Annotated in this window: 148 protein-coding genes and 6 pseudogenes; 45 read left to right on the forward strand and 109 right to left on the reverse strand. The window is 72.8% G+C overall.

The features are described 5' to 3' along the window. Positions 1–161: 161 nt before the first annotated feature. The 20 genes from AAH979_RS19880 to AAH979_RS19975 form a co-directional block, all read right to left on the reverse strand. Positions 162–677 carry an arginine repressor gene (locus AAH979_RS19880; RefSeq protein WP_346259624.1) on the reverse strand — a complete coding sequence of 172 codons (516 nt, stop codon included), beginning with the start codon at positions 675–677 and terminating at the stop codon, positions 162–164. Beyond that, complete coding sequence (argF, locus tag AAH979_RS19885) at positions 674–1,693, reverse strand: ornithine carbamoyltransferase (RefSeq protein ID WP_346259625.1); 1,020 nt, start codon at positions 1,691–1,693, stop codon at positions 674–676. The genes AAH979_RS19880 and argF overlap by 4 nt, the downstream gene beginning before the upstream one ends. Next, positions 1,693–2,919, reverse strand: a complete 1,227-nt coding sequence (locus AAH979_RS19890; RefSeq protein WP_346259626.1) for an acetylornithine transaminase — start codon at positions 2,917–2,919, stop codon at positions 1,693–1,695. The genes argF and AAH979_RS19890 overlap by 1 nt, the downstream gene beginning before the upstream one ends. Continuing rightward, positions 2,916–3,821, reverse strand: a complete 906-nt coding sequence (argB, locus tag AAH979_RS19895; RefSeq protein ID WP_346259627.1) for an acetylglutamate kinase — start codon at positions 3,819–3,821, stop codon at positions 2,916–2,918. The genes AAH979_RS19890 and argB overlap by 4 nt, the downstream gene beginning before the upstream one ends. Further along, entirely contained in the window at positions 3,818–4,993 is a 1,176-nt protein-coding gene (gene argJ / locus AAH979_RS19900) for a bifunctional glutamate N-acetyltransferase/amino-acid acetyltransferase ArgJ (protein WP_346259628.1), read from the reverse strand. Before argJ ends, argB begins: the two co-directional genes overlap by 4 nt. A gap of 244 nt (positions 4,994–5,237) precedes the next feature. Next, on the reverse strand, positions 5,238–6,245 hold the full coding sequence (gene argC, locus AAH979_RS19905) for an N-acetyl-gamma-glutamyl-phosphate reductase (protein ID WP_346259629.1): 1,008 nt from the start codon (positions 6,243–6,245) through the stop codon (positions 5,238–5,240). Positions 6,246–6,461: 216 nt separating this feature from the next. Beyond that, the gene (locus AAH979_RS19910) at positions 6,462–7,655 is read right to left on the reverse strand and encodes a PQQ-binding-like beta-propeller repeat protein (RefSeq protein WP_346259630.1); all 1,194 of its coding nucleotides are present in this window, start codon (positions 7,653–7,655) and stop codon (positions 6,462–6,464) included. A 174-nt stretch (positions 7,656–7,829) separates the two neighbouring features. Beyond that, positions 7,830–8,210, reverse strand: a complete 381-nt coding sequence (locus AAH979_RS19915) for a hypothetical protein (RefSeq protein ID WP_346259631.1) — start codon at positions 8,208–8,210, stop codon at positions 7,830–7,832. Positions 8,211–8,299: 89 nt separating this feature from the next. Continuing rightward, positions 8,300–9,511: an MFS transporter gene (locus AAH979_RS19920; protein ID WP_346259632.1), complete on the reverse strand. Its 1,212-nt coding sequence runs from the start codon at positions 9,509–9,511 to the stop codon at positions 8,300–8,302. A 100-nt stretch (positions 9,512–9,611) separates the two neighbouring features. Continuing rightward, the gene (locus AAH979_RS19925) at positions 9,612–11,033 is read right to left on the reverse strand and encodes a hypothetical protein (RefSeq protein ID WP_346259633.1); all 1,422 of its coding nucleotides are present in this window, start codon (positions 11,031–11,033) and stop codon (positions 9,612–9,614) included. After that, positions 11,030–12,115 carry a transporter substrate-binding domain-containing protein gene (locus AAH979_RS19930; RefSeq protein ID WP_346259634.1) on the reverse strand — a complete coding sequence of 362 codons (1,086 nt, stop codon included), beginning with the start codon at positions 12,113–12,115 and terminating at the stop codon, positions 11,030–11,032. The genes AAH979_RS19925 and AAH979_RS19930 overlap by 4 nt, the downstream gene beginning before the upstream one ends. A 211-nt stretch (positions 12,116–12,326) precedes the next feature. After that, complete coding sequence (pheT, locus tag AAH979_RS19935; protein WP_346259635.1) at positions 12,327–14,903, reverse strand: phenylalanine--tRNA ligase subunit beta; 2,577 nt, start codon at positions 14,901–14,903, stop codon at positions 12,327–12,329. A 63-nt stretch (positions 14,904–14,966) separates the two neighbouring features. Continuing rightward, positions 14,967–16,028 (reverse strand): phenylalanine--tRNA ligase subunit alpha, encoded by a 1,062-nt coding sequence (locus AAH979_RS19940; RefSeq protein WP_346259636.1) that lies wholly within the window; start codon positions 16,026–16,028, stop codon positions 14,967–14,969. 502 nt (positions 16,029–16,530) lie between these two features. Continuing rightward, positions 16,531–17,415 carry an RNA methyltransferase gene (locus AAH979_RS19945; protein WP_346259637.1) on the reverse strand — a complete coding sequence of 295 codons (885 nt, stop codon included), beginning with the start codon at positions 17,413–17,415 and terminating at the stop codon, positions 16,531–16,533. Positions 17,416–17,447: 32 nt separating this feature from the next. After that, on the reverse strand, positions 17,448–17,840 hold the full coding sequence (rplT, locus tag AAH979_RS19950) for a 50S ribosomal protein L20 (protein ID WP_346259638.1): 393 nt from the start codon (positions 17,838–17,840) through the stop codon (positions 17,448–17,450). 32 nt (positions 17,841–17,872) lie between these two features. Then, positions 17,873–18,067 carry a 50S ribosomal protein L35 gene (gene rpmI, locus AAH979_RS19955; RefSeq protein ID WP_203860005.1) on the reverse strand — a complete coding sequence of 65 codons (195 nt, stop codon included), beginning with the start codon at positions 18,065–18,067 and terminating at the stop codon, positions 17,873–17,875. Between the two features lie 20 nt (positions 18,068–18,087). Then, positions 18,088–18,708 carry a translation initiation factor IF-3 gene (gene infC / locus AAH979_RS19960; protein ID WP_278062658.1) on the reverse strand — a complete coding sequence of 207 codons (621 nt, stop codon included), beginning with the start codon at positions 18,706–18,708 and terminating at the stop codon, positions 18,088–18,090. A 341-nt stretch (positions 18,709–19,049) separates the two neighbouring features. After that, positions 19,050–19,568, reverse strand: a complete 519-nt coding sequence (locus AAH979_RS19965) for a PH domain-containing protein (protein ID WP_346259639.1) — start codon at positions 19,566–19,568, stop codon at positions 19,050–19,052. A 155-nt stretch (positions 19,569–19,723) separates the two neighbouring features. Further along, positions 19,724–20,674: a DMT family transporter gene (locus AAH979_RS19970; protein WP_346259640.1), complete on the reverse strand. Its 951-nt coding sequence runs from the start codon at positions 20,672–20,674 to the stop codon at positions 19,724–19,726. Positions 20,675–20,815: 141 nt separating this feature from the next. Next, positions 20,816–21,316 carry a DUF1707 domain-containing protein gene (locus tag AAH979_RS19975; protein ID WP_346259641.1) on the reverse strand — a complete coding sequence of 167 codons (501 nt, stop codon included), beginning with the start codon at positions 21,314–21,316 and terminating at the stop codon, positions 20,816–20,818. Between the two features lie 200 nt (positions 21,317–21,516). Between AAH979_RS19975 and AAH979_RS19980 the strand changes: the two genes are divergently transcribed. The 10 genes from AAH979_RS19980 to AAH979_RS20025 all read left to right on the forward strand — a co-directional run bounded on the left by AAH979_RS19980 (position 21,517) and on the right by AAH979_RS20025 (position 32,972). Beyond that, on the forward strand, positions 21,517–21,930 hold the full coding sequence (locus tag AAH979_RS19980) for a YchJ family metal-binding protein (protein ID WP_346259642.1): 414 nt from the start codon (positions 21,517–21,519) through the stop codon (positions 21,928–21,930). 266 nt (positions 21,931–22,196) lie between these two features. Beyond that, positions 22,197–23,291 carry a DUF4037 domain-containing protein gene (locus tag AAH979_RS19985; RefSeq protein WP_346259643.1) on the forward strand — a complete coding sequence of 365 codons (1,095 nt, stop codon included), beginning with the start codon at positions 22,197–22,199 and terminating at the stop codon, positions 23,289–23,291. Positions 23,292–23,385: 94 nt separating this feature from the next. Further along, a complete protein-coding gene (locus AAH979_RS19990; RefSeq protein ID WP_346259644.1) occupies positions 23,386–23,886 on the forward strand; it encodes a hypothetical protein in 501 nt (166 codons plus the stop codon). Between the two features lie 217 nt (positions 23,887–24,103). Further along, entirely contained in the window at positions 24,104–27,184 is a 3,081-nt protein-coding gene (locus AAH979_RS19995) for an EAL domain-containing protein (protein WP_346259645.1), read from the forward strand. A 171-nt stretch (positions 27,185–27,355) separates the two neighbouring features. Next, the gene (locus AAH979_RS20000) at positions 27,356–28,405 is read left to right on the forward strand and encodes a polysaccharide deacetylase family protein (protein WP_346259646.1); all 1,050 of its coding nucleotides are present in this window, start codon (positions 27,356–27,358) and stop codon (positions 28,403–28,405) included. A 402-nt stretch (positions 28,406–28,807) separates the two neighbouring features. Beyond that, positions 28,808–29,257: a helix-turn-helix transcriptional regulator gene (locus AAH979_RS20005; protein WP_346259647.1), complete on the forward strand. Its 450-nt coding sequence runs from the start codon at positions 28,808–28,810 to the stop codon at positions 29,255–29,257. A gap of 51 nt (positions 29,258–29,308) precedes the next feature. Continuing rightward, complete coding sequence (locus AAH979_RS20010) at positions 29,309–29,812, forward strand: hypothetical protein (RefSeq protein WP_346259648.1); 504 nt, start codon at positions 29,309–29,311, stop codon at positions 29,810–29,812. An 11-nt stretch (positions 29,813–29,823) separates the two neighbouring features. After that, entirely contained in the window at positions 29,824–31,092 is a 1,269-nt protein-coding gene (locus AAH979_RS20015) for an MAB_1171c family putative transporter (protein WP_346259649.1), read from the forward strand. Between the two features lie 8 nt (positions 31,093–31,100). Then, the gene (locus AAH979_RS20020; RefSeq protein ID WP_346259650.1) at positions 31,101–32,021 is read left to right on the forward strand and encodes an oxygenase MpaB family protein; all 921 of its coding nucleotides are present in this window, start codon (positions 31,101–31,103) and stop codon (positions 32,019–32,021) included. Between the two features lie 171 nt (positions 32,022–32,192). Further along, on the forward strand, positions 32,193–32,972 hold the full coding sequence (locus AAH979_RS20025) for a glyoxalase (protein WP_346259651.1): 780 nt from the start codon (positions 32,193–32,195) through the stop codon (positions 32,970–32,972). A 34-nt stretch (positions 32,973–33,006) separates the two neighbouring features. Here the strand turns inward: AAH979_RS20025 and AAH979_RS20030 are convergent, their stop codons facing one another. Continuing rightward, on the reverse strand, positions 33,007–33,966 hold the full coding sequence (locus AAH979_RS20030; RefSeq protein WP_346259652.1) for an EamA family transporter: 960 nt from the start codon (positions 33,964–33,966) through the stop codon (positions 33,007–33,009). Positions 33,967–34,006: 40 nt separating this feature from the next. Here AAH979_RS20030 and AAH979_RS20035 point away from each other — a divergent pair, with 40 nt between their 5' ends. Both AAH979_RS20035 and AAH979_RS20040 read left to right on the forward strand, forming a co-directional pair. Next, positions 34,007–34,597: a MarR family transcriptional regulator gene (locus AAH979_RS20035; protein WP_346259653.1), complete on the forward strand. Its 591-nt coding sequence runs from the start codon at positions 34,007–34,009 to the stop codon at positions 34,595–34,597. An 84-nt stretch (positions 34,598–34,681) separates the two neighbouring features. Continuing rightward, on the forward strand, positions 34,682–35,146 hold the full coding sequence (locus AAH979_RS20040; protein ID WP_346259654.1) for a PQQ-binding-like beta-propeller repeat protein: 465 nt from the start codon (positions 34,682–34,684) through the stop codon (positions 35,144–35,146). Positions 35,147–35,256: 110 nt separating this feature from the next. On the opposite strand, the gene AAH979_RS20045 is transcribed toward AAH979_RS20040, so the two are convergent. Next, entirely contained in the window at positions 35,257–36,546 is a 1,290-nt protein-coding gene (locus AAH979_RS20045) for a hypothetical protein (protein WP_346259655.1), read from the reverse strand. A 217-nt stretch (positions 36,547–36,763) separates the two neighbouring features. Between AAH979_RS20045 and AAH979_RS20050 the strand changes: the two genes are divergently transcribed. Beyond that, complete coding sequence (locus AAH979_RS20050) at positions 36,764–38,959, forward strand: glycosyl hydrolase family 18 protein (RefSeq protein ID WP_346259656.1); 2,196 nt, start codon at positions 36,764–36,766, stop codon at positions 38,957–38,959. A gap of 351 nt (positions 38,960–39,310) precedes the next feature. Here AAH979_RS20050 and AAH979_RS20055 read toward each other — a convergent pair whose 3' ends face one another. The 5 genes and pseudogenes from AAH979_RS20055 to AAH979_RS20075 form a co-directional block, all read right to left on the reverse strand. Beyond that, positions 39,311–41,011 (reverse strand): ABC-F family ATP-binding cassette domain-containing protein, encoded by a 1,701-nt coding sequence (locus AAH979_RS20055; protein ID WP_346259657.1) that lies wholly within the window; start codon positions 41,009–41,011, stop codon positions 39,311–39,313. 226 nt (positions 41,012–41,237) lie between these two features. Next, positions 41,238–41,330, reverse strand: a pseudogene (locus AAH979_RS20060) (GNAT family N-acetyltransferase); the annotation flags it as partial. A 699-nt stretch (positions 41,331–42,029) separates the two neighbouring features. Continuing rightward, positions 42,030–42,764 carry a class I SAM-dependent methyltransferase gene (locus AAH979_RS20065; RefSeq protein WP_346259658.1) on the reverse strand — a complete coding sequence of 245 codons (735 nt, stop codon included), beginning with the start codon at positions 42,762–42,764 and terminating at the stop codon, positions 42,030–42,032. A gap of 393 nt (positions 42,765–43,157) precedes the next feature. Then, a complete protein-coding gene (locus AAH979_RS20070) occupies positions 43,158–43,550 on the reverse strand; it encodes a VOC family protein (protein ID WP_346259659.1) in 393 nt (130 codons plus the stop codon). 35 nt (positions 43,551–43,585) lie between these two features. Beyond that, on the reverse strand, positions 43,586–44,368 hold the full coding sequence (locus tag AAH979_RS20075) for a MerR family transcriptional regulator (protein ID WP_346259660.1): 783 nt from the start codon (positions 44,366–44,368) through the stop codon (positions 43,586–43,588). A 229-nt stretch (positions 44,369–44,597) separates the two neighbouring features. Here AAH979_RS20075 and AAH979_RS20080 point away from each other — a divergent pair, with 229 nt between their 5' ends. Continuing rightward, positions 44,598–46,211 carry a helix-turn-helix domain-containing protein gene (locus AAH979_RS20080; RefSeq protein ID WP_346259661.1) on the forward strand — a complete coding sequence of 538 codons (1,614 nt, stop codon included), beginning with the start codon at positions 44,598–44,600 and terminating at the stop codon, positions 46,209–46,211. Between the two features lie 226 nt (positions 46,212–46,437). Here AAH979_RS20080 and hisG read toward each other — a convergent pair whose 3' ends face one another. From hisG to AAH979_RS20100, 4 genes are all read right to left on the reverse strand, one after another. Then, a complete protein-coding gene (gene hisG, locus AAH979_RS20085; protein WP_346259662.1) occupies positions 46,438–47,283 on the reverse strand; it encodes an ATP phosphoribosyltransferase in 846 nt (281 codons plus the stop codon). Positions 47,284–47,362: 79 nt separating this feature from the next. Next, on the reverse strand, positions 47,363–47,644 hold the full coding sequence (locus AAH979_RS20090; protein ID WP_318397514.1) for a phosphoribosyl-ATP diphosphatase: 282 nt from the start codon (positions 47,642–47,644) through the stop codon (positions 47,363–47,365). Positions 47,645–47,707: 63 nt separating this feature from the next. Further along, positions 47,708–48,940 carry a GerMN domain-containing protein gene (locus tag AAH979_RS20095; protein WP_346259663.1) on the reverse strand — a complete coding sequence of 411 codons (1,233 nt, stop codon included), beginning with the start codon at positions 48,938–48,940 and terminating at the stop codon, positions 47,708–47,710. Then, on the reverse strand, positions 48,937–49,458 hold the full coding sequence (locus tag AAH979_RS20100) for a SigE family RNA polymerase sigma factor (protein ID WP_346259664.1): 522 nt from the start codon (positions 49,456–49,458) through the stop codon (positions 48,937–48,939). The genes AAH979_RS20095 and AAH979_RS20100 overlap by 4 nt, the downstream gene beginning before the upstream one ends. Positions 49,459–49,668: 210 nt before the next feature. On the opposite strand from AAH979_RS20100, the gene AAH979_RS20105 reads away from it, so the two are divergent. From AAH979_RS20105 to AAH979_RS20115, 3 genes are read left to right on the forward strand one after another with little or no spacing between them, the layout of a single operon-like run. Continuing rightward, a complete protein-coding gene (locus AAH979_RS20105; RefSeq protein WP_346259665.1) occupies positions 49,669–50,526 on the forward strand; it encodes an ABC transporter substrate-binding protein in 858 nt (285 codons plus the stop codon). A gap of 2 nt (positions 50,527–50,528) precedes the next feature. Beyond that, entirely contained in the window at positions 50,529–51,368 is an 840-nt protein-coding gene (locus AAH979_RS20110) for an amino acid ABC transporter permease (protein ID WP_346259750.1), read from the forward strand. Next, positions 51,365–52,123 (forward strand): amino acid ABC transporter ATP-binding protein, encoded by a 759-nt coding sequence (locus AAH979_RS20115; protein ID WP_346259666.1) that lies wholly within the window; start codon positions 51,365–51,367, stop codon positions 52,121–52,123. Before AAH979_RS20110 ends, AAH979_RS20115 begins: the two co-directional genes overlap by 4 nt. Before the next feature lie 325 nt (positions 52,124–52,448). Here the strand turns inward: AAH979_RS20115 and ribH are convergent, their stop codons facing one another. The 25 genes and pseudogenes from ribH to pyrR all read right to left on the reverse strand — a co-directional run bounded on the left by ribH (position 52,449) and on the right by pyrR (position 81,673). After that, complete coding sequence (ribH, locus tag AAH979_RS20120) at positions 52,449–52,928, reverse strand: 6,7-dimethyl-8-ribityllumazine synthase (protein ID WP_346259667.1); 480 nt, start codon at positions 52,926–52,928, stop codon at positions 52,449–52,451. Positions 52,929–52,930: 2 nt separating this feature from the next. Further along, complete coding sequence (locus tag AAH979_RS20125; RefSeq protein WP_346259668.1) at positions 52,931–54,202, reverse strand: bifunctional 3,4-dihydroxy-2-butanone-4-phosphate synthase/GTP cyclohydrolase II; 1,272 nt, start codon at positions 54,200–54,202, stop codon at positions 52,931–52,933. After that, positions 54,199–54,828: a riboflavin synthase gene (locus tag AAH979_RS20130; protein ID WP_346259669.1), complete on the reverse strand. Its 630-nt coding sequence runs from the start codon at positions 54,826–54,828 to the stop codon at positions 54,199–54,201. Before AAH979_RS20130 ends, AAH979_RS20125 begins: the two co-directional genes overlap by 4 nt. A 2-nt stretch (positions 54,829–54,830) precedes the next feature. Further along, the gene (gene ribD, locus AAH979_RS20135; protein WP_346259670.1) at positions 54,831–55,892 is read right to left on the reverse strand and encodes a bifunctional diaminohydroxyphosphoribosylaminopyrimidine deaminase/5-amino-6-(5-phosphoribosylamino)uracil reductase RibD; all 1,062 of its coding nucleotides are present in this window, start codon (positions 55,890–55,892) and stop codon (positions 54,831–54,833) included. Between the two features lie 418 nt (positions 55,893–56,310). Continuing rightward, positions 56,311–57,318, reverse strand: coding sequence for a response regulator (locus AAH979_RS20140; protein ID WP_346259671.1), 1,008 nt, complete (start codon positions 57,316–57,318; stop codon positions 56,311–56,313). Further along, on the reverse strand, positions 57,315–57,995 hold the full coding sequence (rpe, locus tag AAH979_RS20145; RefSeq protein ID WP_346259672.1) for a ribulose-phosphate 3-epimerase: 681 nt from the start codon (positions 57,993–57,995) through the stop codon (positions 57,315–57,317). Before rpe ends, AAH979_RS20140 begins: the two co-directional genes overlap by 4 nt. Before the next feature lie 38 nt (positions 57,996–58,033). Further along, positions 58,034–60,157 carry a xanthine dehydrogenase family protein molybdopterin-binding subunit gene (locus AAH979_RS20150; RefSeq protein WP_346259673.1) on the reverse strand — a complete coding sequence of 708 codons (2,124 nt, stop codon included), beginning with the start codon at positions 60,155–60,157 and terminating at the stop codon, positions 58,034–58,036. 124 nt (positions 60,158–60,281) lie between these two features. After that, positions 60,282–61,895: a transcription antitermination factor NusB gene (locus AAH979_RS20155; protein ID WP_346259674.1), complete on the reverse strand. Its 1,614-nt coding sequence runs from the start codon at positions 61,893–61,895 to the stop codon at positions 60,282–60,284. After that, entirely contained in the window at positions 61,892–62,818 is a 927-nt protein-coding gene (gene fmt, locus AAH979_RS20160) for a methionyl-tRNA formyltransferase (protein ID WP_346259751.1), read from the reverse strand. Before fmt ends, AAH979_RS20155 begins: the two co-directional genes overlap by 4 nt. Positions 62,819–62,919: 101 nt before the next feature. Next, a pseudogene (gene def / locus AAH979_RS20165) lies at positions 62,920–63,447 on the reverse strand (peptide deformylase); the annotation flags it as partial. 190 nt (positions 63,448–63,637) lie between these two features. Then, positions 63,638–64,621, reverse strand: coding sequence for an AAA family ATPase (locus AAH979_RS20170; protein WP_346259675.1), 984 nt, complete (start codon positions 64,619–64,621; stop codon positions 63,638–63,640). Between the two features lie 220 nt (positions 64,622–64,841). Beyond that, positions 64,842–66,965: a primosome assembly protein PriA gene (locus tag AAH979_RS20175; protein WP_346259676.1), complete on the reverse strand. Its 2,124-nt coding sequence runs from the start codon at positions 66,963–66,965 to the stop codon at positions 64,842–64,844. Positions 66,966–67,024: 59 nt separating this feature from the next. Beyond that, the gene (gene metK / locus AAH979_RS20180) at positions 67,025–68,218 is read right to left on the reverse strand and encodes a methionine adenosyltransferase (protein WP_107262802.1); all 1,194 of its coding nucleotides are present in this window, start codon (positions 68,216–68,218) and stop codon (positions 67,025–67,027) included. Between the two features lie 92 nt (positions 68,219–68,310). After that, positions 68,311–69,516, reverse strand: coding sequence for a bifunctional phosphopantothenoylcysteine decarboxylase/phosphopantothenate--cysteine ligase CoaBC (gene coaBC / locus AAH979_RS20185; RefSeq protein WP_346259677.1), 1,206 nt, complete (start codon positions 69,514–69,516; stop codon positions 68,311–68,313). A 19-nt stretch (positions 69,517–69,535) separates the two neighbouring features. Further along, positions 69,536–69,799 carry a DNA-directed RNA polymerase subunit omega gene (rpoZ, locus tag AAH979_RS20190; protein ID WP_101366725.1) on the reverse strand — a complete coding sequence of 88 codons (264 nt, stop codon included), beginning with the start codon at positions 69,797–69,799 and terminating at the stop codon, positions 69,536–69,538. Between the two features lie 148 nt (positions 69,800–69,947). Beyond that, positions 69,948–70,460, reverse strand: a complete 513-nt coding sequence (locus tag AAH979_RS20195; RefSeq protein WP_346259678.1) for a guanylate kinase — start codon at positions 70,458–70,460, stop codon at positions 69,948–69,950. Between the two features lie 26 nt (positions 70,461–70,486). After that, the gene (gene mihF, locus AAH979_RS20200; protein WP_101366727.1) at positions 70,487–70,804 is read right to left on the reverse strand and encodes an integration host factor, actinobacterial type; all 318 of its coding nucleotides are present in this window, start codon (positions 70,802–70,804) and stop codon (positions 70,487–70,489) included. A 171-nt stretch (positions 70,805–70,975) separates the two neighbouring features. Next, on the reverse strand, positions 70,976–71,818 hold the full coding sequence (pyrF, locus tag AAH979_RS20205) for an orotidine-5'-phosphate decarboxylase (RefSeq protein WP_346259679.1): 843 nt from the start codon (positions 71,816–71,818) through the stop codon (positions 70,976–70,978). 162 nt (positions 71,819–71,980) lie between these two features. After that, positions 71,981–73,255, reverse strand: coding sequence for an adenosylmethionine--8-amino-7-oxononanoate transaminase (locus AAH979_RS20210; protein ID WP_346259680.1), 1,275 nt, complete (start codon positions 73,253–73,255; stop codon positions 71,981–71,983). 40 nt (positions 73,256–73,295) lie between these two features. Further along, complete coding sequence (locus tag AAH979_RS20215; RefSeq protein ID WP_346259681.1) at positions 73,296–74,363, reverse strand: quinone-dependent dihydroorotate dehydrogenase; 1,068 nt, start codon at positions 74,361–74,363, stop codon at positions 73,296–73,298. Then, positions 74,360–77,683 (reverse strand): carbamoyl-phosphate synthase large subunit, encoded by a 3,324-nt coding sequence (carB, locus tag AAH979_RS20220; RefSeq protein WP_346259682.1) that lies wholly within the window; start codon positions 77,681–77,683, stop codon positions 74,360–74,362. The genes AAH979_RS20215 and carB overlap by 4 nt, the downstream gene beginning before the upstream one ends. Beyond that, a complete protein-coding gene (gene carA, locus AAH979_RS20225; RefSeq protein ID WP_346259683.1) occupies positions 77,676–78,800 on the reverse strand; it encodes a glutamine-hydrolyzing carbamoyl-phosphate synthase small subunit in 1,125 nt (374 codons plus the stop codon). Before carA ends, carB begins: the two co-directional genes overlap by 8 nt. Positions 78,801–78,852: 52 nt before the next feature. Next, the gene (locus AAH979_RS20230; protein WP_346259684.1) at positions 78,853–80,169 is read right to left on the reverse strand and encodes a dihydroorotase; all 1,317 of its coding nucleotides are present in this window, start codon (positions 80,167–80,169) and stop codon (positions 78,853–78,855) included. Then, entirely contained in the window at positions 80,169–81,092 is a 924-nt protein-coding gene (locus tag AAH979_RS20235; RefSeq protein WP_346259685.1) for an aspartate carbamoyltransferase catalytic subunit, read from the reverse strand. The genes AAH979_RS20230 and AAH979_RS20235 overlap by 1 nt, the downstream gene beginning before the upstream one ends. Next, positions 81,092–81,673 carry a bifunctional pyr operon transcriptional regulator/uracil phosphoribosyltransferase PyrR gene (gene pyrR, locus AAH979_RS20240; RefSeq protein ID WP_318397399.1) on the reverse strand — a complete coding sequence of 194 codons (582 nt, stop codon included), beginning with the start codon at positions 81,671–81,673 and terminating at the stop codon, positions 81,092–81,094. The genes AAH979_RS20235 and pyrR overlap by 1 nt, the downstream gene beginning before the upstream one ends. Before the next feature lie 283 nt (positions 81,674–81,956). On the opposite strand from pyrR, the gene AAH979_RS20245 reads away from it, so the two are divergent. Further along, positions 81,957–82,445, forward strand: coding sequence for a transcriptional regulator (locus AAH979_RS20245; RefSeq protein WP_101366736.1), 489 nt, complete (start codon positions 81,957–81,959; stop codon positions 82,443–82,445). Positions 82,446–82,978: 533 nt separating this feature from the next. On the opposite strand, the gene nusB is transcribed toward AAH979_RS20245, so the two are convergent. The 5 genes from nusB to AAH979_RS20270 all read right to left on the reverse strand — a co-directional run bounded on the left by nusB (position 82,979) and on the right by AAH979_RS20270 (position 86,589). Beyond that, entirely contained in the window at positions 82,979–83,389 is a 411-nt protein-coding gene (gene nusB / locus AAH979_RS20250) for a transcription antitermination factor NusB (RefSeq protein WP_346259752.1), read from the reverse strand. A gap of 23 nt (positions 83,390–83,412) precedes the next feature. Next, positions 83,413–83,970 (reverse strand): elongation factor P, encoded by a 558-nt coding sequence (gene efp / locus AAH979_RS20255; protein WP_107262813.1) that lies wholly within the window; start codon positions 83,968–83,970, stop codon positions 83,413–83,415. Between the two features lie 101 nt (positions 83,971–84,071). After that, on the reverse strand, positions 84,072–84,518 hold the full coding sequence (gene aroQ / locus AAH979_RS20260) for a type II 3-dehydroquinate dehydratase (RefSeq protein WP_346259686.1): 447 nt from the start codon (positions 84,516–84,518) through the stop codon (positions 84,072–84,074). Beyond that, on the reverse strand, positions 84,515–85,591 hold the full coding sequence (gene aroB, locus AAH979_RS20265) for a 3-dehydroquinate synthase (RefSeq protein ID WP_346259687.1): 1,077 nt from the start codon (positions 85,589–85,591) through the stop codon (positions 84,515–84,517). Before aroB ends, aroQ begins: the two co-directional genes overlap by 4 nt. Positions 85,592–85,602: 11 nt before the next feature. Next, positions 85,603–86,589 carry a YafY family protein gene (locus tag AAH979_RS20270; protein WP_346259688.1) on the reverse strand — a complete coding sequence of 329 codons (987 nt, stop codon included), beginning with the start codon at positions 86,587–86,589 and terminating at the stop codon, positions 85,603–85,605. A gap of 85 nt (positions 86,590–86,674) precedes the next feature. Between AAH979_RS20270 and AAH979_RS20275 the strand changes: the two genes are divergently transcribed. Next, entirely contained in the window at positions 86,675–87,421 is a 747-nt protein-coding gene (locus AAH979_RS20275; protein ID WP_346259689.1) for an alpha/beta fold hydrolase, read from the forward strand. A gap of 301 nt (positions 87,422–87,722) precedes the next feature. Here AAH979_RS20275 and AAH979_RS20280 read toward each other — a convergent pair whose 3' ends face one another. The 3 genes from AAH979_RS20280 to AAH979_RS20290 all read right to left on the reverse strand — a co-directional run bounded on the left by AAH979_RS20280 (position 87,723) and on the right by AAH979_RS20290 (position 90,094). Further along, entirely contained in the window at positions 87,723–88,259 is a 537-nt protein-coding gene (locus AAH979_RS20280; protein WP_346259690.1) for a shikimate kinase, read from the reverse strand. 61 nt (positions 88,260–88,320) lie between these two features. Then, a complete protein-coding gene (gene aroC / locus AAH979_RS20285) occupies positions 88,321–89,499 on the reverse strand; it encodes a chorismate synthase (RefSeq protein ID WP_346259691.1) in 1,179 nt (392 codons plus the stop codon). A 97-nt stretch (positions 89,500–89,596) separates the two neighbouring features. Continuing rightward, on the reverse strand, positions 89,597–90,094 hold the full coding sequence (locus AAH979_RS20290; RefSeq protein WP_346259692.1) for a MarR family winged helix-turn-helix transcriptional regulator: 498 nt from the start codon (positions 90,092–90,094) through the stop codon (positions 89,597–89,599). Between the two features lie 177 nt (positions 90,095–90,271). Between AAH979_RS20290 and AAH979_RS20295 the strand changes: the two are divergent. Next, positions 90,272–91,471 (forward strand): annotated as a pseudogene (locus AAH979_RS20295) (multidrug effflux MFS transporter); the annotation flags it as partial. Between the two features lie 136 nt (positions 91,472–91,607). On the opposite strand, the gene AAH979_RS20300 reads toward AAH979_RS20295, so the two are convergent. Then, entirely contained in the window at positions 91,608–91,796 is a 189-nt protein-coding gene (locus tag AAH979_RS20300) for a DUF397 domain-containing protein (protein ID WP_346259693.1), read from the reverse strand. 124 nt (positions 91,797–91,920) lie between these two features. Here AAH979_RS20300 and AAH979_RS20305 point away from each other — a divergent pair, with 124 nt between their 5' ends. The 3 genes from AAH979_RS20305 to AAH979_RS20315 all read left to right on the forward strand — a co-directional run bounded on the left by AAH979_RS20305 (position 91,921) and on the right by AAH979_RS20315 (position 93,485). Continuing rightward, positions 91,921–92,301, forward strand: coding sequence for a hypothetical protein (locus AAH979_RS20305; protein WP_346259694.1), 381 nt, complete (start codon positions 91,921–91,923; stop codon positions 92,299–92,301). A 636-nt stretch (positions 92,302–92,937) separates the two neighbouring features. Continuing rightward, a complete protein-coding gene (locus tag AAH979_RS20310) occupies positions 92,938–93,192 on the forward strand; it encodes a hypothetical protein (RefSeq protein WP_346259695.1) in 255 nt (84 codons plus the stop codon). A 2-nt stretch (positions 93,193–93,194) separates the two neighbouring features. Further along, a complete protein-coding gene (locus AAH979_RS20315; protein ID WP_346259696.1) occupies positions 93,195–93,485 on the forward strand; it encodes a hypothetical protein in 291 nt (96 codons plus the stop codon). A gap of 127 nt (positions 93,486–93,612) precedes the next feature. On the opposite strand, the gene AAH979_RS20320 is transcribed toward AAH979_RS20315, so the two are convergent. The 13 genes from AAH979_RS20320 to aspS all read right to left on the reverse strand — a co-directional run bounded on the left by AAH979_RS20320 (position 93,613) and on the right by aspS (position 111,137). Beyond that, a complete protein-coding gene (locus AAH979_RS20320; protein WP_346259697.1) occupies positions 93,613–94,443 on the reverse strand; it encodes a shikimate dehydrogenase in 831 nt (276 codons plus the stop codon). Positions 94,444–94,455: 12 nt separating this feature from the next. After that, positions 94,456–95,676 (reverse strand): endolytic transglycosylase MltG, encoded by a 1,221-nt coding sequence (mltG, locus tag AAH979_RS20325; protein WP_346259698.1) that lies wholly within the window; start codon positions 95,674–95,676, stop codon positions 94,456–94,458. Then, on the reverse strand, positions 95,673–96,134 hold the full coding sequence (gene ruvX, locus AAH979_RS20330) for a Holliday junction resolvase RuvX (protein ID WP_346259699.1): 462 nt from the start codon (positions 96,132–96,134) through the stop codon (positions 95,673–95,675). Before ruvX ends, mltG begins: the two co-directional genes overlap by 4 nt. A 162-nt stretch (positions 96,135–96,296) precedes the next feature. After that, positions 96,297–98,978, reverse strand: coding sequence for an alanine--tRNA ligase (gene alaS / locus AAH979_RS20335; protein WP_346259700.1), 2,682 nt, complete (start codon positions 98,976–98,978; stop codon positions 96,297–96,299). Then, positions 98,975–99,280, reverse strand: a complete 306-nt coding sequence (locus AAH979_RS20340) for a hypothetical protein (protein WP_130460315.1) — start codon at positions 99,278–99,280, stop codon at positions 98,975–98,977. Before AAH979_RS20340 ends, alaS begins: the two co-directional genes overlap by 4 nt. 4 nt (positions 99,281–99,284) lie before the next feature. Next, positions 99,285–99,776, reverse strand: coding sequence for a DUF948 domain-containing protein (locus tag AAH979_RS20345; protein ID WP_346259701.1), 492 nt, complete (start codon positions 99,774–99,776; stop codon positions 99,285–99,287). A gap of 141 nt (positions 99,777–99,917) precedes the next feature. After that, the gene (locus AAH979_RS20350) at positions 99,918–100,601 is read right to left on the reverse strand and encodes a hypothetical protein (RefSeq protein ID WP_346259753.1); all 684 of its coding nucleotides are present in this window, start codon (positions 100,599–100,601) and stop codon (positions 99,918–99,920) included. 2,528 nt (positions 100,602–103,129) lie between these two features. Beyond that, the gene (locus AAH979_RS20355; protein WP_346259702.1) at positions 103,130–104,926 is read right to left on the reverse strand and encodes a replication-associated recombination protein A; all 1,797 of its coding nucleotides are present in this window, start codon (positions 104,924–104,926) and stop codon (positions 103,130–103,132) included. 76 nt (positions 104,927–105,002) lie between these two features. Next, positions 105,003–105,293 (reverse strand): hypothetical protein, encoded by a 291-nt coding sequence (locus AAH979_RS20360; protein ID WP_346259703.1) that lies wholly within the window; start codon positions 105,291–105,293, stop codon positions 105,003–105,005. A gap of 63 nt (positions 105,294–105,356) precedes the next feature. Further along, entirely contained in the window at positions 105,357–106,643 is a 1,287-nt protein-coding gene (locus AAH979_RS20365; protein WP_346259704.1) for an MFS transporter, read from the reverse strand. Beyond that, complete coding sequence (locus AAH979_RS20370; protein ID WP_346259705.1) at positions 106,640–107,302, reverse strand: helix-turn-helix domain-containing protein; 663 nt, start codon at positions 107,300–107,302, stop codon at positions 106,640–106,642. The genes AAH979_RS20365 and AAH979_RS20370 overlap by 4 nt, the downstream gene beginning before the upstream one ends. 260 nt (positions 107,303–107,562) lie before the next feature. Then, positions 107,563–109,185 carry a hypothetical protein gene (locus AAH979_RS20375; RefSeq protein ID WP_346259706.1) on the reverse strand — a complete coding sequence of 541 codons (1,623 nt, stop codon included), beginning with the start codon at positions 109,183–109,185 and terminating at the stop codon, positions 107,563–107,565. Between the two features lie 125 nt (positions 109,186–109,310). Continuing rightward, entirely contained in the window at positions 109,311–111,137 is a 1,827-nt protein-coding gene (aspS, locus tag AAH979_RS20380) for an aspartate--tRNA ligase (RefSeq protein ID WP_346259707.1), read from the reverse strand. A gap of 220 nt (positions 111,138–111,357) precedes the next feature. Between aspS and AAH979_RS20385 the strand changes: the two genes are divergently transcribed. Next, positions 111,358–112,011: an alpha-ketoglutarate-dependent dioxygenase AlkB gene (locus AAH979_RS20385; RefSeq protein ID WP_346259708.1), complete on the forward strand. Its 654-nt coding sequence runs from the start codon at positions 111,358–111,360 to the stop codon at positions 112,009–112,011. A 63-nt stretch (positions 112,012–112,074) separates the two neighbouring features. Here AAH979_RS20385 and AAH979_RS20390 read toward each other — a convergent pair whose 3' ends face one another. From AAH979_RS20390 to AAH979_RS20415, 6 genes are all read right to left on the reverse strand, one after another. Beyond that, positions 112,075–112,473: a hypothetical protein gene (locus AAH979_RS20390; protein WP_346259709.1), complete on the reverse strand. Its 399-nt coding sequence runs from the start codon at positions 112,471–112,473 to the stop codon at positions 112,075–112,077. After that, complete coding sequence (locus AAH979_RS20395) at positions 112,451–112,972, reverse strand: hypothetical protein (protein ID WP_346259710.1); 522 nt, start codon at positions 112,970–112,972, stop codon at positions 112,451–112,453. The genes AAH979_RS20390 and AAH979_RS20395 overlap by 23 nt, the downstream gene beginning before the upstream one ends. After that, the gene (locus AAH979_RS20400; protein ID WP_346259711.1) at positions 112,965–113,717 is read right to left on the reverse strand and encodes a hypothetical protein; all 753 of its coding nucleotides are present in this window, start codon (positions 113,715–113,717) and stop codon (positions 112,965–112,967) included. Before AAH979_RS20400 ends, AAH979_RS20395 begins: the two co-directional genes overlap by 8 nt. 303 nt (positions 113,718–114,020) lie before the next feature. Beyond that, entirely contained in the window at positions 114,021–114,509 is a 489-nt protein-coding gene (locus tag AAH979_RS20405) for a MarR family transcriptional regulator (RefSeq protein WP_346259712.1), read from the reverse strand. A gap of 153 nt (positions 114,510–114,662) precedes the next feature. Continuing rightward, positions 114,663–116,291, reverse strand: coding sequence for an anibiotic ABC transporter (locus AAH979_RS20410; RefSeq protein WP_346259713.1), 1,629 nt, complete (start codon positions 116,289–116,291; stop codon positions 114,663–114,665). Next, positions 116,291–117,202, reverse strand: a complete 912-nt coding sequence (locus AAH979_RS20415; RefSeq protein ID WP_346259714.1) for an ABC transporter ATP-binding protein — start codon at positions 117,200–117,202, stop codon at positions 116,291–116,293. Before AAH979_RS20415 ends, AAH979_RS20410 begins: the two co-directional genes overlap by 1 nt. 283 nt (positions 117,203–117,485) lie before the next feature. On the opposite strand from AAH979_RS20415, the gene AAH979_RS20420 reads away from it, so the two are divergent. From AAH979_RS20420 to AAH979_RS20450, 7 genes are all read left to right on the forward strand, one after another. Further along, on the forward strand, positions 117,486–117,788 hold the full coding sequence (locus AAH979_RS20420) for an urease subunit gamma (protein ID WP_278062759.1): 303 nt from the start codon (positions 117,486–117,488) through the stop codon (positions 117,786–117,788). An 11-nt stretch (positions 117,789–117,799) separates the two neighbouring features. Then, positions 117,800–118,165, forward strand: a complete 366-nt coding sequence (locus AAH979_RS20425) for an urease subunit beta (protein ID WP_346259754.1) — start codon at positions 117,800–117,802, stop codon at positions 118,163–118,165. Beyond that, positions 118,162–119,871 carry an urease subunit alpha gene (locus tag AAH979_RS20430; protein ID WP_346259715.1) on the forward strand — a complete coding sequence of 570 codons (1,710 nt, stop codon included), beginning with the start codon at positions 118,162–118,164 and terminating at the stop codon, positions 119,869–119,871. The genes AAH979_RS20425 and AAH979_RS20430 overlap by 4 nt, the downstream gene beginning before the upstream one ends. Positions 119,872–119,883: 12 nt before the next feature. Beyond that, the gene (locus AAH979_RS20435; protein WP_346259716.1) at positions 119,884–120,546 is read left to right on the forward strand and encodes an urease accessory UreF family protein; all 663 of its coding nucleotides are present in this window, start codon (positions 119,884–119,886) and stop codon (positions 120,544–120,546) included. 118 nt (positions 120,547–120,664) lie between these two features. Next, complete coding sequence (gene ureG, locus AAH979_RS20440) at positions 120,665–121,321, forward strand: urease accessory protein UreG (RefSeq protein ID WP_346259755.1); 657 nt, start codon at positions 120,665–120,667, stop codon at positions 121,319–121,321. Beyond that, positions 121,321–122,199, forward strand: coding sequence for an urease accessory protein UreD (locus tag AAH979_RS20445; RefSeq protein WP_346259717.1), 879 nt, complete (start codon positions 121,321–121,323; stop codon positions 122,197–122,199). Before ureG ends, AAH979_RS20445 begins: the two co-directional genes overlap by 1 nt. A gap of 220 nt (positions 122,200–122,419) precedes the next feature. Next, entirely contained in the window at positions 122,420–123,193 is a 774-nt protein-coding gene (locus AAH979_RS20450; RefSeq protein ID WP_346259718.1) for a DUF998 domain-containing protein, read from the forward strand. Between the two features lie 210 nt (positions 123,194–123,403). Here the strand turns inward: AAH979_RS20450 and AAH979_RS20455 are convergent, their stop codons facing one another. Next, positions 123,404–124,447 carry a S1 family peptidase gene (locus AAH979_RS20455; RefSeq protein WP_346259719.1) on the reverse strand — a complete coding sequence of 348 codons (1,044 nt, stop codon included), beginning with the start codon at positions 124,445–124,447 and terminating at the stop codon, positions 123,404–123,406. Between the two features lie 214 nt (positions 124,448–124,661). On the opposite strand from AAH979_RS20455, the gene AAH979_RS20460 reads away from it, so the two are divergent. Further along, positions 124,662–125,510 (forward strand): GDSL-type esterase/lipase family protein, encoded by an 849-nt coding sequence (locus AAH979_RS20460; protein WP_346259720.1) that lies wholly within the window; start codon positions 124,662–124,664, stop codon positions 125,508–125,510. A gap of 56 nt (positions 125,511–125,566) precedes the next feature. On the opposite strand, the gene AAH979_RS20465 is transcribed toward AAH979_RS20460, so the two are convergent. Further along, a complete protein-coding gene (locus tag AAH979_RS20465; RefSeq protein WP_346259721.1) occupies positions 125,567–126,043 on the reverse strand; it encodes a helix-turn-helix domain-containing protein in 477 nt (158 codons plus the stop codon). Between the two features lie 235 nt (positions 126,044–126,278). Between AAH979_RS20465 and AAH979_RS20470 the strand changes: the two genes are divergently transcribed. Further along, positions 126,279–126,848, forward strand: a complete 570-nt coding sequence (locus AAH979_RS20470) for a PaaI family thioesterase (RefSeq protein ID WP_346259722.1) — start codon at positions 126,279–126,281, stop codon at positions 126,846–126,848. Between the two features lie 24 nt (positions 126,849–126,872). Here the strand turns inward: AAH979_RS20470 and AAH979_RS20475 are convergent, their stop codons facing one another. From AAH979_RS20475 to urtA, 6 genes are all read right to left on the reverse strand, one after another. After that, entirely contained in the window at positions 126,873–129,053 is a 2,181-nt protein-coding gene (locus AAH979_RS20475) for a WD40 repeat domain-containing protein (protein WP_346259723.1), read from the reverse strand. Between the two features lie 392 nt (positions 129,054–129,445). After that, positions 129,446–130,141: an urea ABC transporter ATP-binding subunit UrtE gene (urtE, locus tag AAH979_RS20480; protein ID WP_346259756.1), complete on the reverse strand. Its 696-nt coding sequence runs from the start codon at positions 130,139–130,141 to the stop codon at positions 129,446–129,448. Further along, positions 130,141–130,908: an urea ABC transporter ATP-binding protein UrtD gene (urtD, locus tag AAH979_RS20485; protein ID WP_346259724.1), complete on the reverse strand. Its 768-nt coding sequence runs from the start codon at positions 130,906–130,908 to the stop codon at positions 130,141–130,143. The genes urtE and urtD overlap by 1 nt, the downstream gene beginning before the upstream one ends. Next, positions 130,905–132,134: an urea ABC transporter permease subunit UrtC gene (gene urtC, locus AAH979_RS20490; RefSeq protein WP_346259725.1), complete on the reverse strand. Its 1,230-nt coding sequence runs from the start codon at positions 132,132–132,134 to the stop codon at positions 130,905–130,907. The genes urtD and urtC overlap by 4 nt, the downstream gene beginning before the upstream one ends. Beyond that, entirely contained in the window at positions 132,131–133,012 is an 882-nt protein-coding gene (urtB, locus tag AAH979_RS20495) for an urea ABC transporter permease subunit UrtB (protein WP_346259726.1), read from the reverse strand. Before urtB ends, urtC begins: the two co-directional genes overlap by 4 nt. 149 nt (positions 133,013–133,161) lie before the next feature. Then, a complete protein-coding gene (gene urtA, locus AAH979_RS20500) occupies positions 133,162–134,385 on the reverse strand; it encodes an urea ABC transporter substrate-binding protein (protein WP_346259727.1) in 1,224 nt (407 codons plus the stop codon). 191 nt (positions 134,386–134,576) lie between these two features. Between urtA and AAH979_RS20505 the strand changes: the two genes are divergently transcribed. From AAH979_RS20505 to AAH979_RS20515, 3 genes are read left to right on the forward strand one after another with little or no spacing between them, the layout of a single operon-like run. Further along, positions 134,577–135,212: a PadR family transcriptional regulator gene (locus AAH979_RS20505; protein ID WP_346259728.1), complete on the forward strand. Its 636-nt coding sequence runs from the start codon at positions 134,577–134,579 to the stop codon at positions 135,210–135,212. Then, a complete protein-coding gene (locus tag AAH979_RS20510; protein ID WP_346259729.1) occupies positions 135,209–135,919 on the forward strand; it encodes an ABC transporter ATP-binding protein in 711 nt (236 codons plus the stop codon). The genes AAH979_RS20505 and AAH979_RS20510 overlap by 4 nt, the downstream gene beginning before the upstream one ends. Further along, positions 135,916–138,255, forward strand: a complete 2,340-nt coding sequence (locus tag AAH979_RS20515) for an ABC transporter permease (RefSeq protein ID WP_346259730.1) — start codon at positions 135,916–135,918, stop codon at positions 138,253–138,255. Before AAH979_RS20510 ends, AAH979_RS20515 begins: the two co-directional genes overlap by 4 nt. 119 nt (positions 138,256–138,374) lie before the next feature. On the opposite strand, the gene AAH979_RS20520 is transcribed toward AAH979_RS20515, so the two are convergent. The 3 genes from AAH979_RS20520 to AAH979_RS20530 all read right to left on the reverse strand — a co-directional run bounded on the left by AAH979_RS20520 (position 138,375) and on the right by AAH979_RS20530 (position 141,530). Next, positions 138,375–139,322 carry an acyl-ACP desaturase gene (locus AAH979_RS20520; RefSeq protein WP_346259731.1) on the reverse strand — a complete coding sequence of 316 codons (948 nt, stop codon included), beginning with the start codon at positions 139,320–139,322 and terminating at the stop codon, positions 138,375–138,377. Between the two features lie 68 nt (positions 139,323–139,390). Further along, positions 139,391–140,737 carry a histidine--tRNA ligase gene (hisS, locus tag AAH979_RS20525; RefSeq protein WP_346259732.1) on the reverse strand — a complete coding sequence of 449 codons (1,347 nt, stop codon included), beginning with the start codon at positions 140,735–140,737 and terminating at the stop codon, positions 139,391–139,393. Positions 140,738–140,777: 40 nt separating this feature from the next. Next, the gene (locus AAH979_RS20530) at positions 140,778–141,530 is read right to left on the reverse strand and encodes an MBL fold metallo-hydrolase (RefSeq protein ID WP_346259733.1); all 753 of its coding nucleotides are present in this window, start codon (positions 141,528–141,530) and stop codon (positions 140,778–140,780) included. 325 nt (positions 141,531–141,855) lie between these two features. Between AAH979_RS20530 and AAH979_RS20535 the strand changes: the two genes are divergently transcribed. Continuing rightward, on the forward strand, positions 141,856–142,812 hold the full coding sequence (locus AAH979_RS20535) for a peptidylprolyl isomerase (protein ID WP_346259734.1): 957 nt from the start codon (positions 141,856–141,858) through the stop codon (positions 142,810–142,812). Between the two features lie 64 nt (positions 142,813–142,876). Continuing rightward, positions 142,877–143,704 carry a peptidylprolyl isomerase gene (locus AAH979_RS20540; RefSeq protein ID WP_346259735.1) on the forward strand — a complete coding sequence of 276 codons (828 nt, stop codon included), beginning with the start codon at positions 142,877–142,879 and terminating at the stop codon, positions 143,702–143,704. A 125-nt stretch (positions 143,705–143,829) separates the two neighbouring features. Here AAH979_RS20540 and AAH979_RS20545 read toward each other — a convergent pair. The 10 genes and pseudogenes from AAH979_RS20545 to ruvC form a co-directional block, all read right to left on the reverse strand. Next, positions 143,830–146,094 (reverse strand): annotated as a pseudogene (locus AAH979_RS20545) (bifunctional (p)ppGpp synthetase/guanosine-3',5'-bis(diphosphate) 3'-pyrophosphohydrolase); the annotation flags it as partial. Between the two features lie 563 nt (positions 146,095–146,657). Beyond that, complete coding sequence (locus AAH979_RS20550; protein WP_346259736.1) at positions 146,658–147,221, reverse strand: adenine phosphoribosyltransferase; 564 nt, start codon at positions 147,219–147,221, stop codon at positions 146,658–146,660. A gap of 98 nt (positions 147,222–147,319) precedes the next feature. Beyond that, the gene (gene secF, locus AAH979_RS20555; protein ID WP_346259737.1) at positions 147,320–148,540 is read right to left on the reverse strand and encodes a protein translocase subunit SecF; all 1,221 of its coding nucleotides are present in this window, start codon (positions 148,538–148,540) and stop codon (positions 147,320–147,322) included. 1 nt (position 148,541) lies between these two features. Then, positions 148,542–150,449 (reverse strand): protein translocase subunit SecD, encoded by a 1,908-nt coding sequence (gene secD / locus AAH979_RS20560; protein WP_346259738.1) that lies wholly within the window; start codon positions 150,447–150,449, stop codon positions 148,542–148,544. Between the two features lie 249 nt (positions 150,450–150,698). Further along, positions 150,699–150,992 carry a preprotein translocase subunit YajC gene (yajC, locus tag AAH979_RS20565; RefSeq protein WP_346259739.1) on the reverse strand — a complete coding sequence of 98 codons (294 nt, stop codon included), beginning with the start codon at positions 150,990–150,992 and terminating at the stop codon, positions 150,699–150,701. 177 nt (positions 150,993–151,169) lie between these two features. Beyond that, entirely contained in the window at positions 151,170–152,216 is a 1,047-nt protein-coding gene (gene ruvB, locus AAH979_RS20570) for a Holliday junction branch migration DNA helicase RuvB (RefSeq protein ID WP_346259757.1), read from the reverse strand. 9 nt (positions 152,217–152,225) lie between these two features. Further along, positions 152,226–152,822 (reverse strand): annotated as a pseudogene (locus AAH979_RS20575) (LAGLIDADG family homing endonuclease); the annotation flags it as partial. A 219-nt stretch (positions 152,823–153,041) separates the two neighbouring features. Then, positions 153,042–153,245 (reverse strand): annotated as a pseudogene (locus AAH979_RS20580) (Holliday junction branch migration DNA helicase RuvB); the annotation flags it as partial. Next, on the reverse strand, positions 153,242–153,844 hold the full coding sequence (gene ruvA / locus AAH979_RS20585) for a Holliday junction branch migration protein RuvA (RefSeq protein WP_346259740.1): 603 nt from the start codon (positions 153,842–153,844) through the stop codon (positions 153,242–153,244). The pseudogene AAH979_RS20580 and the gene ruvA, both read right to left, overlap by 4 nt. Beyond that, positions 153,841–154,449, reverse strand: coding sequence for a crossover junction endodeoxyribonuclease RuvC (gene ruvC / locus AAH979_RS20590; protein ID WP_346259741.1), 609 nt, complete (start codon positions 154,447–154,449; stop codon positions 153,841–153,843). The genes ruvA and ruvC overlap by 4 nt, the downstream gene beginning before the upstream one ends. 213 nt (positions 154,450–154,662) lie before the next feature. Here ruvC and AAH979_RS20595 point away from each other — a divergent pair, with 213 nt between their 5' ends. Continuing rightward, entirely contained in the window at positions 154,663–155,514 is an 852-nt protein-coding gene (locus tag AAH979_RS20595; protein WP_346259742.1) for a 3-hydroxybutyrate dehydrogenase, read from the forward strand. A gap of 18 nt (positions 155,515–155,532) precedes the next feature. Continuing rightward, entirely contained in the window at positions 155,533–157,485 is a 1,953-nt protein-coding gene (locus AAH979_RS20600; protein WP_346259743.1) for a helix-turn-helix domain-containing protein, read from the forward strand. A gap of 205 nt (positions 157,486–157,690) precedes the next feature. Here the strand turns inward: AAH979_RS20600 and AAH979_RS20605 are convergent, their stop codons facing one another. Together AAH979_RS20605 and AAH979_RS20610 are read right to left on the reverse strand one after the other, a co-directional pair. Then, positions 157,691–158,299, reverse strand: a complete 609-nt coding sequence (locus AAH979_RS20605) for a TetR/AcrR family transcriptional regulator (protein WP_346259744.1) — start codon at positions 158,297–158,299, stop codon at positions 157,691–157,693. Positions 158,300–158,312: 13 nt separating this feature from the next. After that, positions 158,313–159,884, reverse strand: a complete 1,572-nt coding sequence (locus tag AAH979_RS20610; protein ID WP_346259745.1) for an MFS transporter — start codon at positions 159,882–159,884, stop codon at positions 158,313–158,315. Positions 159,885–160,271: 387 nt separating this feature from the next. Between AAH979_RS20610 and AAH979_RS20615 the strand changes: the two genes are divergently transcribed. From AAH979_RS20615 to tsaA, 5 genes are all read left to right on the forward strand, one after another. After that, positions 160,272–161,036, forward strand: a complete 765-nt coding sequence (locus AAH979_RS20615; RefSeq protein WP_346259746.1) for an SDR family oxidoreductase — start codon at positions 160,272–160,274, stop codon at positions 161,034–161,036. 645 nt (positions 161,037–161,681) lie between these two features. Beyond that, entirely contained in the window at positions 161,682–162,548 is an 867-nt protein-coding gene (locus tag AAH979_RS20620; protein ID WP_346259747.1) for an NAD(P)H-binding protein, read from the forward strand. 215 nt (positions 162,549–162,763) lie between these two features. Continuing rightward, entirely contained in the window at positions 162,764–163,582 is an 819-nt protein-coding gene (locus AAH979_RS20625) for a protein phosphatase 2C domain-containing protein (RefSeq protein WP_346259758.1), read from the forward strand. 101 nt (positions 163,583–163,683) lie between these two features. Further along, positions 163,684–164,199 carry a hemerythrin domain-containing protein gene (locus AAH979_RS20630; RefSeq protein ID WP_346259748.1) on the forward strand — a complete coding sequence of 172 codons (516 nt, stop codon included), beginning with the start codon at positions 163,684–163,686 and terminating at the stop codon, positions 164,197–164,199. 130 nt (positions 164,200–164,329) lie between these two features. Next, entirely contained in the window at positions 164,330–164,764 is a 435-nt protein-coding gene (tsaA, locus tag AAH979_RS20635) for a tRNA (N6-threonylcarbamoyladenosine(37)-N6)-methyltransferase TrmO (RefSeq protein WP_346259749.1), read from the forward strand. Positions 164,765–164,803: 39 nt separating this feature from the next. Here tsaA and AAH979_RS20640 read toward each other — a convergent pair whose 3' ends face one another. Further along, on the reverse strand, positions 164,804–165,553 hold the full coding sequence (locus tag AAH979_RS20640; protein WP_130460350.1) for a YebC/PmpR family DNA-binding transcriptional regulator: 750 nt from the start codon (positions 165,551–165,553) through the stop codon (positions 164,804–164,806). A 409-nt stretch (positions 165,554–165,962) separates the two neighbouring features. Next, positions 165,963–166,562, reverse strand: a complete 600-nt coding sequence (gene pdxT / locus AAH979_RS20645; RefSeq protein WP_346259759.1) for a pyridoxal 5'-phosphate synthase glutaminase subunit PdxT — start codon at positions 166,560–166,562, stop codon at positions 165,963–165,965. Positions 166,563–166,597 lie beyond the last annotated feature (35 nt).

Genomic DNA, 166,597 nt, shown 5'->3' on the forward strand with positions numbered 1-166,597 from the left:
CTCATGCCGGCCCTCCGCTGCGCTCCGGGCCGCCATGAGGCACATCCGCACTGAATTTGATGACTCGCTCGCTACGCTCGCTCATGCCGGCCCTCCGCTGCGCTCCGGGCCGCCATGAGGCACATCCGCACTGAATTTGATGATTCGCTCGCTACGCTCGCTCATGGTGTGGTGCTCCCTTCAGCAGGTTCTTCCCGGGCCGCCCAGGCGGCGAGCTTCTCCCCCAGCGCCGCGCCGCCGGTCGCCTCGCGGGCCACGACGAGGATGGTGTCGTCACCGGCGATGGTGCCGACGACCTCCGGCAGCCCCGCCCGGTCCAGCGCGCTGGCGAGGTACTGTGCGGCACCGGGTGGGGTGCGCAGCACGGCGATGTTGCCGCTGGAGTCGACCCCGTTGAGCAGTTCGCGGAGCAGCCGGATCAGCCGGGCCGGCGCCTGCTCGGCGTCCCGCAGCGGCCGCTTGCCGTCCTCCGGGATGAGGTAGACGGCCGGTCCGTCGCCGCCGCGCACCTTGACCGCGCCCAGCTCGTCCAGGTCGCGGGAGAGGGTGGCCTGGGTGACCTGCACCCCGGCGTCGGCGAGCAGGTCGGCCAGCTCGGTCTGCGAGCGGATCGCCCGCTCGCGGATCAGGTCGACGATCCGGGCGTGCCGGGCGGCCCGGGTCAGTGGTCCGGTCATGCCGACTCGCCGACCACGGACGCGATGATCGAGGCCGCCGACGGCTCGCCGGCCGGCTGCGCCGCGGCTTCCCCGGCGGCCGCGCGCTCCTCGGCGTGCCGCTCCAGTAGCCAGGCGAGCAGGGCCTTCTGGGCGTGCAGCCGGTTCTCCGCCTGGTCGAAGACCGCGCTGCGAGGGCCGTCGAGCACCTCGTCGGTGATCTCCTCGCCCCGGTGCGCCGGCAGGCAGTGCAGCACCACGACCTCCGGTGCGGCACCGGCCAGCAGGGTCTTGTTGACCTGGTACGGCTGGAACGCGGTGAACCGGTCCCGGCCGTCGCCCTCCTGCCCCATCGAGGTCCAGGTGTCGGTGGCGACCACGTCGACGCCGGCCACCGCCTCGGCCGGGTCGCGCAGCACGCGTACCGAGCCGCCGGTGCCGGCCGCGATCTCGGCGGCCCGGTCCAGTACGGCCGGGTCGGGTTCGTGGCCGGCCGGGCCGGCGACCCGGACGTGCATCCCGGCGGTCGCGCCGCCGACGAGGTAGGAGTGCGCCATGTTGTTGGCCGCGTCGCCGAGGTACGCCAGGGTCCGGCCGGCGGTGCCGCCACAGTGCTCGCGGACGGTGAGCAGGTCGGCCAGGAGCTGGCAGGGGTGGAAGCCGTCGGTCAGCCCGTTCACCACCGGCACCGTCGCGCCCTCGGCCAGCTCGGCGATCCGGTCGTCCCCGAAGGTGCGCAGCACGATCGCGGCGACGTACCGGGACAGCACCCGGGCCGCGTCCACCAGCGACTCGCCCCGGCCGAAGTGCGTGACCTGGGTGTCCACCACGATCGGGTGGCCGCCCAACTCGGCGATGCCGACGTCGAAGGAGAGCCGGGTACGCAGGCTCGGCTTGTCGAAGAGCACCGCCACCGCCCGGGGCCCGGCAAGCGGGCGCAGGGCGTAACGATCAGACTTCATCCGGGCGGCGAGGTCCAGTACCGCCGCCTGCTCGGTCGGGCTGAGGTCGTCGTCGCGCAGGAAGTGCCGGGGCATCAGAGTCCACCCCGGGTCTGCTCGACGACGGCCGGAGCCGACGTTTCCGGGCCGGCCGGTGCCGCCGCGTCCAGTGCTGCCGGCAGGGCGGCGAGGAACGCGTCGGCCTGGTCCAGACTCAGGATCAGCGGCGGGGCCAGCCGGATCGTCGCCGGCTGCACCGGGTTGGCGAGGAAGCCGGCGTCCCGCAGCACCCCGGCGGTCGCGGCGGCGGCCGGGGCACGCAGCACGATGCCGAGCAGCAGCCCGGCGCCGCGCACCTGCGCCACCAGCGGGTGGTTCAGCGCCTCCACCCCCCGCCGGATCCGCTCGCCGACCCGCTTCACGTGGTCGAGCAGCCCCTCGTTGGCGATGGTGGAGATGACGGCGAGGGCGGCGGCGCAGCTCACCGGGTTGCCGCCGAAGGTGGTGCCGTGCAGGCCCGGCCGGAGCAGCTCGGCGGCCTTGCCGAAGGCCAGGCAGGCACCGATCGGCAGCCCGCCGCCGAGCCCCTTGGCCAGGGTGACCAGGTCCGGCTCGATCCCGTCGGCCTGGTGCGCGAACCAGTGCCCGGTACGCCCGATCCCGGTCTGCACCTCGTCCAGCGCCAGCAGCGCGCCGTGCGCGGCGGTGATCCGCCGGGCCGCCGCGATGTAGCCGGGCGGCGGCACGACGACGCCGTTCTCGCCCTGGATCGGTTCCAGGATCACCATCGCGGTCCGGTCGGTGACCGCGGCGGCCAGCGCCTCGACGTCGCCGTACGGGACGTGGGTCACCTCGCCGGGCAGCGGGCGGAACGGGTCGGCCTTGGCCGGCTGGCCGGTGAGCGCCAGCGCGCCCATGGTCCGGCCGTGGAAGCCGCCCTCGGTGGCGACCACCTCGGTGCGCCCGGTCAGCCGGGACAGCTTGAAGGCGGCCTCGTTCGCCTCCGCGCCGGAGTTGGCGAAGAAGACCCGGCCGGGTCGGCCGGCCAGCGCCAGCAGCAGCTCGGCCAGCGCCACCGGCGGCTCGGCGACGAAGAGGTTGGAGACGTGCCCGAGGGTGGCGACCTGCCGGGAGACCGCCTCGACCACCGCCGGGTGGGCGTGCCCGAGCGCGTTGACCGCGATGCCGCCGACCAGATCGACGTACTCCCGGCCGGCCTCGTCGACCACGACCGCGCCGCTGCCGCGGACCAGCGCGAGCTGCGGGGTCCCGTAGTTGTCCATCATGGACTGCGTCCAGCGGTCGACCAGGGTCGTTGTCATGACGAGACCGCCCCGGGCTCGGGAACCACCATCGTGCCGAATCCTTCCGATGTGAAAACTTCCAGCAGGGTCGAGTGCGCCACCCGCCCGTCCACCACGTGCGCCGCCGGCACCCCGCCACTGACCGCCCGCAGGCAGGCCTCCATCTTCGGCACCATTCCCGACTCCAGCTTCGGCAGCAGCTCGGCGAGCTGACCGGTGGTGATCTCGGAAACCAGGCTGTCGGTGTCCGGCCAGTCGGCGTAGAGCCCGGGTACGTCGGTGAGCACCACCAGCTTGCGGGCCCGCAGCGCGACGGCCAGCGCGGCGGCGGCGGTGTCGGCGTTGAGGTTGTGCAGCACACCGTCGACGTCCGGCGCGACAGTGGAGATCACCGGAATCCGGCCGGCCGAGATCAGGTCGGCGACCGCCGAGACGTTCACCCGGTCCACGTCGCCGACCTGGCCGATGTCGACCGGTTCGCCGTCCACGTACGCCGGCCGGCGTACCGCCGTGAAGAGCCGGGCGTCCTCGCCGGAGAGACCGACCGCGTACGGGCCGTACTCGTTGATCAGCCCGACCAGTTCCCGGCCGACCTGGCCGACCAGCACCATCCGGACCACGTCCATCGCCTCCGGCGTGGTCACCCGCAGCCCGCCCTTGAACTCGCTGGTGATGCCGAGCCGGCGCAGCATGGCGGAGATCTGCGGACCGCCGCCGTGCACCACCACCGGCTTGAGCCCGGCGTAGCGCAGGAAGACCATGTCGGCGGCGAACGCCCGCTGCAACTCCGGGTCGATCATGGCGTTGCCGCCGTACTTCACCACCACGGTGGAGCCGGAGAAGCGGGCCAGCCAGGGCAGCGCCTCGATGAGGGTGGCCGCCTTCCGCTGCGCCTCGGTCAGGTCACGGGTCAGCATCATGTCGAGTACGCCGAGTTCTCGTGCACGTACGCGTGCGACAGGTCGTTGGTCAAGATGGTGGCCTCGGCCGGGCCCGCGTGCAGGTCGATCCGGATGGTCACCTGCCGGCCGGAGAGGTCGACCTTGGCCCGGTCCTCGGCGGCGGCCCCGGACCGGCACACCCAGATCCCGTTGACCGCCACGTCGATGCCGTCCGGCTCGAAGGCCGCGGCCGTGGTGCCGACGGCGGCGAGAATCCGGCCCCAGTTCGGGTCGTTGCCGAACAGCGCGGTCTTGACCAGGTTGTTCCGGGCGACCGCCCGGCCGACCTCGACCGCGTCGTCCTCGCCGGCCGCCCCGACCACCTCGATCGCGACCTCCTTGCTGGCGCCCTCGGCGTCGGCCACCAGTTGCCGGGCCAGGTCCCGGCAGGCCTCGGTGACCGCAGCGGTCAGCTCGGCCTGGCTCGGCGCGATCCCGGAGGCGCCGCTGGCCAGCAGCAGCACGGTGTCGTTGGTGGAGAGGCAGCCGTCCGAGTCGACCCGGTCGAAGCTGACCCGGCAAGCCTCCCGGAGCGCCTCGTCCAGCACGGCCGGCCCGGCGACCGCGTCGGTGGTGACCACGCAGAGCATGGTGGCCAGCGCGGGTGCGAGCATCCCGGCGCCCTTGGCCATCCCGCCGACCGTCCAGCCGGTGCCGGCGACCACGGTCGTCTTGGGCCGGGTGTCGGTGGTCATGATCGCCTCAGCCGCCGCCGGTCCGCCGTCGGCGGCCAGCCCGGCCACCGCCGCGTCCACTCCGGGCAGCAGCCGCTCCATCGGCAGTCGCTCGCCGATCAGCCCGGTCGAGCAGATCGCCACCTCGCCGGCGCCGACCGCCGGCCCGCCGTCAACGGATCCGGAGAGCGCGGCGGCGGCGTGTTCGGCGGTGGCGTGGGTGTCCTGGAAGCCGGGCGCTCCGGTGCACGCGTTGGCGCCGCCGGAGTTGAGCACCACGGCGCGGACCAGCCCGGCCCGCAGTACCTGCTGGCTCCAGAGCACCGGTGCCGCCTTGACCCGGTTGGCGGTGAAGACCCCGGCCGCCACGGCGTCCGGTCCGTCGTTGACCACCAGCGCGACGTCCCGGGCGCCGCTGGACTTGAGTCCGGCGGCGACGCCGGCCGCCCGGAATCCCCGGGGCGCGGTGACGCTCATGCCAATCCTCCCTCGTTGCCTGCCACCGTCGCGATCTCCGCCGGCCCCGCGGTGCCCGGCAGGCTCGCGGTCCGCGACGCTCCCGCACCGACGGCTACGCAGCCCGCTGCCGCGACACCGGCTGCGACCGGCGGCCGTCCGACCGCCGCGACCAGCGCCCATCCGACTGCCGCGACCAGCGGCCGTCCGACTGCCGCGACACCGGCTGCGACCGGAGCGGGCCCGGCGACCGTTGACACCCCGGTCACGGTGCCACCCCGTGCACGGACAGGCCGGTGGTCTCCGGCAGCCCGAGCATCAGGTTGGCGCACTGCACCGCCTGGCCGGCGGCGCCCTTGCCGAGGTTGTCGATGGCGCTGACCACGATCAGTCGACCGGAGTCGACGTCGACGGTCGCCTGCAGGTGGCAGGAGTTGCCGCCGAGCGTGGCGGCGGTGTGCGGCCACTGCCCCTCGGGCAGGAGGTGCACGAACGGCGCGTCCGCGTACGCCTCGGCCAGCACCGCGCGCGGGTCGGCCGGGGCGCCGCCGGCGGGCAGCGCGGTGACGGTGGCCAGGATGCCGCGCGGCATCGGAGCCAGCACCGGTGTGAAGGAGAGCCCGGTCGCCCCGCTGGCCTGCTTGATCTCCGGGACGTGCTGGTGGGCGCCGACCTTGTAGGGCGAGAGGTCACCCATCACCTCGCTGCCGAGCAGGTGCGGCTTGGCCGACCGGCCGGCCCCGGAGGTGCCGGAGGCGGCGACCACCACCACGTCGTGCGGGGCGGCCACCCCGGCGGCGAGCAGCGGGGCGAGGGCGAGGGTGGTGGCCACCGCGTAGCAGCCGGTGGCGGCGACCCGGGTCGCACCGGCGATCGCCGCCCGCTGGCCGGGCAGCTCCGGCAGGCCGTAGGTCCAGGCGCCGGCATGGGTGCCGCCGTAGTAGCGGGTCCATGCGGCGGCGTCGGTGAGCCGGTGGTCCGCGCCGAGGTCCACCAGGCGGACCCCGTCGGGCAGGGCGGCGGCCAACGCCGCCGACTCGCCGTGCGGCAGGGCCAGGAAGACCAGGTCCGCGTCGGCGAGCACCGCCGGTTCGGTCCGGCCGAGCACCAGGTCGAGGCCGGTGAGCTGCGGGTGTACGGCGGCGACCGGCTGACCGGCCTGGCTGTGTGCGGTGGCGGCGACGAGGTCGAGTTCGGGGTGCCCGGCGATCAGCCGGAGCAGTTCGCCACCTGCGTAGCCACTCGCGCCGGCGACCGCGACTCGAATTCCCATGCCCACCTCCGCATTTCTATGCAGCGAGCACGCTAGCAGACATCGCCGGACAACTGCAAGTCTATGCGGTGGACTGAATGATCTTTCGATCAGGTGGACCCGCGTCGCGCATCTGCGTCGCCGTCCCGGTGTCTGGCGGCCGCACCCGGGGTGGCGCTGGTTGTCCCCGACCGGCAGCCCGGTGGTCCCACCCGGATCTTCGCCGCGTAGCAGGGGTCAAGCCGGTCCGGTCAACTGCCACAGGCCCAGCCGGTCCGGGGCCGTCCGGCAGACCAGGGCGGCCGGGCCGGCCCGGCAGTCCACCACCCCGGGCGGCAGGGCACCGACGATCCGCAGCGCCGCACCGTCGGCCACGGCCAGCAGCGACCGGCCGTCGTAGGCGTCCGGCCGGATCAGGATGTCCGGGGACCAGACGATCGAGTTCCATCCCCGGGGCCGGGCCCGGCGCCACCGCTCCGCCCCGCTGGCCGGATCCAGGGCGACCACCCGCGATTCGCCGTCCAGGCAGGCCAGCCCTGCACAGTCCCGGATCAGCTCGCCGATCCCGTCACCCGGCCGGGTCCACCGTCGGGTCAGCCCGGGCAGGTCGTACCCGCTGACGGCCGGCTCCCGCCCGGCGGGGTGCCGCAGTACCAGCCGGCCGCCGACCACCCGGGGGTTGCTCTGCGCGTAGTCGGCCGGCGGCAGTGCACCGGTGCCGACCAGGGCACCGGTGGCGAGGTCGCGCAGTTCCGCCGTGACGTTGTCGTGCACGACCAGCACCCGGGCCGGATCACCGGGCACCGGCTGCACGACCGCGGTCGACGCCAGCCGCAGCCGCCACCGGACCTCCCCGGTGGCCAGGTCCACCGCCTCGACGGCCCCCTCCAGCCGGCGACCGGCACCGGAGACGCTGCGCACCTCGGAGACCCCGAGCCCGAGGCCACTGCCGCCGACCCGGATGACCCGGCCAGGCCGGACCCACCGCACCGCACCCGTGCGGACCGACCGGGCGGCGGTCACCGTACGCCGGCCGACCGAGTCGAGTTCGGCGACCAGCAGGATCTCACCGACCCGCTCCGCGTAGTGCCGGCCGGCCATGGTGACCGGTACCGTCCAGCGCCGGTCCCCGCCCGGCAGGTCGTACGCGGTGAGAGTGCTCGGCCGGCCGACCAGCGCGGCGGAGACCAGCAGCACGTCGTCGGCGACGAAGTACGTGCTCTCGGCCGGCACGTCGAGACCGCCCACCGGCCGCAGCGCACCGTCCGGCGGCGCGGCGGCGGTCACCCCGAAGAGCACCAACAGGCTGGAGAGCAGCCCCGCCAGCCAGCGCACCGAGCCCCGGCGCGACCCGGGCGAAGGCGGCGTTTCGACATCGGGGAGGCCGCGATCGTCGCCGAGGTCGATGAGCACCGTGGCGCGGCTCTCCACCTGGTCTCCCGATCTGCGGCCCAGTCCCGGGCTCGACGGTCAGCCGAGCCTAACCCGTCCGGCACCGCGAGGTCGTCCGGCACTGCACCGCCCGCCGCCGCTCGGCTGGCGGCGGTCACCGCGCCGTCCCGCAGCCTCGGCGCCGTCCCGACGAGCGTCGGTCGCCGACCGGCGTCAGTCGCAGACCTCGTCGAACTCCTGCCGGACCTGCTCGAACGCCGTGTCGAACTCGGCCAGCTTCGGTCGCAGCGTGGCGGCCGGCTGACTGGAGTCGATGTCGGCCGCTTCGATGGTGTCGGCCAGCCGCTGGATCGCGCCTTTCACGTCGCCGTCCGCAGACTCCGCCACCTTCGCCAACTCGGGTTGCATGGCCTCGATCTGGGTGGCCCGGACCTCCTCCGCCGAGCCTCGCAGGCCATGGAACTGGCCGAGCACGGTCCGGGCGTCGTCGCACGCCTGCGGCGAGGTGTTGACCCCCGCCCCGCGACATCCCCCGGCAAACAGCAGCACCAGCAGTACGCCGCACCCGAGCGCCCGCCGTCGATGACTTCCCACCCCGTGACCTCCGAAAGTCGTGTGCGAGGCAGATCCTTCAGCATCACCGGCGAGATGTCCATTCTTCGATGTCACCGGCGCCGTCGATGTCACCGGCGCCGGCCGGGCGAGTCTGGCCCGCGCACCCCACCGTCAGGCTCCGACCGCAACTTCCGGATCTGCCAGAGCGCCAGCAGCACCAGTCCGACGCCGACGCCGGCCCACACCCCGGCCGCGAAGGGTGTGGAGCGCCGCTCGGACAGGACCCCGAGGGCGGGGCGGGCGACCGCGATGCCTACCCCGGCCAGGCTGGCGACCACCCCGAAGACCAGGGCGCGGACCCGGCGTGAGGTGACCTCGTTGGTGAGCACCTCCAGCACCGTCATCCCGAGCGCGTAGCCGAGGCCCATCACCGGCAGGAACAGGAACGGGCCGAGCCACTCCGCCTGGCTCACCGCGACCAGGGTGGCGAGCACGAGCAGGAACGACACGGTCAGCGCGAGCCGCCGGCTCGGCGCCGAGACATATCCGGCCAGCAGGCCGCCGAGCACCGACGCGGCGGCGAAGGCCGCGTACATCCAGCCGGTGACCTGCGCGGACAGCCCGAGTTCCAGGGCCAGTGGCTGGAACAGTATGCGGGCGCTCCAGCCGAACAGCAGCAGCAGGACCCCCAGCCACACGGCCCGGCGCAACCGCACGTCGGCCACCGCGGCCCGGATGTCGGCGTACACCGAGGAGAGCGTGGTCGTGACCCGTGATCCGGCGATCTCCGGCAGGGTCAGGGCGAGCAGGAACGCCACCCCGGCCAGCCCGGCGGTGACGGTGAACGGCAACGTCGGCTCCATCTTGTACAGGTAGCCGGCGGCGAGTAGGGAGATCAGCACCGAGCCGCTGCCCACCGCCCGGATCAGCCCGAAGGCCCGGGCCGGATCGATCTCCAGGTCGTCCTGTACGCAGAGTTCGTAGAGGTAGGCGCTGGCCGCCCCGGAGGTGAGCGCCCAGAGTACGGCCCAGAGCACCCACGCGGCGAAGAGCATCTGCACGGTACGGACCTGCGAGATCGCCGCGAAGGTCAGCACCGCACCCCCGGCCAGCGTCAGGTACGCCCGGCGCCGCCCGATCCGGTCCGCGAGCACACCCACCGGAAGCTCGCAGGCCACCGAGACGATCCGGAACACCCCGTCGGCGAGTACCGCGGTCGCCAGCGGGAAGCCGAGGTCGAGCAGGTAGATCAGCCAGATCGGAAACCAGAACTGGACCTCCAGCAGGAACTGGGTGACCGCGAAGGTGCGGATCGCCCGGCTGCGCAGCGCCTGCCTCATCCAGCCTCGCCGCGCCCGGTGCGGTGCCGGCCTCCCGGGTCCGGGCCGGACTCCACGGGTGCCGGGGCGGCCGGACCCGCTCCGGTCGGACCGGCGGAGCTCATGCGCTGCGATCCCGCCGGAAGAACAGGTACACGACGACCAGCAGCGCGGAGACCACCCCGGAGGTGACCAGGATGGCGTCCGCCGGTTGCGAGGCGACCCAGGCCACCAGGGAGGATCGGCCGAGGTCGTAGACGGCCATCTCCGGATCGCTGGCGATGGAGCGGCCGAACTCGGTCACCGCGAGCGCCGTACCGAGGATCGACGTCATGGCGATGCCGAGCAGGATCAGGTCGGTGAACATCGCCGACCGGGCCGTACGCCGGGCGGCGAGCTCGGCCAGCCGCCGTCCACAGAGTTCGATCTTGAAGTGTACGGGCTGCTCCAGGAGCTTCTCGTAGTCCCAGAAGTCGAGGATCGCGTCCATCTCGACCCGTACCGCCCGCTTGAGGTACTTCGACAGGTCCTGGCGCTCCATGATGATCAGCTCGGCCCGCTGGCTCAGCCCGGTCAGTTTCCCCTTGAGCTGCTCCAACTCCCACCGCGAGCCGGCCGCCGCCGAGTCGGCGAGGATCTTCGACAGCCGGGCGTCGATCCGCTCCAGCACGCCGTAGAAGACCTGGGCGTAGCGCAGCGCCTCCCACTGGTCCCGGAACGGGTCGCCGGGCAGCATCCGGGCACCCGCACCGGTCCGGTCCAGGAAGAGGTAGTTCAGCCAGCGGACCAGGTGGTCGAGGTCGCCGTCGAGCAGCCGGTCCGCCGGAGCGCGCTGGTCGTCGCCGATGACGACGTCCTTGACCCAGTGCCGGGTCATCTCCTCGGCACCCGGCGCGGACGGGTCGACCACCAGGCTGCGGGTCACCCAGAGCGCCTCGCCGAACTCCGCCGTCACCGGGTCGTCGGCCGGGGTGGCCGCCCCCAGCACCTCCCCGTCCCGGTCCGCCTCGCGCAGCAGCGCGAGCACCGGGTTCAGGTACTGCCGGACGATCTCCCGGGCGGTCTGCTCACCCAGCTCCACCGCCCGGGCCTGCAACTCGTCGAGCCGGGCCGGTAGCCGGTCGGCCTGCCCGGCCAGCCAGGGGTCCACCTCCGCCAGCATCTCCAGCAGCATCAGCCCGTGGTCGTAGAGCCGGAAGCTGATCTCCACGAGCCCGGCCCACAGCAGGTCACCGGAGCGCTCCGCCAGGTGCTCCGGGCGGAGCCGGCCGGTCAGCACGTGCAGCGTCCGCTCCGCCGCGTGTTCGCTGATGCTGCGGTAGAGGTTCAGCGAGCTGCGCGGCCGGGTGTGCTTGAGCACCACCACCGGCGGCGACCCGGCGGCCTCCGCCGGGACGGGCGGCGCCAGCCGGGGCAGCAGCGCGTCCAGGGCCGGCTGACGCTCGGCCCAGAACCGCGCGTGCGCCTCCGGATCCCGCAGCGCCGCTCCGGGTACGGCGTAGAAGTCGACCACCACCGGGGCGAGGATCCGCAACTGGGTCATCGGCCCGCCGCCGTTCCCAGCCGGAGCGCCCGGGCGTCGACGTGCAGTACCCGACCCTGCGCCGGCCCGTTGGTCAGCTTCACCTCGACCAGGATCCGCCCGGGGGTCGGGCCGGCCCGGCCGACGAACTCCTCCGGCCAGTCGAGCACCTGCGCCCGGGTGCCCCGCGGGGCGAGCAGCACCAGCCTGCCGCGCTCGTCGCGCAACTCCACCAGTCCGGTGCCGCCGACCGGGTCGAGGGTGACCTCCCGCTGCGCGGGCGGGTCGAGTTCGGCGACGATCTCCGCGTACTCCTCGCTCCGGCGCAGTTCCCCGAGCACCTGGTTGAACTCCCGCATCACCACGGCCGCCTCGGCGCTGTCCGCCATCATGAAGTACAGCCCCTCGACGGAGTGGATCAGCGGGTCGTCGCCCTTGAGGTGGTCGAAGTCGCCGACGTCACCGGCGAAGGAGGGGTCGGCCAGCGCCGCCTGGCCGGAGAGCAGCCCCTCGGCGAGCAGGTCGATGCGGCCGTCGGCCAGCGCCCGGAAGCCCTCCAGTGTGGACGGGAACTCCACGAAGTCGGTGACCGCCGACTCCAGCTCGTCCCAGTAGCCGTACCCGGTGATGCCGCCGACCCGCAGCGCACCCAGCTCGGCGGCGGACGTGACCTTCGGCTGGCCGGCCCGGCGGTTGTAGAAGAGCACGTACTCGAAGTCGACGAGCGGGTCCGACAGCAGCAGGTCCGCCCGCCGGGACTCGCTGCCCACCAGCGGGAACGTCCCGATGGTGGCACCGGAGCGGACCTGCTCCTCGGCCAGGGACCAGGAGGTGTACCTGATCTCGGGGCGGTAGCCGGACCGGTTGAGGACCTCCACCACCAGCTCGGTGACCGGGCCGCCGTCGGGCAGCTCCGAGCCGACGAACGGGGCCCAGTCTCCACTGGAGACCAGCACCGGCCGGGACGGCGAGGTGGGCGACGGGCGCAGTCCGGCCACCACGTACGCCCCGGCGCCGGCCACCACCAGCAGCAGGGCGAGCACCGGGCCCCAGATCCGGAGCGGCTTGCGCAGGGCGTTCCACCTGGTTGGGTTCGGCGTCACGTTCGATCTTCCAATCCGGACAGTGACGCCCCGGGGCCTGCGGCACGCGTACCCCCGAGACGTCTCCGCGAGACCGTAGAGTACAAGATCCGCGAAACCGGACGGGCGCTGCGCCGGAGACGGCCGCCGTCCTGCCGCCCGAGGACGTCGCGGCCGCCGCGCCGGAGCGCGACGGCCGCGATCGGACCATCCGTCGGGGTTGCCGTCCCGGTCAGGCGCCCCGGAGCACCGCCCCGAACCGGCGGGCCGCCTCGGCCACCGCCGCGTCCCGGGCGGCCACCGCCTCCTCGCCGGTCAGGGTCCGATCCGGCGCCCGGAACACCAGCTTGTACGCCAGTGACCGGCGACCCTGCCCCAACTGCTCGGAGGAGTAGACGTCGAAGAGCCGGATCGACTCCAGCAGCTCACCGGCACCCTCGGCCAGCGCCCGGCCCACCTCGTCGGCCGGCACGCCGGCATCCAGCACCAGCGCCACGTCGATCAGCGCGGGCGGATAGCCGGAGATCCGGGGTGCCGGTACCACCGGGGCGGGCGGCAGGGCGTCCAGGTCGATCTCCAGGGCACTGGTCCGGGGCGGCAGGTCCAGCTCGGCCAGTACCGCCGGATGCAGCTCACCGGCGTGCCCGACCAGCACGTCGTCGACCCGGAACTCGGCGCACCGGCCCGGGTGCCAGGGCGCGTACCCGGCCTGCCGGACCACCACCCGGTGCCCGGGGATGCCGGCGGCGGCCAGCACGTTCCGGCCCGCCTCCACGGCGTCCGCCCAGCCGGCCGGGCGCCCCGCACCCCACCAACCGGCCGGCTCCACCTCGCCGGTCAACACCGCGGCGACCCGCCATGGCTGGTCCGGCAGGACGGCGTCGGCGGCCCGGAACTCCTCGTCGCTGGGCCGGTGGTCCACGCCCATCGCGGGGGGTGCGGCGGTCCCCGGCCGGGGCAGGAAGACCATGCCGATCTCGTAGAGCGCCACGTCCCGGTGGCCACGCCCGAGGTTGCGGCGCAGCGTGCCGAGCACGGTGCCGAGCAGTGTGGTCCGCAGCAGCGGCTCGGTGTCCGCCAGCGGGTTGGCCAGGCGTACCGCGGTGCGGCGCGGGTCGTCGGCGGGCAGCCCCAGCCGGTCGAACAGCTCCGCTGAGACGAACGGCGGGGAGAGCGCCTCGACGAAGCCGCTCTCCGCGAGGGTACGGCTCACCGAGCGGCGCCGCCGCTGCTCCGGGGTCAGCCCCCGGCCGGGCGGGGCGACCGGCAGCACCGACGGCACCTTGTCGTAGCCGTCCAGCCGGATCACCTCCTCGACCAGGTCCGCCGGGTCCGTGAGGTCGGGCCGCCAGGTCGGCGGGGTCACCACCAGGGTCTCCGGCCCGCTCGCGTGCCGCCCCCCGTTTCCGTTGCCGTTGCCGGCACGCCCGTCGCCGACCGCCACCGCGCAGCCGACCCGCTCCAGCAGCGCCACCGTCCGGGCCGGCTCGTACGGCACCCCGGCGCGCCGGGCCGGCAGGTCCGCGTCGATGACGATCCGGTTCGGCGGGCTGACGTGGTCGACGTCCAGCACCTCGGCGCCGGCCGTGCCACCCCCGTACGTGGTGAGCAGCGCGACCGCCCGCTCCAGGGCGACCAGCGGCAGCGCCGGGTCGACGCCCCGCTCCCAGCGCTTGGCGGCCTCACTGAACAGCCGGTGCCGGCGTGCCGTCCGGCCGACCACCACCGGGTCCCAGTGCGCCGCCTCGAAGAGCACGTTGACGGTCGTGTCGGCGACCTCGCTGGTCTCGCCGCCCATCACGGCGGCGAGCGAGATCGGCACTCCGCCGTCACCGGCCACCGATCCGGGCAGGCCGGCGTCGCAGATCACCAGATCCTCCGGGTCGAGCGCCCGGTCCACCCCGTCCAGCGTGGTCAGCCGCTCACCCGGCACCGCCCGGCGGACCACCAGCTCGCCCCGGAGCGCGTCCAGGTCGAAGGCGTGCATCGGCTGGCCCAGCTCCAGCATCAGGTAGTTGGTGATGTCGACCGGCAGCGAGATGGTCCGGATGCCGGCGTGGGTGAGCCGCTGCCGCATCCACGTCGGCGACTCGGCGGCCGGGTCGATCCCCCGGACCACCCTCGCGGCGAACCGGTCGCAGCCGACGGTGTCGACGACCCGGATCGGGTACGCCGGCTCCGGCGTCGCCCCGGGCGCGGGTGAGCGCCCCGGGTCCCGGAACGGCACCTCGAAGGCGTGCGACAGCTCCCGGGCCAGGCCGCGCACGGACATCGCGTACCCCCGGTCCGGGGTGATCTCGACCTCGACGACCACGTCGTCGAGCCCGACCACCGGCCGCGCGTCGTCACCAGGCTTGGCCGGCACGTCCTCGGGCAGCACCAGGATGCCCGCGTGGTCGTCGCCGATCCCCAGCTCGCGGACCGAGCAGATCATCCCGTTGGAGTTGCGCCCGTACGTCTTCCGGGCGCCGATCGCGAACCCGCCGGGCAGTACGCCGCCGGGCAGGATCACCACCACCCGGTCGCCGACGGCGAAGTTGGTCGCCCCGCAGACGATCTCCTGCGGCTCGCCGGTGCCGTTCGCGGCGCCGACGTCGACCCGGACGAACCGGATCGGCTTCTTGAACCCGGTCAGCTCCTCGATCTCGAGCACCTCGCCGACCACCAGCGACCCGGTGACGGTGCCGCGCAGGTCCACGACGGACTCGACCTCGATGCCGAGGTTGACCAGCGCCTGGTCCAGCTCCTCGGGGCTCAGCTCGGCGGGCAGGTCGACATGCTCGCGCAGCCAGGAAACAGGAATTCGCATGACTCAGACCACCGCATCCGTTCCGACGTGCATCGCTTCCGTTCCGTCATTCGCCATCGGCGTTCACACCTCGACCCCGAACGCGCGGGTGAACCGCACGTCGCCCTCGGCCATGTCCCGCATGTCGCCGATGCCGTGCCGGAACATCAGCGTGCGCTCGATGCCCATCCCGAAGGCGAATCCGGAGTAGACGTCCGGGTCGATGCCGCAGGCCCGCAGCACCCGGGGGTTGACCATGCCGCAGCCGCCCCACTCCACCCAGCGCGGGCCGTCCCGGTGCTGGGCGAACCAGACGTCGAACTCGCCGCTCGGCTCGGTGAACGGGAAGTAGTGCGGGCGCCAGCGGGTCCGTGCCTCGGCCCCGAACATCGCCTTGGCCAGGTGGTCCAGGGTGCCCCGCAGGTGCGCCATGGTGATCCCCTCGTCCACCACCAGCCCTTCGACCTGGTGGAAGACCGGGCTGTGCGTGGCGTCCAGCTCGTCGGTCCGGTAGACCCGGCCGGGGCAGACGACGTAGATCGGCGGCTTGCGGGCCAGCATCGTCCGGGCCTGCACCGGTGAGGTGTGGGTACGCAGCACCAGCCCCGGTAGGTCCAGGTAGAAGGTGTCCATGGTGCCCCGGGCCGGATGGTCCGGCGGGATGTTCAGGGCGTCGAAGTTGGTCCACTCCAACTCGACCTCGGGCCCCTCGGCGATCTCGTAGCCCATCCCGACGAAGAGGTCGCCGATCCGCTCCGACAGGGTGCTGATCGGGTGCCGGGCGCCGCGCGGCCGCCGGTCGTAGGGCATCGTGACGTCCACCCGCTCCTCGGCGAGGATCCGCTCGGCCTGCGCCGCCTGGACGACCGCGAGCCGCTGCGCGTAGGCGGACTCGATCGACCGGCGGGCCTCGTTGACCCGCTTGCCGGCGTCGGACTTGGCGGCCGGCGGCAGCGCGCCGATCTCCCGGCGGGCCAGTGACACCGGCGCCCGGTCGCCGAGGTGCGCCCGGCGCAGTTCGGCCAGCCCGTCGGGATCGGTGGCGGCGTCGAACGCGGCCGTCGCGTCGGCCACCGCCGCCGCCAGCGCCTCCGGGTCGAGCAGGGCGACCTGCTTCGGGTCGTACGGGTCGTTGCGATACGTCATGGCGTGCGGCTACTCCCTCTACATCGCGGGCGGTGGTCCCGCTGCCTCGCGTCGAATGTCCGCTGCGCCGTGCTGGACGCCTCCGGCACCCCCGCCGGAGACCCGGGTCGCCCGCTCACGAGCGGTACGAGAACCGGGCGATCCGGTCGGTGTGCACCGGAGCACCGGCGACGCCGTGGACAGGTCGGTGAACCTCGGTCAACCTCCCCGTGCGGTCCATCGTGGCCCGAGGTCAGGTTCGCCGGCGCCGGCACCGCGCTGTTCAGGTTGAAAAGGTTCGGTGGGCAGCCCTTCCGGGCGGCTCCGGAGAGTCTACGGACGGGCGGCTGGGCCGCAGCCCGCCGGTGGGGAGGGTGCGCAGGGAGGAGAAGAGTCAGCCCTGCCGCCCGCCGACACCGGCGGGCTGGCTAAACGAGTGGCGTCGTGCGTCGCGGACACGCCACCTCGCGGACTCGGTCATCAGGTCGACAACTCCCTGGTCTGTTCTGCTGCCCCGGACCCATTATGCGCCCTCCGGCGCGGTGCGGGCGGCCCCGGGCCGCAGTGCTCTGGCCGAAGCGTACAGGCAGACCGCGGCGGCGGCAGCCAGGTTGAGGCTCTCGGCCCGGCCGTGCAGCGGCACGCGTACCCGGGCGTCGGCGGCGTCGGCCAGCTCCGCCGGCAGACCGTGCGCCTCGGAGCCGAACAGCCAGGCGGTGGGCCGGGCCAGGCCGCCGGAGTCGGCGAGGTCGTCCAGGTCGGTCTCGCCGTAGCCGGAGGCGGCCAGCACGGCCAGCCCGGCCGCCCGCAGCTCGGCCACCACGCCGGCCGGCTCGGCAGCCCGGACCACGTCGAGATGGAAGAGGCTGCCGGCCGACGACCGCACGCACTTGCCGTTGTACGGGTCGACCGCGTCCCCGGCGAAGACCACCGCACCGGCCCCGGCGGCGTCGGCGGTGCGCAGCACGGTGCCGGCGTTGCCCGGGTCACGGATCTCGGCCAGCACGGCGACCAGCCGGGGACGCCGGTGCAGCGCGGTGCCGATCGGCACGTCGAGCCGGGCGCAGACCGCGACGATCCCCTGCGGGGCGACCGTCTCGGTCAACGCCGCGAGCGCGTCGTCGGTCACCCCGGAGACCGGTACTCCGGCCGCAGCGGCGGTGCCGGCGAGGTCGGCGTACCGGTCGAGCCCGGCCGGGGTGCCGAAGAGCTCGACCACCAGGCCCGGCGCGGCCAGTGCCTCCCGGACCGCCTGCGGGCCCTCGGCCAGGAACCGGCCGGTGGTGTCACGTTCCCGGCGCCGGTGCAGCCGCCGGGCCGCGACGATCCTCGGGGTACGCGGAGTGAACAGCGGCTGATCCGGTGCCCGGACATGGTCAAGGCGCCCCACCTGCGGGTTTACCGACATGCGGGACGCCTCGATCGGGTGTCGCGGTGTGGTCAGGCGGCCTGGGCCGACGCGCCACCGGTGCCCTCGGCCGCCACGGCGGCGCGGGCGACCTCGACGATGGCCGCGAAGGCCGTCGGGTCGTTGACGGCGAGGTCGGCCAGGATCTTGCGGTCCACCTCGACGCCGGCCAGCTTCAGGCCCTGGATGAGCCGGTTGTAGGTCATCCCGTTGGCGCGGGCTGCCGCGTTGATCCGGGTGATCCAGAGCTGCCGGAAGTCGCCCTTGCGGTCGCGCCGGTCCCGGTAGGCGTACTGCATCGAGTGCAGCACCTGCTCCTTGGCCTTGCGGTAGAGCCGGGACCGCTGGCCGCGGTAGCCGCTGGCGGTCTCCAGGACCGTGCGACGCTTCTTCTGGGCGTTCACTGACCGCTTGACGCGTGCCATCTCAACTACTCCTTCAGGTCAAGAGGCGCGCGTCAGCGGCCCAGCAACTTCTTGATTCGCTTGAAATCGGCCTTGGCCACCTCGACGGTGCCGGTGAGCCGGCGGGTCCGGGTGGAGGGCTTCTTCTCCAGGTTGTGCCGGAGGCCGGCCTGCTGGGCAACGATCTTGCCCTTGCCGGTCACCTTGACCCGCTTGCCCATCCCGGTGTGGCTCTTCATCTTCGGCATCTTGGTGCGTCTCTCCCCTGTTACTCGCCGGTGGTTCCGGCGGGTCCGGCCGGACCGGGCGCCGCCTCGGCGACCGGCGGTGCCTCGGCGGCACCGGCCTCCCGCTCTCGCGGCGAGCCAGCCCGGGCAGCCGTGGCGGCGGCCTTGGTGGCCCGGTGCGGAGCCAGGACCATGATCATGTTACGGCCGTCCTGCTTCGGAGCGGCCTCGACGTACCCCAGTTCCGAGATCTCGGATTCGAGTCGGCGCAGGAGCCGGTAACCCAGCTCCGGTCGGCTCTGCTCCCGACCGCGGAACATGATCGTCACCTTGACCTTGTCACCCGCCTTGAGGAACCGCACCACGTGACCCTTCTTGGTCTCGTAGTCGTGCGGATCGATCTTCGGACGGAGCTTCATCTCCTTGATGACGGTCTGTTGCTGGTTACGCCTGGCTTCGCGCGCCTTGAGTGCGGACTCGTACTTGTACTTGCCGAAGTCCATGAGCTTGCACACCGGCGGGCGCGCCATGGGCGCAACCTCGACCAGGTCCAGGTCGACGTCCGCGGCCAGCTGCAGAGCGCGCTCCAGCGGGACAATGCCCACCTGCTCGCCCTCAGGGCCGACCAGTCGGACCTCACGTGCCCGGATCTGTTCGTTCACGCGTGGCTCGACGCTGATGGGGCCTCCTCGTGGTGATCCTCACCGGCCGCGCGTCAGCGGTGGCCGGTCCTAACGTCTTCGACCCAAAGCAGAAGGCCCCGGCGCATGCCAGGGCCCGCTCGACCGGTCTGCGGCGATCTGCGATCGCACCCCCGGATCGGCGAAGCCGAACCGGTGACCGGACCCGGCCACCGGATGAGGCGACACGGGTGGGAGCAGGCGCTCCGCTTCTTGACTGCCTGCGGATAAACCCAGACAGTGGTCGACTGGTAAAGACTAGCAGGTCAGCCCGCAGGATGCCAAAACGGGCACGCCGGAGACGGCAGGTCGCCGACGGGCGATCACCCCGCCGTCCGCTGACCCTGGACGACCTCGGGTTCCGGCTGTGCCGGCTGGGGCTGCTGCTGCGCGGCGTGCAGCGCACGCAGGGCCCGTACGCCGTCCACCGCCAGCTCGCGGTCCACCGCCTGGAGGGCCAGCACCGGCACCAGCTCGTCGTCGTGCAGTTCCAGGCTGGCCCAGGCCGAGCTCCGGTCGAAGCGGACCGCCCGGACCACGTCCCAGGGCAGGTCGTAGCCGCGGAAGACGTTGCGCACCCGGACCCCCTGGGCGTCCGCCTCCACCCGGGGCCGGGTGAAGAGCAGCACCACGAAGCCGCCCAGCACGCCCAGCCCGGCCATGGCGAGCTGGTCGCCGCGCTGGAAGGTAGCCGCCCCGGAACCGGTCGAGCCGTGCAGCCCGATGCTCAGCAGGGCGAACATGACCACCAGCGCGGGCGCCAGGATCCAGCAGACCGTCCGGATGCGTCGCGGACGCACGCGTACGGTGCCGGGATCACGGGCGACGGCGGATTCGGTCACGCCGTCCAGTCTGCCATCCGGCGTCCGACCGGATGCCGCCAGCCCACCCGAGGCGGAGCACGGTGAGCGCCTGGAACACCGGGCGGTACCGCTGCGATCAGGTCGGCTCGACGGGTGTACCGGCGGGCCGGGAAACGAACCGGGCCGTGGCCGGCTCAGGTGGCGGCCGGGGCACCCCGGGCCGCCCGGCCGGAGACGACCACCGCGAGCAGGGTCAGCACCGCCCCGACCAGCACCGCCAGACTCGCGCCGGGTCCACCCGGCCGCAGGTCGAGCAGCAGCGCCCCGCCCAACTGCCCGGCGACCAGGGCCAGGCCGGTGCGGAGCAGTCCCATCGACCGGATGCCGACCAGCAGCGCGACGGTGATCGTCACCCCGAGCGGACCGCCGACGTACAGGTACCACTCGCTCGGCCAGCCGGTCGCGCCGAGCTGGGCCAGGGCGCCGGTCACGGCTGCCACCGGCAGCATCGCCGCGCTGCTCACCGCGAAGTTGACCGCCGTGGCGGCGGCCGGGTCGGCGACCGTGGAGATCCGGCCGTTCAGCGCGCCCTGGACGGTGACCAGCACCCCGCAGACCACACCGAGCAGCACCAGCCCCACCGCCAGGTCGCCGACCGGCCGGCCGAACTGGGCCAGCGCCACCGCCGCGATCCCGAGCAGCGCACCCGCCACCCGGGACCGGGTCAGCCCCATCCGGCCGGCCGGGGCGAGCCGGGTCCGGTCGACGACGAGCCCGCCGCCGCTGTTGCCGGCCACCTGGGCGATGGTGTAGATCGCCACCCCGAGCACCGGCACGATGTACGTCGCCGCGACGATGAAGAACGCCCCGCACAGCCCGCCCAGATACGTCCACCACGGCAGTCTGGTCCGACGCAGCACCCCGAGACCGGCGCGCATCGACGGCAGGGCGAGCAGGCCGAGCAGGACCAGGGCCACTCCGCCGGTGTTGTTGACCAGCGCCCCGATGATCGGATGACCGGTCCGCTCGCCCATCTCGGCGTTGGCCAGGCTCTGCGCCGCCGAGCCCACCCCGGCCAGCACGGTCAGCCCGATCGCCGCCCAGCCCGGCAGCACCTTCACCGGCAGACCCGGCACCCTTCGCACAGCGACACCCCGTCCGAACGCGCCGCCCGGACGGGCCGCCGTTCGACCGGCTCCGCACAGCGCCGGTCCAGCTTCACAGCCGGCGGGTACGGCTGTCAGTGATCGTGACCAGGATCGCTCCGCCCCGGCGGGCGGCGCCGCTCAGTCGACGACGAACGCGGAGACGATCATCACCGACGACAGCGCGACACCGACGACGCCGAGGACCATGCCGATGGTCGCCCTCACCTGGTGCGATCTCCCGCGCCTCGGCCGGCCGAGCAGGATGGCCACCGCCCCGGGCAGCACCCCCGCGCCGAGACAGAGCGAGAGCGGTAGCGACACGATGCCGAGGATCAGCGCGGCGACCCAGGTGTCGCGCTCCTCGCCGCGCTCCGTGCCAACCTGCCCGAGCTGCCCGGGCCGTCCCCCCGGTGGCCGCACCAGCGGCGCGGCCGCCGCACCGGCGGGCGGGTGCGGATACCACCGGAACTGCGCCGGCAGGTCGGCCAGCGGCCGGGTGAGGTCGGCGACGGTCCTGGCGGCCTGCACGGACACCATCCGTTCCTCGTATTCGGCGAGCTCGAGATAGCCCTCCTCGAGCGCCCGGGAGAGCAGGTCGAGCACCGTGCCGCGCTGGGCGGTGCCGACCCGCTCGTTCATCAACACTTCCACGGGCTCCTCGCTGTTGCCGAGGCGGTCGCCGGAACAGCTCCAAGGTAGCCAGGCTCCGTCAAGCCGAGGACACGATTCGGCCACACGCCCGTGTCTTCCGGCAGCAGTGGCCGATCGCGACCGGGGACATCAGCTCACCCGGACCGGCCGCCCGCAGGGAGGGGCGAGCCGGGGACGACAATCGTCGCGTGGCGAAACGCAAGGCCCGCCGGGCGGGCGGCGACGAGTCCGGCCGGCCGTGTCCGTGCGGCTCAGGATCGGGGTACGGGGAGTGCTGCGGCGCCCTGCACCAGGGGCGTACGGTCGCGGCGACCGCCGAGGCGCTGATGCGCTCGCGGTTCAGTGCGTACGCCGTCGGCGACCCCGGTTATCTGCTCCGGACCTGGCGCTCCAGCACCCGCCCGGCCCGGCTGACGCTCGACCCGGCGGACCGGTGGACCCGGCTCGACATCCTCGACACCGACCGGGGTGGGCTGTTCGACACCACCGGCACCGTCGAGTTCCGGGCCCACTACCGGCGGTCGGGCCGGCCCGGGGAGCTGCACGAACGCAGCCGTTTCGGCCGCGAGGACGGCCAGTGGCGCTACCTCGACGCCGGGTAGCCCACCGGGTCGGGACGGCGAACCCGCTGGCCCGCCGGTCGGTCGGCACCGAACACCCGGATCGGCGGACGGGAGCGGGCAGTGTGGACCATCAGGTCGGCCACCCCGGACGCCACCTGCGGGGTCGGGGTCAGCTCCAACCGGAGCCGCCTCGGGTCGACCCGGTGCACCGAGCGCCGGTACCCCGGTACTCCGGTACCAGATGCAGCCGCAGACCCCGACAATTCGCTGGCCCGACCCGTACGGTCGGCCGTACGGTGAGCCGGATGCGGGGGCCGTTCGTGCCGGGGCTGCGACTGTGCCGGCTGTTCTACACCGAGGCGGTGCGCCCGCTGCTCGCCGAGGCGTACCCGGGGCTGCGGCACGCGGCGGCCCGGCTCGGCCCCGGGTCGGAGGTGCTCGGCTTCGACACCGAGCGCTCGGTCGACCACGACTGGGGTCCCCGGCTCACCCTGTTCCTCTCCCCCGACGACCTCGCCCGGTACGGCGAGCGGATTCCGACGCTGCTCTCCGAGCGGCTGCCGAAACAGGTCGGCGGCTGGCCGACGCACTTCGTCCCGGCGGCGGGCCGGGCCCAGGTGCCGGCGGCGACCGACGGGCCGGTGGCGCACCTGGTGCAGGTGACCGAGTTGGGCGCCTGGTGTGACGCGCAACTGGGCTTCGATCCCCGGCTCGGGGTGCGGGCCTTCGACTGGCTGGCCACCCCGGCGCAACTGCTGGCCGAGGTGACCGGCGGGGCCGTGTTCCACGACGACCTCGGCGAGCTGACCGCGCTGCGGGAGCGCCTGCGCTGGTATCCGGAGGACGTCTGGCGCTACCTGCTGGCCTGCCAGTGGGCCCGGATCGGCCAGGAGGAGCCGTTCGTCGGGCGGGCCGCCGAGGCCGGGTCCGAGGCGGGCAGCCGGGTGCTGGCGGCCCGGCTGGCCCGGGACGTGATGCGACTCTGCCTGCTGCTGGCCCGCCGGTACCCGCCGTACGGCAAGTGGCTGGGCAGCGCCTTCGCCGCCCTGCCGGAGACGTCGGCGGTGGCCGCCGCACTGGACGAGGCGCTGACCGGGGACGCGGTGGCGCGGCAGGCGGCGCTCTGCACCGCCTACGAGGCGGCCGGGGCGTGGCAGAACCGGCTCGGCCTGGCCGAGCCGGTGGACCCGACCCGGCGGCGGTTCCACGACCGGCCGTACCCGGTCATCGGCGCCGACCGGTTCGCGGCCGCCCTGCTGGCCCGGATCACCGACCCCGAGATCGCCGGACTGCCTCCGATCGGCGGCATCGACCAGTACGTGGACAGCACCCCCGTGCTGTGCCAGCCGAAGCTGACCAGGGCCTTGACGGCCGCCGCCTGGCGGCATCGGCAGCGCTGACGCGCCGCGACCTCGCCACCGGGATCGGGAGCGCGTCCCACCCGGGCCGGCGGTGCACCCCACGGGCGGCGGACGTTCGGTAGCCTGCCTCCGCATGACCGCCGTCGTGATCCGCGCACCGCGCGGGGCTCCCGGCCGTACCATCGTCGCCCGTCGCGGCGTCGGGCTCGTCGGCCTCGTCGGGCTGGTGGTGCCGGTCTCCGGCTGCACCGGCGGGGAGACGACCGGCCCGGCAAGCACGCCGCCGGCCGCGTCGGCGACGGCCGCCGCGCCGACGCCGAGCCCCACCCCGGCCGCGACGGACGGCTGCCCGGTCGACGCGGCGACCCTGTTCACCGCGCTCAAGGCCAACCGGAAACTGTTCGCCGCCGTCGACGCGGAGATCAGCGGCGTCCGTGACCCGGCCTGCCACCGGGGGTACGCGACCGCGACGACGATCGTCCCGCCGGAGCGGGCCGATCCGGCCTGGGTCGTCTTCGCGTACGACCGGGACAGTGCGACGTGGACGGCGCTCGCCGCCGGCACCGATGCGGTCTGCACGGACCTGGTCCCGTCCGACGTCATTCCCCGGTTGCCGGGCTGCTTCGGCTCCTGATCACCGGCCGCTCGGGACGGGCGGCGCGGTTCCGCGACCTCGGGCGAATGGATTCGCGCGTATCGACGCGTCCGAACATGATCCGGTAGGCTCCTCGACGATTATCTGAAATATTTCCGGAAGTTGATCGGAACAACCACCGGAAAGCCACCTTTTCCACCGGACTCGGCCCGGCCTTCGCGACGTACTGCGTCGGCTGGCGCAGGAGGTGATGGCCGTGGTCGATGGCCCCACCATCGGCGTACTCACCATGTCTGTCGGTTGTGACTATTTCGGCAGCATTCTTGGCGGAATCGCGCGTACGACCGCAGCCGCCGGCGGCCGGATGATCGCCATTCAGACGCTCGGCGCCGGCACATTCGACTTCGACCCGCCCGAACCTCCGGACTTTCCGCACCCGGTGGCCTGGGACCACGTCTCCGCGTTCGTGGTCATCCTGAACTCGGCAGCGCCGGGATACCTGAACTCGATCCAGCGCGCCGGCAAACCGGTGATCATGATCAGCCACGAGATGCCCGGCGTCTCCTGCCCGGTCGTGCTCCCCGACAACCGCGGCGGAGTACGCGAGGCGGTACTGCACCTGGTCGAGCACGGCCATCGGGAGATCGCCTTCGCGGGATATCTGGAACTGCGGGATCTGCGCGAGCGTTACGAGGCCTATCGCGACGCCCTGCTGGAGTGCGGGATAACACCGCGTACCGATCTGCATTTCGACACCGGTGACAACCGGGAGAGCGGCGGCGAACGCGCGGGCCGGGCGATGCTGGCCGCCGGGCTGCCGTCGACGGCGGTGGTGGCCGGAAACGACCTCAACGCGATCGGACTGCTCCGCACCTTCCTGGCCGCCGGCGTGCAGGTGCCGGATGAGCAGGCGGTGGTCGGCTTCGACGACATGGAAGGGGTGGTCTACTTCACCCCGAGCCTCTCCACCGTCCGGCAGAGCTTCGAGGACCTGGGCCGGATCGCCGCCGAGCTGGCGCTGCGCGCCGCGCGCGGGGAGGAGGTCGAGGCCCGTACCTTCTCGGTGCCCACGTCGTTCCAGCCGCGCGAATCGTGCGGCTGCCCCGACCCGCTGGCCCCGGTGGCGCTGGCGGCGGAGCCGGATGCCGACCTGTCGACCGCCGACCACCTGGTCGCCCGACTCGTCACGGCACTGCCGGCTCCGGTCGATCCGACCCGCCGGGCCACCATCGCCCGGGCCGGCACCCTGATCGCCGACACCCTCGCCGCGGCCGGCGACGGTACCGCGGGTCCGGACCTGCTCGACCTCCGCCAGTCCCTGATCGGCCTGCAGAGGCTGAGCCAGCGGCATCCGGAGGGCGTGGTCCGGATGATGGACTGCGTGCGGCGGTACGGGCTGGGTCTGGTCCGGCGTGTCGGGCGGCACGACCAGGCCGGCGCCGAACGGGTCCGGGCCGGCACCGAGGAGATCGTGGTCGCACTGGCGCAGAGCCGGTCCCGGGCCCACAAGATCGAGGAAAACGAGTTCCAGACCACCCTCAAGACGCTCTACACGGTCAGTAAGAACCTGCTGCGCAGCCACGAGAAGGACCCCCGGGCACTGGCCTGGATCCAGGACACCAACGCCCGCGGCGGCTGCCTCGGCCTCTGGTCGGGCACCCTGGCCGGCGGCGACGCCGCCGAACCGGCGCTGGACCTGGTCACCATGTTCGAACGGGACCGTGGACCGGTGCCGATGCCGGTCGAGCCGGTGCCGCCCCGGTCGTTCCCGCCGCCCGAACTGGTCGACCTCGCGGACCTGGACGCCGATCAGATGGTCTACGTGGCACCGCTGCGGATCGGCGCCAGCGACTGGGGGATGCTCGCCGTCGTCGGTCCGATCGAGGCCGAGGTGGCCAGTGGCCGGGAGATGATGAACCAGTGGGCGGCCCTGCTGACCATCGCCCTCGACCACGACGCGGTGCTGAAGTCCCTGCGTGAGCAGGAGGACCTGCTGCGGCACGCCGCGCTCTACGATCCGCTGACCGGGCTGGCCAACCGGACCCTGTTCCTGGACCGGCTACAGGCGGCCGTCGCGGCCCAGACGCGGCACCCGGAGCGGCACTACTCGATGCTGCTGCTCGACCTCGACGGTTTCAAGCTGGTCAACGACAGCCTGGGACATCTGGCCGGTGACCGGCTGCTGGTCCAGGTCGCCGAGCGGATCCGGGCCAGCGCCCGGGAGGCCGACGTCGCGGCCCGGTTCGGCGGGGACGAGTTCGCCGTACTGCTGCGGCAGCGGCCCGGCGGCGAGGACCCGGTCGCGGTGGCGGAACGGATCCGGGGCGCGCTGGACGTGCCGTTCCGGCTCGGCGAGGAGGAGTTCGTCGTCTCGGCCAGCATCGGCATCTCCCGCAGCAGCACCGGCTACCAGCACGCCGAGGACGTGATCCGGGACGCCGACACCGCGATGTACTCGGCCAAGTGGCAGCGCAAGGGCTCGCACGCGGTGTTCGACATCGCCATGCACGAGCGGGTCGTCGGGCGGCTGCGTACCGAGGCGGAGCTGCGCCGGGCACTGGAGACCGGCGGCTTCGAACTGCGCTACCAGCCGATCGTACGGCTGACCGACGGTCGTACCCGCGCCTTCGAGGCCCTGGTGCGCTGGCGGCATCCCGTACGCGGCCTGGTGCTGCCGGCCGAATTCCTGCCGATCGCCGAGGAGAGCGGGCTGATGCCGTCGATCGGCCGCTGGGCGCTGACCGAGGCGTGCCGCCAGCTCGGCGCCTGGCGGGCGAGCGGGTCCGCCCCGGACGGGTTGCGGATGAGTGTCAACGTCTCCAACCGGCAGTTCTGGCACACCCGGCTGCTGGAGGACATCGAGGAGAGCCTGCGGGCGGCCGGGCTGGACCCGGCGGCGCTGATCATCGAGATCACCGAGGGCGTCATCGTGCACGACGTCCCGGCGGCGCGGACGAAGCTGGCGGCCCTGCACGAGCTGGGCGTACAGCTGCATATCGACGACTTCGGCACCGGCTACTCCTCGTTGCAGGCGCTGCACCACCTGACGATCGACGCGTTCAAGATCGATCGGTCCTTCGTGGCGCCGCTGGCGACCGACGGCAAGAGCCGCGAACTGGTCCGGTCGATCGTGTCGATGGGGCTCAACCTGGGGCTGGAGCTGGTGGCGGAGGGGATCGAGACCGCCGCACAGCGGGACCAGTTGCGCCGCTACGGCTGTCACCACGGCCAGGGCTATCTCTTCGCCGGCCCGGTCACCGGGGCGGAGGCCGAGGCGATCCTCCGCGACGGCACGCCGGTCGACCTCCCCCGGCTGGCGGCCCGGGCGGTCCGCTGACCCTGGCGCCGGAGACCGCGCCCGGCCCCGGGGGACCGCGCGCCCGCCCGCGCCCGGCACAGCGCCGCTAGACATCGACCATCGCCGTTGAATATATTTCGATCGACACTGCGGAATATTTCAACGCCCACCATCGCCGGCAGGCCACCCTGCCCCCACCGAGGAGCCCCCATGCCCCGTCCACGTTCCCGGCCGAGCGGCCTGTACGCCGCGCTCGCCGCCACCGCTCTGGCCGTCACCGCCGGAGTCGTCGCCGTCACCGCCGCGGCCCCACCGGTCGCCGCCGCGGCCTGCAACGGTTACGTCGCCCTGACCTACGACGACGGCCCCAACACCGGCACCACCAGCGCGCTGCTCAACGCGTTGCGGTCGGCCGGCGCCCGGGCCACCTTCTTCAACATCGGCCAGCGGGCCCAGCAGAACCCGGCACTGGTCCGCGCCCAGCAGGAGGCCGGGATGTGGATCGGCAACCACAGCTGGACGCACCCGCACATGACCCAGCTCAGCACCGCGCAGATGACCTCGGAGATCAGCCAGACCCAGCAGGCCATCCAGCAGGCCACCGGGACCGCGCCGAGGCTGTTCCGGCCGCCGTACGGCGAGACCAACGCCACGCTGCGCTCGGTGCAGGCCCAGTTCGGCCTGACCGAGGTGCTCTGGAGCGTGGACTCCCAGGACTGGAACGGCGCCAGCACGGCCCAGATCGTCCAGGCCGCCAACAACCTCACCGACGGCGGCGTCATCCTGATGCACGACGGCTACCAGACCACCATCAACGCCGTACCGCAGATCGTCACCAACCTGGCCAACCGCAACCTCTGCCCCGGGATGATCTCCCCGGCCACCGGCCGGGCCGTCGCGCCCGACGGCACCAACCCGCCGACCAACCCGCCCACGAACCCGCCGACCAACCCGCCGACGCAGGGACCGGGCGGCTGCACCGCCACCGTGTCGCTGAACTCCTGGAACGGCGGCTTCGTGGCCACCGTACGGGTCACCGCCGGCTCGTCCGGCACCAACGGCTGGTCGGTAGGGGTGAACCTGCCGTCCGGCGCCACGGTCACGAACTCGTGGAACAGCCAGCGCAGCGGCAGCAGCGGGGCGGTCACCTTCACCAACGTGAGCTTCAACGGCCGGATCGCCCCCGGACAGTCGACCGAGTTCGGCTTCCAGGGCAGCGGTAGCGGGACCGGCATGTCACCGACCTGCACCGCGAGCTGAGTGGCGCACCTTTCGCCGTCCGGTGCGGAGGAGGCGTCCTCCGCACCGGACGCCCGCCGTCGGCGGGCCGGTCCGGCGTGGATCTGGCGTCGGGCGACCGGCGGAACCCCCTGGTCCGGCCGGGCGCCCGACGCCGACCGTCGGGCTAACGGACCCGCCGCCCCCGGCGAGTGGTCCGCAGATGCCGTCAGTACGACGGGCTCCGGTCTAGCGACACGTTCCCGTCTCCCCCGTTGAACGACGGCACCTCCCCGTGCCCGCGCGTCCCGGCATAATGCCTCCGGTCATGCCTGCCCGCGCGTTCGCAGCGATGATACGCACACGGCAGGTGATCCCGTCAACATTTGTGGACAGTGCTGTGGCATGCTGTAAACCACTGGAACCAGTCCCGGAGGAGGCCAGATGGCTGAGGAGGCGGACGAGTTCCGCAGCTCGGGGACCCTGGCCGACCGGCTGGACCGGCTCTTCGACCGGATCCGCAAGCCCGACGGCAGCGCGTACAGCCTGCGCGAGGTGGCGGACGCGATCACCGCACAGGGCGAGTCGATCTCGCACACCTACATCGGCCAGCTACGCACCGGAAAGAAGCGGGACCCGAACCTCAGCCACCTCCGGGCGCTGGCGAAGTTCTTCGGGGTACCGGTGGAGTACTTCACCAGCGACCGGCTGGCCGCCGACGTCGACAAGGAACTCGACCTCGCCGCCGCATTGCAGCAGGTACGCGCCCGCACCGTCGCGCTGCGCAACTCCGTGATCCCGGAGGCGCAGTCCGCCATCGATGCCCTCACCGAGTTGCTCGGGGTGATCCGCGTCCTTGAACAGGGCAAGCCGGACGCGGATGATGGCGCGTGAATGCGGATCGCGGTCTGGCGACAGCACGCCGCGCAGAGGGACGGTGGGCCCATGACGCTACGGCAGGTACGCCGGCGCTGTGAGCAGATCGCGCGCGGCATCCGGGTACCGGACCCGTTCGACCTCGACACGTTCATCAGCGACTTCGGCGCCGACCGGGGACGCCCGGTCCACCTGATCGCGTTCGACCTGCCACCCGGGGCGCCGTGCGGGCTCTGCGTCTCGACCGACGCCGCCGACTACCTGGTGGTGACCTCCGCCGCGACCGGGGTGCAGCGGGTGCACATCGCCCTGCACGAGCTGGCGCACCTGCTGCTGGAGCACCGGCTGCACCTGGTCGACGAGGTACAGGGCAGCCGACAGCTGTTCCGGCATCTCGACCCGGGGGTGGTGCGGGCGATGTTCGCCCGGACCAACTACAGCAGCCAGGAGGAGCAGGAGGCCGAGACCCTCGCCTCGCTGCTCGGGCAGCGCGCCGGGCTGTGGCGCCCGCCGGCCCCGCGTACCCCGAGCGACCCGGTGGTCGAGCGGCTCGGCCAGTCGCTGGAACACTAGGGTGTTGCCGGATGGACGGTAAGAGCGGCATCTTCCTGTTCTGCGCGGCGGTCGCGTGGATCGCGGTCGGCTACAAGGTGGCGGCACTCGCCCGCAACCCCCGCAACCTGAACCTGTGGGTGCTGACCCTCTGCATCGCGCTGCCGGCGGCCGGGTTCACCATGGCCGTCCCGGCCGTCTACACGGCGGTGAACCGCTTCTTCGGGGTACCGAACCTCGCCTCGCTGCTGGTCTACGGCTGCATCGTCGGATACAGCATCACCGCGCTGGTCATGCTGATGCTCTGGCACATGCCGGCGGCCGAGGCGCTGCCCCGGGCCCGGGTGCTGGCGGTCTTCTACGGCCTGGTGCTGGTCGCCATGGCGGTGCTCTTCGCCAACAGCGGCGCCACCGTCGAGGCGCCGAGCGACTTCGACGACGTCTACGGCCCCCGCCCGGTCGGCGGCACCTTCCTGCTGGTCTACGTCTCCGCGTTCGCCTTCGGGCTCGGCGTCGCCGCCTGGCGCAGCCTCCAGTTCGCCAGCCGGGTCGCCCGGAGTGACGGGCGCCCGTGGCTGCGCCGGGGCCTGCGGCTGGTCGCGGCCGGCTCGATCGTCGCGCTCGGCTACTGCCTCGGCAAGGGCGGGTACGTCGTCGCCGCCTGGTTCGGCACGACGCTGCCGGCCCTGAGCGACGTCGGTACGCTCTGCGCCTGCGCCGGGGCGCTCGTGATCACGATCGGCTTCACCATCCCGTCCTGGGGACCGAACCTCTCCGCCGCGGCGGACAGGCTGGGACGGGCCCGCACCTACCTCCGGCTCTATCCGCTGTGGCACGCCATGTACCAGGTGATGCCGGAGATCGCCCTGGACCCGCCCGCGTCCCGCCGGGCCGACCTGCGGATGCTGCGCGACCTCGACTTCGCGCTCTACCGGCGGGTCATCGAGATCCGCGACGGCCGGCTCGCGCTCGCGCCGTATTTGGCACCGCCCGACGGGACTCCCCCGCCGGACGGTCGCGGCCCCGACGCTGCCGGCGGCAGGACGGCCGCCGCTACCCGGGAGGCGATCCGGATCCGGGACGCGCTGGCCCGACTGCGGGCGGCGAGCCCGGAACGGCAGGACGCGGATCCGAGCGCTCCGGCTGCCCGGGAAACCCGTTCCGCTACCCCGGCACAGGCCGACGACGACGGCGACCTCGCCGCCGACCTGGAGTTCCTCGGCCGGGTCTCGTCGGCGCTGCGCCGGCTGCCGCCGGCGACGACCGCAACCAGCTCGCCCGGTGCGCCGGTGCGGAGCTGACCGAACCGATGCTGCACCGGCCCGGCCGCTTCGACCGGCTACGCGAGATCCGCGAACTCGACCCCGCGCGGGACTGCCACCGGATCTACCGGACCACCGCGCTGTGGGAGTTCCCGTTCGACGTCCGGATGGGGCTGCTGCTGGCGTTCTGGCGCACCTTCGCCGTGCCGTCGATCGCCGAGCTGCTGGCCGCGACCGGTGAGACCACGTCCCGGACCGAGCGGCGCGCCGACGACACTGGCATCCTGATGTACACGCTGATCGAGCACGGCCTCGACCACCCGCTGGGCCGGGCCGCCACCCGCCGGCTCAACCAACTGCACCGCCGGTACGCCATCGACAACGACGACTACCTCTACGTGCTCGGCACCTTCGTCTTCGTCGGTACCCGGTGGATCGACCGGTACGGCTGGCGCCCGCTGTGCTGCCACGAGCGCACCGCGACCTACCACTTCTACGCCGAACTCGGCCGGCGGCTGCGCATCACCGGCATCCCGCCGGACCTGGACAGCTACGCCGACTGGTACGACACCTTCGAGGCCGCGCGGTTCGCCGCCACCCCGGCCGCCCGGCGGCTCATCACCGCGACCAAGGGACTGCTCGCCGACCTGCCGAAGCCGCTGGTACCGATCGGCGAGCGGGTCGCCGACGCGCTGCTCGACCCACCGCTGCGGGCGGCGGTCTCGATCGCACCGCCGCCGTGGTGGGCCCGGGCCCTGCTGGCCGGCGGGCTCGCCGGTCGGGCCGCGTACCTGCGGCACGGGGCGGCACCGCGCCGGCGGCAGTACCTCGACGGCGGGCTGCGGGCGAAGACCTACCCCGACGGGTACGACATCGCCACGGTCGGCCCGGCGCAGGAGCACCGGGTGCACGAAGCCGGGCGGGCAGCGCGTCCGGAGCACCGTCCGGACCATCGAGCCGCAGGGTAGACCGGGTGGCACGACGGTCAGGGTCGAATCCGATGCCGGCGAGATCCGGGCCGGCTCGGTCCCGCAGACCGCCTACGCACAACTCTCAACCTTCCCGCCACTCATAGGCGAAGGGTGCCGGCGCGCTGGCAGAATGGCCGGACCTACCGGCCGAGACGGGGCGAGACATCGATGGCGACGACGGACGAACGGATAGTGCCGGACGAGACGACCGTACCGCTGCTGAACTGCGTGTCCGCGGACGAGACGCTCGCGTTCTGGCGGGCCCTGGGCTTCGAGGTGACCTGGGAGCAGCGCAAGCCGTACCTGTATCTGGCGTTGCGGTGGAGCGGGTTCGAGCTGCACTACGGTGCCGCACCGGCCGGGCTCGACCCGGCGCTGGAGAACACCGGCGGCTGCCTGGTGATGGTCGGGGCGGTCGCGCCGTACCACGCGGCCTTCGTGGCGGCGATGCGGAAGACGTACGGGAAGGTGCTCGGCAAGGGGCTGCCGCGGATCACCCGCTACCGGCCCGGCGCCTCCCGGTTCAGCATCGTCGACCCGTCCGGCAACTCGATCATCTTCATCCGCCGCGACGAGCCGCAGGAGCTGGAGTACGGCGGCGCGAAGCGGCTGACCGGGCTGGCCAAGGTACTCGACAACGCGCGGATCCTGCGCGAGTTCAAGACCGACGACCGGGCCGCGTTCCGGGCGCTCAACTCCGGGCTGCGCCGGCACGGCGAGACGGCGTCCGGTCTCGACCGGGCCCTGGCGCTCGCCGCGCTGGTCGAACTGTCGATCGCGCTGGACGAACCCGACCGGGTGCCCGAGTGGGGTTCCCGGCTACGGGAGATCTCGCTGACCGGGCCCGAACGGGAGCAGGTGGAGCGCGCCGTCGCCGACCCGACGGTGCTCACCGGATGGCTGCCGGAGGCCACCGCGCCCGAGGGGGACGGCCCCGGCGAGGAGTAACCGGTCGACGGCCGGTCTGCCGCAGGTCCGGGGGTCAGCCCGGGCAGGGTGACGCCTGCTTCCCGGCCCGGCTGGTTCGGCGGGCTCGGGCCGCCCGGAGGCGCGCGGCGAGGCGTGCCGTGAGCGGCTGGCCGAGCAGGATGCCGAGGAAGACCAGGACGAGCCCGCAGACCTGTTGCGGCGCGAGGGTCTCGTCGGCGACCACCGTGCCGAGCAGTACCCCGGTCACCGGGTTGAGCAGCCCGATCAGGCCGACGGTGCCGGCGCTCAGGTGCCGCAGTCCGGTGAACCAGGCGGCGAAGGCGAGCGCGGTGGCCAGCACCGTGACGTAGCCGAAGCCGGCGACCGCCGGGCCGTCCAGGGCGGGCGGCCGCCCCTCCACCGCGACGGCGACCGGGAGCAGGACCACGCCGCCGGCGACGAGCTGCCACGAGGTCAGCGAGAAGACGTCGATCGGCTGGTTGGCGGTGGTTGGCCCGACCCGGACGCCCGCACTCCACTTCTTGGCGAGCACGTAGCCGAGCGAGGACATCACCATGGCGGCGACGGAGGCGAGTACCCCGGAGAAGTCGACGGCGACCGCGCCGTCCAGCAGGAGCAGGCAGACGCCGCCGATCCCGATGCCGGCGCCGGCCAGGTGCGCCGCCCGGGGGCGTTCGGCGAGCGCCGCCCAGGCGATCAGCATCATCACCACCGGCGCGGTCGCCATGATCGTCGAGGCGACGCTCGTCGGCAGTACCTGCGCCGCCAGGTAGACAAGCGCGAAGAACGCGCCCATGTTGAGGGTGCCGAGGACCAGCGACCGCCACCACCACGAGCCGCGCGGCAGCGTCCGGCGTACCAGCAGGAGCAGCAGGCCGGCCGGGAGTGCCCGGATCACCGCCCCGTACAGCGGATAGTCGGCCGGCAGGAACCGGTGGGTGACGAAGTAGGTCGCGCCCCAGGCCACCGGGGCGATCGCGGTGACGGGCACCCACCGAAAAGTAGCTTCCACGGAAGACAGTATAGCTTCCCAGGAAGCTATACTGTCGAGTGTGACCGAGTACCTGGATCACGTTGCCCGGATCCAGCAGGCCTGGGCCCGGGAGCGACCCGACCTCGACGTACGCCCACAGGGGGTGATCGGCCGGCTGCACCGCCTCGCCGGGCACCTCACCGAGCAGCTTCAGGTCGTCTACCGGCGGTACGGGCTGGGCGAGGGTGAGTTCGACGTCCTCGCCACCCTGCGCCGCGCCGGCGAGCCTTTCGAACGCGCTCCGGGCGAACTGGCCGCGTTCACCATGGTCACCACCGGGGCGATGACCAAGCGGATCGACCGGCTGGAGCGCGACGGGTTGGTCAGCCGACGGCCCAGCACGACCGACGGGCGAGGACGGGTGGTCGCGCTCACCGAGGCCGGCCGAAAGCTGATCGACCAGGCGTTCGCCGAGCACATGCGCAACGAACGCCGCCTCCTCGACAAGCTGCCGCCGGACGATGCCGCCCAGCTGGAACGACTGCTCGCCGCCTGGCTCGCCGCCTTCGAGACGCCGCTACCGGCAGCGCCCAGAGACTCTGGGACGCGCCCCCGGGCGGAGGCGCGGGGCGACGACTCGCAGCCGACCCGACGGGGGCGCGTCGAGTAACCGCGCCCTGTCCGTGGACCCCAGCGGCCGGCCTGAGCCGCCGGCGGCCCGGCGTACGACTGCTGCACCTTCCGGGGCAGCCTGGTGGCGGTCGACGCGGCGACCGGAGTGGTCCGGTGGAAGAGCCACACCCTGCCGGACCAGGGTGCGGGCGGCGACATCTTCAGCGGCGCGTCGGTCTGGGACCGGGAGCCGTACCAACTGCCCGACGGCCAGACCATCGCCTACAGCTCGTTCGGCGCGCTGGACGTGGCGACCGGGGAGATCGTCTGGCAGGTACCGGAACCGCACGGCGGCCTGGCGGTCGGCCCGGCGACGACGGCGAACGGCGTGGTCTACTACGGCTCGCTGAACGGCTACATGTACGCCCTCGACGCCGAGGACGGCGAGGTGCTGTGGGAGTACCAGGGCGCAGGGGCGTCGAACGCCGGTCCGGCCATCGTCGACGGCAAGCTGTACTGGGGCAACGGCTACGAGCGGCTCGGCGCCGCCAGCACCACCTTCTACTCTTTCGGCCTGCCGGCCACCGCCACCGGTACGAGTCCGTGATCGGTCGCGACCGCTGACCCGCGGCCCGGACCCGCCCACGGTGGTGCGGAGGACCACGACGGTCCTCCGCACCGGTCCGCCCGTGCCGGGTGTCAGCCTGGTCGCAGCCGTCAGCGGGGCCAGGCGCAGTGGACGTGCGTGGCGTGGTCCGCGTCGTCCCCCGGGCCCAGCACCTCCGTCGCGCCATAGGCGCGGCATGCGTCCTTGAACGCCTGGTTGAACGGGTTCGCGGTGGTGACCCGGGTGCCGTTGATCGTGTCGACGTCGAACGCCTTGCCGACGTAGTGCCGGGAGTTGGCACCGTGCCTGCTACCCGCTATCGCGGTCACCCGGAAGGTGAAGCCGTCCAGGAGGTGCAGGCTGAGCATTCCCCGCAACATGTCGAGGTCAAGGTTCACGCTGGTCCTGCCGACATGGCTGAAGTCGCTGGTACTGGCGGGCAACCCGGCCGCCGCGTCCACGATGTTCTGCCGGGCCGTCGAGGTCGGATCGGACTGCCCGCCCACGTGGAAGGTGAGCAGGTCGATCGCCGGGATGTCCCGGATGAAGGCCGCCGGGTTGTGTGCCGGCAGACCCGTGCTGAACACTCCCGACCCCAGCGAGACCGACAGTGTGGAGGTGCCCAGGCCGTAGCACGGAGACAGATAGCGCTGCCCGGCAGGCAGTGCGAAGCAGCCGCCCCACGGCGTTCCGTCCAACGTCTGTAGTGCCAGGTCGAAGCCGATCTCCAGCTGCCGACCGCCATCGTAGATGCGACCGTCGATCAGCACCGCGCCGATGCTGTAGCCGTAGTAGGAAGAGGAGAAGGCGAAGGGAGCGGCAGCGGCGATGACGGCACCGTCGTACCTGGCACCGCCTGACCGCTCGATCAGGTACGCCTGGCCCGCACCCGCGAGGTAGAAGTTGCACACGATCTCGGCCAGGTAGTCGACCCGGGCCAGGGCAGTGCCGTTGAGGGTCACCTGCCGGCTGATGTACGGCACGCAGGTCGGAGGGTCGTCCTGGGCGTCCGTGGCCATGCGCGGGGCCGGGCCGGTCTTCGGCTCTCCCAGGGTGATCCCGGTGCCGCTCGGTACGGACGCCGCGAGACGCCGGCCAGCAGGTCGGATGGCATCGGTCGGCGCCAGCCCGGACACGCCGGGTGCGGCCACGGCCGGCCGGGCCGGCAGGCTCGGCGTACCCTCGTCGCCCGACACACCGGCGTACGCCGGCACGGCGTACCCGAGCGTCCCGGCCAGCGCCAGCGCCAGCACCAGAGTCAGAGCCCGCGTCCCGCTCTTCCGCCGGCGCCGGCGCGACCTCACCGGGCCCCGTCCGGCCCGGTCGACCGGGCGGGCCGTATCGACCCGGGTGTCCTGCTCGGCCGCCGGACCCGGCCGGGGCGGAGTGGTGGTCGCCACCGCCCCTCCCGATACCGTCGACGTCTCCCGGACCCTGCCTATCCGCATCATGCTTCCTCCATAACCGAGGTACGTGTGCGGGCCAGGCTCGCAACCCGGACTGGACGGCAACTGAAGGTCGATTGAACGCGCTGGCGCGGGGCTCGACAGCCGGATCCCGGGCCGTGCGCCGCGCGCGTCCGGCCATCTCGTCCACGCGCAGTGCCGCCCGGACGGGATGGTCCCGACCGCCGGCACCAACGCCCCGTACTGCCACGTCTATCAGGGCGACGGGCGGGAGTGGCTCGGCCAGGACCGCGACCGGCGGGTGATCGGCTACTTCAACGGCACCCGTACCGGTGCGGACGGTAAACCGCGTTATCTGGTGAACAACATCCCCTGGTCCAAGTTGACACACATCAACTACGCCTTCGCCCGGATCGACGGAAACCGGATCTCGGTCGGTGCGGACGGTCCGGGCAACCCGGCCACCGGGATGACCTGGGACGGGCCCGGCACCGAGATGGACGAGAGCCTGCCGTACCGGGGCCACTTCAACCTGCTGAACACCTACAAGGACCTGCATCCCCGGGTGAAGACACTGATCTCGGTGGGTGGCTGGGCGGAGAGCCGCGGCTTCTACCCGATGACCACCAACGCCGACGGCACCACCAACCAGGCCGGGATCAACACCTTCGCCGACTCGGTGGTCGAATTCCTCCGCCGGTACGACTTCGACGGCGTCGACATCGATTTCGAGTACCCGACCGTGCTGGACGACACCGGTAACCCGAACGACTGGGCGACCGCACAGCCGCGCCGCAAGGGGCTGCCGGCGGCGTACACCGCGCTGATGAAGACGCTGCGGGAGCGGCTCGACCGGGCCGCCGCGGCGGACGGCCGATACTACCTGCTGACCTCCGCCTCCTCCGCCTCCGGCTACCTCCTCCGAGGCATGGAGAACCACAAGGCGCTGCGCTACCAGGACTACACCAACCTGATGGCGTACGACTACCACGGCTCCTGGAACGACGTGGTCGGCCCGAACGCCGCCCTCTACGACGACGGCAAGGACCCGGAGCTGACCGAGCTCTACCAGACCCCGGAGTACCAGAAGATCGGCTACTTCAACACCGACTGGGCGTTCCACTACCTGCGCGGCGCGATGCAGGCCGGACGGATCAACATCGGCATCCCGTACTACACCCGGGGCTGGCGCGACGTCACCGGCGGCGAGAACGGCATGTGGGGGACGTCGGTCGGTGCGGACTGCCAACCCGGGACCGGCCTGGTCCGACCCTGCGGCGACGGCGCGGTCGGGGTCGACAACATCTGGCACGACGTCTCCGCCGACGGCGCGGAGGTCGGCGCGGGCGTCAACCCGATGTGGCACGCCAAGAACCTGGAGCGTGACGTCACGCCCCGGTACACCAACGCGGTCGGCCTGAGCCCGGAGACCGACCCCGACGACCGGCGCACCGGCACCTACGACCGGCACTGGGACGCGACCACCCGCACCGCCTGGCTGTGGAACTCGGAGAAGAGGACCTTCCTCTCCATCCAGGACATGCAGAGCCTCGACCAGATCATCGACTACGTCGACCGCAGCGGCGCGGGCGGCGTGATGATGTGGGAACTCTCCGGCGACTACGACTGCCCGGACGAGGCTGACACCAGCGCCAGGAACCCGTGCGTGATGGGCCACACCCTGACCCGCCGGCTGCACGAGCGGCTCCAGGGCCTCGACGCGTACGACAACAGCCGCGGCACCGGCAGCACCGCACAGCGCCCCGGCTCGGCGATCGACGTCACCGTCGACCTCGTGCGGTACCCCACCGAGACGGCGCAGCTCTGGCCGTTGACGCCGACGGTCCGGATCACCAACAACACCGGGGTGACGATCGGTGGCGGCAAGGAGAACGTCATCTCGTTCGACCTGCCGACCTCCACCCCGGCGCTGGTCAAGGACGGCGACTGGCAGACCGGCGAGCAGGGCGGCCGGTGGAAGGTCCAGGCGGGGCACACCGGACCGAACGCCGGAACCGGACTCGCCGGCGACTTCCATCGAGTAACCCTGAACCTGGACTACTGCCAGATCATCCCGGCCGGCAAGAGCCTCGACATCCCGATCATCTACTACATCCCGGCCACCGGACCGGTGAACACCACGGTGAAGCTCGGCAGTACGACGTACGCGCCGGTCACCGAGCACAACCGGGGGGCCGCGAAGGTGAACCCGCCGGCCGGCGGCTGCTCGGCACCGGCCTGGGACGCCGCCAGGGTGTACGACCCGGCGACGCAGTCGGTGGAGAACGTCACCGTGAAGTACAACGGCACCATCTGGCGGGCCAAGTGGTGGACCCAGGGCAACGCCCCGGGCACCGGAGCCGACCCCGACCACGAACCCTGGAAACTCATCGGTCCCGCCAGCTAGATCCGGACCGTCGACAGGATCGCCCGCCCGGGTCAAGCCCGGGCGGGCGATCCTCCCCCTCGCTGTCCCCCTCGACGGTCTCGCTGCCTCCTCCGCCTCCTCGCTCACGCGGTCCGGGCCGGTTCAGCGTGCCGCGGCCGTCCCCGCGCCCCGGACCACGAGCTGCGTCGTGGCGGCGGGCCGGGAGACTCCCGTTCGCGTCGTGCGGCGGTGCCGGGCTTCCACCCCGCTCCGGTACGACCGAAGTCTGCGCCGCCGCGCAGCGGCGAGACATCTGTCAGATGACGACGTTCTCGGGTCGCCCGGTGCGGGCCGGCGGTCGGGGCCAGGGTTCCCGGCCGTGCTGGGTCGTCAGGACGGTTCCGTGGTGTCGGCGGTCAGCGGCAACGTCGGCCAGGCCGCGAGGTCGTGCAGCATCTGGCGATCGTGGGTGGCGACGACGACGGCTGCCGGGGTCTCCCGCAGGGCGACGGTCAGCTCGTCTACCAGCAGCGCCGACAGGTGGTTGGTGGGTTCGTCGAGGATCAACAGGTCGGGTCGCTCGGCGAGCCGCAGCGCGAGGTTCAGCCGGCGTTGCTGGCCCTGGGACATCCGCTCGACGGGTGTGCGCAGGGCTTCCCGGTCGAGCAGGTTGGTCGCGGTCAGCGCCAGCTGGCCCTTCGCGCCGAGGTGTCCCCGGGACTGGAGCTGGCCCACGTGCTGGTCGTACAGCTGGTGGGCGAGCACGGTCGGCGGCCAGGCCGGCACCTCCTGCCCGAGGTACGCCACCCGAGCCCCCGAGAGGTGGCGGACCTGGCCGGTCGACGGTTCGAGAGCCTTGGCCAGTACCGCGAGCAGTGTCGACTTGCCCGCCCCGTTCGGGCCGGTCACCAGCAGCCGGTCCCCGCCGTCGAGGGTGAGCGTGACGCTGCGGTGCAGCCGTCCGGTCACGGTGACGTCGTGGCAGCGCAGCAAGGGCGAACCGGGGCGGGTGGCGAGGTCGGGCCAGCGCAGCCGCAGTGGCGGCTCGGGCACGGTGAGCTGGTGGGCGTCCAGCTCCTCCTGCCGGCGCCGGAACGCCTGGACGACGCCCGGGGCGCGGGACTGGCGCTGGTGTTTGCCGTGCCCCTTCTCCGGGCGCCAGCCGGTGCTGAGTCGCTGCTGCGCCTCGTTCACCGCCTCGGCCAGTCGCTGGTGTTCGGCCTGTTGGGCCTCGTAGTCCCGCTCCCACCGTTCGCGCTCGCGCCGGCGCCCCTCCTGCCAGCCGGCGTAGCCGCCGGCGAAGAGGCGCGGTCGCCCGTCCTGGCTCGGGTCGAGGTCCAGGAACTCCACGGCCACGTCCCGAAGCAGGGCACGGTCGTGCGTCACCACCACGACCCCGCCGGGATGCTGGCGGAGCCGTGCGGTGAGGAAGGTCAGGCTGTCGGCGTCGAGGTGGTTGGTCGGCTCGTCCAGCAGCAGCATGTCGTGGCGCGCCCCGAGCAGGCAGGCCAGGCGTACCCGGTAACGCTGCCCGACCGACAGTGTGGCCAGCGGGCGTTCCCGGTCGGTGCAGGCGTCGAGCCCGGCCAACGCCACGTCTACCCGGCGCTCCGCGTCCCAGGCGTCGAGCCGCGTCGCGGCGTCGAGGGCGGCGGCGTACGCGGTGTCGGCGCCCGCCCTGCCCTCGGCGAGCGCCGTCGCCGCGTCGTCGAGCGCCCGCAGGGCACGATGGGATTCCCGCATCGCCCCCAGGACGAGGCTGCCCACCGTCTCCCCGCCGCGCGCCTCCAGCGACTGCCGGGCGACGCCGATCGTGCCGATCCGTTCCACCGTGCCCTGGTCGGGCGCGAGCATGCCGGCCAGTACGTGCAGCAAGGTCGTCTTGCCCCGGCCGTTCTCGCCGACGACGGCAAGGCGGGAGCGGGCCGAGACGGTCACGCTCACGTCGGAGAGGACGACGCGGCCCCCCAGCACGACCCGTACGCCGTCGGCTCGGACGTGCGCCCGGTCACCGGCCGGCAGCCGACCGCCCCAGGCGAAATCGGACAGGGTGGTCGATTCCGGGGATGAGTTCAGGTCAAGATTGTTCACTGTCTGCTCTTCGGCTCGTCGTGGAGCCGGGCAGCACGAAGACGCCGCCCGGCAGGAACACCAGGACGGCGGAACAGAGCTAGCTCAGAGAAGCCGGGTCAACCCTGCCGCCGTCAGCGGCGGGACCAGGGCTTCATCGCAGCGATGCCTGAATGCATGCCGACAACCATAGCCGACTCGTCGTGCGAGGCGTCGAGGATGGTGATCGGGAGTATTCGGGTACTGGTCAGCGGAGCTTCCGCTCGTAGCAGACCGACAGGGTCGAGCCCACGTAGGGGCCGAACAGCGGAATCTCGCGGTAGCCCTCACGGTGGTAGAAGCTGGACGTCCCGCGAGGGATGCTCTCGTCCTCGGTCGGGCGGCGGCGGTAGGAAGACACCTCGCGCGAGCTGGCCTGCCACACCGTCGGGCTCCGGCAGTCGGAAGCCTCACCGGGTCGGCGGACGGGGCTGCCGCTCCGGTCGGAAGAGTCAGGTTGTACCGACCGGTACGCCGACCCGGTGCGGAGGGGGCGTCCTTCCCTCCGCACCGGATTTCGCCGGCGCCAACTCGCGGCGCTGGTGGGCCGCCGCCGTTGACTGGCAGCGCGGGTGGCACCTGCTCCCGGGGCCGGATCCGGCGCCGTGGAAGCCGGATCCGGTTCGACGGCCCGGCAACGAGCCAGCCGGTTGTTGCTGATGTCCCACCACCCACAGGTGGCCGTCGGGTCGACGGTGGGCGTACCGCCGACCGAGACAGGTTGCCGAAAACTTCCGGTAATCAGCTCCGTCGATAAGCTGTACCACTATTAATACCCATCGAAGGCGCTCGACACAAGACCTGTACGAGCCACATATCAACCCACCGTTGACTCCCGGAAGATGGCCGGAACTTCCGGCGAGGCGGCCCTGCCCGGACCCGGATCCCATCCTCGACTCCCGGCAGCAGCCGCACCGCCGCGCCGTCAACCAGGGACCCGTCACCACCGAAGGCCGGTAGGCACCGGACGGGGGTAACGACGAGTCCCCGGTCGGCTGCGCTAACCGCGCCGATAGACGGAGACGTGGCTCTTGCTCTCCGCGTCGAACGGCCGGCGGTGCCAGTCGGCGTACCGGTCGGCGAGCCGGAGACCGGCCTGTGCCGCCATCTGGTCGATCTGCTCGGGCCAGGCGTACCGCATGCCGAACGGCTTGAGATGCACGCCCGCACTGTCGAACCTGATGGTCTGCCGGACGAACGTCTGCGCGGCCCGGTCGAACCGGTGCAGCCGGATGGTCGCCGAGTCCTCCGTCACGTCCCACACCTGGACCTGCTGCTCGGTGCGCTCCATGTCGACCGGATCAGGGACGTACGTCTCGATCACGAACGCGCCGCCCGGTGCCAGCACCCGCGCGACGTTGCGGAAGCACTCCTCCTGCCGCCCGGCACGGACCAGGTTGAACAGTGTGTTGTAGACCAGGTACACCAGGGTGAACGGTCCGCTGACCGGCACGTCCGCCATGTCACCGACGGCGACCGGCAACTGCTCGCCACCGGGCTTGGCACGTAGCCGCGCCACCATCTCCTCGGATGCCTCGACGCCCTCGACGGCGAGGCCGCGGGCGGCCAGCGGAAGTGCGACCCGGCCGGTGCCGATCGCGAGTTCCAGCACCGGACCGCCGTCGGCGAGACCTTCGAGGAAGTCCACCGCCGGGGCCGGATCGGGGTTGGAGCCGTTGTCGTAGCCGGCGGCCCAGAGCCGGCCGAAGAGTCCGGGATCGTCGAGGAGGGACATCACTCGCCCTCCTCGCGCCCGGCCGGCCGAGCGGCCGGCGGGAATCCGGTCGGGCGCGTCCTACCGGCGCCCGCCGCTGTGCTGGTCGTGGAGACCGACGTACTCATGAAGCCTCATATCCTTCGGGTAGACGACGCCTGCTCGCTGACTGGACATGGGCGCTCGTGGCATGGCCGTCTCCTCTCTCGGTCGGCTTCCGGTCGGCTCTGGCCGCCGGGCAGGGTCAGGACAACAGACGCCCGGTCACCCCGGCAACCGCTTTACCGCTCCCGCATCCGCTCTCACTCTCACTCTCGACCTCACTCTCGATCTCCGGATTGTGGCTGCGCCCGGCCCCGGAGGTTTCTTACCGAGCGGTTACGGCCGGCACCGCCGCCCGCCGCAGGGTTCGGCTCAGGCCGGGCCGAGCAGGTCCCAACGGTTGCCGGCGACGTCCCGGAACACCGCCACCCGGCCGTACGGCTCGGCCCTCGGCAGGCTCACGAACTCGACGCCGGCGGCGACCATCCGGTCGTACGCGGCGTCGAAGTCGTCGACCCGGAGGAAGAACCCGACCCGGCCGGCCACCTGGTCGCCGACCACGGCACCCTGCCGCTCGCCGTCGGCGCGGGCGAGCAGGATGCCGGTCTCGGCACCGGGTGGCCGGACCACGACCCACCGTTTCGGGCGACCGTCATTGGTCAGCGACGGCGAGTCCTCGACCAGCTCGAAGCCGAGCACTCCGGTGAAGAACTCGATCGCCGGGTCGTACTCCGCCACCACGATGGTCACCAGGTCGATCCGCACCCCGGCAGCCTAGGCCGTCGGTCCGGCGACGGAGCCTAGGCGTCCAGGCCGGCGCGGACCCGGTCGAGGTAGTCGACGAGGGCGCGCATCTGGTCGGCCGGCCACGGGAGGCTCCGGCCGAGTTCCCCGCTGTTCTCGTCCCACATCCGCCGGGCCGCCGTTCTGGTCCGCTCCCCGGCGGCCCCGGCCGGGTGGAACCGGTCCGCCAGGGCGTCCCAGCGGCCGGCCAGGGCCCGTACCGCCGGATCGTCGGTCGGGGTGCCGTGCTGGACGTGCCGGAGCAGCTCCACCACGAGTTCCGCCCATTCGGCCCGGGCCGCCTCGACTCCGGCCGGGCCGAGCGCCGCCCGCCGCTGCGCCAGGTGCTCCCGCTCTTCGCCGCTGAACGAGGTTTCGAACACAGAGATCATCTCCAGGGTCGTCAGAAACTGGTCCGGATCGGGCATCGACGCGCCGTCGATCTGGTCGAGCAGGCCGTGCAGCCGCTCGATGAGCTGGTCGAGCCGGACGGCCTGGGCCGCCAGCCCGCGCAGTTGGGCCGTCAGCAGGTCCCGCATCGCCGCCAGGTCGCCCGCCGACCCGGCGAGTACGCCCGCGATCTCCTCCAGGGACAGCCCGAGCCCGCGCAGCGCCCGCACTCGGTACAGCCGGCGCAGGTCACCCTCGGTGTACCGGCGATGCCCGGAGCTGGTGCGCTCGCCCGCCCGCAACAGGCCGATCTCGTCGTAGTGGTGCAGGGTACGCACCGTGGTCCCGGTGGCCCGTGCCAACTCACCGATGCTCCACCGACGTCCGGTGTCGTCGTCTCTCCCGGTCACGCCGGGAACGCTACGACCTCCCGTTACGTCAGGAGCAAGTGCGCACCAGGAACCGGTCAGGGGCACCGGGACCAGGTCCGCAGGTGGGGCGCAGAGCGGAGTCGCGCTCCGGAAACAGCCCGGTACGCTGGCTCCGCCCACCCGCTCGGCAGGAGCGTCGCGGCCGGGAACGACGGATCCGCACCGGAGGTCGCCGAGCCGGGAGGACGTACCGAGGAGTCAGCACCCGATGAGCCGGGAACCAGAGGACGTGGCCACGCCCAGCCGTGATGGCGACCTGCTGAGGCTCGCCCGTCTCTCGGTGGGGCCGGACGCGGTACGCGACATCCTGGACTGGCTCGGGCGGCGTACCGGCGGCGCGGCCCTGCTGGTCGGGGCCGACGGGAAGGTACTCGCCGGGCCCACCGACCGGCTCGGACCCGGCACCCTGCTGTCGCCGGCGGTCGGCGCCGCCATCGCGGACCTGTCCCGGCGCGGGTCGAGCGCCGCAGTGGTCGACACCGGCGGACCGACCCGGGTCCACCTGCTGCGGCTGGACGGCGGCGCCCCGGACAGGTCCGCCGCGTCGCTGGTTGCCCAGGTCGAGGAACAGGTCGGCTACCTCGCGGTCGTCGCCGCCCCGGAGCGGCAGCTCGGCGAACTGCTCGCCGACGCCGCGCGGACACTCTCGCTGTGCTGGCGGGTCGAGGAGGCGGACCGGGCCCGCCGGCGGATCGTCGCCGCCGACGCGCACGGCCGGGAGGCGGTACTGCACCTGTTGATGGTCGGCGACGTGCCGCCCGCCCGGCGGATCGCCTCGGCGCTGCGGCCGCACCTGCCCGACGCGCTGCGGGTCTGTGTGATCGAGTGTGTCGGCCGGCAACGGTACGAGGTCGCCGCCGAGATCGACCGGTCGCTGGCCGGCCGGGCCTGGATCGTGCCCTGCCCGGTCCGCTCGAACCATCTCATCGCACTCGTACCGGCCGAGCCGTCCACCGGCGACGCCCCGGCGCCGGGCCGGGAGGCCGCCCGGCGGGGCGCGGGTCGGACCGATCCGGTGGACCGGCTCGGGCGGCTGATCACCGCCCGGGCCCGGCAGTGCCGGGTCGGGATGAGCGAACCGGTCGCGCTGGCGGACACGGCCACCGGCTACGAGCACGCCTTCCACGCGCTGGCGGTGGCCCGGGCCGCGAGCGAGGGGTACGCGCGCTTCGACCGGCAGCACGACCTCGTGCCGCTCACCGGCCCGGACGGGTACCTCTGGGCCCAGCGGCTGCTGCAACCCTGCCTCGACCACGTCCCGGCCCGCCGGGCCGACCCGGGTGCGATGGAGTTGCTCGGCACACTCAGCTCGTGGTTGGCCTTCGACACCGCGGCCAGCCGGCATCTGAAGATCCACCGCAACACCCTGACCGGTCGGCTACGGCTGCTCAACGCGCTACTCGGAATGGATCTCCTCCGGGTCCCCGACCGCTCCGCCGCCTGGCTGGCGCTGCGGGTGCGCGCCGCGCCCCGGCCGGACGACCCGCGGGCCGGTACGGTGCCGGCCGAAACGGTACCGGCCGACCGGGAGGTCACCCTGGACCACCTGCTCGCCGCCCCGGCCGTGACGGCGTGGGCCCGGGCCCGGCTCCGGCCGTTGCGCGCGACCGACCGGTCGACCGGGCTCGAGACGGTACGGGCCTGGCTGGCCGCCGACACCAACCTCTCGGCCACCTCGGCCGGGCTCGGCATCTCCGTGTCGGCCACCCGCAAGCGGCTCGCCCGGGCCGAACAGGCGCTCGGGCGCTCGCTGCTGCACGCCCCGGACGCCCGGCACGAACTCTGGCTCGCCCTGCGCGCGGTCGAGCTGGCGGACGGCTGACCGCCGGGCCGGCGGTCACTGTGCACGGCGGGACCGGTCGCGGGGTCGCTGTGCAGATCGCTCCCTCGCGACCGGCGTCCGGGACGCCGTACGGTGTCGGTGCCGATGCGGGGGATGGCCACCGTCCGGCGACCCTTCGGGTGGTGCCACGAGGGCGAAGGGCAGCCGGACGGTGGCCTTGGCCACGAGAGGTACGGACGCGCCAGGGCGGTGGCCGGGCGGCGGACTACAGCCGGCAGGCGTGGATGTCGGTGACCAGGATCGCCCGGGCGCCGACGTCGTACAGCTCGTCCATGATCTGGTGTACGTCCTGGCGCAGCACCATCGCCTGCACCGCCACCCAGCCCTCCCGGTGCAACGGCGAGATGGTCGGGGACTCGATTCCCGGGGTGAGTGCGCTGGCCTTCTCCAGCAGGTCGGCCCGGACGTCGTAGGCGAGCATCACGTACCGGCGGGCGACCAGCACCCCCTGGAGGCGCCGGACGAGCTGGTCCACCTGCCCGTTGGCCGGGGCGCCGGTCCGGCGCACCAGGACGGCCGACGAGCGCAGGATCGGCTCACCGATGATCACCAGGCCGGCCTGCCGCAGCGTGGCACCAGTTTCCACGACGTCCGCGACCACGTCGGCCACGCCGAGGCGTACGGCGTTCTCGACCGCGCCGTCGAGCCGGATCACCGTCGCGTCCAGCCGGTGGTCGGTCAGGTAGCCCTCGACCACCCCGGGATAGGCGGTGGCGATGCGCCGGCCGGCGATCTGGTCGACCGTCGAGACGGTCTCCGGCCGGGCGGCGAACCGGAACGTCGCCGCGCCGAAACCGAGGTCGAGCATCTCCTCGGCCGGGCTGGCCGAGTCGACCAGCAGGTCCCGTCCGGTGACGCCGAGGTCGAGGTCGCCGGAGCCGACGTAGGTGGCGATGTCCTTGGGGCGGAGGTAGAAGAATTCGACGTCGTTGGCGTCGTCCCGGCAGATCAGGTCGCGGTCGTCACCGCGCTGGCGGTAGCCCGCCTCGCGCAGCATCTGGGCGGCCGGTCCGGACAGGGTGCCTTTGTTGGGAATGGCGATGCGCAGCATCGGGAGTGCTCCTCGCGGTCAGGGATCGGAATCGGGCTGACGGACGCGTCCGGTGCGGTCGACGGGACGCGGCGGGGCACTACAGATGTCGGTAGACGTCCTTGAGATCCAGACCGGTGGCGAGCATCAGCACCTGCGCCTGGTAGAGCAACTGGGAGATCTCCTCGGCGGCCCGTTCCGGACCCTCGTGTTCGGCGGCCATCCACGCCTCGGCCGCCTCCTCGACGACCTTCTTGCCGATCGCGTGCACGCCGCGCTCCAGCGCGGCCACCGTCGCCGAGCCGGGGGTGCCGGCCGCGGCCTTGGCCTGCAACTCGGCGAACAGCTCCTCGAACGTCTTCACGGCATCCGATTCTCGCAGCCGGCCGGCACCGGCCCGGTCGCCGGGTCGGCCGGCGGCCCACCAGGTGGACCGCCGGCCGGTTCAGCGCACCGTCACGGTGTGGTCGTCGAGGAACCGCTCGGACCCGTCCTCCAGCGAGATCGCGTACGTGGTCAGCGTGTACCGGCCCGGCGGCAGCGTGACGCGGAACGTCGCCTCCCCCTGGGCCGGCCCGGCGACCGAGAGCGTGACCACCTGCTCCCGCACGGTACGCGTACCGCGCTGGATCCGGAGCTGGGCGGTCGCCTCCGGCAGGATCCCGGCGACGTGCACCTGGAAGCTCCGGCTGACCGCGTCGCCGTGCTGCGGCGAGATCAGCCAGACCGGGGCGAGCACCTCCATCGCCGGAGCCCGGCGCAGCACCCCGGAGGTGTCGACCCGGCCCCAGAGCCGGTCGACCGCTGCACCGTCGAGCCGCAGCCGCAGCCCGGAGACCCCGGGCACCGCGGTGACGGTCCAGACCAGTTGCTGCACGGCCAGCCGTGTGGTGACCTCGTCGACGCCGTCTCGGGAGGCCCCGGCGAGGTCGACGGTGGCGATGCCGTCGTCGACGCTCACCTCCCGCAGGTCGGTCCCCTCCGGCCACGGGTTGCGGTAGTCCGGGTCCATCCCGACCGGCCCGTCCAGCAGGTTCCGCAGCGCGGCGGTGATCCGGTCCCGGGCCGAGCCGTCGTGCAGCCACAGCCGGTGGAACTCGCGGTAGAGCCGGGGTCGGGCCCGGTCACCGCCGAGGTAGTAGACCGGCAGGTCGGCGGTGCTCTCGGTGGCGCCGGGTGCCGGCGTACCCGTGCCGGTGCCGGCCGAGGGGGCGACCGCGCCGTCCGGCGGAGTCGGACCGGTGCGGACGTCGTCCGGCGACGCTGTCAGGGTCGCCGGCCGGTCCGCGCCGGGCGGCGGCTCGGCCCGGTCGGACGGTGCCGGCACGACCGTGCCGGCCAGCCCGACCAGCACCGCCGCGACGCTCAGCGTGGCGACCGTCACCGAACCGGCCGCCAGCGGCGACCAGCCGCCCCACCGGCCCCGGGCGACCCGGGGCAGCGACCAGCCCGGTCCGCGCCACCAGCGCCGCGCGCCGCCCCGGTCGCCGGCCCCGATCCGCCGCTGGATCTCGGGCAGCGCGCCCGGTCCCGGCTCGATCCGGCCGGCCTCGGTCGCGAGTACCCGGCGCAGCAGGTCCTCGTCCCCCGGTGCCTGCTCCCCCGGCCCCGACGTCGCCCCCGGTCCCGACGTCCACGCCGGCTCGGAATGCGCACCGGGTCGCCGCTGCTCGTTCATCGCTCCGCCCCCATGCTCTGCTTCAGCGCGGCCAGCCCCCGGAAGGTGTGGCTCTTCACCGCGCCCCGGCTGACACCCATCAGTTCGGCGGTCTCGGCCTCGGAGAGGTCGAGGTAGTAGCGCAGCACGAGCGCCTCCCGCTGCCGGGTCGGCAGGGTACGCAGCGCCGCCATCACCGCGTCGTGCTGGAGCAGGTCGAGTGCGCCGGCCTCGGCGCTCGGCGCGTCCGCCACCGGCCCGGCTCCGGCCAGGTACGCGGTCACCACCCGGCGGTGTCGCAGCGCCGACCGGCACCGGTTCAGCACGCTGGTCCGCAGGTAGCCGAGGGCGCGGTCGGCGTCCCGCAGCCGGGACCAGTGCCCGTGCAGCGCGACGTAACCGTCCTGCACGATCTCCTCTGCCGCACCCTGGTCGTGCAGGAGCAGCGTGGCGAGTCGTACCAGCGGGCGGTAGTGGGCGGCGAAGAGGTTGGTGATCGCCTCGTCCGCCCCCCACTGTGGTGGTCCCGATCGTGTCATGGTCCTCCCGCCGGGCGGGTCGGAGACCAGTTGGGTCGTCACGGCAGGATGACGCGCGACCCCCCGTTCCGGTTTACCCGCCGCGCCGGGTCGACACCACTCGACAGGCCGATCTCGACAGGCCGATCACCCACCCGACCGGCTGATATCCCGACCGGATCGAGAGAGATATCTATGGGTACCCGTCGACGTGTGCCTATGCTGTCGGCCATGGCTCGCCGATCTCTGCCGGTCGCGCTCACGACCGCCACCCTTGTTCTCGCGGCCCTCGTCGGCTGCGCGCCCCAGCACCAACCCGCGCCCGTTGCACCGCAGGCCACCTGTACGAAGGCCGAGCTGAAGACCCGTACGCCGGGCAAGCTGACCATCGCCACCGACGACCCCGCGTACGCACCCTGGTTTGCCGACAACCTGCCGGCCAACGGCAAGGGCTTCGAGTCCGCGGTCGCCTACGAGGTCGCCGAGCAGCTCGGCTTCGCCCGGGTCGACGTGCAGTGGGTACGGGTCAAGTTCGACACCGCGATCGCGCCGGGGCCGAAGGAGTTCGACTTCGACATCAACCAGTTCTCGATCACGGACGAGCGCAAGCAGGCGGTGGACTTCACCTCGCCGTACTACCTGGTCCGGCAGGCGGTCGTCGCCGGCAAGGGTTCCAAGATCACCGGTAGGTCGCGGCTGGCCGACCTCCAGGGTGCCAAGCTCGGCGCCCAGGTGGGCAGCACCAGCTACCAGGCGATCACCGATGTGATCAAGCCGACGGTCAAGCCGCAGGTCTACAACACCAACGACGACGCGAAGAAGGCCCTGCAGAACGGCCAGCTCGACGGCATCGTGGTGGACCTCCCCACCGCCTTCTACATCACCTCGACCGAGGTGAAGGATGCCACCATCGTCGGGCAGTTGCCGCAGGTCGGGCTGCCGGAGGCCTTCGGCCTGCTGCTCGACAAGGGCTCGCCGCTGACCGGCTGCGTGAGCGGCGCGGTCGACGCGCTCCGCGCCAACGGCACGCTCGGCAACCTGGAGAAGACCTGGCTCTCCGAGGTGGCCGGCGTCACCGACATCACGTGACCCTGCTCGACCACCACCCCTCACCGATCGCGCGCCAGCGGACCGCCTACCGGAAACGGCAGACGGTCCGCTCGGTGCTGGTCGCCGCCGCGTCGACCGGCGTACTCGGCACCCTGCTGGTGCTCGCGGTAACCGGGTCGCCCGGCTGGGAGCGGGTACGACAGTCCTTCCTCGACCCGCGCATCGGCCGGGAGGCACTGCCGGAGATCCTCACCGGACTCTGGCTCAACGTCCGGCTGCTGTTCTTCTGCGCGCTGGGGGCGCTCGCCCTCGGCCTGGTGGTGGCGGTGCTGCGTACCCTGCGCGGCCCGGTCTTCTTCCCGGTCCGGGCGCTGGCGGCCGGCTACACCTACACGTTCCGCGGGCTGCCGCTGATCATCGTGATCTACGTGCTCACCCTCGGCGTGCCCGGGCTGCGGTTGCAGGGCATGCCGCCGGTGCTGGTGCTCGGCGGGATCGCCCTGGTCCTCACCTACGGCGGCTACCTGGCCGAGGTGTTCCGGGCCGGCATCGAGTCGATCCATCCGAGCCAGCTCGCCGCCGCCCGGTCGCTCGGACTCAGCTACCGGCAGACGATGCGGCACGTGGTGCTGCCCCAGGCGGTCCGCCGGGTCGCCCCGCCGCTGCTCAACGACGTGGTCGCGCTCCAGAAGGACGTCGGGCTGGTCTCGCTGGCCGGGCCGATCGACGCGGTACGGGCCGCCCAGATCGCCACCGCCGAGAGCTTCAACTACACGCCGTACATTGTCGCGGGGGTGCTCTTCGTGCTGCTCGCCATTCCACTCATCGCGGTCACCGACTGGGTGACCCTGCGCGCCGCCCGCCGGCAGGCCGCCCGATGAACACACCCGTGTTGCGCTGCCGGGGGCTGCGCAAGGTCTTCGGCGGGCACGTCGTACTCGACGCCCTCGACCTGGACGTGACCGAGCACGAGGTGGTGGCGCTGATCGGCGCCTCCGGATCCGGCAAGTCCACGCTGCTGCGCTGCGTGAACCTGCTGGAGGAGATCGACGACGGCACCATCCACCTGGACGGCGAGCACATCACCGACCCGCGCACCGACCCCGACCTGGTACGCCGGCGGATCGGCATCGTCTTCCAGGCGTACAACCTCTTCCCGCACCTGCGGGTGCTGGACAACATCACGCTGGCCCCGGTCCGGGTGCACCGGCGGGACCGGGGCGAGGCCGAGGCGCAGGCCCGGGAGCTGCTCGCCCGGGTCGGGCTGGCCGAGAAGGCCGCCGACTATCCCGACCGGCTCTCCGGCGGCCAGCAGCAGCGGGTGGCGATCGTCCGGGCGCTGGTCAACTCGCCCCGGCTGTTGCTGCTCGACGAGGTGACCTCGGCGCTGGACCCGGAACTCGTCGGCGAGGTGCTGACGATGATCCGGGGTCTGAAGGCGGACGGCATGACCATGGTGCTGGCCACCCACGAGATGGGCTTCGCCCGCGAGGTCGCCGACCGGGTCTGCTTCCTGGACGGCGGCCGGGTGATCGAGGAGGGGCCGCCGGAGCAGGTGCTCGGCGAGCCGACCCAGCCCCGTACCCGGCAGTTCCTCCGCCGGATCATCGAGGCGGGCCGCCTCCAGGTCGGCTGACGACGGATCGGCCCGACGCCCGACGTGCTCCGTCCGAAGACTGTCGAGCTGCCCCGCTCGTGCACCCGCGACGGCAGGCCGGCGGGTAGGGCTGGCCGCCGCCAGTGCGGCAGGCCGGCGCCGTACTACGAGCCGGAACCGCGGCCGGGGGTGGTGCCCCGTCTGTGCACCCAGCTCGACAGTCTCGCAATCGGGGACCTGTCCCTGGCCGTGCACGCCACCGTCCAGCGCAAGCCAGGCCAACCGGTCGCCGGCGGGCACTGGCCCTGCGACCCGCCCGATCATCGGCCAGGCGGGCGACGACGCCCCGGATCGCCCCCGCGGGCTACGGGCGGGCGGCGATATCCCGGACAGCCACGGCGGCCTCCAGGGCCGCCGTGGTGGCCGCCCAGCCCTTGTCCTCGGCCGAGTCGGGCAGCCCGGCCCGGTCCCGGGCCTGCTCCAGGTTGTTCACCGTCAGCACGCCGTGCGCGACCGGCTTCCCGCTGTCCAGCGCGACCCGGGTCAGCCCCTCGGTCACCGACTGGCACACGTAGTCGAAGTGTGCGGTGGCACCCCGGATCACCACGCCGAGCGCCACCACCGCGTCGTAGCGCCGGGCCAGCGCCTGGGCCACCACCGGCAGCTCCACCGAGCCGGCCACCCGGACCACGACCACGTCGTCCACCCCGCACGCCTTCGCCGCGGTCACCGCCCGGTCGACCATGTGGTCGGTGAGTTCGCCGTGCCAGCGCGCGGCCACCACCCCCACGGTCAGCCCGGAGGCGTCCACCGTCGACAGTTCCGGCTCTCCGAACCCCGCCATCGTCACGCCAACCTTTCCGTCATCTCCGCGAGTTCCGTCAGCTCCCCGGCGTCGGCCGGGGTCTCCAACTCGTCCAGCAGGTGCCCCATCCGGTCCCGCTTGGTACGCAGGTAACGCACGTTCTCCGGGGTGGCCCGGACCGGCATCGCCTCCCGGCCCACCACGGTCAGCCCGTACCCCTCCAGCCCGGCCCGCTTGGCCGGGTTGTTGGTCAGCAGCCGCATCGAGCGGACCCCGAGGTCGTAGAGGATCTGCGCGCCGGTGCCGTAGTCCCGGGCATCGGCCGGCAGCCCGAGATCCAGGTTGGCATCGACGGTGTCCCGGCCGAGGTCCTGCAACTGGTACGCCTGCAGCTTGTGCAGCAGCCCGATGCCGCGCCCCTCGTGCCCGCGCATGTAGAGCACCACGCCCCGCCCCTCGGCCGCGACCCGGGCCAGCGCGGCGTCGAGCTGGGGGCCGCAGTCGCAGCGCAGCGAGCCGAAGACGTCCCCGGTCAGGCACTCCGAGTGCACCCGTACCAGCACGTCCTGGCCGTCGCCGAGGTCGCCGTAGACCAGCGCGATGTGCTCGGCGCCGTCCTGCCGGGCCCGGTAGCCGACCGCCCGGAACGGCCCGTACGGCAGCGGCAGCCGGGTCTCGACGACCTGCTCGACATCCGTCTCGGTACGCCGTCGGTATGCGATCAGGCCCGCGATGGTGATCAGCGTGATGCCGTGCTCGGCGGCGAACTTCTCCAGGTCGGGCAGGCGCATCATGGTGCCGTCGTCGTTGACCAGCTCGCAGAGCACCCCGGCGGGGCGGAGTCCGGCGAGCCGGGCCAGGTCGACGGCCGCCTCGGTGTGCCCGGGACGGCGCAGTACGCCGCCGGCCTTGGCCCGCAGCGGCACCACGTGCCCCGGCCGGCTCAGGTCGGTGGCGTCGGTCGACGGGTCGGCGAGCAGCCGGATGGTGTGCGCCCGGTCGGCGGCGGAGATGCCGGTGCTGACCCCCTCCCGCGCGTCCACCGTCACCGTGTACGCGGTGCCCCGCTTGTCCTGGTTGGTGTGGTACATCGGCGGCAGTTCGAGGCGGTCGCAGTCCTCCTCGGTCAGCGGCGCGCAGATGTACCCGGAGGTGTAGCGGACCATGAACGCGACCAGTTCCGGGGTGGCCCGGTCGGCGGCGAAGATCAGGTCGCCCTCGTTCTCCCGGTCCTCGTCGTCGACCACGACGACCGGGCGGCCGGCCGCGATCTCCGCCAGCGCTGCCTCGATGGTGCCGAATTCGGTGGTCATGCCACGGCCTCCAGTCCGTCGACCGGCAGTCGCCCACCGGTCGTCAGCAGTCGTTCGACGTACTTGGCGAGGACGTCAACCTCGAGGTTGACCGGCTCGCCGACACCCTTGCGGCCCAGCGTGGTGGCGGCCAGCGTGGTCGGGATCAGCCCGACCGAGAAGGTCTGCGCGGTCAGCGCAGCGACGGTCAGCGACACCCCGTCGACGGTGATCGAGCCCTTCTCCACCACGTACCGGGCGAGGTCGGCGGGGAGGCCGAAGGTGACCGTCTCCCACTGCTCGGCCGGCGCCCGCCCGACGATCTCGGCGACCCCGTCGACGTGCCCCTGCACCAGGTGCCCGCCGAGCCGGCTGCCGAGGGTGGCGGCCCGCTCCAGGTTGACCGGGTCACCCGGGCGCAGCGCCCCCAGCGAGGTACGCCGGAACGTCTCGCCCATCACGTCGGCGGTGAACGTGTCGCCGTCGACCTCCACCACGGTCAGGCAGACCCCGTTGACCGAGATCGAGTCGCCGTGCCGGGCGTCCGAGGTGACGACCGGGCCGCAGATCGCGACCAGGGCGGAGTCGCCTCCGGTGTCGTCCCGCCGGACCAGTTCGCCCAACTCCTCCACGATGCCGGTGAACATCCTCAGCCCTCCGTCTTCCGGGGAAACGCGGTGACCCGCAGATCGGGGCCGACCGGTGTGATGTCGGTGAACTCCAGGTCGATGACCTCGGAGATGGTCTGTGGGCCGGCGTCGGCCAGTGCCGCCGGGCCGGCCCCGAGCAGCTTCGGCGCCAGGTAGCCGACCACCTTGTCGACCAGGCCGGCGGCGAGGAACGCGCCGGCCAGGGTCGGGCCGCCCTCCAGCAGTGCCGCCCGGACGCCGCGCCGGTAGAGCTCCGCGAGCAGCCGGGTCAACTCCACCCGGCCGTCCGGGCCGGTACCGACCTCCTTGGCGGTCGCCACCCAGGTGGGCGCGGCGCCGTCCCGGACCCGGGCGTCGAGGGGGGTACGGCCGGCGCTGTCCACCACCACCCGCAGCGGCTGCCGGATGGCCAGGGTGCCGTCGCGCAGGTTCCGCGCGGTCAGTCTCGGGTCGTCGGCGATGACGGTGCCGACCCCGGCGATCACCGCGTCGACCGTGCCGCGCAGCGCGTGCACGTCGATCCGGGCCGCCTCGGACGTGATCCACATGCTGGTGCCGTCGGCCGCCGCGATCCGGCCGTCCAGGGTCGCCGCGTACTTCCAGATCAGGTACGGCCGGCCCCGGCGTACCGCGGTCAGCCAGGCCAGGTTGCCGGCCTCCGCCTCGGCGGCGCGTGTCCCGACCTCGACCTCGACCCCGGCCTCCCGCAGCCGCTCGATGCCGCCGGCCGCGATCGGGTTCGGATCGGGTACGCCGATCACCACCCGGCGGACCCCGGCCGAGATCAGCGCCCCGCTGCACGGCCCGGTACGCCCGGTGTGGTCGCAGGGTTCCAGGGTCACCACGGCGGTGCCGCCGCGGGCCCGCTCACCGGCCTGGGCCAGCGCGACGATCTCGGCGTGCGGCCCACCGGCGTACGCGTGGAAACCCTCGCCGACGATCTCGCCGTGCGGGTCGAGCAACACGCAGCCGACCAGGGGATTGGGACTCGTCGTGCCCAGGCCGCGGGCCGCCAGCGCGATAGCCCGGCGCATCGCCTCGTCGGCGGAGACGCCCCCCATGCCGTTTCCCTCTTCCTCGCCCGTCGTCGTGGCGCGCAGGCGGGGTGTGGGAGGGCACCGGCCGATGGCCGGGCGTGCGGCGGCGGAGCGTGGGGACGGCAGGCGCCGACCCCGGGGGACCGCGGGTCGGCGCACACGCACCGGCCGGCGGACCCATCCGTCCCGCGCGCTGTCTCCCATCCGGACTGTCTGGGTGCGGAAACTGCCCGCCCCCAACCGTCGGCCCTGGATTCTCACCAGGTCCACCGGGCGGCCGAGGCCGACCGGGTCGCGGGCTTACCGGGCTTGCGCCCGGATCACCGCCGGTTCGGAATTACACCGAGTCCCGCCAGCGCGTGGTGGGTACGGATCGAGTCTTACACGGAACCGGGGCTGTCGGGCCAGTGAGGCGACCGACCTCACAGCGACGTGACCGTCGTCACTTCGCTCCGCGCCGCCGCTCCCCCGCGTCGGCCGCCGGTGCCCCCGGGGTACGCCGGCGGTCCATCGCCACGTACGACCCGGGCTGGCTCTTGGCCACCGTCTTCATCTCGGAGGCCGCCGCGATCACCTCGAGCGGGTCGGTGAACCGGCGCTCGGGCACCGACAGCGAGACCCCGATGGAGAGGGTGACCAGGTGGGCCCGCTGGATGTTGCCGCGCCGGTCCTTCAACTCGACGTAGCCGCGCTTGGCGTCCTCCGGGTCGTACAGCTCGTCGGCGGTCTTCTCGAAGTCGACCACGGCCCGCTCGGTGAGCGGCCGGACCTGCTCGGGGGCGCAGACGATCACGAAGTCGTCGCCGCCGATGTGCCCGAGGAAGGCCGGCGGCAGCCCGACCGAGACCACCGCCCGGTGCAGGCTGCGGGCCAGCGCGCTGATGAACTCGTCGCCCCGGACGAAGCCGTACCGGTCGTTGACGCTCTTGAACCGGTCGATGTCGATGTAGCCGACCGCGTAGTCGACGCCGCTGCGTACCCGGTCGCCGATCTCCCGGCGGACCCGGGTGTTGCCGGGCAGCCCGGTCAGCGGGGAGACCTCGCGGAACTCCTTGTTGCGGCGCAGCGTGGAGCTGATCCGGGCGACGAGTTCGGCGGTGTCGAAGGGCTTGACCAGGTAGTCGTCGGCACCGGCGGTGAGGCCGTGCACCTTGTCCACGGTCAGCCCCTTGGCGGTGAGCATGATCACCGGCAGCGCCGAGGTCATCGGGTTGGCCCGCAGCCGGCGGGTCAGCTCCAGCCCGTCGATCCGGGGCATCCGCAGGTCGACCACTGCCAGGTCGGGCCGGCGCCGCTCGATCACCTCCAGCGCCTCCTGGCCGTCGCTGGCCTGCGCCACCTCGAAGCCGTGCAGCCGCAGGTTGAACGAGACGAACCGGACGATGTCCTCGTCGTCGTCGACCACCAGGATCAGGTCGGGCCGCTCCTCGGCGACCCCGTCGACCGTCACGGCCCCGTGACGGCGCGCTCGGCGAGCCGCCGCAGCTGGGTCACTGCCGCGGCCGGGTCCGCCGCGCCGTAGACGGCGGTGCCGGCGACGAAGGCGTCCGCGCCGGCCGCCGCCGCCTGCTCGATGGTGTCGGCCGCGATGCCGCCGTCCACCTCGATCCGCAGTTCGAGGTGGCCGGCGTCGGCGTGCCGGCGGGCGGTCCGGACCTTGTCGAGCAGCTCGGGGATGAACCGCTGCCCCCCGAAGCCCGCCTTGATAGTCATGATCAGCAATGTATCGAAGCTGGGCAACAGGTCAAGGTACGGTTCGATCGGAGTGTCCCGGTCGATCGCCAGCCCGGCCTTCGCCCCCGCCGAGCGGAGATCCTTGGCCAGCGAGACCGGGTTGTCACAGGCCTCGGCATGGAACGTCACGTTGTACGCCCCGGCGTCCGCGTAGCTCGGCGCCCAGCGCCGCGGATCCTCGATCATCAGGTGTACGTCGAACGGCAGCGTGCTCGCGGCCAGCAGACTCTGCACCACCGGCAGCCCGATGGTCAGGTTCGGCACGAAGTGGTTGTCCATCACATCGACGTGCAGCCAGTCCGCCGTGGGCTCCACCGCGTGCACCTCATCGGCGAGCCGGGCGAAGTCTGCGGCGAGGATGCTGGGCGCGACGATCGGCGCTGGTACGGTCACCGCGCCAGTGTACGAATGCCGGCCACCCCGCGCGCTCGTCACCCTCGGATCGCGGTGGCACCCGAGAAGAACCGGTCCGGGGTGATCGGCAGGTCACGGACGCGTACCCCGGTGGCGTGGTGCACGGCGTTGGCGATCGCCGCGGCGGTGCCGACGATGCCCAGCTCGCCGATGCCCTTCGAACCCATCGGGTTGACGTACGGGTCCTCCTCGACCAGCGTGTGCACCTCGACGCAGCCGACGTCGGCGTTGGTCGCGATGTGGTACTCGGCGAGGTCCTGGTTGACCACGTGACCGAACCGGGGATCGAGCACGCACTGCTCGTGCAGCGCCATCGACAGCCCCATCGTCATCCCGCCGAGCAGTTGGGAGCGGCCGGTCTTCGGGTTGATGATCCGGCCGGCGGCGAAGACCCCGAGCATCCGGGGCACCCGGACCTCGCCGGTCGCCTCGTGCACCCGGACCTCGGCGAACTGCGCGCCGAAGGCGTACATGGAGAAGCGTTCCCGCTCCGGGTTCGCTGGCATGTCGGCGCTGGCCTCGATGCCGTGCGCCGGCGGGTCGGCGTGTTCGGCGGCCATCCGGGCCCGGAGCCGGCGGGCGGCCTCGACCACCGTGCTGCCCCACGAGGTCATCCCGGACGAGCCGCCGGCGGACATCGCGGCCGGCAGGTCCGTGTCGCCGATCCGCAGCACGATCCGGTCGACCGGTACGGCCAGCGCGTCGGCCGCGATCTGGGTCAGCGAGGTCCAGGTGCCGGTGCCGAGGTCGGCGGCACCGATCGAGACGACGTACCGGCCGTCCGGCTCCGCCCGGATCGTCGCCGAGGAGCCGGGTAGCTGGTAGACCGGGTACATCGAGGCGGCCACCCCGGTGCCGACCAGCCAGCCCCCGGCGGCCCGCCGGACGCCGGGAGTCGGGTCCCGGCCGGCCCAGCCGAACCGGCGGGCGCCGTCGCGCAGGCAGGCCACCAGGTTGCGGGTGGAGAACGGCCGGTCCAGTTCCGGATCGAGCGGCGGCTCGTTGGCGATCCGGAACTCGACCGGGTCCTGCCCGCAGGCGATCGCCATCTCGTCCATCGCCGACTCCAGCGCGTACATCCCCGGGGCCTTGCCGGGGGCGCGCATGATCGTCGGGACCGGCACGTCGAGCCGGACCATCCGGTGCGTCGTGCTGCGGTTCGGCGCCGCGTACATCACCCGGGTCGGCGTGACGGTCTGCTCGGCGAACTCCTTGTGCCGCGCGGTCTGCTGCACCACCTCGTGGCTGATCGCGACCAGCCGGCCGTCCCGCCCGGCACCGAGCCGGACCCGCTGGACCGTCGGGGTGCGGTAGCCGACCTGGGAGAACATCTGCTGCCGGGTGAGCGCCAGCTTCACCGGACGGCCGGGCACGGCGAACGCGGCCAGCACCGCGAGCACCACGTCCGGATGGGCGTGCAGCTTGCCGCCGAACGCGCCGCCGACGTGCGGCGAGACCGCCCGGATCCGCTCCAGGTCGAGCCCGAAGAGGGTGGCGAGCGAGTCGCGCAGCCGGTGCACACCCTGGCTGCCGACGTGCAGGGTGAGCCGGTCGTCGGCCCACTCCGCGATCGTCGAGTGCGGCTCCAACTGGGCGTGCTGGTACCAGGCGGTGGTGTAGGTGGCGTCCAGGCGTACCGCCGCGTCGGCCAGCGCCGCCTCCGGGTCGCCGCGCACGCTGTCGGTGGCGAACCCGCCGTTCGTGACCTCCGGGGCGTACCGGTCGGGATGGTCGGCCCGCAGTTGGACGTCGTGCGGGCCTGCCTCGTAGTCGACCCGGATCATGCTTGCTGCCAGGCGGGCAATCTCCGAGGTCTCCGCCACCACCCCGGCGACGAACTGCCCCCGGTACGCCACCTCGGGCGTCTGTAGGATCACCAGCTCCGGATCGTCGAACGAGGCGACCCGGGGCGCGTTCTCGTGCGTCAGCACGGCCAGCACGCCCGGCTTGGCCAACGCCACCTCGGTGTGCACGGCGGTGATCCGTCCCACCGCGACGGTGGCCTGCACACCGAACAGATAGACCGGCCGGTCGACGGGGTGCTCGAAGGCGTACCGGGCGGTGCCGGTGACCTTCGCCGGCCCGTCGAACCTGTCCAGCGGAGTGCCGATGGCCCGGACCGGCAGCGTCTTCCCGTCCACACCTGCAATGTATGTAAGGAATCGTCCCCGGCTACCCGCTTCGGCGGAAGTGGGTACATATACCGGCCGGCGCCACCGCGCCCGCACCGACTCGCCGACGACGTCGGCGAGTCGGTGCGGGTCCTCAGCCCCGGCGCAGTACTGCCAGGAACATCGCGTCGGTGCCGTGCCGGTGCGGCCAGAGCTGCACGGTCGGGCCGTCGCCGAGGCCGGGCATCCCGGCCGGCAGCAGCGGCCGGGCGTCGACGAAGTCGACCGGTACGCCGGAGCGCCGCGCCGCCTCGGTGACCGAGACGTGCGTCTCCACCACGTGCGGCGAGCAGGTCACGTACGCCACCACCCCGCCCGGGCGGACCGCCCGGAGCGCGGCGCCGAGCAGCTCCCGCTGCAACCGGGTCAGCGCCGGCAGGTCGGAGGGCTGGCGGCGCCAGCGGGACTCCGGACGCCGCCGCAGCGAGCCGAGACCGGTGCAGGGCGCGTCGACGAGCACCCGGTCGAAGGAGTTCTCCGGCAGGTCCGGGTCGCGCCCGACGGTACGCCCGTCGGTGGTCAGCACGGTCACCGGCAACCCGCGTACGGCCTGGGACACCAGCCGGGCCCGGTGCTCGGCCACCTCGACCGCGGTCAGCCGGGCACCCCGCTGGGCGGCCAGCGCGCCGAGCAGGCCGGCCTTGCCACCCGGCCCGGCACAGAGGTCCAGCCACCGTTCGTCGGTGCCGTCGACCTCGGCGCCGGCGAGCGCGGCGGCCACCAGTTGGGAGCCCTCGTCCTGGACGTGCGCCCGGCCGTCGGCCAGCACCGCCAGCTCGCCCGGAGCACCGCCGGGCAGATAGACGGCGTACGGCGAGAAGGCGCCCGGCGCCCCGCCCACCTCGTCGGCGACCTCGACCGCGTCCGCCCGGCCCGGGCGGGCGCAGAGGTGCACCGGCGGCCGCTGGTTGTCCTCGATCAGCAGCCGGGCGGTCTCCCCCAGGTCTCCGCCGAGAGTCTCGGCGAAGGCCCGCACGATCCACTCCGGATGGCTGTAGGTGAGGGCCAGGTGCCCGACCGGGTCGGTCTCGGCCGACGGGGCCAGCTCGGCCAGCCAGGTGTCGAGGTCCTTGCCGGCGACCTCCCGGAGCACGGCGTTGGCGAACCCGGACGCCCCCGGGGCGACGGAGCGGACCAGGTCGACCGTGGAGGAGACGGCGGCGTGCGCCGGGACCCGGGTGTAGAGAAGCTGGTAGGCGCCGAGCCGCAGCGCGTCCCGGGGTTGCGGGTCGATCCGCGCGACGTCCCGGCCGGCGGCGGCGGTGAGGATCGCGTCCAGGGTGCCCCGGACCCGCAGCGTGCCGTAGGTCAGTTCGGTGGCGAAGGCCGCGTCCCGGCCGTGCAGCCGCCGGTCGCGCAGGATCCCCGGCAGGACCAGGTTCGCGTACGCGTCGTCCCGGTGCACCGCCTCGATCGCCTCGTACGCCGCCTGGCGGGGCAGGTCGACCGCTGGTCGCCCCGCTCGGGGCGACCGCCCGTCCCGGTCCCGCCGGTCGCCGCCCCGGCCACCCCGGTCGGCGCCGTCCCGCCCCCGGCCACCCCGGTCGGCGCCGCTCTGGCCGGTACGCCCCCGGTCGTCGGGTCGACGGTCGTCGCGGCGATGGTCTTCGCGGCGACGGTCGGTGCCGCCGCCCGGCGCACGGTCGTCGCGGCCCCGGTCGGCTCCGGCCCGTGCGGTGCCGCCGACCTCTCCGGTACGTTCGCTCACCCGAACTGCTCCCCACCGGCGACCCGGACGCCCCGGGCCCAGTCCGGTGCCGGCATCGCACGCTTGCCGGCCGCCCGCACCTCGCCCAACTCCACTGGCGTGGTGGCGGTACCGGCCAGCACCCGGCCGCGCTCGACCAGCAGCTCGCCGGGCTTGAGCTCGGGTGCGTTGCCGACCGGCCGCACCGGGCCGAGCTTGACCCGGTCGCCGCGGAACTGGGTCCAGGCACCGGGCGCCGGGGTGGCGGCCCGGATCCGCCGGTCCACCGCGAAGGACGGCTCCGACCAGCGGACCTCACCGTCGGCGACGGTCAGCTTCGGCGCCAGCGAGACCCCGTCGGCGGGTTGCGGCACCGCCCGCGCGGTGCCCTGCCCGATCGCGTCGAGCACCGTGACCAGCAGCCCGGCGCCACTGTGGGCGAGGCGCTCCAGCAGATCACCGGCGGTGTCGGCGGGCCGGATCTCCTCGGTCACGGTGCCGAAGACCGGGCCGGTGTCCAGCCCGGCCTCCAACTGGAAGACGCTGGCGCCGGTGACCTGGTCGCCGTGCAGCACCGCGTGCTGCACCGGCGCGGCACCCCGCCAGGCAGGCAGCAGCGAGAAGTGCAGGTTGACCCAGCCGTGTGCGGGGATCTCCAACGCCACCGGCGGCACCAGCGCGCCGTAGGCGACCACCGGTACGCACTCCGGCGCGAGCTGGCGCAGCCGGTCGAGGAACTCCGGCTCGCGGGGCCTGGCCGGAGTCAGCACCTCGATGCCCCGCTCGTCGGCCCAGGCGCCGACCGGTGACCGGGACAGTCCCCGGCCCCGACCGGCCGGGGCGTCGGGCCGGGTCACCACGGCCAGCAGTTCGTGCCTGGAGGCGGCGATGGCGTCCAGGCTGGGCAGGGCGACGGCCGGCGTACCGGCGAAGATCAGGCGCACCGGCGGTGTCACCGACCCAGACCGAACGGGCTGGCGGAGCGGTCCAAGCCGCCCAGCCCCAGCCTGGCACCGAGTCCCTGGCGCCGGTTGGCCGGCGGGTCGTGCGGGCTGACCTTGACCACCGGCGGGGCGTCCTGGTCGTACCAGTCCGCCTGCCGGATCGCCTTCATCGCCTCCTTGCGCGCCTCGGCGTCGAGCCGGTCGAGGAAGAGCACCCCGTCGAGGTGGTCGGTCTCGTGCTGCACGCACCGGGCCATCAGGCCGGTGCCGACGATCTGCACCGGGTCGCCGTACTCGTTGAAGCCCTTGGCGATCACGTTGAGCCGGCGCTTGGTGTCGAAGTAGAGCCCGGGGATGGAGAGGCAGCCCTCCGGACCGTCCTGCTCGTCGGAGTCGGGGAACTCCAGTACCGGGTTGACCAGGTGCCCGAGCACGTCGTCGACGTCGAAGGCGAACACCCGCAGGCCCACGCCGAGCTGCGGTGCGGCGAGGCCGGCACCGTTCTGCTCCCGCATCGTGTCGGTCAGGTCGGCAACCAGTTTGCGCAGCTCGGCGTCGAAGTCGACGACCGGTTCGGCCGGGGTGCGCAGCACCGGGTCCCCGAACAGACGGATGGGCTGGACGGTCACGCGGGACGGCTCCTTCACGGATGGGTTCGGTGGTGCCGTACCCCAGTCTACGGGCGCACCGGGGAGACGACCGGCGAGCCGTCCCGCGACGGTGCGCGCCGGGATCGGCGAGGGTCGGCCGTGACACCGGTCACGCCCCGGGCCGGACCGACCAGTGGGACGCGGTGGTGCGGAAGCCGTACGCGACGGGTCAGGGTTGGGTGCCCGGCTCGCCGGCCAGTACGGCGTCGGTCCGGTCGAGGATGTGCTCGGGGAGCGGAAGCTGCGTACCGTGCGCCGCGTCCCAGTCGTAGATCACGCTCAGCCCGACCTCGGCCCGGAAGTACTCGATCGCGCTGAGCCCGCCGACCACCTGCTCGTCGCACTCGGCGACGAGCTGCCCGGGCACCAGCTTGAAGCCGTTGCGCAGCGCCGCGCTGAGCCGCCGATGCCCGTCGACCACGAAGAACTTCTCGCCGGTGTAGCCGATTCGCAACGGCTCCAGGGCCTCCTCGCCGGCCTGCCCGATCTGTGCGACGAAGTCCGACTCCCAGAGGCCGCGCAGTCCCTGGATCTCCTGGGTGGGATAGATCCGGGCCGGGTCGAGCAGCAGCAGCGGCGGGGAGTCGCGCAGGATCTGCTGGCCGAAGGAGCCCTCGTAGGCGGCGATGACGTGCTCGACCACCTCGTCGGCGGACGCCTTGGTGCTGTCGCAGATCAGGTCGTAGTTGCGCAGCTTCGCCTTGTCCACGCCGTACCGGACGAGGAAGCGGTTGCGCTCGCTCTCGCTGCGCTCGTGCAGCTTGGCCCGGGCCTCCTCGATGGAGGTGTAGCTCTCCGCCGGGCCGGACGGCCGGGCGAGCACCCGGCGGGCCGCCTCGGTCGGCTCGGTGATCATATGGATCTTGAGCGCGTCCTTGAAGAAGTGCCACGCGAGCCGGCTGTCGACGATCAACTGCTCGCCGGAGTCCGCGATGTCCTGCTGGAGCTGGTCGACGTAGCCGTCGACCGCCTGGTCCAGCTCGGCGTGCAGGTTGAGCTGGAGCGCGGTCATCTGCCGCTGCTGGGCCATCTCCCGATAGAGGTCGCCCACGCTGACCCGGCGCAGACCGAGCCGCTTGGCCAGCTCGATGGAGACGGTGCTCTTGCCGCTGCCAAGGTCACCGTTCAGGACGATCGACTGACGACCGGTCACGACCTACCCACCCCTGATCCCAGGTTGCTCAAGATCAATAGTTTGAACGCCGAACCGGCGCGATCACTCTCCGTCACGCCTCCCGCGTGGAGCATGAGGGGCGATGGTATCACCCGGATCCCCGACCACAGGTCGGACTCTGCGTGCGTCCGCCTTCGGATACCCACTGCGGACGGTAGCCGAAACAACCCTCCGTGTCGGGTTCTCGGTCGGTACCCGGTCAGAAGATGTCCTGCGGATCGACCTGGATCCGCACCGGCTGGCCGGCCTTGCGGGCCGTCCGGAGCGCGGCCGCCTCGTGCAGGGCGGCGGCCAGCGCCGCGGCCCGGGACCGGGGCACCCGGACCAGCATCCGCTCCTGCCCGTCGGGGGCCGGCACCGGACCGAGCACCTCGGCGGCCGGCGGCAGCCGGGCCTCGTCGAGCAGCTCCGCCACCGCCGCCGCCACCCCGGTCAGGCTGGCCATCCGGGCGGCCGGCGGAAAGCCCAACTCGCGCCGCTCGGCCAGTTCCCGGCCGGCGAACCAACCCGGATCCCAGCGCAACAGCGCCTGCACCGGCGCCAGCGAACCATCCGCGACCACCACCACCCGGCCACCGGCCGGACCGGGCCGGGCCAACGCCGCCGCCGCCAGCCAGCGGCGCAGCGCCTCCTCCCCGGCCCGCAGATCGGCCCGGGTCAGCAGCGCCCAGGAATCCAGCAGCAGCACCGCGCCGTAACCGCCCTCGGCAACCGGCTCGGCGCCGGGTGTCGCGATCACCAGGCCCGCCTCGCCGGGCACCGAGCGCAGCACCTCCTCCCGCCCCGAGGTCCGCACCGGCACCCCGGGAAACGCCCGGCCAAGCTCCTCGGCGGTACGCCGGGCACCCACCACCGCCGCCCGGAGCCGCCGTCCGGCGCACTGCGGGCAGGCGTACCCGGCGGCCACCCGGGCGCACCACCGGCAGGTGGGAGTGCCGCTGGCCGAGCGCAGGGCGAGCGGACCGGAGCAGTGCGGGCACCGGGCCGGCGCCCGGCACTCGGCGCAGGCCACCGCCGGCAGGTAGCCCCGCCGGGGCACCTGGACCAGCACCGGCGCGTCGGACTTCAGCGCCGCCCGGGCCGCGTCCCAGGCCAGGCTCGGCAGCCGGGCCGAGGCCGCGGCGGGATCGCGGGCCAACTGCGGGTCGTCGCCGGTCGGCGTGATCCTCGGGGTACGCGCCCGCAGCGTCGACCGGTCGGCCACGATCTCCTTCGCCCAGCCCGTCTCGACCAGCAGCCGCGACTCGGCGGTACGGGCGTACCCGCCGACCAGCACCGCGGCGTCACCGAGCTGCGCCCGGGTGAGCAGCACCTCCCGGGCGTGCGGGTACGGCGCCCGGGGCTCGGCGTGCAGGTCGTCCCCGTCGTCCCAGATCGCCACCAGCCCGAGGTCGACGACCGGGGCGAACATCGCGGCCCGGGTACCGATCACCACCGGCACCCGGCCCCGGGAGGCGGCCAGGAACGCCCGGTACCGCCGGGCCGGCCCGAGGGCCGCGGAGAGCGCCACGTGCCGCCCGGTACCGAGCAGCCCGGTCAGCGCGGCGTCGAGCCGTTCCAGGTCCCGGGCGTCGGCCACCACCGCCACCACGCCGCGCCCACTGCGTACGGTCGCCGCCGCCGCCTCCGCGAACCGGCTCGGCCAGTCCTCGCCGGGTAGCGCCGACCAGACCGCCCGGGGTGGCCGACCGTCGGCCAGGGCCCGCAGGAATCCCGGTCCGGCCGGATAGCTCCGCCAGCCCGCGTCGACGGATCCGGTGCCGCCCGCGACCGATTCGGCCCCGGCCGTGCCCTCCACCGACGCCGGCCCGGAGGGGCTCACCGGCGACTCCGACCCGGCCGCACCCTCCACGGACGCCGGCCCGGCGGCACTCTCCGGCGGCCCGGCGGCACTCACCGGCGACTCCGATCCGGCCGCGCCCTCCACGGACGCCGGCCCGGCCGAGCCCTGCGGAGCGGCCGCCTCGGCTCCGGCGTGGGTGCCGGCCGCTGGGGGCGGGGCGGCTTCCCGCTCGACCCGGGCGTGCCGGGGCGGGACGGCCAGCCGCAGCACGTCGGCAAGGTTGCCGGCGTACCGGTCGGCGACCGCCCGGGCCAGCCGGGCGATCTCCGGGGTGAGTACCGGCTCGGGCGAGACCAGCCGCTCCAGGTAGCTCAGCCGGCCGTCGTGTGCGGACAGTTCGGCTCGGTCCAACAGCCAGCCGTCGACCAACTGGCCGGCGAAACGCACCCGGACCCGGGTACCCGGCCGCGCCTGGTCGGCCAGTTCGGCCGGGACCAGGTAGTCGAAGGGCCGGTCCAGGTGGGCCAGCGGCACGTCCACGCAGACGCGAGCGACCGGCAGCCCAGGCGCGGGCTGCCGGTCGCTGCGCTTGCTGGTGGTCAGGCTCCCGCGGCCGACTTGAGGTCGGCGGCGCGGTCCGTGTTCTCCCAGGTCAGGTCGGGCAGCTCACGGCCGAAGTGGCCGTAGGCGGCGGTCTGCCGGTAGATCGGGCGGAGCAGGTGCAGGTCCCGGATGATCGCCGCCGGACGGAGGTCGAAGACCTCGCCCACCGCGCGCTCGATCCGGTCCACCGGCACGTTCTCGGTGCCGAAGGTCTCGATGAAGAGGCTTACCGGGTGCGCCTTGCCGATCGCGTACGCGACCTGGACCTCGCAGCGCTCGGCCAGCCCCGCGGCCACCACGTTCTTCGCCACCCACCGGGTCGCGTACGCGGCCGAACGGTCGACCTTGGACGGGTCCTTGCCGGAGAACGCCCCACCGCCGTGCCGGGCGTACCCGCCGTAGGTGTCCACGATGATCTTGCGGCCGGTCAGCCCGGCGTCGCCCATCGGGCCGCCGATCTCGAACCGGCCGGTCGGGTTCACCAGCAGCCGGTAACCGTCGATGTCGAGGCCCAGCTCCTCCAGCTCCGGCGCGATGACGTGCTCGCGGATGTCCGGGGTGAGCAGCGACTCCAGCGAGATGTCGGCGGCGTGCTGCGACGACACCACGACGGTGTCGAGCCGGACCGGGCGCAGCCCGTCGTATTCGATCGTCACCTGGGTCTTGCCGTCCGGCCGCAGGTAGGGAATGGTGCCGTCCTTGCGGGTGGCGGAGAGCCGGCGGGCCAGCCGGTGCGCCAGGGCGATCGGCAGCGGCATCAGCTCGGGCGTCTCGGAGCAGGCGAAACCGAACATCATGCCCTGGTCACCGGCGCCCTGGGCGTCCAGTGCGCTCTCCGACGAGCCGGAGCGCAGCTCGATGGCGCTGTCGACACCCTGCGCGATGTCCGGCGACTGCGAACCGATCGACACGCTGACGCCGCACGAGGCGCCGTCGAAGCCCTTCTTCGACGAGTCGTAGCCGATGCCGAGGATCGTCTCCCGGACGATCGCCGGAATGTCGGCGTACGCCTTCGTGGTCACCTCGCCCGCGACGTGCACCTGGCCGGTCGTGATGAGAGTTTCGACCGCGACCCGGCTACGCGGGTCCTGGTCCAGCAGCGCGTCGAGGATGCCGTCGCTGATCTGGTCAGCGATCTTGTCGGGGTGGCCTTCCGTGACCGACTCCGAGGTGAACAAGCGACGTACCACGGTGCTCCTAAAGATCTCGAATTCAGCTGACGCGGCAGTGTAGTCACGGCCGCCTGGTCCCCAGACCCGTGCCCGGTAAGCGTGCTACCCGGTCATGACAGGTCGGTTAAGCGCGTTACTACCAGATCCCAGACGCCGTCGGCGAGATCTTCCTTGGATTGCTCCGGAAACGCTGTCGCCGAACCGTCAGCACCGAGCACGACGGCGGTATTGCGGTCGGCACCGAAAACCTTGTCCGGCCCGACCTCGTTGACCACGATCAGGTCGGCGCGCTTGCGGGTCAGCTTGGCCCGGGCGTTCGCCTCGGCGTCGCTGGTCTCGGCGGCGAAGGCGACCAGCACCTGGCCCGGCCGGCGCCGCTCGCCCAGCTCGGCGGCGATGTCGGGGTTGGCCACCAGCTCGACGGTGAGCGTGCCGCCCCGGTCCGCCTTCTTGATTTTGTCGGCGGCGTAGGTCGCCGGCCGGAAGTCCGCCGGCGCCGCCGCCATCACCACCGCGTCGGCCGTCTCGGCCGCCTCCAGGGTGGCCTTGCGCAGCTCCTCGGTGGTCGAGACCCGGACCACGTCCGCCCCGGCCGGGTCCGGCAGCGAGACGTTCGCGGCGACCACCGTGACCTGGGCACCCCGGGCCACCGCCGTCCGGGCGAAGGCGTAGCCCTGCTTGCCCGACGACCGGTTGCCGAGGAACCGCACCGGGTCCAGCGGTTCCCGGGTGCCGCCGGCGGTGACCACCACCCGGCGGCCGACCAGGTCCCGGGGCTCGGCGACGCCGCGGGCGAGCACCCGGCGGGCCACCGCGAAGATCTCGGCCGGGTCAGGCAGCCGGCCCTTGCCGGTGTCGACGCCGGTCAGCCGGCCGCTCGCCGGCTCGATCACCAGGACGCCGCGGCGGCGCAGCGTCGCGACGTTCTCCACCGTTGCCGGGTGCTCCCACATCTCGGTGTGCATCGCCGGGGCGAGCACCACCGGGCAGCGGGCGGTCAGCAGTGTGTTGGTGAGCAGGTCGTCGGCGAGACCGTGCGCGGCCTTGGCCAGCAGGTCGGCCGTTGCCGGGGCGACGACCACCAGGTCGGCGGCCTGACCGAGGCGGACGTGCGGCACCTCGTGCACGTCGGCCCAGACATCGTCGGCGACCGGCTGGCCGCTCAACGCCGCCCAGGTCGGCGCGCCGACGAAGCGCAGCGCGGAGGCGGTCGGCACGACCCGGACCCGGTGCCCCGACTCGGTGAAGAGCCGGAGCAACTCGCAGGCCTTGTAGGCGGCGATGCCACCGCCCACCCCGAGTACGACCGCGGTCATCGCCGACGCCCGGACGACCCTACGGCTGGTCGGTCGGCTCGGCGGTGAGCAGACCGGCGTTGATCTCCCGCATCGCGATCGAGAGCGGCTTCTCCTGCGGGGTGGTCTCCACCAGCGGACCAACGTACTCCAGCAGGCCCTCGCCGAGCTGGCTGTAGTAGGCGTTCACCTGGCGGGCGCGCTTGGCGGCGAAGATCACCAGAGCGTACTTCGAGGTGGTCTTCTCAAGCAGCTCGTCGATCGGCGGGTTGGTGATGCCTTCGGGACTGGCGATGGATCCCACGGAGATAAACCTCGGTGTCTTCTCGACCGCCGGGCGCGGCGGTCAGGTCGGAGTTGGCTCAGGTCTGTGCCCGACTCGAATCCGCGTCGACCACGTCGGCGGCGCTCGCCGTGGAGTCCCCGGGTGGGTTGCCCGCGTCGGCGTTGCCTCAGGTCGGCGTCAGAAAGGACGAACCGAGCAAGCTTACCAGTTCATCCGCGGCGCGCCCGAGCACATCGTTCACGACCGTTGCGTCGAATTCGCGACCCGCCGTGCGGGCGTGCTCCCAGGTCGGGGCCAGGTAGACCAGCCGGGCCTGCGGCATCGCCGCCCGCACCTGCCGGGCGCCCCGGAGGTCGATCGGGAGCAGCACCGGTTGGCCGGCCGACAACCGGATCCGCACCGGCTCGCCCGGCGTGCCGTACCGGTGGACGCCAATTTCCGACCACTCCAGCAACTGTCCGTCGTCGAGTAGTCGGCCGAATTCGGCCCGGTCGACGAAGCGATAGTGCACTCCGTCGATCTCGTAGCGCCGACGGGGCCGGGTGGTCACCGGGACCGGAAGCCACAACTGGCGCGATCGGGCCCGGACGAGTTCTGTCACGCTGTCCTTGCCGGCCCCGGAGGGACCGGCAAGGACCGTGAGACGAGCCGCTGGGCGGACATCGTCATGCGTACCCACTGCTTGTTTCTACACGGCGAGTGGAACTAGTTCGCCGAGAATTCTCCAAGCAGTGCCTTGCGCTGCTGCTCGCCGAGGCCACGGAGGCGACGGCTGTCGGCGATCTTGAGCTTCTCCATGATCTGGGTGGCCCGGATCTTGCCGATTCCCGGCATGGCCTGAAGTACGGCCGATACCTTCAGCTTGCCGACCACGTCGTCCGACTCCGCACGGTCGAGGACGGCGGCGAGGTTGGTCTTGCCCTGCTTGAGCTCTTCCTTGAGCTTCGCCCGGGCCTTGCGGATCTCCGCGGCCTTCTCCAGCGCGGCTGCGCGCTGTTCGGGGCTCAGTTGGGGGAGCGGCACCAGTTCTCCTCAGGTCCCTATCGCGACGGGCGGGACGCGCCGTCGCATCTGTGAAACGTGGTGTGCCTGGCAACCAAAGGGGTATGTGGTTCCCAGCGCCGGGAAAACTAGCGGCCAACGGAGGTTTCGGCAACGTGGGCACGCCATGATCATGTCAGCGTAACCATGAGATCACTGACCGGCAGCGGTCAGCGCGGCCCGACAATCGGCCAGCGCCCGGTCCGCCGCCGCGCGCAACGCGGCGGGATCGGGGCCCGCGCCGAGCACCTCCCGGGAGTACGACGGAAGCACTCTGGATAGCTCGCCACCGAAGACCGTACGCAGGTCGTCGGCGCGTCCACCCTGCGCGCCGAGGCCCGGCGCGAGCAGTGGGCCGCCCACCCCGGAGAGGTCGTGCCCGGTCTCGCCGATGGTGGCGCCGACCACCAACCCGAAGCTGCCGAGCGGCTCCGCACCCGCGTTGAGCTGCGAAATCTCTTCAATGATCGTTTGCGCGACGGTGCGCCCGTCGGCGCCGACGGCGCGCTGGACGCTGGCGCCCTCGGGGTTGGAGGTGAGCGCCAGCACGAAGACGCCGCCGCCGTGCTTGCGCGCCGTGTCGAACATCGGGGCGAGCGAGCCGACCCCCAGGAAGGGGCTCGCGGTGACCGCGTCGACATACATCGGGCTGGATGGATCCAGGTACGCGTCGGCGTACGCGGCGACCGTGGAGCCGATGTCGCCGCGCTTGACGTCAAGCAGAACGAGCGCGCCCACGCCCCGCAACTGTCGGATAATTGACTCAAGTACGCCGACCCCGCGCGACCCGAACCGCTCGAAAAATGCCGACTGCGGCTTGACGACCGCGACCCGGTCGCCGAGCGCCTCGACCACCGTCTCGCTGAACCGGGCGACCCCGTCGACGTCGTCGGTCAGGCCCCACCGGGCCAGCAGCGCGGGATGGGGGTCGATGCCGACGCAGAGCGGTCCGCGCTCCGCCATCGCCCGGTGCAGCCGACTGCCAAAGGTCTCCATTCGCCTCTCCTCTCCGCCGGCGCCATGACCTTCTGCCATGTCGCCGCGACTAACCGTCACATCTTCGGTCGGCCGCGCCCCCGGCCGGGGTACCGCGGCGGCGGGCTGCACCGCATCGGGGGCCTCGGCACGTCCGGTCGGCCGGTCCCGGTGGCCGCGCGGTCAGCCGGCCTCGGCGGCCGCGCCGATCGCCGTACAGATCCGGGCGAGGTCGTCGTCCCCGGTGACGTACGGCGGCATCGTGTAGATCAGGTCCCGGAACGGGCGCAGCCAGACCCCGTACGCCGCCGCGGCCTCGGTCGCCGCCGCCATCTTCACGTCGTGGTCGAGCTGCACCACGCCGATCGCGCCCAGCACCCGGACGTCGGCCACCCCGGCGGCGCCCCGTAACGGCGCCAGACCGGCCGAGAGCCCGGCGGAGATCCTCGCTACGTCCGCCGCCCAGTTTCCGGCCTCCAGCAGCCCGATGGAGGCGTTTGCGACCGCACAGGCAAGCGGGTTCCCCATGAAGGTGGGGCCGTGCGCCAGCACCCCGGTGGCGGAGATCCCCTCGGCGACCTCGGGGGTGCAGAGCGTGGCGGCCAGGCTCAGGTAGCCGCCGGTGAGCGCCTTGCCCAGACACATCACGTCCGGGGTCACAGACGCGTGCTCGGCCGCGAAGAGCGCGCCGGTCCGGCCGAAGCCGGTGGCGATCTCGTCGAAGATCAGCACGATGTCGTGCTCGGTGCAGAGTTCGCGGAGCAGCCGCAGGTAGTGCGGATTGTGGAAACGCATCCCACCGGCGCCCTGCACCACCGGTTCGACGATCACCGCGGCGAGTTCGCCGGCATGCCGGTGCAGCGCGTCGGCGAGCGCGGTCGCGTACCCGGGGTCGACCGGGGCGGCGAAGCCGGGTGGTGGCAGGTCGGCGAAGACCTGCCGGGGCAGTACGCCGGTCCAGAGCGAGTGCATCCCGCCGACCGGGTCGCAGACGCTCATCGGATGGAAGGTGTCGCCGTGGTAGCCGCCCCGCCAGGTGGCCAGCCGGTGCCGCTGGGGGCGCCCCCGGCCGCGCTGGTACTGCACCGCCATCTTGACCGCCACCTCGACGGAGACCGAGCCGGAGTCGCAGAGGAAGACGTGCTCCAGCCCGGGCGGGGTGATCTCCACCAGGGTGCTCGCCAGCCGGACGGCGGGTTCGTGGGTGAGGCCGCCGAACATCACGTGGCTCATCCGGCCGAGCTGCTCGGTGACGGCGGCGTCCAGCACCGGATGCCGGTACCCGTGGATCGCCGCCCACCACGACGACATGCCGTCGACGAGTTCCCGGCCGTCGGCCAGGCGCAGCCGGACCCCCTCGGCGCTTTCCACCACGGCGGGGTCGGTGCTGGCCGGCATCGGGGCGTACGGGTGCCAGACGTGCGCCCGGTCGGCCGCGACGATCTCCTCCGGAGTCACCGGCACCCCTCCGATCCCGCTGTGGCGGCCTCCCCGGGACTCACGGCCGGGTCGCCCGGGCCACCGCACGGACCAGCCCCGGCCCGCCGTAGACGAAGCCGGTGTAGAGCTGCACCAGGCTGGCTCCGGCGTCCAGCAGCGCGGTGGCGTCCGCCGGGTCGAGGATGCCACCCACCCCGACCACCGGCAGCGCGCCGTTCGTCTCGGCGTGCACGAACGAGACCACCTCGCGGGTACGCGCGGTCAGCGGCCGGCCGGAGAGCCCGCCCGCCTCACCGGCCCGGTGCGCGTCCGACGGGGCGATCCCGTCCCGGCCCAGCGTGGTGTTGGTGGCGATCACCCCGGCGGCTCCCCGGTCCAGGCAGACCTGGAGCACCTCGGCGATGGCCGCCTCGGTCAGGTCCGGGGCGATCTTGACCAGGATCGGCTTCTCCCCGACCAGCGCGGTCAGTAGCGCGTCGAGGTGCGCCCGGTCCTGCAGCGCCCGCAAGCCGGGGGTGTTCGGCGAGGAGACGTTGACCGCGAAGTAGTCGCCGTACGGCGCCAGCGCCCGGTACGAGGCCAGGTAGTCGGCGACGGCGTCGTCCAGCGGGGTGACCTTGGACTTGCCCAGCGAGATGCCGAGCGGCACCCCCAACGGCCGGCGCAGCGCGGCCAGCCGCCCGGCCAGCGCCTCCGCTCCGGCGTTGTTGAAGCCCATCCGGTTGATCACCGCCGCGCTTTCCGGCAGCCGGAACAGCCTCGGCCGGGGGTTGCCCGGCTGCGGATGCGCGGTGACCGTACCCACCTCGACGAAGCCGAAGCCCAGCGCCGGCCAGGCCGGCAGCGCGGCGCCGTCCTTGTCCATCCCCGCGGCCAGCCCGACCGGGTTGGGGAAGTCGACCCCGAAGACCGTGCGCGGGGCGGAGACGGCGTACCGGGCCCGCAGCAGCGCCAGCGCGGCCGGACTGCGGGAGAGCCCGGCCAGCCGGCGCAGCGTCCACTCGTGTGCGGTCTCCGCGTCCCCGCCGCCGAGCCGGAACAGCGCGGGCCGGACGACCCGGTCGAAGAGCGCTCCCCCGCCCGCCGTCCGCCGGCCCGGTTCGGCCGTCGCCGTCGGCGTGCTCACTCGCCGGCCCGCAGCGCCGCGTGCAACTCCTGCAACGGCCGGACCGACATGTCGCCCCGGATCAGCGCCTCGATCCCCATCACCGCGGCCGCCGCGCCGGGCACGGTGGTGATGCACGGGATGTCCGCGCCGACCGCCGCGCTGCGGATCTCGTACCCGTCGGAGCGGGCGCTCGCCCCGGAACCCTGGGGGGTGTTGATCACCAGGTCCACCTCGCCGGCCGCGATCAGCGTGACCGCGTCCGGCGAGTCGGCACCCTCCTCGTAGTGCTTGCGGATCAGCTCGCAGGAGATGCCGTGCCGGCGCAGCACCTCACCGGTGCCGGTGGTGGCGACGATCTCGAAGCCGAGGTCGGCGAGGCGCTTGACCGGGAAGATCATGCCGCGCTTGTCCCGGTTGGCCACTGAGACGAAGACCTTGCCCCGGATCGGCAGCGAGCCGTACGCCGCCGCCTGCGACTTGGCGAAGGCGTGCCCGAAGGCGGTGTCGATGCCCATCACCTCGCCGGTGGACTTCATCTCCGGGCCGAGCAGCGAGTCGATGCCCTTGCCGGTCGGGGTGCGGAACCGCTTGAACGGCAGCACCGCCTCCTTCACCGCCACCGGCGCGTCGGCCGGGGTCGTCGTACCGTCGCCGGTCGGCGGGAGCAGCCGCTCGGCGCGCAGCTCGGCGATGGTGGCGCCGAGCATGATCCGGGCGGCCGCCTTGGCCAGCGGCACCGCGGTCGCCTTGGAGACGAACGGCACGGTCCGGGAGGCCCGCGGGTTCGCCTCCAGCACGTAGAGGGTGTCGTCCTTCAGCGCGTACTGCACGTTGAGCAGGCCGCGCACCCCGATCCCCCGGGCGATCTGGACGGTGTAGTGGCGTACCGCCGCCAGGTGCGAGCTGGCCAGGGTGATCGGCGGCAGCGCGCAGGACGAATCGCCGGAGTGGATGCCGGCCTCCTCGATGTGCTCCATCACCCCGCCGACGTAGACCTCGCCGTCGGCGTCGCAGAGCGCGTCCACGTCGATCTCGATCGCGTCGTCGAGGAAGCGGTCCACCAGCACCGGATGGTCCGGCGAGATGTCGGTGGCCCGGGCGATGTACCCGCGCAGCGTGTCGTCGTCGTAGACGATCTCCATGCCCCGCCCGCCGAGCACGTACGACGGCCGGACCAGCACCGGATAGCCGATCTCGGCGGCGATGGCGTGCGCCTCGTCGTACGAGGTGGCGGTGCCGTGCGCCGGGGAGCGCAGCCCGGCCCGGTCCAGCAGCGCACCGAACGCGCCCCGCTCCTCGGCCAGGTGGATCGACTCGGGGCTGGTACCGATGATCGGCACACCGGCGTCCTTGAGCCGCTGCGCCAGGCCCAGCGGGGTCTGCCCGCCGAGCTGGACGATCACCCCGACCACCCCCGGCCCGCCGGCCGCCCTGCCGGAGCTGTCCTCGGAGTGCCAGACCTCCAGCACGTCCTCGAAGGTCAGCGGCTCGAAGTAGAGCCGGTCGGCGGTGTCGTAGTCGGTGGAGACGGTCTCCGGGTTGCAGTTGACCATCACCGTCTCGTAGCCGACCTCCCGGAGCGCCATCACCGCGTGCACGCACGAGTAGTCGAACTCGATGCCCTGGCCGATCCGGTTCGGCCCGGAGCCGAGGATCAGCACCTTGGGCCGGTCCGACGGGGTCACCTCGGTCTCTTCGTCATAACTGCTGTAGTGGTAGGGCGTACCGGCGGCGAACTCGGCAGCGCAGGTGTCCACGGTCTTGTAGACCGGGCGTACCCCGAGCCGGTGCCGGAGCGTCCGTACCCCGTCCTCGGCGGCCAGCTCCGGGCGGAGCGCCGCGAGCTGCCGGTCGGAGATGCCGGCCCGCTTGGCCCGGCGCAGCAGCTCCTCGTCGAGTACCGCGGCGGCGACGATCTCGGCACGCAGCTCGACCAGCCCGGCGATCTGGTCCAGGAACCACGGGTCGATCCCGCCGGACGCCTCCGACACCTGCGCCACCGAGGCGCCGAGCCGCAGCGCCCGCTCGACGCTGTAGAGCCGCCCGTCGTGCGGGGTGCGCAGCGCGGCGAGGGCGCCGTCAAGAGTGGCGCCCTCCGGGTCCGGCACGGTCCAGAAGCCGCCCTCCTTGGTCTCCATCGAGCGCATCGCCTTGTTCAGCGCCTCGGGGAAGTTCCGGCCCAGGCTCATCGCCTCGCCGACCGACTTCATCGTGGTGGTGAGTTCCTTGTCGGCGGCCGGGAACTTCTCGAAGGCGAACCGGGGAATCTTCACCACCACGTAGTCGAGGGTCGGCTCGAACGCGGCGGGGGTCTTCAGGGTGATGTCGTTCGGGATCTCGTCCAGGGTGTAGCCGACGGCCAGCTTCGCGGCGATCTTGGCGATCGGGAAGCCGGTCGCCTTGGAGGCCAGCGCGGACGACCGGGAGACCCGGGGGTTCATCTCGATCACGACCAGCCGGCCGTCGCGCGGGTTGACCGCGAACTGGATGTTGCAGCCGCCGGTGTCCACCCCGACCTCGCGGAGCACCGCGATGCCGAGGTCACGCAGCCGCTGGTACTCCCGGTCGGTCAGGGTCATCGCCGGTGCGACGGTGACGCTGTCCCCGGTGTGCACGCCCATCGGGTCGACGTTCTCGATCGAGCAGACCACCACGACGTTGTCGTGCCGGTCCCGCATCAGTTCGAGCTCGTACTCCTTCCAGCCGAGCACGCTCTCCTCGATGAGTACCTCGTGCACCGGGCTGGCCGCCAGGCCCGCCCCGGCGATCCGCTCCAGGTCCTCGTCGGTGTGCGCCATCCCGGAGCCGAGCCCGCCCATCGTGAACGACGGCCGGATCACCACCGGCAGGCCCAACTCGGCGACGGTGGAGCGGACCTCGTCCATCGAGTGGCAGACCCGGCTGCGCGGGGTCTCGCCGCCGGCCTTGGCGACGATCTCCTTGAAGAGCTGCCGGTCCTCGCCGCGCCGGATGGCGTCGATGTCGGCGCCGATCAGCTCGACGCCGTACTTGGCGAGCACCCCGGACTCGTGCAGCGCCACGGCGGTGTTCAGCGCGGTCTGGCCGCCCAGGGTGGGCAGCAGGGCGTCCGGCCGCTCCTTGGCGATGACCAGCTCGACGAACTCCGGGGTGATCGGCTCGACGTAGGTGGCGTCGGCGAACTCCGGGTCGGTCATGATGGTCGCCGGGTTGGAGTTGACCAGGCTGACCCGCAGCCCCTCGGCGCGCAGCACCCGGCAAGCCTGGGTGCCGGAATAGTCGAACTCGCAGGCCTGGCCGATCACGATCGGCCCGGAGCCGATCACCAGTACGTGCTTGAGGTCTGTCCGCCTAGGCATGCTTGCCGCCTTCGATGAGTTCGGCGAAGCGGTCGAAGAGGTAGTCCGCGTCGTGCGGGCCGGCCGCCGCCTCCGGGTGGTACTGCACGGTGAACGCCGGTACGTCCTTGGCCCGCAGCCCCTCGACCACGTTGTCGTTCAGGCAGACGTGGCTCACCTCGACCCCGCCGAAGTCGGTGTCGATCACCTGGTTGAGCGGCGCGTCGACCGCGAACCCGTGGTTGTGGCTGGTCACCTCGACCTTGCCGGTGCTCTGGTCCAGCACCGGCTGGTTGATGCCCCGGTGCCCGTACCCCAGCTTGTAGGTGCCGAAGCCGAGCGCCCGGCCGAGGATCTGGCTGCCGAAGCAGATCCCGAAGAGCGGGAGCTGCCGGCGCATCACCTCGCGGGCCAGTCCGGCCGGATGGTCGGCGGTGGCCGGATCACCCGGGCCGGGCGAGAAGAAGACCGCGTCGGCGCCGGTGGCCAGCAGGTCGTCGATGCTGGACGAGGCGGGCAGCACGTGCGTGGTGACCCCGCGCGCGGCGAGCCGGCGCGGCACGTTCCGCTTGATCCCCAGGTCCAGCGCGGCCACCGTGAACCGGTGCTCTCCCTCGGCCTGCACGACGTACGGCTGTGCCGTGGTCACCTCGGCGGAGAGGTCCGCCCCCTCCATCCGGGGCGCCTCGCGGACCCGGGCCAGCAGTTCCACCGGGTCATCGGTCAGGCTGGAGACCCCGACCCGCATCGCGCCGCGCTCCCGCAGGTGCCGGGTGAGCGCCCGGGTGTCCACCCCGGCGATCCCGACCACACCCTCGGTGGCCAGCCGGTCCTCCAGGGAGCCGGTGGCCCGCCAGTTCGAGCCGATCCGGGCCGGGTCCCGGACGACGTACCCGGCCACCCAGATCCGGCCCGACTCGTCGTCCTCGGCGTTCACCCCGGTGTTGCCGATGTGCGGCGCGGTCTGCACCACCACCTGGCGGTGGTAGGACGGGTCGGTCAGCGTCTCCTGGTAGCCGGTCATCCCGGTGTTGAAGACCGCCTCGCCGAAGGTCTCCCCCACGCTGCCGTACGCCTCGCCGCGGAAGGTCCGGCCGTCCTCCAGGACCAGGATCGCCGGTCGTCTGCGGTTGCTCATGCCCTGCCTCCGATCCGGACTGCGGGGCTCGCAAGCTCACTCCTCGCTCGGATCACTTCACGGCCTTTCCGTCCAGCACCGTCGGCTCGCCGCGCAGGAAGGTCGCGACGATCCGGCCGGGCAGGGTGAGCCCGGCGTACGGGGTGTTGCGGCTGCGGCTGGCCTGCTCGGCCGGGTCGATGGTGCGACGAGCCGCCGGATCCACCAGGGTCAGGTTGGCCGGTACCCCCGGTGCCGGGGTGCGGCCGTGCTCGGTCAGCCCGGCGATCCGGGCCGGGGTCCGGGACATCCGCTCGGCGATCAGGTCCCACCGTTCGCCGAGTACGTCGAGTAGCACCGAGAGCGCCGTCTCCAGCCCGAGCATGCCCGGCCGGGCGTACGCCCACTCGCACTCCTTGTCCTCCAGCGCGTGCGGGGCGTGGTCGGTGGCGACGATGTCGATGATCCCCTCGACCAGCGCCGCGCGCAGCGCGGTGACGTCGGCGGCGGTACGCAGCGGCGGATTGACCTTGAAGACCGGGTCGTAGCTGGCGGCGCGTTCGTCGGTGAGCAGCAGGTGGTGCGGGGTGACCTCGGCGGTCACCCGCACGCCGCGCTTCTTGGCGTGCCGGAGCACCTCCACGCTGCCGGCGGTGGAGAGGTGGCAGACGTGCAGCCGGCTGCCGACGTGCTCGGCCAGCAGCACGTCCCGGGCGATGATCGCCTCCTCGGCGACCGCCGGCCAGCCGGTCAGGCCGAGCCGGGTCGAGACCTCGCCCTCGTGCATCTGGGCGCCCTCGGTCAGCCGGGGCTCCTCGGCGTGCTGCGCGATCACCCCGTCGAACGCCTTGACGTACTCCAGGGCCCGGCGCATCAGCCGGGGGTCGGCCACGCAGTGCCCGTCGTCGGAGAAGATCCGCACCCGGGCCGCGGAGTCGGCCATCGCGCCCAGCTCGGCCAGGCGCTCGCCGGCCAGCCCGACGGTGACGGCGCCGATCGGCTGCACGTCGACCAGCCCGGCCTCGCGGCCGAGCCGCCACACCTGCTCCACCACCCCGGCCGTGTCGGCGACCGGCGACGTGTTGGCCATCGCGCAGACGGCGGTGTAGCCCCCCAGCGCCGCCGCCCGCGAGCCGGACTCGACCGTCTCGGCGTCCTCCCGGCCCGGCTCCCGCAGGTGCGTGTGCAGGTCGACCAGGCCGGGCAGCGCGACCAGCCCGTCCCCGTCGACCACCCTGGCACCCCGGGCGGCCAGGCCGTGGCCCACCTCGGCCACCACGCCGCCGGCCAGCAGCAGGTCGACCGGCTCGGCGCCGACCACCCGCACGCCCCGGATCAGGTACGCCGGCGTCGCCGCCCCCGGGTCACCTCCGGTGGTCACGTCGGTCATCACTTCATTCCCCCCAGCAGCAGGTACAGGACGGCCATCCGGACGGAGACTCCGTTGGCGACCTGTTCGACGATCGTGGAGCGGGGCGAGTCGGCCACCTCGGGCGCGATCTCCATCCCGCGGTTCATCGGACCCGGGTGCATCACGATGGCGTGGTCCGGCAGCCGGGCCATCCGGGGCCCGTCGAGTCCGTAGCGCCGGGCGTACTCCCGGGCGGACGGGAAGTAGGAGTCGGCCATCCGCTCCCGCTGCACCCGCAGCATCATCACCACGTCCGAGGTGGGCAGCACCGCGTCGAGGTCGTACGACACCTCGGTGCCGGGCGCGAGCGCCGCGCCGATGTCGACCGGGATCAGCGTCGGCGGGCCGACCAGGGTCACCTTGGCGCCCAGGGTGGCCAGCAGCAGCACGTTGGAGCGGGCGACCCGGCTGTGCAGCACGTCGCCGACCACCGCGACCGACAGCCCGGCGATCCGCCCCAGCCGGGCCCGCATCGTGTACGCGTCCAGCAGCGCCTGGGTCGGGTGTTCGTGCGTACCGTCGCCGGCGTTGAGCACGGAGCCCTCGACCCAGTTGGCGAGCCGGTGCGGCGCCCCGGAGGCCGGGTGCCGGATCACCACCGCGTCGGCCCCCATCGCCTGGAGGGTCAGCGCGGTGTCCTTCAGGCTCTCGCCCTTGGAGACGCTGGAGCCCTTGGCGGAGAAGTTGATCACATCGGCGGAGAGCCGCTTGGCCGCCGCCTCGAAGGAGATCCGGGTCCGGGTGGAGTCCTCGTAGAAGAGGTTGACCACGGTACGCCCGCGCAGCGCGGGCAGCTTCTTCACCTCGCGGCCGGCCACCGTCGCCATCTCGGCGGCGGTGTCCAGGATCAGCGTGGCGGTGGTCGCGTCGAGATCCGCACCGGAAAGCAGGTGTTTGAGCATTATGCCGCCCCTCCGATCAGCTTGACCTCGTCGGTGCCGTCGGTCTCCGCGAGAGTCACCTTGACGCTCTCGGCGAGCGCCGTCGGGATGTTCTTCCCCACGTAGTCGGCCCGGATCGGCAACTCCCGGTGGCCCCGGTCGACCAGCACGGCGAGCTGCACCGAACTGGGCCGGCCGAGGTCGCTGAGCGCGTCGAGGGCGGCCCGGACGGTCCGGCCGGAGAAGAGGACGTCGTCGACGAGGATCACCCGTTTGCCGTCGATCCCCTCCGGGGGGACCTGGGTCGGGCCGATCGCGCGGACCGCGTGCCGACGGAGATCGTCACGATAGAGAGTGATATCGAGCACACCCACCGGTACGGCGATGCCCTCGAAGGCGTTGATCCGGGCCGCCAGCCGGCGGGCCAGCGGAGCGCCCCGGGTGGGTATCCCGAGCAGTACGGTACCGGCGGCGCCCTGGGTCTTCTCCAGGATCTGGTGTGCGATTCGGTCCACCACCCGGGCCAGTTCGGCGCTGGTCAGGATGACCTTCACGGACGGTGGTGAGACCGGCTGCGGCTGAGCAGCCTGCGGGTACGCCACGGCGGACCCCCTTCCCCGCCTCACGGGACGGGTCGTTAAAGGACGTCGGATTCCGGCGCTTGCCTGACGCGGCCCGGGCCGGGGCTCTAGTCACGTTACCACTGGCCACGGGGCCGGCCACGGCGGGTCGCTGACCCCCGGATCAGCGAGCCGAAACCGCCCGGCTGAACACGATCTTTGTAATAGGTAGGTAACTAGCACTTGACCACGTGTCGTTATCCCCGTACCGTCACGCTCCGTAGCGATCGCTGGGGAGATCCCCGACCAGCACTGGGAGTGCCGAATGCCCTCTGAATACGCCAAGTCGTTGGGCGCGCGCCTGCGCTCTATCCGTCAGCAGCAGGGATTGTCCCTGCAGGGGGTGGAGGAGAAGTCAAACGGGCGGTGGAAAGCCGTCGTGGTCGGCTCGTACGAGCGGGGCGACCGGGCGGTGACGGTCTCCCGTCTCGCCGAACTCGCGGACTTCTACCGGGTGCCCGTCTCGGAGCTGCTGCCGGACGGCAGTGGCGTCCGTCACGAGCCGACGAACAAGATCGTGCTCGACCTCGAGCGGCTGTACGACGAGGCCTCCGAGGACCTCGCCTACGTCGCCCGCTATGCCCGCGCCATCCAGCAGCAGCGCGGTGACTACAACGGACGGGTGCTGTCGATTCGCGCGGACGACCTGCGGGCGCTCGCGATCGTCTACGACTCCTCCCCCTCCGGCCTGATCGAGCGGCTCACCGAGCACGGCGTGCTCGTCGCCGACCCCCGGGCGCTCTTCGCGTCCTGATCCCCCCGACTCGCGGGGTCCGTGCCTACCGGGCGCGGGCCCCGCGAGCCGTTTCGCCCCGAGCCGCCCGCACTGCCCGTCGCCGCTGCTCGCCACGTCTGGGCCGGGACGGCTCTCGCGCCCCCGTCGCAGCCCCCCAGCACACGTCCGAGCCGGGACAACGTCTGAGCCGGGAACTGTCGAGCTGCGCCGTCTGTGCGCCCGCTGTCCGGGGGCGAAAGGGTTCAGTGACCCGGCCCGTCGACCGCAGCGCTGGCCCGACGCCGGGGCGGCCCGGTGCCGGCCGGCACCGGGCCGCCCCGGTCGGCGTCGAATGGCAGCAACATGCGACAGACAAGACCATCGCGAACGGCTCGGGGTCCCAAAGGAATCGGGGTCCCAAAGGAAATCGCCGACGGGGGACACGACGATCCGGTGGGTGCGCAAACGGGGCAGCTCGACAGTCCCATGCACAGACGTCGCCCGGTCGGCTCCGGCCGCCCGCAACGGACACCCGGAACCCACCGCGCCGGGCGAACCCGGCTATCGAAGGCTCAGCGGGTCGCGTACTCGGCGATCCGGCCCAGGATGCCGTTGAGGAACCGGGGCGAGTCGTCGGTCGACATCTGCCGGGCCAGCTCGACCGCCTCGCTGATCGCCACCGCGTCGTCGATCTCGTCGAGGTAGAGCAGCTCGTAGATGGCGATCCGGGCGAGGTTACGGTCGACGACCGGCATCCGGTCCAGCGTCCAGCCCTCGGCGTAGCTGTCGATCAGCTCGTCGATCCGGGACTGGTGCGCCGCCACGCCCTCGATGAGGCCCACCGCGTAGCCCAGGTGCTCGGGACGCGGCTGTTCCAACCGTTGGAGATAGCCGGCCAGCACCTCGGCGACGGGCCGGTCCCGCAGGTCCGCCTCGTAGAGGACGTCCAGAGCCCGCTTGCGCGCCTTGCGGCGGGCCGGCATCTGCTGTTTGGGGCCCTCCGCCATCAGGCTCGGCCGAGATAGCGGCCGTCGCGGGTGTCGACCTTGATCTTCTCGCCGGTGGTGATGAAGAGCGGCACCTGGACGGTGGCGCCGGTCTCGACCGTCGCCGGCTTGTTGCCGCCGGTGGACCGGTCGCCCTGCAGGCCGGGCTCGGTGTAGGTGATCTCCAGCACGACGCTGGTCGGCAGTTCGACGTAGAGCGGCACGCCCTCGTGGGTGGCGACGATCGCCTCCGCCTCGGGCAGCAGGTAGTTGGCCGCCTCGCCGACCGTGCCGCCGGGCACCGGAATCTGGTCGTACGTCTCCAGGTCCATGAAGACGTAGTCCTCGCCGTCGGCGTACAGATACTGCATGGTGCGCTTGTCGACGGTGGCCGTGTCGACCTTGGTACCCGCGTTGAACGTCTTGTCGACCACCTTGCCGGACAGCACGTTCTTCAGCGTGGTGCGCACGAACGCACCGCCCTTGCCGGGCTTGACGTGCTGGAACTCCACGACGGCCCACAGCTCGCCGTCGAGGTTGAGAACCAGCCCGTTCTTCAGGTCGTTGGTGGTGGCCATTTCCTGCCTTGATCTTTAATTCGGGCGGACAGACCCGGCAAGTCTACTAGGAGCGTCCAGTTGATCAGGACCAGCCCGATTCGAGGAGGCGGGACGGCCGATCAGCCTCGGGCGGACCGGTCCCGCAGCGCGGCCAGGTGCAGCAGGGCCAGCCGGTAACCGTCGACCCCGAGGCCGCAGATCACCCCGGTCGCGACGGCCGAGACCACGGAGTGGTGCCGGAACTCCTCCCGGGCGTGGATGTTGGAGATGTGCACCTCGACCAGCGGGCCGCGCAGCATGGCGCAGGCGTCCCGGACCGCGTAGGAGTAGTGCGACCAGGCGGCCGGGTTGAGCACCACCCCCGCCTCCTCGTCGGCCGCCTGGTGCAGCCAGCCGATCAACTCCGCCTCGGCGTCGGTCTGCCGGACCTCCACGTCCAGCCCCAGTTCCCTGCCGGTCGCCTGGCAACTCGCCACCAGGTCGGCGTAGCTGGTGGCGCCGTACACCTCGGGTTGCCGGATGCCGAGCCGGCCCAGGTTGGGCCCGTTGAGCACGTAGACCCTCATGCCGCCACCTCGGCGTACGCGTCGAACAGCAACCCGTCGTCCGGGCCGTCCAGGATGCCGGTCTCGGCCAGCCCGTCCAGCACGACGAACCGCAGCCGGTTGCCCCGGGTCTTCTTGTCCACCCGCATCGCGGCCAGCAGCTCCGGCCAGGCGTCCGCCCGGTAGCTCGTCGGCAGCCCGAGCGTGGTCAGCACCGTCCGGTGCCGGGCCGCCGTCGGCTCGTCCAGTCGGCCGGCCCGCCAGGCCAGCCCGGCGGCGTAGACCAGGCCGACGGAGATCGCGTGCCCGTGCCGCCAGCGGTAGCCCTCGACCTTCTCGATCGCGTGCCCGAGGGTGTGGCCGTAGTTGAGGATCTCCCGCCGGCCCGCCTCACGCAGGTCGCCGGAGACCACCTCCGCCTTCACCCGGATGGCCCGCTCGACCAGCTCCCGGACCACCGCCCCGGTCGGGTCCACCGCTGCCGTGGGGTCGGACTCGACCAGGTCGAGGATGGCCGGGTCGGCGATGAAGCCGCACTTCACCACCTCGGCGAGCCCGGCCGTCAGGTCGACCGCCGGCAGCGAGTCCAGCATCGCCAGGTCGCAGAGCACCCCGACCGGCGGGTGGAAGGCGCCGACCAGGTTCTTGCCGGCGGCCGTGTTGACCCCGGTCTTGCCGCCCACCGCCGCGTCGACCATGCCGAGCAGCGAGGTCGAGACCGGCACCCAGCGGACCCCGCGCAACCAGCAGGCGGCGACGAAGCCGGCCAGGTCGGTCACCGCGCCGCCACCCACCCCGACCACCGCATCGGTACGGGTGAAGCCCGCCGCGCCCAGCCGCTCCCAGCAGCCGGCCGCGACCTCGATGTCCTTGCCGGCCTCGGCATCCGGCACCGGCACGGTCAGCGGGGTGATCCCGGCGGCGCGGAGCCGCTCGGCCAGCTCGTCGGCGTGCGCCTTCAGCGGCGGGGCGTGCAGCACGGCGGCGCGCTCGGCACCGGCCAGCAGCGGCGGCAGCGCGGCCAGCAGGTCCCGGCCGACGAGGACGTCGTACGGCCGGTCGCCGCCGACCGGAATTCGGGTCAGCTCGTCCATCGGGCTAGAGCCTAGAGGATGGGGTCCGCCGGCAGCGGTGGTCGGCGGGCGGCGTACCCGGCGAGCGTGCCGGCGTAGTCGGTGACGGCGGTACGCAGCTCGTCCGGGCGGAGCACGGTGAACGGCCAGCCCAGCCCGGCGAGGAGCTGGGCCATCCCGGTCAGGTCCTCGGCCCGGGTTCGCAGCAGGATGCCGTCGGCGGTGGGCACCAGCTCGGCCACGCTGGGCGGTACCCGACGGCGGGCCTGTTCCAGATCGGTCTCCAGCAGCACCTCGACCTCCCAGCGGTACGCCACCCCGGCCAGCGACCGGGTGACGTGCCCGACCGGATCGAATCCGTCCGGCACGGTGAAGGTCCCGGTGCCGGTGCCGACCGACGCGATCCGGTCGAGCCGGAAGGTACGGACCTCGCCGCGCCGGTGGTCGTGGCCGGTGACGTACCAGCGACCGGCGTGGAAGACCAGGCCGTACGGGTCGAGGTCGCGCACCGACGGCTCACCGCGCCAGGAGCGGTAGCCGATGGTGACCCGCTGCCGGGAGTGGGTCGCCGCGCCCAGGGCGAGCAGGGTCGCGGTGGCCGGCCGGGGTGCGTCGGCCCGCCGCCGCAGGCTGAACCCGAGGCTCCGGGTCACCGCGTCGAGCCGGTCGGCGAGCGGCCCGGGCAGTACCCGGCGGATCTTCGCCTCGGCGAGCCCGGTGGCCGGCGCGGCGGTGCCCAGCCCGAGCTGTTCGGCGGCGACCAGTCCGAGCAGTACGGCCACCGCCTCGTCGTCGGTGAGCATCAGCGGCGGCAGCCGGTAGCCGGGCTGGAGCCGGTAGCCGCCGTACCGGCCCCGGGCGGCGGTCACCGGGATGCCGAGGTCGACCAGGGTGTCGGCGTACCGCCGGACGGTCCGCTGGTCGACGCCGAGCCGGGCGGCCAACTCGGCACCGGTCAGCCGGTGGGAACTCTGCAACAGCTCCAGCATCCCGAGCACCCGAGCGGCCGGATGTGGCACGGGTCACACTCCTAATCCGGGCGGAAGTCGCCCGGATTCGACTCTAGCCTCGGGGCCGGATCGCACGAGAAGAAGGAGCAGACAGATGGCCACGTTCGTCCTCGTCCCCGGTTTCTGGCTCGGCGCCTGGGCCTGGCGGGAGGTGACCGAGGGGCTGCGCGCGGCCGGGCACCGGGCGTACCCGCTGACCCTGACCGGGGTGGCCGACCGGGCCCACCTGGCCGACCCCGACGTGGGTCTGGAGACGCACACCGCCGACATCGTCCGGCTGGTCGAGGCGGAGGAACTGCACGATGTCGTACTGGTCGGGCACTCCGGCGGCGGGATGCCGGTCCAGCAGGCGGCGGACCGGCTCCCCGACCGGTTCGCCCGGGTGGTCTACCTCGACAGCGGGCCGCTGCCGGAGGGTACGGCGCAGTTCGACACCAACCCGCCGGAGGAGCAGCACCGGCTCCGGGCGCTGATCGGCGCCGGACACCTGCTCCCGCCGCCGGCCTGGGACCCGGCCGCCGACCCGGTCAACCTGGCCGGGCTGGACGACGAGTCCCTGGACCTGCTCCGGGAGCGTGCCACCGGCCAGCCGCTGCGCGCCGCCACCGACCCGGTACGCCTGCCGCACGGCGGTGCGGTGCCGGCCGCGCTGATCGCCTGCACCTTCCCGGTGGAGACGGTGCGGCAGATGGTCGCGCAGGGGCACCCGTTCTTCGCCGGGCTGGCCGGTGCTGACCTCTACGGCCTGCCGACCGGGCACTGGCCGATGTTCAGCGAGCCGAAGCGCCTGACCGAGCTGCTGGACCGGATCGGCCGGGCGGACCCGAACGGCGCCGCATAGCCGTCGGCGGCTCGGCATCCCCGGCGGGCACGGGTGGCCGGCAGGTGTCCGGTGGGGAGACTGTCGAGCTGCCCCGCTTGTGCCCCATAGCGGCGGGTGGAGCGTGGGAGCAGGCTCGACCGCGCTACGCCCCATCGGCCCGGTCGGCCGCCGCGCCCGAGCGGCGGACATACCTGCCCGTGCCGGTGACCGTGGAAGCCAGCCCGTCCCGGATAAGAATCTGCACGGCCTCCAGGCGGACGCTCCAGCCAGGCACGGGTAGATCTTGACGACTTATTGCGCCTGGGGCGACAACAAGTCGTCAAGATCTGACGGTCCTCGTGGCCGGCGGCCGGTCGCCGGCCAGCCCGGCCAGGATCTCCTCGGCCACCTGCTCTGGGGTCCGCCCGTCGGTGACCACGGTCCAGGTGGCGACCTCGGTGTAGAGCGGACGCCGCTGGTCGAGCAGGTGTTTCAGGGTGGCCCGGGGGTTGATCGCGAGCAGCGGCCGACCGGTGCCCAGGCCGACCCGCCGGACCGCGTCCGACAGCTCGACCGAAAGGTAGATGACCCGGTGCCCGGCGAGCGCGGCCCGGTTCTCCTCGGCGAGGATCGCGCCGCCGCCGAGCGCCAGCACCCCGTCGAAGGAGGCCAGCGCGGTCGCCACGGCGGCCCGTTCCAGGGTACGGAAATGCTCCTCGCCGTCGTCGACGAAGATCTCCGGGATCGGCTTGCCGGCCGTCGCCTCGATGTCGCTGTCGGTGTCCCGGAAGTCGACCCCGAGGCCCTTGGCGACCAGCAGCCCGGTGCTGGTCTTGCCGGCGCCCATCACGCCGACCAGGACACAGACCGGCGCCATCAGCGGTGCTCCCGTTCCGTTCGCGACTGCGGGGCTCGCAAACCCGGCTCACTCCTCGCGCTCACCGGATCACCAGGTTGTCCAGGTAGCCGGCGAGGTTGCGGCGGATCTCCGCGACCGAGTCCCCGCCGAACTTCTCCAGCGCCGCCTCGGCCAGTACCAGCGCGACCATGGTCTCGGCGACGATCGCGGCGGCGGGTACCGCGCAGACGTCGGAGCGCTGGTTGATCGCGGTCGCCGGCTCGCCGGTCGCCACGTCCACCGTGGAGAGTGCCCGGTTGAGCGAGGAGATCGGCTTCATCGCGGCGCGTACCCGCAGTGGCTCGCCGGTGGTGATCCCGCCCTCCAGGCCGCCGGCCCGGTCGGTGACCCGGCGTACCCCGGTCGCGGTGGGGACGATCTCGTCGTGCGCCACCGAGCCCCGGGACCGGGCCTGCTGCCAGGCGTCGCCGATCTCCACACCCTTGATCGCCTGGATGGACATCAGCGCGGCGGCGAGCCGGGCGTCGAGCTTGCGGTCCCACTGCACGTGGCTGCCGAGCCCCGGCGGTACCCCGTAGGCGAGCACCTCGACGATGCCGCCGAGGGTGTCGGCGTCGGACTTGGCGGCGTCCACCTCGGCGACCATCCGGGCACTCGCCTCCGCGTCGAGGCAGCGCAGCGGGTCGGCGTCGATCCGCTCGGCGTCCTCGGGCCGGGGCTGGAGCCCGGGCTTGGCGGCCACCGAGCCGAGCTCCACCACGTGCGAGACGATCTCGATGCCGAGCGCCTGCCGGAGCAGGGCCCGGGCGACGGTGCCGACCGCGACCCGGGCGGCGGTCTCCCGGGCGCTGGCCCGTTCCAGGATCGGCCGGGCGTCGGTGTGGCCGTACTTCTGCATGCCGGCCAGGTCGGCGTGCCCGGGTCGGGGGCGGGTCAGCGGGGCATTACGGGCCTGACCGGCCAGCAGCTCCGGGTCGACCGGGTCGGCCGCCATCACCGTCTGCCACTTGGGCCACTCGGAGTTGCCCACCCGGATCGCCACCGGGCTGCCCAGGGTCAGGCCGTGCCGGAGACCGCCGACGATCTCGACCTCGTCCCGCTCGAAGGACATCCGGGCGCCCCGGCCGTAGCCGAGCCGACGGCGGCCCAACTGACGGACGATCTCCTCGCTGGTCACCTCGACCCCGGCCGGCAAGCCTTCCAGCACCGCAACCAGGGCGGGACCATGGGACTCCCCCGCCGTCAACCAGCGCAACACGACCAACCCTCTCCTCGTGGCGACCGGGCCGGCCGCCCGCCGGTCAAGTTTGGCACGGCCCCGGGGTGCTGCCGCGCACCGCCCGTGCCGTCCCGCTCTACGGACGGGCAGCGGTCGGCGGCCCGGACGGCTGGTCGGCCCGCTCCTGGTCGGCGAGCAGGTCGGCGAGCCGGTGCAGTTGGCCGGCGGCCCGCACGATGTCCCGGCGGGCCGGCTCGTCGAGCCGGTGCAGCGCGTCGAGCAGCAGGTCGCGCCGGTGCGCGACGTACTCGGCGATCCGCAGGTGCGCGGCCGAGGTCAGCCGGAGCCGGACGATCCGCCGGTTGTGCGGATCCCGGGCGCGTTCCAGCAGGCCGGCACCGGCGAGGTCGCCGACCAGCGTGCTGACCGTGTTGGCCGCCGTGTGCAGCCGTTCCGCCGCCTCCTTGACGCTGATCCCCGGGCAGCGCTCGACCAGCCGCAGCACCTCCACCTGGGCGTCCGGCAGCGGTACCCGGCCGATCCGTCGACTCGTCGACCGGCGCAGCACCCGGTGCAGGTCGGCCACGGCGCTGCCGAGCGCCTCCGCCGCGCCGGCCGTCACGTCGTCGGTCATCCTCGATCCCGTCACCGTCGCGTCCCCTGTCACCGTCTCGGCCGGCGCCGTCCTGGTCCGGCACCCCTGCCGTCGTCACCCGGGCACCTCGGTGCCTCCGGGGTCGGCTACTTCACATCGCAATAGCTCTGCCCACAGAGCTAAAGTGTCGGCTATCCCAAGACTAGGGGGACCGCAGTGGGCAGAGTGCGCTCCGCACCACCGCCGGGCCGCGCCTCGGAAGTCGGACAACTGCTGCTGCTCGGTACCCTGACCGCGGTCGGTCCACTGTCCCTGGACATGTACCTGCCGGCGTTCCCCGAGATGACCGGCGAGCTCGCCGCCACCCCGGCGCAGGTGCAGTTCTCGCTCACCACCTTCCTGTTCGGCCTCGCCCTCGGCCAGCTCGTCACCGGGCCGCTCAGCGACCGGTGGGGCCGCCGCCGGCCGGTACTGGTCGGTGTCGTCGCGTACACCGTGACCAGCCTGCTCTGCGCGTTCGCCCCGTCGGCCGAGGCACTGGCCGCGCTCCGGCTGCTCCAGGGCGTGACCAGCGGCATGGGCGTGGTCGTCGCCCGGGCCATCGTCCGGGACCTCTACTCCGGGGTGGCGGCGGCGAAGTACTTCTCCCGACTGATCCTGATCTTCGGGGTCGCCCCGGCCGCCGCACCGGCCCTCGGCACTCTGGTACTCCGGTTCGGCTCGTGGCGGGCGGTCTTCGTCGCGCTGTCGGCGATCGGTCTGCTGCTGCTCGCCGCCGTCATCTGGCGGCTGCCGGAGACGCTTCCGGCGCAGCGGCGGCACACCGGCGGGCTGGCCGGTACCGCCCGGGCGATGTGGGGACTGCTCACCGACCGGGTCTACCTCGGCTACGTACTCACCCAGGGGCTGGCCTTCGCCGCGCTCTTCGCGTACATCTCCGGGTCCTCGTTCGTGATCCAGGACGTCTTCGCGCTCTCCGCCGGCTGGTTCACCCTGGTCTTCGCGGTGAACGCCGTCGGGATGACCGCAGTCGGGCAACTCAACGCCCGGCTGCTCGACCGGTACGGCACCCGCCGGCTGCTCGGCACCGCCCTGCTCGCCAGCCTGCTGGCCGCCGCTGCCCTGCTCGGCGGGGCGGTCACGGAGAACGTCCCGACCGTGCTGGTCGCGCTCTTCGCCTTCGTCTCGTGCGTCGGGATGATCCTGCCGAACGGGCTGGCCCTGTCCATGGACCGGCATCCCGGGCACGCCGGCAGCGCCGCCGCGCTGCTCGGCGCGCTCCAGTTGTCCATCGCCGCCGCCGTGGCACCGCTGGCCGGGCTCGGCCCGGACGACAGCGCGGTGCCGATGGCCGTGCTGATGCTCGGCAGCACCGCGCTCTCCGCGCTGGTGGTCTTCACCATCGCCCGGGGACGGGGACCGGCCGAGCCGCCTGCGTCGGTGGAAATTGAGCGATCGCGTACGCCCGCCGGTCCCGCCCCGGCAGAACGCAGATGAGCGCCCCGCCGCCCGGGTCGTCCGGATAGCGCGGCACTGGTCGTGGCTCTGGCGGCTACGGCCGCCGGGCCACCTCGCCGACGAACGCCCGCCAAGCGGCCGGGCCGAACGTCAGAGTGCCGCCGTCCCGGTCCTTGGTGTCCCGGACCAGCACCCGGCCCGGAAGGTTGTCGGCAACCTCCACGCAGGCACCGCCATTCGGGCTGCTACGGCTGCTCTTTCGCCAACGCGGCTCCATGGTCATCAATCACCCTCAGGATCAACTCTCTAGTTGATGTCCAGGGTAGCGCCACGGCGCAGATGGATTCCCACGCGCGCCCCAGGTACAAGAGGTCTCGGACCTTGGCCGCTACGTCCCCGGACAGTTGATGATCGACGTAGGCGACGGACGCGCCGTCCGTCAGTGTGGCAACGGCGAACGCCCCGGCATGCCCCACGTGCAGGCCGGCCGTGAACGGCACCACCCTGACGTGCACGTTCGGCCGGTGACCGACGTCAACAAGGTGCTCAAGCTGTCGCTTCATGACCCCGGGGTCACCGTGCCGCAGTACAGCCTCGCCGATGATGGCGGTAAGGACGACCGGGGTCGGTCGGTCGAAGACGGCCGCTTGCCGCCTGATCCTTGTCTGAACCGCTTCCTCGACCTGATCCGGGGTGTGGGGCCCTGCGGCCGTCACCGCTCGCGCGTACTCATCCGTCTGGAGCAGGCCAGGAATCACGGACGGTTCAAACCATCGCAGGATGACTGAGCGCGCCTCGTTCTCCTCCCACGGGCGCAGCCATGGAGCGACCGAATCCCCCCGGGATCTATCGGCCGCGCGCACCAGTTCGCCGCTGGCGCCAAGTGCGCGGTCAAGAGCGTCCGCCATGCCGTCGGCGGGGACACTCCGGCCCGACTCGTAGTGACCGATCTGAAGCCACTGACATGTACCTCAGCGCCCACGGCGTCCTGAGACATTCCGCGCTCCACTCGAAGCCTGCGCAATAGGTGGCGAAACTCGTTCGTGTCGGCCAACTATCCCCCTCCGTCTGGTTGTGGGCCGCTACTGCTCTCAGCACATCTTCCGTCACCACAGGGTGACGGTCCAGGGTGGAGAGCAGACGGAGGAGCCCGCAAGCACGGCCCGTCCACCCCTTGGAGGGCATCCATTGCGCTCCCCGAATGGGCCGCCTCCGTCAAAGGGGCGGGGACCGAATCAGAGGCACTGGCGGTCCTCGCCTTCCAATCTCCGAGGACCCTGAGAGGTGATCCGATGGCACTGGAAAGGCGGCAACAACACCGACGAGACTGGCGACGACTCTGGCGCTATTGCCGATGTGGTCACCGCTGGGTCTGTCCGGACTCCCGCAAACGAACTCCGCCGCCGTTCCGCCCCTTCGCCCCGATGACCGAGGCGGAATACCGGGTCGGCTTCGCGGCATCGTCGCCCGCACCCAAGATCGTCTACGTCAGCCCGCCCTTCCCGACCCCGCCGAACACACGCTGGGCACAGGAGGGCAGGGAGGGCAAGAATCCGCTCTGGAACTCGCCGTCGGGACGGCACCAGATCGGCCGGGCCGGCGCGCTGACGCCCGCCCAGATCCACCGGGGCCGCCACGGAGAGCGGTCGCATCGTGCCGAGCGAGCCGGTCGGATGTAACCGTGATCGGGCCACAGGAGCGCTGGTACCGGCACATGCGACGGCTCGCCCAGCGGCGCTACCCGACCGGCAGACACACTCCGGCCCAGTCGTACAACTGCGAGACCTGCCGCGACCCCTGGCCCTGCGCGCCGGCCCGCCTGGCCCTGCTCATCGGCTTCAGAGGCAACCGAGTCGGACTGATGATGTACCTCGGCGTACACCTCACCCGGGCGCTGCAAGCCATGCCCGACACGCACCCCGCGCTGGTCGCCGGCCAACTCCTCTACTGGGTGCCCCGGCGCCGCCAATGACCTGCCTCGTCACCCGACCGGCCCGCCTCGGTTCGCCGCCTTCCCCTCGGCGTTCCGGGGCGGGCCTTTGTGCGCCCGAGTTTCCGAAGACCACTACGTCGACCTCGCGGCCCGGCCCGGGGTCCGCTCAGTGCGCGGCGCGGGCGGCGGCCAGGGCGGAACGCATCTCGGACACCGGGGCGGGCACCCCGGTGAACTGCTCGAACTGCCCGACCGCCTGGGCCAGCAGCAGGTCGAGGCCGGAGACGATCCGGCAGCCGGCCGCCGCCGCGGCCGCGGCGAGCGGGGTCGGCCACGGGTCGTAGACGACGTCGAAGAAGACCGTCTCGGGCCGCCAGGACCGGGCCGCCGCAGCGATTCCGTCGGCGGCGCCCTTCGGCACGGTGGAGATCACCAGGTCCGTACCGTCCGGCTCGACCGGTGCCGCCCAGTCCGCGATCTCGAACCGCAGCCCGAGCGTGCCGGCCAGCCGGGCCAGTTCCTCCCCGGCGGCGGGGCGGCGTACCCGGCAGGTGACCCGGCGGGCCGCCAACTGGACGGCGGCGGCGAGCGCCGCCCGGGCGGTACCGCCGGCACCGAGCAACACCACCTCGGCACCGGCCGGCACACCCGCGCCGGTCAGCACGTCGACCATCCCCGGTACGTCGGTGTTGTCGGCGGCCCACGAGCCGTCCGCTCGGCGTACCAGAGTGTTGGCGGCGCCGATCGCGGCGGCGACCGGCGAGACCTCGCCGGCCACCGCGAGCGCCGCCTCCTTCAGCGGCATGGTCAGGGAGAGCCCCGCCCACTCCGGGCCGAGCCCGGCCACCCGGTCGGGCAGCTCGGCCTCGGCACACTCGATCGCGCTGTATGACCACCCGGTCAACCCGGCCGCCGCGTAACCGGCGTTGTGGATCACCGGGGAGAGCGAGTGGGCGATCGGCTTGCCCAACACCGCCGCCCGGCGCTCCTGCGTCACCTCGCCGTCACCTCAGAGCACGCCGTTCTCGCGGGCCTTCTGGATGTTGCGCTCGTGCTCCTCGTTGGTGGTGGCGAACTCGGAGTGGCCCTCCTTGTCGACCGCCACGAAGAACAGCCAGGTCCCCTTCGGCGGGTTCATCGCCCCCTCCAGGGCCTTCTGACCAGGGTTGTTGATCGGCCCCGGGGGCAGCCCGGCCTTGCCGTGCATCCGGTACGGGTTGTTCTTGTCGAAGAGTTCCGCGTCCGTCATGTCCCCGGACCGCTTGGTCTTCTTGCCGGTCAGCTCCCAGTAGTAGTTGACCCCGACGTCGAACTCCAGGCAGCCGGTCAGGCCGTTGCCGTTCTTGCAGTAGTGGTCGCCGCTGTAGATCCGGTTGTACGCCACCCGGGCGACCTTGCCGAGGTCGTCGGCGTTGCCCGCCTCGGCCTGGGCCAGCGACGCCACGATCAGCGCCTCGTACGGGCTGATCTCGCGCTCCTTCTGCACCCGGTCGACGAAGTCGATCTCCTCGGCTACCGACATGAAGCGCTGGACCATCAGCTTGAGGATCGCCTCGGCGCTGGCGTTCGGCGGGAGTTCGTAGGTGTCCGGGAAGAGGAAGCCCTCGATCGACTTCCGCACCGACTGCTTGTCGTCGCGCTTGAACCAGAAGTCGGCGATGCCGAGCCCTTCCAGGTCCTTGGCGGCCGTCTCGAAGTCCTTGACCGGAAGTTTCGTCTCGGCCGCCAGCGCCTTGAAGATCTGCTTGGCGGTCGCGCCCTCCTTGACCAGGAAGCCGTTGACGAGCTTGTTCTTCAGGTCCAGCAGCAGGCCCAGCGCCGCCTTCGCGTTCATCTCCTTGCGGACCTTGTACACACCCGGCTGGATGTTCTGGCTCCGCGAGTTCTCCTGGGCCGCCTCGATGAACGCCTTGGCGCTCTTGACGACGCCGGCCGCGACCAGCGTGTTGGCGATCTCGGCGATGCTCTGGCCCTGTTCGACCTGGACCTGGACCTCACCGCTGCCGTTGCCGTCGTAGTCCGGGGTGACGAAGTATCCCTGCACCCGGTCGAAGCCGTACCAGCCGGCACCGCCCAGGACGCCGAGCAGCACGAACGCCATCAGCAGTGCCGCGACGGTGCGCCCCCGCCCGCCACGCTTCTTCTTGCCGTTGCGTTTGCGCTGCGCGCCGCGCCGGTGCCGTCCCTTCTCCGCACGCTCGTCGAACGCGAGCTCCAACTCGTCGATCATTCCGTCCGCCTCCGCTGCCTATCTAGCCAGCTCTGCAGAATCTCCACCGCGGCCGCCTGATCGACCACCGCCCGTTGACGCCGTCCTCGGACGCCCCGCTCGGCTAGCCTACGAGAAGCCACGACGGTCGACATCCTTTCATCCACCAGATCGACCGGCACCGGCGTGATCGCCGCAGCCAGCCGCTGGGCGTACGCCTTCGCCTGGGTCGCCGCCGGTCCGTGCCCCCCGGCGAGTGTCACCGGCAGACCGACCACCACCGTGACCACCTCGTGGAGTTCGACGAGCCGCGCGATTTCCGAGATATCGGCGGGAACCGCCTCAATACCGGTCTTCAGGTCCCGGGCCAGCGTGACCAGCGGAGTCGCCAGGATGCCGTCCGGGTCGGAGAGCGCCACGCCCACGCGTACCTGCCCGACGTCCACGCCGAGCCGCACGCCACGAGGAGGAGCCGTCATCGTGCCGCGCCAGGGGAAGGTCGGTTCATCGTGTTACGCACCGGAGAAGTGGATCGTCCGTATCCTGTCGGCCGGCTCCGGGCAGATCCGCCCGAACCGGCGGGCCGTCGTGGCTGAAGATCCAATCACAACGGCCCGCCGGGGAGCAACCAGTGCCGGAGCTCACGCCTCGGTGAGCGCCTTCTCGACCGCAGCCAGCAGGCTCGGCGCCTCGCCGGCCGGCAGGCCGCCGCCCTGGGCCAGATCGGCGTTGCCGCCGCCCCGACCGGAGAGCGCACCCTTGACCAGGGCCGCCGCCGAAACACCCCGGTCCTTGGCCGCGCCGTTCACCGCGACCACCAGCGACGCCTTACCGTTCGCCCGGGCCGCCACCGCGACCACCGCCGGGCGGGCCGGGTCGATCTTGCCCCGGATCTCCTGGGCGAGGGTACGCACGTCGTTGCCGGCCGCGCCCTCCGGCGCCTCGGTGCCGACGAAGGCGACCCCGCGGACGTCCCGGGCCGCCGCGGCGAGCGCCGCCGCACCGCCGAGCACGAGCTGGGCGCGGAGCTTCTCCAGCTCCCGCTCGGCGTCCCGCAGTTGGGCGACCGTCTGCTCGACCCGGTCCGCCACCTGGTCGCCCGGGACGCGGTAGAGCTCGGCCAGCCGGGATACCAGCAGGTGCTCCTTGGCCAGGAACCGGAACGCGTCCAGCCCGACCAGCGCCTCGACCCGGCGTACCCCGGAGCCGATCGAGGACTCGGAGAGGATCTTCACCAGGCCGAGCTGGGCCGAGCGGGCCACGTGGGTACCGCCGCACAGCTCCCGGGCGTAGTCGCCGACCTCGACGACCCGCACCTCGTCGCCGTACTTCTCGCCGAACAGCGCCATCGCGCCCAGCCGGCGGGCCTCCTCCTGCGAGGTGATGAAGGCGTGCACCTCCAGGTCGGCCAGCAGCACCTCGTTGACCTGCTGCTCGACGTCGAGCAGCACGCTCGGCGCCACCCCGGTCGGGGTGTTGAAGTCGAACCGCAGCCGGCCCGGTGCGTTCAGCGAACCGGCCTGGGTGGCCGACTCGCCGAGGAAGTTGCGCATCGTCTGGTGCACCAGGTGGGTGGCGGTGTGCGACCGGGAGATCGCTCGCCGGCGTACCACGTCGATCTCGGCGAGGCCAGCCTCGCCGGTGCGTACCTCGCCGCGGACCACCCGGGCCCGGTGCACGATCAGCCCCGGGATCGGCTGCTGCACGTCGAGCACCTCGACCTGACCGGCGCCGACGGTGATCAGGCCGACGTCCGGCTGCTGGCCGCCGCCCTCGGCGTAGAAGGGGGTCGCGTCCAGCACCAGCTCGATCGTGTCGCCCTCGCCGGCCACCTCGACCGGCGTGCCGCCGGTGCCGAGCAGCGCCCGCACCGACGACTCCCGGGACACCTCGGTGTAGCCGGTGAACTGCACCGGCCCGCCGGAGTCGAGCACCGAGCGGTACGCCGACAGGTCCACGTGTCCGGTCTTGCGGGCCTGCGCGTCGGCCTTGGCCCGGGCCCGCTGGTCGGCCATCAGCCGGCGGAACCCGTCCTGGTCCACCGACAGGCCCTGCTCGGCGGCGATCTCCAGAGTCAGGTCGATCGGGAAGCCGTAGGTGTCGTGCAACTGGAACGCCTTGTCGCCCGACAGCTTCGCGCCGCCCGCCGAGCGGGTCTCCGCGATCGCGGTGTCCAGGATCGTCGTACCGGCCCGCAGGGTGGAGAGGAACGCGTCCTCCTCGGCGTAGGCGTACGACGCGATCCGGTCGAACTCCGTCGCCACCTCCGGGTAGGACGGGGACATGCAGTCCCGGGCCACCGGCAGCAGTTCGGGCAGCGCCCGCTCCTGCCAGCCGAGCAGCCGCATCGCCCGGATCGCCCGCCGCATGATCCGGCGCAGCACGTAGCCACGCCCCTCGTTGGCCGGGGTCACCCCGTCGCCGATCAGCATCAGCGCGGTCCGCACGTGGTCGGCGACCACCCGCAGCCGTACGTCGTCCGGGTGCGACTCGCTCGCCGCGTGCCCGGAGTGCGCCCCGTACCGCCGGCCGGTCAGCTCGGCCGCCCGGTCCAGGATCGGCCGCACCTCGTCGATCTCGTAGAGGTTGTCGACACCCTGCAGGATCGCGGCCATCCGCTCCAGGCCCATGCCGGTGTCGATGTTCTTCGCCGGCAGGTCACCCAGGATCGGGAAGTTCTCCTTGTCGGTGCCGGGCCCCCGCTCGAACTGCATGAAGACCAGGTTCCAGAACTCGAGGTAGCGGTCCTCGTCGACCGCCGGCCCGCCCTCGCGGCCGTAGGCCGGGCCCCGGTCGTAGTAGATCTCCGAACACGGCCCGCACGGCCCCGGGATCCCCATCGACCAGAAGTTGTCCGCCTTGCCCCGCCGGACGATCCGCTCCGCCGGCACGCCGGTCTTGCGCCAGATCGCCTCGGCCTCGTCGTCGTCCAGATAGACCGTCGGCCAGATCCGCTCCGGGTCCAGCCCGAAACCGCCCTCGGCGACCGGCTTGGTGACCAGCTCCCAGGCGAGCGCTATCGCACCCTCCTTGAAGTAGTCGCCGAACGAGAAGTTCCCGTTCATCTGAAAGAACGTGCCGTGCCGGGAGGTCTTGCCCACCTCGTCGATGTCCGGGGTACGGATGCACTTCTGCACCGACACCGCCCGCCGGAACGGCGGCGTCTGCTGACCGAGGAAGTACGGCACGAACTGGACCATGCCGGCGTTGACGAAGAGCAGGTTCGGGTCGTCGATCGCCGGCAGCGGAGCGGACGGCACCACCGTGTGCCCGTTGGCCTCGAAGTGCGCCAGGTAGCGCCGCTTGACTTCCGCCGTTTTCATCTGGTGCCTTCCTCCGGAAACAACTCACGGTCGCCGATCCTGGGGTCCTCGCGCAGTTCCTCGAACTGGTCGTCGAACGCGACGCCCTCGGCGAACGCCTGGTGGATCTGCTGCTCACGCTCGGCCATGCCGTCCCGGACGTCGTCCGCGAAGTCCCGTAGGGACTGCACCAGACCACCGGCGGACTCCGCCAGCGAATTCGCGATGCCACCAGGCGTGTACGCCTGGGCGGTGCGGGTCAGCTTGCGGACGACCAGCGCGCCGACGGCCAGCCCGATGCCCAACCAGAGCAGTCGTTTCATGGCCTCATCCTTCCTCCGCACCGGCCCGGCGCCCGCGCCGGGACGCCGCCCGGCGCTGCTGCTTGATGGTGGTACGGACCTCGCGCTCCTGTTCGGCGTGCCGTCGGGCGGCGGCGGCCCTGCGTACGCCGTACCCGAATGCGGCCACCTTGACCAGCGGGTTCGCCGCGGCGGCCGAGACCACGGTGCTCAGGTTGGCGATGTTGGCGGTGACGTTCTGGGCGTGACCGGTCATCGTGTCGATCTTGGCGAGCTGGATGTTCACCCCGTCCAGCGAGGTGTGCACCTGGCCCAGCGCGGTGTTCACGTTCTCCACCGTGACGTTCATGTTGGCGAGCAGCGGCGCCGTACGGTCGTTGATGTCGTTGATCGCCTGGGTCGCCGCGTCCACCGTGTTGCCCAGCCGCCAGATCGGCCTGGCCAGCACCAACACCAGCATCAGGAACGCCCCGGCCGCGACGAGCGCGGCGATCTGGCCGATCTCTCCAGCGTCCACCCGTGTCCTCCTCTATGCACCGTCTCGGAAATCGCGCGCGAGGCGTCTCACCCGGACGTCCGGCGCCGTGTCACGGCGGTTACCCGGAATGCCCTTCGGAGTACCAACCCCGAACCCTACCGTCGGTGACGACCACCGGCCTCACGACGGGGTCGGGGTGGGCGTCAGCCCGCCGAGCGGATCGTCGGTGAAGAGCGGATCCGGGTCCACTCCGGTGAGCGACGGATCGGTGGTGGGCTGCGGACCGATCCGCTCGTCCGCGATCGCGTTACGGACCTTGATCGAGACGAGCGCACCCTCGCAGTTCACCCCCTCCGGCCCGGTCGCGGCGGGCGACGGGGCCGCACCGGGGGCGGTGAGCGCCGGGTCCGGGCAGGCCGGCTGCCGTACCCACATGTCGAGGGTCAACTCGTCCCGCCGCCAGCAGGTGTAGTGCCCGTTGACCGGCTGTTCCGGGCAGAGCGCCACCTTCCACGGTCGCCACCCCTCGCGGGTCAGCGCGGCCTCGTAGACCTGCGCCGTCTCCTCCCACTTCCGGTCCGACTCGACGGTCCGCTCGCGGAAGCGGCACTCGATGAAACACCACCGGCTGCCGCTCACCCCGTCGACCGTGTCCGTGGCGGCCCAGGCGGGCACCGCCAGCGCGTCGAGGGAGTTGAACACCGGATCCCGGGTCGCGGCCCGGACACCGAAGTACGTCGGCAGCGCACCGAGCACCAGCAGGCTGGCCAGCAGCAGGGCGATCGTCTTCAACCGCCGCTGTTCGCGGAGCTGGCGCCGTAGCTCCGCCCGGGCACCCCGCGCCGGTTCCGCCGGCGGTTGCACCGGATCGGACCGGTCCGGTCCGCCGTCGGGGTCGAGGCCGGCGGCGGCCGGCGGCATGCCGGCGGAACGCATCGCCGCGTCCGGCCGAGGCGGGCCGTCGGGGCGGGCACCGCCGTCCGGACGTACCGGCGGGCGGGTGGGTGCGTCGGGCCGGACCGGCGGGTCGGGCCGGACCGCCTCGTCCCGGGACGGACCGTCCAGTCGGGCCGGAGCCGGACGGGGTGGGGCCGCCCGGCCGGCCTCGGCCGGCGTGGGGCGGGCGGGCGTACCTGCGCCCGGATCCCGGGTCGGCCCGGCCGGCGGCGCGGAACCGGGTCCGGGGTGGACCGGCACGGCCGGCCCCCGGGCCGACGCCCGAGCGGGGCCGCCGGGCGACCCGGCAGGACCGGGGCGACCCGGTACGCCGCCGTCGAAGGCGGTACCGCCCGGTCGACCGGCCGCGCCGCCGTCGACGGGCGCACCGGCACGGCCGGCGGTCGGGCGGCCGGCAGGACCGTCGCCGCGAACCGGCCCCGGTGCCGGCGGGCCGCTCCGGTCGGCCGGCTCGACGGCGTACCTGCCGCCCGGCGCAGCGCGCCGCTCCGCCGGTTCGACGGGAGGCCGGCCGAGCCCGGCGGCTCGGGGCGCCCCTGGCTCGCCAGCCGGTTCGACCAGGCGGGGGACGCCGCCGCGCGTCGACGCGGTGCGGGGACCACCCGGCACCGGCGCAGCACCGGCTCCGGACGGGCTTCCGGTGGCGGGAAGATCACCGCGTGGCCCGGCGCCGGCCGGTGGTGCGACCGCGCCGTGCCGCCCCGGTACGACCGGTGGCGGCCCACCGTGCCGCCCGCCGCCGCCCGTACCTTCGGTGCCGAACGGCGGACCGGAGGGGCCCGCGCCGGAGCGGCCCCGGGCGACCCGGCCGCCGTCCCGGAGGTCCTCGGTCGACGGCGCTCCGTGCCGGGCCGGTCCCGGCTGCCCGCCGTCGATGCTGTCCGGCCCGGACGGTGGCCGGTTGGCCGCCCTGCCCGGCCCGCCCGCCGAACCGCCTACCGGTCCCAGCCCGGTGACCGGACCTGGTCCGCCGGCCGACCGGCCGCCCCGCTCTGCCGAACCAGCCGGAATCGGCGGAGAACCGGGCGCACCGGCGTCGGACGCCGGAGCTGGCGGCCCGTATCCGGCGGCCGGGGTGACCGGGCGGACCCCGGACCGGCCGGCCTTGCGGATCCAGTCCGCCGGCCGCTCCGGATGGCCCGGCGGGCGGGTCTCCCGCTCCCCGGCGGCGTGTTCGCCACCCGGGGCGGCCTGTGCCGCCACGCCGGGCGGTCCACTGACTGCCGCATGTGCACCGGCGCCGGTGGAGTGCGCTCCACCGGCCGGGTACGTCCCACCGGCTGCGGGATGCGCACCGGGGTCTGCGGAGTGCGCCCCACCGGGGGCGTGCGTACCGGTCCCCGGGGAGTAGCCGCCCGGGCCGGAAGGCGTACCGGTGCCGGCGGCGTGGGCGCCGGAGGGCGGCGGGGCGGCACCGGGGCGGCGCGCGCCCAGGACCGGACCGCCGCGTCCCGGCCCGCCCGGGTCACGCTCGGGTGCACCCGGACGGCCCGGTGCGGCCGCAGCGGGCGGAACCGGTGGCGCGTTGCCGGAGGCCGGTACGACGAACTCCCCGCCGGTGGGCGCGGCCGGTGCCCCGAACCGTCCGCCGGGACCGGCCGGGCTGCCCGGACCGGCGAAATCACCGGGCGCGAGTCCGGCCGACCGGCCGTGCCGGCCGTCGCCGGGTTCTGTGGGCGGCGCCCCCCGGCGTGCCGGGGACGGCTCCTCGCCCCGGGCACCCGCTGCCCGCCGCCCCGCACCCGGTTCGACCGGGGCAGCGCCGTGCCGCGGCTGGTGCCCGGCGGACGGTACCGGCTCACCCGGCCACGGTGTGGCGCCGGGCCGCACCGCAGGCTCGCCCCGGTCACCGGCCGGGCGACGCTCCGGTGGCCCGGACCAGGCCGTCGGGTGGACCGGCTCGGCCGCGCGACCCGGCCGACCGGGCGGCGGCGCTGGCACGACCGGCGGCACCACGGACGGCGGCGTCGGCGGTACGCCCGGGGGCCTCGGCTCGGCGCGCGGCGGCTGGGGCCCGGCGCCCCGGGCGGGCTGGGCCGGGTCCGTCGGCTCCGCTGCCCGCCGGGGCGGTACCGGTGCTCCCGGCTCCGGCTCGTCGCCCCGACGGCGACCGGGGCCGGCGATCGGATCCGCCGACGGCGCACCGGGAGGCGGCACCGATCCGGTGTCGTCCGGTCCCGCCTCCGGCAACCGCTCGTAGGCGGCGGGGACCCGGGCCGGCGGGTCAGCCGGGCTGGTGCCGTCGGCCGGACCGATATCGACCTTCTGCTCCTTGGCGGTACGCAGGTCGGTGATCCAGCCCAGCTCCTCGCCGCTGACCTCAGGCTCCGCGGGCGGAGCCTCCTCCGACCTGCCCCGGCCCCAGCGGCGTCCCTTGCCCCGTGGTTCCCGCCGCTCGTCGTGGCCGTCCTCGCCCCGGTCCGAACCGCGCGATCTCACTGGTGTTCCTCCCCCTCGGATGTCCCGCCGCCATCTGCTGTCACCGTGCCGTGCCCGGCGTCCTCCGGCACCGCGCCGCGCCCGGGATCTTCTGTCGCCCTGCCCGACACCGCATCGTCCGGCGCCGCGCCGCTCACGGCATCCTCTGGCACCTTGCCCGGCACCGCCTCTTCCGGCGCCGCGCCAGCCGCCTGACGACCTCGACGGGCGCGGCTGCCGCCCACGGCACCCTCGGGCACCTTGCCGTGCACGGTCTGCTCCGGCACGCTGCCGGACGACGCCGCTGCCGTCGGCCCCCTGCCGGGTCCGCCCCCACCCCCGGCCCGCTCCCCGGCGCCTGTGGGCACTTCTCCGTCGGCGCCGGGCGGGTGTACGGCCTCGCGGGCCGGCGGGCGTACGCCGTCGGTGGGCGGCGGTGCGGGCTGTCCCCGGACGATCCGGCGCAGCAGTGGCAGCCGGGTGCCGACGGCACGCTCCGCACCGTGTCCGCTCGGCCGGTAGTAGTCCACTCCGACGAGGTCGTCCGGGGCGTACTGCTGGGTGACCACCCCCCGGTGGTCGTCGTGCGGATAGCGGTAACCGGTGCCGTGCCCCAGCCCGCGCGCTCCGGAATAGTGGGCGTCGCGCAGCGCCCGGGGCACCGAACCGCCCCGACCGGCCCGTACGTCGCCGATCGCCGCGCCGATCGCCGTGGTCGCCGAGTTGGACTTCGGTGCGGTGGCCATGTGGATCACGGCATGGGCGAGGTTGAGCTGCGCCTCGGGCAGGCCGACGTACTCCACGGCGTGCGCCGCGGCGGTGGCCACGCTCAGCGCGGTGGGGTCGGCCATCCCGACGTCCTCACTTGCGAAGATCACGATCCGCCGGGCGATGAACCGGGCGTCCTCGCCGGCCACCAGCATCCGGGCCAGCCAGTGCAGCGCGGCGTCCACATCGGAGCCCCGCATGCTCTTGATGAACGCGCTCACCACGTCGTAGTGGGCATCGCCGTCCCGGTCGTAGCGGACCGCCGCCACGTCGACAGCCTGCTCGGCGGTGGCCAGGTTGATGACGGTCTCGCCCAGCGCCGTGGCCGAGCCGGCCGCCGCCTCCAGCGCGGTGAGCGCCTTGCGCACGTCTCCGCCGGCGAGCCGGACCAGGTGCTCCTCGGCATCGGGGGCGAGGGTGAGCGCGCCGGCCAGTCCGCGCTCGTCGGCGACGGCGCGGCGGAGCAGACCCCGTACCGCGTTGTCGTCCAGCGGTTGCAGGGTGAGCAGTACGCACCGGGACAGCAGCGGCGAGATGACCGAGAAGTACGGGTTCTCCGTGGTCGCCGCCAGCAGGGTGACCGTACGGTCCTCGACCGCGGCCAGCAGGGAGTCCTGCTGCGTCTTGCTGAACCGGTGCACCTCGTCGATGAACAGCACCGTCGGGCGCCCGCCGGCCCGCCGCTCGCGACGGGCGGTGTCGATCACCGCACGGACGTCCTTGACCCCGGCGGAGAGCGCCGACATCGCCACGAAGCGCCGCTCGGTGGCGTGGGCCACCAGGTGGGCGATGGTGGTCTTGCCGCTGCCCGGCGGCCCCCAGAGGATCACCGACATCGGTGACGTACCCGTCACGAGCTGTCGCAGCGGCGCGCCGGGCGCGAGCAGATGGTCCTGTCCGACCAGCTCGTCCAGGCTGGCCGGACGCATCCGGACCGGCAGCGGCGAATCGACGGAGGGTACGGTGAAGCCGTCGGCGGCGGTCCCGGCCGGCGCGGAGCGCCCACCGGCGGGATCGACGAGAGAGAATAGGCCGTCGGACTCCATCAGGAAGACACTACCGGCCCGGTTTCCGGTGCCGGAAATGCACCGATAACCGGGCCGGTCGTGATTCCGACGGACATCAGCCCCGACCTGGCCGGCGGCCCCGGTACCACCGGCCACCACCGCCGGCGGTGCCCGGGCCCCGGCCCACTCCGGCGAGGTAGAGGGCGAGACAGAGCAGTCCGATCAGCACCAGGGTGGGGAAGTTGAACAGGTCGGGCGCGCCCAGGTTCTCGTCGAACAGATCCAGCAGCAGCGCAAGGGCGAAAACTCCGGCGGCGATGTAGGCGAGCATGCGTTCCTCCCGGCGGGGGTCCCAGTAGGTCGGCCAGGATGTACCCGACGGCGCCGCCGGCCAATCCACCGGCACCGGACGGCTCCACGCGTGGCTCGGCTGCACCGGCCCGCCCGTCCGGACCTCGGTGGCGGTCGGTCAGGCGACCGGCTCCGGCTCGGCCGGCTCTGGTCGGGCCGGAGGGGCCGCACGGCGGGTCGCCCACCAGGCGGGCAGGTAGAGCGGTGCAGCGGCGGCCAGTACGACCCCGCCGACCACCATCGCCGTGCGCACCGAGGTCGCCGCGGCCAGGGAGGTGAGCACGACGCCGCCGAGCGCGCCGGCCGGCTGGGCCACCATCGAGTTCAGCGAGATGACGCTGTTCCGGTACGGGCCGTCGACCTGCCGGTGCAGCAGTCCGGAGTGCAGCGGGTTGGACGCGCCGTGCACGGCGTAACAGAGCAGGTAGGCCGCGATGATCCCGACCGGCCCGGCGAGTAGTCCCATCGCGACAACCGTGGCCCCCTGGAGGATCCGGAGCAGCCCGGCGCTGAGCGGCACGCCCAGCCACCGGCTCGCGTACGCGATCAGCGCCGCGCCGCCGGCCGAGGCGAGCCAGGCCACCGAGGCGGTCGGTCCGAGCAGCGCCGCCGCCCGGTCCGGGTCGCCCAGCACCTCGGCGAGCCGGACCGGCAGCAGCGCCTCGAAGGTGACCATCCCGAAGCCCCAGAACAACTCCACCGCGATCAGCGCGAGCACGATCCGGGAACGGCGGACCAGTCCGAGTGCGCCGCCGATCACGCCCGGCACCGCCCGGAGCGAGGTGCGCAGCGCGGCGACACCGGCGGCCGGGCGCACCTCCACCAGCAGCAGGAGCAGGGCGACCAGGCCGACGACCTCCAGGGCGATCGACGCCAGCACCGGCAGGCTGAGCGCGCTGACTCCGCCGAGCGGACCGAGCGCGACGAGGCCACCGCTGAGCAGCGCGCCGGCGCTGATGCAGACACCGAGGACGACTCCGCCGGCACTGAGTCCCCGCTCGATCGGCGCCTCCGGATCGGCGGCCAGGGCGGCGTCGACGTACCAGGACTCGAGCGGGCCGCTGTCCAGGGCCCGGAAGATCCCCAGGAGTACGAAGGCGAGGAGGAACAGCACGAAGGAGTCGGCCACCAGCAGGAGCAGCAGCAGCGATCCGAGGTTGACCAGCCCGGCCGCGACCAGCAGGGGTTTGCGGCCCAGTGCATCGGCGAGCCCGGCGGTCGGCAGCTCCAGCGCGAGCACCACCAGTCCCTGCGCCGCGGCGACGACCCCGACCTGCGGGAGGCTGAGCCCGCGTTCCAGCATCAGCAGTATGAGCACGGGAATCTGCAGCCCGACGGGCAGCCAGCGCAGCCCGTGCAGGATCAGGTAACGCCGCCGGACCTGCCGGCCGGTCAGTGCGGTCACGACCGCTCCCCCTTCTCGGCGACGCCCCCGGCCAGGGGAATCGGCCCTCGTACCGGAAAGCTGTGCAGGTAGAGCAGAACCTGCTCGGTGCCGTCACCGGGCTCGGGCAGGTTCGCGCCGTCGACCGTCGGCACGGCGTGCCGGTAGCGGTCGACCACCGCGAGCAGTTCCTCGTTGAGCTGCCGCAACTGCGGCGGGGTCAGCCGGAGCAGCACGTCGGAGAAGCTCGCCGCGTCACGCCACTCGGCCGGGTAGTCGCGCTGCTCGGTGATCCACCGCTCGGTCAGGTCGGCGTGCAGCCGTACCGCGTTCCGGTGCAGCCAGTCCGCGGCGGCCAGCGCGTCCGGGTCGCCGGCGAAGTCGTCCCGGCGCCAACTGCTGAACTGGTGCGCCGCCCGCCACCAGCGCTGCCGTCCGGACCCCCGGTCCGACTCCTCCACCACCAGCCCGGCATCGGCGAGCTGCCGCAGGTGATAGCTGGTGGCGCCGGTGTTGGTGCCGAGTGCCTCGGCCAGCCGGGTCGCGGTGGCCGGGCCGTCCGAGCGGAGTGCGATCAGCAGCCGGGCGCGCAGCGGATGGGCCAGCACCCGGATCTGGGTGCTGTCCAGGGTCACCACCGAGGGCGACTGCTCGGCAGGACGGGACGACTCAGGTTCCATGGATGCACAATAACTGTGCACAGATTCTATGCACAATAGTTGTGCATAGAATCTGTGCATGAGATCGGCACTCCGGCCGGAGCCGGCGGGCAGCGCAGAGATCAGGTGGGCGGGGAACAGCCGAGGAAGTTCAGCGGTCCGGCGTGGTGGGCGGAGCCGGAGACCATACAGGCGTACCGGCCGGATCCGTGGACCCGGCCGGTACGCCGTCAGTAGGCACCGTCCCCGCCTCCCATCGGGAGGGCATCATCGCCCGCCGGTCAGCCGCCCGGGAACGTGTTGGGGTCGACCTCGCTGGTCCGCGCGTTGCCACCCGCGACCGGAGTCAGCGTGATCGTCCAGATCGTGTACTGGCTGGAGGTGGTGGTGAACTTGAAGGTGTCCTCGAAGCGCTGGAAGTTGCAGTTCCGGCTGAACGCCTTGGCCCGGCCGTCCCAGTCCTTGCCACCGGTCATGTAGATCCGGTAGGTGCCGTCCTTGATCGAGGAGACGGTGTGCTTGCCCTTGGCCCGGACGTAGACGCTGACCGTCGGGGTCTTGGCGCTGCCCAGCACCAGGTTGATGACCGCATCGCTGCTGCCGCCATTTTCGATCTTGAGCTGTCCCTGGCCGCTGCGCACCCGCTTGAGGTACGCACCGTTGCCCAGCCGCCGGTTGCTGTCCGCCGTCTTCTTCGGCACGAACGTGCCGACCTGGTACGGCTGCGCCGGGTCCGCCGCCGCCAGCGCCTGCTGCGCGGTGCGTACGTCTTCGGCGGCCGGATCCCGGCTGAGCCGGGCCAGCGCCGACGAGCCGAGGCAGACCTCACCGGCCCCGGCGGCGGAGCCGGTCTCGGTGATCGAGTCGACCATGCCCTCCAGCCCGCGCAGCAGGTCGGCGTGTGCCGTCGCGGCGTTCTGCGGCGGCACCACACCGGACAGTGCGGTGATCTGCTGGTCGAGCGCCCGGCCGATGGTGCCGGCGGCGGTACCCACCGCCTTGGGGTTCTTGGCCGAGCCGAGCTGGGTGAAGCCCGGCGCCACCGCCTTGTCGACCTCGGCCAGCAGCGCCTGGTATTCCTGGGCGCTGATCGGCGCGGCGCTCGGCGAGGGCTCCCCGCCCTGGCCGGAGGCCGTCCGGCCCGAGGGCGACCCCTCGGAGTCCCGGTTACCGGCCCAGATCAGCAGCGGCACCGCCAGCGCGACCAGCAGGACCACGGCGACGGCACCGCCGACGATGGCGATGATCTTGCCGCGCCCGGGCTTGGCGGGCGGTGGTGGCGGGAACGCACCGAACTGCGGCGGCCCACCGAACGGCGGCCCAGGCGGGCCGGCCCCGAACGGCGCGGTCGGCGGACCTGACACCGGCGGCGGCGCACCGAACGGCGCGGTCGGCGGGCCCGAAACCGGCGGGGTGCCGTAGGGACCGGTCGGCGGAGCCGAGACCGGCGGGCCGGCGCCGAACGGCGTGGTGGGCGGGGCGGAGACCGGCGGCGGCGCGCCGAACGGCGTGGTCGGCGGGGCCGAGACCGGCGGCGGCGCGCCGAACGGCGTGGTCGGCGGGGCCGAGACCGGCGGCGGCGCGCCGAACGGGGTGGTCGGCGGGGCCGACGTCACCGGCGGGACCGGACCGGGCGTACCGAAGGGGGCGGCTCCGAAGCTGGCGGGGACCGCACCGCCTCCGCCCGGCACGATCCGGATCTGGACGTACGCGTCCCGGGGCGGGCCGCCGGGCACGGTCGCCGGTCCGATGCCGGGCAGCCGCAGCACGGTGCCGTCACCGAGCCCGGCCGGGATCCGCAATGGGATGCTCTGGCCCGACCAGGGCAGGACGACGGTCTTGACGACCTCGGATCCCGCCTCGCTCGGGTCCAAGTCGATGATCAAATCAGGGTTGGGCGCCATGGACCGAGTATGAGCATCCGAAGCAAATCAATTGCCGCCCACCCCCGGCCGTCCCGGGCCCGTCGCCCGGGCCGCTGCCTCCCGAGACGCCGCAGGACGTCTCGGGAGGCAGCGGCCCGGCTGTCTCAGGAGGGCTCGACCGGGGCGGCGACCCCGGCGGTGCCGCCATGCGACGGTGCCGCCGGCTTCGGCTTGGCGTCGATGCCCGCCTCGGCCCGCTGCTGCGCGGTGATCGGGGTCGGCGCGCTGGTCAGCGGATCGAACCCGCCCCGGGTCTTCGGGAAGGCGATCACCTCGCGGATCGAGTCGGCCCCGGCCAGCAGCATGCAGACCCGGTCCCAGCCGAACGCGATGCCGCCGTGCGGCGGCGGGCCGTACTTGAACGCCTCCAGCAGGAAGCCGAACTTGTCGGCCGCGTCCTCCGGGCTGATCCCGAGCAGGTCGAAGACCCGACGCTGCACGTCGGCCCGGTGGATACGGATCGAGCCGCCGCCGATCTCGTTGCCGTTGCAGACGATGTCGTACGCGTACGCCAGCGCCCGGTCCGGCGCCTCCTCGAACCGGTCCACCCAGTCGGCGTTCGGCGAGGTGAACGGGTGGTGCACGGCGGTCCAGCCGCCCGCCCTGCCGTTCTCGGCGTCGGAGGCCGGCTCGAACATCGGCGCGTCGACCACCCAGCAGAACGCCCAGGCGCTCTCGTCGACCAGACCGGCCCGCTTGGCGATCTCGATCCGGGCCGCGCCGAGCAACTCCTGCGCCTCGCGCCGCTGCGCGCTCGCGGCGAAGAAGACCGCGTCGCCCGGCTTCGCCCCGACCGCGTCGGCCAGCCCGGCCAGGTGCTCGGCCGACAGGTTCTTGGCCACCGGCCCCCGGGCCTCGCCCGACTCGGCGTCGAGCACCACGTACGCCAGGCCACGGGCGCCGCGTGCCTTCGCCCAGTCCTGCCAGCCGTCGAGTTCCTTGCGGCTCTGCCCGGCGCCGCCCGGCATCACCACGGCGCCGACGTAGCCACCGGCGTCGATCGCCCCGGCGAAGACCCGGAACTCGGTGCCGCGCAGGTAGTCGGTCAGCTCGGTCAGCTCGACCCCGTAGCGCAGGTCGGGCTTGTCGGAGCCGTACCGGTCCATGGCGTCGTGCCAGGTGATCCGGGGAATCGGCCGGCTGATCTCGTGCCCGGCCAGCTCCCGCCAGAGCGTGGCGACGATCTCCTCACCGAGGTCGATCACGTCGTCCTCGGTGACGAACGACATCTCGATGTCGAGCTGGGTGAACTCCGGCTGCCGGTCGGCCCGGAAGTCCTCGTCCCGGTAGCAGCGGGCGATCTGGTAATAGCGCTCCATCCCGCCGACCATCAGCAACTGCTTGAAGAGCTGCGGGGACTGCGGCAGGGCGTACCAGGTGCCGGGCTGGAGGCGTACCGGCACCAGGAAGTCGCGGGCGCCCTCCGGCGTCGACCGGGTCAGGGTCGGCGTCTCGATCTCCAGGAAATCGCGGGAGTGCAGCACACCCCGGGCGAGCTGGTTGGCCGCCGAGCGCAGCCGCATCGCCCGGGCCGGGCCGCTGCGCCGCAGGTCGAGGTAGCGGTATTTGAGGCGTACGTCGTCGCCCGCCTCCACCTGGTCGTCCACCGGCAGCGGCAGCGGCGCCGCCTCGGAGAGGATCTCCAGGCGGTCGACCGTCACCTCGATCTCGCCGGTGGCCAGTTCGGGGTTGTCGTTGCCCTCGGGGCGGCGGGTCACCTCGCCGGTGACCCGGACGCAGAACTCGTTGCGCAGCGCGTGCGCCGAATCCATCCCCTCGCGGAAGACCACCTGCACGACGCCGGAGGCGTCCCGCAGGTCGACGAAGATGACTCCGCCGTGGTCCCGCCGGCGGGCGACCCAGCCGGCGAGGGTCACCGTGCGGCCGGCGTCGCTCGCGCGCAGGGTGCCGGCATCATGGGTACGGATCACGACAGGTGTCTCCTCACGTCTGTCCGGGCGGTCCGGGCTGCTGCCCTGACATTCTGTCAGGACGGTCCGGACCGCCCGGCGCCCCACCCGCCCGGTCCCCGCACACCGGCCGGGTACGCCCACCGGCCGTCCGGCGCGTTCCGCGGGTTCCCGTGGCGGCCGGTCCCACCCAGACGACGCCCGGTTCGTACGTGCGTTCGAGCGGGGTTAGCATGACCGCATGACGTCCGGTGCCTACCAGCCCTCGATGCTGGACCTCGCCAGCGGCGACGGGATCGCCGGGGACGGCGCCACGCTCGGCCCGCTGGCCGGAGCACTCCGTCGGCACGAGCTGACCTCCGGCGCCTGGGTCGACCATCTGCCCGGTTGGGTCCGGGGCTCCGATGCCGTGCTGCGCACCCTGCTCGACGACGTCGACTGGCAGGCCGAGCGCCGCCGGATGTACGACGGGGTGGTCGACGTCCCCCGGCTGCTCCGCTGGTACGCCGGCGGCGAACCGCTCCCGCACCCGGTGCTCGGCACCGCCCGGTCACGGCTCAGCCGGCACTACGCCGCCGAGCTGGGCGAGCCGTTCGTCACCGCCGGGATGTGTCTCTACCGCGACGGGCGGGACAGCGTCGCCTGGCACGGTGACACCCACGGCCGCTCGGCCCGCGAGGACACCATGGTCGCGATCCTCTCCTTCGGCTCGCCCCGGCCGTTGCTGCTGCGCCCGCGCGGCGGCGGCGCGAGCCTGCGCTTCCCGCTCGGGCACGGCGACCTGATCGTGATGGGCGGCTCCTGCCAACGCACCTGGGAGCACGCCGTGCCGAAGACGTCCCGGCCGGTCGGTCCCCGGGTCAGCGTGCAGTTCCGGCCGGTCGGCGTGGCCTGAGGAGGGCCCGGCGGAGCCCCACCACCGGGGACCCCGCCGGACAGCTCGACGCCGTCAACCCTGCTAGATGTCGTCGTGCCAGGGCCTGGTGTCCGAGACGAGGGTACGGATCTGCCCGACAGTGGCGTCCGGGGCGAGGATCGCCGCGCGCCATCGCCGGATCATCGTGGTCGCCTCCCGGACCACGGTCCGCAGTTCGGAAACCTCCCGGGTCGCCTTCTCCACCTGCTGCCGGGCGACGATCGTCTCCGCCTCCAGCTCCGCGACCCGGAGCTTGAGCGGTTGGACCAGGGTGAGTGCGGTGTCGGTAAGTACGTCGGCGGCGTCCGCCCGGAACCTGCGCCGTTGCAGCAGGACGGCGGCAGCCGAGGCGACCCCGCCACCCCCACCGAGGATGCCGATGGTGGAGAGCAGGATCTGGACCCAGGGCGGGCCCGACTCAGCTGGCACTGGAGCGGTCATGGGGGCCTCCCTCTACAAGTGTCGGTACCTCGACGGCGGCCCGCTGCTGTTGTGCCTGGGCCATCCGGTAGAGGTCCCAGGTGATCTGCACACACCGCCACCACGAGGCGACGGCCACCGCGGCGATGAACAGACCGGCGGTGAGCCCCGCGCGGCCGGAGATGGCGAAGATAGCTATGGCGTACATCCCGGTGACGGCGCCGAACGACAGCAGTGCCCCGAGTTCCACGCCCATACCGATGGCGAGTTGCCCCCGCCAGGCGACCCCGCACAGGCCCGCGACGCCGGCGACGATGAGGCCGACCGCCCAGACCTGTTCCAGCAGAGTGGGCATGGCGATCGAGACCGACCGGGGACGGCTGTCCAGCACGACCAGCAGCACTCCGCAGACGACGGCGGTGGCCAGCGAGGTCACCTCGAACGGGTGCCGGCCGGAGACCACCCTGGCGTGCCGGATCCGCCAGCGCTGCCCGGGACGCGGGACCGTCCGCTCAGGCATGCCGGACCGGCCGGCCATTGTCGAACCAGACGTTGGACGCTTCCCAGCTCACTCCCTTATGGGCAACGCTGGTGACGATCCCGGTCCGGTAGTTCCGGCCGAACACGTTGCCCCGGAACACCACCGACGAGGCGGCCAGGTCCGGACGGATCCCGATGGTGTAGGTGCCGCCGTCGCAGTAGTTCCCCTCGAAGCGGAGGTTGTGCACGGCGAACCCGAGGGAGAGGCAGGAGTTCATCGTCTCCGCCGTACTCGGCCGCCAGGCGTCCAGCCGGTTGTGTCGGATGAGCACGTCGCCCGCGCCGATGGCCCGGATGCAGTCGTTGTGCGAACCGGGCTCCCCGGCCAGGTCGTGGATCCACGAGTCAACGACCTTGACCCGGGAACCGATCCAGAGTCCGTCCTGGACGGAATGGAGGTTGACCCGGCGCAGCGTGTAGTCGTCGAAGCAGACGCCGACCGGTGAGACTCCCCTGCCGTCGATCTCCACGTCCTCGACGACCAGGTTGACCGCCGAGTCGAAGGTCCGGATCGGAAAGGTGGTGCCGTCGGAGGTGATCCTCGACCGGCGGAGCGTGACGTTCCTGGCGTGCACGCTCACCCGTCCGGTGATGTTCAGGTCGCTGATCACCTGACCATCGCGACGCAACTCCAGGGAACCGGACGGGGTGAGGGCGGTGTCGGCCGGTACGCCGGTGGTGGCCGGCCCTGGCCAACGGGTCAGTGGTACGAGCGGTGCAGGCATGGTCTCTCCCGAACAGACCTCATGGGGTGCGGGTTACCGCGACAGGTGCACGCCCTGAACGCGCTCCGCCCGCCCCGGCGGGTCTCTATAGGTCACTGCCTGACCGCCGGCCGGGTCGCCAGGTCGATGATCGACGGACTCGGTCACCCCGGATATCACTCATGTTACAGATGTACCGGTCATGAGACATTTGCTCAGGCAGACAAATCACGGACAGCTCGGGGCATCCGCGCAGCGTGCGCCCCATCGACGACCACTGGGGAGGGTTCCGGCCGAGCGGGCTCGGCGGGGTCAGCCGGCCCGCTACCCGTGCTCGCGCCGCCGGGTCTCGTTCCACCGCTCGACGAGCGCGGCCATCTCGTCCTGGACGAAGAACAGGAAGTCGCGCATGTCGGCCAGCCGGGTACCGGACGGCGACACGTCGCCGCCGACCGCCAGTACACCCTGGTGCATCAGGTCGCCGAGTTTCTGGTAGACCCCGCTCTGCACCGCCGCCGTGTACCAGATGTCGTCCGGGGCGTGGTAGCGGTCCCGCCGGGAGTTCGGCACCGGCTCCCGCACCACCAGGTTGACGTGCAGCAGATAACGCAGTGCGCCGGAGATCGCGGCGGCGCTGACGCCGAGCCGCTCGGCGATCTCCCCGGCGGTCAGCCCGGGCTCGTCGGTCACCATCAGGGCACCCAGCACCCGGGCCGCCATCCGGGGTACGCCCAGATCGCTGAAGGACAACGCGAACTGCTCGACGAAACGGCGTACGGCCTCCTCGTCGCGCGGAACGTCGATTCGCGTCATTTTCGTCCTTCGCTCGTTTCTGAAGATCGTGTAATTGTGCCTCAACACCGCGTGAGCGGACCAACGGCTCCAGCCGCGCCCGTCGGGGCGCGGCTGGCGGGGCGGTACGGGCGGCCGGGGGCAGGTACCCGGCGACTGCCGGGACGGTACGGGTCAGAGTGCCAGGTCGCGGCGCCGGAACAGGGCCAGGCCGGCGGCGCCCAGCGCCACTGCCACCACTGCCAGCAGCACCAGCGGGGTCGCCGAGACCTCGGCGGACGGCAGTGCCGGTACGTGACTGAACGGTGAGACGTCCCGCACCGCCTGGGGCAGGTTGAGCAGCTCGCCGAACTGACCGAAGATCAGGCTGACGGCGAAGCCGAGCCAGCCCAGCCCGACGGCCAGCCGGGGCAGCAGGCCGAAGACCAGCACGACGTACCCGATCATGATCAGCGCCGGCGCGGTCTGCACCAGCGCGGCGGCGCCGAGGTCGGGCAGCCGGTCGGAGAGGTCGCCGGCGCTCAGCCCGGCGACCAGGCCGGCCGAGACGCCCGCGAGCAGCAGCAGGAAGACCGCGCCCAGGGCCGCGACGAGCAGGTGGCTGCCCAGCCAGCGCAGCCGGCCGGTGGCGGTGGCGAGCAGCGGCTCCGCCCGCCCGCCGGCCTCCTCGGCCCGGACCCGCAGCATCGCCTGCACCACGTAGCCGGCCACCATCGCCCCGACCATGGCCAGCATCGCGGTGAAGAACGAGTCGGCCAGGGCCCCCTCGCCGCCGAGTTCCCGGATCGTCCGTGCCGCACCCTCGTTGCCGGCGAACGCGTCCGCCACCGTGCCGGCCAGGGAGCCGATGACCACCCCGAACAGGCCGATCGCGACGGCCCAGCCGAGCAGCGTGCCGCGCTGGAGCCGCCAGGCCAGGCCGAGCGGGCTGAGCAGCGCGGTGGCGGCCCGGGCCGGTCCCGGCCGGGCGGAGATCATGCCCATCCCGACGTCCCGCCGGTCGGCCAGCACGAAGGCCGCTGCGAGCAGGGCGGCGAAGACCGCCACCGGGAGCACGAGCACCCACCAGCGGTCGTCGGCGAACGGCCGGACCAGGGTGGTCCAGCCGATCGGGGAGAGCCAGGACGGCCAGGCACTGGTCATGGTGTAGCCGTCCGGCCGCACCTCGCCGAACGCGTCGCCGAGTCCGCGTACCAGATAGGCGGCGCCGATCGCGGCGGCGGCGATCCCGTTCGCCGCCCGGGCGCCCTGGCTGAGCTGGGCGGCGACCGCCGCGATCGCACCGAAGGTCAGGCCGGCGGCGCCGACCCCGAGGCCGAACGCGATCGACCCGCCGGCCGGCAGGCCGTTGCCGATCAGCGTCAGCGCGAGCAGCGCGGCCAGCAGCAGGTTCGCCCCGGCGGTGACGATCATCGCCGCGGTCAGGCTGGCGTGCCGGCCGACCACCATCGAGCCGATCATCTCGGTACGCCCGGTCTCCTCGTTCTGCCGGGTGTGCCGGACTACGGCGAGGATGCTCATGAACCCGGCCAGCACGGCGAGGAAGGCGAGGATCTGGAAGGCCAGCATGTCGCCGTCGGTGATCCCGCTCGGCGCGTTGCGCAGCATCAGGATCGCCGGGCTCTCCGCAGCGGTACGCAACGCGGTGACCCGGTCGGCCTCGGTCGGGAACTGCTCCTGCTCGGCGGCGTACGTGAAGGCGAGCAGCGCCGTCGTACCGACGATCCACAGTGGCAGTTGGATCCGGTCGCGGCGCAGCGCGAGCCGGGTGAGCCGGGCGGTGCCGGTGAAGGTGCCGGCCATCAGACACCGGCCAGTTCGTCGCGGGCTTCCCGGCTGCCGTAGTGCCGCATGAACAGCTCCTCCAGGGAGGGCGGCGAACTCGTCAGCGCGCGCAACTCGAAGCGGTGCAGGTGTTGCAGCACCGGATCCAGCTCGGCCGAGTCGACGTCGAACCGGGCGTGCGTGCCGTCCACCAGGGCGTCGTGCACCCCGGCCAGCTCGACCAGCCCGGTGATCGGTCGGGCCGTCTCCACCGAGATGGCGGTACGGGTCAGGTGCCGCAGCTCGGCCAGGGTGCCGGACTCCACGGTCCGCCCCTGCCGGATGATGCTCACCCGGTCGCAGAGCGCCTCTACCTCGGAGAAGATGTGGCTGGAGAGCAGCACCGTCCGGCCCTGCCGCTTCACCTCGCGTACGCACTCCTGGAAGACCGCCTCCATCAGCGGGTCGAGCCCGGAGGTCGGCTCGTCGAGGATGTAGAGCTCGACGTCGGAGGCGAACGCGGCGACCACGGCGACCTTCTGCCGGTTGCCCTTCGAGTACGTCCGGGCCTTCTTGGTCGGGTCGAGTTCGAAGCGCTCCAGCAACTCGTCGCGGCGCCGCCGGTCCAGCCCGCCGCGCAGCGCCCCGAACAGGTCGATCGCCTCGCCGCCGGTCAGGTTCGGCCAGAGGTTCACGTCACCGGGCACGTACGCCAGCCGCCGGTGCAGCGCCACCGCGTCCCGCCACGGGTGCCCGCCGAGCAGGCTCACCTGGCCGGCGTCGGCCCGGAGCAGTCCCAGCAGCACCCGGATGGTGGTCGACTTCCCGGCACCGTTCGGACCGAGAAAGCCGTGCACCTCGCCGACGTCGACGGAGAGGTCCAGCCCGTCCAGTGCGCGGCTCCGGCCGAAGGACTTGACCACGCCGGAGACCGAGATAGCAGTAGTCATGGCGCCGACGCTACGCCCATTTCACAAGTTTGTGAAAACTCAGAAGCGTCAGGATTTCGTCAAGATACCGGCCCTGGTCCGCCCCTCCGCCAGGCTCCGTCCGGCCTGCCCGCCGGGGCTCCGTCCGGCCCCTCCGTCAGGCTCCGTCCGGCCCGCCCGCCGGGGCTCCGTCCGGCTGACCGATTGGCCCCGGCAAGTCGCCACCGGCGCGCGGTGGTCGTAACCTCATCGAAATCTCTGACTGACACGATCCGCTGAGTCCTCGCCCGCTGCGGAGGTGTAGATGTTCCTCACCCGTCACGAGCAAGAACGGCTGATGGTCCATGTCGCGGCCGATCTGGCGTGGCGCCGACGTGAGCGCGGGCTGCGGCTCAACCACCCGGAGGCGGTCGCCGTGATCACGGCGTTCCTGCTGGAGAGCGCCCGGGACGGGCGTACCGTCGCCGAGCTGATGGAAGCCGGGCGGACCGTGCTCGGTCGCGACGACGTACTCGACGGTGTTCCGGAGATGATCGCGGAGGTGCAGGTGGAGGCGACGTTCCCGGACGGTACCAAGCTGGTGACCGTACACGAGCCGATTCCGTGACGGGGGCGGGCGTGATCCCCGGCGAACTGCTGCCCGGTACGGGCGACGTGACGATCAACCCCGGCCGACCCGTCCGCACCCTGGCCGTCGTGAACACCGGGGACCGGCCGGTCCAGGTCGGCTCGCACTACCACTTCGCCGAGGCGAACCCGGCGCTGGAGTTCGACCGGGCGGCGGCCTGGGGGCACCGGCTCGGCGTACCGGCCGGCACGTCCGTCCGGTTCGAGCCGGGCATCGGCCGGGACGTCGACCTGGTGCCGCTCGGCGGCGCCCGGATCGTCCCCGGACTGCGCGGCGAGTGCGCCGGCCCACTCGACCGGACCGACCCGCCCGAGCCCGGTGCTGCCGCCTCGGACCCCGCCGGGGAGGTGTCGTGAGCACCCTGGACCGGCGCCGGTACGCCGCCCTGTACGGCCCCACCGTCGGCGACCGGATACGGCTCGCCGACACCAACCTGCTGATCGAGGTCGAACAGGACCACTGCGGGTACGGCGACGAGGCGGTCTTCGGCGGCGGCAAGGTGATCCGCGAGTCGATGGGCCAGTCCCTGGTCACCCGCGCCGACGGCGCCCCGGACACGGTGATCACCGGCGCGCTGGTGCTGGACCACTGGGGCGTGGTCAAGGCCGACCTCGGCATCCGGGACGGCCGGATCGTCGCGCTCGGCAAGGCCGGCAACCCGGACACCATGGACGGGGTCCACCCCGAGCTGGTGATCGGACCGGGCACGGAGATCATCTCCGGCAACGGCAGGATCCTCACCGCCGGTGCGATCGACAGCCACGTACACCTGATCTGCCCGCAGATCCTGGAAACCGCGCTGGCCAGCGGGATCACCACGATCATCGGCGGCGGTACCGGCCCGGCCGAGGGGACCAAGGCGACCACGGTCACCCCGAACCCCTGGTATCTGGGGCGGATGCTGGAGGCGCTCGACCCCTGGCCGGTCAACGTCCTGCTGCTCGGCAAGGGCAACACGGTCAGCGAGGAGTCGCTCTGGGAGCAGTTGCGCGGCGGGGCGGGCGGCTTCAAGCTGCACGAGGACTGGGGCACCACACCGGCCGCGATCGACACCTGCCTGCGGGTCGCCGACGCCTCCGGCGTGCAGGTCGCGATCCACACCGACACGCTGAACGAGGCCGGCTTCGTCGAGGACACCCTGCGGGCGATCGGCGGGCGGTCGATCCACGCGTACCACACCGAGGGGGCGGGCGGCGGGCACGCGCCGGACATCATCACCGTCGCCGGAGCGGCGAACGTACTCCCGTCGTCGACCAATCCGACCCGGCCGTACACCCGGAACACCCTCGACGAGCACCTCGACATGCTGATGGTCTGCCACCATCTCAACCCGACCGTGCCGGAGGACCTGGCGTTCGCGGAGAGCCGGATCCGGCCGAGCACCATGGCCGCCGAGGACGTGCTGCACGACCTCGGCGCGATCTCGATGATCGGCTCGGACTCCCAGGCGATGGGACGGGTCGGCGAGGTGATCCTGCGTACCTGGCAGACCGCGCACGTGATGAAGGCCCGGCGCGGCGCGCTCCCCGGTGACGGCGCCGCCGACAACCTGCGGGCCCGCCGGTACGTCGCCAAGTACACGATCTGCCCCGCCGTCGCGCACGGCATCGACGGCGAGGTGGGGTCGGTCGAGCCGGGCAAGCTCGCCGACCTGGTGCTCTGGGATCCGGCCTTCTTCGGGGTACGCCCGCACCTGGTGCTCAAGGGCGGCATGATCGCGCTCGGCCAGATGGGCGACGCCAACGCCTCGATCCCGACCCCGCAGCCGATGCTGCCCCGGCCGATGTTCGGCGCGTACGGCGCGGCGCCCGCCGCGACCAGCCTCGCCTTCGTGGCCCCGGCCGCCATCGACGCGCTGCTCGGCGACCGGATCGGCATCCGCCGGGCGTTGGCACCGGTGGCCGACACCCGCTCCAGGGGCAAGGCCGACCTGCCGGGCAACGACGCCCTGCCGCGCATCGAGGTCGAGCCGGACACCTTCACGGTACGCATCGACGGCGCGGTCGTGGAGCCGGAGCCTGCGGTCGAGCTGCCGATGGCCCAGCGCTACTTCCTCTTCTGAAGGTTGACCGCCGTGACCGGACTCGCCACCCTGCTGGTGCTCGCCGACGGCCGGCTGCCCGCCGGCGGCCACGCCCACTCGGGTGGGCTGGAGGCGGCGGTGACCAGCGGCCGGCTCCGCGACCTGGCCGGGCTGACCGCCTTCCTGCACGGCCGGCTCGCCGGCACCGGCCGGGTCGCCGCGGCCTTCGCGGCGGCCGCCTGCGCCGCCGCGAAGGCCGACGACATCGCGAGGACCGACGCGCTCGACCAGGGGATGGACGCCCGGACCCCGTCTCCGGCGCTGCGCCGGGCCTCCCGGGCGCAGGGTCGGGCGCTGCTCCGGGCCGGCCGGGCGATGTGGCCGGTCGATCCGGTGATCCGGAATCCACACCATCCGGTGGCTCTCGGCGTGGTGGCTGCCGCCGCCGGACTCTCCCCGGCCGAGGCGGCGGTCACCGGGGCGTACGGGACGGTCAGCGGGCCGGCCAGCGCCGCCGTACGGCTGCTCGGCCTGGACCCGTACGCCGTACACGCCCTGCTCGCCGGGTTGGCCGGCGTCTGCGACCGGCTGGCCGCGCTGGCCGTGGCCGGGGCGGACGATCCGGTCGACCGGCTGCCCGCCGACTCCACCCCGCTGCTGGAGATCGGCGCCGAGGTTCACGCGAGCTGGGAGGTGCGTCTCTTTGCATCCTGACCGACCCGACCACGGAACCGGCCCGCACAGACACCCGGACGGCGGGGCACCGCACCAGCACCCCGACGGCGAGGTGCCGCACCGGCACCCGGACCCGGAGGTCGACCCCCATCCGCCGGTGGACCGGCCGGGCGGCTCCGTACCGGTCCGGGTCGGCATCGGCGGCCCGGTCGGCTCGGGCAAGACCGCACTGGTCGCCGCGCTGTGCCGGACCCTCGCCGACGAGCTGCGGCTGGCCGTGGTCACCAACGACATCTACACCACCGAGGACGCCGACTTCCTGCTCCGCAACGGCGTACTGCCGGCGGAGCGGATCCGGGCGGTGGAGACCGGCTGCTGTCCGCACACCGCGATCCGGGACGACATCTCGGCCAACCTGGACGCGGTGGAGGAACTGGAGGCCCTGCTGGGGCCGCTGGACCTGGTCCTGGTGGAGAGCGGTGGGGACAACCTCACCGCCACCTTCAGCCGGGGACTGGTGGACCGGCAGATCTTCGTGGTCGACGTGGCCGGCGGGGACAAGGTGCCACGCAAGGGTGGCCCCGGGGTGACCGGTGCGGACCTGCTGGTGGTGAACAAGACCGATCTCGCTCCGCTGGTCGGCGCGGACCTGTCGGTGATGGCCCGGGACGCGGCCGCCCGGCGCGGCGCGCTGCCCACGGTCTTCCTCTCCCTGGTGGAGGATCCGGCCGCGACGGCGGTCGCCGACTGGATCCGGACGCTGCTGCCGGCACCGGCGGTACCGGTGGACGACCACCCGGAACACCGGGGCTGATGCGGGCACTGGCCCGGATCGTCGCCGAGGCCGACCCGCTGCGGGGGACCCGGCTGACCGTGCTGCGCGGCGAACCGCCGCTGCTGCCCCGGCGGACCGGACCGGTCGGCCCGGCGGGTCCCGGGCGCGAGGTCCAACTGCACCTCGTCGGCGGGGCGGCCGGCCCGCTCGGCGGCGACCGGCTGCGGATCGAGATCGAGGTCGGGCCGGGAGCGCGGCTCTGCGTACGGAGTGTGGCCGCGTCGCTGGCGCTGCCGGCGCGGGACGGTGCCGAGTCCCGGCTCGTCGTACAGGCCCGGGTGGCGGCCGGTGGACGGCTGCGCTGGCTGCCCGAGCCGCTGATCGGGGCGGCCGGCTGTGCACACCGGACCACCTGCGTCGTCGAGCTGGCCGAAGGGGCGGCGCTGTGCTGGCGCGAGGAACTGGTCTGCGGCCGGCACGCCGAGCCGGTCGGCGACGTACGGCTGGAGATGACGGCGCGGTACGGCGGTCGTACCCTGCTCCGCAACGATCTCGCGGTCGGACCCGGCGCCGCCGGCTGGTCCGGCCCGGCGGTGCTCGGCGGCGCCCGGGCGGTGGGCTCGGTGCTGATGGTCGACCCGGCCTGGACCGGATCTCCGCCACCCGGGCCGGCCGGCTACGACTCGGCGGTGCCACCCGGACCGAACGCGCCGGACCGGGCCGGGCCGTCGGGTGGGGCAGCGCCGGGGCCGGCGGCCGGTACGGCCGGGCCGGTACGGCCGGAGCCGGCGGTGGCGGCGGCGGTGCTGCCGCTGGCCGGTGGGCCGGCCGTGCTGGTCAGTGCGGTCGGCGCGGACGCACGCGCGGTCCGGACCCGGCTCGACCGGGCACTCGGCTGGCCAGCCGGCCGGCCCTAGCCGACCACCGAGTCAGTTCCGCCCGGGCTGACGCCCTGGCCGACCGGCCGACTCCGAAGGCAGCGCGGAGATCAGCCGCACCGCGCGCCGGGACGATGCCAGCGAATCGGAGTCGGCCAATCCCCTCGGCCTCCAGCGGTCGCCGGAGGGGACGGCGGGAGCGGCGAGCAGAGCGGCATATCGACACGTACCCGAGCATGCTGTCACGTAGGGTGACGACATGCCTGCGGTGCCCTGGTGGGCGGTCTTCTCGGCGGCAGCGCTCCCGATGCTGCTGGTGATCGGATGGACCACCGCAGCCGTGCGGCAACCGCCCGGGTACGACCCGTGGGCGGACACCGTCAGCTCGCTCTCCTCGTACGGGATGCTCGACCGGCAGATCCTGGTCGGCTGCCTCGCCGGGCTCGGGGTGGCCCACCTGGTCACCGCGATCGGTCTGCGCCCGGTCCGCACCGCCGCCCGAGTGCTCTACGGCAGCGGCGGGGCGGCCACGATCCTGGTGGCGGCGGTGCCGAAGACCGACTCCCAGACGCCCCGGGTGCACGGGGTCGCCGCCGTGGTCGCCTTCGTGGCGCTGGCGGCCTGGCCGGCGGTGGCTGCCCTGCCGGTCCCCTGGCGCGACCGGAAGAGGCACCGGCCGGGCGCGTCCCGGCACGACCGGCCGGGCGCCGACGCTCCGCGCCGCTCTCCCGTGGACCAGGCGGCGGACCGATCCGGCCGTCACCATGGCCGCGGCGCACGCGGCGAGCCACCCGCAAGGGCTCGGCCGGCTCGCCAACCCGCTCGGCCGTGGGTGCTGCGTCCGGCGGCCGGCGGCGCGGCCTCGCTGGTGATGCTCGGCTTCGGGCTGTGGTTGGCACTGCAACTGCCCGACGGCGGCTGGGCGGGGTTGGCCGAACGGCTGATCGCCGGCACCGAGGCAATCTGGCCGCTGGTCGTGGTGTTGACCCTGCTCCGCCGGCCCCGCCGGCGACCGGCGACGGCACCCGGTTGACCGTGATTGCGCTCGACCCCGTCGACGGGAATGAAATGACGGCACCCGACCCGGGACCGGACCCACGTGGGGACGACGACACCCGCCCCGGGACGGCGAGGCCGGTCCCGGTCACGCCGATCGGCGTGACCGGGAGGGCGGGTGCCGGCCGTTCGCCGGACTACCGCCGAGGATCCCGATCACGCCGATCGATCGCCGGCCCGGATCAGCTCAGTAGATGCTCACGCCGTACGCGTTGAGCGCCTCGACCACCGGCTGGAAGAACGTCGTGCCGCCGGTGCTGCAGTTGCCGCTGCCGCCCGAGGTCAGGCCGAGCGCGGTGTTGCCGGCGAAGAGCGGGCCGCCGCTGTCGCCCGGCTGGGCGCAGACGGTGGTCCGGATCAGGCCGGAAACGGTGCCGCTGCCCTGGTAGGTGACGGTGGCGTTCAGTGCGGTCACCCGGCCGCTGCGCAGCCCGGTGGTGCTGCCGCTGCGCTGCACCGACTGGTTGACGGTCGGGTTGGCCGCACCGGTGATGTCCCGGTAGCCGCCGTAGAGGTAGACGTCACCCGGCTGCTGGGCGACACCGCTGGCGTACCGGACGATGCCGTAGTCGTTGCCGGGGAAGCTGCTGCCGGCCCGGGTGCCGATCACCGAACCGCCCGAGCTGGCCGACCAGTTCGCGCCGGCGTTGGTGCAGTGGCCGGCGGTGAGGAAGTAGTAGGTGCTGCCGCTGCGGACGTTGAAGCCCAGCGAGCACCGGCTGCTGCTGGTGTAGATCGCGTTGCCGCCGGAGATGGTGGTGCTCAGCGTGCCGGGGATCGACTGGATCCGGACGGCGCCGCCGAAGCGGGCGGTGACGGCCTTGATCTTGGCCAGCTTGGCACCGGTGACCGTGCTGTCCACGTCGACCGCGACCTGGTTGGTGACCGGGTCGACGTACCACGCGGTGCCGGGGATCCTGGCCGACCGGTCCAACTCGGCGGTGACCTCGGCCAGTTGGGCGGAGCCGCGGGTGACGACCTTGGCGGTCGCCCCGGAGGCCCGGACCTGGCGGGCCGCCGCCTCGTCGGTCACCGTGACGACCATCTTGCCGTCGGCGCCCAGGTACGTCCCGGCGGACCGGGCGCCGAGCCGCTCGGAGAGCGCCGTCGCCGCCTCCGGCGTGGCGACCGGGGCAGCCTGTGCCGGTACGCCGATCAGCATGCCGGCGACGAGGGAGCCGGCCGCGGACGCGATCGCGACAAGGCGGATCGAAGACCTTGTGGGTCGCATGTAGAGCCTCCCAAGGGGGGTTTGGAGGTGTCTGCGCCGAGTTGGCACATCTGATACGAGTATTCAGACATCTAAGATCATGAACAAGATGCCTAACATATCGCCTGCAACAGGGCGTTCGCCTTATGGTCATCTCCGTTGTGGAGACTCAGCTCGGTCTATATGATTCGCCCACTCCCAGCCGGCTCAGGCAACCGCGATCCGGAGGCCGCCCATGTCCGCTCCCCGCCGCACCGCCACCCTCCTGTCCACCCTCCTCGCCGCCGTCGTATCCGTCACCTCGGTCGGGCTGGTCGCCGGCCCGGCGCACGCCGAACCCGGTCCACCGCCCGCCTCGATGGCCAGCCTGGGTGACTCGATCACCCGGGGATTCAACGCCTGCGGCTGGTACGTCGACTGCCCGTCCCGCTCGTTCAGCACCGGCGACGATGCCGGAGTGCACAGCCACTATCTGCGGATCCGTGCGGTGAACCCGGCGATCGGCGGGCGCAACCACAACAACGGTGAGTCCGGTGCGGAATCCGCGGACATGGCCGGCCAGGCCGACGCCGCCGTCTCACAGGGCGTCGGCTACGTGACGATGCTGATCGGCGCGAACGACGCCTGCGCCAGCTCCGAGTCGGGCATGACCCCGGTGAGCACCTTCCGGAGCAACATCGACGCCGCGTTGGGCCGGCTCCGCGCCGGGCTGCCGAACGCCCGGGTGTTCGTGATCAGCGTGCCCGACATCCAGCGGCTCTGGTCGGTCGGCCGGGGCAGCCTCGCCGCCCGTACGGCGTGGTCCCTCTTCAGCATCTGCCAGTCGATGCTGGCCAGCCCGACCTCCACCGCGCAGGCCGACGTGGACCGGCGCAGCCGGGTACGGCAACGGGTGGTCGACTACAACAGCCAGCTCGCCCAGGCCTGCGCCGCGTACGGGTCGAACTGCGTGTTCGACGGCAACGCGGTGTTCAACTATCCGTTCACGCTGGGCCAGTTGTCCGGCTGGGACTACTTCCACCCCAACGCCTCCGGGCAGCAGGTGCTGGCCGAGATCTCGTACGGCGCCGGATTCCGCTGGTAGCAGTCCTCGGGTGGGAAGGGCCGGAGATCGGTCCGGCGCTTCCCGCCCGACTCTCGTCAGCGCCGGCGGCGTGCGCCGGGGCCGGGGCGGGGCAGCACGTCCCGGGGCGAGGTCACCTCGTGACCGTCCGCGCAGCGGAGCACGACCCGCACCTGCGCGGCACAGTCCCGGTGCACCGTGGTCAGCGGCGATCCCTCCGGGTCGGCCAGATAGCGGTCACCCCACTCCAGCACCGCCACCAGCACCGGCCACAGGTCGAGCCCCTTTGTGGTGAGCCGGTACTCGTGCCGCGACCGCGCACCCGGCTCCCGGTACGGCTCGCGGCGTAGCAGACCCTCGTCGACCAGCATGGCCAGCCGGTCGGTGAGCACCTGCCGAGGAATCCCGGTGCGCTGGCGCATGTCGTCGAAGCGCCGGATCCCGTTGAACACCTCGCGCAGCACCACGACGGTCCACCGCTCGCCGAGGATCGCCATCGCCCGCCCGATGGTGCAGTTGTCGACCGACCAGCCCAGCGCCTCCGGTGCCACCATGTGACCTAGGCTAGGTCTCGTTGACAGACCCAGCAACCTCCTGGGAAGCTGCCCTCTGACCGGGCGAAACGGGGCGACGACGTGACCGAGCCCCGCGAGGTCACCAGGCAGCACAGGTTGCCAGGTCATGGCGACGACGAGCGAAGCGAGGAGACGACGTGACCGAGCCCCGCGAGGTCACCAGGCAGCACAGGTTGCCAGGTCATGGCGACGACGAGCGAAGCGAGGAGACGACGTGACCGACACGCGGGCGGGCGAACGCCACCGCACCTTCTCGTGGGCCGATCCGACAGACAGTGCGGCCCAGCTCGGGCGGCGGGCCGGACTCGACCTGCTCCGCGCGATGATCGCCGGCGAGCTGGCCGCGCCGCCGGTCACCGAGCTGATCGGGATGGGTCGGATGACCGCCGAGGAGGGCCGGGTCTCGGTCGAGATGACCGCGCGGGAGTTCCACTACAACCCGCTCGGCACGGTGCACGGCGGGGTGCTGTCGATCCTGCTGGACACCGCCGCCGGCTGCGCCGTGCACACCACGCTGCCGGCCGGGATGGGCTACACGACGATGGATCTCAACGTGAAGTTCCTCCGCCCGGTGACGGTGCAGAGCGGGATGCTGCGCTGCGAGGGCACGGTCATCCAGCGCGGCCGCCGGACCGCCCTCGCCGAGGCGCGGCTCACCGACGGGAGCGGCCGGCTGGTCGCGCACGCCACCTCGTCCTGCCTGCTCTTCGAGACCACCGAGGAGGATGCCGGGCCGGTCGCGACCACGTCCGGCAGCCAGCCCGGCGGCACGCCGGTCGGCTAGTTCGGACCGCCTCCGCCGGCCGACCTATCCGACCCGGTCGGGCGGCGGGCGGTAACCGACAAGTCCGTCCCCGGTCGCCACCACCAGCAGCCCGGGCAGCGCTACGAGATCGGTCACCGGGGCACCCACCTCGATCGTCCGGCCCGGTGTCCCCGGCTCGCCGACGGGCTGCCACCGCAGCACGCTGCCGTCGGCCGCCACCAACCAACTGGTCCGGTCGGCCTGGACGACGGCAAGCGCGCGTACCGGCCGGGTGGCGGTCAGCACGACGACGGGTTCGGGCGGCGGGTCGTCCACCATCGGCGCGACCGGACCGTCGGGCTCGCCGCCGGCCCCGGGCTGCCCGCCACCGGGCCGGCCGGACCGCTTCGACCGGACCAGGTCGGTGACGTCGACGCAGCGGACCTGCCCGTTGCGGCCGGCCCCGAACACCAGGCCGCGCCCGTGGACCGTCCCGGTCGCCACGGCGTACGCGGCACCCCCGTGACCGTCCAGTACCGTCCACCCGGGCGACCCCCAGGCGTCGAGGTCCCAGAGTCGTACGGTGTCGTCCTCGGCGGCGGTCAACCCGACCGGTACCCCGGCCAGCTCGCCGATCGCCACCCCCCGGATCCGGCCGGAGTGCCCGGTCACCGCGCCGTCCCGCCGGCCGGTCGGGATGTCGACCCGGAACAGCGCGGCGCCGTCCGCCACCAGCAGCACCCGGCGGCCGTCCAGCAGCCCCGTGCCGAGCGGCCCGGATGGGGAACCGCCGGCCGCACCCGCCGCGTGCCGCGATTCCGGCCCCGGGCGGCCCGCGGGGTTCCGGCCGAACGGCACCGCGCCGATCGGGTCCCCGGTGCCCGGGTCCCAGAGCGCGACGCCGTCCGGCCCGATCTCGGCCAGCACCGGGTGCTCGCCCGGCACCAGCACTGCCCCGTCCGGGACCCCGTCGAGCGGCAACTCGACCTCGGCCCCGGTCACGGGGTCGAGTCCCCGGACCCGAGACCCGGACAACGCCGCGAGCAGCACCGGCCGCCCCGCCAGCCCGCCGACCGCGAGGCGATGCCCGGAAACGCCCGGCGGCTCCGGCGCCGCGCCGTCCTGGTCGCCGGGCGGCGGGTCGCGCCGGAACGGGTACGGGCGCTCCGGGTCCCAGACCCAGACCAGGCCCGCACCGTCCCCGGTGACCAGCATCGACCGCCCGCCGATCTCGACCGCGATCGTCCGGGTCGGCGCCGCCTCGTACGGGTAGCGGAACGCCTCGCCCAGTTGCCGGCCGGTCTCCGGCAGCCAGGCCCGTACGGTCGCGTCGTCGCCGCTCCACAGCACCGTACGCTCGCCGAGCCGGCCGGCCAGCACGGAGTTGACCTGGCCGGTGTGCCCGGCGAATGCCGGCCCGAGAGGTCGCCGGTCGCGCAGGTCCCAGGCCCGGGCCACCCGCCCGGCGGCGCCGAGCAGGATCGGCCGGCCGTGCCAGTCCGCGAACCCCAGCACGGTCACCAGCCCGGAAACCTCGAAGCCGTACTCGCCGAGCGACTCGACCCGGACGCCGTCGCCGTCGGCCGGCGTCAACTCCAGTCGCCACAGCGACACCCGACCGGCACTGGTACCGACCGCCAACACGGCGGCCTGGCCCGCCTCGGTCGCGGCCAGCACGCTGATCCGCTCGCTCCCGGTCCGCAGCGTGCGCAGCCGGGCACCCCGGTCGGCGCCGAGCGACCAGATCTCCAGGTGCGGCGATCCGCCGGTCAGCACCGCGCAGGGACGGCCGGCCAGCGTGACGGTGGCCAGGGACCGCACGTCGCCGCACCACTGCCGCCAGCGGGACCGGCCGCTGTCGAGGTCGCTCACCTGGAGGTAGCCGGCGCCGGCGCCGGAGACGACCAACTGCTCGCCGTCGATCCGGACGGTCGCGGACGCCCGCGCGTGGGCCCGCTCGTCCACCGCGCCGACCAGTTCACCGTCGGGCAGGTCGAGCACTACCCGGGCCCCGGCATAGCTGGTGACCAGTGCCCGGGGGCGTCCGGTCCGGTCGTCGGTGAAGCCGACCAGCGCGGTGACCCAGGCCGGCACCGGCTGGTACGGCCCGGGTCGCGCCGGCAGCGGTCGCGGTCGCCGGCCGGGCGGCCCCCAGATCCAGCGCGGCAGGCCGGTCCAGGCCGGTTCGCCGGCGGTACGGCGGGCGGACCGCTCCGGCGTACGCCGGCCCGTCCCGTCGGTCATCGGCGGCTCGCCGTCCCGGAATGCCGCCCCTCCGCCGCGGCGACGGACAGCCAAAGGATGGAGAGAGAAAGCAGGAACACGATTGTGGGGATCCCTCGTGGAGGCTCGGCCGGCGCCGGATCAGGTCGAGTGGAATCGAAGGGCGAATCGACCGGAATGAACGACGGAGAAATGATCGGACGACGTCAGCGCATCGACGATCACTTACCGCATCTTAGTCGGGCGGGCATGCCGGCCGGCCCCCGCGAAAGGAGCGGCATGCCCGACACGGGCGGCATGCCCGACACGGATGGCATGCCCGACACGGAACGGCATTGCGCAGCCACGCCGACCGGAGACCCACCCGGATCCGGGACCGGGGTGACCCGATTCCCGGAGCCGGGCCAGATCCCCTAGACCGAGAGCAGTGAGCGCACCGACGGGTCGCGCAGGTCGCCCCGGTCGCCGGACCGGACCACCTCGCCGGCGTCCAGGATCACGAACCGGTCGGCGAGCCGCAGTGCCAGGTCCAGATACTGCTCGACGAGCAGGATGGCAAGCCCGAGTTCACTGTGCAGCCGCTGTACCGCCTCCTCGATCTCCAGGATGATCGACGGCTGGATGCCCTCGGTCGGCTCGTCCAGCAACAGCATCTTCGGCCGGCTGACCAGCGCACGGGCGATGGCGAGCTGCTGCTGTTGCCCGCCGGAGAGAAAGCCGGCCCGGCGCTTGCGCAACGCGGGCAGCGCCGGAAACAGGTCGAGGGCCTCGTCCACCGCGCCCTGGCTGACCTGACCGGCCGCCTCCGCCGCCACCTGGAGGTTTTCCGCGACGGTGAGCTGCGGAAAGGTCTCGTGGCCGGGCGGCACGTAACCGAGTCCCCGACGTACCCGTTCGTGGGTCTTCAGCCCGGTGATGTCCTCCCCGGCGAAGTGCACCCGGCCGCCCCGGACCGGCAGTACGCCCATGATCGCCTTGAGCAGGGTCGTCTTGCCCACGCCGTTGCGCCCCATCACGCAGACCAGGGAGCCGGCCGGCGCTTCCAGGTCCACCCCGAAGAGCACCTGCGCCCGCCCGTACGCCACGTCCAGGCCCTGCACGGTCAGCATCACGACACCTCCTTGACCAGGTCGGCACTCTCCTTGCGGGTCCGGCCGAGATACACCTCCTGCACCCGGGGGTCGGCCTGCACCTCGGCCACCGTCCCCTCGCAGAGCAGCCTGCCCTCGTGCAGCACCGTGACGGTGCTGGCGAACCGGCGCAGGAAGTCCATGTCGTGTTCCACCACGATCACCGTGTGCTCCCTCGCCACCTGCCGGAGCAGCTCGCCGGTGCGGGCCCGCTCGTCCCGGCTCATCCCGGCCACCGGCTCGTCCAGCAGCAGCAGGCTGGGCCGCTGGGCGAGCAGCATGCCGATCTCCAGCCACTGCCGCTGCCCGTGCGAGAGTTCTCCCGCCAGCCGGTCCGCCAACCCGGCCAGCCCGGTGGTCTCCAGCGCCTCCGCCACCTGGTCGGCGATCCCCCGGCGGCGCCGCAGCAGGGTGCCGAGCGGGCGCCGGAACGTCGCCGCCAGATCCAGGTTCTCCAGTACGGTCAACTGCTCGAAGACCACCGACGTCTGGAAGGTACGGCCGATGCCGAGCCGGACGATCTGGTGCTCCCACCGCCCCAGCAGTTCGGCACCGGCGAAGCGTACGGAGCCGGAGGCGGGTCTGGTCAGCCCGGTGATCACGTCGATCAGGGTGGTCTTGCCGGCTCCGTTCGGTCCGATCAGGAAGCGCAGCTCGCCGGTGCTGACGGTGAGATCGAGGTCGGTGATGGCCCGGAAACCGGAGAAGACCACGTTCAGCCCGCGCACCTGCAACAGCTCGGTCATGCCGGCTCCTCCCCCCGGTTGGCGGCCACCGCCGGTACCCCGGCCGCCGGGCGCTCGACCCGCGCGGCCGGGTCGACAGGGCCGGATCCGTTCGCCGCCGCCGTACCCGAGCCGACCGGGGCCGCCACGGCGCGGGGCGGGCGGCGGCGCCGGTGCCGGACGGCGGCCCGGAGGTCGGCGGTGAGCCCGGCGAGCCCGCGCGGCGCCCAGAGCATCACCACCACGAACATCGCGCCCTGGAGGTAGACCCAGTTGTCCGCCGACTCCTCGCTGAAGATGGTCTTGGCGTAGTTGACCAGCAGGGCGCCGCCGACCGCGCCGGCCAGCGAGAACCGGCCGCCGATCGCCACCCCGATCAGCAGCTCGAGCGAGGCGACGATGCCCAGGTTGGCCGGGCTGAGCAGGCCGACCATCGGCACGAAGAGCGCACCGGCGATCCCGGCCATCCCGGCGGAGACGGCGAACGCGATGGTCTTCACCACGGCCGGCTCGTAGCCGAGGAAACGCACCCGGTCCTCGCCGTCCCGGACCGCGACCAGCAGTTGCCCGAAGCGGCTGCGCGAGAGCTGCCAGGCGAGCAGGAACATCGCCCCGAGCACAGCCACCACGACCAGGTAGAGGATCCGCTTGTCGCCCGGCTGGTAGAGGTCGAGGCCGTAGAACATCTGGAAGTTGGTCAGCCCGTTCGTGCCGCCGGTCAGCCCCTGCTGGCCGACCAGCAGGATCACGAACGCGGCGGCCAGCGCCTGGGAGAGCACGGCGAAGTAGGCGCCCCGGACCCGCTGCCGGAAGACCAGCAGGCCGAGCAGGACCGCGACGGTGACCGGCAACACCACCACCATGGCGAGCGCGAAGACCGGGTTGGCGAACGGCCGCCACAGCGCCGGCAGGCTCTCCACCCCGCTCCAGACCATGAAGTCCGGCAGCCCGCCGGGGCCGGCCTCGCGCAGTTTCAGGTGCATGCCCATGGCGTAGCCGCCGAGGCCGAAGAAGACGCCCTGGCCGAGGGTGAGCATGCCGCCCCGGCCCCAGGCCAGGCCGATCCCGACCGCGACGATGGCGTAGCAGAGGTACTTGCCGAGCAGGTCCAGCCGGAACGGCGAGAGCACCGCCGGGGCGACCAGTACCAGCAGCAGGCCGACCGCGACGAAGAGTGCCGGACCGGCCAGCCGCCGCCGGACCGGGCCGGCCGACCCGTCCGGCACGGTCGCCACCGCCCCGGTCACGACAGTGCCCGGGTACGGACGACGAACATCCCCTGCGGGCGGAGCTGGAGGAATGCGATGATCACGGCGAACACCACCACCTTGGCGAAGCTGGCCCCGTTGTCGACCCAGAATTCGACGAAGCTGTTCAGGATGCCGAGGGCGAAGGCGGCGATGACCGCGCCCCGGAGTTGCCCGAGGCCGCCGGCGACGACCACCAGGAACGCGTCCACGATGTAGTTGGTGCCCAGGGTGGGCCCGACCGGGCCGATCAGGGTGAGCGCCACCCCGGCCACCCCGGCCAGGCCGGAGCCGATGAAGAAGGTGAGCTGGTCGACCCGTTCGGTGGCCACCCCGCTGACCGCGGCGAGCTGCCGGTTCTGCATCACCGCGCGCATCCGCCGGCCGTGCCGCAGCCGGGTCAGGTAGAGCCAGATCGCCAGCACGCAGCCGACCGCGAGCATCATGATGAAGACCCGGTTGTACGGCAGCCGCACGCCACCGAGGTCGAGGCCGCCGGTGAGCCAGCCCGGGGCGCGTACCTGCACGTTCGGCGCGCCGAAGATGTCCCGGGCAACCTGTTGCAGGATGAGGCTGATCCCCCAGGTGAGCAGCAGGGTGTCCAGCGGCCTGCCGTAGAAGTGCCGGATCGCCAGCCGTTCGAGGATCAGCCCCAGCACGCCGGCGACGGCGAACGCCACCGGCAGGGCGACCAGCACCGACTGGGTACCGACCAGCGGTTGCAGCAGGTACGCGGTGTACGCGCCGGCCATGATGAACTCGCCGTGGGCCATGTTGATCACGCCCATCTGGCCGAACGTGAAGGTCAGACCGAGGGCGATCAGGAGCAGCACCGCTCCGATGCTCGCCCCGATCACCAGTTGGTTGAGTGTCGCCATGGCGCCGCGCCTCCGTCCCGGCTCGCAGCCGTCAGTCGGTCGTCAGCCGGGCCGGTGCCCGGTGCTCGGTCCTCAGCCGGGCCGGCGCCCGGTGCTCGGTCCTCAGCCGGGCCGGCGCCCGGTAGTCGGTCGCGGTCGGTGCCCGCCGGTCAGGAGAGCCCGGCGGCCCACGGGTACCCCTTCAGGTAGGGGTCCGGCTTGATCGGCTGGCCGGAGTTCCAGACCTCCTTGATCTGGCCGTCCGGCTGCACCAGCCCGATCCGGGCGGTCTTGAAGACGTGCTGGTTCTCGCCGTCGATGGTGACGGTCCCCTCCGGGGTCTCCAGCGCGATCCCGGCCGACGCCTTTTTCACCGCCTCGACGTCCACACTGCCGGCCTTGCGCACCGCCTCCGCCCAGAGGTAGACGGCGTTGTAGCCGGCCTCCATCGGGTCGGAGGTGACCTTGGCGGCGCCGTACTTGGCCTTGAACGCCTGCACGAAGGTGTCGTTCCGGGCCCCGGCGGTGGTCTGGTAGTAGTTCCAGGCGACCAGGTGCCCGGCCACGTTCTCCGGGCCGATCCCGACGACCTCCTCCTCGGCGACGCTGACCGAGACGGTCGGCATCGCCTCGGCGGTGATGCCGCTGCTGCGCAACTGCTTGAAGAAGGCGACGTTGCTGTCCCCGTTGAGGGTGTTGAAGACCGCGTCCGGCCTGGCCTGCTGGAGCTTGTTCACCACCGTGCTGTACTCGGTGTGCCCCAGCGGGGTGTACTCCTCGCCGAGCACGGTCATCCCGTTCGCCGCCGCGTACGCCTTGATGATCTTGTTTGCGGTACGCGGGAAGACGTAGTCGCTGCCGACCAGGAAGATGGTCTTCTTGCCCTGCTCCTTCAGGTAGTCCAGGCCGGGCACGATCTGCTGGTTGGTGGTCGCTCCGGTGTAGAAGATGTACGGCGAACTCTCCAGCCCCTCGTACTGGACCGGATACCAGAGCAGCGCCTTGTTGCGCTCGAAGACCGGCAGCATCGCCTTGCGGCTGGCCGAGGTCCACCCGCCGAAGACGGTGGCGACCCGGTCGGCGGAGATGAGCTTCTGCGCCTTCTCGGCGAAGGTGGGCCAGTCCGAGGCGCCGTCCTCGACGACGGGTTCGAGCTTCTTGCCGAGTACCCCACCGGCCGCGTTGATCTCTTCGATGGCGAGCAGTTCGGCATCCCGTACGGTCACCTCGCTGATCGCCATGGTGCCGCTCAACGAGTGCAGGATGCCGACCTTGATGGTGCTTCCACTGCCAGCTCCCGACGCCGTCGTCGGATCTTCGGCACATCCGGCCGCGGCCAGCACCATCGCCGCCGCGGCCAGCATGACCAGCCGGTTCCGTACGCCTCGTGGCATCCGCCTCCCCTTTCACCGGGCTGCTGCGTAGTGCCACGAACCGTAGGAATGAAGGATTTCATGAATCTGAGTGCATCGATGTCTGTCGTGTTAACGAACTCTCACAACGCAGATCGACCATCAGAGTCACGGAGCCGGTACGCACCCCGGCTATACATTGGGTGTATACGTGTGGTGTAGAGTCCCCGGGCATGTCGATCGGACAGACTTTCCTGGGCCTCCTCGAGGCCAGCCCCCGGCACGGTTACGAGCTGAAACGGGTCTACGACGAACGGTTCGGCCAGGGCCGCCCGCTGCACTACGGGCAGGTCTACTCGACGCTGGCCCGGCTGCTGAAAAGCGGTCTGGTCGAGGTCGACGGGGTGGAGCCCGGCGCCGGCCCGGAGCGCAAGCGCTACGCCATCACCGAGGCCGGGGTCACCGACGTACGGCGCTGGCTGGCCCAACCGGAGAAGCCCGACGCCTACCTGCAGAACACCCTCTACGCCAAGGTGGTGCTCGGGCTGCTCACCGGCCGCGACGCCGCCGACATCCTGGACGTGCAGCGCGCCGAGCACCTGCGGCTGATGCGTACCCTGACCCGGCGCAAGGCCGACGGCGACCTCGCCGACCAGCTCATCTGCGACTTCGCGCTCTTCCACCTGGAGGCCGACCTGCGGTGGCTGGAGCTGACCGCCGCCCGCCTCGACCAGCTCGCCGCCACGCTCTCCGCCGCCACACCGGCGGCCCGGACCGACGCAGCAGCACCACAGACCGAGGCATCGGCGGCGCGGGCCGAGGCATCGGTGCGGTCCGGCGAGCCGACCGGACGCGGGGTGCCGGCATGAGCACCGCGGAACACCTGAGCACCGGGGACCAGCCGCTGCTTGCGGCGGTCGCGCTGCACAAGGCGTACGGGACGACTCCGGCATTGGACGGGGCGAGCCTGGCGATCCGGGCCGGCGAGGTGGTGGCCGTGATGGGTCCCTCCGGCTCGGGCAAGTCGACCCTGCTGCACTGCCTGGCCGGGATCGTCCGGCCGGACGCCGGTGCGGTGCGCTACCGCGACCGGGAACTCTCCGCGATGTCGGACGCCGAGCGCAGCGCGCTGCGCCGCAGCGAGTTCGGCTTCGTGTTCCAGTTCGGCCAACTGGTACCCGAACTGACCTGCCTGGAGAACGTCGCGCTGCCACTGCGGCTGGCCGGGGTACGCCGCCGCGAGGCCGAGCGCCGGGCGGCCGAGTGGCTGGCCCGCCTGGAGGTCACCGACGTGGCCGGGCAGCGCCCCGGCGAGGTCTCCGGCGGGCAGGGGCAGCGGGTCGCGGTGGCCCGGGCCCTGGTCACCGCGCCCCGGGCGGTCTTCGCCGACGAGCCGACCGGCGCGTTGGACTCGCTCAACGGCGAGCAGGTGATGCGGCTGCTCACCGGGGCGGCCCGGGAGGCCGGGGCCGCCGTCGTACTGGTCACGCACGAGCCGCGGGTCGCCGCGTACGCCGATCGGGAGATCGTGGTGCGGGACGGCCGTACCCGCGAGACCGTGCTGGCGGACCGGTGAGCCGGCCCCGCGCCACCGGCTGGGCGGCCGACCTGGCCCTCGGGGCCCGGCTGGTCTTCGCCGGTGGCCGCAACGGGCTGCTCCGGACCCTGATGACCGCCCTCGGGGTGGGCCTCGGGGTGGCGCTGCTGCTGACCAGCACCTCCATCTCCACCATGCTGGACGGCCGCTCGGAGCGGACCGCCGCCCGCGACGACCAGTTCTTCGGTGTCGACCAGCCGCCGCCCGGCGACCGGACCCTGCTGGTCACGGCCGCTGACACCGTCTACCGGGACGAGGTGATCCGGGGCCGGCTGCTCCAACCGGATGGGGCGCATCCGCCGGTACCCCCGGGGCTGACCCGGCTGCCCGGCCCCGGTGAGCTGGTGGTCTCCCCCGCACTGGCCCGGCTGCTCGACTCGCCGGACGGGGCCCTGCTCCGGCCCCGGCTCGACCATCCCGTCGTCGGCACCATCGCCGACCAGGGCCTCTCCGGCCCCAACGAGTACGCCTACTACCTCGGCACGGACCGGCTCCGGCCGGGCGGCGGCACGATGCGGATCGACCACTTCGGTGCCGAGCCGAGCGGCGAGGGGCTGGACCCCGTGCTGATGCTGCTCGTCATGATCATCTTCGTGGTGCTGCTGCTGCCGATCGCGGTCTTCATCGCCGCCGCCGTACGCTTCGGCGGCGAGGCCCGGGACCGGCGACTCGCCGCACTCCGGCTGGTCGGCGCCGACGCGGTGACGACCCGCCGGGTCGCGGCCGGCGAGGCGCTGGTCGGCGCGCTCTTCGGGCTGCTCGGCGGTGCGGTCTTCTTCCTGCTCGGCCGGCAACTCGTCGAACTCGTCACGCTGGAGGGGATCAGCGTCTTCGCCGGGGACGTTCGGCCCAGCCCGGCGCTCGCCGTACTGATCGTGCTGGCGGTGCCGGCGGTCGCCGTCGCGGTCGCCCAGCTCGCGCTGCGCCGGATCGTCGTCGAACCGCTCGGCGTGGTACGCCGGTCCGCCAACCGGCGGCGCCGGCTCTGGTGGCGTTTGATCGTGCCGGTCGTCGGCGCCGCGCTGCTCGCCCCGCTGCGCGGCGGGATCGACCAGACCGGCGGCCCGGTCAACCAGGCTCAGGTGATCATCGGAGTGGTGCTGCTGCTGGTCGGGGTCGCCGCGCTGCTGCCCTGGCTGGTCGAAGCCGTGGTCCGCCGGATGCGCGGCGGCAGCGTCTCGTGGCAGCTCGCCATCCGCCGGCTGCAACTCGACAGCGAGTCCTCGGCCCGGATGGTGAGCGGGGTCGCGGTCGCGGTGGCCGGCGGGATCGCCCTGCAGATGCTCTTCGCCGGGGTCCAGCACAACTACGTCCGGGACACCGGCCAGGACGTCAGCCGGGCCCAGGCGATGGTCCTGGTCAGGGACGATCTGGGGCCGGACGCCGGCTCGCTGGCCGAACGGTTCCGGACCGTCCCAGGGGTCGAACGGGCGGCCGCCGTCCTCGACACCACCATCTCGCCGGTCGGCTCCACACCCGACGAGTACGGCGAGCGGCCCGGCGGCCTGCTGCGGATCGCGGACTGCGCGGAGCTGCGCGAACTCGCCAACCCGGACCGCTGCGTGGACGGCGACGTGTTCCAGATCGTCGACGAGCAGTCACCGGAACAGGCGAACCAGCCGGCACCCGGGCAGCAGGTGGAGATCGGTTTCCGGGATCCGGAGACCACCACGCGGTGGACCGTCCCGACCGATCTGCGGACCGTACCCGCCCGCACCGACCCGGCCGGCAACCGGTTCACCGGCCTGCTCGCCACCCCCGGCGCACTCGACCCGGCCGCGCTACCTGGTCTGCGCGGCAGGGTCTACCTCGTGATGGACCTGAGCCGCCCTGACACCATCGAACTGGTCCGCAACGCGGCCGCCGGGATCGGTCCGACGACCGACGTGCAGACGCTGCGCGCCACCGAGGAGGTCAGTCGGTTCGCCCAGATCCGCCGCGGGCTCTACGTCGGGGTGGTCGCCACCCTGCTGCTGCTCGGCGCCAGCCTGCTGGTCGGCATCCTGGAGCAGTTGCGGGAACGGCGCCGGACGCTCGCCGTGCTGGTGGCGTTCGGCACCCGGCGCGGCACGCTGGGCGCCTCGGTGCTCTGGCAGACCGCCGTACCGGTGCTGCTCGGCCTGGCCCTGGCGATCGTGCTGGGTACGGCGCTCGGCGGCATCCTGCTGTCCCTGGTCGGCCAGCCGGTACGCCTCGACTGGCCCAGCATCGGCACCATGTCCGGGATCGCGGCCAGCGTCGTCCTGCTGGTGACCGGGGCGAGCCTGCCGGTGCTGTGGCGGTTGCTCCGGCCGACCGGGCTCCGCACGGAATGACCGCGACCGGGCAGGTCCAGCGCGGGGGACGGGTCCCCGCGGTCGACCGGCGCTGACCCGGCCCGGTCCCGGAGCGGGCGCTCCCGGGACCGGGCCGCCCCCTCCCCGGTGTGGGTCTGTCAGGCCCCGGCCCGGCGGGCCAGCCGGGCGTCCCGCTTCTCCTCGAACCGGGCCGCCGCCCGGTCCAGCTCGTCGAGTTGCGCCGCCATCTGCTCGCGGGCGGCCTCGCCGTCGGAGTCCAGGCCGGTGACGTTCCAGACGTCCCACTGCCGCAGTACCGGCAGCAGCACGTCGTCGCGGTGCTGGCGCAGGTCGTAGATCCCGGCCAGGGCCATCGCCACCGACTTGCGGGCGAAGCCCTCGATGCCGTTGCCGGGCATCTGGAAGTCGGCCACCACGTCGGCGACCGCCCGCATCGCCTGGCTCGGGGCCAGCTCGAAGGCGGCGCCGAGCAGGTTGCGGTAGAAGACCATGTGCAGGTTCTCGTCCGCGGCGATCCGGGCGAGCAGTTGTTCGCAGCGCGGGTCGCCGGTGACCCGGCCGGTGTTGCGGTGCGAGATCCGGGTGGCGAGTTCCTGGAACGAGACGTACGCCAGCGAGTGCAGCACCTCGTCGTCGTGCGGGTTGTCGTAGCCGGCGGACATGTGGGTCATCCGGGCCCGCTCCAGCGCCACCGGGTCGACCGCCCGGGTCACGGTGAGGTAGTCCCGGATCGCCGTGCCGTGCCGCCCCTCCTCGGCGGTCCACCGGTGCACCCAGGTCCCCCAGGCGCCGTCCCGACCGAAGAGCGTCGCGATCTGGTGGTGGTACGACGGCAGGTTGTCCTCGGTCAGCAGGTTGACCACCAGCGCGGTCCGGGCCACCTCGGGCACCGTGCTGTCCTCGGGCGCCCACGCCTCGCCGTCGAGGATCCCGTCGAAGGTCCGCCCCTCACCCCACGGCACGTACTCGTGCGGGAACCACTCCTTGGCAACCCGGAGGTGCCGGTCGAGATTGTCCGCGACGACCGGCTCCAACTCGATCAGCAGGGCGGTCTGGCCCAGCGGTGCGGTGGGGGTGACGGTCACGGGCTCTCCCTACGCTGGCGTAAGTTACGTTCGCGTAGGTTACGGCCGGCACCCCCGGTCAGGCAAGATCAGCCCACCGTCGGCCAGAGGTCCGCCGCCGGCGGCTGCCAGACATCCGGCGCCGCCGCCACCTGGTCGCCGGAGCGGATGTCCTTCACCTCGTCGCCGACGCCGTCCGCGCCCGGGAACCAGACGTACGGGATGCCGCGCCGCTGCGCGTACCGGATCTGCTTGCCGAACTTCGCCGCCGACGGCGACACCTCGGTCGGGATGCCCCGGCGGCGCAGCGCGTCGGCGATCCGGTTGCTCTCCGGCCGGCGCTCCTCGGCCGCCAGCGCCACCAGCACGCAGGTCGGCACGCTGCGGGAGATCGTCAACGCCTCCGCGCCGAAGAGCAGCCCGAGCAGCCGGGTGACCCCGATCGAGATGCCCACTCCCGGGAACCGGGCATTGGCGTCGCTGGCGAGGTTGTCGTACCGGCCGCCGGAGCTGACCGAGCCGAACCGCTCGTACCCGCGCAACTGGGTCTCGTAGACCGTACCGGTGTAGTAGTCCAGGCCCCGGGCGATGCGCAGGTCGGCCACGCAGAGCCCGGGGGCGTGCGCGACCGCGTTCTCCATCACCGCGACCAGCTCGGCCAGCCCCTCGTCCAGCATCGGGTCGGTCACCCCGAGCCCGCGCACCGCGTCGGCGAAGGACGGATCCGCTGTGGCGATCTCGGCCAGCGCCAGGCACGCCTTGGCCTGTGCCTCGGTCGCCCCGGCGGTCTCGGCCAGCAGCGCCGCCACCCGGTCCGGCCCGATCCGGTCCAGCCGGTCCAGCGCGCGCAGTGCCGCCAGCGGGTCGGCCAGCCCGACCCCCCGGTAGAAGCCCTCCAGGATCTTGCGGTTGTTCACCTGGATCGTGATCGGCAGCCGCCCGTCGGTGCCACCGATCGGCAGGCCGCCGAGCGCGTCGCCGATCACCAGCGGGATCTCGGCCTCGTGGTGCGGCGGCAGGACGTCCCGGTCCACGATGTCGATGTCGGCCTGGAGGAACTCGCGGTAGCGCCCCTCCTGCGGGCGCTCCCCCCGCCAGACCTTCTGGATCTGGTAGCGCCGGAACGGGAACTGGAGCCGGCCGGCGTTCTCCAGCACGTACCGGGCGAACGGCACCGTCAGGTCGAAGTGCAGCCCCAGGGTGCCCTCGCCGGCGCCCGCCGGCCCCTCCTCCTGGAGCCGGCTGATCAGGTAGACCTCCTTGGAGGTCTCACCCTTGCGCAGGAGCTGCTCCAGCGGCTCGACGGCGCGGGTCTCCAGCGGCGCGAAGCCGTACAGCTCGAAGGTGCGCCGGATCCGCTCCAGCACGTACTGCTCGATCATCCGCTGCGGCGGGGTCCACTCCGGGAAGCCGGAGATCGATGTTGGCTTGCTCATCATGCTCCTGTCGGATCTCGCGCCAACGCGCGAGCGGGGATTACCAGCCCCGGGTGGGCGCGACCCACGGCCCGTCGAGGTCAGCGACCTCGATCAGGTACGGGTTGCTCGCCCGCTCGCGGCCGATGCTGGTCGCGGGGCCGTGGCCGGGCAGCACGACGGTGTCGTCGGCAAGCGGGAGGATCTTCTCCCGCAGGCTCCGCACCATGGTCGGCAGGCTGCCGCCCGGCAGGTCGGTGCGGCCGATCGACCCGGCGAAGAGCACGTCGCCCGCCAGGCAGATCTGCTCCGCCGCCCAGTCCACCCCGGGTGGAAGGGGCAGGTCGGACCGGACGGCCGGGCCCGCGCCCGGCAGCCGGAACAGCACCGACCCGCCGGTATGGCCCGGCGCGTGGTCGACGGTGATCTCCAACCCGGCCAGGGCCAGGGTCGCCCCGTCGGTCAGCTCGGCCACCTCCTCCGGCTCGGCGTACGGCAGCCGGCCGCCGAAGAGCTGGGCGAGGTCCATCGAGAGCGCCTTGGCCGGGTCGGCGAGCAGCTCGCGGTCGCCCGGATGCACGTACGCCGGAATGCCCCGGGCGCCGCAGACCGGCGCGACCGAGAAGGTGTGGTCGAGATGACCGTGGGTCAGCAGCACGGCGGCCGGCCGCAGCCGATGCTCGGCCAGCAGATCGTCGAGCCGGTCCAGCACCCCGATGCCGGGGTCGACGACGACACACTGTTCCCCTGGCGCGGTGGCCACCACATAGCAGTTGGTGCCGAAGGCGTCCGCGGGGAAGCCGGCGACGAGCACGTGGGCTCCTCCCATCCGACGGTCTCAGTAGCGTTTGGCCCTCAGGTCTCAATGTCAGTTTCGACCCCACCATATCGGGCGGCCCGCACGACCGACCGCTCATATACACCTGCCCCGGGAGGCGCCAGGAGACACAGTGATAATCTCCGATGGTTTCGGGGTGACCTCGTACAACACTTTCCCAGCGGTTACCCGTACACTCTGGCGGGCGTGTGGCGTGGCGCACTTGACGCCGGGGCGGCGGATCGTGCCGTGGCCAGGACGACCGCCGGCACGGCGACCTGAGGTAAGACGACGACCAGGGCACATGGAAAGGGGAGCGCGGGTGGCTTCCAGCAGAGACCGGCAGCGCAAACTCGCGCGGGCCAAGCTCGACCGGCAGATGGCCCGCCGGGCGGCCGCCGCCCGGCGCAAGCGACAGATCCGGGCCGGTATCGGCTCCGCCGTCGCACTGCTGCTGATCGTGTTGGGCTCGTTCTGGGCGCTCGGCGGTTTCGACCGTGACCCGGCCGACGACGCCGCCGCCCCCGAGACGTGCGCCTGGACCAGCCAGGACGCCCAGGCGAACACGAACCTGAAGGACGTCGGCACCCCGCCCACCCGGGACCTGCCCACCACCGGCACCCGGCCGATGACGATCACCACGGACCAGGGCGCCCCGGTCACCGTCGAGCTGGACCTGGCGAATGCGCCGTGTGCGGCGGCCAGCTTCAGCCACCTGGCCGGGAAGTCGTTCTTCGACAACACCAAGTGCCACGAACTGACCAGCGAGGGAGCGCTGCGCTGCGGCGACCCGAGCGGTACCGGCCAGGGCGGCCCGACGTACACGTTCTTCAGCGAGAACACCCCGGACGCCCCGGCGCCGAGCCCGTCCGCCGACCCGTCGGCCAGCGCCAGCCCGTCGGCGAGCCCGTCCCCCAGCCCGACCGCGACCACCCCCGCCGCGCCGCTCTACCCGGTCGGCACCGTCGCGATGATCGGCAACCCACCCGGCGCCAACGGCAGCCAGTTCCTGATCTTCTTCAAGGACTTCAGCCCGACCCAGCCCAACTACCCGATCGTCGGCCGGGTGACCGGCGGGCTCGACGTGATCAAGAAGATCGGCGCCATGGAAACCGTGGACAATGGTTCCGGCGTCAAAATCAAGCCGAAGACCGACGTGGTGATCCAGAGCCTCACCGTCGGTGAGCCGGCGTCGGGCGACCCGACGGCGGTACCGTCGGCGGCGACCCCGACGCCGACCGCGCCGTCGGCCAGCCCGACGGTCGCCGGACAGTCCTGAGAACCGCAGAGACCAGCCCAGCCGCGGACCCGGCCGCGCTGCACATAGTCCAGGAGGAGCCACCGTGACGTCCACCAGAGAGCGGCAGCGCGCCGCGGCGCGGGCCAAGCTGGAACGGGAGATGGCCGAGCGCGCCGCCGCCGCCCGCAAGCGCCGGCAAGTGCAGGCCAGCATCGGCGCGGGGGTGGCGTTGCTGCTGGTGGTCGCCGGCTCGGTGTGGCTGGTGATGAGTCTCGGCGACGACAAGGACGCCTCGACCGAGGCGGGCGCCGCCACCTGCGCCTGGACCGACATCCCGGCCGAGCAGCGCAACGCGGCGACCAAGGACGTCGGGCTGCCGCCGACCTCGGTGAAGAACACCGGCAGCCAGACGATGACGATCGACACCAACCTCGGTCCGATCACCGCCAAGATCAACCTCGCCGACGTGCCCTGCACCGCCGCCAGCTTCACCCACCTCGCCGAGAAGAAGTTCTTCGACAACACCAAGTGCCACCGGCTGGTCACCCAGGGCCTCCAGGTGCTCCAGTGCGGCGACCCGAGCGTCACCGGCGACAAGTGGAAGGAGACCGACGGCACCGGCGGGCCGACCTACCGGTTCGCCGAGGAGAACCTGCCGACGGACAAGCGGCCGCCGTACCCGGCCGGAGTGATCGCGATGGCGAACTCGGGGCAGCCGGGCAGCACCGGCAGCCAGTTCTTCATCGTGTACGGCGACTCGCAGCTGCCCGCCTCGTACACGGTGCTCGGCACCGTCACCGGCGGTCTGGACCTGGTCGCCCAGGTCGGCGCGGCCGGTGACGACGGCGCCTTCGCGCAGCAGGCCGGTGGCGGCCACCCGAAGAAGGAAGTCCTGATCAAGTCGCTGACCATGAGCGCCCCGGTCGGCTGAGACCGGACCCGTAGGCACAACGGCGCCGCGCCGCCCCGTCGAGGGGTGGCGCGGCGCCGTTCTTGTCGTTCGTGACGTGAGGCCCCCCCGTGCCGGCGGCCCGTTCTCCCGGCCTCCCGGACGGCTCAGGCGCCTGAGGTGACCCGGTAGGCGTCGAAGACGCCGTCCACCTTGCGTACGGCGGCGAGCAGGTGCCCCAGGTGCTTGGGGTCGGCCATCTCGAAGCTGAACCGGCTGACCGCCACCCGGTCCCGGGTGGTGGTCACGGTGGCGGAGAGGATGTTGACCCGCTCGTCGGAGAGCACCCGGGTCACGTCCGCGAGCAGCTTGTGCCGGTCGAGCGCCTCGACCTGGATCGCGACCAGGAACGTCGAGGCCGAGGTGAGCCGCCAGCTCACCTCGACGACGCGTTCGGTCTGCGCCCTGAGGTCCTCGGCGTTCGCGCAGTCGTCGCGGTGCACGCTCACCCCGCCGGAGCGGGTCACGAAGCCGAACACGGAGTCCGGCGGAACCGGCGTGCAGCAGCGGGCGAGCTTGATCCAGACGTCGCTGACCCCCCGGACCACCACGCCCGGGTCGTTGCTGTTGCCCCGGCGCTGCGGGCGCGTGGCGACCGCGGTCTCGGCGAGGTCCTCCGCGGCCCCCTCCTCGCCGCCGTAGCCGGCCATCAACTTCTGCACCACGGACTGCGCGGAGACCTGGCTGTCGCCGACCGCCGCGTAGAGCGAGGCGACGTCGGCGAGGTGCAGGTCCCGGGCGATGGTCATCAGGTTGTCCGTGGTCAGCATCCGCTGCAACGGCATGCCCTGCTTGCGCATCGCCTTGACGATCGCGTCCTTGCCGGCCTCGATCGCCTCCTCGCGGCGCTCCTTGTTGAAGTACTGCCGGATCTTCGTCCGGGCCCGTGGGCTCTTGACGAAGCCCAGCCAGTCCTGGGTCGGGCCGGCGGTGTCGGACTTCGAGGTGAAGATCTCGATCACGTCGCCGTTGGAGAGCGTCGACTCCAGCGGCACCAGCTTGCCGTTCACCCGCGCGCCGATGCACTTGTGCCCGACCTCGGTGTGCACCGCGTACGCGAAGTCCACCGGAGTCGAGGCGGTCGGCAGCGGGATCACGTCGCCCTTGGGCGTGAAGACGTAGACCTCCTGGCTGGAGAGGTCGAAGCGGAGCGCGTCGAGGAACTCGCTCGGATCGGCCGCCTCGCGCTGCCAGTCCAGCAACTGCCGCAGCCACGTCATCTCGTCGATGTGGGCCGGCGGGCCGACGATCGTCTCGCCCTTCTTCTCCTTGTACTTCCAGTGCGCGGCGATGCCGAACTCGGCCGTACGGTGCATCGCGTAGGTGCGGATCTGCATCTCGACCGGCTTGCCGGAAGGCCCGATGACCGTGGTGTGCAACGACTGGTACATGTTGAACTTCGGCATCGCGATGTAGTCCTTGAACCGCCCCGGCACGGGCTGCCAGTTCGCGTGGATCACACCGAGTGCCGCGTAGCAGTCCCGCACCGTGTCGACCAGGATGCGCACGCCGACCAGGTCGTAGATGTCGTTGAAGTCCCGACCCCGGACGATCATCTTCTGGTAGATCGAGTAGAGGTGCTTGGGCCGGCCGGTGGTCTCCGCCTTGATCTTGGCGGAACGGAGATCGATCTGCACCTTCTGGGTCACCTGCCGCAGCAGCGCCTCACGCTGCGGCTGGTGCTCCCCGATCAGCCGGTTGATCTCCTCGTAGCGCTTCGGGAAGAGGTTGGCGAAGGCCAGATCCTCCAGCTCCCACTTGATGGTGTTCATACCGAGCCGGTGCGCCAGCGGCGCCAGGATCTCCAGCGTCTCCTTCGCCTTCTGCTCCCGCTTGGCCGGGGGCAGGAAGGTCAGGGTACGCATGTTGTGCAGCCGGTCGGCCAGCTTGATGACCAGCACCCGGGGGTCCTTGGCCATCGCCACGACCATCTTGCGGATCGTCTCCGCCTTGGCCGCGTCGCCCAGCTTGACCTTGTCCAGCTTGGTGACGCCGTCGACCAGCAGGGCGACCTCGGCGCCGAAGTCGGCGCGCATCTGGTCGAGCCCGTAGTCGGTGTCCTCGATGGTGTCGTGCAGCAGCGCGGCGACCAGGGTGGTGGTGTCCATCCCGAGGTTGGCCAGGATGGTGGCGACCGCCAGCGGGTGGGTGATGTAGGGGTCACCGGATTTGCGGTATTGCCCGGAGTGCCACCGGGCGGCCATGTCGAAGGCACGTTGCAGCAGCCGCGCGTCCGCCTTGGGGTGCGACGCACGGTGTGTCGCGATCAGCGGCTCCAGCACCTCGCTCACCTGCGGGGTCTGCCAGGGAGCGTTGAACCGGGCCAGCCGGGCCCGGACCCGGCGCCCGGTCGGCGCGTTGGCCAGGGCGAAGCTCGTCGCGGGCGGCTGCGGAGCCCCGCCCGCCATTCCGGCGAACTCGGCGGTCGTGCCGGCCCCGATGGCACCGACGCCGGCCGGTACGGCCGGTACGGGGGCGGGACCGCCGAGCGGTCCGGCAGCCGCAGCGGCGGCACCGGCCTGGCTGCCGGCGGCCGGCTGGGCCGCACCGAGCGGTCGCGTCGCCCCGCCGGCCCGCCCGGGGCCGGTCTGGGCCTGCTCGGCGGCGGCCGTCGGCTCCACGGGCCCGGAGAGCGCACCAGGACGAGTGGGTCCGCCGGCCGGGGACTGGGCGCCGCCAGCGCTGGTCGTGACGTCGGCAGAAGTACCAGCCTCGTTGGTGGGATGCACCATGCCCTCCGCCGGAGGGGCGACATCGGAAGACACCGGCCTCCTCAACACTTCGCCGGGAATGACCCGACCGTAGCCGGTCGAGCCGGTCCTACGCCAGTCACGGGCATGTCGCCCGGGCCAGCCACGAAGGGCAATCGTACCCGCCCGGACAACCTGGTGACCGTCCTCCGGACGTACGGCGCGGTCGAGCGGTCACCGGGGGGCTAAACGGTCAACAGGGCATGAACCGACCGGGGCGCGAGCCGCTCGCGACCATTCAGGAAGCCCAGCTCCATCAGCACGCTGAACCCGGCCACCGTGCCGCCGGCCCGCTCGACCAACTCCAGGGTGGCCTGTGCCGTCCCGCCGGTGGCGAGTACGTCGTCGACCACCAGGACCCGGTGTCCGGCCGTAAACGCGTCCTGGTGCACCTCCAGGGTGGCCTCGCCGTACTCCAGGGCGTACGAGGCGGCGTACGCGGCCCGGGGCAGCTTGCCGGCCTTGCGCACCGGCACCACCCCGACCCCGGTGGCGTACGCGATCGCGGCGGCCACCACGAAGCCGCGCGCCTCGATCCCGACCACCACGTCGAACGAGTCCCGCCCGTGGTGGTCGACGATGTCGTCGATCACCGTCCGGAACGCGATGCCGTCGGCGAACAACGGCATCAGGTCCTTGAACACGATGCCGGGTTTCGGGAAGTCGGGCACGTCCAGTACCCGGCTGGCCACCAACTGCGCGGTGACCGGGCCGCTGTCGCCGCGTACCTCGGTCGGGGTCTCCGTCACACTGCGTCCTCTCCGGGCAAAGGCGCCCGACCCGCCGCCTGGGCGGCGCGTCGGGCGCCTTTCGGTCCGTTCGTCCGGCTCAGCGCCGGCTGTCCGGCTCAGCGCCGCTTGCCACCGGGCCGGTTGCCACCGGAGCGACCGCCCCGGGCGCCACCGGACCGCTTGCCCGACGGCCGGGAGCCGACCTTCGGCGCGGCCCCGGCCAGCGCGGTCGCCTCGGCCGCCGGCGCCGGAGCATCCTCAGCCGTCGGCTCGGCCGGCGTCTCGGCGGCCGGCCGGGCCTGGCCGGGTTGCCGGGCGGGGCGGCGCGTGGCGGAAGCGTCCCGGCCACCGCCGGCCCGGCGGGCCAGCACCCGCTGGGTGTGCTGCCGGATCCGCGGCTCCCGCTCCTTCAGCGACACCAGCAGCGGCGTCGAGAAGAAGATCGACGAGAAGAACGCGGCGCCCATACCGACGAAGAGCACCAGGCCGAGGTCCTTCAGCGTGCCGGCGCCGAGCAGCCCGGCACCGATGAAGAGCAGACCACCGACCGGCAGCAGGGCGACCACCGAGGTGTTGATCGACCGCATCAGCGTCTGGTTCAGGGCCAGGTTGGCCGCCTCGGCGTACGTCTGGCTGCTGCCACCGGTGATGCCCCGGGTGTTCTCCTGGATCTTGTCGAAGACCACCACGGTGTCGTAGAGCGCGAAACCGAGGATGGTGAGGAAGCCGACGACGGTCGACGGGGTCACCTCGAAGCCGACCGCCGAGTAGATGCCGGCGGTGAGCAGCAGGTCGAGGGCGAGGCCGGAGACCGCCGCGATCGCCATCCGCAGCTCGAACCGGAGCACCAGGTAGCCGGTGACCAGCACGAGGAAGATCACCAGACCGATCAGCGCCCGCTGGGTGATCTGGGCGCCCCAGGCCGCGCTGACCCGGTTGTCGCTGACCGGGACGCCCAGCTCCTGCGCGACCGCCGTCCGTACGTCAGTGGCCTGCTGCTGGTCGAGCGGCGAGGTCCGGAACAGGTAGGTGGCGTTGGCTCCGTTGCCGACCTGCTGGCTGGAGACCACCTCGGCCGGCCCCTCCGGAGTCGACTCGTCGGCGAGCGCGTTGTGCACCGCCTCCTCGGCCCGCTGCATGGTGCCGACCGAGGTCGGCACCTGGAACTCGTTGCCGCCCCTGAACTCGATGCCGAGGGTGAAGCCCTGGATCACGAAGCTCAGCACGGTCAGCAAGACCAGGCCACCGCAGATGCTGAACCACAGCTTGCGGCGGGGGACGATCGCGAGACCGGCCTCACCGCGGTACAAGCGGCTGGCGAGCCCACTCCTGCTCATCTCAGGCCTCCTTCACGCGGGTCTTGCCGGTCGTCGGCGCCTCGTCGTCGTCCCCGGTATGCAGCGCCCGACCCAGCCCGCTGACCCGCGGCGACAGGAATGCCGGGGTACGCGCGAACATCGTCATGATCGGATGCCGGAACAGGAAGACGACCACCAGGTCGAGGATGGTGGCCAGGCCCAGCGCGAAGGCGAAGCCGCGCACCGTGCCGGCCGAGACGAGGTAGAGCACCACGGCGGCCATGATCGAGATGGCGTTCGCCGAGATGATCGTACGGCGGGCCCGGGCCCAGGCGCGGGGTACCGCGCTGCGCGGGCTGCGCCCCTCCCGGATCTCGTCTTTCAGACGTTCGAAGTAGATGACGAAGGAGTCGGCGGCGACGCCCAGCGAGACGATGAACCCGGCGATCCCGGCCAGCGTCAGGGTGAAGCCGATCTGGCGGCCGAGCACCACCAGCGCGCCGAAGACCAGGATGGCGGAGAGGATCAGGCTGAGGAAGATCACCGAGCCGAGCAGCCGGTAGTAGAAGAAGGCGTAGATGATCACCAGGAGCATGCCGATGCCGGCGGCCAGCAGGCCGGCTCGCAGGTGCTCGGTGCCGAGCGTGGCGGTGATGTTCTGCGCTTCCTGCGGCTCGAAGGTCAGCGGCAGGGCACCGTAGCGGAGCTGGCTGGCCAGCTCGTTGGCGCTGGCGTTGGTGAAGCTGCCGGTGATCTGAGAGTCACCGGTCAGCACGCCCTGGATCTCCGGGGAGGAGATGATCTGGTTGTCCAGCACCACCGCCACCCGGCACCGGCCCTCGTCGCCCAGGGCCGCCTGGTCGCACTGGCTGTCGGTGTTGTTGTACGCCTCGCGGGTCAGGTTGGTCCACTTGCTCTGGCCGTCGCCGGTGAAGTCGAGGCTGACCACGTACTGGCTGGTGGTCTGGTCGAGCACCCCGTCGGCGTCCTGGACGTCGGTCCCCTCCACCTTGGCGACGTCCAGCAGGTTCTTCTGCTGGCCACTCTCGCAGGCGACCACCTGCTGGTTCGACTCCTTGATCGAGCCGGGCGGCCGCTGGTCGAGCTTCTCGCAGGTGATGGTCGGTACGTTGAACTGGACGCCGGCCGGCAGGACCCGGATCTCCTGCGGGGTCAGGTCGGCGAACGGCTTGAGCTTCTCGGCAAGCGCCGGGTCCGCGCTGAAGTCCGCCGGCGCCTGGAGCGCGGTGGCGGCGGCCCATGCCTCGGCACCGACCTTCCGCTCCACCGCCGCGCGCTGCTGCTCCGGGGTCTGGTCGCCCGGAGCCGCCGGGGCGGCGCTGGCCGAGGCGCTCGGTGCCGGCGAGGCGCTGCCGCTCGGCGTGGGCGTGGGGGCCGGAGCGCCGCCGCCCTGTCCACCGCCGGCGCCTGGCGACGAGGTCACCGCCGGAGACGGGCTGCCGGACGGGCTGGCGCTGCCGGAGGGGGCTGGGCTGCCGGACGGGGCCGGGCTGGCCGACGCGCCGGGCGACGGTGCGGCGTTGACCGGACCGCCGCCGTCGACGGTCTTGAGCACCTTGCGGAACCGCAGCTCGGCCGGGGTGCCGACGTCGTTGAGGTCGGCGTTCTGACCCGGCACCGAGATCACGATGTTGCGGTTGCCCTCGGTGACCACCTCGGCCTCGGCGACACCGCGGCCGTCCACCCGGTTCTGGATGATCTGCCGGGCCCTCTCCAGGGAGCTGGCGGGGGGCGCCTCGCCGGCCTCGGTGGTCAGGGTCATCCGGGTGCCGCCGACGAGATCCAGGCCGAGCTTCGGCTCAAGCCGGTCCGTCCAGCTGCCCTTGGCCCCGGCGGCGAAGAACACCAGAAGGTAGAGGACGGTGAAGATCAACCCGAGCACGGCCAGCTGCCGCCCGGGTCGCATCTGTCCCTGAGGTGGTGCCACGGCTTTCCTGTCTCCCTGCGCGGTTCGGCCGCTAGTGGTGGGCGGCGGGTCGGAGGCCGGCGGAGTCCGGCGACATGCGTACCGCACCGGTGGGGGTCCCACCGGCCCGTCGATCTATTATCTTCGATGCCAACCCTGCCCCGTCGGGCGGGGTCGGTCGTTGAACCTTTTCAACCTGAACCGCGCGGCACCCACGCACCGCAGCCGACCCTGCGGTCCGCCGGACCGCAAGGTGAGGTTGGAAAAGGTTCATTCCTTCGCGTCGACCTCTTCCGGCACCGACTCGACCCGCTCCACCTTCTGGACGACCCGGGCGATCGCCGGCCGCGCGTACCGCGTCTGTACGCCGGGCGCCACCTCGAGCATCACGGTCTCGTCGTCCACGCTGGTGACGGTGCCGTAGAGCCCGCCGATGGTGACCACCTCGTCGCCGGGGCCGATCGAGGACTGCATCTGCTCGGCCTCGCGGCGCCGCTTCTGCTGCGGCCGGATCATCATGAAGTACATGACGACGAAGAGCAGGACAATCATGAGGAGCGGCATGAAACTCCCGGCTCCGCCGCCGCTCGCTGCTGCCAAAGGCACTGTTACGACCTTCCCATCGGCCTCGTCGCGGCATGAGCATGCCGGAGCGGAGGCAGGAACTCACGTCCTGTACAAACGCGGCGAGTCTAGTCCCTGCACCTGAGAACACCGAATGCGGCACAGATCACGAACGAATCACACCTCCTGGGACCCTGCGGAGAAGAGGTCGGGCACCGCGGGCCCGCTCGCACCAAATGTACCATTTGGCGGATTGCGCCCCAAGTGTCGCCAAGCGGCCTCGGTGGCCACCCGTCCCCGGGGCGTACGGGCCAGCAGACCGGCCCGGACCAGGAAGGGCTCGCAGACCTCCTCGACGGTGTCCGGCTGCTCCCCCACCGCCACCGCCAGGGTCGAGAGCCCCACCGGACCGCCCCGGAACGAGTCGACCAGCGCGGTCAACACCGCCCGGTCCAGCCGGTCCAGCCCCAGCTCGTCCACGTCGTAGACCCGCAGCGCCGCCCGCGCGGTCTCCCGGGTCACCGTCCCGTCCGCCCGGACCTCGGCGAAGTCGCGTACCCGGCGGAGCAGCCGGTTGGCGATCCGGGGCGTACCCCGGGACCGGCCGGCGATCTCCGCCGAACCGCCCTCGGTGATCGGCACCCCCAGGATCCGCGCCGACCGCTGGAGCAGCACGTCCAGCTCGTCCGCGGAGTAGAAGTCGAGGTGCGCGACGAAGCCGAACCGGTCCCGCATCGGGCCGGTCAACAGCCCGGACCGGGTGGTCGCGCCGACCAGGGTGAACGGCTCGACGTCCAGCGGGATCGCGGTCGCGCCCGGCCCCTTGCCCACCACCACGTCGACCCGGAAGTCCTCCATCGCGCTGTAGAGCAGCTCCTCGGCCGGCTTGGCGATCCGGTGGATCTCGTCGATGAAGAGCACGTCGCCCTCGGACAGGCTGGTCAGGATCGCGGCGAGGTCACCGGAGCGCTCGATCGCCGGACCGCTGGTCACCCGGATCCCCGCACCCAGCTCGGCGGCGACGATGTTCGCCAGGGTCGTGTTGTGCACGACCAGATCGTTGACGGTGAAGGTGTGGTCGTCGGCGACGGTGAGACACCGGCACGGATGGAGTCCGGCCGGCTCGACCGAGGCGACCCGGTCGGCGGCGAGACTCTCCTCGAACCGGTCCCGACGGGGCGCCCACTCCGCCAGCCGCCGGCCACGCTCGCCGAGCACGGTGATCCGCTCGACGAACCGCGCGACGTCGTCCTGGCTGGTGACGCTCAGCCGCCACGACTCGTGCGGCCGCCCCTGGTAGCTGCCCCGCTTGAGCTTCAGCCGGGACTGGACCCCGAGCCGCAGCAGCAGGTGCTGCACGTCCTGGAGCAGCCCGTACGAGACGCTGTAGAACTCGACCACCACGTCGTACCGGTCACGCCCCCGCCGGTTCACCGACCCGTCACAGGCGAAGTACGCCCCGAGGAAGGCGCCCACCTGCCACTCGTCGCCCCGGTAGACGAAGGGCGGGACCCGCTTGTGCCAGGCCGTCTTGTCCAGCAGCCCGTGCTCGGCAAGCCAGCCCCGCAGCCCGGAAATCCGGACGAGGGAACTGCGGGCGCTGTTCGGCCGGGTCCGGTGCGGATGACCGAGCCGGTCACACACCGACCGGAAGTCGTCCAGCACGTCCGGGTCGCTTCCGGTGAAGGTGACCTGGTTCGACGTACAGCCGTCGCCGATCAGGTAACCGGCCAACCGGAACTCGTCGGTCGACTCGGCGCCGCCGGCCGCCAGCTCGGGACGCAACACGTTCGCCAACACGTCCCGGTCGGTCAGGTCGCCGGCTTTCATCCACCCGTCCGTAGTCCAGAACGGGTGGTCCGGAGCCGCCACCACCTCCCGGCCGCTGCTCGTCCGGATCCGCACGCAGTCGAGTTCCCCCTGCTCGTGCACGGCCTCGACCAGCGCCGGACGCCCGGTGCGGGTGATCACGCGGTCGCCCGGCACGATGTCGCCCAGCCGGCGTCGGGTGCCGTCGGCGAGCAGCACCAGAGCCTCGACCGAGACCGGCTTACCGAGGCCAGGTGGGCCTGACAGCAGAATATGGTCCGGCGGGCTGCCCCGGCCCATCGCGCCGCGCAGCAGCAGGTCGAGCTGGTCGCGTACCCGGTGCTGGGCGATGAAGTCGGCGAGCCGTTTCGGGCGTACCGTGACCTCGGCGTCCCGCTCGGCGTCGCTGGCGTACGCCGAGACCAGCCCCTCCGCGTCGGTCACCGGGTCCTGCCCAGCAGCCGGATGGCCTGCTTCAACAGGACCGGCACCGGCGGGGCCGCGCCGTCGATCGTCTCCGCCACCGCCGCCACCGCCTGGTCGGCCTGGGCCGCCGTCCAGCCGAGCCCGACCAGCGCCTGCCGCACCTGCTCCGGCCAGGCTCCGCCGGTGACTCCCGCCGCGCCGTCCGGGCCGACCGGGACCGGGCCGATCCGGTCACGCAACTCCAGCACCAGCCGCTCGGCCCCCTTCTTGCCGATCCCGGGTACCCGGGTCAGGGTGCCGGTGTCGGCGTTCGCGATCGCCTTGCGCACCACGTCGGGGGCATGCACGGCGAGAACCGCCTGGGCCAACCGGGGGCCGACCCCGCTGGCGGTCTGGAGCAGCTCGAAGAGCTGCTTCTCGTCGTCGTCGGCGAAGCCGTAGAGGGTCAGCGAGTCCTCCCGGACCACCAGGCTGGTGGCGAGCCGGGCGGGCGAGCCGACCCGCAGCCCGGCCAGGGTGCCCGGCGCGCACTGCACCGCCAGCCCCACCCCGCCGACCTCGATCACCGCGCCGTCCGGGGACAGCCCGGCGACCACGCCCCGGACACTCGCGATCATCCCGTTCCTCCCTGTCGCTTCGAGCCCGGCCGGGCGGCCCGCCGGGGCGTACCGGAACGGGCGCCGTCCCGGGACGCGGCCGCCGCCGTGCGCTGCCGGACCGCGCTGGCCGCCTCCGCGATCCTCGCTCGGGTGCCGCCGCGCCAGATGTGGCAGATCGCCAGCGCCAGCGCGTCGGCGGCGTCGGCCGGCCGGGGCGGCTCGGCCAGCCGCAGCAGCCGGGTGACCATCGACATCATCTGCGCCTTGTCCGCCTGGCCGGAACCGGTGACCGCCGCCTTGACCTCGCTCGGGGTGTACGTCTGCACCGGCAGCCCGGCCCGGGCCCCGGCCAGCACCGCCACCGCGCTGGCCTGCGCGGTGCCCATCACCGTCCGCACGTTGTGCTGGCTGAAGACCCGTTCCACCGCCACACTCTGCGGCCGGTGCTCGGCCACCAGCCGGGCCAGTTCGGTGTCCAGGTGCAGCAGCCGCAGCGGCAGCTCGTCGGCCGGGTCGGTGTAGACGACGTAGTAGGCCACCAGGGTGCACGGCCGGCCGGGTACGCCCTCGACCACGCCGACCCCGCACCGGGTCAGCCCCGGGTCGACGCCCAGCACCCGCACGCCGCCCCCTCCCCGTGCCGCAGCACGTACGTGTGTTCGACACCCTACTGGCCTGGGCCGGAGCCGGAAACGTCGACACGCCCGTACCCGATCATCAGACCCCGGGCCCGGCCGCGGTCGTCCGGGTGCCGCAGCCCGCCACATAGGCCGGTACCGGAGTATGTGGCCGCCGCCCATGTGCCGCCGCCCGGTTGGCTCGTAGCTTTTTCGGCCATGACGGTAGAACCCGGTCGGGACGACCAGGCCGCGCGACGGCGGCAGCAGGAGGCCGGGGCGCCGGGCGCGACCGGCGCCGATCCGCGCCTCCCGCAGGTCGTCCGGCTCGACCTGTCCGGGCGGACCGCCCTGGTAACCGGCGGTGCCAGCGGCATCGGCCGGGCCTGTGCCGTCCGGCTGGCCGCGGCCGGCGCCAAGGTGACCGTGTTGGACCGGGACGCCGACCGGGCCGAGGCGGTCGCCGCCGAGATCGGCGGTCGGGCGCTCGGGCTGGACCTCGCCGATCCCGGCGCCGCCGACCGGATCGATCCCGAGTTGGACGTCGTGGTCAACAACGCCGGGCTGCAACACGTGGCGCCGGTCGACGAGTTCCCGCCGGAACGCTTCGACCACCTGCACCGGGTGATGGTGACGGCGCCCTTCCTGATCGTCCGGCGCGCGCTGCCGCACATGTACGCCCGCCAGTGGGGCCGGATCGTCAACATCTCCTCGGTGCACGGGCTGCTCGCCTCGCCGTTCAAGTCGGCGTACGTCTCCGCGAAGCACGCCCTGGAGGGGCTGTCGAAGGTGGTCGCCCTGGAGGGGGCGGCGCACGGCGTGACGGCCAACTGCGTCAACCCGGCGTACGTCCGGACACCGCTGGTCGAGGGGCAGATCGCCGCGCAGGCGAGCGCGCACGGCATCGCCGAGACCGAGGTGGTGGAGCGGATCATGCTGGCCCGGGCGGCGATCAAGCGGTTGATCGAGCCGGAGGAGGTCGCCGAACTGGTCGCCTACCTCTGCTCCCCCGCCGCCTCCTTCCTCACCGGCGCCTCGATCCCCCTCGACGGGGGCTGGACGGCGAACTGACCCGGCGCCTCCCGCAGAATGAACCCCGTGTCCTCGCCGATCGAGTTTCTGGAGCTCCTCGCCCGGGAGGCCGCTCCGGTCGAGTTCGAGGGGCCGCTGGTGGCCGCCCGGGCCGCCGGGGTCCCCGCCGACCGGCTCGCCGAACTGGAGGCGGCGAAGGTGGTGGCGCTGCGGGTACGCGCCCTGCTGGAACGGCGGCGGCGGCGCGAGGCGGAACTCTCCGGCCTGTACGACACCGCCAGCGACCTCGCCGGGCTGCGCGACTCGGACGACGTACTCCGGGCGATCGTGCACCGGGCCCGGCACCTGCTCGGCACCGACGTGGCGTACATGACGTTGGTCGACGACGACCGGGGCGACACGTACATGCGGGTCACCGACGGCTCGATCTCGGCGCGGTTCCAGGGGCTGCGGCTGCCGATGGGCGCCGGACTCGGCGGGCTGGTGGCGCAGACCGGCAGCCCGTACGCGACCGCGAACTATCCGGAGGACGCCCGGTTCCACCACACCGGGGAGATCGACGCCGGGGTCGGCGAGGAGGGGCTGGTCGCCATCCTCGGGGTACCGCTGCGGCTCGGCTCCCGGGTGATCGGGGTGCTCTACGCCGCCAACCGGTCGGCCCGGCCGTTCGCCCGGGAGGAGGTGTCGCTGTTGCTCTCGCTGGCCGCGCACGCCGCGGTGGCGATCGACACCGCCCGGCTGCTCGCCGAGACCCGGGCCGCGCTGGCGGAACTGTCGGCGGCCAACTCCACGATCCAGGCACACAGCGCGTCGGTGGAACGGGCCGCCGCCGCGCACGACCGGATGACCTCGCTGGTGCTGCGCGGCGGCGGGGTGGAGGACGTGGCGGCGGCGGTGACCGAGGTGCTCGGCGGGGCGCTGCTGGCGCTGGACGCCGAGGGCCGGACACTGGCCCGGGTCGGCGAGATCGGCGAGCCGGACCGGGCGGCGCTGGACGAGGCGGTGGTGGCGTCGCGTACCGAGGGGCGCAGCGTGCGCCGGGGCGACCTCTGGTACGCCGCCGTGGTCGCCGGTACGGAGAACCTCGGCGCCCTGGTCTCCCGCCCGGAGGAGGAGCTGGTCGACGCCGACCAGCGGATCCTGGAGCGGGCGGCCCTGGTCACCGCGCTGCTGCTGCTGTTCCGGCAGACGGTCGCCGAGGCGGAGGGACGGGTCCGGGGCGAACTGCTCGACGACCTGATCGCCCGGCCGGTACTCGACGTCGCCGCGCTGCGCGGCCGGGCCCGCCGGCTCGGCGTGGACCTGGACGCCCCGCACGTGCTCGTCGCGGTCGGTGACGACGCGATGGCCGGCAGTACCTCGTCGCGGCAGCGGGTCACCTCGTGGGCCAGCACGTACGCCTCGGCCCACGGCGGCCTGGCGGCGGCCCGGGACGGCCGGGCGGTGCTGATGCTGCCGGGCGGCGACGCCGGTGCGGCGGCCCGGACCGTGGTCCGGGACCTGTCCCGGGCGCTGGGCCGGCCGGTCACCGCCGGAGCGGGCGGGCCGGCGACCGGACCTGCCTCGCTGGTCGGTGCGGCCCGGGAGGCGGAGCGCTGCCTGACCGCGCTGCGCGCGCTGGGCCGGGCCGGCGAGGGTGCCGGCAGCGCCGAGCTCGGCTTCGTCGGGCTGCTGCTGGGCGCGGTCGAGTCCGGCGGCGACCGGGAGGTGGCCCGGTTCCTGGTCGACACCGTCGGCCCGGTGGTCGACTACGACGCCCGCCGGGGGACCGCGCTGGTGAAGACCCTGGAGGCGTACTTCGGGGTCGGTGGCAGCCTGGCCCGGGCGGCGGAGGTGCTGCACGTGCACGTCAACACGGTGACCCAGCGGCTGGACCGGGTCGGGCAGCTACTGGGGCCGGAGTGGCAGAAACCGGAGCGGGCACTGGAGGTGCAGCTCGCGCTGCGGCTACACCGGCTGCGCGCCTCGTCCGGCCGGGTCGCGGCGGACGCCCGGCCCGAACTGCCCTGACAGCGCCGCCGCCCGGGGCGCCACCGCCCAGCGGTGGCTCGCGCGCGCCGGACCCGCCGGGCGACGAGCGGACGCCGACCGGACGCACCGGCCACTCGGCGGGCGGCGATGCGGGGTGGCTCAGCGGGCGGCGATGCCGGCGATGACGACGAGCGGACGCCGACCGGACGCACCGGCCACTGGGCGGGCGGCGATGCGGGGTGGCTCAGCGGGCGGCGATGCCGGCGATGACCGCGTCGACGACCCGCGCCGGCAGGTCGCGCTCGTCCAGCTCGGGCTGGGCGCGGAGCAGCCGCTGCATCAGCAACGGGGCGGTGAGCAGCGAGAGGGTGAGCTCGACGTCGAGGTCGGCCCGCAGCTCGCCGAGGTCGATCCCCCGGCGCAGCACCTCGCGGATCATCCGCCGCCGCGGCTCGACCAGCTCCTGATAGAGCCGGTACTGCTCCGGGCTGCGGCTGATCGTGGGCATCAGGCAGGGCATGATCTGCCGCATCCGGGGGTCCGGGTTGTGCCCGGTGTTGCCGACCAGCGCGATCAGGTCCTCGCGTACGGACCGGCCGGGCGGTGGCGGCGGTGGCGGCTTCAGCCGGCGCAGCGCGTCCTGGAGCAGGGCCTCCTTGCCGGTCCAGCGCCGGTAGATGGTCGCCTTGCCCACGCCGGCCCGCGCGGCGATCGCCTCGATCGACAGCGTCTCGATGCTGCTGCCCTCGGCGAGCAGGTCGAGCGCCGCTTCCAGGATCGCCTCGTCCGCGCGAATGCTCCGCGGGCGTCCTGGCGCCCGCGGAGCATCCATCGTTTCGGTCACGTTAACCATTGTCCCCTGCTGGTCAGGCGGCGACCAGTTCGGGATCGGCCACCGGCTCCGGCGGCAGCAGCTGCTCCTCGGCCGTGCGGCCGGGCAGCCAGCGGAGCACCACCAGGATGCCGAGGGCGGCGACCACCGCCGAGATCCCGCTGGCCCAGTGCATGGCCGAGACGAAGGCGTCGTTGGCCGCGCTGGTCACCGCCGAGCCGGCCGGACCCCCGAGCCGCTCCGCGACCGCGTACGCCCCGGAGACCGACTCGGACGCGGCGTCCCGGACCGGCGCCGGCAGCGCGCGGGCCGCCGGCTCGATCTGGTCCCGGTAGACCCCGGAGAGCACCGAGCCGAGCACCGCGACGCCGAGCGCACCGGCCACCTGGCGGACGGTGTTGCTGACCGCCGAACCGACCCCGGCCTTCTCCCGGGGCAGCGCCGACATGATCGACTCGGTCGCCGGCGGCATGATGTTGGCCATCCCGACGCCCTGGACGAAGAAGATCAGCCCGATGATCCAGATCGGGGTGGTGGCGGTGGCGAAGGCGAACGCCACCAGCGCCGCCGAGGTGAGCGCCAGCCCGGTCACCGCCACGGCCTTGCCGCCGTACCGCTTGACCATGGTCGCGCTGCGCGGTGCGAAGACCAGTTGGGCGACGGCGAACGGCAGCATCAGCAGGCCGGTCTCCAGCGGGCTGTAGCCCCGGACGAGCTGGAGGTAGAACGCGCTGAAGAACATCACGCCCATGGCGGCGAAGAAGACCAGGCCGATCACCGCGACCGGAGCGGCGAACCGGGGTACCCGGAACAGCCGTACGTCCAGGGACGGGAACTCGACCCGGCGCTCCCAGGCCACGAAGGCGGCCAGTACGGCCAGGCCGCCGACGATCGACGCCCAGATCAGCGGCCGGCCGAAGCCGTGCTCGCCACCGTCGATGATCCCGTACGAGAGCGCGACCAGACCGATCACCGAGAGCAGTACGCCGATCACGTCGATCCGGCCCGGCTTCGGGTCCCGCGAGTCGGGCACCAGCAGGGCCACCGCGACCAGCCCGATCAGCACCACCGGGACGTTGATCAGGAAGACCGACCCCCACCAGTAGTTCTCCAGCAGCAGGCCGCCCAGCACCGGGCCGATCGCCACGCCGAGGCCGATCGCGCCGGCCCAGACCCCGATCGCGCGACCGCGCTCCCGGGGGTCGAAGACGTTCGAGATGATCGACAGGGTCACCGGCATCACGGCGGCGGCCCCGAAGCCCATCAGCGCCCGGGCCCCGATCAGTTGCCCCGGGCTCTGCGCGTACGCCGACAGCAGCGAGGCGAGTCCGAAGATCGCCAGGCCGACCAGTAGGAACCACTTCCGCCCGTACCGGTCGCCGAGCACGCCGAAGGTGAACAGCAGCCCGGCGAAGACCAGGGTGTACGAGTTGATGGACCATTCCAGTTGGCCCTGGCTGGCGCCGAGGCCGTGCACCGGGTCGGCCAGGGTGCGCAGTGCGACGTTCAGGACCGTGTTGTCCAGCACGATCACCAGCAGGCTGACCACGAGCACGCCGAGAATGGCCCAGCGCCTCGGGTGCCCGGTGTTTTCCGTTAACTCCATGCCGTGGTGTCCCCCCGAGACCCCGCATCGCCGGATTCGGCTGCGGGGAAGTTTCTTGACCGCACCGACGATAGTCAGCTCAGAACCGAAACGGCACCGTTCCGTATCGTATTGTGACCCGCCTCACCCCGGCCTCCGCCGTGGCCCCAGGGCGCGCCTGCCCCGACAGGGCGTACCGCCTTGTACGGATAACCCCGCCGCCCTTCTCCGACCGCGCGACCCGGCGGACCCGCCGGCGATACTCGCCGCCCGGGGCGCGGTCATCACCGCCGCGACACCGCTCGGCGCCGCGCTCGGCGGTCCACTGGTGACCACGTTCGGTGCCGGCGGAACGAGGCGTCCGATCGCCGCCAGACGGCGGCTCGGCGTCCGATCACGATGGGTGGCATGAGCGAGGTTATTTCAGTAAAGAGCAGTGTTCTGGATGGAAAAGTAGCGTTTGTCACCGGCGGCAGCCGGGGCATCGGTGCGGCGGTGGCGGTCCGGCTGGCCCAGGACGGTGCGGACGTGGCGCTGACCTACCAGCAGAATGCCGAGGCGGCCGGCGCGGTGCTGGACCGGATCAAGGCGATCGGCCGGCGCGGGCTGGCGATCCAGGCGGACAGCGCCGACCCGGCGGCCGTCGTCTCGGCGGTGGAGCGGGCGGCCGGCGAGTTCGGCCGACTCGACGTACTGGTCAACAACGCCGGGGCGTTTCTCGTCGGGCCGGCGGTGGAGGTGGGGCTCGCCGAGTTCGAGCGGAGCGTGGCGGTGAACGTCCGGGCGCCGTTCGTCGCCGCCCAGGCGGCGGCCCGGCACATGGTCGACGGTGGACGGATCATCACCATCGGCAGCAACATGGCCGAACGGGCGGCGTTTCCGGGCTTCGCGCTCTATTCGATGAGCAAGACCGCGCTGACCGGACTGACCAAGGGACTCGCCCGGGATCTCGGGCCCCAGGGCATCACGGTCAACCTGGTCAACCCCGGCCCGACCGACACCGACTCGAATCCGGCCGACGGCCCGATGGCGGAGACCATCCGCGACTTCACCGCCGTCCGCCGGTACGCCGCGCCGGCCGAGATCGCGGCGACGGTCGCCTGGGTGGCCGGCGCCGACAGCTCGTACGTCACCGGGGCGACGATCAACGTCGACGGCGGCTTCACCGTCTGAACCGGTCATCCGACCCGATCCGGTTACCCCGGCCTGCTCCGGTTCCCGAACCGGCGGGCCGGGGTTCCGGGGTGTCCGGTGCGGCGGTGGTGGCCGGGGACGGGGACGGTTCCTGCCGCGCATCCTGTCGAGCTGCCCCGCCCGTGCTCCCGCCCGTGCTCCCGCTCCCCACCTCGCGGTCCGGCCGAGCGGTGGTCACGGCGGTGGCGGTGGGGCCGGCGACCAGCGTGCCGGCCATGGCCAGGCCCGCCGCCACCAGCGCCGCACCGAACCCGTCCGAGCGCGAGGTCGTCATCGGACCACCCCTTTCCGGTACGCCTGACGTCAGCGTCGCGACCAGCACTGGACGAGGACTGGACACCGACTGGAACACCTGCGGAGTCGGCGCCTCGACGGCGGCGCGGACGAACCCGGATCCCCCGGAAATCCCTCGGCACCGGCACCCGCCCCCGATGACGTTTCCGCAGGTCAGAGCGAACGTGAACACCTTGTTCGCGTTTGCCATTCCCGCACTGGGCAGGTAAAGATGAGTCGTCTTCGAGCCCGGGCACGGGATCGACTGTCAACAATTCCTGTCGTGACGCGTCCTGACGACGCGCGATCCCGCGTGCCCGCCGACACCCAGACCGAACAGAGGGAGAATTCATGTCGATCCTGGTCACCGGCGCCACCGGAAGCGTGGGCCGACTCGTGGTCGCCCAGTTGGTCGAGACGGGCGTACGGGTACGCGCGCTGACCCGCGACCCTGGGTCGGCCAGCTTCCCCGACGGCGTCGAGGTGGTACGCGGCGACCTCGCCGACCCGACGACGTTGCGGTCCACATTCGACGACGTCGAGCGGATGTACCTCTTCCCGGTCGCCCATACCGCCCGCGAGGTGGTCGCCCAGGCGAAGCTCGCCGGGGTACGCCGGATCGTCGTACTCTCCTCCGGCGCGGTCACCGGCGGCTTCGACACCGATTTCCACCTGCCCGTGGAGCGGGCCGTCGAGGAGTCGGGGCTGGAGTGGACGCATGTCCGGCCAGGCGAGTTCATGCTCAACAAGGTCTGGCTCTGGGGGCCGTCCATCCGTGCCGAGAGCGTGGTCCGCGAGCCCTTCCCGGACGTGGCGTGGTGCCCGGTGCACGAACGCGACATCGCCGAGGTCGCCGTCACCGCCCTGCTGGCCGACGGGCATCAGGGCCGGGCGTACGACCTGAACGGGCCGGAGCTGATCACCCGACGGGAGCAGGTGCGGGCGATCGCCTCGGCGATCGGCCGGGACGTCCGGCTGGAGGTGGTGACGCCCGAGCGGGCCAGGGAGATCTACCGGGCACAGGGCGGCTTCGCCGCGGACAACGCCGACTTCCTGCTCGGCTTCGAGGACTACTCGGGCAACGACTCCGATCCGGCGTCCATGGCGGAGCTGGACCTCGGGGCGTACGGGCCGCTGCCCACCGCGGAAGCGGTGACCGGGCGCCCCGCCCGTACGTTCGCCCAGTGGGCACACGACCACGCCGCCGACTTCCGCTGACCCCCGCACGGCTGCGGGCAGCCGTGATCCCGGAGCGTTCGGCACGTCTGGGCGGGCCACACGTTCCGCGATCACGAAGACCCCGCACCAGCGAGTGCCGGGTATCCTCGTGGACGCTTGTCTCATGTGGCTTCTTCAGATGGACCGCTCCGCACGGCCGGTTCACCTAGCCGGTCGACGGCTCCGGCGGAAGGCGGCGGGACGTGCGGGTGACGATGGCAAGTGCCGCGGCCCGGACCGGCCGCGGCAACGAGGACTTCGTCGGCGCCGTCCCCACGGCGGCCGTGCTGATCGACGGTGCCGGTGGGGTTTCCGGGAGCGAACTGGTCTGCCGGCACGGCGCGGCCTGGTATGCCCGCCGGCTGGGAGTGGAACTGCTCGGCCTGTTGTCACCCGACGGCGACCGACCCGTTGCGGCGCTGCTGGCCGAGGCGATCGAGCGGGTGGCGGGCGCCCACCGGGACACCTGCGACCTCGCTGACCCCCGCAGCCCCTGGGCAACCGTGGCGATCCTGCGCCTTTGCGACGGCTGGGCCGACTACCTCGTGCTCGGCGACTCGGTCCTCGTTCTCGACCGAGCCGGCGTGCCGCTGGTCGTCTCCGATCCCCGGGAGGTGACGATGGCCCGGCCGTACCGGTCCGCGCTGGAAGCCGCGGCGGAGGGCAGCGCAGAGTACGAACAGGTCCGCCGCGACGGCATCGCCGTGCTGCGCGCCAACCGCAACCAGCCGGGCGGCTACTGGGTGGCCAAGGACGATCCCCGGGCGGCGGCCGAGGCGGTCGTCGAAAGCCGACCCGTCTCGGAACTGACCGGTGCCGTCCTGCTCAGCAACGGAGCCAGCCGGATCGTCGACCGGTTCCGGCTCGCCGGCTGGCCGGAGGTGCTGGCGGTCCTCGCATCGAGCGGACCCGCCACGATCATCCGCCGCGTCCGGGAGGCGGAAGCCCGCCAGGCAGTGGCGGCCGACGATGCCACCCTCGCGCACTGCACCGACCTCGCCGAAAGCCCCTCTCCATTCCCCGGCGACCGGTAGACCCCCGGACCGGCCACGCGGACGTGGGCGGGCCGGAGCAGGCATACTGGCTGTCCGTCCGTGCGGCCGGCGGCACGCGGACGGACGACCTCTGGAGGAGCATGGCAACCGGTGACGAGGCGAGCAGTCGCCTCACCGCCTTCGGCAACCAATTGATCGAGGTACACATCTGGCTCCGCGAGCTGCTGGCGGAGCTGCGGGACAACGTCGACGGGTATTTCGCGGGCGACGGCCCTCCGCCCCGCGACCTGCGCGTGCACTGCCTCGCCTTCTGCACGGCGCTGACCCGGCACCACACCGGCGAGGACGGCGGGCCGTTCCCGGTGATCGCCGACGAGTTCCCCGAACTGCGCCAGGTGATCACCGAACTGAAGACCGACCACAACCGGATCGACTGGATCCTCGGCAACCTGGAGAAGCTGCTGCGCGAGTTGCCGGCAGAACCCGACCCGGCCACCGCGATCCGGGTACGGGCCGAGTTGGAGGGACTGTCGGCCATCATGGAGACGCACTTCACGTACGAGGAGAAGAAGCTCGTCTCCGTGCTCAACTCCCTGGACCTGCCCGACTGGCGCAGGAACCGTCCGGCCTTCCTCCACTCCGACCAGGACGCCTGAGCCAGCGGCGATGGTGCCTGTTGGTACACCCCTGAAGGGGCAGCAGCACAAGGGGCAGTAACAGCACACGAAGCGACGGGGCACCGCCCTGCCCGGTAGGCTCGGCCAACCGCGCGGGAAGGAGCGAGGCGTGACGGACGGTTCCGGCAGCACACCGACCAGGGTCGGCCTGGCCCCGATCGGGCGGGTCGAGTCACCGCTGGTCGACCGGGCCTCGGCACCCCGGCAGGGCGACGAGGGCGCACCCGAGGCGTGGCTGGTCTTCGACCCGGCGGTACGCGACGGTCTGCGCGATCTCCGCCCCGGCACCGACGTCATCCTGCTGACCTGGTTCGACCGGTCCCGCCGGGACGTGCTGGTGGTGCATCCCCGGGGCGACCTGACCCGGCCGCCGACCGGCGTCTTCAGCACCCGCTCCCCGGACCGGCCCAACCCGATCGGCCTGCACCGGGTGCACCTGCTGGAGATCGACGACCTCCGGATCCGGGTACGCGACCTGGAGGCGCTGGACGGCACCCCGATCCTGGACGTGAAGCCGGTACTCGACCGCGACACCGAACGCTGACCCGGCACAGGCCGGCGCTAACCGGCCGGGGTGGCCGGCTCAGCCGACCGCCGCCATGACCTCGTCGGAGACGTCGAAGTTGCCGTAGACGTTCTGCACGTCGTCGGAGTCCTCCAGCGCGTCGATCAGCTTGAAGACCTTGCGGGCGCCTTCCTCGTCCAGCGGCACGGTGACGCTGGGCACCAGAGACGACTCGGCCGACTCGTAGTCGATGCCGGCGTCCTGCAACGCGGTCCGCACGGCGATCAGGTCACCGGGCTCGGAGACCACCTCGAACGCCTCGTCCAGGTCGTTGACCTCCTCGGCCCCGGCGTCGAGTACGGCGAGCAGCACGTCGTCCTCGGAGAGCCCCGCCTTCGGCACGATCACGACGCCCTTGCGGGAGAACATGTACGACACCGAGCCCGCATCCGCCAGCGAACCGCCGTTGCGGGTCAGCGCGGTGCGTACCTCGGTCGCGGCACGGTTGCGGTTGTCGGTCAGGCACTCGATCAACAGCGCGACGCCGCCCGGGGCGTACCCCTCGTACATCACCGTCTGCCAGTCGGCGCCTCCAGCCTCCAGGCCGGAGCCGCGCTTGACGGCGCGGTCGATGTTGTCGTTCGGCACCGAGTTCTTCTTCGCCTTCTGGATGGCGTCGAAGAGGGTCGGGTTACCGGCCGGGTCACCACCGCCGGTGCGCGCCGCGACCTCGACGTTCTTGATGAGCTTGGCGAACATCTTGCCGCGCTTGGCGTCGATGACCGCCTTCTTGTGCTTCGTCGTCGCCCACTTTGAGTGGCCGGACATCTGTAACCTCCGTCGTCAACACGCCTCGATACACGACCGCCCGCTCATCTTCCCGATGATCCCGACCAACCCTGCGTATCACCCAGAGGACGACAACCAGCACGACCTCGGTCGGTTGGCTCTGGGGTGGCAGGCGATCACGAGCAGACTGTCCCGGCCGAACCCGGCAATCCTACCGGCGCCGGACCGGTCGCTGTCAGGTCCCACCGGCACCGCGTCGCGGCGCGTCCCGTTCCATCTGCCGGGCCGGCACCGCCGCACGGACCCAATGGGGGATTCCCGGCACCCCTGGCTGGTACTCCGCGCCGAGGTGTGACCCACCGGGCGGGTCGGTGAACCACCCGACCAGCCGGTGACACCGGCGGCCGAGCCGGTGCCGGTCCCGGTCAGGCGGTCGCCTCCCGGAGCATCAGGCGGCCGTTCGGCGCACCAGGTCGACGAACCACCGGTGCAGGCGCCGGTCGCCGGTCAGTTCCGGATGGAAGGCGGTGGCGACCGCGTTCCCCTGCCGGACCGCGACGATCCGGCCGGCCGCCGGGCCGTCGCTCACCCGCCCGAGCACCTCCACCCCGTCGGCGACCCGCTCGACCCAGGGGGCCCGGATGAAGACGGCGTGGAAACTCGGGCCGGGAATACCGGCGATCTCCACCGGCGCCTCGAAGGAGTCGACCTGCCGGCCGAACGCGTTCCGCCGGACGGTCATCTCGATGCCGCCGAAGCTCTGCTGGTCGGGGCGGCCGTCCAGCACCTCGGTCGCCAACATGATCATTCCGGCGCAGGAGCCGTAGACCGGCATGCCCGCGCCGACGCGCTTGCGGATCGGGTCGAGCAGGTCGAACGTCTCGGCCAGCTTGCTGATGGTGGTCGACTCGCCGCCCGGGATCACCAGGCCGTCGACCTGTTCCAGCTCCTCCGGCCGGCGGACCGGCCGCGCCGCCGCACCCGCGGCGGTCAGCGCGGCCAGATGCTCGCGTACGTCGCCCTGTAGCGCCAGGACGCCGACCGTCACCCCCGCCGGCTCACTCCTCGCGCTCACCAACCCGC

Source organism: Plantactinospora sp. ZYX-F-223 (assembly GCF_039649625.1).
Taxonomy (GTDB): domain Bacteria; phylum Actinomycetota; class Actinomycetes; order Mycobacteriales; family Micromonosporaceae; genus Plantactinospora.

Bases quoted from the DNA above. Each gene is read 5' to 3' on its own strand.
- AAH979_RS19880 (WP_346259624.1), bottom strand. From the start codon at position 677: ATGACCGGACCACTGACCCGGGCCGCCCGGCACGCCCGGATCGTCGAC.
- argF (WP_346259625.1), bottom strand. From the start codon at position 1,693: ATGCCCCGGCACTTCCTGCGCGACGACGACCTCAGCCCGACCGAGCAG.
- AAH979_RS19890 (WP_346259626.1), bottom strand. From the start codon at position 2,919: ATGACAACGACCCTGGTCGACCGCTGGACGCAGTCCATGATGGACAAC.
- argB (WP_346259627.1), bottom strand. From the start codon at position 3,821: ATGATGCTGACCCGTGACCTGACCGAGGCGCAGCGGAAGGCGGCCACC.
- argJ (WP_346259628.1), bottom strand. From the start codon at position 4,993: ATGAGCGTCACCGCGCCCCGGGGATTCCGGGCGGCCGGCGTCGCCGCC.
- argC (WP_346259629.1), bottom strand. From the start codon at position 6,245: ATGGGAATTCGAGTCGCGGTCGCCGGCGCGAGTGGCTACGCAGGTGGC.
- AAH979_RS19920 (WP_346259632.1), bottom strand. From the start codon at position 9,511: ATGAGGCAGGCGCTGCGCAGCCGGGCGATCCGCACCTTCGCGGTCACC.
- AAH979_RS19925 (WP_346259633.1), bottom strand. From the start codon at position 11,033: ATGACCCAGTTGCGGATCCTCGCCCCGGTGGTGGTCGACTTCTACGCC.
- pheT (WP_346259635.1), bottom strand. From the start codon at position 14,903: ATGCGAATTCCTGTTTCCTGGCTGCGCGAGCATGTCGACCTGCCCGCC.
- AAH979_RS19940 (WP_346259636.1), bottom strand. From the start codon at position 16,028: ATGACGTATCGCAACGACCCGTACGACCCGAAGCAGGTCGCCCTGCTC.
- AAH979_RS19945 (WP_346259637.1), bottom strand. From the start codon at position 17,415: ATGTCGGTAAACCCGCAGGTGGGGCGCCTTGACCATGTCCGGGCACCG.
- rplT (WP_346259638.1), bottom strand. From the start codon at position 17,840: ATGGCACGCGTCAAGCGGTCAGTGAACGCCCAGAAGAAGCGTCGCACG.
- rpmI (WP_203860005.1), bottom strand. From the start codon at position 18,067: ATGCCGAAGATGAAGAGCCACACCGGGATGGGCAAGCGGGTCAAGGTG.
- AAH979_RS19975 (WP_346259641.1), bottom strand. From the start codon at position 21,316: ATGAACGAGCGGGTCGGCACCGCCCAGCGCGGCACGGTGCTCGACCTG.
- AAH979_RS19985 (WP_346259643.1), top strand. From the start codon at position 22,197: ATGCGGGGGCCGTTCGTGCCGGGGCTGCGACTGTGCCGGCTGTTCTAC.
- AAH979_RS19990 (WP_346259644.1), top strand. From the start codon at position 23,386: ATGACCGCCGTCGTGATCCGCGCACCGCGCGGGGCTCCCGGCCGTACC.
- AAH979_RS20000 (WP_346259646.1), top strand. From the start codon at position 27,356: ATGCCCCGTCCACGTTCCCGGCCGAGCGGCCTGTACGCCGCGCTCGCC.
- AAH979_RS20005 (WP_346259647.1), top strand. From the start codon at position 28,808: ATGGCTGAGGAGGCGGACGAGTTCCGCAGCTCGGGGACCCTGGCCGAC.
- AAH979_RS20010 (WP_346259648.1), top strand. From the start codon at position 29,309: ATGACGCTACGGCAGGTACGCCGGCGCTGTGAGCAGATCGCGCGCGGC.
- AAH979_RS20015 (WP_346259649.1), top strand. From the start codon at position 29,824: ATGGACGGTAAGAGCGGCATCTTCCTGTTCTGCGCGGCGGTCGCGTGG.
- AAH979_RS20020 (WP_346259650.1), top strand. From the start codon at position 31,101: ATGCTGCACCGGCCCGGCCGCTTCGACCGGCTACGCGAGATCCGCGAA.
- AAH979_RS20025 (WP_346259651.1), top strand. From the start codon at position 32,193: ATGGCGACGACGGACGAACGGATAGTGCCGGACGAGACGACCGTACCG.
- AAH979_RS20050 (WP_346259656.1), top strand. From the start codon at position 36,764: ATGGTCCCGACCGCCGGCACCAACGCCCCGTACTGCCACGTCTATCAG.
- AAH979_RS20065 (WP_346259658.1), bottom strand. From the start codon at position 42,764: ATGTCCCTCCTCGACGATCCCGGACTCTTCGGCCGGCTCTGGGCCGCC.
- AAH979_RS20080 (WP_346259661.1), top strand. From the start codon at position 44,598: ATGAGCCGGGAACCAGAGGACGTGGCCACGCCCAGCCGTGATGGCGAC.
- hisG (WP_346259662.1), bottom strand. From the start codon at position 47,283: ATGCTGCGCATCGCCATTCCCAACAAAGGCACCCTGTCCGGACCGGCC.
- AAH979_RS20095 (WP_346259663.1), bottom strand. From the start codon at position 48,940: ATGAACGAGCAGCGGCGACCCGGTGCGCATTCCGAGCCGGCGTGGACG.
- AAH979_RS20100 (WP_346259664.1), bottom strand. From the start codon at position 49,458: ATGACACGATCGGGACCACCACAGTGGGGGGCGGACGAGGCGATCACC.
- AAH979_RS20105 (WP_346259665.1), top strand. From the start codon at position 49,669: ATGGCTCGCCGATCTCTGCCGGTCGCGCTCACGACCGCCACCCTTGTT.
- AAH979_RS20115 (WP_346259666.1), top strand. From the start codon at position 51,365: ATGAACACACCCGTGTTGCGCTGCCGGGGGCTGCGCAAGGTCTTCGGC.
- ribH (WP_346259667.1), bottom strand. From the start codon at position 52,928: ATGGCGGGGTTCGGAGAGCCGGAACTGTCGACGGTGGACGCCTCCGGG.
- AAH979_RS20125 (WP_346259668.1), bottom strand. From the start codon at position 54,202: ATGACCACCGAATTCGGCACCATCGAGGCAGCGCTGGCGGAGATCGCG.
- AAH979_RS20130 (WP_346259669.1), bottom strand. From the start codon at position 54,828: ATGTTCACCGGCATCGTGGAGGAGTTGGGCGAACTGGTCCGGCGGGAC.
- ribD (WP_346259670.1), bottom strand. From the start codon at position 55,892: ATGGGGGGCGTCTCCGCCGACGAGGCGATGCGCCGGGCTATCGCGCTG.
- coaBC (WP_346259677.1), bottom strand. From the start codon at position 69,516: ATGACCGCGGTCGTACTCGGGGTGGGCGGTGGCATCGCCGCCTACAAG.
- pyrF (WP_346259679.1), bottom strand. From the start codon at position 71,818: ATGGAGACCTTTGGCAGTCGGCTGCACCGGGCGATGGCGGAGCGCGGA.
- carB (WP_346259682.1), bottom strand. From the start codon at position 77,683: ATGCCTAGGCGGACAGACCTCAAGCACGTACTGGTGATCGGCTCCGGG.
- carA (WP_346259683.1), bottom strand. From the start codon at position 78,800: ATGAGCAACCGCAGACGACCGGCGATCCTGGTCCTGGAGGACGGCCGG.
- AAH979_RS20230 (WP_346259684.1), bottom strand. From the start codon at position 80,169: ATGACCGACGTGACCACCGGAGGTGACCCGGGGGCGGCGACGCCGGCG.
- AAH979_RS20235 (WP_346259685.1), bottom strand. From the start codon at position 81,092: ATGCTCAAACACCTGCTTTCCGGTGCGGATCTCGACGCGACCACCGCC.
- AAH979_RS20245 (WP_101366736.1), top strand. From the start codon at position 81,957: ATGCCCTCTGAATACGCCAAGTCGTTGGGCGCGCGCCTGCGCTCTATC.
- nusB (WP_346259752.1), bottom strand. From the start codon at position 83,389: ATGCCGGCCCGCCGCAAGGCGCGCAAGCGGGCTCTGGACGTCCTCTAC.
- efp (WP_107262813.1), bottom strand. From the start codon at position 83,970: ATGGCCACCACCAACGACCTGAAGAACGGGCTGGTTCTCAACCTCGAC.
- aroQ (WP_346259686.1), bottom strand. From the start codon at position 84,518: ATGAGGGTCTACGTGCTCAACGGGCCCAACCTGGGCCGGCTCGGCATC.
- aroB (WP_346259687.1), bottom strand. From the start codon at position 85,591: ATGGACGAGCTGACCCGAATTCCGGTCGGCGGCGACCGGCCGTACGAC.
- AAH979_RS20275 (WP_346259689.1), top strand. From the start codon at position 86,675: ATGGCCACGTTCGTCCTCGTCCCCGGTTTCTGGCTCGGCGCCTGGGCC.
- AAH979_RS20280 (WP_346259690.1), bottom strand. From the start codon at position 88,259: ATGGCGCCGGTCTGTGTCCTGGTCGGCGTGATGGGCGCCGGCAAGACC.
- AAH979_RS20290 (WP_346259692.1), bottom strand. From the start codon at position 90,094: ATGACCGACGACGTGACGGCCGGCGCGGCGGAGGCGCTCGGCAGCGCC.
- AAH979_RS20300 (WP_346259693.1), bottom strand. From the start codon at position 91,796: ATGACCATGGAGCCGCGTTGGCGAAAGAGCAGCCGTAGCAGCCCGAAT.
- AAH979_RS20305 (WP_346259694.1), top strand. From the start codon at position 91,921: ATGATCGACGTAGGCGACGGACGCGCCGTCCGTCAGTGTGGCAACGGC.
- AAH979_RS20310 (WP_346259695.1), top strand. From the start codon at position 92,938: ATGACCGAGGCGGAATACCGGGTCGGCTTCGCGGCATCGTCGCCCGCA.
- mltG (WP_346259698.1), bottom strand. From the start codon at position 95,676: ATGATCGACGAGTTGGAGCTCGCGTTCGACGAGCGTGCGGAGAAGGGA.
- ruvX (WP_346259699.1), bottom strand. From the start codon at position 96,134: ATGACGGCTCCTCCTCGTGGCGTGCGGCTCGGCGTGGACGTCGGGCAG.
- alaS (WP_346259700.1), bottom strand. From the start codon at position 98,978: ATGAAAACGGCGGAAGTCAAGCGGCGCTACCTGGCGCACTTCGAGGCC.
- AAH979_RS20340 (WP_130460315.1), bottom strand. From the start codon at position 99,280: ATGAAACGACTGCTCTGGTTGGGCATCGGGCTGGCCGTCGGCGCGCTG.
- AAH979_RS20355 (WP_346259702.1), bottom strand. From the start codon at position 104,926: ATGGAGTCCGACGGCCTATTCTCTCTCGTCGATCCCGCCGGTGGGCGC.
- AAH979_RS20370 (WP_346259705.1), bottom strand. From the start codon at position 107,302: ATGGAACCTGAGTCGTCCCGTCCTGCCGAGCAGTCGCCCTCGGTGGTG.
- AAH979_RS20375 (WP_346259706.1), bottom strand. From the start codon at position 109,185: ATGGCGCCCAACCCTGATTTGATCATCGACTTGGACCCGAGCGAGGCG.
- AAH979_RS20385 (WP_346259708.1), top strand. From the start codon at position 111,358: ATGACGTCCGGTGCCTACCAGCCCTCGATGCTGGACCTCGCCAGCGGC.
- AAH979_RS20390 (WP_346259709.1), bottom strand. From the start codon at position 112,473: ATGACCGCTCCAGTGCCAGCTGAGTCGGGCCCGCCCTGGGTCCAGATC.
- AAH979_RS20395 (WP_346259710.1), bottom strand. From the start codon at position 112,972: ATGCCTGAGCGGACGGTCCCGCGTCCCGGGCAGCGCTGGCGGATCCGG.
- AAH979_RS20400 (WP_346259711.1), bottom strand. From the start codon at position 113,717: ATGCCTGCACCGCTCGTACCACTGACCCGTTGGCCAGGGCCGGCCACC.
- AAH979_RS20405 (WP_346259712.1), bottom strand. From the start codon at position 114,509: ATGACGCGAATCGACGTTCCGCGCGACGAGGAGGCCGTACGCCGTTTC.
- AAH979_RS20410 (WP_346259713.1), bottom strand. From the start codon at position 116,291: ATGGCCGGCACCTTCACCGGCACCGCCCGGCTCACCCGGCTCGCGCTG.
- AAH979_RS20415 (WP_346259714.1), bottom strand. From the start codon at position 117,202: ATGACTACTGCTATCTCGGTCTCCGGCGTGGTCAAGTCCTTCGGCCGG.
- AAH979_RS20420 (WP_278062759.1), top strand. From the start codon at position 117,486: ATGTTCCTCACCCGTCACGAGCAAGAACGGCTGATGGTCCATGTCGCG.
- AAH979_RS20445 (WP_346259717.1), top strand. From the start codon at position 121,321: ATGCGGGCACTGGCCCGGATCGTCGCCGAGGCCGACCCGCTGCGGGGG.
- AAH979_RS20450 (WP_346259718.1), top strand. From the start codon at position 122,420: ATGCCTGCGGTGCCCTGGTGGGCGGTCTTCTCGGCGGCAGCGCTCCCG.
- AAH979_RS20455 (WP_346259719.1), bottom strand. From the start codon at position 124,447: ATGCGACCCACAAGGTCTTCGATCCGCCTTGTCGCGATCGCGTCCGCG.
- AAH979_RS20460 (WP_346259720.1), top strand. From the start codon at position 124,662: ATGTCCGCTCCCCGCCGCACCGCCACCCTCCTGTCCACCCTCCTCGCC.
- AAH979_RS20465 (WP_346259721.1), bottom strand. From the start codon at position 126,043: ATGGTGGCACCGGAGGCGCTGGGCTGGTCGGTCGACAACTGCACCATC.
- AAH979_RS20475 (WP_346259723.1), bottom strand. From the start codon at position 129,053: ATGACCGACGGGACGGGCCGGCGTACGCCGGAGCGGTCCGCCCGCCGT.
- urtE (WP_346259756.1), bottom strand. From the start codon at position 130,141: ATGCTGACCGTGCAGGGCCTGGACGTGGCGTACGGGCGGGCGCAGGTG.
- urtD (WP_346259724.1), bottom strand. From the start codon at position 130,908: ATGACCGAGCTGTTGCAGGTGCGCGGGCTGAACGTGGTCTTCTCCGGT.
- urtB (WP_346259726.1), bottom strand. From the start codon at position 133,012: ATGGCGACACTCAACCAACTGGTGATCGGGGCGAGCATCGGAGCGGTG.
- urtA (WP_346259727.1), bottom strand. From the start codon at position 134,385: ATGCCACGAGGCGTACGGAACCGGCTGGTCATGCTGGCCGCGGCGGCG.
- AAH979_RS20505 (WP_346259728.1), top strand. From the start codon at position 134,577: ATGTCGATCGGACAGACTTTCCTGGGCCTCCTCGAGGCCAGCCCCCGG.
- AAH979_RS20510 (WP_346259729.1), top strand. From the start codon at position 135,209: ATGAGCACCGCGGAACACCTGAGCACCGGGGACCAGCCGCTGCTTGCG.
- hisS (WP_346259732.1), bottom strand. From the start codon at position 140,737: ATGAGCAAGCCAACATCGATCTCCGGCTTCCCGGAGTGGACCCCGCCG.
- secF (WP_346259737.1), bottom strand. From the start codon at position 148,540: ATGAGCAGGAGTGGGCTCGCCAGCCGCTTGTACCGCGGTGAGGCCGGT.
- yajC (WP_346259739.1), bottom strand. From the start codon at position 150,992: ATGCCGCTCCTCATGATTGTCCTGCTCTTCGTCGTCATGTACTTCATG.
- ruvA (WP_346259740.1), bottom strand. From the start codon at position 153,844: ATGATCGCGAGTGTCCGGGGCGTGGTCGCCGGGCTGTCCCCGGACGGC.
- AAH979_RS20595 (WP_346259742.1), top strand. From the start codon at position 154,663: ATGACGGTAGAACCCGGTCGGGACGACCAGGCCGCGCGACGGCGGCAG.
- AAH979_RS20600 (WP_346259743.1), top strand. From the start codon at position 155,533: ATGAACCCCGTGTCCTCGCCGATCGAGTTTCTGGAGCTCCTCGCCCGG.
- AAH979_RS20605 (WP_346259744.1), bottom strand. From the start codon at position 158,299: ATGGTTAACGTGACCGAAACGATGGATGCTCCGCGGGCGCCAGGACGC.
- AAH979_RS20610 (WP_346259745.1), bottom strand. From the start codon at position 159,884: ATGGAGTTAACGGAAAACACCGGGCACCCGAGGCGCTGGGCCATTCTC.
- AAH979_RS20615 (WP_346259746.1), top strand. From the start codon at position 160,272: ATGAGCGAGGTTATTTCAGTAAAGAGCAGTGTTCTGGATGGAAAAGTA.
- AAH979_RS20620 (WP_346259747.1), top strand. From the start codon at position 161,682: ATGTCGATCCTGGTCACCGGCGCCACCGGAAGCGTGGGCCGACTCGTG.
- AAH979_RS20625 (WP_346259758.1), top strand. From the start codon at position 162,764: ATGGCAAGTGCCGCGGCCCGGACCGGCCGCGGCAACGAGGACTTCGTC.
- AAH979_RS20630 (WP_346259748.1), top strand. From the start codon at position 163,684: ATGGCAACCGGTGACGAGGCGAGCAGTCGCCTCACCGCCTTCGGCAAC.
- AAH979_RS20640 (WP_130460350.1), bottom strand. From the start codon at position 165,553: ATGTCCGGCCACTCAAAGTGGGCGACGACGAAGCACAAGAAGGCGGTC.